Origin of the sequence: Paenibacillus sp. NPDC056722 (assembly GCF_042790635.1) — a bacterium.
Taxonomy (GTDB): domain Bacteria; phylum Bacillota; class Bacilli; order Paenibacillales; family Paenibacillaceae; genus Paenibacillus_AQ; species Paenibacillus_AQ agri.
Genome location: NZ_JBHTYV010000007.1, coordinates 57,672 through 283,936 on the forward strand (window position 1 = coordinate 57,672; position 226,265 = coordinate 283,936).

Here is a 226,265-nt window from a genome sequence, read left to right on the forward strand (position 1 = left end):
CGGCTGCCGAAGTGTCTCCTTCCACTGGAACGGCATACCAAGTGCTGTTCTTATGGATAGAAATGACACCCGGGATTTTAGCCAGATCAGGGATTTCATTCGCAGGAATTGTGACTTCAAAACCGTTCAGTACCGTGTTGTACTTGTAATTGACTTCAAGGTCTAGTCCAGCATTAGCAGCTTTCTTCAAAACGTCGGTTTGCTGGCTGTTTACAGCAGCTTCGGTGGCTGTGGAGGCTAGTGAGGAGATGCCTTGCTTCGCTGCGTATTTGCCGACGGCTGCCGGCTGTCCGCTTAGTTGGACGATAACGCGAATGTCATCTGTGGATTTTGTATTGATCTGAGGCGAGATAAATGTTTTCTGAGAACTCTGAACCAATGTCAGTGCGCTTTGGCCAATTTTAGGCTGCACTGCTCCTGCTGCGGAAACCCCTCCGGGAACCGTGCTGATCGTTACTCCCGCGGCAAGTGCCAGCAGTGATAGTTTACGAGATAATTTGCCCCAATCCAAAAAAATCCCCTCCGTCATATAATCTTTTCGAAATCAAACTTTTTCCGTCTTCTCGGCGAAATCGCGGCAGAACTCTCCTTTCCTATGAATTCAAAAATTAATTCCACCCAAGCTAGTAGGAAAAATGTTAAGAAGATTTTACCACTGGTAAAATGTAAAATCTATATGAAAATAAAAAATATTTTAGTAGATTTTCAACCCTTATATTGGAATATTAAGATTATGATGGGCAAAAATCGTTCGAAAAGGCTCTGTAAAAGGGATTTTTGTTAACAAATGGTGTTATGTTAATACATACTCTTCTAATAGGGAATAAGGTTCACATCTCCGACAAATGACCTAATTTTTAGTAAAAAATAAGCTTTTAAAACACGTCATTAGACATAAAGTCAGTCGTCAAGCAACACGATTGTTACTAACTGTAAATCGGAAATAGGGATAATTTCGTAGATATAAAGAAACGGTAATATGGATGATGTTAAGAACGATGGAGGACGTTAATAACGGAGGAATGGACGGCCATCACGGTTCGCTAACCTGTTAGGATAAGAAATGGAAGAGCCTCCGAATCCCTATGAAAAGGGGTTCGGAGGCTTTTTTAGAAGATGTAATGCGGGGTGGGCATTACTTGGAAAGAAGATTAAACAGTACCTGTGCTACTTCTGCTCTAGTAGATACGCTGGCAGGGTTGAGCTTGCCATTGTTTCCTGCAATAACTCCAGAGGCAGTAAGAGCCTGCAGGGCTTCTTTAGCGTAGTCTGCGATTTGGCCAGCGTCGCTGTAGCTGGACAGAGCAGGGCCATTCTTAGAAGCTGGAAGCTCTCCCAAGACGTCCAGAGAACGGTACAGTAGCGTGAATAACTCCTGACGTGTGATTTTGCTGTCAGGCTTGAATTGATTCTCGCCAACACCGGTGGTAATCCCCAGGCGTTTAGCAGCAGCCAGATAGCCGGTGTAATACGTGTTCCCGGCGTCAGCAAAATTATCGGTAGCATTCTCGTCGGCATCAATGCCATAGGCCTTCAGCAGCAGAACAGTGAACTGTCCGCGGGTAACCGAGGCGTTAGGGCTGTAGTGGCTGTCGTCTGTTCCGGACGTGATGCTCCGGGCAGCCAGGAAGCTAACGGCATCGTTGTACCATGCATTTGCTGCAACATCGGCAAATTCGACTTTGTTATAAGCAACGATGTATTGGGAGAAGTGGGTAGTGACAAAATCCACTGTTCCCGCAGCGTATTTGCCGCGTACATTGTCGAGACTTCCCGATTCATTAATATGGTAGATGATGATAGAATTCGGCTCTTCGCCAGCTTGTAGCTTGTAAGGAACGCTGATCTGCGCTTTGCCTCCGCCGAAGCTAGAAACAGTAAGGTCTCCTGCTTTGACAGTCAGATCGTAGACAGGTCTATCACCAAGGACCTCTTTACCTTCGTCGGTGAGTGAAACCTTGGCGATCCGAATATGGATATCACCCTCATCTTTAGCTCCGCTAATATTAGCGATTGCTTTGGCATCCAAGGTGATCGTTCCTACGTTGGCATAGTTGATTTTAACCTGAGCTTTTGTGCCAGAAGCAACTGCATTGAATGCGCTTCTTGGAATGGTTAGCTCAGCGGTTTGAGTTTTGGCAGTAGTCTCAACCTTGATTTCCAGCAGTGCTGATTTTCCGTCGGCTTCTGCTTTTTTAGCACTCTCTACAAGCTCCGTTACATCAGCTGCTGTGATGGAAGCTGTGGTAACACCTGTAGATTCATCGGTAGTAGCAACCGCTGTTTTAGAAGCGATGATTGTATTTCCTTGCGCACTAGTAACTGGTGCCGCGCTGGCAGTCGGTGCAGGGCTGCTAACCGGAGTCGGTGCAGGTGAGTTGCCGCCAGTTGATGGACCGGGATCTCCGCCGCCAGTAGGTGCTTTGTACTCAGGTACGACTACATCAGTTACAGGGCTTTCTTTGTAGCCTTCTTTGGCAGCATATCGCACGTTATAAGTACCAGGCACAAGTCCTGTAATTTCGACATCTGTGGCGTATACATAATTGGTAACAGTGGACAGTTTATATTCCAGTGCTGGCGTTGTGCCGGTGATACGTCCGTCATTATTGGCAGATGAAGTAGGGGTGATACCGGTGAGACCGGTTGGCGCTGCTTGCTCTGCGGTATAGGCTGGCACGATTACATCGGCTGCTCTGCCCGCTTTGAAGCCTTCCTTGGCTGCGAATCTGACGTTATAAGTACCCGGTACAAGCCCTGTAATTTCAATATCTGTAGCATAGACATAATCGGTAACCCCCGCCAGTTTGTATTCCAGTGCAGGTGTAGTGCCGGTGATACGCCCGTCATTATTGGCAGGTGTAGTAGGAGCAATACCTACCAGTCCGGTTGGTGCGGCCTGTTCGCCGTACGCAGGGACCTCAACGCGGGTTACAGGGCTGGCGCTGTAGCCTTCCTTGGCGGCATAGCGAACATCGTAGAAGCCAGGCACAAGTCCTGTGATGGCTTCGCCGGTCACTGGAATGTAATCAGCGGCAGCGGCTGGTTTGTATTCCAGGGCTGCATTGGTTCCTGTAATCTGCCCATCATCGTTGGCAGCCGTTGTAGGAGCTACGCCGGTCAGTCCAGTCGGTGCTGCTTGTTGGTGTGTAAAGACCGGAACCACAATTTCGATGGCTTGACCCGGTTTATACGGGATTGCAGGTGCTCCTGCCGGAACGGTAGGGCCTTGATAACCCGGTTTCGCGGCATATCTTACCTGATAGGTGCCAGGTGTTAGTCCGGTAATGGCTTCGCCGGATACCGGTTTGTATTCAGCCTCATCGGCACGTTTGTACTCCAGCGATTTGTTCAGAACGCCAGTAATCTGTCCGTCGTTCGCAGTAGCCGAAGTTGGCGCTACGGCTGTCAGTTCAGTCGGGATAGCTTCCAGTCTGGAGAAAAGCTTATCGAGCGCGTTCAGGTAGAAATTGTATCTTGCACCGTTAGCATAACCATTGCTGACATAGTCGGGCTGGATATTTGTCCAGGAGTACATCAATTCGATGTGTCCCAGAATAGGTGCTGGTTGCCCACTGTCATCCTTATTGGTTTTGTTATAGGTGAAGAGATACGGAACTTGTAGACGATCTCCGAAAATTCGCGTATTGTTTTGATCCACATAACTGATAGTGGTAGGTTTTTCTGCTGTGTTGTTCTGTGTCTTGATATTGGTCAAATATTCTTTTACGAGGTCCACATACAACTTGGCATACGGGTGGTCGGTGGTCCGGACCTGCAGCTCATCGTTGGTGTGCGGATTTCCATCCTTAACGGAATTGCCGCTATTGTTGTTCGGCAGACCTACCGTCACGCCGGAATCGAGCTTCGTATCCCACAGATATATTTTATTGATGTTGTTCTTCTTGGCCTGTTCGTTAATGTATTTGATGACCGCCTGGGTGTTAGGGCACCAGGAACCCCCGAACAGGATGGCATAGTTGCCGTCGCTGGACAAGATTTCTTTTAACTGATGATAGGTAACATGTTCATAAACGAGATCGCCGTCAGCCGAGGTGAAGATCGTGGGCTTGCCCGGGTTCTCTCCTTCATAGTTCTTGTTAAATGCAGCTTTGATATACTCCGATTCATTGATCGTGTCGTATTTCACGGCTTTGGAGAATACGGATCGAACCTGATCCTTATAGGCATCGACCTTGGTTTGATCAATTATTCCGTTTGTCTGGAACTCTGACCAGGATTTGCTGTCTTTAAGGTAAGAGACAATGGGAGCACTGTTGCCTTGGGGATCCTTGTTGTCCTTGTTGTAAACTAACAGGAACGGAGCTTCAATTTTGTTAGCTGAGACCGTGCTGCCGTCTTTGGCAGTGTAGCTCACATTGTGCGCTGGATCGTTCTTATCGTAAATATCCAGGTTCGTCAGGTACTTGTTAACCAGGTCTACGTATTTATACGCGAACTTGTTATTGGTATCTGCAATTTGCAGCGTATCGCCATCCAGCTTGGTATCAAAATTATAAATGGTAGAAATGCCGTAATCCTTGGCAACTTCATTGATAAAGCCGATATCCGCTTGTGTGTTCTCATCCCATGCACCGCCTACCAGAACGGCATAAGTGCCTTGGCTTTCAAACAGATGAACGATGTCCTCGTAAGTTGCTGTTTTATAGACATGGTTCGGGTCATTTAATTTCGGATACACCTTGCTGAAATAATCAAAGTTAGATAGAGGAGTGGCTGCAGAAACGGCTGTTTCAGCAGCCGCTGCCCGGCCTGCCTGAAGAGGCAGGACAAGCAGGGAGGCTGCCAGCAGCAGACTCACGATTTTTTTTGGCTTGAACTTGATACTCATTGATTTTGCACCTCGATTTCTGTCGTTTTCTGAAAATATAGTTGGCTGGGTCTTAGCTCAGCGGCAATGATGCACGAAATCAAGGGCATACTTCTTCGTCAGATGACGAAGCAGGTGCTGGTGCTGGATCAGAGGCAGGTGCCGGAGCCGGAGCCGGAGCTTGCACACTCTCCGTTGGGGCAGATGGGCTTGATTTGGAGTGAACGGGTTCCGCAGCAGGTGCAGCGGTAGCCTTGGCTTTCACCACTTCGGTGGTTGAGAAGGTGATTTTCTTGGCTGGAGCAGTTGTAGGCTCTGGTGCAGCAGTGGCTTTAGCTTCGGCAGCTGGAGCTTGTGCCGGTGCTGCCGTCGGGTGGGCGGCTTTCACTGCTGGCGCAGGGGTAGCTGCCGGTGTAGTCTTGGAAACCACAGGCGCTGCTGCGGCTGCAGGTGCAGTGGTTGCTTGCGGCTGTGCCGGTGTCGTTTGTGCGGCCGGTGCAGCAGTGGCTTGTGCCGGCGCAGCTACTTTGGTAGCGGCGGTAGTCACGGTTGCAGCTTCTGCAGCTGGTGCAGAAGCAGTCTTCACCTGTGCGGCTTCGGCTTGCGCAGGTACTTCTGTTGCTTGCGGCTGCTGAGCAGTAGTCACAGCGGCGGCTTGATCGGCAGGCGCTGCAGTGGCCTCAGCCTGCACGGTTTCTGCAGCTGGCGCAGGAGTCGCTTCCGGCTGAACGGTCTCGGCTACAGTTTGCACAGCTGTCTGTGTGCCTGCCGCGGAGGCGGTGTCAGTAGTACTAGCGGCAGCGGTATTGTTCTGTGCCGGCGCAGCCTCCGGTGTTTTCTGATTGGCCGATACGGCGGCATAAGTCAAAGCGGAGAAGACTACAGCAGCAGTAACGATCGAAATAGTGAGCTTTTTCATAAGAGTAATCATCCTTTTCTTTGCGCCCTGGACCAGGCAGACAAGGCGGCTAAGCCTGTCGCCTTCGGGCTTATTTGTAGTGCGTTTTGCGTATACAGTCTGGGCTTTACAACATGTCCTGCGTGTTACGTGAATATTCATTTCTGCAAGCTTGGTTCCAGCGGAAACAACAAAGAGACTCAGGCAGGTGGTGCAATGACATCACCCGCTGAATCTCTGGCTGTCCAGTAGACTCAGTCCTCCGCTAGTTATGTATGCTCATGCTGGATTGCTCGGCTGAAGTCTTCATCCCTCCCTTTTGCGCCAATAAAAAAGCCAGAGACTCAAGAGAACGCAAACCTAGCGCTCTAACTCGAATCTCTGGCTGTCCAGTTGATTCTATCCCTTTGGTGATCCAGCAAATGATGCATGCATCGTGTGATGTTTTTAATATTATTCAATGGCGAAAGTAGTTGTCAATCAATATTTATTTTTCATACCGAAATTATCGGAATTAAATGAAATTAACATATAATTACATTGACATTCATAGGTTTTGTATATAAATTATTTATCATTATTCATATCAAATAAGTGGGGTATTGGGAGGGTTTTAGAAAGAATGAAGAATATAGACAATAATCTACTCTCGGCGATTCAAACAAACTGGTACGGATTTGTAGTTTCCATCGTTGTCTTCGGAATTTTATTTCTGTTGGCACGCAAGCGTGTAGGGTTTGGTACCCGAGTCATTATCGGTTTGTTAATCGGACTTGTAGTTGGGATTGTTTTTCAAAAGCTGGAATTTGAGACCAAGGCCATCAGCACCTTTGGCAGCATTTATGTTAGTTTGATCCGCATGCTCGTTATTCCCCTGGTATTCGTTCTCGTATTGAACAGCATCGCGTCTCTTACCAATCTGGAGTATCTGCGTAAAGTTGGTATCAAGACCTTTGCCTGGTTCCTGGGAACAACGGGAATCGCTTCTATTATAGGGCTGACAGTAGCCCTGCTCTTCAATCCCGGTCAAGGGATCCAGCAGGAGGTGCCGGCAGACTTCACTGCCCGTGAGATTCCGACCTTCTCGCAGGTCATTCTCGACCTCGTACCTTCTAACCCAGTTAATGAAGCGGCGACGGGTAAAGTGGTTCCGCTGCTTATCTTCGCAGTCTTCCTGGCGGTGGCAATTATCAAGATTGGCTCTAAAAAGCCAGAGGCAGTAAAGCCTGTACGTGATCTGATCGAATCTCTGACCTTGATTCTGCACCAAGTCGTCAAATTCATTATTCGCTTAACGCCATATGGTGTGTTCGCACTCATTGCTGCGATTACGGCGCGTTACGGATGGGAGACCTTGCAGGAGCTTGGAAGTGTTATTATTACCTCCTATGTAGCCATGATCATCCATTTTGTGCTAATCTTCGGTGGCCTGGTATTCTTCGTAGCCAAGGTCAATCCGATTAAGTTCTTCCGCAAAATCTATCCGACCATCGCTGTAGCATTCACCACGCGCAGCAGCTATGCTACACTTCCAGTCAATCTGGAAGTCATCACTAAGAGATTGCATGTCTCGCCGCGTATTGCCAGCTTTATCGCTCCGCTTGGCGCATCTGTGAACTTCAACGCCTGCGGCGGCATTTGGCCGGCAATTGTAGCGGTGTTCACTGCTCAAGTATTTGGTATCAATTTAACCGTAACAGACTACATCGTTCTCGTACTTGTTAGTATTATTTCTTCTATTGGTGTAGCTGGAGTTCCAGGTCCGGCGGTAATCTCTACTACAGTTGTATTAACTGCGCTAGGCTTGCCGCTTGAAGGTATCGCTATCGTGGCTGGTGTAGAAGCTCTCATCGATATGGGACGTACTGCCGTGAATGCGACAGGAACTACTGTTACAGCTCTGCTGGTTGCTAATTCGGAAGGTGAATTTGACCGTGAAGCCTTCAATTCGGATAACGAAGACGATGAGATCGCACTTGGTACCGCATAATTTAACCTAATATTAAAAATAACACTACAACCCTCCAGTTCCTGCACATGTGCAGCGGTACTGGAGGGTTGTTTTGCACATCCACAGGAGTTGCAACGTACAATAACCCATATTAAGAGAATAAAGATTCATGGGAGGTACGGCAGTGATTACGTTCTTGAATGGCGACATCAACGGAATTAACATGTCAGGCTTGACCGGGGTAGAGCGGGAGATTGTAGCGGAGAAACAGAGGAGCCCGGAGAACTATGTGTATGAAAGTCCGGCGGCGCTGGAATTCGAGCTGAATACAAGAAAGCACATAGTGAATGCGGCAAGGGCACTGGATGCCAGCGGAGCAGAATTTGCCTCTTTTGAGACTACCCGGGGTAATCCGAATTATTGGACCCGGACCAGCAAAGGGGGGCTACAGCTGAGAAGCGGGGTTCAGCCATCCGATGGGATCAACGACATTTTTCGTAACGGTTATCTTTATGCATTTGAATGCGCCACGGCAACAGTAGTGGTTTTATACAAGGGTGTGTTGGATACGCTGGGCCCCGCTGTATTCAACTCCTATTTCAATGATCTGCTACTGTATGACTGGCATTATGATAGCGATCTGCAGCTTACTACTATTAATAACAATCTGGAAGCCTATCCTGGCGATGTGCAGTATTTCAAGAATCCCGACCATGATCCGAACAAACCCGAATGGCAGGGTGAGAATGTTATCGTCCTGGGGAATGGGGAATATTTTGGTCACGGCATCGGTATAAGCTCCGGGGCGGGCATCATTGCTGCGCTGAACGAGGAGAGAGTACCGGGAAGCACAACGTCTGCATATCTCTTGGATGAGACATTTCATCCTGATTTTGAGTATTTGCGGAAATTATCGGAGGGACGAAGCCGCTCGTCTTCCGTAGTCAGAGCTTCAGACCTGGCGGTCATCGCCAGAATTGGGGGGCATCATTATATTTATACGTATAAAAAAGCAGAACTTCCGACTACATCGATATAATATTGATGATTTCTGAACTTTTATTAGGCTTACAAAGCATCAAAAAACCGGCGCTACACTACGTCATGGACGCGTGCAGGCCGGTATATATCTGCCTTTTAGAAGTTCTCAGAAAGACAAGCAGTCCCCCGCCTCAATCCTGTGCAGAAGTCGGGGCTTTCTTGTCTTTCTGATCCTTTAAAGCTCGATGAAGTCGTTCCGGTACTTCTCGAAGTCTGCTATTCTGCACTCCAGCGTCATCCGGGTGCCATTTTCCTCATAGCTGACCGATTGGACATGAGCGTTCTCGTTGAAGTAAGAGACCAGACGTCCCTGATCAAAGGGCACGAGGATCTCGCATTGCATGTAGTCATTAAACACATGATCGCGAATCAACTGTGTTAGTTCAGGAATGCCCTTATTTTGCTTCACGGACAAGTAGAGGTTATCCCCTTCAACATGCGGATAGGACAGGTCTGTCAAATCCGCTTTATTGTAGGCGTAGAGGACAGGAATCCCGTCTGCGCCGAGCGCTTTTAAAGTCTCCTCCGTCACTGACATATGTTGCTTGTGCTGTGAATCGGCAATATCAACGACATGGATTAGCAGATCCGCTTCGGTCACTTCTTCAAGCGTGGAGCGGAAGGCTTTGACCAGATGGTGCGGCAGCTGGCTCACGAATCCTACCGTATCCGTCAAGAGAAAGGTTTTATGATCCGGTAAATCGATGCTGCGTACCGATGTCTCCAGGGTGGCGAACAACATATCCTTCGCGAATACCTGTTTGTTGGAACCCGGATGGTAAGTCTCAACCATAGCGTTCATCAAGCTGGATTTGCCGGTGTTGGTGTATCCAACGAGACAGACCACAGGCACTTCATTCTTATGACGTTGCTTGCGTTGAATTTGGCGCCGCGACACTTGCTGGGTTAGCTCAGTCTGGAGAGCAGAGATGCGCTCTTCAATTCTCCGGCGGTCAAGTTCAAGCTTTGTCTCCCCGGTACCTTTGTTCTTCATGCCAGCACCACCGCCCTGACGTCCCAATGATTCACGCAGGCCTGACAGTCGGGGGAGCATATATTGCAGCTGGGCGACTTCCACCTGGAGCTGGGCCTCCTTGGTCTTGGCTCGTTCAGCGAAGATATTGAGGATCAGAATCGTCCGGTCAATAACTTGCCGATCCAGTGTAGATTCCAGGTTGCGGATTTGGGAAGGGGATAGTTCGTCGTTGAAAATAACAAGTTCCGTACCTGCTGCTTCCATTAAAGCTTTCAATTCTTCAATTTTACCAGTCCCAAGATAATGGGAAGGGTTGATTCGGCTGGTCTTCTGGCTCAGTTCCCCGATAACCTCGATATTGCATGCAGCCGCCAGATTGCGCAGTTCTTCCATAGAATAGGCGAAGTTATGGTCCTGTTGCAGCTGGACCCCAACAATGATCGCTGTTTGTTGAGTAGGTTCCATCATATATAATCATCCTCCGTTATTTAGCCAAAGTTAACATCCAACTTTAGCGAAAATGAAAAATAAAAAAGCACAGGCTATCTGCCTGTGCTTACAGTATCTGTAGAGGACTTCAGAACAAGGATGCGAGGGAAGACGTACTTCCGCTGCGAGACCTGGTCTTCCATAGGATGCAGGACACAAATAACCTTCACATGAGAAAAGATGAAGATGTATGACATCTCCCCCTGCGATAACAGGCTACGCTTGTGTTCATGGGTTTCTATGGAGGTTTCTAAAGGAGGAATGCTGAAGAGCATGATGCTTCTTCGGGCAGTCCATGATTGTGGGTTACCTTTAAAAATGGCAGACCTATCCTGAGTCCTCTGCACATGGGCAGAGCTTGAGCGCTATTCAATTAGCCGCGCAACGTACGAACTCGGATAAAGTCTATCACACGTAACCCTCCGTTCAATAAAAGTTAAGTCGATTCTAACACATACACTAATTTATGGCAAACCGGAGGAGCGTCGGGTTCACTTCAAAGCTCTGTTAATCGAAGTCAGCCCCAATCGCCTGTTACGCACAAGAATATAAGAACTCTCAGCGATTATGGGTAGGCTCACCACTTTACGCCATCCATTCTCTACGTAAGGTGAACAGATCCTTGAGTGCATCTGTAGACAGCTCAGTAATCCAGCCTTCCGAGCTGGAAATCACGTTGTCGCTAAGCTGTTGCTTACTCTCCAGCATCTCATCAATACGCTCTTCAAGCGTGCCAAGCGAGATAAATTTATGGACCTGAACATCCCGGGTCTGGCCCATCCGGTAGGCCCGGTCGGTTGCCTGATTCTCGACGGCGGGATTCCACCAGCGGTCGAAGTGGAACACATGGTTGGCCGCGGTCAAGTTCAGGCCGACTCCACCGGCTTTCAGGGAGAGGATGAAGACATTTGGCTGATCGGACGATGCTTCAGCCGAATCTGTTCGCGCGGGAGCCTGGAAGCGATCGATCATCCGATCCCGTGCAGTTTTGGAGGTGCTGCCATTCAGATATAGCACCGGCTCTCCGAGCTCCTGCTGGAGCACGGCCTGCAGCATTTGGCCCATGCCGACATACTGTGTGAAGATGAGGCAGCGTTCATCCTCCTCGCGCAACTCACGGACCATGGCCATCAAGCGCTCCAGTTTGGCTGAACGCCCGATCAGGGCCGGGGTGTTCAGCGGTGCCATCGCTCCTGAATCGGGGTCCATCTCCTGCAAGGCTTCCTTAGATAGCAGTGCTGGATGGTCACATAGCTGCTTGAGCCGGGTAAGCGCCGAGAGAATAGCGCCTTTGCGCTCGATGCCTTCGAGCTTCTGCACACGTTCCAGCAGTTCATTGACGGTCTGGTCATATAGCGCAGCCTGCTCTGCTGTCAGGTGAATATAGGTCTTCATCTCGTTCTTGTCCGGCAGATCCAGCTGGATTGCCGGATCTTTCTTCTTGCGCCGCAGCATGAACGGTTTAACGAGTCGTTGCAGCTCATTTGTACGGCGCTCATCGTGCTCCTTCTCGATGGCATTGCTGAACCGGTCCTGGAACGACTTGGAGCTGCCGAGGTAACCGGGCGTGATAAAGTCGTAGATTGACCACAGCTCAGAGAGGCGGTTCTCGATCGGCGTGCCTGTTAGAGCAATCCGGTGCAGCGCCGGGAAGCTGCGAACGGCGACAGACTGCTTCGTCTGCGCGTTCTTGATGTTCTGCGCTTCATCCAGGCAGATGCACCCCCAGGTGAATTGTTTCAGCAGTTCCTGATCCAGCGAAGCGGTAGCATAAGACGTCAGTACCACATCAGCCTGCGAAGCGGCTCCGTAGAAGTAGCCAGCCTCCAGACGTTTGCTGCCATAATGCAGCATAACGTTCAGAGACGGGGCGAAGCGGGCCAGTTCCTTCTGCCAGTTGCCGAGTACCGAGGTCGGGCAGATGATGAGCGATGGCCAATCCTCAGGGGCCGCGTGGGGATCCCGTTTGGCTGCCGCATCCGGTTTGGGGGCGGCGGCATAGTTATCCTTAAGGTGGAGCAGATAGGTGATCAGCTGCACCGTTTTGCCCAGGCCCATGTCGTCGGCCAGGCAGGCGCCCAGCCCGAAGCGACGCAGGAAAGCCAGCCAGGCGAAGCCGTCGTGCTGGTAGCTGCGAAGCTCGGCCTTAAGGCCGGCCGGCACCTCGGGCTTCGGCCACTGGGCCTGTTGTCCGAGCTGGCCGATGAGGCCGAGCAAGTGTCCGTTCAGCTCCACCTCCAGGCGGAGCCGTGTGGCCTCCTCCTGAAGCTGCTCTTCGGCGGCTTCAGCGTTCTCGGCTTCATCGCCTGTACCCAGGAGATGAAGCTGTAGAACATCCTGGAAGGACAAGCCCTGCGACTTGTCCATGCCAGCCATGGCCCGCTGAATCTGGGCCAGGAGGGCAGGGTCGAGCGGAATCCACTGGCCGCGGAAGCGGACCAGACGCTCGCCCCGGGCGACCAGCTCGGCGAACTCGGTCTCCGAGAGGTCCGCATCGCCGATGGAGATTCGCCAATCGAAATCGATTAGCGAATCCAGACCGAACAGCGACTGGCCGCTGCGCTCGCCTTCGCCAGAGCTGACCTTGGCGCGCAGGCGCGGCTTCTTCCGGCTGGCGGTTTCCCACCACGCCGGGAGCAGCACTTGCCAGCCCGCTTCCAGCAGACGGCGGCTGTCCGCCGTCAGGAAGCGCCAGGCCAGCTCATTGCTGAGCGGCGCGCCTAGCATGTCGGCGCCGCTTAAGAGCTGCTCGCCTGGCAGGCTGGCGAGCAGCCGGGCGGACCAGCCTGCGGCGCGTTCGGTGACATGGGGCGTCCACGCCGCAGGCCACTTCCCGGCGGCTTCGCCTTCGCCGCTCAGCTGTATCGGCACCAGCACGGACTCGTCATACTTGTCCTGCAGCACAAGCTTCAGCACCCAGTGTGGCTCATCGCCTTCCGGCTCCAGCAATTGCAGTGCCGGGCGGAACGGGGCGGTGTCGGCCTTCCAGCCGATGGAGATCAGCCAAGCGGCTTCATCCATACCTGCCGTGCCCGTGCCGCTTCTATCGAACAGCAGCGGGTATTCGCTGCGCAAATCGCCAGCGGTGGCTTCGGTTCCGTAATATTGCTGGGACACCGCTGCCGAGAACGCTGCACGGAGTCCTTCCGTGAAATCGGAGCTCTCAGTGAGCATCTGCTGTAGAGTAGATGACTCGTTCCGGTCTGTGGCGGCCCGCTTCAGCGCGGCATCATCCCAGGTCCATTGCAGCCGCCCTTCCCGATAGGCGGCCAGACGTGGAATATATTTTTTCCCCTTCAGGCAGTCCGTCAGCAGGGGGGCTAATACATTAAGACGGGCAGCACCGCCTTCCCAGTTCCAATGCACATGGCTCAGAAGCTTGGGATCGGAGAAGAACGGGATGACCTGCTCTGCAGGCAGAACCACCACTTGAACGTCTTCCACCTGCCGCACCGCCAGTTCTGTACCATAGAAAGAAGCTTCGTGCCAGGCGAACAATCGCTGTTTGAGGGTCAATCCAGGAACATAATCATCCCGTTCGTTGAGCCCGAATAATAAAGCATCGCCGTACTCGCTCAAGGCGAGCTTCACGGTGATCGTATTCAAATGCATATTGATGCTCATGTAATCAGTTTTCCTTTCCGAAGCTCTTCCTGCAAGGCGCGCAGTCTGCTATTGCGAACGGAGAACGAATGGATATACAGTTCCCAGCGCTCCTCCTGCTTCATTTTCTTGTATAGCTTGGATAGCCGCTTCAATAACTTAACCGCTGCTTTATAGCTTTGCCTGTTCTTGTCCAGCACGAATCGTTCTACAGCCTGATGGTAGAAGGGGAGCAGCGTTTCCGGTGCGTGCTTCTCCAGCGGCTGAAGGTCCCGGACACGGAAGTCGGCAGGTTCTTTGCCGTTCGCGAGTTGGTAGTCCATCCAGACTTGCCATTTCTCATGGATGAGCAGCTTTTCGCCATAGATTTCACCTGCCAAAGGCAGCATTTCGCTCAGAGTACTCCACATCAATGGCTCACTTTCTGGGCGCTGGGCCACGACCGCATCCCAGTAGCTCGAATAATCCTTCAGATTTCCGTAGATTCGGCTACCGAGCAGCGGGCCAGTCTGGACGAGCCAGTTCACCAGCCGGTCCCAATCCCCGGCGCTGTATAAGGGTTCAAGGAAGCCGAGCAGGTCTTCCGGCTGCAGAGCGGGGGTGTCCGCAGCGGTGCGAAGATGTGCCCAGGCCGGGGGATCGTCCCCGAGGTAGAAATACATTCGGCTCTGGGCTAGCAGCCAGGCATGCCGCGAGAGTGAAGTCCCAAGCTCTGTCTCCGCTGTACGTAGCTGATCAAGCTCTTCTTCGTATAGCTTGTTGTCACTGAGGTTGGGTTCGAGCCAATGTTCCCAGTACAGCTCATAAGCTATGCGGAAATAAGGCTGCTCACGGGAACGGGCGCGTGGCTCAGATAGCATTTGTAGCCGTAGATAGTCCAAAATTTCCATCGCCCGAGGCCATTGCTGCGATTCTACCCTCAGCGGAAGGGCGCTAGTCAGGAGCTGCCCGATAGAATCTTGCAGCTCTGTGACAGTCATATGGGCGAAATAGCCCATGGAGGAAACGAACGTAGTCTGCGCCGGACCCTGGGGTTTAGTTATCGTTTCTAGCACAAAGAGGTGGGCATGGAGTAGGAACAGTTTCTCTGTAGCCGGTGACATCGACGGTTTATATTTCAGGATGGCCGCGAGGGCTTTCTCGGCATAACCCGGCGTCCGGCTCGTGTGAGCCAGCGGCGCGGTGCAGCTTACACAGAACTCACGCCACTCCGCAACCCCGGCTTCCGGTATACGGCTTGCCTGTTGTTGAAGCAGATCCTGTCGCGCCAGCATTGAAGCCGCCCCAGGGGGAAGCTTGGGACTGGCTGGACGCTGCAGAGAAGCGGCAGCCTTAGCGTTCGCTAGTGTCTGCAAGGAGCGCTTCTGCATGTCTGCATAATGCATCAGCACGGCGGCCATATGCTTGCAAGGTCCTTTGACAGGACATTCGCAGCGGCTATTTCCGAGATTGTCTAGATCGATAACCACGGAGTAATCATCGTTACCCTCAACGAGGGTAATGATTTTACGCGCATCGGTCACTGCAAACGGCCGGACACGCTTTTGCTTATAATATTGAAATCCACGTTTGAGCGTCAGATCATCGAAAAGATACGCCACATCCTGAATGAGCTTGTCCCACAGTTCATCATCCATGGCATCTATAGTAGATTGCATCGCTTTATTCTCCCGTTAATATATAGTTGCTATTATCTCCTTCTATTATATCATTTATTATCTGTCGTTCTCTTCATCGGCTACGGCAGCTTGGAAGGGCAATTCATAAGCCGAAAGCCTGCTATTAATAAGCGACAAAAAGAAGCAACTCAGATGTCCGAGTTGCTTCTTTTTATTCGATCATTAAGGTGCTTTGATATAGGTGCCTTGTTCGTAATCATCGGCGTCTTTCCAATTCACGCGCAGGGACTTCGTAGTATAGAGCTCTGCACTGTCGGCTACCTCGAAATGCAGATGCGCTTCACTCGAATTACCCGAGTTGCCGCATTTGCCAAGCGCATCTCCGGCTTTCACCTGATCGCCGACTTTGACGCTGACCGAGCCCTTTTGCAGATGGGCATAATAGCTGAACTCTCCATTGCCGTGATCGATAATCACATGGTTTCCGGCAATCTCCTTCGTGTTCTCCGTTCCGACAGGGCTGTTGTCATGGATGTTATTGACTACTTTCACTACCTTGCCTGCTGCGGCAGCGAAGATAGGTTTACCAAAAGCGTAGTAGCTTTCATTTTTGGCGGGATCACCTTTGTAACTGAATCCATTGTTAACGACGATCAGGTCATACGCATATCGCTGTTGTACAGCACCATAGTGGTAGTTGATCAGCTCATTGGGTCCTCCCCAGAAGACAAACCAATTCCCTTTAAAGGGAAGCTGAAAGGTCGTCTGCGTACGCTTTGCATCGGTCTCAGGATACAATTTCAAAGTATCAAAGATAAGGAACGCGATCTGATTTTTACTGTTAAACATGACCTGAATCGTTTTTTCACCTTTAGGGTCCGTCCAGGCATAATAGTTGGTATTGTTCAAGGCTACGTGACTTTTCAATTTATAGGAAGTGACGTTACTGTGGTATAGGCGAGCCGCTTGCTTGAAGTCTTGAAGCGGGAACGCCTTTTTGAATTCGGCTATTGTTTGTCCATAAATCACTTCATATTTTTGTTGCTGTAACAGCTGCAGTAGTTGATCAGGTTTGAAGGAAGAACCTAGGGGCTGCGATTTCGAATTGACTGCCGCTACCTTCGTGACAGAACTCAAGGGTGCTGCGACAGGCTTAAGCGGATCAGCCGAAGCTGAGACGGCTAAGGAACCTACACTTAATGAGCCAACAAGACTTAACAGCACCAGGCTTTTTTTGCTAATAAAATCATTCATCGGTTTATCTCCTTTATCGTTGGTTTCATAGCTGAGTCTATCCGATGAGTGTTAACACGTGGGTAACTGAATCTTATCATTGTATTAATCCCGGAGGTCTAAATTAAGGTGCTGTTAAGACTAGCTCGCAACCCTTTTATCTAATTGAAAAAGGAAGGCTTGAAGTGTTTCTATGACTGTCGTTTGGTGAAAATTTGAAAGGTTACGCCGAACTTATCCTTAACCATCCCGTAAGCCGGACTGAAATAGGCCGCTTCCAACGGCAGAACAACCTGACCCCCTTGTTGCAAGAGCTGATAGAATTGCTTGGCCTGATTGCTGTCATCCGTGGTGAGACAGATCGTCAAGATGTTGCCCTGTTGGAGTGCTAACCCCGGAATGGAGTCGGCTACAAATATCTGTGTATCGCCAATCTTCAGAATGGCGTGCGCAACGAGTGCCGTGTCCTCTGCCTTCAGCGGAGAATCGGGGTTCTGTGGGCCTTCACCAAAGGTTTGTTTGAAAAGCAGCTCGGCACCTAAAGCTTGTTCATAGAATTGGATGGCTTCCTTAGCCTGACCGTCAAGCATAATGTAGGGAATTAATTGAAAAGACATTCTTATACATCTCCTTAGGTTGAATTATGGTGTGGCGTTCTTGTTCTTGCTCTGGTTGTAATCTTATTGTAAAGTCTAATAGTGACAACTCTTGTCACTAATAAAAAATAATGGAGTCTGCCATATGCCAAAATCAAAACGGCTGCTGGAGCTGATGATGACCGTCAACCGGAAACGGAGATTTACCGTCAAGGAACTGGCCGAGGAATTCCAAGTCTCTACAAGGACTATCCTGAGGGATCTGCAGGAGCTTAGCGAGCTAGGTGTTCCTCTGTATTCAGAAGTGGGTCCGCACGGTGGTTATCAAGTGTTAAAAGAAAGCATTCTGCCGCCCATTGCCTTTACGGAGGAGGAAGCGGTTGCACTGTTTTTTGCCAGCCATGCCCTGCGTCATTATACCTCTCTACCCTTTAAGGAAGAATCTGCGGCGGCGCTTCAGAAGTTCTACCATTACATGTCCAGTGAAGTTCGAGATCGTATTGATCAGGTGAAGAATCGCTTCGATCTTGTGATCCCTGTACGGCAAACAGAGTCCCCTTATCTATCGATATTGTTGGAGGGGGCGATCAGGCAACGGGTGATGACTGTTGAATATGAGGCAAAGGGAGAACGTTCGCAGCGGCAGATTCAGCCCATTGGAGTCTATGCCCAAAATGGCTTGTGGTACTGTCCAGCTTATTGTTTTCTCCGTGAGGGCATTAGGGTCTTCCGCTGCGATAGGATGTATTCCGTTGATTTCGATACATCAGGTCTTACGCCGATGGATTTGCGGGAAGTTCATTTGGGCAATCGGAAGGAAGTATTGCACAAGGAGACGGAGACGATATCCCTGCTTGTTGAACTGGGCAGGGCAGGGGTTCAGAGATGTGAAGCGGAATTATGGCTGGTCTCCAAGCTGCATATCCGTGACGATGGCACCGGGTGGCTGGAAGGAGAGGTTCCGAAGCATGACCTTGCTTTCCTGGCCGACTTTATGATCAGCCTGGGTCATGAGGCAACTGTGCAACAACCGGCAGAATTGGTGAACCAGATGGTGACCAAGCTCTCGCGGATAATGTCCAAATACGAATAGGAACGATGAACCCAGGATGTACCGGTGCGCTGGATATAAGCCGGTAGGTGCTATCCGCCTTTCCATTCTGTAAGGCATCGTACCTGTGTTGCGAGAAATCCCTTTCAGGGACAGGGACAAGGGCAGTGGCAGTAGCAGTAGCAGTAGCAGTAGCAGTAGCAGTAGCAGGGGCATAATGAGCAGCAGCCCGTTCCACTTTTTGTGGAGCGGGCTGCTTTATTTGGCTTTGGAGTGGGAAGAATGACGCTATTCCAGATTCAGTGCCGGATTCAGCGTAATTTCAAAGGCACGGCCCCAGATGAAGTCCGGGTTCTCGTATGGGAGTATCGCGCAGGCATATTCAGCATAAGTCCAGTCAGAGCCGCAGATCTGGAGAATCGCTGAGTTGCCGGCTTGAAACGCTGCTTTACCGGCAAGTGTGGCGGTATGGATCTGCATCTGCTCCCGCAGGACAGTCTGCATATGAGTATAATCGGCAGGTGAATTGAACAGCAGCATATTCTGATCGGCAAGTGTTGAAGTATTAGTGTACAAGGAATGATCTCTGGAATAGGTTCGAATCTGGACAATGGCGAGTGTTTTATAGTAGTAGTCTTTCAAAAAGCGTTTGAACAGTAATGATCCATGAGCGTTCATAGCCGCCTTAAGGGCGGTTTCATTCGTCTCTGTCAACAAGTAGGCGTACCGTGCTTGCCCCATACCAAGTGCGAGCCCCATTTTGTTACCGGCAGTATTCCAGGCACAGTATCCCAGAAGACGGCCCGTGTGTTCGCTACCCAGCAGGGCCTCTGTGACTGCAGGATTCCCTTTGCCCAAGTCGACGAAATCAATGACGATGGTCGGAATACACTCGTTGCTGTTGGTAGTAATTCTATTCAGAGCTGCGGGTAATTGATCTGCAGCAGTAATTGCTACGATCTCCACTGCAGGGTGGTCCGATACCATGCGGCCGCCGATGATATCCACATGCCGCTCTAAATTTTGATGCACATCCATATATTCATAGGCGCTAGTAATGGTGGAGCCGTGGGGGCCAAAATAGTGTACAGCATAACCAGGTTTTACCCCGCTGCGATATAGTTGGTTCGCCATACGAGCCACCAGCGCTTGCCCCAATCCATCCGCATCTGGAAGAATGATGGCTCGATCCGGATTCTGTCCATTACTTCCACCCCCCAGCCAAGCTTGAATGCGTCCTTCCACGTACTTGATCTCATTGATCTGCACACCTTGGGTGTTGGCGTCGTCCACACCAATCGCAAGGAAATCGATAAAGCCTTCTTTCACCAGGGACTCTAGGATATAACGGTTGGATTTGAATTTGTGCTGGCGAGTGTTATAGTACTGCTCTTTATCAAAATGAATGGTATCTCCATAGGAGGAATCAGGAGACAGGTTATACCCCTCCAAAATATCATCAAATGCGGTAAAGGTTCTTCTTGGTTGCAGCATGAGCCCACGCGATTCATTATAGGCGTCCAAAGTAAGCCCCTCAGTAAACACGGTTGTCGCCAGCCGCATAATCGTATCTAGAACAAACACTGGTTTGTCCGGGTAATCTTGCTTAACGAGACGGATAACATCCAGCAAATCTGTTGTTGTCGCATCATAGTCCGGGTAAGCCCCGCCACCATTTGTACGAAGTCTTCTGCTGCCGATCAGGCCCCCGTAGGCCAGCATATCACTCGAAATAATAAAGCCGTCCACTGAAGCGGCATGGTTCAGAATGAAATTGCGGATATTCGCCGGATGGCCATAGGTTGGCGAGGAGGTACTGTCCAGCGTGGTGCCGGAGGAAGTTTTCTCGGAATCCGGGCGGTTCCTGATATCATCAAGTTTCGGTGTAATAATCTGGATGCCGGCAGATCTTCCTTGGACAATGACATCATCCAGGTTCACCGGGCGATCATCGAGCGGTACATACAGCACTTTTTTCATCATATTAGCTCCCTTTGGTTGGATAGGCTGTCATAGCCTTCACTTATATAGGTGATCTCGTGTAGAGAATAACAACCGGAAATCTATTTTTGCGGAAAAGCACTTAGCCAGCGCCATTTGAAATAGAGAATTGATAGCTCATTTCACAATCCAGTTAAATAATGGTACTATAAACAAGAACAATTGTTCCTATTTTGGTTGTAGGAAGTTCTCTTGAATTTCCCTACTATAGACAACACTAGAGAGGAGAGTCTTAATTGTGGACAAGCAGACATCGGTCTATGAGCGCTGTAAAAGCGAGATCTATCGCATTGGATGGAGAGTGCAGTATCGGGCCAGAAAAATCAGGAGCCGGGAATGCTCCTTCTATGACAATCCCCTTCACGGTGCCGGCTTTGCCGTTTCTTCTGAAGAGAAGGTGTGGGTCCGGCAGCTTGTCGACACATTGCCTCCGCAGGGAAAAGTCATTATAGATAAACTTTACTTTCAGGATTTGACGGAAGCCGAGGTTGCCCGGCAGCTGAATATCAGTCAACAGGGGGTGAATAAATGGAAACGAAAGATGATCCGGGAATTATCCCGGACCGTGAAATCCTAGAATTGCTGCGTGCTGCCAAGCAAGGAGACACCGAGGCCATGCTGCAGCTTATAGATTTATATGAAGAGGATATTCTGCGAATCAGCAAATTCATTCATTTGCCGGAGGAGGATGCGGTGTCTGCGATTATTCTGGAATTTTTGGAGTTTATTCAGGGGGAGACTGAGGCCTTCGACGGGCGATCTTGAGCATGCTGGATCCTGAATACCGTGAAAGATATGTAGGTTAAGGCTAGCAACAGGGGCAAAGTCATACGAAAAGGCCAACCGAAATCGGCTGGCCTTTGTTTTTGCAATGAGTCTGGACTCGCCGTAACCATCATCCGAAGTGAGCTTCCCCGCTCACTCCACCCAAGGTACCAGATGAGGCTGCTCGTCAAGGATGGAGATGTACTGTTCTTTCCACCCATATTGACCTTCGGGGTCAAGGTGCATATATCTTGCGAATTTCTCCAGACGAAACTCCAGTCTAGACCATCCCAGATGCTTGATACGTAGAAGGCTTAATTGATGGGGCACTTCGAACACGTTCTCCGGTAAACGTCCACAGTGCTGCGGTGAATTTTTCCAAGTATAGTTCAAGTCCTTGTTGTAGCGGAGCAGGAATGGCCTGAAGCTGTAGTGGGAACTCCAATACTGGTCATCCCTGTAGTGATTCTCATCCCAGAAATCATAGAGCCGGAAGCAGAGCAGATCAGACTTTGTCTGCCGCAGCAACTCGTCGACCTGTTGGGCGAATCTGTTCTCGAACAGTTCATCTGCATCGAGGGTGAGAATCCATTCCGGCTCGGTTTGGACCACTTCCTGCCATAACTGTGTGCGCAGTTCATATTCATTGCTGAATCTGGACTCGGTGTTGCGTATAAGGGTGACAGGAAGGCCTGCCAGCACCTCCAGACAGATATCTGCCGTATCATCTGTGCTGCCATCATCGATAATTACGGCTTCATCAATATATTTGCGGTGTTCTTCCAGTACCTGTCGCAGAAAGCGGTTGGCCTCATTTTTGACGATCATAGCCAAGGTCAGCTTGGGGCGCTTTTCGGAGGCTGGAATAGCTGATTCTTTCTCAAGAAGCTGATCTTCTTCCGGCGGGGTTGATTCTAACGATCCTACGGGATTATCCGGGCTTGCGGAGCTTTCCGATCCTACGGAGTCTTCAGGCTGATTGGAGTCCTCCTGTGAAGGCGGGGACACCGGTTCGCTACCCGGCGGTATGCCTGCCTCACCCGAGGTACGCTGTACAAATTCATCAACTTTACTGAGATCACTATCCCTGTAGAGATGCAGCGCAGGATAGTGAGTGTCAACGAACAGAGGAATACCAAGTGCTGCGGCGCGAATGCAGAAGTGACGGTCTTCTCCCCAGAAGGAGATATTTTTGACAGGATTATAGCTAACGCCTCTCACGATGGCTGCTTTACTGATGAGTGTACAGGCTCCGAGACCACCGACTTCATAAATTCCGGGAACCTGCATTCTGTTGATGAACTCGTGGAACCTGCTGCGGGTATCCTCAGCGGATAGCTTCTCACCTGGTAGTTGATCCCACTGATTGTATTCATCGTGCATCCAGACCTGGGGCTGGAACATCGTGTCCGGCTGCCACTGCGTCCAGAAGACCTCAGAAATAATATCTTTCTCCGTGCTGATGAGATGACTCAGCGTATCAGGATGGAGGATTAGATCGGAATCCAGCAAGAATAAATAATCATATTCGAGGGTCTGGGCCCGCTGGATCATAAGGTTCTTGAAGGTAGCCACCTTCCAGACCAGGTTAGTGCTCCAGAAATGGGTGGTATCGTTCCGGATATAAGTATCGTTGTAGCCCGAGGGTTGAATCAGAACATTGCCCGTATTTGCTTCGGTACTTGCTTTGAACGCTTTAAGTAATTCGGAAGACTGCCCATCCTGATTGTCGTCGATAAAAAAGAAATCAAGTTGAATTCCCTCCAACTTCAAGCGGCCCAGTGACTCCAGAAAATGCTGCAACACAGTCGCCTTCTGATGAATAGGGCTGCCAAGCAGCACGCGGATCGGTTGGTCACTCATACGTCACCCCCCTGGTTGGTGTCTGACTCCGCTTGTGTCTGCGGATTAAGGACAGCCTCCAGATAAGCCTTGTTTAACAGTATACGTTCGTCACTCGGACGGTAGGTCCGGGCCGCCTCGTTATGGGCGTAAGCCATCTGATGCTGGCCGATTCTGTCATAGCAGACGCAGAGCTGAAGGTGGGGTAGCCAGGTAGAGCAGGCCAGGTTGCGCAGTCCCCATTGATCGCCGGAAGGCTGGTCGGCTACAGCTGCCTTATACCAGAAGATGGCCGCATTGATATTATTTTTATTGAGAAAATGGTATCCGATCCGGCAGCAAAATTCCGCGCGTGGCTGATCATACCGGAAGGACAGAAGGGCGGCTTCCAGCGCCCGGTCCTCATCCTTCAGCCCGTGGTAGCAATCCGCCAACTTGCCGCAGGCAGCGATGTTGTCCTCAATCCAGCCCAGCCCGGTCCCGAGGAACTCCCCATAGAAGCGGATGGCCCGCTCATACTGGCTGTGATCCAGCAGCTCGTTGGCGAAGTAATATAAGTCCCGAGGTGAGAATTGCTCTCCACCAGCCAGACGTTCTTCATAGATATTCAGGTTACGGTCGCTGTCATGATGGATGCTGCTGTGGGTAACGGCGATATCACTGTTGATGATGTTCCCGCTAACCTCCAGATATTCATGGACGGCTCCGATCCAGCGGAAGCCATTGCTTCTCTTGACCAGCCGGTTGCGGCGTAGACTGGACACCACATTCCCTTCTTCATCAAAGGCCAGGTGATAATTCATGGTAACAGAGTCGACCGCCGGGTCCAGCGTGTCCTTGAGGGCGCGCAGGCGCTCACGATCCACATCCTTGAAGACATCATCTGCATCCAGCCAAAGGATATATTCCTTCGTCGCTTGTGAGAAGGCGTGATTACGGGCAGCGGCGAAATCATAAATCCATTCAAAATCAAACACCTGATCACTATACTTGCGGATGATCTCTTTTGTAGCGTCTGTCGATCCTGTATCGACAATAATAATCTCATCGACCAAATCGGCCACGGAGCTCAGGCAGCGGTCCAAGGTATCCTCTTCATTTTTTACGATCATGCACAGGCTTATTGTGATCATAAGGTCCTCCCGTTCTCAAAATACATTTGTGCGTTTGGTTTAATATATTTAGAAAACGTGAATGGTGACCCTTATATTTTCAGAGGTTGTCTTTTTTTTCGGTTAAAACCTTAATAATGGAGCAAAATAGGGTTGTAGTGTTGTCGACATGTTTTAAAATTGATGCAAATGCTGTACAATAACTTCAGTGCATCATTACAAAAGGTAAGGATGATACACTTAGTCACTGATTTCCTTTTTGTTGCATTTATGTGAAATTACATCCATTGTAATCCCTAGTATTCCGATATATAATTAAAAAAACATCTTGGGATTCAATAGAGAGATATGGGGGAAAGAAACATGCGTAAACGACTAACTGGTTTTATCGGCGTGATATTATTGACACTCCTGGTGAGTGCTTGCTCCGGCGGAAATAACGCAGCACCTGCTGCAAGTAATGCACCTGCAGAATCGCAGCAACCTGCTGACAATGGCACACCAAAAGACGGCGGTAATCTAATCATTGGAGTAGCTGCCGATCCGGTCATCCTGAACCCGAACTATGCGGGCGACCGTGTCAGCCTGACCATCGACCAAGCGCTGTATGCACCATTGTTCCAAGTGAATAACGGAAAGAAAACTTTTTATCTGGCAGACAGCCTGACAGCATCTGCAGATAACCTTACTTATACATTGAAGCTGAAGAGTGGACTGACTTGGCATGACGGCGAGAAGCTTACAGCTGACGATGTTGTGTTCACCATCAACAGCATTTTGGACGAGAAGCAGAACAGCCTCTTGAGATCCAACCTGATCATCGGTGACAAGCCGATCCAAGCTGTTAAGGTGGACGATCTGACTGTGGAGTTCAAGCTTCCGCAAGTCGCACCTGCTTTTGAAGCGACACTGGTACAGATTTCCCCGATTCCAAAGCATATCTTTGAGAATGAGGCAGACATCGAGAAGAGCCCTAAAAATGCCGCTCCAGTCGGCTCTGGCCCGTTCAAATTCAAAGAATACAAAACTGGTGAATACCTGACTTTGGAACGCTTCGATAATTACTTCGGCGGCAAGCCGCATCTGGATTCCGTGACTTACCGGATTGCTAAAGACACTAACAGCGCAAACCTTGCACTGCAAAACGGCGAGATTAACGTGAAGTATCTGGATCCGCAAGACGTAGCTACATTCCAAGCGACGAATAACTTTGAAATTCTACCTTACAGCGAAGGACGTTTGGCATACCTGCTGTTCAACGCTAACAGTGACAGAGGTGCTCTTGCTAAGAAAGAAGTGCGTGAAGCTCTATCCCTGGCGCTGAGCCGCGATGAATTGATCCAAACAGCTTATACATCCGGTGATTATGCTGAACCGGCAAAATCATTCGTAACACCTGATGGTTTGTTCTTTACCAATGACGTAACTTCGTATGATAATGACGCGGCTAAAGCCAAGGAACTGTTGGACAAAGCTGGTGTCAGCAACCTGAAATTGAGATTTATCACAACGAGCGGCAATAAGGTACAAGAGGCAGTTTCCTTGTATGTTCAACAAAAGCTGAAAGCGATCGGTGTAGATGTGGAATTGCAAAGCGTTGATGCTTCCGCATACTCCAAACGTTTCACGGATAAGGACGCTAAAGACTTTGAACTTGCTCTGGCTGGATATATCATGGGTTATGACCCGGATGCATACCGTATTCTGTACAGCTCTACCGGGAATTCCAATTACTCGCACTATAACAATCCGGAAGTAGACAAATTGTTTGATGCAGGTGCTAGTGAAGCAGACACTGCTAAGCGCGGAGAAATTTACAAAAAAGCACAGGAGATCGTAGCTGAAGATGCACCGATCTACCCTATTGCGTATACCAAGACCATCGTAGCTGTCTCTAAGCAATATGGTGGCATTGAAGAAGCAGTATTGAAGCCTGTCGTTATTTTTGAAGATTTGTCCAAAATCTACCTTAAATAAGAACGGGAAAAAATAAGCTGGTTAATCCAGCTTATTTTTTTGCCGATATGAGCTGGGAGAGTATACGAATGAGACAACTCATCGTCCGTAGATTGCTGCAAACCGTACCGCTGCTGTTCTTCGTATCAGTGGTATGCTTTTTCATGATCAAACTGGCGCCGGGCGATCCGGTGCTTTCCTTCGTAACCCCGAATATGCATGCCGAAGATATCGAGCGTGTCCGGCATAATTTGGGACTGGACAAGCCGGCCTACATCCAATATTTCATCTGGCTTAAAGAATTGCTTCAAGGTAATTTCGGTTATTCACTGATCAATCACCAGCCGGTGCTGGACCAAATTTTGGAGCGCCTGCCGGCTACCGCCGGTTTGATGGGTAGCGCCATTGCTCTAGCTGTGCTACTCGCGATTCCGCTTGGCCTTCTGGCCGGAGCGAACCGCAACCGCTGGGTGGATAAGCTGATTAACTTTATTTCGTATATCGGTATTTCCGTGCCCCTCTTCTGGTTGGCTATTCTAATGATTTATTTATTCGCGATCAAGCTTCATTGGCTTCCTAGTATGGGAATGCGTACTATTGGCGTGGAGTCGGCGGCAGATATCTTTAAGCATGGAATTCTGCCTTGTACGGTGCTGGCTTTTGGATTCCTGACCAGTTACGTTCGGTATATTCGCTCCAGCACAATTGGTCAGCTAAAAGAAGAGTACGTGCAGATTCAATATGCTTTTGGAGCTTCGAAGACTACAGTGCTGTTTCGCCATGTAATGAAGCATGTGCTGCTGCCGGTAATTACGCTGCTCGGGATGTCCATGGGTGATCTTGTAGCCGGAGCGATTGTTACGGAGACGGTATTCTCTTGGCCCGGCATTGGCTCTTTGGGCATGACTGCGGTTAGGGGTATGGATTACCCTGTTATTATGGGTATCACTTTATTTTCTTCTTTGATGCTGATTATAGGCAATCTGGCGGCGGATATCCTGTACAGCTTCGTGGATCCGCGAATTAAACTAACGAGGTGACCTCATGAATCGCAGTAAATGGAAAAATGTCGGAAGTGAGCTGCTGGGAAATGGTATGGGTGTCGCTGCCCTTATCCTTCTGTTGCTGTTCACGCTTGCCTCGGTCTTCGCGTTCTTATCCGGCCATGATCCGAATGCACTGAATGTAATGGCACGTTTGACTCCACCCGGAGCAGAGCATTGGTTCGGAACCGATGATTTCGGACGGGATTATTTCGCCAGAGCACTGTACGGAGGCCGGGTATCCTTGTTAGTCGGCTTTACTGCCATGATTATTGCGACTGGTATTGGCGTAACAGTAGGTGTGATCAGCGGCTACTTCGGCGGCTGGCTGGACAACCTTCTGATGCGTATGCTGGATGTAATATTGTCGATACCTACGTTTCTGATCCTGCTGCTGCTCAGCGTATTTTTGAAGCCGAGCGTCGGCAATATTATTGTCATTATAGCTTTGCTGATGTGGATGCACATCGCCCGGGTCATCCGGGCGGAGACGATGACTCTGAAGGAGCGGGAATTTGTACTATACGCCAAGGCCTCGGGTCAAAGTGCGTTCGGCATCATCCTGAAGCATATTATGCCGGGCTTGATCCCGGTCATCATTGTAGGGGCTACGAATAACATCGCTTCGGCGATTATGATGGAGTCTTCCCTGAGCTTTTTGGGCTTTGGGGTACAACCTCCGAATGCAACATGGGGCAGCATGCTGAACAATGCGCAGGGTTATATCGCTCAGGCGCCATATTTGGCGGTGTTCCCGGGCTTACTGATCCTTTTGACTGTACTGAGCTTTAATATATTGGGCGATATTCTGCGGGTTGGCTTTGAACCGAAGCTAATCAAGAGATAGGAGTGTGGAGACATCATGACGGAACGTCTACTGTCTGTTGAGGATTTGAAGGTTTCGTTCTCCACGCGGGATGGAGAGAATCAAGCCGTGCGCGGTGTTAGCTTCCATATCGATGCCGGGGAGACCGTGGGTATTGTCGGTGAGTCCGGCAGTGGTAAGAGCGTGACAGCCAAGGCGATCATGTCTTTGATCACACCACCCGGCAAAATCACCTCGGGAAATGTTAACTTCCGCGGTGAGAACCTCCTGAACCTGTCGGAGAAGCAGTGGAGAAAACTGCGCGGTAACCAGATCGCGATGGTCTTTCAGGACCCGATGACCTCGCTGAATCCGGTCAAAAAGATTGGTCAGCAATTAACAGAAGTGATCCGCAGACACCGCGGATTAAATAAAGAAGCAGCGCTGACGGAAGCGGCTAATATGCTGCGTCAGGTTGGGATTAGCCAACCCGAGCAGCGCTTGCAGCAATATCCGCATGAATTCAGCGGCGGAATGCGGCAGCGGGTGATGATCGCCATGGCGCTTTCCTGCCAGCCGGAGCTTTTGATTGCGGATGAGCCGACAACAGCGCTGGATGCGACCATCCAGGCGCAGATTCTAGACCTATTTAAGGAACTGAAGGGTAATTCACATACTGCAGTCGCGCTAATTACCCATGATTTGGGCGTAGTGGCCCAAGTCTGTACCCGGGTCATTGTCATGTATGGTGGATTGATCATGGAAGAGGGAACGGTAGAGGATATCTTTTACCGTCCGCAGCATCCTTACACCAAGGGCTTGCTGCGCTCTATTCCGAAGAATGGGGGCAAGTCGAAAGAACGCCTGGTGCCGATCGAAGGCTCACCGCCGGATCTGCTGGATCCCCCGCCTGGTTGCCCATTCATGGACCGTTGCCCGCATGCGTTTGCCCGCTGTGCGGAGCGGCCTCCGGTATTCGAACTGTCGGCGGGACATCGCTCGATGTGTTGGCTGGCTGATGGTGAGGTATCTGTAGGTGTGGAAGGAGGGACGTTCGCTTGAGTGAGAGCAAAATATTAGTCGACGTGAAGAATCTCAAGAAGCATTTCTCCAAAGGCAAAGACATCTGGGGACGTGATACGGATGTGCTGAAGGCGGTGGACGGTGTTAGCTTCCAGATTCGCAAGGGTGAGACCTTTGGTCTTGTCGGCGAATCGGGGAGCGGAAAGTCGACAGTAGGGCGCTGTCTGCTTCGTCTGTATGATTATACGGATGGAGAAGTATCTTTCGATGGGCAGCAAATCGGCGGATTGGGCGAGAAAAAGCTGAAGCCGTTTCGCAGACGTATTCAGTCGATTTTCCAAGACCCGTATTCTTCGCTGAATCCCGGTCTGAATGTGCTGGAGCTGATCAGCGAGCCGATGAAGATCCACGGTACCCACCAGGGCGAAGATCGCAAGGAAATCATTGCGGCCCTGCTGGAAAAAGTGGGACTTAAGCGAGAGCATCTGTACCGCTTCCCGCATGAGTTCAGCGGTGGGCAGCGCCAGCGGATCTCCATTGCCAGAGCCCTGTCAGTGAGACCGGAATTTGTCGTCTGTGACGAGCCCATCTCTGCGCTGGACGTTTCGGTTCAAGCCCAGGTCGTGAACATGCTGGAGGATTTGCAGGCTGAGTTCGGACTGACGTATCTCTTCATCGCGCATGATCTGTCAATGGTGCGGCACATCTCCGATCGCATCGGAGTAATGTATGCTGGCCGTTTGGTTGAGGTTGCCGAAAGTGATGAATTGTACGAGAACCCACAGCATCCTTACACACAAGCGTTGTTGTCTTCCATCCTGGAGCCGGATCCGAAGAAGGCCGGTCAACGCCTGAGCCAGAACGGTTATACAGCAAAGCGTGGTGGCGAGGGGAATTCCGAGCTTCGCGAAGTAAGCCCTGGCCACTTCGTTGCTGATTTCTAAACCATCTTATCGAAAATGGGAGGAATAAGAGATGTCGGAGAATTTGAACAGAGTGAAGCTGTCCCAGTGGGATGCCTTAATCCTGGAATCGTTGCGTACCTTAGGCTGGTCTGATGACGAGCTGCTACGCAGAGTAGCCTCAGGTGAGCTGCCTGTAGACGAAAGCGAGTTCCATTTTGATTATAAGCAGCTTACGGCGTTGCAGGCTGAGCAGCCTGAACTATTCGAGCGGGCGGTACGGGAAGGCTATCAAATCAAATACAATACCATTCGCGGTGTTCGCAGCTGGATTTTCGTTGCCTTGGGCAAAGAGCCTGTGCTGGAACTTGAGCCGGGTAAGGAAGCTGTAGAGGTATCGTTGACGGCAGCCGAGAAGGCGCGGCTGGAAGGGGTACTATCCTTCGGCTGGGAGATTCATGAAGGAACCGGAGCCTCGGATGAGGAGACTTCGAGCTACCGGATTGAGCCTGTACAGCGTTAAGATATAGCTAAAAGCTAGCGCTTGAGCTAGGATTAGCGAAAAAGACTTCAAAAAAACGATTGCTCTGCAAGGCTTTACAGCCTGCATGCAATCGTTTTTTTGTATGATCATATTTAAAATTAAATAGGCAGTAGAGTGCTACATCTTTACCACAGGAAAGGCTACCTCGTACTGTGCAGCGGGAATCCAGGTTCCGGTCTTGAAGTCGCGGCCTCGCACCAGCACCTTGTCGCTGTAGATTTCCACATAGAAGCCTTGGCTTCCATCCTTGTGCTCATCCTCGTTCGTCCATAGATAGGCAGTTGATGCGGCATTGAACATCGTTGCAGTCTCCCCGCGGCCTGGATACATCGTATTGTCGACTTCCATTTCCCAATGGGTGTGCCCTGTGAACAACAAGGTCTGCGGATGCTTGGAAAGAATGGCCCGCAATTCCTGGTCCTGAGTCACGCCGTACCATTCCTGGGATTCCAACGAGCCGGCTACAGTATCCTTGAGCGGCTGGTGGAGGAACAGGAAAACAGGCTTGTCCGGTGAAGCTTCCTCACCGAGTTTCAGATCCAGCCATTGAAGCTGCTCCTTGGAAAGGTCGCAGAAGAGCGGTAGATTCTCTTCCGTGCCGATAAAGATAAAGTGGTAGCCGTCTATCCAGTGATCATGATAGGGGCCGGGCATTCCTGTCCGGGAGGCATACAGCGCAAGGCGTGAATGCCAGTCACCCAGGCCAACGTCATGGTTGCCGAGGGTGAAGCGGACAGTCGGCAGTCCTGTTTGGTGTAAGCTCAAGATACGGCGTACTTCCTCATACTCTTCGGGGAATCCGTGGTCCGTGACATCCCCAATGTGCATGATGCCGCTGCTTCCTTCAGCGTGGCTGGCGATATCGCGCAAAGCCAGTCCGAAGTTAAGATTATACTCGTGATTAGGATCGACAGTGACGTGTGTATCTGTAATGATCTGAAAGCTGGCAAGAGGTTTTGCCACTTCTGCAGAATTCATGTTCATATGGAACAGGCACCTCCTGGAATAATATGAAGGGGACGCGGAAGCACTTAGTGGCTTTTATCGCTAAGATTGAGTCCGACAATCCCCACAACGATGACGGCAATCCAGAGCAGGGAGGACATGGGCATCCGTTCTTTGAATAAGAAGATGCCTGCTACGGAGATCAGTATGATTCCGGCTCCCGACCATATGGCGTATGCCATGCCTACCTTAATAGAGGTAAGGGCATAATTAAGCGATGTGAAGCTTATCGCGTAGAACAGAAACATGAGCACAGAGGGCCATAAGCGGGAGAACCCTTGAGAGGCTTTCATCGAAATGGTGCCAGATAGCTCGAAGACAATGGCCATGCCCAGGAAGATCCAGGCCCATGCTCCTTCCGGCTTCATTTCCCTGGTCTCCCGACGCTTAGATCTTCGTAAGTACGTACGATGACATCGGCATCAGACAACAGATTGCTTACCTCATCATCCGAAGCTGAACCTGGGAGTCCGATAGCCAGGGCGGCACCTGCCGCCTTGGCCATTCTCATATCGCCGTTCGTATCTCCGATCACCACTACCCCGGAAGGGTCAATCCCAAGTCTGCTACAGGCCAGCTGAACCATATCCGGAAATGGCTTCCCGCGCTCTACCTGATCAGTTCCGATCACCTCAGAGAAGTAATCTCGGATGCCGAGCCAGCGCAGATGCTTCTCTGCCGCATCGGTTTCATCGGCGGTGACCACCGCCATAGGCACACCATGGCTCCGGGCCTCCTCCAGGAAGCGTGTCAGCCCCGGCAGGGGGACGACTGGCCGCATCTCGTCCATCATGGCGTCCGCTTCCTTCCGGCACAGATCAACGATCTCCATCGTCTCTGCCCAGGATAGACCTTGCAGGTAGCCCTGCCAGGCGAGAATGGCGTAGAGATCAGCCATCGTACCCATGGCGAGCGGGCCGTTGCGGTCATAATCCGTGATGTTCCCGCCCTCGTTGTGCACGGTACCGAATAGGGATGGGATAGTCTCCGGCTGGAGCGTGAGCTGGCGGCTGTTTAGATGTGCGCCGAAACGCTCCAGCAGGCACTTGGCCCAGACTCCCCAGAGGGATACGAATTCCAGCAGGGTCCCGTCCTTATCGAACAGGATAGCAGATACAGCTTGACGCCCTTGCGGAGTAATAAGATCAGACATTGCGATTAGCCACCTTTATTTCAATTTATCCAAAGCCGCTTGTGCGGTTTTCTTCGCTTCTTGAAGTGCCTGTGCTGCAGGAATGTTCTGAATTTCTACCTTGTCAGCTGCAATCTTCAGTGCATCAGTGATTTTGCCGCCAGTTGGGTCCTGGAATGGTGCAGAACCATGTGCTGCTTGCATGAGCGGAATCTTGATTTGTGGATTGCTCTCGCTGAACTTCACGAATTCCGGATCTTGCAGTGCGGATTGACGAACAGAGATGTATCCAGTCTGGATCGACCAGAACGCTGTATTCTCGGAATTAGTGAAGTAGGCCAGCCATTTCATAGCTGCTTGCTTTTGATCGTCGCTAGCTTTGGAAGGAATACCAGCCATCAGTGCTTGAGCGACAGGCTTGCCTTCGCCGACACCGGCCCAACCTGGTTGTTCCATAGCAGCTACGACACCAAAGTCCAGATCGCCTTGGTCACCGCTGGAACCGGTGTAGCCTGCAGCTTGACCCTTCATAACATCGTCAATTGTTTTGTACCAGTACTCCCAGCCTTGACCGCCGGAGTGAATGCGCATGATTTTATCTTCATGAATCCATTTGCGGAACAAATCCCATGTCTGTACCCATTCCGGAGAATCGATCGTTACAGTTTTTCCGTCTGCACTAAGGACACTTCCGCCCTTGCTCAGCACAGCATCATACATATTCTCATAACCCCACATTGGCTCCCAGCCGTAGAAGGAAGTTTTGCCGCCGTCTTTAACAGACATTTTCTCAGCTGCTGCCGCGAGATCTTCCCACGTCTTCAGTTTATCGGCTTCGATTCCGTTCTTCTCAAAAGCATCCTTGCGATAGTACATCACTTGTGTAGTTCCGTACATTGGCAGGAAGAACTGCTTGCCGTCCACTTGTCCCTGAGTCAGGAAAGTCTGTACAAAATCCTCTTTGTTGAAGTCCGGCAGTTGCGCGATCAGATCGTCCATTGGAGCGAAGTAACCTTTACGCGCCCAGTCTACATTAGAAGACAGTACAGCAGCAGGTACTTGTCCAGTTGCAATAGCGGCCTGGAGCTTCTGTTCGGTCTCTGTATAGTCGCTCTGTACAATTCCTTTGACGATAACGTCCTTCTGTGAGGCGTTGAATTTCTGAATCAGCTTGTCCATGTTCTCGCCCAGCTTACCGCCGAGTCCGTACCAGAATTCAATGGTTACTGGAGCACTAGGTGCGGAAGAAGCCGGAGCGGTCGTCTCAGCAGCAGCATTCGTTTTGCCAGCGGTGTTTGTAGTGTTCGCAGTGTTTCCGCCACAGGCGGTGAGCAGGGTGAAGCTGGCAACCAGGGATACTGCGGATACTTTTTTCAAAACGTTCATCATCATTCTCCTTCAAATTAAGTATTATGGTGATAAGAATATTAACCTTTGCTGGACCCGGCGGTCATGTTGACGCTGGACATAATTGTTTTTTGCGCCACCAGGAAGACAAGCAGCAATGGAGCGATTGTAAAGGCGCTAGCAGCCATGATCAGCGGCCATTTTAATCCGTATGCACCTCCTTCAACGAAGAAGCTACGAAGTCCGGCAGATACCAACTGGAGGTTAGGGTCTTTGGTGATCAGCGTCGGCCAGAAATAGTTGTTGTATTGATCAATGAACGTGATGAGGGCCAGCACCGCAAAGGAAGAGCGGGCAACGGGAACGAGAATGGTCCAGAGAATCCGCATATGCGAGGCACCATCCACTTCACCGGCCTCCACCAGTTCATGGGGAACTTGCAAGAATGCTTGTCTAATCAGGAAAATCGAGAACACGCTGACACAGTTGGACAGAATCAGCCCGGCATAGGAATTGAGCAGACCAAGCTGGGACAGGACCAGATAGCTTGGAAGATACACGGCTGTGGCCGGAACCATGTAACCGAAAAGGATGATTCCGGAGAACAATCCTTTGAGCCGGAATTTCATATGGGTGAGCGCATAGGCCATCATGCCGGAATTGAACATTTGGATCAGAACGATGGAAGTAGCAACGATAATACTGTTACCCATATACCGGGAGAACGGTGCTGCATGCCAGGCCTCTGCAAAGTTGCCCCATAACGGTGTTTGTGGCCATAGCGTTGGCGGGGATTGCCAGATCTCATCATTGGTTTTGAGCGCATTTGTAATCATCCAGTAGAATGGAAAAGCCATGATTAAAGCAAGTGCAGCGAAGAACAAATGGCGTGACAGCTTGCCTATGTGCGAAAGAATACTCATAAAGCCCTCCTAGATGGCTAGTTTCATTATTAGTAGTGAGTGTTTCGGCTGCTGAAGATAACGGACAGCAGGGATAGCAGCATACATATGAAAACAAGTGTCATGGCTATAGAGGAGGCTTCCCCGATCTGGAACGATTCGAAAGCAGATTGGTAATACATGTATAGTAGGGTACGCGTGGAACCAGACGGTCCACCTTGAGTCAGTACGTTAATCTGGTCGTAAGCCTGTAGCGCCTGAATAAGTTGAACAATAAACAGGAACAGGGTAGTCGGCGAGATCAGCGGGAGCGTAATGCGGATGAACTTATGGACAGGTCTTGCTCCGTCCAGATCAGCTGCCTCCATAAGATCGGTAGGCACATTGCGCAAGGCTACCAGATAAAAGATCATCGCCCAACCGACAGATTTCCAGATGGTGACAAGCATTACGCCGACGAGAGCCCAGGTTGGATCTTGTAGCCAGCCAAGCTTTTCGAATCCCAGAAAGCTCAGGACCGTATTGGCGAGGCCGATCTCCGGCTCGTAGATCCACGACCAAACGATGGATACGGCTACCGTTGGAGTCACCCAAGGCGAGAACAACAGAACCTGATAAATTGCGGAGCCTTTCAGCTTCTTGTTCATTAGAAGGGCCAATCCAAGGCCGATCGCGATGACCGGAAGCACCGTGCCTGCACAGAACAGCACGGTGACCCGTAGTGCCTGGTAAAAAGCAGGGTTGCTCAGCAGGCTGATGTAGTTGTCGAGCCCGACAAAGGTTTTCTCCGGACTCATGAAGTCCCACTCGGTAAAGCTTAGATACAAGACGTACAGCAGCGGTGCAAGCCAGAACACGGTGAACGGAATCATGGCTGGCAGTGTGAATAGCACTGGCTTTAAGCCGCCGATAAACTTCGATCGAATCATTGTGTATATACCCCATTCCATCTTTTCAATTTCACTGTATAATTTGGAGTAAAGCTTCTCTGTTCAAAAAAAATTGTACACTCAATATCTGCAGGTGTGGTAAAGACGGCGTAAAACGGAAGCTAGATTTATGTAAAATTCTTAAAAAACGCGATAAAAGTTTCAGTTTTGTGTAATGTAGAGGATAGATTCCACAGGAAGTGAAGGTGTGCATGATGAAGCGAGAAGGAATTGGAGAGTTAGATTTGGAGCTGACGCCGCGGGTGCAATTGCAGCGCAGAATGATCGATGCTATCGCGCAGACGATGGATTTATACGGAGCCAATTATTCATTCGGGCAGTTGTACGGGATCATGTTCTTTGAAGATCGACCGATGACGCTTGAAGAAATGAAGCATATGATGAGCATGAGCAAGAGTAATATGAGCTATGGGGTTCGTTCCCTAATTTCTTCGGGCATGGTTACGAAGCTGGAGGAGAAACAGGAGCGCAAAGATTTGTATATGGCGGAGACGGATTTCTTCCGGGCATTCAGAAGTTTCTTCACAATGAAGCTGCAGCGGGAGATTGATGTAATGAATGAAGCGCTGGAGCATGTGTTGCCAGGTCTTCAGGAACTATTGGAGTCAGGAGAGCTATGTGAGGACGAGCGGGAGCGCTGCTTGATGGACTACGCCAAGATACAGCATGCGGTGGAATTTTATCAATCGTTGCAACAATTTGTGGACGAATTGCGTGTAGGGGATATTTTACCATATAAAGGGGGAGCCTAGACGGATAGCAGGACAAATTGGTAGGTACGGATGCCTAAATTCTGCAATATCTCTTGTTTTTTTCTAAAAAAGCACAAAAATCGCGAAAATACGACCGATTCGGAGCCCGTTATTTGCTATAATTGTTTTCATTAATGTAGACTATAATAAGGTGCCAATTGCAAGCGAATGGAGAGGAAGCATGGAAGTGTTCAAGCGTTTTTTTGAAAATTTAACTGTTCGGCGTTTCGGAATATTATTTCTGATCTGCCTGCTGTTGTTCAGTATCAGAGATATGCTCAATCTGGTGCTGCTGACCTTTCTGATTGCTTATGTCATGAACAGCTTTCAGGTGATGCTAACCAAACGGCTTGACAAATATGTCCGGATCAACAGCAAGGTTATTATTGTTTTTCTGTACCTGGCTTTGATTGCTACGATTGTTTTCGCACTCGTCAATTACCTTCCGAAAGTATTTGTCCAGATCAAGCAATTAACGTATTTTCTAACCAACCTTACGCCTGAAGATATTCCCCAGAATGACATCACCCAGCATATATTTAGAACCTTGAAGGATTTGAACTATCAGTCCTACATGACTCAAGGGATCGAGTATGTTTTGAGAATCAGTAATTGGGGTACGACCTTTGTGTTATCCACGATCCTAAGCTTTGTGTTCATCCTGGAGAAGAACCGAATTGTGGCCTTCACATCCAGACTGAGCACTAGTAAGATCAGCTGGTTCTACAAGGAACTGGAGTACTTTGGTCAAAAATTCATCTCTTCTTTCGGCAAAGTCATCGAAGCGCAGCTTCTGATCGCGATGTTCAATACCGTGTTTACGGTGATCGGGCTGTGGATTCTGGGCTTTCCGTATCTGTTCGCGCTTTCTATTATGATTTTCCTGCTTAGTTTGATCCCAGTCGTAGGTTTTGTAATCTCGTTGATCCCGCTATGTATCATTGGTTACAACATCGGCGGCCTCATGATGACGATCTATGTACTAGCTATGATTGCTATACTGCATTTTATAGAGGGATATTTCCTCAATCCGAAGCTGATGTCTTCCAAAATGAATCTGCCTATGTTCTACACCTTTGTCGTTCTGCTCTTCTCGGAACATTATTTAGGGATATGGGGTCTGATTCTCGGTATTCCGATCTTCGTCTTCTTCCTTGATATTCTGGAGATTGAACGGGAGAATGAGAAGAAGGGATAACTTCTATTCATATACACACAAGAAAGCCCGGCCAAATGGCCGGGCTTTTAGTTTCTGCTAGCGATATCAGAATGTCCACTTCCTATGTAATCCTGTTAACCGAATGAAGTGAGGACACTTTGCTCAACAATTTCTTTGATTTCTGCCTTGTGCGCAGCGTATTGCTCAGCCGTAATGCTTCCGCTGTGTAGGCGCTCATCCAACTGCTGTGTAAGCTGTGTCAGTTGCAGCTCAATCACATCCGCAATATCTCCGCCCTGATCAGCGGCAATGTCATGCAGCGACTTCCCGTCATACAACGATTCATATAGCTCCTCATTGGATGATTGGTTGAGTGCTTCCAGCAGGTCATCCTTATCCGCAACGCCAGTGGCAGTCCACTTCGCTACCGGACTTGCGCTTGTGATGGAGCTACCCCAGGCGGTGCCTCCGAAGGACATGGCTACTACCATCGTTCCGACAATCATCACTCGCTTTATGTTCATAGTTAGAAATCCTCTTTTCGTGTTTTTTGGTGCTTAATATATACGTACGGTTATGGGTGTGAGAGTTCAGTCTTCTGTTTGACCTAATGTTATTGTAAACAGCGAACCTGAGATAAACCTTAATTGTTCTTTAAGATAATCTAAAGATTGCTTTTGGTTATAGTACTTAGCATTTAATCAAGCTTAGGCGCGACACGGTGACCACTGGCCTGTTCATAGGCATAGGCCAACCCCAGCAGCACCGGCTCGCTGAAGGCGGTCCCTACAAAAGTAATCCCTTGATGTCCTTTGGTAGTGTATCCTCCCGGTGCTATAACCCCTGTTGCGGCAAATCCTCCAGGAACAGTGATGGACGGATAACCTGCCCTAGCGGCAATATCAGCGCCTCCTTCGTCGTCCAGAAACAGGAGGGCATCTAACTGATGGCTTTGCAGCGCATGGTCAATCCCCTGTTCCCGAGACATGAGAAGGTCCTTTCTTCTGCCTTCCAGATAGACCTCCTCGGTCAGTGTGCCGCTGGTTTCCTCGGACCAAATTAAGGTATCCTGGCCATATTTCAACGCGGCTTCGCCGTACTGTTCATTATAGGCAATAACCTCTGAAAGAGAGTGAACGGGCACGTCATCTGGCAGTTTTCCAAGATAACTGTTGAGTGCGGCCTTAAATTCATAGCGCATCACATTTCCATCCCACTCCATATCTTCGCAGGGGAGATGTACAGGGTCTATAATCACTGCCCCCTGTGCCTTAAGCTGAGAGATGGCTTCTTCAATAATTGCCAGTCTGGCCTCGTCCAGATCCTGATAATAGAATCGCGGAATCCCTATTCGCGCCTGCTTCAAGGCCTCTCGATTCAGATAGGGCCGGTAATCCTGCGGCTTGCCCTCTACGGTGAGTGCACCAAGCAGAATCGCTGTATCTGTTACAGTTCGAGTCATCGGACCAGCGCAGTCTTGGCTATAAGTGATCGGTATAATGCCGGATGAAGGAATTAAGCCCGCCGTGGGCTTCAGACCGACAAGACAGTTGCGGCCTGCCGGACCGATGATGGAGCCTGAGGTCTCTGTCCCGATAGCCGCAGCACTGAGATTGGCCGCAACAGCCGCTGCGGAACCGGAGCTGGAGCCACCAATGAACAGCTCGCCCGGACCATAGGGGTTTAGGACAAGGCCCCCTCGTGCGCTATATCCTGCCCACATCGTTGGCGACATGAAATTGGCCCATTCGGTCATATTCGTTTTACCCAGAAGAACTGCTCCTGCCGCACGAAGCCGGGCAGCCACGTAGGAATCCTCAGGGGCGATGGATTCGGCCAACGCCAACGAGCCTGCACTGGTATGCATGTCATCACGGGTGTCAATATTATCTTTTAACAGCACTGGAATCCCGTGAAGTGGCCCACGGGGGCCTTTGTCTTTTCGCTCGTGATCCAGATTTCTTGCAATATCTACAGCCTGGGGATTGATCTCCAATACAGAACGGAGCACAGGATCATACTTACGGATGCGCTCCAGATAGATGTTAACCAGATCCTCTGAGGTCACTCTCCCTGCGGCCATTTCCGTCTGCATGCCTGTAATATCTGCTTCGATAATCCATTCCTCAAGATGGTTATCCATAGCGCTTGACCTCTCTTCAGTTCAATGATGTCTTAAGGTAGAACATTTCCCTACAGCGTAGCAAAGTTCCTTTGGCAAGAGAGAGGGGGACTTTGGTTATATTTATTTTTTATAGAACAAAATAGCGCCATTTCAGCGCCATCTTGTTCCAGTCTATTAGGAGCGGATTTTTCTAAATCGGAAAATCACCGCCGCCGGCAGCTCATACCAATCAAACTGGCGTTTCGCGGATTCATCCGGTTCGAAGCTAGGTTCTTCTAGTCCATCCAGCACAAAACCAGACTGCATGAACGTATGGATGTAATAGGACAGCGGTCTATGAAAAATGAGATGGGCCACAGGCTGGCCCTTGATGCCAATGGAGTACATCGGCTCTGGAGTCAGGTAGCTGCTGACCTGCACGCTGTTGCGGTGTATGATCTCCCCGTTACGGTCCTCAGTCTCATGGACTTTTCGGGTGCCGGGAGCTTGGAAACACGGATGCGGAATCGAAAAGACGACAACACCATTGTCTTTCAGTATCTTTCCCAGTGCTTGTACCAGAGGCACAATGTCGGCAATATCCATCAGCGCCATATTTGCGACAGCAGCATCATATTGAGCGGTGCCTAGTGTCAGTAAGGAGTCGTAGTCCGTGGCGTCGATCACCCGGTAATCAATATTTAGTGCTGCCTGTCCGGTTCGTGAGATAGCCCGCTGTACCATGTTGGGACTGTAGTCAAAAGCAGTCACAACAGCGCCAAGCTCAGTCAGCCTTCTGGAGAAATTCCCGTTACCGCAAGCGATATCCAGCAAGGCTTGACCGGCTTGGACATTTAACAGCTCCTCGGTCTTGGGCCGGATAATTTCCCGGTGGAACTGGTTGCTGAGGTCGCCCATATAGCTGTCCCAGAACTCCGCATTTTCCTCCCATTTGGACCGGGATTCTTCCGTCAACTCTTTCCATTGGTTCATGTGAAGCCCTCCTTTAATAAGTTATCTGACTGACCGAGGGAAGTCTTAATTCTTATAAGTATTATATCTATTAAATTGGCTGATGTTTCATTATGGTATGAACCGGGTCAGAGGGTATACTGAATAAATGATAAACTTAAATTTTGTTGAAAAGGTGAACACCTATGAATAAAAAAGTGCTGGTCGTCGATGACGAACCAGGCATCGTGAGCGCCATTGCTTATGCACTGCGCCGTGAGGGCTATGAAGTAGATACAGCCGGGGATGGTGAAGAGGCACTTGGCAAGGTGAGTACCTTTCAGCCGGATGCTCTGGTACTGGATGTGATGATGCCGCGAATGAGCGGATATGATGTGTGCCGGAAGCTGGAGAACCGGAGCGACATTGGAATTATACTGCTAACTGTCAAAAATGATATTGTCGATAAAATCATCGGCCTGGAGCTTGGCGCAGACGATTATATGACCAAGCCGTTCGAGATTCGCGAGCTGCTGGCTCGTGTGAAGGCGCTGCTGCGCAGACTGGACAAGAAGGGCGTAGACACGAAGACAGAACTGATTCAATATGGCACGTTGAAGGTGCAGCCGGATCACCGGAGTGTGCAGATCGCCGGAGAACAACTGGACCTGACGCCTAAAGAGTTCGACCTTCTGTTATTGCTGTTGTCCCATCCGCAGCGGGTCTACATGAGGGAAGAGCTGCTGGAACAGGTGTGGGAGATGGACTATGCGGGCGGCACGCGCACGGTGGATATTCACATCCAGCGTTTGCGCAAGAAGCTGGGCGAGCCCTATCAGAATATTCTGCAAACTGTATATGGAGTAGGGTATAAAGCGGTCCCTGCAGGAGATTACTCATGAAGATCAGCATCAAGCTGAAGTTCAGCTTCTTTCTTGCACTGCTGCTGATTCTGGCCATCGGAGTGCTGAGTTTTTTTGTTCTACGTGGAGTGGATAACAACCAGCAGGCTCAGGTGGAGAGCTATTTGGCGCAACATGTTAAAACCGTCAATCTGCGGGTGAAGCAGACGTATTATACGGGGACGGGCGACCGCCCGGAGCCGCAGGCTTTCCTTCGACTGCGGGGAAGGGGAATGGCGGCTGAACTGGCCGGGTTCACTGGCATGGAAGTTACATTGTATGACGAAGAGGGAGTATTGGTAGGCTCCTCTGCACAGAGCAACCCAACGCCCGTAAAGCCGGATGTCAGTACCGCCCTGTCCTATGCGCTGGAGAATAAAATCGCCTACCAAAATGCAGGTGATACCCTGCTCTACCTGGCCCCGCTGCAAGGTCCGGAGGGGCAGATGGGAGTGGTGCAGCTCCGGTATTCGCTGAAGAGCAACAACGATTTTCAGCATACTCTCCAGAACCTGTTCCTGACTACAGGCGGAATCGTGCTCTTGCTGAGCTTTTTGCTGGGATATCTGTATTTCAATACCGCAGCTGCCGCTATTGGCCGGTTGAAGCAGGCTGCAGAGAAGATTCGCCGCGCCGAGTATATCGCTGAACCTCCGCTGCGCCGGAAGGATGAGCTGGGAGAACTGGCGCAGGGCATCTTTTACATGAGTCAGGAGATTGAAACGAGTATTGCAGCGAAGGATGAGGAGCAACGCAAGCTCCAACTGGCCGTCGAGAAACTTCAGGCACTGGAGCAGCAGCAAAAACAGTACATCGGAAACATCAGTCATGAATTCAAGACCCCACTGACCTCGATCAAGGCCTATGTGGATCTGCTTAATATGTATGACGATGATCCCCGGCTCCTGGCTGATGCCAAGCAGAATATCGCCAAGGAAACCCAGCGGCTCTATGAGATGGTGGAGAAGGTGCTGCAATTGACCGCCCTGGAGAAATATGATTTTGAATCCCAAAGTGAGCTGCTGGAGGTCGCGGCAGAGCTCAGGGAAATTTGCAGCCGGATGAATGGCAAGGCGGAGCGATTTGGCCTCACCATCAGCCTGGATGTACACCCTGCCCATGTCTGGATGGACCGCGAAAGCTTTATGCATATTTTTATCAACCTGCTCGACAATGCGATCAAATACAATGTTCCCGGAGGAAACATTCACATCTTCTGTGAGCAGCAGGAGGGCCGGGTGCGCATGATAGTCCGTGACACGGGGATCGGTATTCCTGCGGAAGCTAGGGGGAAGATTTTTGAACCGTTCTACACGGTCAATCGTGACCGGTCCAGGCAGTCGGGAGGCACAGGGCTTGGCCTGTCGCTGGTGCAAAATTTGGTGGAGAAGCACCACGGTACAATTGAACTTCTGGATACAGAAGGGCCGGGCTCTGTGTTCGTCCTGTCTTTCCCCGCGGTATCGTGAAACTCTGACGGGATCAAATTTACACTATGGAAACATTCTGCAATGGTTTGGAAATATGGCTCTAGTATGCTGAGAGCAACAATGTTCTAGGAGGATTCGTGTATGGAAGACCAGAAAGGCGGTAATACAGGCAAGACGAAGGCCGCACGCCGCTTGGTGAGAGCGGGAAGTCTTCTGCTAGGGTGCGCTTTTCTTCTAGCTATGACCGCTTGCGGTGCGTCGGGAACGGAAGCCCGGCACGTTGTGGAGAAGTCAGGGCAAAAAGTCACGGTAATGGACAATACGACAGATTCCGTGTATACGAAGCTCAAACTTGATAGCATCGATAAGTTCGAAGGCATCCGTGGTATGGATTGGTTAGGCGAGAATGAACTTGCTGTCGACAAGGAAAATCGAAAGCTGACTCCTGAAATGATTGAAGGTCAGGAACGTTATCCCCATAACCTCTATATCCGTAATCTGGCAAGCGGCCAGGATCAGCCCCTCAAGGAGGGGAAAGAAAGTCTTGGCAATGCGATAGTGTCTCCGGATAACAAGTATATTTTTTACAAAGAAGTCTATGAAGCTACCGGCATTGGCTACTTGATGAATCTGGGGACCCGTGAGACGGTTCAACTGGGCAAGGATGAATTCATGGCGAGCGAAGGGGAGTGGGCGGACAGCGGACATGTGATTTACCCGGACATGAAAGGCGATATTATCAAAGCCGATGTGCAGGGCAAGAGCGAGGTCGTGCTGGAGACGGGCGCGGGTATTATCCACAATGTAGTGCAGTCCGGCAGTATCATCTATTACGTTGCCCATGAAGATAGCCAATTGTTCGCCTATGACACAGAGACCAAGAAATCTAAGATGATCAAAAAGAATGTAATGTGGGTTATCCCTTCCCCTGACGGCTCCCGGTTAGCTATTGTAAAGCGGGAGGGCCCCGGGGAGATGAAGCTTGTTCTCTGCGACCCTGCAGGTAATGAGCAGTCTGTGATCGATAGCGGGACGCAGATTTTTGGTACCAATTGGTCACCGGACGGCAGTAAGCTGGCCTACAATGTCAGTTCTGATAACGGCAATGTAAACCGTTTGTTCATCACCGAGGTGGAGACTGGGGAGCAAACCCCTATTTCCGACGAAATGCAGGCTTCTGACAAGCTTCGTTGGAGCCCCTCCGGGAAGAAGTTACTGATTTCAACGTCTGTGTTAAAGGACAATAAATATCAGTTTGTCACATACGTAATTACGCTGTCTTGAGATTATAAGTGTTATGTAATTGCGTGTTTAAGTCATATTCATCCGTGAAAATACTTAAATACATCATTTTATACAGGCGAGGACACCCATAGGGTGTCTTTTTTAATACATGAAATTGGAAATTTACGTCTCTCTTTTACAATCGACCCCATTATCCTTAATCTCCGGCAAATAATCGGCTCCTATACTGCAAGTGGGTGAAGAACTGCTTGGTCCTTAGAGAAGAGCCCACAAATAGGAAATGGGAGTGAAGGGGAAATCATGACAATCCGATTCAGAAAACAATGGTTCATCGGTCTTACGCTGTCCTTGCTCGTCCTGTTGCTTGCTGCTTGTGGAAATTCGGACAACAAGGCGAATGCGCCGGAAGGTAATGCCGCTGCACCAGAGCTCAGCTTGAGCGACATTGAGAGCAAAGCCAAAGAAGAAGGCAGTGTAATGAGTGTCGGCATGCCTGATTCATGGGCCAACTGGAAAGACACCTGGGCAGATATGAACAGCGTATATGGATTGAAGCATGAAGATACAGATATGTCGAGCGCGGAGGAAATCGCCAAGTTCGAAGCAGAAAAAGACAAACCAACAGCAGATATCGGCGATGTCGGTATCGCATTTGGACCTGTTGCGGTAGCGAAGGGCGTAACACAGCCGTACAAAACAGCGTATTGGGATGAAATTCCTGATTGGGCAAAAGACAAAGACGGTAACTGGGTCGTTGGCTACCAAGGCAGTATTTCGTTCCTGACGAACACCAAACTTGTACCGAACCCGCCGAAGAGCTGGGAAGATCTCAAGAACGGCAATTATAAAATCATTGTTGGCGATGTGACCAAAGCCGCGCAAGCGCAAATGGCAGTACTTGCTGCAGCGATCGCTTTTGGTGGGGACGAGTCGAACATTGAGCCAGGGATTGCATTCTTCGAAGATCTGGCTAAGAAAGGCCGTCTCTCGAATGCAGAAGCTTCTGTTGCTAATATCGAAAAGGGTGAAGTTGAAGTAACCCTGCTGTGGGATTTCAACGCTCTTAATTACAGAGATCAAATCAACAAAGATGGCTTTGACGTTGCCATTCCGAAGGAAGGCAGTGTAGTCAGCGGTTATGCAACGATCATCAACAAATGGGCTCCGCATCCGAATGCAGCCAAGCTGACACGGGAGTACATCCTGAGTGATAAAGGCCAGATCAATTTGGCTAATGGTTACGCTCGTCCGATCCGTGATAGTGTCAAATTGCCGGATGAAGCAGCAGCGAAGCTGCTGCCGAAGGAAGAGTACGCGAACGTTAAACCGGTAGGCGACTACAAGGTATGGGAAGAAACAGCCAAGAGCATTCCGCAACTATGGCAAGAACGCGTTCTTGTGCATTTGAACTAACCGATCCCGGGAACACGGGAGCAATACTTTAATCAGAGGGCGTCTTCGTCATGTATCATGCCGGAGCGCCCGCTTTTTTGAATGGGGCAGAGAGGTGGCTTGTAAAGAATGAAACAGAACAGACGCGGCGGTGTCATTCTGGCGTTGATTCCATTCGTATTGATGGTGCTGGCGTTCCAGCTAGTGCCTGTATTGTCCATGGTGAGCAACAGTTTCCATAGCGGAGACGGGAAGGGCATTACCTTTGGCAATTATGTGCATGCGCTGCAAAGTGCCTATTATATGCAGGCGATCAAGAACAGTCTGTTCATTTCCATCGCCTCCAGTGTGGCTGGAATCATCATCGGACTGGTATGCGCTTATTGCATCACCCGCTTTACGCCAGCCGTACGTGACCGGGTGCTGATGGTCTCGAATATGACCTCTAACTTTGCCGGCGTACCGCTGGCTTTTGCGTATATCATCTTGCTGGGCAACAACGGAATATTCACCCTGCTGTTTAAGGATTGGGGCTGGGACGTATTCGCCGGATTCAATCTGTACAGCTGGACCGGCCTGGCGCTGGTTTATGTCTATTTCCAGGTGCCTCTCTCTTTGCTGCTGCTATATCCGTCTTTTTACGGGATCCGGGAGCAATGGAGAGAAGCGGCGGCGCTGCTCGGTGCAGGACGCTGGCAGTTCTGGAAAACTATCGGTCTGCCGATGCTGGCTCCGGCGATTTTTGGCACGATGGGTATTCTCTTTGCTAATGCCATGGGTGCGTATGCGACGGCTTATGCGCTGGTCGGCGGTAATTATAATCTGCTTGCCGTGCGCATTGGCTCTCTGGTCGCAGGGAATGTGGTTACCCAACCGGAGATGGGCAGTACGCTGGCTGTCCTGCTGGCACTGACTACGTTACTGGCAGTTTATCTCAACCATGTAATGGTCCGGCGGGCCGGACGTTTCGTGGCGCGAGCTGCGGATAAGCCTCAGCCTAAGGCCAGTGCTATACGACGCTTTAGGCCAAGGGCAAGGGAGGAGATGGGACAATGAGTACTCGCAAAGCGGGGCTTGCCCCCCGTGTACTGATCTTGCTCCTGATGGTGTATCTGCTCGTGCCGCTACTGGCTACGGGATTGTATGCTTTTGCGCAGGATTGGCAGAATAGCTTGCTGCCTCGTGCATGGACCTTCGACTGGTTTATACAGATGTTTCAGGACCTGCGCTTCATGGAGGCGCTTTGGACTTCGTTGTATCTGTGCCTTATAAGTGTAGTGGTCAGTCTGGTAGTTATGCTGCCGGCTGTGTTCGTGATCACGATGTATTTTCCGCGCTGGGAGAGCTTGATGAAGGGGATTGTCGTTCTACCGTATGCAGTCCCTGGTGTTGTAGCGGCGGTGGGTCTCATTCGTACTTATTCTTCTGGTCCGCTTAATATCGCAGGTACTTCTTACCTGCTGGTCGGCGCTTATTTTGTAGTTATTCTTCCTTACATGTATCAGGGCATCCGCAACAGTCTGCTGACCGTCTCCGCTGCTGAACTGCTGCAGGCCGCTGAGCTGCTCGGTGCCCGTCGCCGCCAGGCTTTTATGAATGTGATTCTCCCTAATATCTGGCCGGGTGTAATGGTCTCTGCCTTACTGTCCTTCTCTGTGCTGTTCGGTGAGTTTGTACTGACGAATATGCTGGTTGGCGGACACATCCAGACGATTCAGATTTACTTGTATAAACGGGTTGGCGAGAGCGGGCATTTGGCCAGTGCGATTGCGATTTCATACTTTGTGTTTATTTTGGTGCTATCCATGGTGCTAATGAAGCTGGGTAAAAAGATGGGAGGCGTTCGCGGATGAATGATTATTTGAAGCTGCAAGGTGTGCGCAAATTATTCGGGGACGCCTGTGTCCTGGACAATGTGGATCTGGAAATCAAGGAAGGGGAGCTTGTGACCTTGCTTGGACCTTCCGGCTGCGGAAAAAGCACCCTGCTGCGCTGCATTGCCGGCCTGACGGAGCTGGATGGCGGCAGCATTATGCTGGCGCAAAAGGATGTTACCCGGCAGCCGCCCCGTAACCGGGAGGTGGGCATGGTGTTCCAGTCGTATGCGTTATTTCCCAACCTGACCGTGGGCCAGAATGTTGAGTATGGGATGAAAATGCGCGGGATGTCCAAGGCGGCCCAGCGCAGTCGCAGCGAAGAGCTGCTGGCTCTGGTTGACCTTGAAGAGAAGCGGGACGTATATCCGCAGTCGTTGTCCGGCGGACAGCAGCAACGGATCGCGCTGGCCCGTTCGCTGGCTGTGCAGCCCAAGGTGCTGCTTCTGGACGAACCGCTCAGTGCGCTGGATGCCAAGATCCGCAAAAATCTACGGACCGAAATCCGCGAGATCCAGAAGCGTCTTGGGATGACGACCTTGTTCGTCACGCATGACCAGGAAGAGGCGCTGATTGTCTCTGACCGGGTGTGCGTCATGAAGGGCGGACGGATTATTCAGGATGATTCACCTGAAGGGTTATACACGGCGCCGCGCACCGAGTTTGTGGCGCGGTTCATGGGCAGCTACAACGTGTTCACTAGGCCGGAGGCGCTGAAACTATTTGGCCGGGTAGACAGCTTGGCGGACAGCTTCGCCCTACGCCCTGAAGCGATTACGCTGCTTAAGGCTGGGGAGGCCGGTTCAGCTGAAGGAGATGGCCGGATCCTGCTGGACGCCAGCATTCATTCGATATCAATGCTGGGAAATATCATCCGCTGCACAGCCGAATGCTCCGGCATTCACCTGACAGTAGATGTGCTGAACGACGGAAGCTGGCTGCGGTTGCGGGAGCATGATCAGGTTACACTGGTGCTGGACCCGGCACAGCTTAGACATTTGGAGCGGGAAGGCGCTTAGAATCACCCATTCTCTGATTCATGAAGGGCGGGACAAAAATGAGTGAGATCACTAACAAGCTTATTGTGGTTGTATTGGATGGACTTCGGTATGATGCGGCTCGCAAGTATTTGGGTTACATGGAGCATCTGGTGGAGCAGGGAGTCATGTCTTGCTACCGGGTACAGTCGGAATTGCCCAGCTTGTCGCGGCCGCTCTACGAGGTACTGCTTACCGGCACACCAGTGGTCAGAAATGGCATCACGGCCAACCATATCAACAGACTCAGCAAGGAGCAGAGTGTCTTCCATTTGGCGGTGGCTGCGAACCTTCGTACAGCCGCAGCCGCCTATCACTGGGTCAGTGAGCTGTACAGCTCATCCCCGTTCAACCCGATTACCGATCGCCATCAGCACAATGTGCTGCGTCCGATCCAGCATGGCAGCTTCTACTTTGAGGACCAATATCCCGACAGCCATGTGTTTGCAGATGCCGAATACTTGCGCGGGGCATTCGATCCCCATTTTCTCTACGTTCACTCCATGAACATTGACGATGCGGGCCACCGCTATGGAGGGGAGAGCAAAGAATACGAATTAGCTGTGCGCCAAGCCGACGGTTTGCTGGCTACGATACTGCCCATCTGGATGAAAGAGGGCTACAAAATCCTGGTCACTGCCGACCACGGCATGAACGCGAATGGCTTTCATGGCGGCGTCTCGCCTGCAGAGCGGCATGTCCCCCTGTATACTTTTGGCGAAACCGTACTGTCCCCGGAAAAAGAGGTTCAAGCGCTGCCCCAGCTTCGCCTTGCGCCCTTAATGTGCCACTGCCTGGGCCTTATGCCTGCGGCTGCTATGAGCACTGAGGGTCTGCCGCCGATGGTTCCGGCTGCGGTAAGTCGTGAGGCGGAAGAGGTAGTGTGAGGGTGAGCGCTGGTGGTGAGCGGTGCGTTAGGGGCCAGGGGCTAGGAGAAGGACCTGTGAGAGTGTAGAGAGGTTCGGAGGCTAGGAAGAGAGAAAGGTTACGCTGGATGAGGACTCTCTTTCCGTTAAAGCGAGCGTTCCCGGTAGCCTGAAATGGATTAGCACCGCCCGAACTTTTAGCACATTGTAACGTGAGCTACTCTATCCCCCAGCTTCGGACCTCTTTGTCCGAGCTGGGGGGCTTTGTGTGTTATAATGAATGTCGCATAGAATAGTGGAGTATGAGTATGAGTATGAGTATGAGTATGAGTATGAGTATGAGTATGAGTATGGATTAAGGAAGGAGATACAACTGTGGAAGTAACTGCTCAGGATGTCGCTGAGTGGATGGTTAAGGAGATCCGTTTCACCGGTACCCTTTATCAGACGGCGGCAATTGAATACGTGAAGACGAATTTTGGCGAAGAATTTGTATTTGTGAATGAGAACGGCAATGCTTCGCTGTCCAAAGAAGTGAAAAAAGCCTTCCGCAAGCTCCACGGCGGCAGAATTGCCTGGGACCGCGACGGATTCCTGTGGGCCTGGACCTAAAAAAACGACCGGTGAGGGTCGTTTTTTTAGGTCCAGGAGATCTAGGCGGATGGGTCAGGGAGTATAGCAGATTTGGATGGATAGTTAGCATACAAGGTAGTGAGGTAGCGTCGGAATTTTAGACGATTCACCGGAATTCCTGCTACCGCCGGAAGGTTAGAAGATTAGCAGGAATTTCTCCTGTTAATCTTGACTTGAATCAGCAACACAATGTATTAACAGGATATACTCCTGTTAAATTGTGATTGTAACCTCAATTTAGCCTTATTCCGAAGAATTAGCTGGAGTTTTTCCAGTTAATTCTGTTCTATTGAAGAAAATCGACGAACTAACGGGAGTTTTTCCTGTTGACGCTGGTTACTGCTCTTGGGTGCATATAACAAGTAGCAGCTATGCAATAGGATGAGACAAACCACAGAGTTCTAGTTACTCCGCGACAGGCTGATCCCAGCTACACAATATAAGTTACTCCGCAACGGGCTGATCCCGCCCACACAATATAAGTTACTCCGCGCCAGGCTGATTCCAGCTACACAATATAAGTTGCTCCACGACAGGCTGATCCCAGCCACACAATATAAGTTACTCCGCGCCAGGCTGATCCCAGCCACACAATGTAAGTTACTCCGCGACAGTATGAGCCCAACCACACAAACCTAGTTACTCTGCGACAGGATGAGTTCAACTGCACGATACTAGCTACTCCGTAACAGACTGAACTTAACCATCCAATGCTAGCCATTCCGCATCAGATCGAGCCCAACTCATAAAAAACCTCTCCGTTGTTCCGAGCTCAAGTTCGACTAGCCAACTACGTTGTATCAAACTTATTGTAGCCTCCCCCCGCTGAAACGCGTTAGGGCTATTCTTCTCTTTTACACTCTCTCAAGCTCACTTAAAGTCATTGCTGCCCGGCTAAAATATGTGTCCCTCTATACCGGGACAACCCGGGTGCTCTTCTCCATCGGTGAGCTACATAGCGGGCAGGGCTTGGAGGCCAGATGGTCCTCGGCCCCGCCTGCCTTCATACGCGTCCAGCCGGGGCAGGACGCGCCGGTGCAGTTCCACACCGGCACGGTGTGGGTCCGGCCGGTGGTAGCTCTGGCGGCCGGCAGCGCCTTGGCTGTGACGACGGCGGCGCTGCGGTGCCCGGAGCCCGGCCGCGTGGACCCGGGGGCTGCGGCTGTGGCAGCCGCCGAGCGAAAAGCGGACAGCATGAAGCGTGAGACGTCCGCTTTTTTGCCTCTGTGCCGGGCCGGGGAGCTGATGAACAGCTCCTCCCGAGCCCTTGTTACGGCGACGTAAGCTAGTCGCCGCTCTTCCTCAAGCGCCGCTAGCGCCAGCCCGGCGGCAGCGGCGCTACTGCTCCCGGCCACGGATTTGCGATCCTTGAGCCGGTCAGCCTCCAGTGCCGAGCTGTGCGGCAGGATGCCTTCGGAGGCTCCGATCAGGAATACGACCGGGAACTCCAGCCCTTTGGACTTGTGAATTGTCATCAGCGCAATCCGGTCGCCTTGTTCCTTGAGTCCGGATTGGCGGCTGTGTTCGTTCCGTTCGGTCACGTTGTCTATGAAATCAATGAATGTCTGGATGCTGTCAAACCGCTCTGCCGAGGCTTCCAGTTCATCCAGCATTTCTTTTAGCGTCTCCCGGTGCAGGGTAGCTTGGTGCCGTTCATTGGCTTCGATGAAATAATCATAGAATTGCTTGCGGATCTGGCGGATCGCCAGTACCGGAATCTGCTCCCGCAGCCCGCGAATCAGATCGAGCCGCTCCCGCAGCTTGACGGCCTTGAAATCCTCCATCCCTGGCAGGGACAGCAGATGGATCAGCGGGCCTTGCTTCGGCTGTATGGCCTCCATGCGGCGGATGTGGTCCATCCCTTTTTCCCGATTCATGTACAGGGTGGGGAGAATGTTCTCAATAGCAGCAAAATTACGCCGGTTCAGCGACAGCCGCAAATGGTCGACCACCGGCGAGATGAGCCAATGCTCATAGAGCAACTGGCCTTCGCCGTAATCGATATACGGGATGTCGCGGAGCAGCAATAGTTCCAGTAAAGCCCGGTTGCTGCTGGAAGCCCGGTAGAGCATGGCAAAATCACGGTACTCCCGCCTTCCGGCTGCTACCTCGCTGACGATGAAGTCCACCATCTGCTCCGCTTCCTCATCCGCTGTTTGCGGACGAAGATACCGCGGCTGACTGCCAGTGCCTCTGGCGGCTTGCAGGGTCTTGGAACGCCGCCGCTGGTTATGGCGAATAATCCCGTTGCCAAGTCCGACGATAGCCGGGCCGGAGCGGTAGTTGATATCCAGCGTAATGACCTTGGCACCAGGATACAACTTCTCGAATTCCAGAATGAACTCGCTGCGGGCACCGTTAAAAGAGTAGATCGTCTGGTCATCGTCCCCGACCACCATCAGGTTGTTCCGGGGCTGTGCAATCATTTTAACCAATTCGTATTGCAGAGCGTTGGTATCCTGGAACTCGTCCACCATCACATAATGAAACCGCTCCTGGAGATCACTCAGCAGGCGAGGACGCTCCTTCAGCATCTGATAGGCGATCAGCAATACATCGTCGAAATCGATTTTGAAATGAGCAGTCTTCCATTGCTCGTAGAGGCGGAGGACAGCCTTCATCTCTTGCTCGGCGATGGTGGACTCCGGCAGATCTTCCACGGTGCCCATGTTCATTTTGCAGGTGGAAAGCACGGTTAACAGTGTTTCTGGCGGATAAGCATCCTTGGGTAGTCCGAACTCGCGCATGATTTGTTTCAGCAGAATATGCTGACGGCGTGTTTCGCTAAAAATCTCCTGTTGCAGTCCCTGTCTGCGCAGGAAATACAGGAAGAACGAGTGGAAGGTCCGGGCTTGGAGCCGCGACACGTCACTTTCATTCACACCCGGCAGCAGGGCGATCCGCTCACGCATTTCTGCCGCCGCTTTATTGGAAAAGGTCAGTAGCAGCAACTGGCTTGCGGCAACACCACGTACAGACAGCAGATAACCGGTTCTGGCGATCAACACCGAGGTTTTGCCGGAACCAGCTCCGGCCAGGGTCAACAGCGGTCCGAGATGATGCCGGACGGCCGCGATCTGCGGCTTATTTAGGTGAATGCCACCCTGTTCCAGTCTGCGAAAATAACCTGCGTCTGATTCGCCGGATTGGACCAGCTCCTTGCTGGTCATCGCAGAGGCCACAGCCGCCTGCGGAATTCGTTCCCCGGAAGCGCCTAAGGGGATATTATGAAATAAGAGCTTGTTCAATGAATTCACCTTCGTACTATATCTAAATACTGTTATTAACTGAAAGTCCCTTTATGATAGGAAATCATTTGATGATAACCCTACATCGAATGCGATTAAAAGGGCGAATATTGCAAATGTTGTAAAATTAATGTTATTATATCCAATATAATACAAAAATAAGGGGGTGATTGTAATAACGAACCTTGTAAAGTTAAGGGAAATAAGATTGCTGCAAGAGATATGTTGCGAGGCACTCGCATACAAGAGAAAGGAAGAAACAATCTTTAAAACATTAACAAGAATTCATTATACCATCTTTGAAGGAGAGGCACAGGAAATTGAATCTGTTGCTTCTGCTGTGGAACAATTCATATTGGCTCTGGACATTATTGATGATATCCAAGATAACGATAATGAAGATGCGCCTTGGAGTAGAATAGATTCATCCCAGTCGCTTAATGTTGCTTTGTGGTTTCTTTCAGTATCTATGCAGGAAATATTAAGAACAGGGCTACCTAATGTTAGTACAGCGATGAGCCATCTATATGGCAATTTCATTACCTCTATAGAGGGGCAGGATCTTGATCTAAATAACAGTTATGATACTGAAGAAGAATATTTAGAGATGTGCAAAAAAAAGTCAGGGGCACTTGTAGTTATGTGCTGTCTAATGGGTACTGCATTGGCCACGAATGAATACCATGAAATTGTTGAGGAATATTCTTCTTACGTCGGTATTGCTGCTCAAATATCTAATGATATAAACGATTTAATTCATTTCGATAAAAAAAGCGATTTGAGGTTAAAGAAGAAGACATTACCGATTCTTTTTTTGCTGCAACAAAATGATGAAAAGAGTGAGCTTCTCAGAAAGTATTTTGCTAATCAAGTGGATTATACCGAACTAATTAAGTGTAAAGAGGAAGTCTCTCAAATATTAATAGATTCCGGAGCTTTGGTGTACGCCAATGCTGTGAAGGAAATGTATAAGGAAAAAGCGCGTACGGTTATGAAATCGCTTCCTATCCATGAGGATAAGGTTAATTGGTTAACACAATCAATTCTTGAAAATTTATGAGAATGGAGAGTTGAATATGTCTGAAATGGTAAGCTATTTGAAGTGCAATCCAGAAGTTATTGAGCTGGTTAGGAAAGGGGATGCTTCATTAATTGGTGTTTCCAGGGAACAAGAAAGCGCGATCATTAGTTCCTTTTCCAAAGAGTACACGAGCTCATATTTTTGGATGTAAGTTAAAGTGGGCAGTATGAAAAGTTATAGGATTTCTTTGATAGTCAGCATGGTCAGTATTTTTTTTGTCTCGGGTTATCTTATACATATTATGTTGAGCTATCCTTTGATTGGAATTCATGCGAGGAATCTTAATAACGGTTTATTTGTGGTTACGGAAGTATATCCTTCAGGTTGGGCAAGTACTAAGCCTATAGATATTGGAGATAAGCTATACCTGCCCAATTTAGAAAAGGAACATACTCAAGGTGTTCGTAAAATCGAAAAATTAAAATCGCTTACTATTATCAAGGGAAATGAGAAAGTTGTATTCGACATTAATCATCAAGATGTAACTGCAAAGTATTTATTCAATTTGTTCTTTCCTGTTATTTTTTTTGTTACTAATGCGGTTTTATCTCTTTACATGTTACTGAGGTCAAAGAAGAGAACAAGATTCCCGACTCTTTTTTTTATGATAATTAGTCTAAGTTATTTGAGTGCAGGGGTCTCGGCGCGAGACATCTTTATCGGAACAATAATTACCAGTACCTCATTGCTTCTATGTCCAGTGATGCTACTTCATTATTTAGACGCAGCTAAACTAAATGCCAGTGATAAAGTTTTCAATCGGTCAACAATTCCTATAATGTATCTACTGGTATTTATTTTATCCATAGTTACGAATGTCATATATGTTGTAAACCGAGCTAAAATTTATTATCTGGTTGGGTTTGTGCTGCTGACGCTGATTGCAATAAGTATTATTATTTTCAACCTGAAATCTTTAAGGCCTAAACTTAGGGAGGCCAAATATAAAACCATCTTATACGCAACGGTCCCCTCTTTTTTACCTTTTTTACTACTGTATGTCCTTCCTGAGATCTTGTTCAGAGAGGCTATTATACCTGCTGAATATACTGCTGTTTGTCTGTTTTTTATACCGTATACGATAGTTTATTTGCATCTAAATGATCAGGTCGTTGATTATGGATTCAAATTAAAGCGTATATTTTTTTATTTCCTAATTTCGGTTTTTCCTTCATTGGGTATTTTGACCATGATTCATTTTTGTGTTACGGATGATTTTACATTTATTCAACAATTGCGAATTTTTATTATCTGTTCTTTTCTAACCGTAGTCTTCTTAAGCTTCAAAAGAGAATATGATTGCAAAGTGGAAAACAGGATTTTTAGCAAAAAAATGAGATTTCAAGAGAGTCTATTGAATTATTCTGAATTGGGAAGAAAGAGTAACAATAAAGAAGAACTAATAAGCTTACTAATAAGAGAAGTTCAATCGGTACTTTCTATTGATTATGTTAGACAAATTAGTTATTGTCGAAGAAATCAGGAGTTTTTATCTGCAGATTTTGAACTTAGTAGTGAAATTAATAATCTGAAAGTCGCTACCGACATGAATCAACTCCAAATTGGGCACATTATTAAAGGTTTGAGAGGGTACTTTCTTGTAATCAATAAGAGTACACATATGTATAAGTATCTTTATATCGAGCAGAAGAAAGGTAAACCTAGTTTAGATAATGATGATAAAACGTGGCTTAAAACAATTGCGTTATATACTAATATTCTGCTCCAATGTTTCATGTATATGCAAGATATACTTGCTGAGATTAGTAGTGATTGGTCTGGGAGTAATACCTCTTTCATGAGTTTCAAGGTACTGACTTCAATATCGGAGGAAGAGCGGAAGCGGCTTTCCATAGACATTCATGATTCTATTCTTCAGGAATTGATCTTTATGTACAGAGAGCTTGAACCCTTGGTAGCAAATGATCAGAATCTTGATTTTCTCAATCATAGGCTGCTAGAAGCTATCCGTTATACGAGAGAGGTATGTTATGATCTAAGGCCACCATTCCTAACGGAGATGGGAATAGTTGAATCCATAGCTGCCCTAATAGAACGATATCAAGGGAACCAAGGGCTTTTAATTGATTTTATTCATTGTGTTGAAAATAATGAACTAATAAATCAAGAGGTTACACTGAATATCTATAGGGTGATTCAGGAACTTCTGAATAATGCAGTCAAGCATTCTCAAGCAGATTGTATAATTATATCGTTGTTACTTAAATGTGACCAATTGATTCTTCTATACGAAGACGATGGTGTCGGTGTTGATTTGAGCTCAAATATTGATAAAAAAAAGCACTTAGGTATCACAGGAATAAAGGAAAGAGTAAGGAGCATTGGTGGGGAAATAATAATTTCTTCCTCTAAAAATGAGGGTTTATTGGCTAGGGTTGTCATTGAAATTGGGCAGAGCTATTAAAGACAGGGGGCTGGCATGGTAAATGTATTATTAGTAGAAGACCATATAGCTGTAGCGCAAGGGACAAAAGGATTATTGGAGAATACGGGGGAATTTAGAGTTACCAATCTTTACTGTAGTACTGAAGTTATGAATCATGTGCAAATCAATAGTTATGATATTATTCTGTTAGATCTATATATGCCTGATGTAAATGGTCTGGAGCTTTCAAAACAAATATTAGAACTTTATCCTGATAAAAAAATTTTAATTTATACTGGGTTTGACATTTCTTCTCATTTTAATTTACTTGTTGAGACAGGGGTTTGTGGTTTTATTAGTAAAGCCTCTACTTCGGAACAAATATTATCTTCTATACAATGTGTTCTTCGTGGAGAAACAGTTATCCCTACTAGTCTTTTTAGACGATTGCGACGACTAGAAACTAAATCAAGCATGAGTGCTGGTCTGGAGCCTACAGATGTTACTTTAAATGAGAGAGAACAGGCTATACTTGCTGCAGTTGCAGAAGGAATGACCAATAGAGAAATTGCCGAGAAATTCTTATACAGCCAAAGATCGATAGAATATATTTTGACTGGCATTTTTAATAAATTAAAAGTCCGCTCAAGGGCTGAGGCTATTATGAAAGCTAATAAATATTCATTAATAACGTTGAAATTTATGTGAAGATATAATAACTCCCAAAACCCATGCTGTATTCTAGCATGGGTTTTTTTTCGTTACAAAGTAACTATAACTGCTGCAGGATCACGCAAAAATGTTTGCGGTATTACGAACCCACCTTTTCGATTACAAATATATCCATATGCAGTACCCTTATTATTAAGGGAGGTGATATTAAATGGAAGAAAGATTGTATTCATTAGCTGGTGACCTGTCAGAAGAGATGGAAGAGATCTCTATGAAGGCAGTTCGTGGTGGTGCTGAACAAAGAGGCATATCTAAAGGTAATGATGGTAAATACTGTACTTTGACTTGGGAGTGTAGTATTTGTCCTACGCTTACATGCTGGTGCTAATTAAGCGCTGGCATAGTTGATAATTACTTATTTATCCGTTGTAAATAGGGCTTTCGGGAGAGAGGGGATATGGGTCCTCTCTTTCCGTCATAAGGAGTGACAAACTAATGGGTAATAATACAAATATTTTGCTAAGCAGAGAAAAAAAGGCGAGCGGTCTTTGGGAGCAGGAATTATTCTTGGACAGAAATATTGAGATGGTATACAAGGGTGATTCTCAATTAGCAGAAGAGAGTATTAATCACATCTTAGGCTTCAACTCAGTCCAAGAGGTTCGAAATTTATATGAAACTAAAGAATATAAATCTTACATGACTTTAAAGGTATTTGAGGATATTAGAGACCGTATTGCTAACCAGGAGATTGACTATTCAAAACGAAATGGAAATGTTATGTTTCATACTTTTGCTCTAAAGGCTGCTGGATATTTTATTAATACTCTAATCGAAGCCAAATTATACCGTTTGGCAAAGAAAAGCATACATGACGAGCAAGCATTTCTAACCGATATTTCCATTCAGTTTCAGCAGCAAATTTTAAAATTGTCATATAGAACCTTGGTGTTAGACATTAATGTGAATCGAGAAAATAATGCACTGCTGGGAGAAACAAAAGAAGAAAAATATGATTATTATAACCGTGTTTTGCTGGATGATAATGATTATATTATTAATTTCTTTAATGTTTACCCAGGTTTGCTTAGAAATATTGCAAATGAAATTAGAAAGACTAAAAAAACACTTATCGAACTCTTAAGTAGATTCGTTAAAGATAAATCAGAGATTGAGAAATTTCTTAATAAGGAAAGCAAACAAACATTGATTACTCTGATTGGGCTTGGATTAGGAGATTCCCATTCGGATGGACGGAAGGTCGCAAAGGTCTTATTAGGAGAAGATATTCTAATCTACAAGCCACGAAGTTTAAATATTGATCTTTTATATCAAGGTATCGTTGAATATTTAAATCAACATATTGATGAAGAAAAATATAATATTATTTCACCTAATGTTATAAGCAGAAAGAATTACGGGTGGGCGCAATATATCAAATATGAAGAATGCCTCTGTGAGGAAGATATTACACAATTTTATACCCGTATGGGCAGTCAGATAGCCCTATTACATGTTCTGAACGCAGTGGATTTTCATTCCGAAAATATTATTGCAAACGGAAGTAATCCTGTACTTATCGATTTGGAATCTTTATTTCATATCCCATACGAAAATATGAAAAATCATAAAAATGAGGATGCATTTAACAAAGCAGAGCAACAGCTTTTTTTATCCGTACGATCAATAGGATTACTCCCGTTCTTCTTCGGGGACAGTCAAGTTGATGTAAGCGGAATTGGGCGTAAAGGAAAGGTCCAATCATTTATAAAAGTTCCTCAAATTAAGAACTTGAACACCGATGGAATGAAGATTGAAAGAGAGTATTTAACTACGGACGATACATCGAACCATCCCAAACTAGATGGGAATTATGTCTATGCTCAAGACTATATACAACAAATAAAGGATGGTTTTGCTACAACATATCAAGTTATAAAGGAAAAGGCTAATGAAATTCTAGGAATAATTCATAAGTTTGATGATGAAATCTATGTCAGATTTATTCCAAAACCAACGGCTAAATATTCTTCGTTGCTTGAACTTAGCTTTCATCCAAGGTTTCAGCATAACGCTATAGATAGAGAAGTATTCATTGCAAAGATATGGGAAGAAGCCAAGTATGACGAAAGCTATCTCCATATAGCTAAGCATGAATTTAGAGATTTAATTAATAATGATATTCCATATTTCAAAATGAACATTTATTCAAATAATTTACTTACTTCTCGTAACAGGGTAATTGAGGGTTATTTTAATCGGACTCCGTTTGAAACTGTAAGGCAAAAGATAACATCGATGAGCCAGGAAGACCTTGAATTCCAATTGAAGGTAATCGAACTATCAATGCTTGCGACACAGGATGAGAGACAAGAGGTATTGAAACAATTTATTCCTAAGAAATCAGAGGACTATGCTTCTGCTTTCCAATCCCAACTATTCTTAATCAGCAAAGCGGAGGAGTTAGCAGATTATATCTATGCTCAAGCCTATGAAGGAACGAAAGATGGAAGAACTAATTACTGCTGGTTGAACTCGACCCCACTTGGGGTTGAAGAAATCCAATGGAACATAGCTGCTATGGGAGATACGCTATATGATGGTCTTTCTGGTATGGCTATGACTTATCTAGCTCTTTGGATCGCAACAGGAAAAAATAAATATTTAAATATTGGCGAGACGCTACTTCATGATATTGTTCCAAGATTCTTAAATGTTGCTATAGATGAAGGGGCTGAGAGTTACATTTCAGTCGGTGCATTCACAGGTGTATCTTCTGTTGTCTACACTCTCATGAATTATTATCAATTTACAAATAAAGATGTTTATAAAGAGCAGGCTCTAACGGTTGCTACTCTCATTCCAAAGCTCCTAAGACACGATAAGGAATTCGATATCATAGGTGGAGCTGCCGGAGCTATAGCTGTGCTGGTGAGGTCTTTTGAATTGGTTAAGGATGATTTGTTTTTGAAGATTGCTATGGAGTGCAGAGAGCATATTACCAACAATGTGTTCTTGGTTAAACCTGACGAGATCTCGTGGATCGGAATTGCTCAAAAGCCGTTGACTGGATTTTCACATGGTAATGCAGGAATTATATTCGCACTGTCACTACTCAATCAGTATGAGGAGAGCTCGGAAGTGACAGAGATCATTCGAAAAGGAATGAAGTTTGAAAATCAAAGCATGGTCGAACAAAACTGGATAGATTTCCGAAAGCCGATCAAAGAAGCTTCTTCATCTGCTTGGTGTCATGGAGCTCCAGGAATTGTAATTAGCAGACTTATTTTAACTAAATCTACTGATTTCGGAATATCGACTCAGGCACAAACTGATTTAGACCAAGCTATCCATAACTTATTTTATGATGGGTTTGGTCGAGAGCATAGCCTTTGTCATGGTGACATTGGGAATGCGATGATTTTAATCGAGTATGGTAGAGAAACCAATCAAGCCAATTATGTTCAAATTGGTCAGAATTTGCTTTTAGAAAGTATTAGGAATGCCGAGACAGAAGGTTATAAGTGTGGTGTAGGTAAGAATATTGAAACACCTAACCTAATGGTGGGACTTGCTGGTGTAGTGTACGGTATTTTATTTGCCTGTGATAAGCGTATACCGAACATTTTGAGTTTGACACTTGGGGAAAAAAATTAAGAAGGTGTGAGGGATGCGTACAAGCAGAAAAAAAGTTCCAGTCATACTTCAGAAAAGCAAATATGACTGTGGCATTGTCTGTATTGCTATGATCATCAGCTATGAAGAGGGAATAAGAGTAAACATAAAAAAGTTGAAGTCTGAAAGAAGTCTGATAGGCCGTGATGGAACTGATCTGATGTTTCTTAAAGAAATCTCTCGTAAATATGGCTATGACTTAAAGGGCTATAAAGTGGGTAATCTTGAGGAACAAACGGAGCTGTCCTACCCTCTTATGATTCATTGGAACAAAAATCATTTTGTAATTCTTGAGCAAATGAAAAATGGACTAGCTACAATAATTGATCCAGCCTTAGGAAGAATTGCTTTGGATATGAAGACATTCAATGATTCTTACAGCGGTGTGGTTGTGGATCTTAAGAAAAGCGAGAATTATTTTGCCGAGAAAGATAATCGTAATGACATTGCAGATAAAAAAATGATCTCTAAGATTGGAAAGTACCTGTTTCAAGAAAAGAAAATGCTTGGTGCTATCGTTCTTTTGTCTTTTATATTCCAGGGTATAAATTTAGTTACACCTTTTATGACTCAGTACGTAATCGATTCCTTTATGAATAATAGTTCAGAACAAATTCCGATACGCTTTATATCGTTGATGGTCCTACTTTCAATTTTTCTTGTTTTCTTTCTCTCTTTAGTCAGAATGAGCATGATCATTAAACTTCAAGTGCAGCTAAATAAGAGCCTTACGGATCAGTTCGTAAAGAAAATGTTTTCAGTTCCAATGAAATTTTTTGAGGTCAATTCGTCAGGTGACATTTCTACACGAATTAATAATATCGCTGTTATTCGCGAGATTGTGTCCAGGCTTGCATCGACACTTGTACTGGATGTCAGTTTGTTGCTTGTATTTTGCTTCGTTATGATCTACTACTCTCCTGTATTGGCGGGGATTGTATTCATAGGAGCATTTATACAAATTGTGGCAACTAAATGGCTTCTTCCCAAAATTGAGGTCTATACGAAGCAGGAAGTGAATAGCCAAACCCTCTTTCAAAGTCAGTTGCTTGAAATTCTTAGATCAATGACTTTTATCAAAACTATAGGAGACACAGGATCTATTGAGAAGCAGTTGAACGATTTGTTCTATAAACAAATTGAACAGTTCTCCAAAAGAATGAAAGTTTCATCTGTGCTTGGGGGCGTCTCCAATTCAGTAAATCTATCTCTTCCGCTGTTGATTTTAGTTATAGGAGTAGGGTTAGGATCCAAATTGGGGCTTTCGGTAGGTTCAATTGTAGCATTCTCAACTATTGCAGGGCGATTTATGGCACCACTTGGCTCAATAATCGGGAGCTTGGAATCTGTGAAATTTGTAGAGGAAATTGTAGATCGAGTGGAAACGGTACTGGAGGAGGAGGATGAGGAATTAAACATTGAAAGTAAGTGCGAGTTTGATCCAAAGGTAGACTCCATTAGGCTTGAGAATGTCAGTTATAGTTACGAATTGAACTCGAATGTGCTGACAAATCTCAGCTTAACAATTCATCCTAATGAAAAGATATCTTTGATCGGTAAGACCGGAAGCGGGAAGTCTACTTTGTTCAAAATAATCTCTGGGTTGTATAAGCCTACAAGTGGCGACATTTATTACGGTGACTACGAGCTTAGTCAAATGAATCTTAATAAATTGCGTGAGAAAGTTGGTTTTATTGTACAGGATGTGAGTTTATTCAATGATACTGTACTAAATAATATTAAATATTTTAATGAAAACATTTCACGGGAAAAGGCTGTTCAAGCGGCCAAGGATGCTTGTGTACACGAAGATATTATGAAGCTTCCCATGGGATATGACACTTTCATAGGAGAGAATGGGATCAGTTTATCAGGCGGGCAACGTCAACGGGTTGCCATTGCTCGTGTACTAGCCAAAGATCCGCAAATATTGCTGATCGATGAAGGAACAAGCAATCTTGATAAACAAACCGAACATGCCATTTTAGATAGGCTTCACTCAATGGAAATTACTCTTATCTCTATTACTCATCGAACAGAACAAATCAGTGAATATGAATCTATATATGAGTTGAAAGATGGAGAAATAACGCCATTAAAAGTAAAAAAATCAGCCTCTCTTGCTAAAGCTGTCACTGGATAGATGTGTAAGTGATCATGAAAGGAGGTGAGAATCATGAAAAAGAATTTTGCGGCATTAGAAGAAGTGTCGGAGCAGGAGCTGAAGGATCTTGCAGGTGGCGCTGAAGCAAATTGGATTACAATCACAATTCCAATCTCTGCTGCGGTGTGTCCTACAACGAAGTGTGCATCTATTGTAAGTCCTTGCAATGGTTAATACAACTCAAATTATTAATATTAAATAAGGAGGAATTATTTATGAAAAAGAATTTTGTAGCTTTAGAAGAAGTGTCAGAGCAAGAGTTGAAAGATCTAGCAGGTGGCGCTGAGGCCAATTGGATTACAATCACAATTCCAATCTCTGCTGCGTTGTGCCCTACAACGAAGTGTGCATCTATTGTAAGTCCTTGTAATGGGTAAACTGAAATATACTTATAAGTCAAACGGGTGCAATCATGCACCCGTTTGCTTTACACTGGGGTGTGAAATTTATGGGAAACAATAAAGAGTACTTTAATGAAAATGATTATTTTGTACCTTTTTTTGAATACTTTTTAACGGTCTTTGGGGATAGGCTTAAAAAAGAATTGGAAGCCATCGATGCTTTACATATTGATAAGATAAGCTTGTTTCATTCTTTGATGATGAATTATAAAAAAAACATGTATACTTTGGCAACGAAAACAATGATTTATGAGTTCCATCAAAATTTTGATGAGTTTATCGAAAACAATGACTCTTATTATTACAATAAATACAATGATCGGTTAAAGGATGCTTCCTTTATACACAATATTATGAATAAATATCCGGTTCTTCAAGAACTAATGCAGTCCATGTCCAATAACTTCTTGCAGTATTCCATAAGCGTTGTCAATCATTACGAAGCTGATTACGAACATATAATAGATGCTTTCAATAGAAACTTAGGTTCACTTAAGTCCATAAATATTGATATTGGGGATGCACACTGTCAAGGTAAGAGTGTTGCGCATATTACCTGCGATTTTGGTGCAATCATTTATAAGCCTAGATCTTTAAAATCAGATGTATTTTATGAAGAAATAATTCAATATTTCAATAATAGCTATAAGACGACTTTAAAGGTAGCCCAATCACTTAACAGAGACCATTATGGATGGCAGGAATTTATTGAGGAGATGCCATGTCTAAATATAGATGAAATTAGTTCTTATTATTATGAATTGGGGATGCATCTTGGTTTCATTTATATATTTGGTGGCTCAGATTTTCATTATGAAAACATTATAGCTCATGGAGCTAAACCGGTTTTGATTGATTTAGAGACCTTGTTTCAAGGAACATTTGATTTTACAGGGAGCGAAGAAAAAAGTGTTGAAGTCGAAGTATCTGATTTTATAAGACAAACAATTTATAAATCTACTTTTTTTGCTAATACAACTTCTTCTGAGGAACAAAGTAGCCTTTTAATCGGAGGAACTGCCAATATTGAAAATCAAGAGATCGAGACTGAAGCAGTGGAGAACATTGGTACTGACAAGATATCTGTGAAGAAGTCAATCGTAAAAATGGGCAGAGCCAAGAATCTCCCTTTTCTTAGTGAAGCTGAAGGTATTCTTGAAATATTCGCTTATGAGAGGGAATTTATCGAAGGATTTAAGGAAGTTTATACAGCGGTCCAAGCAAATTCTAATTTTTGGCTTGACTTAATTAATGATTACCCTAGCTTCCCCATTCGAATGATTGTAAGGCCTACTTATGTCTATGCACAATTTTTGAAATCACTTCTCAATCCTTTATATCTGGCTGAGGGCACCGAAAGATCACGAATACTATCCTTTTTTAGGGATTCATATGCTGCGTTCGAAAATTTCAGGGAAGTTACTTCTTATGAAATTGAGGACCTACTTTATGGAGATGTCCCTTACTTTTATACCTTTTATGATTCTTGTTCAATCTACAGCAGCACAGGTCAAAAAGTTGGCAATAATCTATTGATATGCAGTCCCAAGAGAGAAGCTATAAATAGAATCAAGAACTTATCTGAGGAAGATATGCATTACCAAGAAGGCTTGATCAATATGTCTTTGAGCGCAACTTTAGCAAACCTTGATATTGAAATTCTAAATGATGAAAGAGAAAATGGAATTTCGCTAGAGGTGGCGAATCACTGGGTTGAGAAAGAAACAAGGAAGCTAGTCAATGAATGTATTCCTTTAAATAATCATGCTCAGTGGTTATCCTTATCATTAAGCCTTGACGGAAAAATGGTATCAGGACCTGTTAGTTTTGGTTTATATGATGGACTAAGTGGAATAGGTATATATCTTGCGGCTTATCACAAACAATTTAGGCATCCCTCTGTAAAAAGTCTTATTGATAAGGTGACCTCAACTGTAGAGTATATCCTTGAGAAAAGTATGTATAAAAATGATTTGTCTGCTTATTATGGGGTAAGCTCTTATATTTATTATGTGGAACAGTTGAGAACTAAACAATTAATAGACGAGGATAGGGCAGCCTCCCGATATCGTACTTTTTCTCAGAAGATAATAAATGAAGCGGATACTTGCAGCAAACTTGATTTTATTGGTGGACTTTCTGGAACATTAAAACTCTTGACGAATATTTATAGGGCTACAGGTATGAAAGAAGTTGAGGAAGCTGCACACATTGTGTATGCAGTTATTTGTGAGAATATCCAAAAGGATACATTAGGCTATTATTGGTCCTCGGATATTGTGGATAATCGTATTCTATCTGGATTCTCTCATGGAATTACAGGTATTTGTTATGCGTTATCTGAATTCAATACTATTTGTGAGGATAAATACGAACTACCTGGATTGATAGAGAGTGCACTTCGATATGAGGACACTTTATTCGATAATGTTATGAAGAGCTGGAGAGATAACCGTACTGATGGAAAGCAGTTCTCCTCTCCTCTTTGGTGTCATGGCTCTGCAGGGATTTTATTGGGGCGGGCTAAAATAAATCAGAACATGGGCAACCGAATTCAGGTTGATTATCTAGAAGAAGCACTGGATGAGACATTGAAGAATGGAGATTATCATAATCAAGGGAATTCTTTATGCCATGGAACAATGGGGAATCTGGACATTTTATTAGAGGTTCTCAAGACTCCTTTTGGTCAGGCACATGATGATTTAATCAGTAAGGCAATTAATCGCTGGTCTATTAACTTCAAAACAGAAATATCGAGAGAAGAATGGCATAACGGCGTGGCTCATGATAGATCAAGTATCGGTTTAATGTTGGGGAAGACAGGACAACTGTATACCATGCTCCGTCTTCAAGATGGTGAATTGCCATCTTTATTACTTTTAGACTGATGCTGTTTACAAAAGTAAAGCCTCCAAGCCGCTTCGTTGCCTGGAGGTTTTACTTTTGGCAAGATGTTTAAGTATTAAAAATACAATTTAATATTCATTAAGCAAAGATACCTTTAAAGCAAACATTTCCAATTATGCAACTGTGATGTAAAATATATGAAAAGAAAGCCGGGGTTATATTAAATCTAATAAGAGGGGCGAAAATGTGAAGAATCGCATTTTATATATTGAAGACGATATTGAAGTAGGGGATCTTGTTGCACGCGATCTACAGAATAGAGGATATACTCTGACATGGTTGACTTGCCCAGATAAGTACCTTGATTATATCAAAACTACAGATATTGTTATTTTAGATATTATGATGCCGGGCCTGGATGGATTTACGATTGGGCAACGGATTAAACTATCAAATCCAGATCTTCCAATTGTATTCCTCTCAGCCAGAACAGCAATTGAGGATAAACTTAAAGGGCTTGAATATGCGGAGGATTTTATAACCAAGCCTTTTCATCCGGATGAACTTGCTGCGAGAATTGAGATCCTACTTAGAAGATTTGACAAAATTAAAAAGGAGATCATTCAATTAAAGCATCTTGAGATTGATTTGAAAGTCAATCGTATCCTCAATACGGAAACAAATGAAGAAATTATTTTGACAGAAAAGCAGCATAAAATATTTCATCATTTTCTCAAACATCCTAATCAAATTTTAACGAAAGAACAAATATATGAATACATCTGGAATCAAGAGTACTTTGAAGGTGATAAGACGTTAATGGTACATATTCGCTATTTAAGGCAGAGAATCGAAAAGGACCCTCAGAACCCAGAAATCATAGAGACTATTCGTGGAATCGGTTACAGGGTGAAGCAGTGAAACTGTCGACCAAATATTTAATTATCATTGTCATGTCAATGTTTATTCTTCCAGTATCTTTTATAGGAGTTAATTTTCTTTATTATTTCACATTAACTAAGATAATAGTTCATCCTCAGCAGACCTACTATGACCCTAAAGAACTAAAAAGCGAGTGGATAAACGTAGTAGATAGGCTTCAGGGGCTTCCTGAAGCTGAAATTATCTCTGGATTAAGATTGGCGATGCAGTATAAAGATTCCCAAGTAAGCTGGTTAGGGGAGAATGGCCAGGTATTCATGTCAGAGCCTGATCCTAGATGGAAACAGACCTCATGGAGCATTTTCGATGCATTTGAACTTGTCGATCAAGAGAAAGAGAATGAGCTGTTCACTATTGTTAGATTTCTAAAAGGGCAGCAGGCGGAGGGATACGTACTATTAGAGGTACCCAAGCATCTTATTGGTTCGCAATGGGAGAGTGTGCGGGATAAGTATTACTATTTATGGTTTGGGGCAATGGGAATCATTTGGATGTTTTTTGTGTTTGTGTCATGGTTTTTTTTCAATCAGCTCCGTAAGCGTCTTGTAGTTATGCAAAAGAACATGGAAACGGAGTGGGAGAGTGGAATTCCTGAGACTGTGGTCGTGGAAAAAGAAGATGAGATAGGCCAACTGGAACATTCGTTTAATCGAATGGTGGAGCAGTTAAACATAAGTAGGGACAAGGAGCAGCATGAGATGGAGCTGCGCAAAAATCTAGTGGCTAACTTATCCCACGATTTAAGAACACCCTTAACAATCATCCAGGGTCATGCATTTAGAATCGATCGGACAAGACTGTCAGAGGAGGACGCGAAATCACTTGAAATCATCTATGATAAAGTTGATTTTTTGAGCGATCTCATTGACAATCTTTCGTCGCTAACTTTACTTAATGCAGGGAAATTACCGGTAAATATACAATCTACTGATGTGCGTAGAATTATCAGGACTTCAATGTCAGCATGGTATCCAATTTTTGAACAAAAGGGATTTATAGTTGAAGTTGAATTAATGCATTCCATAGTATGGGATGTGGACGAGGTATGGTTAAAAAGGATACTGGATAATCTTTTTCAAAATATTATACGTCATGCTGCATCCGGCAAATATGTCTATGTGCAGTGCTCCAAAACTGTTGAATCCGAAGTCCTTATCATAAGAGACAAAGGGCCAGGCCTTCAAGCAGTTTCACAGTACAAAGGAATTGGTATTGGACTTTCCATTGTGAATATAATGCTTCAGCAGTTAAATCTTGACTATAAATGGGATACAAGTGATAAAGGAACAAGTATCACCATTTTCAAGAAAAGTTCCACCTAATCATAAATTTTTAAACTATTTTTAAACCAATATGTACTCTGGTTTTAAATTAACTTCCCTATACTAAAACCTAAGTAAGTAATTAGGAACAAGGGAGGGAACTATTGTGGCGGAACTACCAGCAGATTTATTGCAGATAAGAGATCTAAATGTGAATATTAAAAAAAACAATATCTTGAATAATGTTAATTTAACTTTCAAAAGAGGAAAGATTTATGGTTTGCTTGGACCCAATGGTGCGGGTAAAACAACCTTATTAAAGGTGCTACTGGGTATATTTCATCCGTCGTCAGGATACGTCCTTCTAAATAATCATGATTTGTATCAAAATGCTAGTAAAGAGGCTATTCGAAACATAGGAGGCATTATTGAATATCCAGGTTTTTATGAGAATTTGACTTTGTATGAGAATTTGAATTTACATTTGCGTTATATGGGCCAGGATACTTTATGCTATGACGTTGATGAGTTGTTGAAGCTTGTGGGGCTGCATGAACATAGAAATAAACTTTTTACACAAACCTCATTGGGGATGAAGCAGCGTTTAGGCATTGCAAGATCGATGGCACATAAGCCCCAGTTGCTTCTTCTTGATGAGCCTACAAACGGTTTGGATCCGTTAGGCATTAAACATGTGAGGGAGATGTTGATTGGCGAGGTGCTTAGAAATGGAACTACGGTAATTATATCGAGTCATATTCTTAGTGAAATTAACCTTATGGCAGATGAATTAATAATAATGAATCACGGTGAAATTATATTTGAAACAAAAAATATGAAGAGCAATCAGCCAATTCATCTATATAAAATACTGACATCACATACCTTGAATCAACACATTCTCCAAATGATATCTGAGCAGGTTATTTATCAAGATCAGGGGTATGCTGAGATTACATCAACGCTTCCCAGGAATGAGTTCATGCAACTTATAGAAGAGAATGACATAGAGATTACTTCAATTGAAGTAAACGAACTGTCCCTGGAAGATCTTTATTTTAGACTCATATCAGGAGGGCAGGCCTCATGAGTATGCTAGTTAAGAATGAATTATTGAAGCTTAAACGCTTAAAGTCAGTTTATATAATCTTTATTCTGAGCTTTCTTCCCTATGCGATTAATACCATAGGTCTTTTAACTACTAACAAAGATATACCAGATGATAGGTATTACTTTTTTGTATTCAATCAATATGCAATTTTGTTTCCGACAATAATTTTTATTTTTACTGGTTTTTTATTTTATACGGAATTCAAAAACAAGACCATGTTGAATTGGGTCTCGTATCCTTTCCACACCTTTAAACTCATCCTATCCAAAATGATCTCCACATTTATTCTACTTTTCTTATTATCTTTGCTGAACCATCTGGTGTTGCTGGGTACCCAATGGATAGTTTTTGGGGAGGGCGTGAGCTTGTATCAATCAGGTTCATATTTGTTAGCTTCCTCGATGTTTTCAACATTGAGTTTACTAATTATTCCAGTAGCTGCTTTATTAGCGATTACGTCAAAAAGCATAATTGGTGTAATGATTGCTGGGTTGGTTTCCATATTTTTAACAACAATGCTGCTCGGAGCTGATATCTCTATCTACTTCCCGTTCTCGTATATCTATCGATTAAGTATTCGGTTCTATGATTCAACGTTCGTCTACTCCTCTGAGAAACTACAGTTATGGGGAGCGGTGATACTAGCAGCTTATGTAGCAATCTCTACACAAGGTTTGTATTTATACTCAAGAAAATCTCGCATTTACTAAGGGGGATTTAATATGGAACAAATAGTGTTTATCATTTCAATTCTTTCATTGGCGACAGCTTTATGTTTGTTCATAGGTCGGGTTTTGACAAGTGGTTTAGGCAAAGCGTTTGAGATGAAAAGCAAATCGACGAAGTATATGTTATCGAGTTTTGTTCTGTACATCGTCAGCTTCGCATTATATTTTTTTATAAGTAATTCCTGAAAGGGAAATCACCCGCTCTATCCGGAGCGGGTGATTTTCCCCAGAATCTCGTTCACATGCCGCTCGAATAACTTGGGGCGGTCTTCTTTGATTTCCTCCAGCAAAAAAGACAGCACCGTTTTGACCTGTGGGGACATCCTTGCGGCAATATCGGCGTATTCGCTACGGCAGAAGTCGTCCTTTAAGATTCTTTTATTCAGCACAATCGCCCAATCCCGGGCCGGTTCCAGCATGGCAGGCAGCGACTCCAGCAGCTGGGTTAAATACATCTCCGTCTGGTAGCTCTCCACAAAATGAACAAGGCTGAACATGACTTCCTCTTGCTCTGTTTCATCATCAAACACTTTGAAAATTTCATGTATGATTCTATCCTCTGTATCCCCTGCAAGGCCCTCCAGCGCACGGTCAAACCGCTCGCATTCCAGCTCCGTGCGAAGCAGCCGATTCTCGTAAAGCGTGGCAATGCCGGGGTGTAAGTTATCTTTCAAGGGTATGACTCTCCTTCTCTTTACATTCGAATAAATCCACAATTACATATCTTTTATTTTAGAAGCCACAGAAGAAAATTTCTACCTTATTCAGTAGTGCTGGGATACAATATTATAAGATTAGTCGATAGTTTATTTTACTGTGCGGGAGCTTGCTACATGGATAAAGGCATAGTCTATAAAGTTGCATTGTTGCTGCTGGGTATAAGTTTGTTAGGATATTTTCTGGTTCAATTCTCGTTGGCCGGGGCCGGTACCAAGCTCAATGCGAAGGCAGGATATCTGGATTTAAGAGACTGGGATTTTAAAAAAAACGGTAACGTAGAATTGACGGGCGAGTGGTCATTCTTTTGGAATGAGCTGCTGACGCCTGATGAACTCCGTACCGCTGCTTCAGATGAAGACATCATCGAGGTTCCGGGAAGTTGGAATCGTCATCTTGAGGAGCAGGGAGTTATGCAGTCTACCGGGTATGCCACTTATCGTCTGAGACTGCAATTAGATGATCATCAGGAGGGGATGTACGGCATCCGAACCTCCAATATCCGAATGGCGAACCGCATTTTTGTTAACGGAGTAGAGATTGGGGCTAGCGGAGCTCCGGCTTCGGAGGAAAGCGAGGACCGGCAAGGCAACGTTCCTTATGCAAGCTTTTTCACGTTATCAGGGGGCACGTCCGAAATTGTTGTCCAGGTATCTAATGCGCTGTACGCTTCAGGGGGAATGATCTATCCGCTGCTGTTCGGAGAGCAGAACGATGTCTTAGGTGTAAGAGAGCGCAGCGTCTTTAAGGATGGCGTACTGATCGCTGGTTTTTTTGTACCCGCTGCCTATTTTCTGATTATATACCGGTTACGAAAACAAGAGCGCTCTACGCTATATCTGGGGCTATTTTGCCTCTCCGTGATTCTCTATATGATGACACACGGGGAGAAGTTATTGGAGATGCTTATTCCGTCATTACCTTACACGGTTTTGATGAAAATACAGCCCATCTGCTCCACACTCGGCTACTATTTTCTGCTGCTATCTGCGTTTGAGCTAAATCCCCAGGCGATTCATAAAAGAATTGTGCAGGGTGCGCACTGGCTTATGGCGGTCGTGGTATTTTCAGCGCTGGTGCTGCCCATGAAGACGTTTTTCAAATGGGATATTCAGATGATCGGGCTCGGCTTTTCGATGCTGCTGTTTGTGATGTACATTATGGCCAATTCGATTCGGACGCACAAAGCGGATGCTTTCTATATGATCATGAGTATGCAAAGTATTTTTGCGATTGTTGCGATCAGCACGATGCAAGTTCTGGGGATGTATGACGATCAAGTCCTCATTCCTTTTGAAATGCTGATCTTCGTTGCTGCACAGGCACTGATGTTTGCCAGAAGATTTGCGGAATCGGTCCGGGAAGTCGAGGCGCTGTCAAGCAAGCTGCTCACGCTGGATGGGCTCAAAGACGAATTTATGGCCAATACGTCCCATGAGCTGCGTACACCACTGCATGGCATGATCAACATCGCGGAGTCTATGCTGGAGAGTGCTGCCGGGAATGCTGACAGCGAGAAACAGGCCGAGAACCTGGCAATGATTGTGGCGACGGGCAAGCAGCTTTCCTCGCTGATTAATGATATTTTGGATTTTTCCAAGTTAAAGAACGGAGAGATCACGCTGCACAGGCGGTCTGTAGACCTGCCCTCTGTGGCCCAATCCGTAGTGGAAGTGATTCCTTATCTGCTCAAAAGAAAACCGGTGAAACTCGTACAGCAGTGGCCAGATCAGCTGCCTTTGCTGGATACCGATGAGGATCGGCTGAGACAGATCCTGTACAATCTGCTAGGCAATGCTGCGAAGTTTACGAGCAAAGGGCAAATTACGCTTTCGTCACATGCTGAAGGAGACAATGTCGTAATAATAATAGAGGATACCGGCATAGGGATTGAAGCGGAGCGGCTGGAGACGATCTTTGATGCATTTGATCAGGGTGGAGATGCGGTTCATCGCGATTATGCGGGGACGGGGCTTGGACTCTCCATTACCAAAAAGCTAGTCGAACTGAGCGATGGGCGAATCAGGGTGGAATCTGTGCCGGGCCAAGGCTCACGATTCATTGTGTACCTGCCTTCCGCGAAGACAGTTTCGCTGCCAGTGCCAGTCGTTTCGGACAAGCCAACGAAGCTTGTTGAATCGATGGAATCCGCTGGTGTATCCATTCGGTCCGTAGAAGCGCAGGAACGGCGGGCAAGCCGGGAGAGGGAGACTAAGGACGCTGAATACCGGGTAATGGTTGTCGACGATGACCCCGTCAATTTGCAGGTGCTGATTAACTTGCTGGAGGTTGAACATTATGAGGTAGCCGCGTTTAGCGGGGGGGAGGAAGCGCTGGCAGCCTTGAGCGGCGCGCAGTCTTTTGATCTCGTCATCACAGACTGGATGATGCCGGGCATGTCAGGGCTGGAGCTTAGCCGTTCCATTCGTGAACGGTTCATGTTGTCAGAGCTGCCGGTGCTTCTGTTAACGGCCCGAAGCCGGCCGGAGGATATCCGGATTGGGTTTGAGGCGGGAATTAATGATTATTTGAGCAAGCCGGTGGACGCCGGAGAGCTAAAAGCGAGAGTGCGCACACTCCTAGAGCTGCGTCAATCGGTGCGAACGGCGATTCAATCTGAGTTGGCTTTCCTTCAGGCCCAGATTAAGCCGCATTTTCTATATAATGCTTTGAATACTATTATCGCCTTCTGCCCAACTGAGCCGTATCAGGCAATGGATTTACTCATTGAGCTTAGTCAGTATTTGCGCAGCAGTTTTGATTTCCGCAATCGTGACCGATTGATCTTGCTGGACAAGGAGTTGGAGCTGGTTCAATCTTACCTGGCACTGGAGAAGGCAAGATTCAACGAGCGTCTGCAGGTCGAGTTGAATCTTGAGGGAGACCTGAAGCCGATGATTCCGCCGCTTAGTATACAGCCTTTGGTAGAGAATGCGATTAACCATGGCATTATGAAAAAAGAAACTGGCGGAGTGGTTAAGGTTTCTGTAAGCCAGAGCGACGACCACATACGTATTGAAGTGACGGATAATGGCGTCGGTGTGACCAAGGAACGGTTGTCGCTTGCATTATCGGATAGTGAGGGCGGTAGAGTAGGTATGAAAAATATCAATCGCCGGCTGTTGATGCTATACGGTGAAGGTCTGCAAGTAGAAAGTGTGCCGATGCAGGGAACAACGGTTAGCTTCCGCATTCCGGTGAAGCGAAGACAATAGGACTTGAGTGTAGTGGATTCAATGGTTTGATTCAATACAGGCAATCGGCTGCCTGGAAAATATCAAAATGCAAAAAACACGCTACCTTCTCGAAAAGAGATAGGTAGCGTGTTTTTCAATTTGTATCCGGAGAACAGCAAATTGATCGCTCTCCGGACTTTTTTAGGGACTATTGTTGCTTAAGGGATTGGTAAAGCGCAGTTGTCTCCGGATCGGGCTCGATACCAAGCTCCTTGTTCAGCATCTCTGCGAATGAATGATAGTGGGTTTGCAGCAGTTCGTAATCTCTCAGACTGGCACAAGCCTGCAGGATTTGCCGGCAAATCTCCTCAGAGTAGGGGTCCTTATCCCGGGCGGACACCAGCCTCTTGATCGCTTGCGTCTCATGGCCTGCTGCCGTTTCTTCCCTGGCGATGGCGAGTACTAATTCAATGTATTGCTGCCTCAGCTGCTCCTGTCGTGGCTTGGCCCACCAATAGTCGTGCTCCTCCAGGTAGTGCCCTGAGTAGAGGCGAAGCGCACTGTCGTAACGTTGTGATGAAGTATTAAGAGAAGGCGCCGGATCCTTCAGAATTCTCTCCAGCTCCTGCACGAACAGTTCGACATCGGTAGCCGTTCCTTCCAGTGTTAGCCGATAACAGTCCTGCGCAAATTCGATCCCGGCGCCCTCGTCCCATTCCCGCAGCAGCTTGCGAATCTGATAGATGGAGGTATGCAAATGGGTCAATCCTTTGTCAGGAGCATAGTCTGGCCATAAGCTGTCCAGCAACAGGTTTTTGCTGACCCATTGTCCTTTGCTATGGAGTAAAAACGCGAAGAGCTCTTGCGCCTTGGAGGTTCTCCATTTCAGTTTAACACCAGGCGTCCTACCACCCCGAAGCTCCAGACGGTGAAAGCATAGGATGGACGGCTCGTAATCCGTCTGCGTAGCAAGAGACAGAGCGTCGCTCTTACGGTGATAAATATCTAACATGCGTGTAACAGTTTTGGCAAAGCGGCCAGTGCTGACAGGTTTGAGCAAATAATCAAGGGCATTTAACTCGAAGGCTTCGACGGCATACTCCGAGTATGCAGTGACGTAGACGATACGAATGTCCGGATCAAGCTGCAAAATATATTCGGCGGCCGCGAGGCCGCTCATCTCAGGCATGCCGATGTCCAGAAAGACAAAATCAACTTTGCAAGTAGAGAGATACTCCAGGCTTTCTCGTACGGTCGTAAAGGCACCGATAACTTCGATCCGTCCGTCTGCCTTGATCAGTCTCTCCATTTGGATTAGCGCAGCCTTCTCATCATCAATCAATAGGGCTTTCATCTCGGTTGAAAAGAGGCTCCTTTCACAGTATCTTCATGAATGAAATTTGATGTTATCGTGAAGCCGGATTTGAGATATTGTTCATAGACAATCGCCAGTGGCTAGAATTATACGATAATTCGCCCGTACTTGATATGGGGTTTAATGGAAAAAAGAGAACTTTTCTCTTGTATCTATATAGGGAGAACAGCCATCTTTTTGTCGAGCCCATTCATTCCTTAACTGGCGTTCATATCCTAAAAGCAAAATGATAAATCTGGAGATGAACATATGTCACTGCCAAGTAAAGCAGGGATCTCACAAGCGGCCAAGATTGATGTGCTGATTCCAGCAATCGAAAAGGATTTGGCGACCTTACCCCATGTGGTGAAAGCTGTTAGAACCCATGTTAAGCATCCCATTGGGCGAATTCTCATAGTTGCCCCGCGAAAGGAGCGCTTGCTCCATTTTTGCCGGGAGCACGGCTGTACCTTTGTGGATGAGAATACAGTGCTTCCTCTTACGAAAAAAGACATTCATTACCGCTCACGTACCTGGGAGCGTTCCGGCTGGCTGTTTCAGCAGCTGCTGAAGCTGAACGGCGACAAACTCTGCAAGGCCGATTACTTTCTTGTTATCGATGCAGATACGGTGCTGATTACTCCGCACCGGTTTCGTCAGAACGGCCGCACCGTATTTTTCAGCCGAAGCTGGAGCCAACCGGAGTATTTTGTCACGTACAAAAAGCTCATGGGCCGCAAGGCCAGCGCACCGTCTTCGCTCGTTACTCATTATATGCTATTTGAGCGGAGCAAGCTCTCCCGGATGAAGAAAGAGATCGAAGCCCGGCACGGCGTGCCCTGGTACTCCGCCATCCTCCGCAGTATGAACCGGAGTAAGCAATTTGCCTTCTCAGAATTCGAGACCTACGGCAATTACGTGTACCAGAGTGACCCCGGCGGAATGCTGATTCGTAAGGCGCGCAACAAGGGTTTGCACCAGAACGCTGGTGGGGTCTCCCAGGCGGAGAAGACAAAGCTGGCCAAAAGCTACAGATCCTTGTCCTTTCATAAACGCAAAGGATATTCCCGATCATCGCAGGCCAGCCGCCACTGAATGAAAGTGACGGCTGCCTGACATCAGAGATAAGGAGGCGTCAATGTGCGGATCGTTCTCCTGTCCGGAGGCTCGGGCAAGCGGCTCTGGCCGCTCTCCAATGAGATCAGGTCAAAGGTATTTCTGAAACTGCTGCGTTCTGAAACGGGCGTCATGGAATCCATGCTCCAGCGGATGTGCAGAGAGCTGGACCGGGCCGGGCTGCTGTCCTCCAGCTGTATCGTAACGCACGAGTCCCAGGTCGATATTACCGTTAGTCATGTCGGCGAGGGAATTCCCGTGCTTGGCGAGCCGCAGAAGCGGGGTACCTTTACAGCCGTAGCTCTGGCAGCCAGCTACTTCTATTCCGTACTCGGCGTTGAGCCACAGGAAACGGTGGTAGTTCTGCCGGCTGATGCTTATGCTGCGCCGTCTTTTTTTCAGCTCCTGCGGCGCTTTCCGGATGTGCTTAGAGAGGGGGCGGCAGAGATTGCGCTGATCGGTAGCGTACCTAGGTTTCCCTCCGGGGAGTTTGGATATATAGTTCCGCAGGCGGGAAGCCCGGGCGGGAGCTATTATCATGTAGATCGCTTTGTCGAAAAGCCTGATCCGGACACAGCGCAAAAACTGATTGTGCAGCAAGCCCTGTGGAATTGTGGTGTCTTTGCCTGTTCGTTGTCTTTTCTCCTGAACAGTCTATCCGAACGGGGGATCGAACTAGTATATGACAGGCTGCTGGAGAGCTACGACAACCTCCCTCGGGAGAGCTTTGACCGTGAGGTGCTGGAGCATTCGCGCCATACGGTAGTAATCCCGTACAGCGGCAGCTGGAGTGATCTGGGGAGCTGGGACAGCTTATCAGCCCATCTGGAGCAACAGGTTACTGGCAAAGGCAGCGTCTCTCCCGATGCGCACCAGACGTATCTGGTGAATGAGCTATCCCTGCCAGTACATGTTATTGGCCTGAATGGTGCCATTGTGGCGGCTGGCCCGGACGGCATTCTCGTTGCGGACAAGAACCGGGCCAATGAAATCAAGACAGCACTTGGGAATAGTTATTCCGTGCCCAGGTACGAAGAGACCCGCTGGGGGACCTCTGTTATTTTGGACGAAGACCCCAGTAAAGATGGACCTGTGACCGTAACCCGAAAGCTGCAGATCTATCCCGGCAAGCATACCGAGTATCATTTCCATCACAGGATCTCCGAAGTATGGACAGTAGCAGAGGGCACCGGGAAATATATATTGGATGGGAATGAGTACGCTTTATCCACTGGTGACATTGTGCAGGTTCCTGCAGGGGTGGGACACGCGATCCAGGCGATGACCTCGCTCACACTGATTCAGATTGAGACGGGTGGACAGCCGGGAGAAGTGGATTGTGTAAGATTGTCTCACGGATGGAGCATCATAGAGGATTAGCAACAGGCGGCCCGGTGGAAGGCTATGGAGTAATGAAGGTGCGGGTGTGAAAAGAGGACCGGGCATGAATGCCCGGTCCTGTCATGTAGAAGAGATTCTGTAACGAGTGCTGGTGCTGCTCCGTTATTTTTTATTTAAAACATGCTGAATTCCTGCCGCTACCCCATCTTCATGGTTGGTCAATGTGATGTGATCACAGTTCTTCTTAAGAATCGGTGCGGCATTTGCCATGGCAATACGGTAGCCGGCAGCCTCGAACATCGGCAGATCGTTATAGCTGTCGCCCATAACAACGGTTTGCTCCATGGGAATACCGTAATGAGCGGCCAAAATGGCCAGGCCTGAGCCCTTGTTGGCCTCTTCATGGTTGATTTCAATATTATTGACATGGGAAGAAGTGATAATCAAGCCAGGAATGGAAGCAAATTTCGTAGAAGCTTCCTTCAGCAGCTCAGGTTTGAGCGAGAAGGCCAGTGCTTTATATATGACACTCTCTTCCTTGCTCCAGACTTCCTCCATGCTCTCCACATAGGTTACGGCTGCCTGCCGGAACTGCTGATCGATAACGCCCTTCAGCAGCAAGCGCAGTTCTTCAGGCAGATCGTCGCCGCCTTGTGCTGACAGCTTCTCCAAGTGTACGCGCTTGTTCAGCTCCACGTAGACGTTGTCTTCCGTATAAATCTCGTAATATAAGTCAGGGATCTCGTTCATCCAGCGCAGCGCCGGGATAACATCTTCCTTATGCAGCGGCTTGCTGGCAGCAAGCGTCTGGTCCTGCAGTGTGACTACAGCGCCGTTTAGACTTACCACCGGTAATTCCAGCTCGGCCAGCCGAAGCTGCTTTTCTGCATCCATATACGAACGTCCTGTAGCAATGATAACAATATGGCCAAGATTTTGAGCCTGTACAATAGCATCGCGGTTTCCTGGACTGATATTGCCGTTGTCGTTCAACAGGGTGCCGTCCATATCCAAAGCAATCAGCATATTCTGGCTCTCCTTTAACGTTAGTAGTCCCTGTTAAGGGCGATAAAAGTATTAATGATAGTTTATCACTAATTTCCTGAAAACTAAAAATCCATTTTCATCAAGAGGAAGGGGGTTGACCGCCTGATCTGCTCAGGGGGCACTGACAGGTACAGAAAGGGGAGCAATCGTGGTACAATGATGGATAAAGCACTGATAGGCCGGAAAAGGTCGCCAGTCCCTTGCCTTTTTTCGGCTTGAACCGGCGGCCTTTAGCCTGCAAAGGAAACCGGCAGGTTGTCTATGCTGTACCCAAGGAGGACCTCTATGAGATCTAGACATTTAGCTACAATATCACTCGCCGTTATGGCGATCGGCTTTCTGGCTACGCTGTTTCTACCGGAGAACCTGGCTGTTATCCTGCTGAGAGGCGGCTTTGAAGCCGGACTGGTAGGGGGGATTGCGGACTGGTTCGCAGTGACAGCGTTGTTCCGTCATCCCATGGGGCTGAAGATTCCCCATACCTCCCTGCTGCTTAAGAACCGGGATAAAATCATCCAGTCTCTGATCCACGCGATGGAGAACGAACTGCTTAATAAGAAGAGTATCGAGGACAAGCTGCGGAAGTTCGGCTTTATCACTCTCGCCTCTCGCTTGTTGACTAGAGTGTTCAGCCGGAAGAAGGCCCGGCAGGAAATGCTGGAGCAATTGAAGAGTATCGTGCTGAAGGTACCTGCCGAGAAGGCCGTTCCTTATCTGCAAAAGGCGGTCGCCAGCTACCTCAGTCAGGCTGATCTTGGCACCGCAGCTGATGTGGTCTTGAGTAAGCTGATGAAGGACGGCAAGGATGTGGCCGCACTCGACTTTGCGCTGCAGGGCGTGTCCTCGTGGACCGCACGCCCGGAGACCAAAGCGATGCTGGGCAAGCTTGCCAGCCAGAAGCTGTCTGAAGTCAAGCTGGGCGGCTTCAAGGGCATGGCTTTCCAAGCCTTTGTGGGATTTGTCGATGAAGAGATGCTCGGCGATATGCTACAGGGCATGCTGATCTCCGGGATACGAGATTTTCAGGAAGAGGACAGCCCTTACCGCGAAGATGTCATCCGTGAGATCCGCACGGCACTGTTCCAGCTTATCGGTGACGAGGAGCGTCTGACATCCTTGAAGGCGTGGGCGGTTGAACAGGTAGAAGGTGCATCGGCCAATGGCTTCATGGTGGCCCAACTGGAGCTGCTGCGCAGCAAGGCTGTGGCGCTGCTAGAGGAAGAACAGGCGACAGGTGGACGCAAGCTGTTCGCACTGTATGCGATGCTCACCCGTCGTATCCGGGACGAGCAGCAATGGATTCAAGGTTGGGAAACGCGTGTACGTGATTCTCTGATTGCCTTTGTAGAAGCCAATCATTACCGGATTGGCCTGCTGGTGAAGGAGAATCTGGACAGCATGGACGATGCTAGTCTGGTGAATATGCTCGAAGAGAAGGTAGGTAAGGATTTGCAGTGGATTCGGGTTAACGGGGCATTATGCGGCTTTGTTGTAGGGCTGGTTCTTACCATAATCCAGTTGTTCTGACCCTAGTCTTTAATAAAGGAAATTAGTTGAGCAGTGAATGCAATCCGGGAGTAGCTTAAATGAGCGCCCGGAGAGCTTCGCTGCTTTTTTTGCTATATCCGGACAAGTGAATCTCATTCGCCAGCAGCTGAAGTGGTTTACCGGCGCAAGCAAGGTAAGCCGGTTTGGGACTGCGTCAGCCGTATGCGGCTAACCTGAAGTCACCCTAACCGGCATTATTCTATATGCTGCTTATCCTCGCTGCAAAAGCCGTGATACAGCACCTCTAACCGGTCTGCGGTGTGCTGCCACTCAAAGGTCTGCAGCGCGTCGCTGCGTCCCTGTGCCCCGATCCGGGCGGCTAATACGGGATCGCGCGCCAGCCGCAGCAAATACCTGGCGAAGGGCAGCGCCTGCGTATAGCGCTTCACAAGATAACCATTATGTCCGGGAACAATGATCTCCCGGATGCCGCCATTGCTGGAGGCGACGACTGGCAGTCCGGAGGCCATGGCCTCGACGTTCACCAGGCCGAAGGATTCATGCCGCTGGGAAGGGCAGACGAAGACATCCGCGGCTTGGTATAAGCTGTGGATGTCTTCGTGAGGGACGCTGCCAGGAAAAGTGACCGGCACGCCCAATCGGCGGGCGAGCTGTCGCAGCCGCCGGATGTACGCCGGCTTGCCTCTGCCGGCGACGATCAGATGAGCGCGGGTGTGCCGGTTCAGGAGGGCGACCGCCCGGATCAGCACCGGCACACCCTTGCGCGGAATGATCCGGCCGACGAACAATACGGTGAAGGCCGGAGGGAATCTATGGAGCCCCCACAGCCTCAGCCGCTCCGGCTGTGATACGGGGGCGAACCGGGACAAGTCCGCGCCTAGCGGGACGACGTCAATGCTGCGCTTTATGCGCGGGAACCGCCGGGCCAGCCGCTGCTGCAGAGAGGCGCTGTTGGCCACAATGAGATCGGCCCGCGCTAACCGGGCGGCCGTCTTGTCCGAGGCCGGCACAAAGGTCAGAGAATGGAGGAAGAGCACAGCAGGCGTCAGGGGTTGCTTTTGCTTCACTGCAGCTAGCAGATACGGGCGATTATCCACCTGAAATATATCGAAGTCTTTGCCTTCGATATATTTCAGAACCGAGCTGCGATATCTGGCCGGGCTCCCCGCTGGCAATCGCACGATTTCGACACGGGCCAGTTTTTCGGTATCTGGCAGATTCGGCATGCTCCGGCTGACAATGGTCACCTTGTGCTTCTCTGCCAGTCTCTCGGCAATGGCCCAGATGCAGATTTCTACCGAACTGTCCCCAGGCACCGGAAACTGTTCCGGTGCGATGATACAAATATGCATGTTCCCATCCCTCCTGTCCTCTGCTCCCTCTCGCTCTTTTACCATATGCAGTCTGTTGGGCTGAAGATACAGATTAGGCGCGGAGAGGGCGATCATCCCATGCGAAGCGTACAGTGCCCGAATACAATGCAAGGGCGATCATGTTTGAGCGAATGATTCTGACTTAGAACAGGGGAGAGGGCTGACTTGGGAACGAAGCATAGAACAGGATTGATGAGCAAGTGGATCAAGACCAAGGTGTTGCTGCAAAGTCCGGAGATTTCGCCGCTGATTCCGGATACCCAAAGATTCACCAAAGCAAGCCTGCGGAGTATGCTGCATAAGTATGGCATGGTCTATGTGAAACCGATCAACGGCACTTATGGTAAGGGTGTCATGAGGGTGGAAGTGAAACGGGGCTCGACTGGATCAACCTATCAGTACCAGAGCGGAACGACCATTCGTACCTTCGGAGCCTTCGATGCCTTCCACCTTTCGCTCAAGAAAGCAACCGGCGGACGGGGCTATTTGATTCAGAAAGGGATCGAGCTGCTGAAGCATAAGGGTCTGCGCTTTGATCTGCGGGTCATGGTCCAGCTCAGTCCGAAGGGGAAATGGGAGACAACAGGACTGATTGGCAGGGTAGCTCAGAAAGGCAAGATTGTTACGAACTATCACAGTGGTGGCAAGCCAACAGCGATTGAGACACTGCTGGCCCCGCATCTAGACAAGGCTCAGCAGGGAGCAGTCATAAAAAAGCTGGAGAAGTTAGGGCAGGATACCGGACGCTTCTATCATAAGAAATATCCCGGATTTAAGCAGGTTGGCGTGGATGTTGGCCTTGACCGGAATATGAAACCATGGATTATTGAGGTGAATACTAATCCCGACCCCTATATTTTCAACCAGCTTAAGGATAAAAGGATGTACCGTAAGGTGATGTCGTATCGCCGTGCTCATGATAAAGCAAAGACATCTAAGAAATAAGCCGCGCTTTCCTATGCTGCCGGTTTAGGATGCCAGCTGGGTTTTGGCAGTAGCGATGACGGCAGCCACTTTCTGTTCCGACTCGATGATTTTTTGCTTGGCATCCGCAAGCTGACGATACTGGGAGGCCATGGAGGACAGGGACTGTGAAGTCAGGCTGGCGTTCTGCTTGCGGATAGCGGCCTTGAAATCACTCCAGTCGGCGGTTAGCCGCTTGTTCAACGCGGAAACGACACTTTTCTGTGCCTTAATCGTCGATTGAGGGTTATCGATCCCGCTTAGGGTCTTGCGGACCGCCGCAGTCTTCTTGGTACGGGCGTCCTTGGCGGCACGTAGTTGTGTTTCTTTGGTGCGGATGTCCTGACGTGCGATCTGGACTGCAATCTTCATAACGTCCGCCTGGGTCTTCAGCACGGCATTAAGATCCTTGTCCTTCAGCTTCTTCGCAAGAGCTATCCTGTTGTTAAGTGCACTGTATTGGTCGAACAAAGGTTGATAACGTTGCTTCAGCTTAGCGGCCTCTCCCTCCAATCGGCTCACTGTTGTGAGGTCAATCTCCTTGATTTGCTGACGTATCGCTGCCAGGGACTGCTCGTTATTGTAATGCAGGGACCGGATATTGCTCTCACGATTGTCATCTTGCAGCTTTAGAACAGATAGCTCGCTGTATAAGCTGTTCATCTTGGTTCTGGCTGATCCTTCTGCTTTGGCCGTTGTCAGATCAAAGGCGGTCTTCACCGAAGGGGTAAATTCAATAGCGGGAGCCCCGAAGGCGGCGGCAGGAAGCAGCGGCAGCAGCAAGAGTGAAACGACCAGCGTGATAATAGCTTTGAGGTTCATTAGGTGTGTCCTCCTTTATAGTTCCCCATTGGACGCAAAAAGCACCCGCAGCAAAGGCACTAAGCCTTTGTTACGGGTGCTTCCGTCGTAACAGGTCACGAATAATATGTTGCTCTCATTGTAGTTTTCGAAGCCCATAAAAGTCAATGATTTCAATTGAAATTATTCTCTCTTTTTCTTGTTTAAGGTGATGGTACCAGATTTCTTTCCCTGTCTCTATTGACGTATACTGGGGTTAATAGAGAAAGAGAGAGTCCGCTGAAACAGGCTCATGATGAAGGAGGCCCATTGATGGATTACTTCTTGGCAGAAGACCCCAATATACTGAATCAGGCGTTCATGAAGTCCCCTGTAGGAATGGCTATCCTTGCACCTGGAGGAAGCGGCTGGCTGAAGGCCAACCCGGCTTTGTGCAGGCTGCTGGGTTATCATGAGACCGAGCTCCACACCTTGGATTTTTTTAAAGGGAATAAGAAGAATGGAGACAGGACCCTTTTGTCCTTTCAGGAGATTATAGACGGTCTTGAGGCGTCTGCTGACTGTGTGTTGGAGAGAGAGCTGCGTTTTCTTACCGGTAAAGGAAGGTATATTTGGCTCTCTCTGACGTTCGCTCGCATAGAGAATGGACAAGCATCTTCAAGTCTGATTCTCTATGTCCAGGATATCACGGACCGCAAAATCGCCGATCAACTGACCGTGGATAGCAGTGATTTGTACAATTTGTTTATTAAAGATGAGCAGAATCTTATCTCGCTGACTCTACCTGACGGAACGCTATCCTTCGTGTCCCCTTCCAGCTATTCGCTCCTCGGTTACCGTCCGGAAGAGATGATTGGTACGAACCGGCTGGATTATTACCATCCCGATGATGCCGAAGAGATTAGACGGTACGGCAAATTTCTGGAGAGCGATGCAGTTGCCCGCCGTGTGCGCCACAAGGATGGTCATTATGAGTGGATTGAGACAGCCTTTAAGGTGAGACGGGACGAGAATAACGAGAGTACTTATATTCTGGGTATCGGGCGCAACGTGACTAAGCGCAAGCAGAATGATGAAGCGCTGGTGACAGCTCAAAGAGTGGCCCGGATCGGTTCCTGGATTTGGGAGCTGTCCAGCGATCGGTTGAATTTATCGGATGAATTGCTGCGAATGCTGTTATACCCACTGGATAAGGAAAACATGTATTATGATGACTTCAGACAATTTGTGCATCCAGAGGACAGGGCTTATGTGAATGAGACCGCTCAGAGAGCCATAGCACAGGGGGGATCAGGAGAAGCTTCTTATCGCTTATTACTGCCGGATCACCGTGTTGTTGGCGTGCATGTCCAGTGGGATGTCATCATGGGACCAGGCGGAAAGCCGGTTCAATTAATAGGAATGATGCAGGATATCAGCGACCGGCTGAAGATAGAAGAACAGCTGCGGCAGAGTGAATACCATTTTCGGCTGTTGTCCGAAAGTTCCCTGGATTTAATCTCAAGGCATGCAGTCAAGGATGTCACCTACCTGTACTGCTCTCCGGCCAGCCGCACATTGCTGGGGTATGAGCCGGAAGAACTGACTGGCACGAGTGCCTACGATTATGTTCACCCCGATGAGCTGGTCATGATAAAAGGGTACATGGAGAAAGGCCTGAGTACTGGCGTTCTTCCGGTAATCACCTGCCGTTTCCGCCGCAAGAACGGGAGCTACGTCTGGGTGGAGTCGAACAGCCGGTTCATCTATGACAACACCGGGAATATCGTGGAAATCATCTCGGTGGGACGCGACATTACGGAACGCATACACCATACTGAGCAGATTGAGAAGCTGAGCAATGAACATACGTTGATCCTAAATGCGGTTTCTGAGGGTATTCTCCGTCTTGATCCGGAAGGAAGGGTCACGTTCATCAACCCTGCAGGAGCGGCTATGCTGGATTTCCAGCAGGATGAGATCATTGGCCGTGCTTACCTGAAGCATATCCAGCAGAGTGCGTATGACGGAGTTAACTTTGGTCCGCAGGAGTCACCGTTAATGCAGGCGATTCGGTCTGGTATATCCCATGACAGCAAGGATGCGGTCTTATGGCGCAGAGATGGCTCCAGCTTTTTGGCTGAATATCAGGTGACACCGTTGTTCAACCAGGGAGAATGTGTTGGATCCGTGTTGGTGTTCCAGGACATTACAGACGAGAAGGAGATTATCCGGGCCAAGGAATCTGCAGAAAAGGCCGATCAGGCTAAATCGGAGTTTCTGGCCATCATTAGCCATGAGCTGCGTACCCCGATGAACGGCATTATGGGTATGACCGATTTGTTGTCGGAGACCGAGCTTAGTGAGGAACAGCGTGGATATACCGACATCATCAGCCAGAGCAGCGATTCCCTGCTGTCTATTCTTAATGAGATCCTTGATTTTAGCAAAATCGAGGCGGGCAAGATGACCCTTGTTGATGAGCCGGTATACCTTCATGCCGTTATGGACAGTGTAACGGAACTGTTCACACCCAAGGCGCTGGAGAAAAACATCGTCCTGTCCTGTCATATCGACGGCGACGTTCCGGCAGTAATTCATGGCGACGCAGCCCGGCTGCGGCAAGTACTGGTCAATCTGGTCAGCAATGCGGTTAAATTCACCGAAGTGGGCCAGGTTGTCATGCATGTGGAAAGAGAAGCGTGTTCCAGCAGCCACAAGCTGCTTCTGAAGTTTAATGTCAGAGATACGGGAATTGGTATTCCCGCATTCAAACAGCATCAATTGTTTCAATCCTTCTCTCAGCTCCATCCGTCGATTAATCGCAAGTATGGGGGAACTGGACTTGGACTGGCGATCTGCAAGAAGCTGGTGGAACTGATGGGCGGAGCGATCGGGGTGGAGAGCAGTGAAGGGACAGGGTCAAATTTCTATTTTACCCTGCCACTCGATACCGTTGGCGATGGCACTCACAGTCATGACAACGGAATAATCTTACCGGATACACAGCACTGGGTTGGATCTTCCGCGGAAGAACTGGCTACGAATATAGCATCAGAAGAAAATGTCGGACTGTCGGAGGAATCTGAGGAGATTGGATGGCTGCCGGGAAGTTTAATGCTAACCGGACCCCAGTATGGGCCGTTGTCTATTCTAGTTGTCGAGGATCATCCGGTGAATCAAAAACTGCTCCTGACGATGCTTGAAAAAAGAGGATACAGTGCTGATCTCGCTGAGAATGGGGAACAGGCGGTGGCAGCAGTCATGCAGCAGTCGTATGACCTTGTCTTTATGGATGTGCAGATGCCGGTTATGAGCGGTTTTACGGCAGCAGCCCTCATTGCGGACAGAGTTCCGGCAGAGCGCCGTCCTTACATCGTGGCCGTGACCGCTTTTGCAGGACCAGAAGACCGCGAGCGTTGCAAGGCAGTGGGGATGCACGATTTTATCAGCAAACCGTTCGTTTCTTCTGAGGTAGAGCGGATATTGCGGGAGCACAGGGAAAAGATATCCTTATGAAGCATGAAGTTACTTCACGCAGGTTGAATATAGAGCCTTATTCGCAGTGGGAGCAAGGCGTGTCCTCGCCGGGCTCTGCCTGCGGTCCGGCGACAATGGCTGCCATACTAGAATATTGGAGCCGGCATATGGACTTGACAGGTGTTCCGGTGCTGGGTAAGCAGCATTTTGGCTCCAAAGCGGCACAGATTAACCACTTGTACAGAGGCTATGGCGGCAGGCCTTGGGGGATGAGCGTTCGGGGGTTTGTAAAGGGCATTCGGGCTTTTCTGCGCGCAGAGGCGGGGGATAACGGTCAGGGCAAGCTGACTGCGCAATCTTATGTATTCAGGGATTGGGAAAGCTATAAGGCCGAGATTAATGCTGGGCGGCCAGTAGCGATCAAATTCGACAAATGGACAAGTCTGCGCTGGAGGGGACAATATCTGTATGATTATCACTGGGTGGTCGGCATCGGATATGAAGAACCTTATGGCAGCAACACCCCCTCTCTAATTGTTCATGATAATGGCAGTCGGTACAAGGATGGCGCTACTACACCTGGCGGAGAATGCCGGGTGGATTATCAGGCCAACCGTGACATTATCACGATGGTGGGTCTGAACCTTACCTTTTTCCAAGATAAAGAAAATTAATTCAATTCAAACGTTTGCACTACGCTCGTAATCAGATTATAATATCCAGTTATTACAGGGTAAAGGGGAGCGTTGCTTTGGCGGTACAAAGAGAAGGGAAAGAGCCTATTCATTATGGTGACCCGGTAGAGACTGGCGGGGTTTCTGTCTTTGAGCAAGGATTTGATGAGTTGTTCAGTTATGACGGAGATGATTTAGGATTGACTTATGCACAGGATCGCTCGGTGTTTCGGCTATGGGCTCCAACCTCGCAGGAGACGGAGCTCGTCCTTTACGAATCATGGGAAGACGAGACTTCAGGTAGTCGCCTGCCCATGACCCTTGATAGTAGGGGAACCTGGACAATTGCGGTTGAAGATGACCTCGCAGGCAAATTCTATACCTACCGCGTACGCATCGGCGGACAGTGGAATGAGGCGGTTGATCCTTATGCCCGAGTTGTGGGCGTGAACGGCGACAAAGGCGTCATTTTGGATCTAAGGGAGACCGATCCGGAGCGGTGGACGGAGGATAAACCACCGCTAAGCCATCATATTGACGCGGTCATTTATGAACTGCACCTGCGGGATTTGTCCATTCATCCGGCCAGCGGCATTGCTCATAAGGGGCAGTATCTGGGTCTTGCCGAAGCAGGCACACGCGGTCCAAAAGGGATTCTTACAGGGCTGGATCATATAGCTGATCTCGGTGTGACTCATGTTCAGTTGCTGCCTTTTTATGATTTTGCCACCGAAAGTGTAGACGAGACCAAGTCGGATCAGGCCCATTATAACTGGGGATATGACCCTAAGAATTATAATGCTCCTGAAGGCTCTTATGCTACAGACCCCTATGTCCCAGGTGTCCGGATTACCGAGCTGAAACAGATGATTCAGGCCCTGCATGATCGTGGCTTACGTGTCATCATGGATGTCGTCTACAACCATGTTTATGATGGTTATCGCGTGAATTTCACGAAGCTGGTTCCGGGATACTATCTGCGCTACAAGCCGGATGGCAGTCTGTCCAACGGCAGCGGATGCGGCAACGATACGGCGACCGAGCGGGCGATGATGTCCCGTTTTATCGTCAATTCTGTTCTCTACTGGGCCAAGGAGTACCATATTGACGGCTTCCGGTTCGATTTGATGGGTCTGATAGATGTGGGCACGATGGCGGAGATTCGCCGTCGCCTGGATGAACTCGACCCGTCGATCCTAACCATTGGCGAGGGCTGGGTCATGGATACAGAACTGCCTATGGAACAGTTGGCCAACCAGAACAATGCCGATTTGCTGCCGGGTATCGGGCACTTTAACGATGGTTACCGGGATGCGGTCAAAGGAAATATCTTTCTGTACGATCAGCCGGGGTTTATTAGCGGGAAGTCCGGACTGGAACAGGCGGTGAAGACGGGCATTACCGGAGGGATTGTCTACAGCCAGGATATTGGACAATTTGCTGACGAGCCACTGCAGTGTGTGAACTTTGTGGAGTGTCATGACAATCATACCCTGTGGGATAAAATCGTACTGTCCACAGAGGATGTCAGTGACGAACAGCGGCGGGCCATGCACAGGCTGGCTTCAGCTATGGTGCTTACCAGCCAAGGGATCGCCTTCATCCATGCGGGGCAGGAATTTATGCGCACCAAGGACGGTATTGAGAACAGCTACAAATCCCCGGTGGAGATTAACTGGCTGGACTGGGAACGCTGTGCAGCTTATCAGGAAGATGTTGCTTATATGAAGCAGCTCATTTCTCTACGCAGATCTCATCCGGCCTTTCGGCTACGGAACGCGGAAGATATCCGCAGTCATCTTGTGTTTGAGAAAACCCCCGCCGGGGCAGTGGCTTACACCCTGCGAGATCACGCGGGAGGGGAAGCTGCAGAGCACTTATACGTCATTTATAACAGCCTCCCTGAAGGAGTCTCCTGCAACTTGCCTGGCTTGGGTAAGTGGGAAGTGCTGTTTGGCGGCGATCTTGTAAGCAAGCTTGCGGGCGACCGGCTGGTTACTCGTGGTACCGGAATGGTTGTACTTGCGGTACAACAGGCTTGAGGCAAAAAAACAAACAGAGAACAGATAGATTTGCAAAAAGTTGATTGTTACGCCTAAAAGGGGTGTTCTGCAAGGCCGGATGGCCAGTGGAGCGCTCTTTTCTTATTTCGGGCGCAAATTTGAATAAAAATACTTCACCTGTCGTAGTAATTATGCTACAATTCAATTACTACGACAGGTGAAGTACGACAGATGCAGTAAAGGAGGCAGACTATTGATCAGTAGTGACGTGATCCGGGGATACAACGATACCCTCATCCTCTATATGCTAATGGACGGCGAATCTTATGGTTACGAGATATCCAAGAAGATCAGGACGCTATCGGAGGAGAAATACATTATGAAAGAGACCACGCTGTATTCTGCCTTCACCCGGCTGGAGAAGAACGGATATATCGTTTCCTTTTACAAGGAAGAGACGTTCGGCAAGCGGCGCACCTACTACCGCATTACCCCGGCCGGCCTGGCCTATTACCGCGAAAAATGCGAAGAATGGCAAGTTACACAAGAGGTCGTTAATAAATTTATTAAGGAGCTGTGAGGTTCATGGATACGATCATCAGCTATTTGAACAATATGTTCGCTACCCTGCCCAAAAGTGATCAAATGCTGAAGCTGAAGCAGGATCTGCTGGCCAGCATGGAAGAAAAGTACTACGAGTTGAAGATGGACGGGAAATCGGAGAATGAAGCCGTAGGGATCGTGATCTCGGAGTTTGGCAATATTGATGAATTGACCAGTGAACTAGGCATTATGCCCGAGGTGGAGGAAGAATGGTCCCCTATGCTTGCGGACGATGAAGTTGAAGGCTTCATGGCCGCCAAAAGAAAATCGGGTCTATGGATCGGCATCGGTGTAGCCCTGGTCCTGACCGGCGTGGCACTGTTGATTTTTATTACCACTTCCTTTGAGATAGGGATGCTGGGAGGAAGTTTTTCAGAAGATGCAGCCAATATGTTTGGTCTGATCGCCATGCTCCTGTTCATCGTTCCAGCTATTGCTATGTTCATTTATAGCGGCATGAAGCTGGAGAAATACAAATATTTGAAATCTGAGTTCACCCTGCCCTACCACCTGAAGGCCTATGTTCAGCAAAAACAGGAAGCCTTTGCTTCTACCTACACTCTGTCCCTGATCATGGGCGTATGTCTATGTGTGATATCGCCGGCTGCGATATTTGTGGGCTCCGCATTCAGTGAAGCAGCGGCATCCTTAGGTGTTGTCGTGTTGCTGGAGATCGTTGCTGTAGCCGTGTTCCTCTTCGTTTATTATGGGAATATCAAGGATAGCTTCAGCTTCCTGCTGCAAACAGGTGACTACTCGAAGGCAAAGAAAGAAGAGGACCGGGTTATTGGAGGTGTGGCTGCGATTATTTGGCCGCTTGCTACCTGTATTTTTCTGATCAGTGGTCTGGTTTTCCAGCAATGGCATATCAATTGGATCGTGTTCCCGATCACCGCCATTTTATTCGGCATGTTCAGTGGGGCTTATAATATCTTCAAGAGTAAAGGGCGTTCCTAATCCAGCCTACGGTTTGTAAATGCATTCTTTTGACAAAAACAGGCAGTGTCCAGTTGTGGGCACTGCCTGTTCTGTATGTGTCCCTGACCCCCATGCTCCTGCAATGTGAATGGATTATTCAGGGTTACGATAACGTTAATTTGATTATGTCGTTTTGCGTAAAAGGTGATATTGCTCATTTTCGGCAAGGCAGCGCAGTGTTAATATGGTCTCACTTATTCCCCTGTTTTACTTTGCAGGCAGTGGCAGCAGGGATTTGAAGCCTCTAGGCCACTTCTTACTTTGCTGCTTCACAGTGGTATATTTCTAGTCGGCTGCAGCATGTGATCTCTTATAGAAGCCGAATCAGCACAAGGGACACCGCCAATTCACTTCACGGCGGTCATTTAAGAAGACTCGGAGGATGACTGTTATGGGCAAAGCAACCGGATTTATGGAGTATGCGCGGCAGACGCCGGCAGAATGTGTGCCGCTGGAACGGATCAAGAACTGGAACGAATTTGCTATCAAAATGGATGAGGAAAAACTGCGGGAGCAGGGAGCTCGATGCATGGATTGCGGTACACCCTTCTGCCATGTGGGCCGCCTGCTGTCCGGTATGGCTTCCGGCTGCCCGCTGCATAATCTGATTCCGGAGTGGAATGATCTTGTCTATCGTGGGAACTGGGAGATCGCGCTGAAGCGGCTGCACAAAACCAATAACTTTCCTGAGTTCACAGGCCGGGTCTGTCCATCCCCATGCGAAGGCTCTTGTACCGTCGGTATGAACGGCAAGCCGGTAACGATTAAGTCCATTGAGAAGGCGATTGTAGACAGGGGCTTTGCCGAGGGTTGGATTGTGCCGGAGCCGCCACTGGTGCGGACAGGTAAGAAAGTGGCTGTGGTTGGCTCGGGACCTGCGGGTCTGGCCTGTGCAGCCCAGCTTAATAAGGCTGGACACACAGTGACAGTATACGAGCGGGCTGACCGCATTGGCGGATTGCTGACCTATGGCATCCCCAACATGAAGCTGGATAAAGGGACGGTACAGCGGCGCGTGGATCTGCTGACAGCGGAAGGTGTTAACTTCGTGACCGGAACGGAGATCGGCAAGGACATCCCTGCGGAACAGGTCCGGGGGGAACATGACGCTGTTGTTCTCTGTGGCGGTTCCACGGTGGCCCGCGATCTGCCGGTGGAAGGGCGCGGGCTGTCCGGTATCCATCAGGCGATGGAATTCCTGACTCTGAATACAAAGAGCCTGCTGGATTCCGGGCTTGCAGACGGAGAGTATCTATCCGCAGCAGACAAGGATGTCGTCGTCATTGGAGGCGGTGATACCGGTACCGACTGCGTTGCCACATCCATTCGGCACGGCTGCCGCAGCGTGGTCCAGTTGGAGATTATGCCGCAGGCACCGCTGTCGCGGCAGCCTGGTAACCCTTGGCCGGAATGGCCGAAGGTGCTCAAAGTCGATTATGGCCAGGAAGAAGCCGCTGCCCTGTACAGTGAAGATCCGCGCCGCTATCTCGTATCGACAAAGCGATTTGTGGGGGATGACGGCGGACAGGTGCAGGAGCTGCACACCGTTCGCATTGAATGGGCCCGAGATGAGCAGGGACGGATGGTACCCGTGGAAGTACCAGGCAGCGAGGAAGTGCTGAAGGCACAGCTGGTGCTGCTGGCTTTGGGCTTCACCGGACCGGAGAGCACGGTGCTGGATCAGCTTGGGATAGCGCGCGACGAGCGCTCTAATGCCGCAGCGGAGTTCGGTGCTCAAGCAACGAATGTGGAAGGCGTGTTCACCGCTGGCGATATGCGCCGCGGGCAAAGTCTGGTCGTGTGGGCCATTCAGGAAGGGCGGCAGGCTGCGCGTGAAGTGGACCGCTTTTTAATGGGAGCCTCCAATTTGCCCTAAGCTATGACAGGTTATGTGTATAGAAAGAGCAGGGCGCCTTCATAGGCGTCCGCTTTGTGTTGTTGCTTCACATTACTGTCTTATGTGATGTACTTAGCGGACATTTGTATGAATGAAATTTGAACCAAAGCAAGGACTGTCCTACAATGGAAGCATCTGAAATTAGGGTAGACGAAAGGGTGGTTGACGATGAAGTTAATGTTTATTTCCGATATTCACGGGTCTTTGTTCTGGCTGGAACAGACTTTGGAAAAAGTAGCCGTGGAACAGCCGGATCAGCTTATTTTCCTGGGCGATTTTATGTATCACGGGCCGCGGAATCCGCTGCCGGAGGGCTATAACCCGCAGGGCGTCGCTGACAAGCTGAATGCATACAAGAGCCAAATCGTGGCGGTACGCGGCAATTGTGACGCTGAGGTGGATCAGATGCTGCTGGAATTTCCGATGATGGGCGATTATGCCCTGATTCTGCATGAAGGCCGACGGATCTATGCGACACACGGGCACGGCTTCAGCATGGACAATCTTCCGCCTCTATCTCCGGGCGATATTTTTATCCAAGGACATACCCATGTTCCTGTAGCCGATGTGAAGGAAGGCATTTATGTACTAAATCCGGGCTCGATTTCTCTTCCCAAGGAGAATTATCCAAACTCATACGGTATTCTTCAAAACGGCGAGTTCAGGGTGAAGGATTTCGATGGGGATACGATTAAGGGGATTAAGCTGTAGGGCAGTGTCGATCATGCCATTGATTGAGGAATAGCTGGGCTTTGGGATGAAAAAAGGACATGCAAGGAGGTCACTGTGAAAATACCTCCAAGCATGTCCTCTATAAAATACCCATGTTCCGATAGAGTAGGTAAGGCAGGGTATTTATGTGCTGAATCTGGAATGTTTTTGGCAGTGGGTAGGCACCATTGGAATCGAACGGACCGAATGGCTGAGACTTAAGTTTATTTTGTTACGGTTAGAGCTTGCACGACATCGTCGATTTTCATGCTGTCAGCAATCGGGCCATTGAGCATCCAGTGCCTTGCCGATACTTTATACGTATGATTTTGCTTCACAGCAGGGATCGCTTTCCACACTTGCAATGACTCTACTCCCTTCACGGTCTCTAATGTTTTTTGAAACTCCTCTTCAGAAGAAGCAGAATACCCTGCCGTGACAAACAAATAATCAGCTTTCAGTTCTGGCAGCTTCTCCAATGACAAAGTAGCTCCCCAGTCTTCTTCCGCTGTTTTTTGAAATTCCATAAGAGTTACATCAGGTTTTAGACCCAAATCGTTATAGAGTACTCCCCCATAAGGGAACTTTGGGAAAAACACGTCAGCTTCTTTGTCCGTAAGCCGCACTAAGGTAACGGTTTTATTCGTTCCAACCGATTGAGCAATCGTCTGACGTGCCTTACTCAATTTATCGTCATAGGCTTTAATGATCTCATTTGCTTGTTCTTCGCGATTAATCGCTTTGCCGATCTGTACGATTGAAGTTTTCCAGTCACCTCGATCATAGACAAGAGTTGGCGCAATTTGTGAAAGTTTCTCAAAGCCTGCTTGATCAACATACCCATCAATTATAATAATCAAATCTGGGTTCGCGGCCAGTATAGCTTCATAGTTAGGTGTAGATGAAAAATTTAGAGTCGGAACCTTCTTATCCTGAAGTCTGTCGTACAGATAATCCCCTCTCGTTCCACTGGCTTGAACTAACGGTGCATCCAATGATAGTAGCATATCCTCAAGCCCGACACTGACAATACGCTTAGGTTCCATAGGCACATCAACATTACCGAAGACCGTACTCATTGTTTTGGTGTTTGCTTGTGTTGATGAATTTTCATTAGCGTTTGGTTTACCGTTGGAGCATGCCCCCAGCAATAAAGTGAAAAGTAAAAGGGTAGCAAACAGTAACTTATTTGTATTTCTTTGCATGAATGAAGTTCCTCTCCTCTTGAACCTGAATTTTCCCGGTGAAATACTATGTCTTATTCAAACGAAAGCCCCTTCCACCATGAAACATATGGAATCCTTCGGAGTGACCCTTAATACCATCCAGCAGGAGAACCATCAGTTTATGTATAACACTATAATTGATAATGATTATCATCGTCAATAATAACTCTATACTGTCTTTTAGATAATATTTGAATGCACAGGTTGTGTTGGCTACTTGATATTGATATTGATAACCTTGCGGATGTTTATGTCTGGAGATATGAAGAAGGGATTTGTTATGAAAAAATAGAGGAGCTAAGAGGGTTCAAGTGGGGGTAAATCCGAATGCTCTGAAACGATCTATTTTGAAGCTGTATATGTAGTATGTGTATCAATTATTATCATTGTGTTCCTGTCTACCTTTGCATTCAGGATATTGATTTTGCTGGTGTAGACAGGAATTTAGCGGGTCTTTTTTGCTTGCTTTTGTAGTACCCAAAATACAGCGCCCAGGTTCATGCCTAATAACAGAATGACTTCTAGCACTTGCTCCATGGTCATAGCTTCAAGTATAGGAATAAACATACTCCCCCCTAAATAAGGTGTTTATTTATATTGAAAATCATTGCAATAACTAGTTTACAAGCCGTTTGCGTTGATATTGATTTAATAGCTCGTCCAGAATCATCGACTGTTCGATGACCTTGGGATGTGTAAAGAAACCGTATCTCTTCTGTGTTTGATGAAGTTCTTCCCGGGCTCTCTCGACTTGAATTAAGATGGCTGGCTGGCTCGACTGCATAATACATCCCTCCTATATGTAGTATTATAGAATCGTCTGTCAAAAAATAGGAGATTGGGGGAACGACGAGGTTTAAAACAAAAAAGAGTCATTCCTGATACCTCCAGGACGACTCTTTTGTTTTTTGTCTAAATGTGTAGACGTTAAAAGCTTCTCGTTAGCCGCCAGAGCCGTGTGTCATGAGTTGCAGTGCGGACTGAATTGACTCGGAACCACTACTTGGTATATTTACTGAAATAATTACGATTAATAAGAAACTAAACGATACTGCCCACAAAACCATCTTTCTCATGTTTCGTTACACCTCCCCAATTGTGTAGTGTGTTCAGGCTACTTTAAAAATTGTTGAGGGAATCTTGAAAGTGATTCTATTAATAGTTTATAGGATGATGCCAAACTTTGCTCAAAAAATAGTTAGTATTAATAATACTTTTATTCCAAATAGTGGGTAGTTGTTTGAGTGAGGTGTAGTTTAATTTAGTGTCTATAAAGTCTTAATGATATAAGAGGCTCTCTCTTCATTAATTCGGTGCATTTCCCCGATTAAGCCTGCGTATGCTTCCTGTTGCTCTACTGAAGCTGCCGCGCGGTACTTTTCAAATAATCCCACACACCGCACAATGCTATCATTGCTTCTCGTTCTTACCGAAGATTCCAGACTCCCCATTAAGTACTCAAAGCCAGCCTCTAGATTATTTTTTCTGAGATAGTATATGGCCAGTTCGGTAAGAAACCGTGTGTATTTATCTCCGGTTAACTGCTGAGTGTACTTCCCCAGTCGGCTGTGTTGCTCTTTATACGACAGGTTATCTGTGAATTGCAACAAGATCGCATCAACATCAAATAGAAAGCGGTTGGCGGCCTGCATGATTTTAAAAAGAGCCTGGAATATTTCGTTCTCCCGAACTTCGACATATTTGATGTAGTCGGGTAAGACGTCTACTTGTCCAGCCATAAGGCGGTACAAGTAGCTATTCGCTGTAGCCCACTCTTTGAATTGTTTAATTACCCGCGACTCCTCTTCGTTAACAGGTGACTTTGCCCAGCTTACGTCCGAATATAGAAATGCATACTGCAAGGCTTGTTCGTAATCTCCACGCTCATCACAGACCAAGGAGCCCAGCAAATTGGCATAAAGGATGTAATAGATGATAGGGCGAGTCGGTATCTTGGTCTCAGAATCTTTGCGAAAGGAATGATATAGAATATCTGCTTTATGGCCCATAAGCTCTGCGAGTTCCATTACCTTGTCCCAGCGATGCAGGGAGGCGTAGATATCCGCTAAATGCTTCAGCGCATCCAGTTGATCGGCTTCCTCCAGTCGCTCTATATAGGGTTCGAATTGATTGGCGGCACGCAGGTTCTCATCCTGATTATCCCCTAAACGAATGGCAAACAGTCTGTACTGGCACAGAGCCAAGCGTTCGGAGTGCTGGAGCTTTTCACCTGCTGCCACATTCTCGTACAGAAGTGCAGCTGCTACAAGATAACCTTGAGCGAATAGCGCTTCCGCTGCCTCAAACAGCAAGGGAGAGTACATCAGATTGTCCATAATATGCTGTACAATATTCTTAATCGCGCCTAGCTTGTCCAGTTCAGCACATCTCTGCAACAAAGGGCCAATTCGCCGCCAATCTGCTGACCCTTCAATAATGTAATCATGAATATACATTTCATAGAAAAAACCATCCGGCTTCCCCATTGCTGAAGTGATCCGGTCAAGCTGCTGCATGGCAATCGGTCGGCGGGCGTTGATGATATTGCTTAGGGTTCCGGAATGAAGGCCGGTACGTTCTGCAAATTGAGCCAGCGTCAAGGCTTCTCTTCTCAGGTAATGCTCCAGTTCAGTCAAAATGGTTGCTGCAGCTTCCAAGGTACGACCACCTTTCGCGCCAAAATCCATAAAATGGATAAATATTTCTTCAATTATCGCGCTGAATAGAACAGTGGTCAATACGGTAGATGAGTCTATAATATGATTTTTTTTACTATTATTATAAAAATAACCTTTCTCGCAATTATACTTCGGTAATTGAGCTAGGGGGCATATTATTGTATGATATGTAAGGAACTTTGGGGCAATCCTGGTTCTAAATTTAACTGTAGAGGTAGCTAACGAAATGTATCCTAAAGAACTGAACTATACGATGCCGCCGGAGTGGAGCCAGCATGAGCGCACCTTTATCTCCTGGCCTGTGCAGGCATCCATGTGTTTTCCCGATAATCATGAGTCTGTGTGCCAAGGGTATGCAGAAATTATAAAAGCAATGGCAGAGTTCGAGCCGGTGACGGTGATCGTGAACCCTGATGAACTGAAGACGGTGGAAGCTTTGGTCGGCGGACCGCGAGTTTCCCTGCTGCCGATTGCACATAATGATGCGTGGCTGCGTGACAATGGTCCTACATTCGTAGTGAATGAAGAAGGTGCACTCGCAGGTGTGAACTGGAAGTTCAATGCCTGGGGCGGCAAATATTCTCCTTGGGATCTCGACGATAATGTCGCTCCGCAGATTCTGGAGCATCTGAAGGTCACCCGTTATGATGCACCGCTCGTAATGGAGGGAGGCTCCATTCATATCGATGGAGAAGGAACGATCCTGACCACGGAAGAGTGCCTGCTGAATACGAACCGGAACCCGGATCTGGGACGACAAGAGATTGAAGAACAGTTGTGTAATTATATCGGAGCAGAGTCCGTGATCTGGCTGAAGCGCGGTTTGAGCGGCGATGAGACCGACGGCCATGTCGATAACATTGCTTGCTTCGCGGCACCGGGCAAGGTTATTATTCAGGTCTGCGATGATCCGCAGGATGAGAACTATGAGATTACGCAAGAGAATCTGCGGATTCTGGAGAATGCTACTGACGCTAAGGGACGGAAGCTGGAGATCATCAAGATTCAGCAGCCGCCACGCGTAGATGGGGAAGATGGTCGTCTGACCCTGAGCTACCTGAATTTCTATTTTGTGAACGGGGGCATTGTTCTGCCAGTATTCGGTGGAACTGCTACGGAGACAGACAAGCTGGCTGCCGAGACGTTGGCGGGGCTGTTCCCGGACCGCCGTATACGTACGGTGAACGGCATGGCTGTGATCGGCGAAGGCGGCAATGTTCACTGTACTACACAGCAGATGCCTGCGGTGAAGTAAGCCTATTTTACCGATGAACCTATAAGACTGGTTTTATATACAAGGAGGACCGATACGTGAGAAATGTAAAAGTAGCTGCAACGCAGATGAGCTGTTCCGGCAACATTGACGAGAATATTAGCAAAGCCGAGACGTTGGTGAGAGAAGCTGCCGCACAGGGCGCGCAAATTATTTTGCTGCAGGAACTGTTTGAGACCCCGTATTTCTGCCAGAAAGAGAAATCGGATTATTATGCATACGCAACTGAGCTCGAGCAGAATAAGGCCGTTAATCATTTCAAAAAAGTAGCAAAAGAGCTGCAGGTCGTGCTGCCTATCAGCTTCTATGAGAAGAAAAACTATGCCCGCTACAACTCGCTGGCTGTGATTGATGCCGACGGTACAGTGCTTGGCAAATACCGCAAGAGCCACATCCCGGACGGACCTGGCTATGAAGAGAAGTTCTATTTCAACCCGGGTGATACCGGCTTCAAGGTCTGGAATACCCGTTATGCCAAAATCGGCGTCGGTATTTGCTGGGACCAATGGTACCCGGAAGCTGCCCGCGTGATGAGTCTGATGGGGGCGGAGATTCTCTTCTATCCGACGGCTATTGGTTCGGAACCTCAGGATGGAAGCATTGATTCCAAAGATCACTGGCAGATGTGTATGCGGGGCCATGCCGCGTCTAATCTGATTCCTGTCGTAGCTTCCAACCGGATTGGCGAAGAGATCGACGAGGATTCCAGCATTAACTTCTATGGTTCTTCTTTCATTGCCGGACCGCAAGGCAACAAAATTGTTGAGGCTGGACGTGACGAGCAGACCGTCTTGGTTAGCGAATTTGATTTGGATGCCCTGGAAGTTCAGCGGATTGAGTGGGGCATTTTCCGTGACCGCCGTCCAGAGCTGTACAGATTGATTGCTTCGTATGACGGAGATTTGACATTCTAATACTAGTTTGAAGAGTACCGCCGGAGATGAATAATGCTCATGGCGGTCTTTTTTGTAGCTAAGGTGCGCTGCAGGACTGTGGTTGAAATGATCCTCCGGCAAGCCATACCTCTGCTAGCTGGAACTACCGTTGAGGTTATGCGTAAATAATATTTACAAGATAGCTGGGAGCTAATAATGAATTTACCGGAGGCGCAAATGTGGCATGAACGGGTTGAGTGATTTTTTTAGAAATATTAGTGAGAACTATGGACATTTCTTCTCTTGGGGCGATATTGTAGGGGCGTTTTCCGATCCTGTGAACTGGGGGATTATCGGTAGCTTGATTCTTCTGGAGGGCCTGCTCTCAGCGGATAACGCGCTGGTACTGGCCGTGATGGTTCGGCATTTACCCAAGGAACAGCAGAAGAAAGCCCTGTTCTATGGGATTGTGGGGGCATATCTGTTCAGGTTTCTGGCAATCGGGCTGGGCACTGTCCTTATCAAGTTTACGCTGGTCAAGGTTTTGGGTGCGCTCTATCTCTTCTATATTGCGTATAAGGGCCTGTTCAAGGTCGGTAAAGAGAAAGAGATGCAGAATAAAGGAACTTCCTTCTGGAGGACTGTGCTATTAGTAGAGTTGATGGATATCGCCTTCAGTATTGACAGCGTGATTGCCGCATTTGGTCTTAGTGATCAAGTATGGGTGTTGTTCCTCGGGGGGATACTCGGCGTGCTGATGATGCGTGGGGTGGCGCAGGTATTCTTGAGGTTGATTGAGAAAATTCCGGAACTGGAGCAGGCGGCCTTCCTGCTGATTGCTATAATTGCCGGCAGAATGCTGATTGCTGTATTTGGATATGAAATGCCTTATGCAGTTTTCTTCGCCATTCTGATCATTGTCTTCGTTGGAACCATCCTGTACAGCTCGAGACGCAAGAAGAAAAAAGCTAATGAGAAAAATTAACCCTGCTATGCGTTCGTTTTAAGAAAATGTTTCAAATTTATTGGGTATCTTAACCAAGATGTTGTATAATCAGTCCAATATCCGCTGCAAAATTATACCCAAACGGAGGACATATGGAGAACGAAGCGCTGCTGCAGGTTGAACGGCTAGCTCTCAAGAAGCAAAAGATTTTTCGGCAAAGCGTACTGCGTTATATTGCCAGGGCCATGCTGGCCAGTATGTTTATCGGATTCGGTGTCATCGTAGCTTTTAAGACGGGCAACTTTTTCTACATGGAGCATTCACCGATGACGTACCCGATGGCCGCTGTTACATTCGGGGCCGCGATCATTTTGATCTCCTACGGAGGCGGCGATCTGTTCACGGGAGATACCTTCTATTACTCTTACACCGCGTTGCGCCGGAAAATGCGCTGGCTGGACGTCATCCGGATGTGGGTCGTCACCTATATTGGCAACATTCTGGGGGCTGCGGCCTTTGCACTGCTGATTTATTTGACGGGTCTGTTCTATGATTCCAACGTCAACGGATTTCTGCTGAATGTGGTGTCCCACAAGATGGAGGCTCCGGCGTTGCAGCTGTTTTTCCGGGCAATTCTGTGTAACTGGCTGGTCTGTCTGGCGTTCTTTGTACCCATGTCTATGAAGAGCGATGGTGCCAAAATGTTCGCCATGATGCTGTTCGTCTTCTGCTTCTTCATCTCCGGCTATGAGCATAGCATTGCCAATATGTGTACCTTTGCGATAGCGCTGGTGCTGGACCACCCTGGAACGATCTCGTGGGGCGGTGTATTGCATAACCTGGTTCCGGTAACGCTTGGAAACTTAATTGGTGGCGGTGTACTGATGGCCTATATGTATTATTACGTGAACAAACCGTTTCTCGAGGAAGAGCAGCATTAAGACAAAATGTCAGGCTCCGCCCCTATCGGGCGGAGTTTTTTTTGTTATAAAACAAGGGGATCACAGGTCAGCTTTGTTCGCAATAAGAAACTATCTGAATTTTTAATAATGGAAGGATTAAGGTATATAAAGTAGAATAAATTATTAGTGTTAAAAAATTGAAGCTTATTTATAAATCGAGGGATATGTTCTTGGAAAGAGCGGTGGTAGCCATGAAAACAATGACGGACAACCAAATTATTCAGGATTCTAAACAACAGTGCAAGCTTAGAGGCATAGACCCTGAACAGCCGCCCGTTTTTGCGAATCGTTTGTCTGCCGAGCAATTGAAGAAGCAATTGAGTAAGTATCGCGAAGTCATCGAGGTTATCGATTTCTTTGTTCATAAATTCCTGTCCTCCATTACTGGAACCCCCATTCTTGTCGCTATTTCCGACGATAAAGGATATCTGCTGGCTTTTCAAGGCGACCCCTCTATTATCGACACTATTCGACAGATCGGCCTAGGTGAGGGTGCATTAATGAATGAGGATGTGGGCACCAATTCAATAGACCTGTGTCTACGTCACAAGAGACCGTTCCAATTGGTCGGACAAGATCATTATCAGCAGATCCTCCACCGTCTGGCCTGTTGCACCGCTCCTATTCTTAAAGAGGATAACCAGATTCTGGGGACGATTTCGTTCATGGCGGATATGGATGTAACTCACCCGCATCTGCTGCCACTGCTGTGTACGATGGCCGATTCCATTGAACGGGAGCTGTTGCTCCGCCAGAGCAATGCCCAGCTGGAATTGTTGAATCAAATGCTGCTGGAGACGAATTATCTGGGCGTCATTATTACGGATGAACACGGCAAGATCGCTGATATAAATGAGAATGGTATGAATATGTTGGAGATCGAGCAAACCCGGTATTATGACATCATAGGCTCCAGCGTATTTGAGCTGACTGAAATCGGGCATTATTTTGAACGCACGCTTATGCTAAATGATCAATGTACTGGGTTGGAGCTGACGCTGGAGCGGCACGGGTCGATTCAGCACTTTATGATGGATGTCGTGCCAGCCTTTGATAGCGGTGGGAAGCTGTCCCGGGTGATTGGAAGTCTGCGCAACATTACTGAGATGAAACGGACCGAAGAGGTGCTGCGCAATACGGAAAAGCTGGTATTCGCAGGTCAGCTTGCGATGAGCATCGCCCACGAGATTCGTAATCCGCTTACTACGGTCAAAGGAATGCTTCAATTGTCCAACAAGGATGGCAAGCTTCCGCATTATGATCTGATTATGTCTGAGGTGGAGCGCATGAATCTGATCGTTAGCGAATTCCTGATCCTGGGTAAACCGCAGGCGGTGCATTTCAAGAATGAACGATGTAGCGCTATTCTACAGGAAATGCTGGGGATTTTTGCAATCCAGGTCCGTATGAACAATATTACCGTCACTAGGGACTTTCAAGAGGATCTTGAGATTAAATGCGACCGCAACCAAATTAAGCAAGTCTTCCTGAATATTCTGAAAAATGCGATGGAGGCCCTGCCGTTCGGCGGTGATATTATGATCACACTGGCGGTGGAGGACGGCTTCCAAACCATCACCATCGCGGATAACGGTGAAGGAATGAGCGAGGAGGTGCTGCTGAAGATCGGCGAACCTTTCCATACGACCCGTTTCAACGGCAACGGACTTGGCATGATGATTGTGAAAAAAATTGTATCGGCGCATAAAGGTCATATCACGATCAAGAGTGAGATTGGACAAGGCACTGCGGTGAAGATTTTCCTCCCGGCATAATAAAAAAGCGAATGCCGCCCCGGACTTACGTCTCTCGGGGCGGCATTGTTTACATTGGCGGTATGGAGTAGTACAGCGGCGCCTTCTCCTTAAGTGTACCTTCCAGAGTACCGCCTTCTTGGTGCCAGTATTCAATACCGCCAAGCATTTCCTTTACCTGATAGCCCATTGCTGCCAGTCTGGCAGCAGCCTTGGTCGCCCCGTTGCAGGCCGGACCCCAGCAGTACACTACCAATACATTATCCGTTGGGAACGATGGGGTAGAGCTGTCGATACGGCCGGAGGGTATAGAGAGTGCCCCGGGGAGATGGGCCTCCTCGTAGGATTGGGTGTCACGGACATCCACAATCGTGAATCCGCCTAATCCCTTCCGTATATCGTAAGCCACATCAGCTACATCGGTTTCATATATCCCTTTGGCGTTGAAATATAGCACGGCTTCTTCAGGTGTGGCGGCAGGTGTCCCCAGAACCTGGGATATGGGTGTAATCTTCATGGTCGTGTCGTTCCTCCTTGAACATGTCTTAGAGTTATTGTATAACGTATTTATAATTGAAATTATCTATAGTTTTGGATATATAATATCGAAATAAATGATAGTTGATTGATTTGAGGGAAAGAAGGTCACAGCTATGGAATTGACATACTTGCGCACCTTCTGTGAAGTCGCCGCCTGCGGCAGCTACACTAAAGCTGCCGAAAGACTGGGTTATGCGCAGTCCAGTGTAACATCACAGATCGCCAAGCTGGAGGAAATGTATGGTGCGGTCCTGCTGGAGAGAGCAGGACGGGGTATGACGCCCACGTTTGCCGGCAAAGGACTGCTGCCCTATGCCCGGCAAATGTTAGCACTTAGCGAGGAGGCCAAGGGTGTAGTGTCCGGCGGGTATAAGGGTCAACTCGTCATTGGGGCCATTGAGACGCTGGCCGCTTATTATTTGCCTCATCGCCTGCATCTTTATCGTAGCGCTTATCCGGATATTCGGCTGCGGGTGCAGCCTGGATCGGAGACGGAGATCATTGCTGCTGTCAGGGACAAAACGGCTGACTTTGGACTGATCTTTGATGAACCCTTTGCCTCAGAGGATCTGGTATCCCTGCCGCTGCGTGAGGAGTCGTTGTTCGTGGTCATGCATCCCGGGCATGCCTTTGCGTTGCAGTCTGAAATAAATCCGGAGCAGTTGGCGGAGGAACCGCTGGTACTTACTGAGGATACTTGCACCTACCGGAATCTTCTGCTGCATACGCTGAGGCAGTGTGGTGTAACACCGGGAATAGATATGGAATTCGGCAATCTGGAAGGGATCAAGCAGGCTGTCAAGCACCGCTGGGGGACGGCATTTCTGCCGGGCTATGCTATCGAGGAAGAGCGTCAGGCAGGCTCTCTGGCAGCAGTCCCTCTAGCGGGGGGACACAAGTCGTTCAGCATCCAGCTTATTTATCCGAAAGAACGCTGGTTGTCTCCTGCTTTTCGCGATTTTATCAAGGGGTTACAGGAGTAGTAACCATACGGCCTAAAGAACTGAGACCAGCAGTAAAAAAAACCTTCAGAGCTGCAATAACTGCAAGCTCTGAAGGGGTTTTGTGTTCAATCCAATAGGGTCTCTGGCTCCATGTGATCTACCATTTGGAACCGCCGGAGGATCTGTCGTTACCTCCGCCGTCCCAAGAGGAGCCACCAGAGGATCTGTTGCTGTCTCCGCCTCCCCATGAGGAGCCGCCAGAGGAGTGGTTGCCGCCGCCGAACGAATTACTGTTGTGTTGGGCCTGTTGCTGTCGCTGTTGTTGCCGCTGCTGCTCAAGCAATAATGCCATTGCAGCCTGGCGTTCCTGTTCTTGCTTCTGGCGGACGAGACGGTTCGCCTCTTCTACAAAGGTGCTGATTGCCGCCTCATAAGAACGGGCTAGCGTCTCGAGCTCATCCATGTGGAATGGCGGTGAGACCAGCCGCAGTGTAAGCTTCTCATAATCAGCGAGCAGCGGATTATGGGAACGCGCCCGGCGGGCCAGACCGTTCCGCTGCAGCAAGCTCTGCGCGGCATCGATCCGGGCGGGCCCTTCCGCGAGCAGCCGGTTGATTTTGTCTAATCGGCTGTTCAGGGCATCCAGCCCCTCAGAGATATCGCTGAACCGCGCGGAGGCTTCGTCCTGAAGCGACAGGAGCCGGTCAAGACCGCTGCGCGCTTGATCGAATTCCCCGCGTTCATCGCTGGTCCAAGTCTCGATCTGCGGTACTTCGCCTGCACCTTCCCGCAGGCGTGTACCCCATTCCTCTAGCGCCTCTCGGAAGCTCGCTAGATGCTGCTCCGCGAACCGGCCTCCGGCATCACGGATCCGGCTTTGCAGTTCATCCCGCCGCTGCTTCAGGGTGGTCCAGTTCGTGCGAACCGTCTCGAGATCCCGCCGGTTCTGCCCCCGGATCTGTCCCTGCCGCTCTGTCATTGCCACAGCCTCTGACAGAAGCAGGTCCATCCGGGCGGCGATGCTGCGCACCTCATCCATGTCCCCGCTTTGGAGCGGGGTCTTGATCGCTTCTGCTTGTGCTTGGGCCTGCTCCAGGTGGTCATAGGGTCTGACCTTCATATTTTGCAGGGAATGCTGCGCGATCAGTGCAGAAATCGTTGTCCGGGTGTCTGACAACACCCCGGAAAATGCTTTTAGCTTATCGTTATATACGCTCACATCTTGCAGGTCTTTCCCAATCTTCGTCTGTCTCTTCTGAGCATCCTCCGTAAATTCTTGGGCGGCAATAGGGTCGAATAGCTCCAGCTGATCGGCTTTGGCTGCTTTCTCGGCTAAGGTCTGAAGATCCTGGACCATTGCCTGTAGATTGTAGCCGGTCTCTCTGATCAGGGCTTGCAGAGCTTCGTCCAGTTCAGGGATTTCCTTCTTGAGAGCAGTGATACGTTGCTTCACATGACGGTCGGCCTCGTTGATGACCTCAATTTGCTTCTCATCCTCTTCGAGTGCAGCGCGGAAGGCACCATTGTCTTGACGCAGCTTCTCCAAGGTTCTCTTCAGCTCGCCCAAGCGGTACAGAGCGGGCTTGGTATCCTGGCCTGAGCGTGCGGAGATGTCTACAAGGCGGGTAGACAGGCGCGCAGAGATTGCTTCGACCAGCGCGCCTGTCTTGCCTTGGACGATCCCCTGGAATGGCTTCAGGGATTCCAACGCCTGATTGGTCCGTACCAGCAGGCCGGAGAGCTGTTCGTTCTGCTCGCCCAATTGTTTGCTACGGCGTAGTCCTGTCAGCAGGACGAACAAGGCGCCCAGCAGTAGGGCTGCCCCTACAAAGACTGTGGCCCGGGCCGCAGTCGATGATCCGGAGCCGCTGTCCTGCAGCGCGGCTGATCCTGTCCCTGCCGAACTGGAGCCGTGTGAGCCAGCCCCCGAGCTAGAGCCCTGCGACCCGGAGGCAGCTCCGCTCCCGGACTGCGTCGTGCCGCTTTTACTTCCCGCACGGCCAATCTCTTGCACAGCATTCAAGAGCGAGGTGATGCCTTCGGCAAAGTCTCCATGTTTGGCGGAGGGAATGAAATACGTATCCAGCAGCTTGACAAGGGCCGCGCTTCCGCTAGATGCGCCTTGATCTTTTGCCCACGTATTAATGGCGGCTTGCAGTGGCGGATTCTCGAAGACTAGCTGAACATCATGATTTTGAACAGCAATGAGTAATAGCACATCCCTGGCGGCGAGCCCCCAGGAATCAAAGACATCATTGGCGTAATCTTCAGCGGACCTTCCTTCCGTGGAGTCCACAGTTAGAACATGAAAGGTAAAGGCTTCGCCTGCGGTTACTTTGGAAATGGCCGTTATATCACGGCTATCCAACAACCCAGCTTCATCCTGAACCAGACTCGCTCCCTGTGCGGGTATGTCTGCGGCAAAAACGCCTGGTACCCATATAAGACTGATCATCAAGAACAATAGTATACATTTCTTCAAGATGGCACACTCCGATCTCTAGGGACAATGACACACCCTATATTATGTTGAATATTATACTATATAATGAACCCTCTGTTGTTCCTCAGCGGCGGCCTACATATCTTTAACACTACGTGTTCTAACCGCTATTGGTTCCCGGTGTCGCGCACAAAAAAAGCCGCATCCCCGGAAAGGGAATGCGGCTGTCAGGTCTTTATTTGGATTGCAGACAGAGGATGTATTGCAGTCTGGATTTGATTTCCTTCTGCCATTTCAGATCGCCGACTTTTACGGCAAGATTGAGCAGATCCAGGTAATCGTCAACCTGAAGTGTCGTCCGGGAAGTGGCTGCGCTCATCGGTGTTCAGTCTCCTTTGTACTCAATTATAGTGAGGTTGAATAATCTGTTTTCTTCAATAATGATAATCATTATCAACTATATTTGTTATTATCCACATTTTAGCGTTAAAAATCAATACAAAATTGAAGAACTTCTCTTTTCGATGCACATTTTCTGTTCACCCCAGAGGGAACTGGCAGGAACCTTACCATTTTTTGTCGAATAAAGCTGGAGATAGGGCTGTTATTTGATTTTGGAAAAAGGAGAACTTGCGATGAAGCGATGTGCGTTTCTGCTTCTACTTAGTATTCTGCTTATCTTCACGTTTCCTGCAGCCGCTGCTCATGGTCAGCGACAGGAGATTAAATACCAGGCCGAACTGAACTATCCCCCCTACAAATACATACAGAACGGCTATCTGACCGGCTTTGATGTTGATCTTATCAGCATGATTTTTGACAAGCAGGGGTATCTCGTTCATTACAGCACCGGCGATTGGGGAGATGTGTATGAACGGCTGATCGATGGTGAGATTGATACCGCCGGGCTGATGGTCGTTACCGATGAGCGAAAGCAGAAGGCTCTGTTCTCGGTGCCTGTATTCAAAAGTAAAATCTCCGTCTACGCCCGCCAGTCCTTCAAGGAAGAAGTCACTCTGAACACATTAGGCCGCTACAAAATCGCTGTAGGAAAGAACCAATATACAGAGGCTATGCTGCGCGATAAAGCAAACATTAAACAATACATAACATATCCTACGATACCAGCTGCATTGGATGCGCTAAAAAAAGGTGAAGTGGACCTGCTATTCGAGAACCAGGGGGTTGTCGATTACCTGATTGTCGACCAGGGTCTGACCGGTACCATTGTCCATAAGCTCAGCGATCTTTATCCGGTAAATGTAGCTATCGGGGTAAGCAAGTCCAAGCCTGATCTCGTTCCTTATTTGAACAGCCGCCTGGAACGGCTTCAGGAATCCGGGGCATTCGAGGAGCTTTACCAGCAATACTTTTTCTCGCATTCCGATAGCTACAGAAATAAGATATTCACTCAGGTGGTTGCTGGCGTGATCATTGCGCTTTGCCTGCTGGTGTTCGGTGCTTTTCTGCTGAAGATGTATATTAATCGTCTGCGCAGGGTGATCCATGCAGAGCAGCAATTTTTCGAGGATGTCATCGAGAATACCGGCATGATGATTTGGGCTGTTCATAGCGACAAAAAAATTGTGCGATTCAACTATTATGCCGAGAGGCTGACCGGACTTTGCGAGCGGGAGATGCTCGGTGTAAGCATCGAGGATTTGGGTGGACTTGAGGGCAGTGTGGCAACCCTTAGAGATTTGCTGCTGCGAGCAGTGAAGCTGGAATACGTCAGCGATGTCGAGCTGAAGCTTCCCGAGGGTGATCCGGAAGGCAGATATTTTACGATCCGTACCACACTGATCAAAGGTTTGGATCGTCAGGCAGAGGATATCTTCGTGCTCGTAGGGCTGGATATCGATATCCGCAAGCAAAATGAGCTCAAACTCCAGCTCAGTTATGAAGAACTGGAATCTACATACGAAGAACTTGCGGCAACCGAAGAGGAACTGCAGGATCAGTTCGACAAATTAAGGATCAGTGAGCGCCGGTTCCGGTTGGCTTCCGAAGGCTCTGGAGCCTACATGTGGGAGCTGGACTGGGAGAGTGGTTACTACAGACTTTCGGATCGCTGGTTTGAGGTGATGGGTTACACCGAGGAAGAGATTAATTCCTATGAAGGCGGTGTGCTCAGCATCATTCATCCCGATGAGCAGGCGTCGTCGAATAAAGCCCGGCAGGAGCATTTGGCCGGATTAACTCCGATCTATGAGACCGAATATCGCATGCGGACTAAGGCAGGAAACTATATTTGGTTTGAGGTCAGGGGTAAAGCGATCGTTGATCCGCGGGACAAAATCCTGCTGTTCCTCGGCTCACTGATTGACATTAGCAATCGTAAACAGGTGGAGCTCAAGCTGAATAATAGCTATCAGGAGCTTGAGGCGACCTATGAACAGCTCACAGCGACCCAGCAAGAGCTTATGGGCCAATACGAGCTGTTGCTGGAAAATCAGAAGAATATGCACCGTCTGGCTTATATCGACTCCCTTAGTGATCTGCCTAACCGTGCCAGTCTGCTGGAGGCGATGGAGAAATATTTCCGGAAGCCGGGTGGATCGGCGGCGCTGCTGTTTGTTGATACCGACAATTTCAAATACATTAACGATACACTCGGTCACAAGTTTGGGGATGTGCTTATTCGCAAGGCCAGTGAGCGGCTGCAATCGCTGGTGGGTGAAGGGGGAATGCTCTCCCGGTTGGGGGGAGACGAGTTTGTGATTTTCCTCAAGGATATTCTGGATAAGGATGCTATTTTTGAACTTGCCGAACAGATCATGCAGGCTTTCAAAAGATCCTTCCTGATCGGAGAGAGCAAACTGTACGTTACGGTCAGCATCGGAATTTCTTTTTACCCCGAGGACGGGGGGACAACAGAGGAAATGCTGAAGAATGCTGATGTAGCCATGTACCGCGCCAAGGAAGAGGGCAAAGGCAGATATGCTGTATACGATAAGTCGATGCATAAGGCTTTTAATGAACGGATGAACATCGAGAAACACCTGCGAAGTGCCATGAAAAATAATGAGTTTGAGCTGCACTATCAGCCGCAGGTAGATATTCGAACGGGTCTGATTTCCGGTTTTGAAGCCTTGATCCGCTGGAACAGTCCGGTGCTGGGCTTCGTTTCTCCGCTTGATTTTATCAAGGTTGCAGAGGATTCCAGACTGATTATCTATATTGGGGAATGGGTGCTGCGTGAAGCCTGCCGTTTCACGAAGGATGTGCATGATCGGGTAGGCATTCCCTACAAGATATCAGTGAATATCTCTGTGATTCAAATGCTGCAAGATGATTTCATTGATGTGGTGCTGAATACACTACAGGAGACCGGATTACAGCCGGAATGTCTGGAGCTGGAGATTACCGAGTCTATCTTTATGGAATCCTTCGAGAGTATGGTCACCAAGCTGGAGTATTTGAAATCATGCGGGATTCTCATTGCGCTCGATGACTTCGGTACAGGTTATTCCTCGCTGAGCTATTTGCAGCAGTTGCCGATATCGACACTCAAAATCGACAAGGCTTTTATAGATTCTCTGTCCGATAGTACCTACAGTCAGTCCTTTGTACAAATTATCGTTCAGTTGGGACATAAGATGGGTCTGGAAGTGGTTGCAGAGGGCATAGAGGAGGAAGCCCAGCTGGCATTCCTTAAGGATTCTGGTTGCGACAAGGTTCAGGGCTATCTCATCAGCCGCCCGGTTCCCGGACGTGGTGTAGGTAAGCTGCTCGAGGTCGAGCGCTACTTCTGAGAAATAGACGATGTCTCTTGATAAAACATGTACACAGTATACAATCAAAAAGAACGAGCTGCTCCTGAATGGAGGGCTCGTTCTTTTGTGTTGGGTTCAGAGAGCTACGATTCGATTTTTCCCCGATTTCTTCGCTTCGTATAAGGCATCATCGGCTTTCTGGAACACATAGCTCTTGGAGTCAGCACCTGCAAAATCATGCATGCCTATGCTCACGGTGATAACCTGCCCCCCCATCACCTCAATGGGGTGAGCGGCAATTTCCGCGCGGATCTTTTCCATAATTTCGCGTGAGCTTTCGAAAGGCTTAGCATTCAAGATCACAACAAATTCCTCTCCACCGTAACGTGCGGCAAAATCATCGGTACAGATGTGCTTGAGGACAACGGCTGCCACATGCTTCAGTACGATATCCCCGACCCAATGCCCGAACCTGTCATTGACCTGCTTGAAGTTGTCGATATCCAGAACCGCCAGTTGCATCGGGAACGGGTTGCTCTGCTGATGCTCAATCAGCCAGCCCAGATATTCGTGAAAGGTCTTATGATTGTACAAATCTGTCAAAGGATCAATCTTGGACAAGCGGTCCATGATGATATTCTGTATTCGCAGATCCTGCTCTGACTTCTCTGAATTCTCCAGGGATTGAATCAAGTCCCGCCCGCGTCCGATGATTGCGAACCCGGCCAGTGAGGTGCCTGCAAATATGGTAACGATGATAATATTCTCGGTGTACTCTATGTAGTTATAATCTCCACCCGATCCGAACAATATGGCTAAATAGATCAGGCAGATCGCGGAAGATCCGATCAGATAGCAACTCTTCAGATAGATCATGGATACAAGCAGTGGTATTAGCAGAATGAACGGCTCCACAGCTACATCCGATGAGATGTGCAGAATAATTATCATCGCGTACACATGGCTGGCCGCAATTATCGAGATCTCCGAGAGGGTGGGTTTCCAGCGATATATTCCTTCAAGCAGCAGAAGCAGCACCAGGATCATGGAATCAGGAAGAACCATACGGATATGAATATATTCCTTCTCCGAAATCAGCAGCCTGCCGTTGCCCATGACTATCAAAACGAGCAACTGACTGGCGAAATAGACCAGGAGAATAACCCAGAAAGCGTTCAGCAGCATGCGATTCCAATATTTTTCGCGAGGATTGTGTAGTAGGCACTGCATAAGATGTTCCTCTTTTCAAGTGGCAATATACTTATATATTCGACAAGATCCTATTGTTTCCTTCTGTAAGCTGCCTTGGAGATAATGTTCGGATTTTAATATAAATAATAAACCTGAAATAGGATTAAATTGACGTTAAGTTAACAATAAACGAACTATAAGTGACATTATGACTTGACACATTCGTATGTTTTCTATAAAATTTGTATAAGATGTTCGTATATCCCCGAAGATAGGGTTTGGGGGTCTCTACAGGGAACCGTAAATTCCTGGCTACGGATAGGGTGCTTTGGCATACCTTGAAATAGGCGGGATTTTTGTTGTTGCTGATCGTTCCGGCAAGCAAAGGTTGGACTGTACAGACGCCCGGTTCCCGCTGTAGTGTCGCCAACAAAGCACACAAAGTGATCATGTTATGAGAACGCGTACCGTCCGCAGTAAGGGCGGAGAAGCCTTATCTTCTTGGGAGGAACAAATGAGTAAATATGATGTAATTGTCGTTGGTGCCGGTCCGGCCGGAATATTCGCTTGCTATGAGCTGACACGGAAGGCCCCGCATTGGAAAGTGCTGCTGGTGGATAAAGGCCATGATATTTATCGCCGCAGTTGTCCGATTCTCGAGGAGAAAATTAAGCTCTGTCCGCCAGCCTCCGGTCGCAAGGAGTTTGCGGGCTGTCTGCCAGCTTGCTCCATTACGGCTGGTTTTGGGGGCGCGGGCGCTTATAGTGACGGCAAGTTTAATATCACAACGGAGTTCGGCGGGTGGATGACAGATTATCTGGCCCCTTCCAAGGTGCTCGAGCTAATCAACTATGTGGACGGGATCAACCTGGAGCATGGCGCCACCGATCTAATTACCGATCCTACAACGGACAGTATCCGGGATATCGAGCAGCGTGGCTATGCGGCTGGTTTGAAGCTGTTGCGGGCTCAGGTGCGTCACTTAGGAACAGAACAAAACCTCGAAATTCTAAAATCTATATATGAATATTTGAAAACACGTGTCGATATGGTGTTTAAAGCAGAAGTACAGGATCTGATTACGGTCAAAGAGGATGGAACCCACCGGGTGACCGGTATTTCCATGAAGAACGGCGAGAGCTACGAGGCCAATCTGGTCATGATTGCACCGGGCCGTGACGGCTCGGCCTGGTTGACTGAAGTACTGAAGAAGCGCCGTCTGAAGATGTACAACAACCAGGTAGACGTCGGCGTCCGGGTAGAGACCTCGGATGTCGTGATGCAGGAGATTAACGAGCATCTCTATGAAGGGAAGTTCATTTTCAATACTTCTGTGGGTACACGTGCCCGTACCTTCTGCAGTAACCCTTCCGGCCATGTGGTGGTGGAGAATCACAGCGGGGTAATGGCTGCGAATGGACACTCCTATAAAGATCCGGCACTTGGCTCCAAGAATACGAATTTTGCCCTGCTGGTCTCGCATAAGTTCACAGACCCGTTCGATAAACCGAACGAATATGCCCGCGAAATCTGCAAAAGAGCCAATGACCTGTCCAGCGGTGGCGTCATCGTCCAGAAGTATGGTGACATCCTGCGCGGACGGCGCTCTACAGAGACACGGATAAGCGAAGGGTTCCTGGAACCGACGCTGAAGGAAGCGGTACCGGGTGATTTGGGACTGGTGCTGCCGTACAACACCATGAAGAGCTTAATCGAGATGGTAGAGGCGCTGGAGAAGGTCACGCCGGGAATTGCTTCCGAGCATACACTCTTCTACGGCGTGGAGGCGAAGTTCTACTCCGCACGTCCGAAGCTTACCGAAGCGATGGAGACAGAGATATCTGGCCTCTACTGCGGCGGAGACGGCGCGGGCATTACCCGCGGTCTTGCGCAGGCTGGAGCAGCAGGCGTATGGATTGCTCGCGGAATGGTTGAGCGCGCGGGGGTATAAAGTTAAGGGACCGGCTTATGAGTGATATTCTGCTCATAGCCGGTCCCTTTTTGAATATCGTTATTGATGAGTATCTTGCTCTCGCGTGGTGTGATAGTGGTGGTGGTGATGATGGTGGTGATGGTGGTGATGGATGTGATGAATACCCTGGGGGGAACCATAGATGTGAAAATAGGGATGGGGATGTTGTGTATGTTCATGGCCGTAATGTTGTGGCTGGGGATCTCTTTGCTGAAATCCTTGAACTCCATTGTTTTCTTGTCGCATGGATGTACTCCTTTCGTTTTCTTAATACTGCATAATATGCCTATGCATAAGTAGTGACACCTGACCTAAGTGAATTGGGCTACCTACTCTAGGGTAGGGAAATCACCAACAGCACTTGCAGTGTGTAACCGGAGCTGGCCCCAGGTCTGCTGCCAGTTTTTACGCGCGATCCGCTCTACAAAGATGGGGTGACGTTCCTTGTCTGCTGCAAAATGTGGCGTCGGCCGTAACACCATATTCACCGCATCCTCGATCCCGTGTGGAGCGGTCAGGATGACTTGCCCCGCTTCGTTCAGGCTAAGCCCAAGCGCAGTTGCGGTCTCTGTAAAGTTCGAGATCGCATCTGTAGAAGATAAGAACGGTGACATGTTATTAATTAGATGCATTCGCGCTTCATTTTTAACCGACCAAGGGATGGTGGGATCTATGCTTCTTAGCTGCTCCTCCAATCGTTTTTCCTCAGCTTCATCAAGGTTAGAAGGGTCAAAATAGACAACATCAACATCTGGTAAAGGCGTTCTTTCCGCAAAGCCATGGAGCGTGTCCCAGATTTTAGAGCGCACAAACCCTGCACAGACCCACCAATCCGGCAAATGGAGTAGACTGGCTGTTTCCAGCACACCCATCATCCACGGGTCGCTTTGGACAAGTCGCAAAATATCTTCCACATTGTTTATTTTCATAGCTATTGCCTCCGTTGTTATAAGCTTTCAGCAAATATCCTCCAGTGAACTGCTCCGATGGCCCGCTAGCGTGGCCGTTAATACCGCGCAATATGAACTACGTTCGTCTGCAGCAGGCCACTGTGAACCAGTAGTATAAGTCTCTTACGGACCCAGGAGACGTTATTGCTCCTACATCAGCTTTTTTTTGTGTCTTACGGACTCAGAAGCCGCTATCTACACAGAATCTAACAAAAGAAAGACTAAAGTGTGTGAATAACGCCTCTGGAGTCCGCTAACTCCCTATAAAGTTCTCTTTGGATGGAATAAGGTCACTGAGGTCCGTTGGTGGTACCACCAATTACTCATTATAAATATGAATGGGGAAGTTGCCAGTAGCAAAGAGGGGGAGTCCTGAGTTTAATTATTTTACTGATGATAGTCAGTCTAACTTTATAGAGAACCGAAGGATGTACAGATCCGGGCTGCAATTGGACAGCGGCGGGAACTATAACTATAATGACCGATATATTGTTCTTGGAGGCCGTGACTATGCAACACACGTTTACTATTCTGATGCAATTATTCGAAAGAGCCGCGCTTCTGCTGATGTGTCTGTTCGTACTGACCCGTCTGCCGCGGTTTAAAGAGATTTTTCAAAAAGGTGCTTACGCCCCTCAGGAACTGGCGATTGTAACGGTGGTATTCAGTCTGTTCGCTATCTTCGGTACGTACAGCGGCATTAACGTGGAAGGCTCGCTTGTAAATGTACGGATCATTGCCATCATGGCCGGAGGGATACTGTTTGGCCCCTGGGTGGGTCTGATCACCGGAGTGATCTCAGGCGTGCACCGTTTCCTGATCGATATCGGCGGGGTAACCTCGGTTCCTTGTCTCATCACAAGCGTGATCGCGGGGGTAGTGTCCGGTATTATTTATCGTCGCAGCTCTGTTGAACGGCGCTGGATCGCTGGCATTCTCGCCGGGATGGCCTGTGAGGCGCTGACAATGGTACTTATTCTAGTGATGGCGCAGCCAACCTCGCTTGGGCTGGACATCGTGTCCAAGATCGCTTTTCCGATGATTGTTGGCCAAGTCAGTGTGGGTCTGATTGTCATGCTGATCCAGAGTGTGGAAGGGGAAAAGGAGCGGATAGCCGCCAAGCAATCCAAGCTCGCACTCGATATCGCCAATAAGACGCTGCCGTATTTTCGCAACATCAATCATGAATCCCTCCATACCATCTGCCAAATCATTAAAGAGGATATCGGAGCGGACGCTGTAGCCATTACAGATACCAGATTGATCCGCGCATACGTTGGTATAGGGGAAGAGTATTATGCCGAGACCAGCGAAATTATTAGCGACGAGACCAAGCAGACGCTGTCCAGCGGGGAAATTACGATCCGAAACAATGATACTGACCATACGAACCCGCTGATCAAATCGCTGATTATTATCCCGCTTAAGGAGAAGGGTGAGGTGACGGGGGCGCTCAAAATCTACTACACCAAAGCCCATAAGATTACGTATTCCCTTCAGGCTATGGCCGTGGGACTGTCGCAGATGATTTCTACACTTATGGAAGTATCGCGTGTGGAAGGCATCAAGGAGATGGCGAACAAAGCGGAGCTGAAAGCATTACAGACGAGTATCAACCCCCATTTTCTATTCAATGCGCTGAATGCGATCATCTCCTCGATTCGGATCAACCCGGATAAAGCGCGGGAGCTGATCGTGAATCTGTCCGGGTATATGCGGTATAATCTGGAGCTGAGTGATGAATTTATTGATATTAACAAGGAGCTCCAGCAGGTTCAGCAATATGTAGAGATTGAAAAAGCGCGCTTCGGCAGCCGCCTAACGGTGCTCTATGATATCGACGATGAGGTGGAGGTGCGCATTCCTAGTCTCATTATTCAGCCGCTCGTGGAGAATGCCATTGTACACGGGATTTTGAAGGAAAAAGGGAAAGGTACTGTCACCATTTCGGTAAAAGACCAGGGCGATACGGTGCGGGTTGGGATCCGCGACACCGGGGTCGGCATTTCTGAAGAGACGATCGCGAGAGTCTACAGCGGCGATATGCCGGAGAACAAGATCGGACTTTATAATGTGCATCAGCGGGTGAAACTGATCTATGGGAACGGACTGACGATCCACCGATTGGACAAAGGAACGGATATCTATTTTGATGTTAAAAAGGAGAACCGATGAGAGCGATAATTGTAGAGGATGAGGAACTGGCAAGACAAGAGCTGGCCTTCTTGATTGAGGCACATAGTGGAATCGAAATTGTCGCTCAGTTTGAGGACGGGCTGGATGCATTAAAATACTTACAGAGCCAGGAGGCGGATGTGCTTTTTCTGGATATCAACATTCCTTCCATCGACGGGGTATTGCTCGCCCAGAATATCAGCAAGTTCTCGGTGAAGCCCTATATTGTGTTCATCACTGCATACAAAGAGCATGCTGCCGAGGCCTTCGAAATAGAGGCGTTCGATTATATTCTGAAGCCGTACAGCGAGGTGCGGATCAAAGCGATGCTGCATAAACTCGAGACGGCCCATGCCGCTCGTGGTCGGCAGGAGGAAGAAAGTGAACGTAATCCGCTCAGTGATAAGGTAAACCTATGGAAAAACGAGAAGATCATCGTGGTGGATGCGGATGACATCTATTACGCCTCGGCGCAGGAGAAGACCACCAGTGTGATGACCAAAAGCGAAGAGTACAGTATGGCGCTCAGCATCAGCGATTTTCATGCCCGGCTGCCGCAGGACCGATTTTTCCGTTGCCACCGTTCCTACCTAGTCAACCTGTCGAAGATCAAGGAGATCATCCCTTGGTTCAACAATACGTATCTGCTGCGCCTGCGTGATTTGGATTTTGAAGTGCCGGTTAGTCGCAGCAGGGTCAAGGAATTCAGGCAGATTATGCGATTGTAAGCGCATTTCATTCCTCATTTCAGTCATCTCATTCCGTATTTCTCTCAAGCGGTGTTGCTTTCGCTACAATGAAGAGGCAATAGAGGCTCTTGCAGCGATCAACGAGAGAAAGAAGGAAACGGCCATGACTACAACTACGGATAGTAAAAGCGCCAAACGATGGCTTATTGTACTAGGTACCGTCATTATGCAAATGGGTCTGGGTACGATTTATACATGGAGCTTGTTCAATGCACAACTGGTATCCAAATTCGGATGGGAGCTCAGCTCCGTCGCAATAACATTTTCCATTACCAGCTTCGCGCTGGCTTTCGCAACACTGTTCGCGGGCAAGCTGCAGGACCGGTTCGGCCTCCGCAGACTGACTGGAACCGCAGGGATCGTGCTAGGACTGGGGCTAATGCTCAGTTCACAGGCAAGTTCACTCCCGATGTTCTATCTGCTGGCAGGATTGATCGTCGGCTATGCGGACGGAACGGCTTATATCACTTCGTTATCTAACCTGATCAAATGGTTTCCAAAGAATAAAGGCTTAATCTCCGGCGTATCTGTTGGTGCTTACGGGACAGGAAGTCTGGTTTTCAAATATATAAATGGCAGTCTGATCGACTCGGTCGGTGTATCTAACACATTCCTTTACTGGGGAATGATTGTGATGGCTATGGTTGTTATTGGCTCGCTGCTGATCAGAGAAGCTGCCGCGCCAGCCTCTGTACCGGCTGTTGTGCAGTCTTCGGCGGGTGTAGTCCCAGCAGGAACGCGGTCTAGCCTGTCGGCATCTCCTGCAACCGCCTCCAGTGTTCCGGCTGGTGCCAAGGACTATACCGTTAAGGAAATGCTTCGCACCAAAGAAGCGTATCTGCTGTTCATTATCTTCTTCACCGCTTGTATGAGCGGCCTCTACCTGATAGGCATCGTTAAGGATATCGGCGTGAAGCTGGCTGGACTTGATGTGCAGACAGCAGCGAATGCGGTGGCAATGATCGCGATTTTCAATACAAGCGGACGCCTGATTCTTGGGGCATTGTCTGATAAAATGAGCCGCTTGAAGCTGGTTGGCGCATCACTCGTAGTAACCGCTGCGGCGATGCTGACGCTTAGTTTCGCCCACCTGAGCTTTGGCCTGTTCTTCGCCTGTGTGGCGGCAATTGCCTTCTGCTTCGGCGGAAACATTACGGTATTCCCGGCTATTGTCAGTGACTTCTTCGGTCTGAAGAATCACAGCAAGAACTACGGCATCGTGTATCAAGGCTTTGGAATCGGAGCTTTATCCGGATCATTTATGGCTGCTTTGCTTGGCGGGTTCAAACCCACCTTTATCGTGATTGGTCTCTTGTGTCTGCTGGCTTCAATCATTGCGATTTCCCTGAAGCCGCCAGTGCAGAAAGAAAAGACAGAGAAGGGATTGAGTCTGAAACCTTACGGGGGGACAGCTTAACCATATACAGATTGTGATGTTGGCCTAATTACAGAGACAGAGCAACAAAAGGTAACACCTAAATAGAGGATGGTTAGTTCATTATGTGGGCTAATCTCCTCTATTTTTGCTTTAAAGAAATTTTAACTATGGCTTTAAAGCTTACTGGACAGTCAAAAGTTTACCGAAAAATCGCAACCTATTTTGTGTTTAAACCAGTAACTAAATTTGTGATTATGTAAAGTGAGCTTAAGAATAGCACCTTGCTGATTGATGATATCCTTATTTTTATAGGAATTCTCCAGTCAGCTTGCCTAATTCTTAAATTTAGCTTATATAGACCAGTAACTAAATTTAGGGCTTATCGAGAGCTCATTGAGTATTTATCGAGGGCTTAACTGGAACAGAAGTGACGCGCACAATTTGGGGCTGGCACACAGGTTCAGTGAATCAGAAGATCCAATCTTTCGTTTAATCGCCCTTTCACTTGATCGCCTATGCTGCTACAGTTACCTTGCCGCCGTTTTCCCTCGGATAACGTTTCTTTTTCCAAAGTCGACTCAGTGTTTAAATAACGGCATTTTTGTACCTTATATTTAATGTTTTAGCGTGAAAAAGGGAATTAAGAGCATTTTTGTACCTTATTTTCTTACATATCCCTAAAAAGGTGATATACCCGAAGAATTAACATACAAAAATGCCCTTAATGAATCTTTCCACTTCGTTGCCGCCGAATTAAGGTACAAAAATGCTCTTATTTATGTATTCGCGAGGTTGGTTCTGCTGACGATAGACAAGCTGTTAAACAAGCTGTTAAACAAGTTGTTAAACATGCTGTTACACAAGCTTGGGGGAAAGCGCGGTCAGGTAGTGGGTTTAGCCCCCATCGATCTTCTCATACCCCCGATGGTTATGGAACCGCGCAGGTTTCCCTTCACTAAAGCTAAGCGGAAGGTTAGTTGAATAAATAACTATATAAAGCGAACTTAAGAATAACACCTTACTGATTGATGATATCCGTATATTCACAGGGCATTCTCCAAGCAGCTTATCTCTAACACTATGTTTGGAAATTTGCTTTTCCCTCCAAGACGGCATGCAAAAATTTCTTCGATTTTTTCAATCGCTTCTGGACATCTTCAATTTCTTTGATTTTTTGTTCAACAACTTGTTTCTTTAGCTCGTATGATAAATTAAGTTCTTGACTGACTAGCACACTTAATTCCTCTATAGAAAAACCTACGGATAAAAGTGCCTTCACATCTTCCAGAAATTCAACAATCTCCTCCGAATAAATACGATAATTATTAGCATCTCTTTGCAGAAATATGTCCGGAATTAGGTTTTTACGTTCATAAAATCTCAATGTTGATATGGGCAGATCTGTTAATTTTGAAACATCATTTATTTTCATAATAGGACCTCTTTTTAATTGTTGCTATAAACCTAGGTTTATAGTTCATAATACGAATATGATAACGAACGACATACAAATTGTCAAAAAAACTAACGTTATCAAGAGGAGAGAGTTTATGTTTAATAATACTCTAAATAATGATTTTGCCAGTATAGTCAAGGAAAGACGTTCTGTTCGTAATTATGACGAGAACTTTAAAATATCAAAAGAAGAGCTCAGTGAAATGATTGCGGAGGCCAGCTTGGCACCGTCCTCTGCAAATATGCAGCCTTGGCGTGTAGTGGTGGTGGATACTCCGGAAGGAAAAGAAAAACTAAGACCTCTTGTGCGCTTCAATACGTTACAAAACGATACTTCATCAGCCATGTTATTAATTTTTGGTGATACTGATAGCTATTTAAATGTCGAAGAAATTTACAATACAGCTGTGGAAGAAGGGAAGATGCCAGTAGAAGTACGAGATAGTCAGGTCAACACCATCCTGTCAATGTATCCAACGTTACCAAAAGAAGTGAAAATTGAAGTAGCAAAAATCGATAGCAGCCTTTTCGCCATGCAGTTAATGTTGGTAGCTCGTGCGCATGGGTATGATACGAATCCAATGGCAGGCTTTGAAGTGGATCAAGTAGCCAAAGCATTTGATTTAGATGAAGAACGTTATGCTCCAGTAATGATTATCTCCATTGGAAAAGCCAAAGAAGCAGGATATGAAACCGTGCGGTTAAGTTCTGACAAGATCACATTTTGGAGATAAACACTTGTATTAATGAGAGGCGATAGTTCAATAAAAAATAGCGGTAGTCCAGGACTTTATTTTCTCGTCCATGACTGCTGCATTTACTTTCATTGGGAAGGTGAAGGTACAGAAGCCAAGCAGGAACGATAAATATCGCGGCAAAAAAAGGAGGTCCCTTGGAGCCAGGCTCTGGGGATCTCCTTTTTGATTGATAGGTTAACGGCACATTGTAAAGTTGGATGAGGGCACTTAGCCTTCTAACAACAGCGCTTCCGGATCTTCCAGCAGTTCCTTGACTTTAACCAGGAAGCTTACGGCTTCGGAGCCGTCGACGATCCGGTGGTCATAGGACAGTGCAATATACATCATTGGCCGATTGACGGTAGTCTCTTCGTCCAGTGCGATCGGGCGCAGCTGGATCTTGTGCATACCCAGGATACCTACCTGTGGGGTGTTAAGAATCGGCGTAGATAGCAGTGAGCCGAACACTCCGCCGTTAGTAATCGTGAATGTGCCGCCTTGCAGCTCAGCTAGGCTCAGCGTGTTGGCCCGCGCTTTAGCGGCCAGTGCACCAATTTCCCGCTCGATCTGCGGGAAGCTCAACCGGTCTGCATCGCGGACGACCGGTACGACCAGGCCTTCCTTGGCAGCGACGGCAATGCCGATGTCATAGTATTTCTTCAGCAACAGATCCTCGCCGTCGATCTCGGCGTTGAGCATCGGATAGGCTTTTAAGGCGCCGATCACGGCCTTGGTGAAGAAGGACATGAAGCCTAGTCCAACATCATGCTTCTCTTTGAAGTTATCCTTGCGGCGCTTGCGGATATCCAGAATCGCCGTCATGTCCACCTCGTTGAAGGTGGTCAGCATCGCCGCCGTCTGCTGCGCTTCCACCAGACGGCTGGCAATCGTCAGCCGTCTGCGCGACATGCGCTTGCGCTCCGTCGCTTTGCCGTCCTCCGGGTGCGGCGCTTTGCCCAGCGCCGCAAGCGGCTTCGCCGCCTCCGGCTTGCCTTGCGGCGCCGGAGCGGCTGGCGCAGCAGCACCCGCTGCGCCGTGGTCCTTCACATCGGCCTGGCCAATCCGGCCGATCGGGTCACGGGCGCTAACATCGCCGAGGGCGATGCCGCGCTCCCGTGCCAGCTTGCGCGCGCCCGGCGTAGCCAGGGCCGCGGAGCTGTCGCCCGCGCCCGTAGCTGCGGGCACGGCACTTGCAGCGGGCGCGGAAGCTTCCGCTGCTGCTTGAGGCGCGGCGGCGTTGCTGCCGCCTGCCGCTTCCGGTGCGGCCGCGGGCTTGCTGCCCTCGGCCGCTTTCGGCGTGCCGGCTGCTGCCGCGCCGATGATGCCGATGGCTTCGCCAACGGCTACGTTCTCGCCGGCTTGCCGCAGGATGGAGGAGATGACACCGTCCTCCTCCGCACTAATCTCAAGATTGACTTTGTCTGTCTCCAGCTCTGCCAGCACATCCCCCTGGCCGACAGTATCGCCCTCTTTAACCAGCCATTTGTAGATCGTTCCTTCAGAAATGGATTCGCCAAGATCGGGTACTTTAATTTCAGACACAGGCCGCTACCTCCCCAAACTTTATAGTTTACGCTATAGTGACACCGTCCTCTTAGGAGGACGGTACAGCCGTTTGTACTTGCGAATTCAATTTCAGGGCTTCCGTAACAATTCTACGTTGCTCGTAGGTGTGAACATCTGCATAGCCGCTTGCCGGGCTGGAACGCTCCGGACGGCCGATATATTTGACCTTGGTATTCTCGGGAGCGATGGCCCGCAGACGCGGCTCAGTGAAGCTCCAGGAGCCCATGTTCTTCGGTTCTTCCTGTACCCAGACGATTTCTTCCAGGGAGCGGAAGGTGCTCAGGTAAGCGGCCAGTTCCTGCTCTGGGAACGGGTAGAGCTGCTCCAGCCGCAGGATGTGCAGCCAGGACCATTCCTTGCCCTTCGCAGTCGCAGCTTCCAGCTCGGCTTGCAGGTCAATGGCGACCTTGCCGCTGCAAACCACGAGACGTTTCACTTCAGCCGGGTTCTGGCCAAGCAGCGGCTCAGGCAGCACGGCCTGGAACTGTCCTGAGGCCAGTTCGGTTCCCGCAGAAGTGCTGCGCGGGTTGCGGATCAGGCTCTTCGGCGCCATGATAACGAGCGGCCGGGCTTCTGACTTGCCGCACAGAGAAGCTTGGCGGCGCAGCAGGTGGAAATACTGGGATGCTGAAGTCAGATTCGCCACGGTCCAATTCTCTTCCGCAGACAGCTGCAGGTAGCGTTCCAGCCTGCCGCTGGAATGCTCCGGTCCCTGGCCTTCGTAGCCGTGCGGCAGTAGCATAACAAGATTGCTGCGCTGCGTCCATTTCGCCCGTCCAGCCGAGATGAACTGGTCAATGATGACCTGACCGGCATTGGCGAAGTCACCGTATTGGGCTTCCCAGATTACAAAAGTCTCAGGCGCAAATACGTTGTACCCGTACTCGAAGCCAAGCACCGAAGCTTCCGACAACGGACTGTTGTACACACCGAAGGAAGCTTTAGCATCGCTTATTTGATGCAGCGGAGAGAACAATTCTCCGGTCTCGCTGTCATGCAGGACGAGGTGGCGGTGCGCGAAGGTACCGCGCTGTGCATCCTGGCCGCTCAAGCGGATCGGAGTTCCGTCTCTGATTATGGAAGCGAAGGCCAGGCTTTCTGCCAGTGCCCAGTCTACCTTCTCACCGTCGTTCAGTGCGTCTTTGCGGCGCTGCAGAATGCGCTGCAGCTTCGGATAGACGGTGAAGCCGTCAGGGACGCTAAGTAGCTCACGGTTGATTTGTTGGAGCGCACCCAGAGAGACAGCAGTCGATTTGCTAGGGCTGTCCTCCGTCTTCACGGGTACGGAAGTCTTGCTGTCCGCGCTCTTATGTTTGCCTTCTTTCATATTATCATAAGCCTGCTGCAAAATGCTCTCTGCATCAGCGTTCATTTGCTTCACATCTTCATCTGTAACGACCTTCTCCTGACGGAGGCGTTCGGCATAGATTCTGTGAACCGTCGGGTGATTGCGGACCTTGCCGTAGACGATTGGCTGGGTTGTTTCCGGATCATCCATCTCATTGTGACCGTGGCGGCGGTAGCCGATCAGATCAATGACAAAATCCTTCTTGTACTTATTGCGGTAGGCGCTGGCCAAACGAACAGCCGCTACACAGGCTTCCGGATCATCAGCATTGACATGGACGATAGGGATTTCATAGCCTTTGGCCAAGTCACTGGCATAATGCGTCGACCGGGAGTCCTCGCTTTCGGTGGTGAAGCCGATGCGGTTGTTGACGATAATATGAATCGTACCGCCATTCGTATACCCGTCCAGCTTGCCGATGTTCAGTGTCTCAGCCACGATACCTTCACCTGGGAAGGCCGCATCTCCGTGCATCAGCACAGCTATCGCCTTGTTCGTGTCGAGCTTCGGCAGGCCTGTTGTGCCCCGCTCCTCCTGAGCTGCACGAGCGAATCCTTCAACGACAGGATTAACAAACTCCAGGTGGCTCGGATTGTTCGCCAGTGTCAGCCTAGTGCGGACGGTTTCGCCCTCACGTACAGCGCGGTCAGCACCCAAGTGATACTTCACGTCCCCGGTCCAGCCGTAGTTAATGCCCATGGATCCTTCCGAAGGGAATAGCTCCTTGTTCGGTGAATGATGGAACTCAGAGAAAATGATGTCGTAAGGTTTGCCAAGGATATGAGCCAGTACATTAAGACGTCCACGGTGGGCCATGCCCATCAGGATATGCTCAGCACCTTCATGTGCGGCTGCGCGTACGATTTCGTCCAGCATTGGCACCAGGGCATCGTTGCCCTCGAGGCTGAAACGCTTTTGGCCTACGAAAGTCTTGTGCAGGAACGTCTCAAACTGCTCCACTTGAATCAACCGACTCAGCAATTCCTTGCGTTCAGCGGTATTCAGTGGCGCAGGTGAGTTAACGGATTCTGCCTGGCTGTTCAACCAGCGAAGTTCCTGTTCATCATGCACATGACCAAATTCGTAGGCGATAGTTTGTGTATAGGCTTGGCGCATCCGGTGAACGGCGTCCCAAGCGGTTTGAATATTATCCGGGACATTCTCCCAAATCAGCGAAGCAGGGAGGGCCATGAGATCCTCACGCGTCAGTTCATATGTTTCGTGATTCAGCCATTTTATCATAGGGTTGTGATCCCGCTCCAGCGGGTCAATATTGGCGGCCAAATGGCCATATATACGAATGTTAGCGATCAGCTTGGAGGCTTTGACAGCCTTACGAAGCCAAACGGCATCTCCCGAAACGATCGGCTGCGGAGCTGGTTCGGCATCCGGCGCCAGGGGAGGCGGGCCATAAACAGTAAAGAGTTCACGGTAATTATTTTCAACTGAGGAGGGGTCTTTCACAAACTGCTCATACTTCTCTTGAATGTAGCCCAGATTGGGACCGTAATATTTGCTCCAAACAGATTCATTGTAGGGCTCTTTGGCTGCCATGAATACATCCTCCTAACGGATGAACTCCAAACGCAGGGCGCTGGTATGGGCCTTGTTCGGAGCTGTGATGGTTGCGTTTTCATTTCCTTTCTATTGTGCTACTTTCGGTGATCTTAATCAATTCATACTTTCGTCCAATCCAATCGCAAAACGGTATGGTTCACCCTGGTTATTGATGCCATAGCGCCATAAGTAGATTACCCCAAGAGGACGGAACTATTAAAATGATTCAATAGACCCTGATTTGACAGGAAAAGCTGTTTAGAGGATTTGAAGTTTGGTTAATAACTTTATATAGTTCGTTTGAATTAGTAGAATTATTCATAAATTAAAAATTTTACATCTCATACAGATGGTTTCAAGTTGGACAGGTATTAGTCAAAAAGAGCTAAACTTTTTACATTTGTCTCCTTAGAAGTTTCCAGAAAACGACACACTTTTCCGATTATTTCTTGTATAATGTTATTGCAGCAAGGTTTTTAATAATAATTTCTAGCCAGATCCTTTCATGTGAAGGATCCAGTAAAGGGTAAACCTGTTGAAAGACAGGGGCACAAAGTCTCGGGTCTAAGGTAGAAATACTAAGACGGCCGGACTGCCTGGGGACGCGAAATCTTAGGAGGAGATTTTTTGGATAAGTCCAACCAGGGGAACAACGGAGAACTGCAGACAGTCGATCTGGATTTAGAATGGGTATATTTGCTGCTGAGTGCCAAGAAGGCGGGCATCAAGGCGGAGGAGATTCGCCGTTTCTTTAATGAGAAGGCGTTGAAGGCTATTTAGCAGCTTGAATCATAACAGGATACATATAGAGAAGGGCACAGCATATGCTGTGCCCTTCTCTATATGATGGGGTGCCCGAGGTGTTGAAGCGCTCAGGGCTGAAATTATTAATCCTTTTGTTCAAGACGCCATTTTTGATAATCCAGAAATTCCTTGAACTCCCGCTTGCTGATGCCGGAGCTCATTGCCTCTTGCACGAGCCGGAACCATTCCGAATCCAGCGGCGTCTCTTCAGTGTCGGAGAGATCTCCATATAGCAACACGTGAATAGATACTTGGAGCGCATCGGCAATTTTTTCAATGAATTGGATAGAGGGGTTGGATTGGATATTTCTCTCAACATTACTCAGGTACGACTTGGCTACATCCGCCTTGTCCGCAAGCTCGGATAAGGATAAGCCCTTCTCTACCCGGAGTTCATGGATGCGCCCTCCCATATTATCAGGCACGATGACAACGCCCCTCCGTACTTTTTGTATAAGTATAACAAATTTCCTGGAAACGGACAAAGATACATTGCTGTTCAGAGGAGAAAGAGGGAGGGGACTGGTGCAAAAAACCGGCATGTCCCAGCCCGGTTAAAGGTCTAAGAGATGCCGGTAGTTTTTAGAAGAACAGGCTTATTTAAATTCGCCAGCGCCTTGCTTAGCATTGAAGGTCAAGGTTACGGCTACGCTGTCTCCTTGGAAGATGTTTTGATCCTGGCCGTTTTCAACGAACTCAAAGGCTAGCTTGAGCGTCTTAGATTGGGCAGCGGAGATGCCTCCTGGGAAGGCGTTAGCTACCAGATCATAGCCTGGATTGTTCTGCAAATCTTTGAGTGTTGCTTCGCCAACGACATGGCCAGTAATCGGGCCGCTAGTATAGCTGCTATCAAGCAGTTTTACTTTAAAGTGTGCGCCCAGATCCTCTGAGCCATTATTAGTGTTAGCATCCGTAACATTATACGTTGTAGCCAGCTTCAATTCCTTAATGTCGAGCGTGCCGTTGTTCTGTAGAGTGAAGCTGCGGACAGCGATGTCGCCTGGCTTCAGATTGCTCAGGTTTACGTTTTGCTCAGGATTAGTATTCAGGTCCAGCGTGCCAGCGGCGAAAGTTGCTGTGCTTTCTGCTGTATCGCTGAAGTAAGCGAAGGTACCTCCCCCGATTAAAGACAATCCCAAAGCCGCTGATGCCACACCAAGACCCAATGTTTTTTTGATACCCATGATTAAATTCCTCCTCTTATATGGTTAATAAAATGGTAGAAGAAATAATGGTAGAAGAAATAGCTGCTGAATTTAGACCGGACGGCTTACTTATATTCGCCAGCACCTTGTTTAGCTTCGAAGGTCCAATTCAATTTCAGGCTGTCGCCCTGGTAGTAGTTCTGCGGCTGGAAGTTGTCGACAAAGGCAAACTGAACGGACAGCTTATCTAGAGTTCCTGCTTTGATCCCTGATTTTTCGCCGAACACTGAACCAAGAATGCCTGCTTTTACAAGGTCTGGTGACAGACTTTCCAGTTCAGACAATTTTTTAACCAGGACCGGAGAAGATATCTTGTCTTTATTAACTAGGAAGGTAACTACAATGTCATCTTTCAAGTTATGAGTTCCATTGTCATTGTTCACGTCTATAACCTGAGCTGCCGTCTTCAGCAGTACTTGGGAAATATCAAGTGAGCCGCTATTCTTCAGCTGGAAATCTCTGGTGATAATATCACCTGGTTTGAGATTGTTGAGATCCACGATCACAGAGGGATCAGAATCCAAGCTCAATGTTCCGTTGTTAAAAGAAGCTGTACTCTGCGCGGTATCGCTGAAATATGCGAAGGTACCTCCGCCGACCAAAGTCAATCCAAGCGCTGCTGAGACAACGCCCAGCCCCAGTGTTTTTTTAATATTCATTGATTCATCCCTCTCTCAATCTTTTTTTTGTTTCTGACTTTACGTCATGTATATTGTTGCTCCACGTTTCGTAAACGGGAGATTACAATCCTATTAATGTAAGGTATCTGGCAGCGGCTCAGCAGCGGCAGATGAATTATTCTTCTTCTCCAGAGCGCTGATGGCTTTCCAGGTACTGTACAGCGCGTACATCAGGAGCAGAATTCCTGGCACGATCATTAGCAGCACGCTGCCCGCCTTAGAAACTGCGAAGTTCATGGCATAACCAACATAAGGAACGGTAAAGCCGGTATACTCTCCGATCACATTGGTCGAGCTGACCGGGGACATGTCAGCGGCGTTATTGTTGTCGCCTTTGGTTGTATAGCTGGCCTCGCCGATGGCACTGTTCATGCTGACATCCACGATACGGTGGGTGATCAGAATGTTTTCTGGATTCATGAAGGTGATGACATCGCCTTTCTGGAAGCGGGTCATGTCACCACCGGGTTTGAGCGCAATGATGGAGCCAGTATGGATCCCGGGTTCCATGGAACCCGATAGAACCGTCTTGATTTGGTAACCGAAGAAGGCAGGCTCGCCGCCGGAGGCTTTGGAGACTACAACTGCTACGACTACCACCAGGAACACGATAAGCATCAGGGTGGTTATCGTGTTGCCAATGATTTTTTTGATAAGCATTTCTTAATCGCCGCCTTTAATGGAATCTGGTTCTGGAGAAGCAGAGGGTGCTGGAGTTGCCGCAGGGGTCGGGCTCGTTACAGGCAGAGTTGTTGCCGAAGGTGACGGCTCTGCAGACGGCTGTGCGCTTGGCGTTTCCCCCGGTGTGGTGACAGGGGCTGGCTCTCCGTCCAGAGAATCTACAGGCTTGGCGGGCTCAGCAGTGACAGTTGGCACTGGAGAGGCCGATGCCACTGGTTCGTCTGTCCCGTTGTTCGTGCCATCAGGATCGGGGGCCCCGGCCGGAGGCGTTTCCGGCTTAGGTGCATCCTTATCCGGCTTGCCTGCTTTTTCCTTGGCTTTCTCGGCAGCTTCTTCCTGCTGCTTCTTCTCCTGTGCTTGGCGTTCTTCTTCCTCCTTGCGGGCCTGCTCCAGCAGTTTGGCTTTTGCCTCGGTGATCTGGTTCTGCTGACCCTTCAGGTTGTCAATCTCACTGGCAAGAGAACGCTTAGCCTCGTTCATCTCTGTATTCATCTGTTCATAGGCAGACCGTAATTCCGTTGAGACTTCCGCTTGGGGAACATAGGCTCTGGCCATGAACGTCAGGATGGGCTCTTGTGTCAGGAAAGCTGGAAGGCTTGGTTCCAGCAGGGCTGAAACAGGACTTTCCGGAGGAAGTGAACCACCGATCTCATGAATCGAGACGAGATAATTCAGAATTCCGTTCAAGGTAGTCACAAGAGATTCGGACAGCACGCTGCTTTGACTAAGGCTATTTTGGAACTCCTCGAAGAATTGGGCATCGCGGATTTCCAGACAGTTGGGTTCGAAGTTGACCATATACCCTCCGATCTGGGACAGAATTCGGGCTGTGCTTGCAACCTCCTGCATAATCTCCAGCCAGACCCCTGCATTGAAGCTAAGCTGACCCTCCAGTGCACCGATCTCACCGGAAGCCGAAGCAATCTGCTGTGAAGTCTCCTGCGCGGCATGGTCCAGCTCTTCCAGCGACAAGCCTTCGACCGCCGCCGATCCTCCCAAAGCTAGTGTGACGGAGTGGGTGCTAAGCGAAGCGGTGAGCTCGTTAATCCGTTTAATGTGACCGCCTAGTTCCTGCAGTAGTTTCTCAATCTGGCCGGGGAATACTTTGCACAGCTCTATTGTGGTATTCTGCTGCTTCGAAGTGTTGAAATCACCATAAGTGCTGCCGATCTGATTGGACGTATAGAGGAAAAGAACCGATATGGCCATGCCGGATTGCAGCATTCGCAGACCGATACGCTTACTTTTTCTTTTTCGTTGGCGAGCTGATCTAGGATACAGAGGAATACCTCCTCTCATGTCTTACCGGGATACCGGTTCGCTATATTTGTTCTTTATTGAGAACAATGTGATAACCAAATCATACACGGGCACTAGGAAAAAGAAAACCGTTAATTTCTTTGATTTGTGCTTTATAAAGAACCGAAAGTGCTTATTATCTCATTTATCCTCTATATATCGCTTGTTCTCTAATTAAATTCGTAATAAAGAACGATATGACATGCCTAATTACGCAAAAAAATAACCGGCCACATTAAATGTGTGCCGGTTCTCTAATTGGGTCAAAAACCTGTGTGGTATTTCTCCTCACTGGAAGAGCGGTGCTTGGTGTTGTCCTTGTCTTCTTTCTCTTCGTGCCTCTCCAGATTCAGGTCTTCCATCGGAATAGCGTCAACGGTTGCTTCGCTTTCGAACATTTCGAACAGGCTTTCCTGATCTGTAGGGTACTGTTCGGGATTATCAAGGCTGGTGCCTCTGAACGCTTTCTTGGGATTGCTCATAACGATTCCCTCCCTCTCCTGATAATGATGAAGCTGGTTACATCTTCGGGGTTATGACGACAGTGTGCCCGTGATCTTACTGATCCATAACCATTTTGAGTGGGGATGAACAGTGACATATCAGTATTATCTGATTAGATAAGGTATCATTTAATCCTGCGGAATTGATTAAGCAAACAAAAAAACAGAGGCCCTCAGGCCTCTGTATCCAGTGGTGTTCCGGTATCGCTTAGTTTGTTGGCCAGCACATCCGCATAAAGACGCTTAAGCCACTTAAGTTCGGTTAGACAATGCTCGTACCTGCCATACATTACATGGAGCACAGAACGGGGCACGAGGGGGATATGCTCTTCATAGATCTGGTAGGCCAGATTGACATCATGTTCTGCCTTCAGGACACGTTCGTTCAGCAGTTCTGCCAGCTTTCCCTGATCTACATAGCGGGAGAGAGCGAGTGGAATGTATAGCGGATGGAAGACGGGTTCATTCTTCTTGATCTGCTGCAGGATGAGCTGCTCGAATATATTCTTGCCCTTGTCAGTGATGCTGTAGATCGTCTTGTCTGGTCTGTCCTTACTGCTGATCACTTCCACCGCTTCAATCAGGCCATCTTGCGACATCTTGTCCACAGCATAATAGAGCGATCCCATCTGCAGCTTCATAATCTGGTCCATTCGGCGATCCTTCATCACTAGCGTGATCTCATACGGGTGCATATTTCGTTCCAGGAGCAAGCCGAGAACTGCAAGTTTAATGGACATGGCTTACCTCTTGGAGGGGGCCGTCTGTGCCGATTTACCTGGAATCAGCAAGCGGTCACCTGGCATCAGCAGCACGAAGACTAAAGCGAGTACAGCAGGCACCAAGGCCCACAGGAAGGTATCCGCAATAGAAGTGGACAACGCAGCTGATATTTTCTCCAGAACCGGCGCTGGAATCTTGGCTCTGGCTTCCGGAGTCAAAGCAGCACGCGGATCACCGAATGCCGCTGTTTGGCCGCCAGCGCCAAAGGCTTCAGTTAAGCTATTCGTAAAGCTGTTGCGCTGAATAATCCCGAAGATTGTAATCCCGAGCGTCATCCCCAGAGAACGCATAAATGTGTTGGTGGAAGTAGCTGAACCGCGTTCGCGCATCCCGAAGTTATGGATGGAAGCCATGCTCAGGACGGAGAAGGAGAAGCCGACGCCGAAGCCAGTCAAGGCCATGAATACATTGAGCAGCAGGCGAGAAGTATCCGGGGACAAAGTAGTCAGTGTGAACACCCCGGCTACGAAGCAGATCGCTGACAATATCATGATGTTACGGAAGCTGGTCTTGGCCGCGAGCATACCACCAGTTTGGCTGCCGAGAACGGAGCCAATCATCATCGGCATCAGAATCAGCCCGGAATTGGTAGCCGAACCGCCAAATACGCCCTGAACGAAGATCGGGATATAGATAGTGGCCACAATAAAGGCCGAACCGTAGAAAAAGGCGGTAATGCTGCTTGTTGCGAACAGTCGTCTACCAAACATGGCGAACGAGATGACCGGCTCTGCCGCTACACGTTCGATGAAAATGAAGGATATCAGGAGAACAGCGAAGCCTGCGAACAATCCCAGGATCACAGGGGAGTCCCATGCATATTGATTGCCGCCAAGTTCCAGGGCGAACATGAGGCAAATGATGGCTGACACCAGTGTGAAAGCTCCGCCCCAGTCGATACGCTGCTTGGAGTGGGTAATAGACTCTTTGTAAGACGTAGCAATCAGGAAAATGGCGACAACACCGATCGGAAGGTTGATGTAGAATACCCACTGCCAGCCTACATAATCAGTGATATATGCACCAAGCAACGGGCCCAGTACGCTGGAAATGCCGAATACAGCCCCGAACAGGCCGGTGAGCTTGCCTCTTTTCTCTGGAGGGAAGATGTCAAAAACAATGGTAAAGGCGATTGGCATCAGTGCCCCGCCACCGATTCCCTGAATCGCGCGGTAAATACTAAGCTGGGTAATCGTGGTCGCCGTTCCGCACAGCGCCGAGCCTATTAGGAAGACAATGAGTCCGAACATGAAAAACCTCTTGCGGCCATACATATCGGAGAGCTTGCCGAAGATCGGGGTGCCGGCCATGACCATGACCATGTAAGCAGAGGTGACCCATACGATTTTATCCAGCCCGCCCAAGTCGGCAACGATGGTGCCCATCGCTGAAGCTACTATGGTATTGTCCATTGCGGACATCAATATACCGAGCAGCAGGCCAACAACTACCAGTTTAAGATTACTTTCTTTGGAATGCATGCGTACAGGCTCCTTTTTTTAATAAGATTATAGGCATCAGAATACAGGAAACATGGATATTATATTCAAATTTGAATAGGGTGGCAATAAGTAAATTTCTTTTACAATTATTCTGGGCATCGCGTGGGGAATGTAATCAAAGAAAAAAGCACCGGAAGCGGTGCTTTCTATAGATACTGCTATCTGGTTACAGACTTAGTGGGTTAAGGGGGTGTCTTGCAGTGACCTCTGCGTAGTAATGTCTTCTGATGGAAACGCTCTGGATTCGATATAGTCGATGAAGAACTCTGTTAACTGCGGATCGAATTGGCTTCCTGCGCAGGCTCGTAGCTCCACGATGGCCTCGGCTATAGATCTTGTAGGCTGGTAAGCCCGTTCGGTAGTCATAGCGTCAAAAGAGTCGATGATGGTCAGCATCCGGCACAGGCGCGGAATTTCTTCACCCTTGAAACCATAAGGATATCCTTGTCCATCGTATCGTTCATGATGCAACTCGATGTAGGGCGCCAGATCCTTGAACTTTTCGTTGGTCATCGCCATTTTCTTGCCCCAGGTGACATGCCATTTCACCATCTCCCATTCTTCGGGCGCGAGCTTATCCTTCTTGTTAAGGATGCCCCAGGGAATTTCTAGTTTCCCGATATCATGAATCAGCGCACCTAGCGTGAACTGGCGTTTGGTGAGGTTGTCCAGATTGAGCAGCCTGCTGATATCCAGGGCATATTGAAACACTCGCTTGGAATGCTTGAAGGTCTCCAAATCCTTGTACATGAACAGGTTAAGCTGCTGCTCAATATCCCGCACATCTTGGCTAAAATCAATCTCGCGTTCCAAAGGCGACTGGTTGCCGTAAACATGGACCAGATTCTTTCCCTGCTTCTTGGCATAATACAATGCCTGATCGGCGTGTTCGACAAGCTCCGACTTCTCGTGCACATCAGGCTTGTAACCAGCGATGCCTGCAGAGAAGGAGAGGCAACCTTGCGGGAAGATTTCGACACCTTCGAAAGGGGATCGGTTAAGCGTCCTGCGCAGCCGTTCGATGAACTGCTTGGCCTGTACTGTATCATGCGCGGGCAGGAGCAGTGTGAATTCCTCGCCGCCATAGCGGGAAACGATAATCTCTGTTCCCTTGGACTCTTTTTTCAACAGTTCTGCGAGGAAGACGATCAGCCCATCTCCCTTCAAATGACCGAAATGATCATTGTATTTCTTGAAGTCGTCAATGTCGATCATAGCCAGGGAAAGTGCGGAGCCATCAGCCTTAGACTTGCGCATAGCCTCTTCCAGTGCCGTCTCGAAATAGCTGTGGTTGAATAGTCCTGTACGCTGATCCCGGTTGGCGCGTTCCTCAATGCTGCGGTACATCGCGAACAATTGCTTGAATGAATAAGAGAGCAGCACGCTTAGACATAGAAATAGTGCCAGCCCAACAAATTCGTTATGGGACACCAGAATAGTCAACACAAGTGAAAGTACCAGTGTACTAAGATAGGCCAGGAGGGTATCCCTCAGCATTCCTTTGAGCGTTTCGTAGAGATTTTCGTGGAAGACCACGTAATAATAAAGTCCAATCAAGAGCGTGTTTAGGATAAAATATACAGCCATGCTCCCGGCATAGGCGTACAGGTGATGGCTCAGCAGAGGGCCTTCCTCTCCGCCGAACGCCGCAAAGATTAGTGCAGAGGTACAGATCATAATGGAATAGACGGCAAAATTATTGAGCTGCTTCCACCAAACCTTATTCCGCTCCAGGAAAAAAGAAATCAGGGAAGAGAGCAGCAGTACCGTCAATGAGAATGAAGGGCCAAAAAGGAAGATACAGGCCAGGTAAACTGAAGAATCAAGGGACAAACCATTTCCCTGTGGAGGAAGCTGAAAGGTGAACACAGTCAGGATAACCGCGGCTGCCGACATGGCGAAAATCCAGACCCAGCCTGAAGCAGCATAGTGCAGGAAGGCACCCTGATTATAGACGGCAAAGAGGCCAAAACCGGCCATGCATATGATCAGTGCATACAACTGGCCTATATTTCGCCTGAAAAAAATTAATGTGCGGTTGGGCAAGGTAGACCCTCTCCTCTCGAGCAATGTCATGATGTTCCATTAGTGTAAGGGAAATTCCCCGAATTTTCTAGGTACGAGGATGTAAAGGATAGTGCTGGAAAAACAAGGGTATAATTCTAATTGAATTCGCTTCCATGATCTGAATTCCTGCTATTTTATAACAAAAAACAATTAATTTTACTCATTTTCAACATCGTTAAATCTGCAAGATGGGGTGGATTAATTTCTTTAGTTGATCTTGACATACCCATGGGGGGTATATTATAGTGAGTTCAAGGAGGTTGATGCATGTGTCTGTTAATGACCAAGAACGGGCGGGGCATTCCTGCGATGATGAATGCGGGACCTCCGATTCCGGTGTGCGTAAAAGTCATCACTCTGCGGATTTCAAGAACGTACTGACCACTCGACTCAACCGGATTGAAGGCCAGGTTCGCGGAATTAAAGGAATGATTGACCGTGATACCTATTGTGATGATGTACTTAATCAACTGGCCGCAGTTCAATCGGCACTCAACAGTGTGGGACGGTTGCTGCTGGAAGGCCATATGAAGAGCTGCATTATCGAACGGATCGAAGCCGGTGAGCATGAGGTCATCGATGAACTGTTGGTGACTGTGAATAAATTAATGAAATAATTAAGGAGGAATTATCATGTCAAATGCTGTACTTAATGTTGAAGGAATGTCTTGCGGTCACTGTGTGAATTCTGTAGAGAAGGCTGTATCGAGTCTTGGTGCCTCTGCGAAAGTAGATTTGCCGGCAAAGACAGTAGCCGTTGAATTTGATGAGAACAAGGTAAGCCTCAGCGCGATCAAGGAAGCTATCGAAGATCAAGGGTATGATGTAGTTTAACTTGAAGCACAGTAATAAGGCTTGGAGCGGTGCGGACCTTCTTTGGTTCCCGAGGCGCCAACGCCTTTTCTTTTAAGGATAATTATACCCCCTTGGGGTATGAAGAGGGGTGGATAAGATGGGGAATACCGCAGCGGCACAGGAAGAGAAGCAGACGACTCTGCAAATTACAGGGATGACCTGTTCGGCTTGCGCAACCCGGATTGAGAAAGGGTTGTCCAAGATGGAGGGAGTCTCCCGGGCGAATGTTAATCTAGCGCTGGAGCAAGCTACAGTGGGCTTCGATCCGAAGGTGGCCGGGCTGCCGGAGATCGAAGAGAAGATACGTGCATTAGGCTATGATACTGTTAAAGAATCCGCTGATTTTGATATCTCGGGGATGACCTGTGCAGCCTGTTCTGCACGTATAGAGAAGGTGCTCGGGAAAATGCCGGGGATTGCTTCGGTAAATGTGAATCTGGCGCTTGAAACCGCACATGTTGAATACATTCCGGGCGATATTGGGACCCGTGAGATTATGGAGAAGGTCAGCGGCATTGGATATAAGGCTACGCTCAAGCAGGATCGCAAAGAGAATGTTGACCGGCGGGGAGCGGAGATTAAGCATAAGCGGAACAAGTGGATCATCTCTGCTATTCTGTCCCTGCCGCTCTTATGGGCTATGGCTGGACATTTTTCCTTCACCACATGGATTCCTACCCCGGATCTGTTCATGAATCCGTGGTTCCAACTGATTCTGGCTACTCCGGTACAATTCATTATCGGCTGGCAGTTCTACGTCGGCGCTTATAAGGCGCTGCGCAATGGCAGTGCCAATATGGACGTGCTAGTGGCACTTGGAACCTCGGCCGCTTATTTCTACAGCTTGTACCTGACGATTGATTCGCTTAACATGTCGGGCATGGATCATACGGTGGAAATGTACTATGAGACGAGTGCGGTTCTAATCACGTTGATTCTGGTCGGGAAGTGGTTCGAGGCGCTTGCCAAGGGCCGCTCTTCGGATGCTATCAAGAGCCTTATGGGCTTGCAGGCGAAGACAGCGCTCGTCATTCGGAACGGGGCTGAGATCAGCATCCCTGTGGAAGAGGTAGTTCCTGGTGATATCGTATTGGTCAAACCGGGCACGAAAGTACCAGTGGATGGCGAGGTTGTGGAGGGGCTGTCATCTGTCGATGAATCCATGTTGACAGGTGAGAGCATCCCGGTGGAAAAGAAACCTGGGGATACTGTAATTGGCGCAACGATTAACAAGAACGGAATGCTGCGGGTGAAAGCAAGCCGGGTAGGCCGGGACACTGCGCTTGCACAGATTATCAGGGTCGTGGAAGAAGCACAAGGCTCCAAGGCACCCATCCAGCGGATCGCTGATGTCATTTCCGGTATCTTCGTACCGATTGTGGTCGGGATTGCCGTCTTAACCTTCCTGATTTGGTATTTCGGGGTTGCCCCTGGTCAGTTTGCGGAAGCGCTGGAGAAAGCGATCGCCGTTCTGGTGATTGCCTGTCCGTGTGCATTAGGACTGGCAACGCCAACCTCAATCATGGCGGGCTCGGGCCGTGCAGCGGAACTGGGTATTCTGTTCAAGGGCGGCGAGCATTTGGAAGGTGCACAAGCTATTCAAGTCGTTGTTTTGGATAAGACAGGGACTGTAACCAACGGCAAACCTGTGCTGACAGATGTTATCGTTACCGCAGGTGTTGCGGGGAATGACAACGCAGCAGCCGAGAATGAGCTGTTGGCGTTGACCGCGGCTGCGGAAAAGCTGTCGGAGCATCCGCTTGCGGAGGCGATTGTCGCCGGAGCCGTAGACAGAGGGCTGACCTTGCCGGAAGCGGGACAATTCAATAATATACCGGGCCGGGGTATATCGGCTGTGGTGAATACAAAAGCGGTGAAGGTTGGTACTCGCCGGATGATGGAAGAGGAAGGTCTGGATATTGAGCCCTGGACGGCAATTATGACAGGGCTGGAGCAGGAAGGGAAGACAGCGATGCTGGTCGCTGTCGAGAAGGCTGTAGTCGGGGTCGTCGCTGTGGCCGACACGATTAAGGAGACTTCGCGGGCAGCCGTAGCCGCGCTGCACAAGATGGGTATCCAAGTTGTCATGATTACAGGTGACAACAAGATCACTGCCGAGGCCATTGCGCAGCAGGCAGGGATCACTAAGGTGTTGGCTGAGGTCTTGCCTGAAGGCAAGGCCGAGGAGGTTCGCAAGCTGCAAGCGGGCGGAACCAAGGTGGCCATGGTCGGCGACGGCATCAACGATGCGCCGGCGCTGGCGACTGCCGACACGGGCATGGCGGTCGGCACCGGGACGGACGTGGCGATGGAAGCCGCGGACATCACGCTGATGCGCGGCGATCTGAAGAGCATCCCGGATGCGATTGAGATGAGCCGTAAGACGATGCGGAACATCAAGCAGAATCTGTTTTGGGCGCTGGCCTACAATACAATCGGAATTCCGATTGCGGCTCTAGGCTTCCTGGCCCCATGGCTGGCGGGAGCGGCGATGGCATTCAGCTCTGTATCCGTTGTGCTGAACGCACTGCGGCTGCAGCGGGTGAAGCTGTAAAGCAATATAGTTTTGATTTCTGTTGATAGGAGAAACCTTTACATCCATAGACAGCATTAATAAAAAGTCGCAGGTGCCTTTGGCATCTGCGACTTTTTTAATATATATAGAACAGTACCTTACTGATTCGTAAGTTCAGCTTATATGGCAGGATCGAAGTGACGATTATACGCCACGATGGTATGGATCATAATTTCGCTGATTTAGACAATGGTACATTGACGGGAATAGCGACAGCTTTTTTCCGACCGAGACGGTTCGTACCAATAACGCCTGCGATGATCAGAGCCGATCCGATCCAGTGGTACACCGTGATTTCTTCGCCCAGAAAGATTGCCCCGGCTGCAAGCGATACAATGGTGGAGAGATTGGCGAACACGCTCATGAGAGAAGCTTCGATTTTGGACAAGATATAGTTAGAGGCCAATGTAGTGACAAGTGATGCGATAACACCTAAATAGAGCGCCGATAAGACAAACGTGCCGCTGCTCAGTGGCTTGAAGAACTCGCCCATCGTTCCGTTGCTGACATGCCCGGTTACCGAAATAATCAGGAAGGTGGCGAAGCCAATTCCCATCATCAAGTAGCTGATTTCAGCAGGGCTGAAGTGCTTCGTGAGTGAACGGGCCAAAACGCTGTACCCAGCAAAAGCGATACAAGTCAGGAATAGCAGCACAATTCCGGTCATATTGGCCAGATTAATACTGCTTCCTTTCATCACAAAGATGAACACCACGCCGAACACGGACAGGAAAATACATAGCTTCTGCAAGAGTGTCGTCGTTTCTTTCAAGAAGATCGAAGCGATAATCATCGTCACTACCGGTGTAAAAGCGTAGAGAATCCCTCCCTCGGCCGAGGTGGCGTGCTGGAGTCCGAACACTTGAAGCGTGAAGAACCCGAGCGGGTACATGGATGCCAGTAGTAGCGCTTTAAAAATGGGTTTGCCGCGATAGGAGATTTTGACCCAGCCGAAGGCGACCGGGATCGACATCACCAGGAAGGAAGCAGCGAAGCGGAAGGTCAGGGTATCGAGCGGTCCGGCGTGGCCGAGCGCTACTTTGGTGAACAAGAATGAGAATCCGATAATAGCCGCATTGAGTACGGCGAGAATATATGCCAATTTAAGACCTTTTTGCTGCATGGTTGCATCTCCCTTTCTATAACAAGGCGGGATCGTGTATCCGCCTCTGTTTGTTAGTTTAAAATTAAAAGAATTTACGCGGGGCTACAATGCCAGTTTTTCATGACTGTACCGATACAGTTGCTGGATTTGTTTATAATGAATGGAGAAGAATGGTGTTAACATGTACTTATAAGATCTCGGATTTCACTTTTTGAGTGTGACGAAGGCTGTACAGGGGGGCAATATGAAAAAGTATCATTCCGTTTTAGCTGATATGGAATACCAAATCCGGGAGGGCAAATACAGCCCAGGGCAGAAGCTGCCCTCCGTGCGAAGTGCCGCAACATTCTACAACTGCAGTGTCAGCACTGTTCTGAGGGCATACGGTGAGCTCGAAAGAAAACACACGGTATATTCCATTCCGCAGAGCGGATATTACATGGTGGAGAAACCTGAAGACCTGGAGCCTTCCACTGGCCATGAGACTCTGGATTTTGCTTCTGCTTCGCCCGACCTGAACGTGTTTCCGTATTTGGATTTTCAGCATTGTCTCAACAAAGCGATTGATATCTACAAGTATCACCTGTTCACCTACAGTGATGTTTTGGGATGGGGGACGCTGCGTCATACTTTGGTATCTCATTTGGCTGAATATCAGGTGTTTGCCAAAGCGGAGCGGATCATCATCACCTCTGGCATCCAGCAGGCGCTCGAAATTCTGGCCAAGATGCCATTTCCAGGCGGAGGGACACAAATTCTCGTCGAACAGCCCGGCTATGACATCTATCTGCGTTATTTGGAGGGTGAGGGCCTGCCAGTCAGCGGAATCGCTCGTTCGGCGGCGGGAATGAATCTGCAGGAGCTGGAGGAGCGGTTCAGGAGCGGGGATGTGAAATTTTTCTATACTATGCCCAGGTATCAAAATCCACTCGGAACCTCCTATAGCGCAGAGGAACGGAGAACCATCGCCGGATTGGCTGCCAAATACGATGTTTATATCGTTGAGGATGATTATATGGCTGATCTGGGTGCAGAGCGGCGTTTTGATCCCATCTATGCGTATGATCAGACTTCACACGTCATTTATTTAAAAAGCTTCTCGAAGATCATCTTCCCTGGACTCAGACTGGGTGCAGTGGTATTACCAGAAGTCTTGCTGGAGGCCTTCCGCGCACATAAAGGATATACGGACACTTCCCTTTTGTCTCAGGCGGCACTTGAGATCTACATCAAGAATGGGATGTATGAGCACCACAAGCACAAAATAAAAGACCTGTATGCGGAGAGAATGCATGCTCTGTATGCGGCCCTTGAACGACATAATACAGAAGGTTTGATTGAGGTGTCTCCCGGTAGTTCCGGTGTCTACGTGCAGTTGAAGCTGCCGGGAACGATGAACCTGGATCGTCTGCTTAAACGTCTGAAAGAGAGAAAGATTAGCGTTGTGTCCGGCAGGGGGTTCTATTTATCCGATTATCAGGAGCGAGAGAAATTTATACGGATTAGCATTTCACGTGCCCGGCTCGATCAGATTGACGAAGGCATTAAGGTGATTATCGAGGAGGTTAAGCGCACGGGTAGGTGGTAGATTGCCTGCTCTATATATTTTTATTTGTGTGGGAATGTATGCTAATAATATAGAGGCAGGCTTGCATGAGAAGCCAATTTCGGAAAAAGAGAGGCGAATAAGTTATGAAACCAAATAATGAAACCCTGGAGCTGTTGAACCGACATGGATCGGTCCGTCAGTATAAGGATACACCTGTTAGCGAAGAGCAGCTTGCGGCTATCATCGGTGCAGCCCAGATGGCCTCCACCTCCAGCAATGTTCAGGCGTACAGCGTCATCTCAGTGACCGATCCTGGATTGAGAAGCCAGCTAGCCGCATTAGCCGGAAATCAAGCCTATATCGAGCAGGCTCCTGTCTTTTTGGTCTGGTGTGCGGATCTGTATCGTCTGCGGGAAGCATCCACGCCGCATCTGGTGGCAGACAGTCCCACATATGAGGACACCACGGAGAATCTGATCGTTGCTACCGTTGATGTGGCCCTCGCCGCGCAAAATGCAGCTGTAGCGGCAGAGTCGCTGGGGCTAGGCATCGTCTATATCGGGGGTATCCGCAGTAAGATTGCCGAGGTGTCGGAGTTGCTGGGTCTTCCAGATTTGGTCTACCCTGTATTCGGGATGTGCGTCGGTTATCCGGCAGCAAGGGCAGGGCTGCGTCCGCGCTTGCCGCTTCAGGCTGTGTTGCATCGCAACGGCTATGATGCAGCGACAACTCTGGAGCAGGCCAAAGCTTACGATGAAGAGAGTCGGGTATACATGCGTGAACGGACCGGCGGCGCGAATGACACACCTTGGTCTGCAATGATGGCAAAACGAATCTCAGAGCCCGCTCGTATGCAAATGAAAGATTTTTTACAGGCGAAAGGCTTCCTACGTAGATAATTCGGGTTCATATAGAAATAAGCTATAGGGAAATTATTACGAATCTATAACGAACCAATAGATAGTTCTTGTAGAAGTGATTAATGTGGCAATTAGCGAGCAATCAGAAATCCAGAGAACATCCCCCGGGAGCGTAGGCTTCAATCGGGGGATTTTTTAATGGGAAATTTTGTACATCTATAATAAAAGGAAAGTGGTATTATCCAAATAAATGAAATTGTGGAAGTTGATCTCGACATACGGGTGACAATTGTCAACTTAAAGCAGTGACACTCCATACTAATGTCATCTTCTTTTTGACATTAATATTAGATACATGGAGCAGAACGCAACGGATTACGGGAGGGAGCAGGACATGGAGACAGTGATTGCAATGAACGGCGTCAGCAAAGTATTCAAGGGGAAAAAGGCGGTAGACAACATTAGCTTTAAAATATACAAAGGTTCGATTACCGCCATTCTGGGGCCAAATGGAGCAGGCAAGACCACAGCCATTCTGATGATGCTGGGTCTGCTGGAGCCGACTGAAGGATCCGTAACCATCTTTGGGCAGCATCCCAAAGACAAGTCAGTGCGCGAGAAGACGGGTTCCATGCTGCAAGAGGTTAGTGTCATGGACCGCCTGAAGGTAAAGGAGATCATTAGTCTGATCTCAAGCTACTATCAGTACCCCATGGAGCAGAAGTTACTGGTAGAGGCAACAGGTCTTGACCCGGCAGATCTAAACCGATACGCCGAGAAGCTGTCGGACGGCCAGAAGCGTAGTCTCGGCTTCGCGCTTGCACTTGCTGGAGATCCGGAGCTGCTGTTCTTCGATGAGCCGACGGTCGGGCTGGATATTACCGCCCGGCGGCGGTTCTGGGAGAAGGTGCGTGGGTTGGCAGAACAGGGGAAGACGATCCTGTTCACCACTCATTATCTGCCGGAAGCGGAGGATATCGCTGACCGGATTCTGCTCTTCAATCGGGGAAGCCTGGCGGCAGACGGCAGTCCGGATGAGATCAAGGCGAGAATCGTGAAGCGTTCGCTGTCCTTTTTAGAGCCGGCTGATGGACTGGATCTTCAGCAGCAGTTGCTGGCTCTGCCTTCCATAGACGGCTGTTACTATAAGGACGGACGAATTTTCGTGACTACAGAAGACACGGATGAGGCTTTGCGGGATATTTTTACGGCGGGTCTGCCGGTGAAGGATGTACGTATTGATCAGGGACGGCTGGATGAAGCCTTTGAACAGCTTACAATGAACCAAGAGGGGGCAGTTTAACGATGAGAAGCCTAACGATGCAGTGCAAAGCAGAAATGCTGCGGATTGTGCGCAACCCCTACTATGTATTCTGGTCGCTGCTCATGCCGATCATGTTCTATTTTATTTTCACTAGAGTCGTGAACACGGGCGATAGCGATCCAACCTGGGCAGCACATTATCTCATGTCGATGGCGGCCTTTAGTGTGATGGGATCAGCGATCATGACGCTGGGGATTCGTCTCGTGCAGGAGCGTTCACAGGGCTGGACGACCTTTATCCGCATTACTCCGCTGCCAGGATATGTGTACTTTTTGGGCAAAATGTTCGGTCAAACGATGATGCACCTCTTCTCGATCATCTGCATTTTTGCAGCAGGCTATCTCATTAACGGGGTCTCGCTGTCTGCCGCTCAGTGGTTGCTCAGCGGAGTGTGGTTACTGGTAGGCTCCCTGCCGTTCCTCGCGATGGGAACGCTGGTGGGTTCGATGAAACGGGTCGATACCGCAAGTGGTGTCAGTAACGCGGTCTATATGGCCCTTGCTATAACTGGTGGCATGTGGATGCCGCTGGAAATCTTGCCGCGTCTGATGCAGAAGATTGGAGTCTGGTTACCTTCCTACAACTATGGAAACGGCGCCTGGCAGATTGTGCAGGGCTCGCATCCGGAGTGGAGCAATATCGTGATTCTGCTCGGTTATCTCGCCGTATTTATGTTACTATCGGTGTATATTCGCAAAAAACAGGAAGCGGTGTAAAGGGCGATGAGGCAGTGGCAGTTCCGGTTATTTCCTAAAAAGTTAGGCATCTTCCCATTCATTTGGGTGGTTTATATGATCTTGCCGATTTTGAACATGCAAGCTTATACCGGAATCAAGCTGGCGGTGGGCTATGCCATGATGGGCTTGTTCGCTGTAACTTATCGCCAGCTGTATTGGGCCAACGGCCGGGCATTTACTTTGTGGCTGGCCTTGCAAATGCTGCTGATTTTACTGCTTTGTCTATTTTACAGTCCCCAAAACGTGTATCTAGGTTTCTTCACAGCCAATTTTGTCAGCTGGTATAGTGATAATCGGAAATTCAATATCATCTATTCCATCTTCGTAGTGCAGGAGTTATTCCTTGTGGGTTGGGGACTTAAGACGATAGAAGGTACGGAGTTATTGTTTCTACTTCCATTCATTATAATCATGCTGATTTCGCCTTTTGGGATACGTTCTATGTTCCGCCGCCGACATCTGGAGCGGGAACTGGACGAGGCCAACGAGGTCATTAAAGAACTGGTTAAACGTGAAGAACGCATGCGTATCGCCCGAGACTTGCATGATACGCTGGGTCATACGCTCTCACTGATTACCCTGAAGAGCCAGTTAGTTGAAAAACTCGTGTCCAAGGATACGGACCGCGCAGAGGCTGAAGCGCGGGAGATCCAGCGCACTTCCCGTGCCGCGCTGCGGCAGGTGCGTGAACTGGTCTCCGAGATGCGGGCGATCACAGTGGCCGAGGAGTTAACTGAGGCCGGGGAGATGCTGCGGACGGCGGAGATTGCCCTGGAGATTGAGGGGGATATTTCCCTTGGGGAAGTATCCGATCTCAATCAGAATATACTCAGCCTCTGTATCAAGGAGGCTGTCACCAACATTGTGCGGCACAGCGGGGCCAATAAATGTGTTATCAGTATTGTGAAGAGTGAGGGACAAGTGAGAATCATGATCCGGGACAACGGGCACGGATTGCACGGTCAGGGTGTCGCAGATGCTGGATTCAGAGAGGGCAATGGCCTAAAGGGAATGAATGAACGCCTGTCCCTAATTGATGGCTCGTTGACCATTAATGCCGACGGAAGCAAGGGTACGGTGCTGACTGTAATGATTCCCTTGGTGGTCAAAGAACGAAAGGACGGGGAGACTGCATGATAAGAATCATAATCGCTGAGGACCAACGCCTGCTGCGCGGCGCGATGGCTTCCCTGCTGGACCTGGAGGACGATATCGAGGTGGTCGGAGAGGCGGGGGACGGCGCGGAGGCGCTGGCCCAGATCGAGAAGCTTCAGCCGGATGTCTGTCTGATGGATATTGAAATGCCACGAATGAGCGGGTTGGAAGTTGCCGAATTATTGAAGAAGAAGGGCTCCCGAACCCGAGTAATAATCCTGACAACCTTTGCCCGGCCGGGTTATTTCGAACGGGGGGTAAAGGCGGATATACAAGGCTACCTGCTCAAGGACGAGCCTGTTGAGAAGATCGCGGGTGCCATCCGTCAAGTCATGCTGGGGCATAAGGAAGTGTCTCCGGAGTTGGTCTTCGGAAGCTTGCGGGAGGAGAATCCGCTGACCTCCAGAGAGCGTGAGATTCTGAAGCTGGCCGGGGGAGGTCAGACGGCAGGCGAGATCGCGGCTACATTGCATCTTTCTTATGGCACAGTCCGCAATTATATTTCCGAGATTCTGAACAAGCTTGAAGTGAAGAGTCGGATTGAAGCGGTAAGAATTGCTGAGGAGAAGGGCTGGATTTAGTGTTGGGATTATTCCTATTTAAAATAAGTCACTTCTAATAAATAAAGTTTTCATCTTTGATTCCAGTGTGAGTCAACAAATTTCTTAGCCAATAAATCTGTTTGATATCATTCTTCAAATGATCTTCAAAGTTTTGGATTTGTGCAGAGATGTTAGATGTAATGTGTTGTGTTCTGATTATTAGTAAATCAGGAGCTATATAAGAAGGATCGCAGTGTAATTAGCGGCATTTTCGTATCTTAAATCCTCTGCAGCTAGGGGTTAGTGGAGATTAAGTGCAATATTGCACCTTAAATATTCCAGAATAGACCATATAGTATGCTTTTTGGAAAAATAAGATACAATAATGCTTTTATCTCCCTCATTTGTCTTTATTAAAGGAAAATAAGGTACAAAAATGCTGTTAATTGGGGGGAGATCCCTCTTTTTGACTGTTAAGAGGACTGGCGAAGGGGGCTACACCGCTTCTAGTGGTTGAAATCTGTCGAGAGACAGTCTATGATCCAGTGCTAGCTGTCCTATGGAAAGAGAACTTTGCGGGAGCGTGCAACGAACTGGTTCAGGTACAATAAATGGGTAATTAACAAATCTTCTGGTCTCTCTATCCTAAAATAAACCCAGTTTCGCCTTTGTGTGCGGAACTGGGTTTATTTTATACTCGACTCTTGGCCTGCTCCTCGCGCATCCACTGCGAGAGCTGACGCTTCAGCGCGAGGAATTCTGGCGTATCCGCAATCTCCTCGCGGCGCGGGCGTGGGAACGGCACATCTACCGTGTGCAGAACCTGGCCAGGACGACCGGAGAAAACGTAGATACGATTCGAGAGGAGCAGCGCCTCTTCAATGTTGTGGGTGATGAACAGCACGGAGCGGCGGTTCTCCTCCCATAGCTCCAGCAGCCAGCGCTGCATTTCACTGCGGGTCAGGGCATCCAGCGCACTGAATGGCTCATCCAGGAGCATCAGCTCCTGCGGCGCCAGCAGCGCCCGGAGGAATGCCGCGCGCTGCTGCATCCCGCCCGATAGCATATGCGGGTATGCCCGCTCGAAGCCGGCGAGGCCGACCTTGGCCAGCCACTGACGTGCTTCTTCGCGACTGCCATCCCGGGTAGCGCCTTTGATCTCTTTGGACAGGAGAACATTATCCTCGATGGTCCGCCAGGGGAAGAGCGCAGGCTGCTGCGGCATATAGCTGATTTCTCCGCGCTGGCCGGTAACGATTTTCCCATTCATGCTGACTGTTCCACTGTCCGGCTGCTCCAGGCCGCCGATGATATGGAACAGCGTGCTTTTGCCGCAGCCGGAAGGGCCGAGAATGGTCACGAATTCTTGTTGCTCCACCTTTAGTGAGACATTGTTTAATACAGGAGTAGAGTTACGGCGCTGGGTGAAGGTCTTGGACACGGCGCTGACTTCCAGCGCAGGCGGCAATCCGTGCAGTCCGGCAGCGCTAGTTCTAATCTCGCTTTTCACCGGCTCATGCGGTGGTGTATGTGTGAGTTGAGACATTTCGGGAATCCCTCCTTTCTACGGGTTGCGGCGCGGCTTCCAGCGCACCAGCCATTTTTCCAGTAAGGCGATAATAGCGAAGAGCACCAGACTCAGCAAGACAACAATGACGATGGCAACGAACATCCGGTCGGTACGGTAGGCTGATTTTTGCAATTGCATATAATACCCGATCCCCTTGTCGGCGCCGATCCATTCGGCAACCACGGCCCCCATGACAGCATAGGTGGCGGAGATTTTAACCCCGGAGAAGATCGCGGGCAGAGAATGAGGCAACTCCAGCTTGGTGAAAATCTGCCACTTGCTCGCCCCCGCCATTTTCATATAATTCAGCATCACCCGGTCGCTCTGTGCCAGCCCGCCCATGGCGGCCACGGCGACAGGGAAGAAGCAGACCAGCGTAATCAGCACCATCTTGGGCAGCAGTCCGAAGCCAAACCAGATGACAAGCAAGGGACCTAGGGCGATGGAAGGCACGTTCTGGCTCAGAATCAGCAGCGGGTAAAAAGCACGCTTCGCCCAAGGCATCAGGTGCAGCAGCAGCGCCACCACAAGCCCTACACCGGTGCCGATAGGAAAGCCGATCAGCGTCAGCTTCAGCGTAGCCAGCGTATGCTCCCAGATGCCGGCTGGATTACCTGCAAATTCATGACCGATATCTCGGGGACTGGGCAGAATCCATTTTTCAATATCAAAAAAGGATACCGCTAGCTGCCATACCGCTAAAAAGAAGACGACCGCCACAATGGGCGGCCATATCTGCTTCCAGGACGATCTCACGGGCGATATTTCTCCGTCAGTTTGTCCATGCTGATTCCGTTCGGATTGTGGGCGATTTTGATCTGGGAGATCACGCTCGGGCTGCCGGCTTGGACCAGTGCTTCATGCATCTCGCGCACGACTTCTAGCAGGTCGTTCAGTTCGCCTTCCATTGTCGTTTCGAGCGGATTCACCTGATGCTTCACACCCGACTTCTGAATGACCTCGATCGCTTTATCGACATAAGGGATGGAATCCTCATTGTTAGGGGTTTTAGGGATAACTTGAATGCTTAGCAGTGTGTTCGCCATGGTTGATTCATCCTTTCGATTATCAGTAATGTTTGAATTATTGTGCGGGCAGGAAATCATTCGTAAACGCCTTGGTGGTATCTACTGGTTTCTCAAGCAGCTTAAGGCCATACATCCAGTCGGCATAGTTCTTCCAGACCTCAGCCTTTTGTTCGCCCCAGCGCGGCGCATCATCCTGATATTTTGGACTGAGCCATTTCTGACTGGCCATCACAAGCTTCGGATCGAGATCAGGGACGGCTTTGATCAGAATGTTCGCGGCATCCTCTGGATGCTCGATGGCGTATTTATAGCCTTTAGAGGTCGCTTTAACGAAGGCTTTGACGATCTCGGGATGCTCGGTGATCTCTTTCTCGCTGGTGGTCAGCACAGGTGTATAATAATCGAGCTGTGGAGCGTAGTCCTTTACATAGAGCATGTCGATGGGTTCCCCGCGCAGTTCAGCTTCAATACCGGTCCAGGCATAGAAAATCCAGGCGAAATCAATATCCCGCTTCACAGCTGTAAAAAAGTCGGCTTCGCCCATATTGATGATCTTTACCTTTTTGACATCGGCACCTTCCGGGTCCATGATAGCTTTGAGTGCTGCTTCTTCCACCGGGGAACCCCAACCTCCATATGTTTTTCCTTCAAAATCCTTCGGAGAGGTAATCCCCTTGCTCTTCGGGGCCGCAAAACCAGACGTATTATGCTGTATGATGGCAGCAAGCGAGACCAGCGGTACGCCTTGCAGACGGGCCAAAGTCAGGCCTTCCTGATATCCGATACCAAAAGCGGCTTCACCAGAAGTAACCATCGTGTCCGCACCAGCTGCTCCGGGCTGCACAATCTCAACATCCAGTCCCTCTTCTTTGTAATACCCAAGATCTCTTGCAACATACACCCCCGTGTGGTTCGTGTTCGGTGTCCAGTCGAGCGCGATCTTGACTTTGGTCAGTTCTTGCGGCGTGCCTGACTCCCCGGCAGAGGCTCCGGTGTTTGTCTTGCCCGCTTCCTTGTTGCCTTCGGCAGAGTTGCTGTTATTGCTGCCGCATCCGGCAATGGCGATAACGAGCAGACAGGTCAGGCCCAGTATAAGCAGTTTCTTGACTCCCATTTTCTTCTCTCTCTCCTTTTGGTACCGTTTCTCTGCAGTGACTGCGTCAAATCCGGCGAATTCCCCGTCTTCACACCGTCACCCGCCACCTAAAATACAGGCAGCGCGATTCAATTCCTCATGAATTGTGTTAATCGGAAATATACCATAAAAAAAAAAGCGTCCCGAAGATGAACGGGACGCGGCTTTGCGCAAGGATGGCATTGGCTCTAAAGCAGCCATGCTCAATTATGGTTCCTACGCTGGCATTATCCAGATCAGGTATAAGGGTCAGTATCTTGAGGGATACACTCTCAGCCGGCCAATTCCAGCCCCCCTGGTGCTATGAAGTTAACGGGTGATGCTTCTTGCTTACGGTGTAATTATAGACTCCCGTCTTTTCGTTGTCCAGCAGCTTTGTTGTTCATTTTGAAGTTGGAGGCAGGAAAGAGGGTTATCATAAACTATTTAAGGGGTGGGATTATCATGAAAAATAACCAACATTTAATTGACGAAGAGACGGTAGCTAGCATCAAGGCACTGGATGAAGATGGCGAAGGATTGTTCGCCGGACTGATTGGGATGTTCAAGACCGATACGCCGCCGAGATTGGAGGCGCTTCGGCTAGCCTTGGACAGTAGCGATTCCGCGAGCATCGCCGGAATTGCCCATAGCCTGAAGTCAGGCAGCCTCAGTATTGGCGCGGGGTACTTTGCTTCTCTGTGTGCAAGTATTGAGCAACAGGCCCGGCGGGGGGATCTAACCTCCTCACGGTCGCTAGATTCCCTGCTGGTCTCTGTTTTTACTGATACATGTCGTGCGTTGGAGCAGCAAATGGAGTAGTAACGAAGGCTAATTCTGATATTTGAATTTTTTCCGGCGGCGGCTCCGGATGCTGTTCCAAATCTCCCGCACAGTCAGGATAATGCTGATGACAATGCCACTGAAGGTCAGCATTAACGCGAAATACTGGAATAAGGAATATTGCAGCATTTTGCCCCATTGAATACTTCCTTCCAGGTCGTCGATCACTTGATTCATTCCGTATATACCGCTTACCACAGTGAAGACGGTCAGAATCATCAGCAGCATATCCCGTCGTTTCGACTGGAACTTCACTTGGTACTGAAACAGATCATTTAGTGTCTGCTTCACCTCGTCGAATAGCGCATCATTGCCATAAACTTTGCGGAGCTGGAAGAAAATCTCCCGGCCCTGCGACTGTGAGATCAGCTCCAGAAAATAAAATTTGGCCGAGAATTTATTGATGTAAAAGATCAGATCCTCAATAGCGTCATCATCCCGATTGATGCGGAGCCGGGAGTGCATATTCGCGAGCTTCAGGAGGACAATCTTGTGAAACATGCTAAGTAGCAGGCCATAATAGTATTCGCCATACATTTGATTGGCAAGCTTTACGGCGAGTGGGCGTTCCGCCCGGCTGATGCAGCAGAAGGTCTGTTCATTGGTCATATAATACGTCTGGGGGCCCCAGCGTTTATAGGTATGCTCCTCGCAATATTGTTCAATGTAACCAGGATCGCTCGCGCTGATGTAGGGCCGACCCGCGGCATCCAGTCCATCCAGCTGGGAGGCACGGTAGCGCATGCTCAAGGGGATTTCGTCGGCATCTCCTTCCGGTTCCAGACCATAAAAGGCTTGCACCAGCATACGTTCATCCACAAAAAAAGGCAGCGTTTCGAAATAAGCCCCGTTCAGCTCGGACTGGTCCAAAAACGGCTTCAGCCCTTCCGCCAGATAATTAAAGATAAAATCCTCGACCTGACTAAAGGTTCGTTCTCCGCTATGGATAACCGTCTGTTCGTCCTGCACACTGACATTCTCAAGGGTACGGAAGCGATCAGCAAATTCCAGAGCGATGCTGAAGGGGATCTGTTCTTCCTCAATCTGCACCCGCAGGGTAACAAATCCGGTCTGAAACGGGCAAATGAACAGGTCTGTGGAGAGTACTCGGAAGGCTACATTCGCTTGTGACATTTCCATCCGGCAGGACAGACCATTCACACGCGAGAAGCGGCGGAAGGAATCCTCGTCATCCTCCTGAGGGAACAATAGGTGGGCAGCGAAAGGCAGATAGGTGCGTTCCATTTTTTCATGGGATACACAGTATTCATTGCCATAATAAGCGCCTTCCAGTTCTTTTTTATCGAGGGAAAAAGAAGTGTATCCGCTCTTTCGTAGCTCAGAGATCAGTCGTGCAGACGCTCCCTGCTTGATGGAGAAGGGAAAAATAAACTGGAGCAGCGCGGTATGAAGTAGGGGTTCGGTAGATAGCATATCCATCATGAGTTCCACCTTATGTGCAGGATATCAATACAATCTACATTACCCCAAAAAGCGAATTGTGATTACCCGGCCTCAATGGCCGGGTGTTGTGTGTCCGGAATCCCGTCCGGGACGTATTCTCCATGCAGCAATGCTGAGCAAGAAGAGGACAGTAGCAAATGCCGCAAGTAGTCCGGCCGTTTGTGCCGCTTGTAGGTGATCCATTGACCAGCCGGTAAGCAGCGGCAGGATTGCTCCGCCAATGCCGCCGGAGGCAATCATGATGCTTGGCGTGGATTCCTCGGTGCCCGGCATTAATTTGCTGGAGAAGACCAGTGCGATGGAGAAGAGGCCGGACATGAACAATCCCAGTAGAATGATAATGATAAAGGCCACAAGACGGTGTTCAGTGAATGGAAACAGAGCCAGTAACACCACAGTCAGCAGGCAGCTGCCCAGAACATAGACGCGGTAAGAAATTTTCTCGGCGAGCACCCCGGCGAACAGCCGTCCTATCGACATAGCCAGCCAGAAGCAGGTAACGGTCAGGGCTGCCCCTGATTCCGACATGCCCAGCTTGGCAATGAAGATGGCGGGCATGAAATTCACCAGGCTCATTTCCGTGCCTACATAGATAAAGAAGAAGACAATGAAGATCCCGAGTATGAACCACTGTTTGCCCTTGTAAGGAAAGCGCGGCGTGTGACTGTCTGAAGTCTCGTTCGTCACTGGGCGGCGTGGACCGCGGTCATCCAGCAAGGACTGTAGCTTGCCGAACCGGCCCTTGCTCCAGAAGATCAGGGCAACTAAGGAGAAGGCAGCTACAATCAGGAAGCTCAGCTTCCACCAGCCGAAGGCGATCAGGCCGCTGGAGATTAAAGGCATAAGCAATGCACCGACGCCGAATAGAACTTCAAGCCTACTCATGGCAACAGCGGTGCCTTCTGTGACTGCGGCAATAATGACCGTGCCGATGACGGCTTCGACCATACCAAAGCCAAAGCCTGCGGCAACAGCGATAACATACATCCAGCCCCACGGTGGTAAGAAGGTGTAAGCAACCTCGGCAACAAGCAACAATGCAGTGGCAATGAGAATACCGCCGCGCTTACCGAAGCGGCGATTCAGAAAGGGAGAAATCAATACACCGGCCAGGAAGCCGGCAAATTGGGTGAAGATCAGCTGCCCGCCAGCGCTGTAGCTCTGGTCATAATGCTCCAAGAGCACGGGGAGAATAGAACCCAGTACTACATGAGCCAAGCCGATCACAAAGTAGGAGAGACAGCCAAGCCAGATCAATTTTTTCACGTTGGAATACTCCTTAACAAGTTAAGTTTATGGAACCGCACCCGGATTCAATATGCCCAGAGCGGGTACACTATCTTAAGCACAATCATTATCATAAGTCTAATTGGCAGATGTGGATATATAAACTTATATTTACACTCGCCAGGAAGGAGATGTCTTGAATAATGAATCCAAAGGATCTGGAACAGAGCATCATCAAAGCACTGGATGACAACAAGTTCGGCTCTTTCGGAACCGTTGAAGCGGGGAACAAACCGAAGGTGCGTTACATGGCGGTCTTTCATGATGGACTTAAAATTTATTTGGCAACAGACCGCAAAACCCATAAGGTAGAGGAACTGAAGGAGAACCGTAACGCTTTTCTGCTGCTTGGCTATGAAGCCGGCGGGGGGAAGGATATACTGGAGATTGAAGCGACCGTAGACATTACAAAGGACGAGAGCCTTCGTTCCAAGGTCTGGAATAAGGATCTGGAGCCATGGTTCAAGGGACCGGAAGATCCCGATTATGTCATTCTGGAGCTTACCCCGTCACGTATCGAATATATGGGCAAAACACAGGAACATGGTGTCTGGGAGAGACAACCAGCAGGCAGTGTAAAGTAATCCTATATTAAACGAGCAAACAGCAAGCTTCCTATAACGGGGCTTGCTGTTTGTCATTCTCGGCTTAGGGTGAATAAAAATTGCGATATAGCCTCGCTGGCAATGCCGCCCTACATTAGGACGTCTGAGAGACCCTCAACCTTCCGCTGGAGCAGTTAATGTTCGTTGTCTGCGGCGTTAGCGCTTCCATGGACAGCAGATCATCTTTTTCTTATAATAGATGAAAGTGATCGGGTGATCCGGTGAATCGACAGAACTGTGGAGGAGGGCGAAGTCATGGAGCCAGCAGCAATTGAAGAGTGCGACAACACATGCCACGGTTCAGAGTTGGAACCGGAAGACGTGTCCTTAATTCTGCCTGACCGGGAGACAACAGACAAGATGGCCGAGATGTTCAAGGCACTAGGCGATCCGACGAGAGTGCGTCTCATCTATGCTCTGTCACAGCGGGAGCTGTGTGTGCATGACCTGTCCGATATTCTGGATATGGGCCAGTCTGCCGTATCCCATCAGCTGCGGTACTTGCGGAACTTGCGGATTGTGAAGCGTCGCAAGGAAGGTAAGACGGTGTATTATTCGTTGAACGATGCGCATGTGGAGCAGATCTTCATGCAGACGCATGAGCATATCAGACATGAATAACTATTGATGCATACAGCAATAGACCGCCTATGGCGGTCTATTTTAGTGTATGGCTATTTAACCGGCTCGGTCTATTCCCGAAGGCACCGGTGTTCTTTTTAAAGATAAAGCAATCCATATCGCATAGGCAGCAAGCACCACCACGATAAGGAGATCATAGCCGATAAAGCCTTCGGGACTATCATTGCCCACGAATCGAATCAGGTTATGTAAAAAGTGGAACAGAATCAGTGGAATGATATTATTATTCTTCACCATCAGCAGAGCCAACACTATTCCTATAAGAAGAGCGTATACGATCTGAAGCAGGGTCTCAGTGAGATTTTGTCCGGAAAGAGCATTCAGAATGTGGGTGACTGCAAACAGGATACTGGACGTCGCTACGGCGACCTTCACGCTCTTGGTCAGCAGCGTCTTCAGGATTAGTCCCCGGTAGAGGCCCTCCTCCACGAATCCCACCAGCAGGGTGAAGAAGAGATAGTATAATGCATCGGAAAGTTCGATTTTTCGAAATCCATTTAACGTAGTAATAATAAGGATTAGCAGCAGCGGAGTATAATAAATCCAGTTCGCTGCAGGAATGCTACCTAGCGGGCGAAAGCCCATATAGCTCCACTTGTGCCTGATTGTAAAATAGGCAATTAAGACAAGCGCGATAGGGACAAACGCAATAAGCACAGGTGCAGTGTAGCTGAGCTGTTTGATGGTAGCGTAGGCTCCGGCGGCTATCATGGCGACCAGTAGCAGCCCTTCAATAATAACAACGGCCCATACCGGGTGTCTCTGTGAAAATGAAGAATTAACCTTCAGGTTTGTCATTGCAGAGCCTCTTCCTCTCCATAATTTCTTTTAACCACTGCTTCTCCACCATCCCCTTATCGGTCAGTCGTTTGAGTACAGGGTAGAGACTGCCAAAATTGGCCGTGTGAAAAATCTCTACGGAGCTATCAAAGGTTTTTTCAAACCAGAGCTGCTCCCGACCCCTTCCATTAACATCCATTTGACGCAATTCATAATTACATTTATTTGTAATAATGTCAAACGTTTATTTCAGTATGTAAAAAAGCTGCCCTGGCCATAATCAGGATGGCGGGGCAGCGCTAAAACTTTACACCTTTAACTCTCCGTGCTGGAATGGGGAGGTCTCGATCTGGATGGTAGTATGATTGATATTATATTTATCCTCGATTAGAGTAACTGCTTGCTGCAATATTTCCTGAGCTCTTCTGTCATCTTCAATCCGCAGGTGGCAGCTTAACGAATTGAGTCCTGAGGTAATGGTCCAGATATGCAGGTCATGAACGTCGGCAACACCGCTAATTTGTAGCAGAGTTTGTCTGACCTGATCACTGTTAACTGCAGGCGGTGTCCCTTCCATAAGGATGTGGAACGAATGTCTGAGCACGCCCCAGGCACTTTTGAGTATCAGAAGAGCCACCAGCACACTGATAATTGGGTCAGCTGCATACCAAGAGAACAATTGCATGATCACACCAGCAACAATGGCCCCGACTGAACCAAGAGCATCACCAATAATGTGGAGATAGGCACTGCGCACATTGAGGTTATCTTTCACATCACCTTTGCGTATCAAGACCCAGGCGCTCACCAGGTTGGCAAACAAACCAATGGTAGCGATGATTATCATAGAGCCGCTGGCGACAACGGGTGGTTCGAGCAGGCGCTGCCAGGCTTCCCGGATAACAAGTCCGGCAATCACGAACAGCATCACGCCGTTGAATAGTGCGGCCATGACCTCAAAGCGGTAGAAGCCGTAGGTATTTTTGGAGGAAGCCGGTTTAGCGGCAAATATCATTGCTACAAGGCTCAAAGCCAGCGAGGCAATATCGCTGAGCATATGACCTGCGTCGGAGAGTAGGGCAAGACTATGAGTGAAGAGTCCGCCGAAGAACTCCACGAACATGATCCCCGAGGTAATGATGAGGGCAATCAAGAGCCCTTTTTTATTATTAGGTGCGTGCGAATGTCCATGATGATCATGCGTATGATCGTGATGGGAATGCCCGTGTTCTTCATGAGAATGTCTGCCGGATTGTGGATGATGGTTCATAGAAAGACCTCTTTTCAAATAACATATGAATAACTGATCATATATTAATAATAAATGCCTGAACCAGGGATTTCAAGATGTTTTGAATAAAGTGGAGACATTTCATTATTCTCAGATAGGAGGAGGGAAATTATGCATATGCACATTGACACTCCAAGATTGGAAGGCATATAATGTGGTTAAGTTAACATATGAACAAATACTCATATATGATTATTTAAGGGAGATGAGTAGTTTGAATACGATTCAGGGAACGGTAAAACGCCAGTGGGAGCTGGAAGGGCTGCACTGTGCAAACTGTGCAATGAAAATTGAAAATAAAGTGGGCAAGATCGAGGGGGTGTCCTCCTGCTCCGTGAATTTCGTGACCAAGACGCTAACTATGGTTACCGATGAGAACCATGCGGAAGCGGCCGGGGTGGAAGCGGCGCGGACCGTCACGGCGCTGGAGCCCCATGTGAAGCTAAAGGAGAAGCTGGCTGGAGGCAGAGCGATCCCGCAGGCTAAATCCGGTCATGAGCATGGGCCTTCACATGAAGAAAAGGGACATACACATGATCATGGACATGGGCACGCCCATGGCGATGAGGATGGTCACGGGCATACGCATTCCCATGGGGAAGGCGACACGCGCCGAATCTTGACCCGCCTGGCAGGCGGAGGGATTCTTGCAGCGGCAGGCATGCTGCTGCCGGTCAACGGAGCTGTCGAACTGCTGATCTTTCTCGCCGCTTACTTTATTGTCGGTGGCGAGGTGGTGCTGCAGGCAATCAAGAATATCGTCAGAGGTCAGGTGTTTGACGAGAACTTCCTGATGGCGCTGGCAACGATCGGCGCATTTGCGATTGGGGAGTACCCGGAAGGGGTCGCTGTAATGCTCTTCTATCAGGTCGGGGAGCTGTTCCAGGGCCTGGCGGTGAATCGTTCGCGCAGATCGATTACGGCGCTGATGGATATTCGCCCCGAGTTCGCCGAGCTTAAAGTCGACGGCGGTACAAGACGTGTCTCGCCAGAGGAAGTGGCGATTGGTGACATTATTCTCGTCAAGCCCGGTGAGAAGGTTCCGTTGGACGGAACTATCCTTGAAGGTAGTGCGATGATGGATACCTCAGCGCTGACAGGTGAATCGGTACCACGCTCTGCGGGTCCGGGCAGCAAGGTCTTGAGCGGGTTCATTAACCGCAACGGGGTAATTACCGTGGAAGTTACGCAGACATTTGGAGAGTCGGCAGTCTCCAAGATTCTGGAGCTGGTGCAGAATGCGTCCTCCAATAAAGCTAAGACAGAGAACTTTATTACCAAATTCGCTCGTGGCTATACGCCTGTAGTAGTGATCACAGCGCTGCTGCTGGCTGTTGTTCCACCGCTTCTGATCAGTGGAGCAACCTTCTCTGACTGGATTTACCGGGCACTGGTCTTTCTCGTGATCTCTTGCCCTTGTGCGCTGGTCGTGTCGATCCCACTTGGCTTCTTCGGCGGTATCGGGGCCGCTTCCCGAAGCGGTATTCTCGTGAAGGGCAGCAATTACCTGGAGGCGCTCAATGATGTTAAGGTCGTTGTTTTCGATAAGACGGGTACCCTGACCAAGGGGCAGTTCAAGGTCACTGGCATATATCCGGCGGCAGGCAGAAGTAAAGAAGAGCTGCTTCGCACGGCCGCCTATGCGGAGAGTCATTCGAACCATCCGATTGCGGAATCTATTCGGGCCGCTTACGCTGAGGAAATCGCTAAGGATGCCATCACGGATTATAACGAAATTTCCGGTCACGGCATCTCCGTGAATGTGGACGGCAAGGCCGTTCTGGCCGGGAATGCCCGACTGATGGAACGGGAGGGCATTGCTTATCAGGTGCCGGAGCAGAGTGGCACATTCGTGCATATCGCGACCGGCAAGCAGTATGACGGATACCTCGTCATTGCTGACGAGGTGAAGGAGGATTCAGCGCGGGCCATCTCGGCGCTGAAGGGACTTGGCATCCGCAAGACGGTCATGCTGACCGGCGATGCTGCTTCTGTGGCGGAGGCTGTAGGCCGCGAACTCGGCGTAGACGAGATTCACGCCGAGCTGCTGCCGCAGCATAAGGTTGAGGCTATTGAGCGGCTGGAGCGCGAGAAGAGCGGGCGGGAAAAGATTATTTTTGTCGGGGATGGAATCAACGACACTCCAGTATTGGCGAGAGCAGATGTTGGCATCGCGATGGGCGGACTAGGCTCGGATGCGGCAATTGAAGCTGCGGATATCGTCATCATGACCGATGAGCCTTCGAAGATTGCCACCGCCATCGGCGTGGCTAAGCGCACACGGAGAATCGTCTGGCAGAACATTGGGTTCGCACTTGGTGTTAAGGCGATCTTCCTTCTGCTCGGCGCATTCGGGATCGCGACGATGTGGGAAGCGGTCTTCTCGGATGTTGGTGTCACTGTACTGGCTGTACTAAACAGTGTTCGCGCACTAAAAGTTGAACAACAAGGTTAAATCCATTATAAAACCTCCAGTGTCTGCACATTTATGAGTGCTTACGGACTGGAGGTTTTTTGGTTTGTTCTTATTCAGGCTGAGAGAGACTGAGGCTGCTAATTCCTGAACGCACGATTTCACAAGAAGCGCCGAATTTAACGGACTCCTCATCATTCAGGTTCAGCTCCAGCAATTCATGGATGCCGCTGCGCCCAATAATGGCAGGCACACCTGCACATACATCCTCCTGCCCGTATTCTCCTTCCAGAATTGCCGAGACAGCAATAATCTTGTTCTCATCGTTCAGGATAGCCCGGGTAATGTAGGCCAGGGCACTGCCGATTCCAAAATGTGTTGAGCCCTTGCGGGTAAAGATCTCCCAACCGGCATCCTTTGTCTTACGGGCGATGTCGTCCAGATCCAGGTGACTGAATCGTTCGCGATGCTGCTCCATAATGTGGAGTATAGGTTTGCCGCCAATGGTCACATGTGACCACGCAACGAACTGGGACTCCCCATGCTCGCCTAGCGCGTATCCGTTCACGCTGCGAGGGTCGATGGAGAAAACATCGGATAGCAGCGTCTTGAGCCGGGAAGAGTCAATGGAGGTGCCTGTGCCGATCACCCGGTGCCGGGGGAGTCCGGACATTTTCCAAACCATATAAGTGACGATATCGACCGGATTCGCCGCAATGACGAAGATGCCGTCGAAGCCGCCAGCCATAATTCCGGCCACAATTTCTTTTGTTATTACAGCTGCAGCGTCAAGTACATCCAGTCTGGTCTGACCAGGCTGCGGGTTAGCACCCGCCGTGAGAATAACAACATCCATTCCAGCACAGTCACTGTAGGTTCCGGCGTATACCTTAGTTCGGGTACCTGTGAAATCCATGCAATGGGAGAGATCCAGCGCCTGAGCCATGGCCCGGTCGTAGGTCCGGTCGATCATCATGATCTCATCGCAGATCGACTGATTAACCATGGAGTAGGCACAACTGGAGCCCACCATTCCGGAGCCGACAATCGCTACTTTTCTTGTTTTACTCTTCAATTTGTAAATCCCCGCTCTCTCAAAAAAGTCTGCGATTTGCTGCTTAAAGTTTTCTTGCGCATATCTTTATTCTAGCCGATCATCCAGAAAGTTACCTGACATACAGTGAAAAAAGCGGAGGGAGCGTGTCCCTGTTCATCTCAGGTTGTACATTAAATCAGCGGGCTTTCGTGAGGATAGATACATTGCTACATGCCGTTGTTCGCAAATGTATTGTCTGCATTAAAAAGAGCATTCATCAAACCGTTAGGCTTGTTGAATGCTCTGTCGTGAGATAGTGCTACCGTCCTCGGACTAAGATTAAGATTGTGGAATCCGTGTTTCTGGCGGCACGATCACATTGTAGCGTTTATACATGAACAGTCTCCAGTGGACAATCATGCCAAAGGCCAGGATGAAGAACAGCCCCCCGGATTGCGGTACCGAGACATAGCGGTTAATGAACTCATGCAGCAGTGTGCGGACCAGTAGCAAGCCGAGTAGAATAAACGCGAAGCTCTTGGAGCGCTGGGCAAATACCTGTCCGTCCCGTTGCTCGAAGCTTGTTGTACGGATAAGCGGGTAAGCAAAGATGAACCAGCCGACCAAAAAGGCAATAGCTGCCCACCATAGCGGAAACCTCACCTCCGGGACGACGAACATGGCAAAGCCAGTTGACATGCCGAGGGGGGGAATCCATATTTTGCGAATGGTAACCGGGCGGGCGCTGGCCTTCAGCCGAATAAAGATCACCATCAATGCCATGATAACGGCCCCCACGGTGGAACCGATATGCAGTAGCGAGGGGTTGATGCTGCCCATAATTCACGACCTCTCTGTGATTTGAGTCACTTGTGCCTTCATTATAACAGAAAAATGATGGCAAAACATTGAAGCCTCCGTGAGGCTCCTCGCAATATGTGGCCATTGGCATGGGGGAGCTGCAAGCTCAAAAAAACCTGCCGGGCTCAGGCTCCGGCAGGTTTTCCATCAATCAATATCTATGGGTATCAGTTATATGTTCCAAGATATACAGTTTATGAGCGGCTACGGCCTCCGGTCGAGCGCAGGATCAGACTTACAATGAAGATCAGCACGATGGCACCAATCAGGGACGGGAAAACATAGAAATCACTGACCTTGGGTCCCCAGCTTCCCAGCAGCATGCCACCCAGCCATGAGCCGAGAATCCCGGCAATAATGTTGCCGATTACGCCTCCCGGAATATCTCTACCCATAATCAGACCTGCGAGCCATCCGATAATTCCGCCAACAATCAACATCCATAGAAAACTCATTAGGCTTCAGCTCCTTTGTGATGTACTGTTCGATGATAACTATTAACCTGTTGCCGATTGTTTTAACCAGATGTGAAAAATTGGTACATGCTTTCGCTTTTCGCAGAATTCCGAAGTTTTAGTCTGATGTATTGCCCCAGTAAACATGCTATAGTGAAAAAAATGATAATCGATAAGGAGTCGCTGCCATGGAACGCTCTGATGAAGTATTATTTTATGTGGGTACGTACAGTCCTGAGGGTGAACAGGGTATTCGTCTCTGCACCTTGAACCGCAGCACCGGGGACATGAGAGTTCTGGAGGGAACGAGCGGTATCGAAAACCCTTCTTATTTGGCAGTGAATCGCGCCGGGAGTGTCTTGTATGCGGTCAGTGAGAAGGATGAGGGAGAGGTTCAGGCATTCGCTATTGATCCTGGATCGAAGGTATTGTCACCGCTGGGAAGCATCCGCAAAACGGAAGGTGGCGCGCCGTGTTATGTCTCCATCAGTCCGGAGGAAGACAGGATCTTCGTATCCAACTACTCGGGGGGAAATGTTAATGTGTTTCCTTTAAGTGCAGACGGCTCGATTCTGGAAATGTCGGCTCAGATCCGGCATACCGGCTCTGGGTTACGTCAGGATCGGCAAGAAGCGCCGCATCCGCACTCGGTCATTCCAGGCAGCACGGGGGAGCGTCTTTTTGTCTGTGACCTTGGTCTAGATCAGGTTATTATCTATCGTCAGGAGGAGGACGCGCTGGTCAAGCAAGCTACAGTAGATCTGCCGCCGGGCTCCGGGCCACGCCATCTGACACTCCACCCCTCTGGAAAATGGGCTTACCTGATCAATGAGCTGAACAATACGGTCACAGTATTCGCAAAAGATAAACAGCATGATGAGCTCACTGTCTTGCAGCATGTTAGTACGCTGCCTGAATCCTATATTGCCGGCAGCGACGATTCAGGGGCTGACATTCACATCGCGCCGTGTGGTCGTTATCTGTATGCTTCCAACCGGGGACATGACAGCATTGCGTTGTTCCTTATTGATGGTGTTACAGGTCTTCTGGAGCCTGCCGACTGGCAGAGCACCGGTGGACGGACTCCACGAAATTTCGCTATTCTTGGCGGAAAGCTGCTGGCAGCCAATCAGAACAGCGGTACGATTGTTTCGTTCCACATCGACGGGGACAGCGGCCGGTTGATTCCGACAGGCAATGAGCTGGAAATTCCAACCCCGGTCTGTATTAAGGCACTTAATTAACATAGAACATATTAGCAAAGTGTAATTAACGACATTTTTGTACCCTAAATCTTCTGGGGGTAAGAGTTTGTAGGAATTAAATGCAATTTTGTACCTTAAATCCTTCCATAATACCCCTGTTAGCGTATTTTTTTCTAAATAAGATACAATAATGCTCTTATTTCCCTTTTCCACCTCAATTTAATAAAAATAAGGTACAAAAATGCTGTTAGTTGGGGTGGCCCCCCGTTCCACTTTAAGAAGACGGGTATATTAAGAAGAATGGTACAGGGGATTGGAGATTGGAGATTGGTGATTGGTGATTGGCGATCCCAAGCTTCACCAGGATAACGCCTACTCTTCCGTTTGAATCTTCACTTAAATAGAGTACTATCTAATTAAATACAGGCCATTCCAAGTCCATCCGGGTTACCGGAGGGGAGGAATGGCCTGTTCGATGATATGGGGTAGTTTACTTTCCATGATGATATGAGAGCAGTTTACTGTTCGTGAGGATATAAGGGCAGTTTACTTAACGTACATTTTCGGTACTTCCGCCATAAAATCCGATGTCGTCGAGCATGATTTTGTCGCCTTTTTCTTCGAGATAGAACGTAATCTCGGTCAGGTTCTCCGGCTCCAGAGCGGGCTCTACTTCCTGGAATCGCTCAAAGGGCAGTTCGTAGGTCTGGAATACGGCCTCCGTAGGATCTCCGTATTTGCCGTCGCTAACGCGTTCCTCCAGCCAAGGAAGCAACGTGAACTGAGTGTGCGGCAGCGGTAGCACGTCCATAATTTCAGACAATGGCAGGCGCGCCGAGGTGTCATTGCTATCCGTCAACTCTACCTCCACCTCAGGAGCTAACGAACTTTCCTCGTTCTCCTCTTCATCGTCGTCAGCATTGCGGTTGGCGAGGGAGAAGGACAGACCTTCCGCTTCCGACAAATCAAGGGGAGCAGCGTCTTCCTCCTTCCATTTGACCCGGTAGTAGGCTTCTTCCCCCTTTTCTGCTGTACGTTTCAAAACAACGCCATAGGTGGTTTTGCTCTTGTCTTCCCGATCCTTGGCCAGCTCCTCGGTCCAGGTCATGCCTTGGGCAGAGGCGGTACCGATACCTGCGGTATACTTGTTGCGGTCCTCGTCAAAATTGACAAGGGTACGATAGTCTCCGCCTTGGAAGCGGCTATAATACGCGGTGTCCGGCAGCCACTGCAGTCCGCTCCGGTAATCGCGGAACATCCCCCGGTATTCATCCTTGCCAAGCAATGTCGTCTCCAGAAAAGCCGACACGTACACCTTGGTAATCTGCCGCTGTTCGGCGCCATCCATGATTAGGCTGCGGTCCAGGAACAGCCCGGTGGGCAACGACTGATCGCGCAGTCCCCAGTCGCTGTTGAACTGGCTGTGATTGGCATCGGCAATGTAGAGAGAGCTCTTGAAGGCGGCTGAGCCTTCGGAGTAGGAGGAGCGGATATATTGCCGATCCCCGTAAAAGTCATGCACATCGCCATCGCGTGCGCCCTGCAGTGTCAGATAGCTAATATCCTTCAGCTTGGCTTGTTGTCCGTCAATAGCTTTATCGGTAGGTGCAAGGGCAACAACCGAAGAGATCTGGAAGCGGTCGGTTACTGTTTTCCATACAGGATCATCCTTGAACCAGCGGCCAGAATCGGCGGCCATAGCTACGGCTTGTCCGCCCCGGCTATGGCCCATTAGAGCCGTCTTGCTGAAATCAATTTTTCCATAGAACGGATTGCCGGGCTGATCCGAGAATGCCGCTAGCTGTTCCATATGCTTAAGGATTAGCCAGGCGCGTACCGTAAAGTCATTGTCGGGAATGCCCGTCCAGGCCGAATAATTAAGGAAGTTCTCGTCCAGTGAGACGGCGATAAATCCCCGGCTGGCCAGCAGTTCCCCAAGATAGGCGTAGCCTCCATCAGAATAATCCTCCATCATATGGTTGCCGTGAACGATTAGCACCAGCGGGTGCGAACCTTCCCCCTCTGGCATCCAGACCCGTCCGTTAAGGGGCAGCGCACGATAGTCAAACCCCCAGAACAGGCTGCGTAGCTTCGGCCAGCCCTTCTGGATATACGCAGAAGCATCGACCGGGGAAGAGAGGAGTGCTGCATCGCTTCTGTATTCCTTACGGTGCAGATCATTACCGCTGGCATACGTGAAGGAGTCATAGGCGTAGGGGCCGGGCTCCGCAGGATTGGAGGCAGCCAGTGGCTTTACAATGCTGTCGCTAATGGCATCTGCCCCGGGGTCGCCCGGCTTATTCTGTCCACCACCAGCCAAAGCCAGCTGTGATAACATAAGTGCCGACGTCAGCAGCAATCCAGCAGCGACTCGCTTGTTCCGCAGCAGCCCTAGAGCGATGCCGCTGAGGGCGCCAAGAGCGGTGCACAGCACGGCTATGACCGTAGAGGCGACCCAGTCCATGTTGGCGCCGTATAGGACAAGCCATACAATAAACAAATCTGAGAGCAGACAGCCTGCGAATAATCGCGGGATGCGCAGGCCTGTCAATGCAATTAGTAAGGCGATCAGATGGCCTGCGGCTGCTAGTATTATTGTTCCCACCACAGCGGCAAGGGCGATGTCGGCCGGGATGCCGAGACCAGTTGGCATCCCCAGAATGGTTGCGCTGAAAGTCAAAAAGCTGAGCGTCCACAGACCAGCCAATGCGGTTCTCCATAGAGTTGTATCATAACGATAGGTTTCCCTGATTCTTTGTTCAATTACAGCTGAAATTCGCTTGTGCAGCCGCGGCTTTTGCGGCACCGGCACAAGTTCTAAATCCATTCCCATGACAGTGTCCTCCGAAAATTGCAGTGAGATCCTGTTGCTCCCTCATTTTATCTTATATATTGCAGTAATGACATTACTTTAAAGAAAAAAAGGTTTGACAGGCTAGAGGGGTTTAAGTATTATATCAATAATACCCTACTAATTAGGTAGGAATAATGAATAAAGTTCTTACCGTACAGACGGAGGAACGCCTATTGTAGCTCGCAGACACGTGTCTTGGGACCGGTTTGACCTGCCATCTTAGGCTTTCCTCCGTTATTTTTCATGCCAAAAATCTACCATGTAAGTCAGAGGGGTCATCGGGAAAGAGAAACATGAACTCATCACAACAATATGGGGGGATGGTTAGAATGAAAAAGAGGATCAAGAAGGGACTTTTAACGGGCTTTACGCTGTTGTTGACGGTGGGCCTTACGGCTTGCGGAAATAGTACAAATTCGGCGGGTAATCCACCGGCCGAGGCTACCAATTCAGGGAGTACCACCGCAGCGACGACTGAACCGACTAAAGCTCCATCCAAAGATCCGGTAGAACTGCTCAATGTTTCCTATGATCCAACACGCGAACTTTATGAGAATTATAATAAGGCTTTCTCAGCCTATTGGGAAAAAGAACACGGTCAGAAAGTAACGATCAAGCAGTCCCATGGCGGCTCCGGCAAGCAAAGCCGTGCGGTGCTGGATGGGCTGGAAGCAGATGTGGTCACTCTTGCACTGGGCTATGATATTGATGCTCTGCAGGAGACAGGTCTGATTCATGAGGGCTGGCAGAGCAAATTTGATCATAACAGTTCTCCGTACACCTCAACGATTGTGTTCCTGGTACGCAAGGGTAATCCGAAAGGCATCAAGGATTGGCCGGATCTTTTGAAAGAAGGGGTAGAGGTCATTACGCCGAACCCGAAGACTTCAGGCGGTGCGCGCTGGAACTATCTGGCGGCTTGGGGATATGCGCTGGATCACAATAATAACGATGAAGCCAAGGCTGAGGAGTTTGTAAAAGAGCTGTTTAAGCATGTGCCTGTGCTCGATACCGGTGCGCGCGGAGCAACCACAACGTTCGTTGAGCGTGGGATCGGTGATGTGCTGCTGGCCTGGGAGAATGAAGCCTATCTTTCTGTGAAGGAGCTCGGTCCCGATAAGTTCGACATCATCAATCCGTCCGAGAGCATTCTGGCAGAGCCGCCGGTGGCTATCGTAGATAAAGTGGTCGACAAGAGAGGTACCCGTGAGGTGGCTGAGGCCTACCTGAAATATCTTTACACTGAAGAAGGGCAGAAGATCGCTGCGGAGAACTACTACCGTCCAACGCTGGAAAGTGTGAAGGAAGAGTATAAGGATAAATTCCCAGAGATCAAGCTGTTCACATTGGCAGATAAATTCGGAACGTGGAAGGAAACACAGGAGAAGCATTTCAATGACGGCGGGGTCTTCGACAAGATCTATGTACCTGGTAAATAATATCCTCTTAGTTTCGGCAGAAAGTTAGCAACAAGTATGCTGTAAGTAGGCTTGAGCTGATCGGTTAAAAGGACCGAAGGCGAGAAAGGATGAACAGGGAATGAGTGTCACCGCAACCACCACTGCTGTCGCATCAACCGCACGGCGGAAGGTTCTGCCCGGCTTCGGGCTGACTATGGGCTACACGGTGCTGTATCTGAGTCTTGTTGTGCTGTTGCCGCTGTCGGCGTTGCTCTTTAATTCGACAGGCTTGAGCTGGGCTAAATTCTGGGATGTAGCTACAGATGCACGGGTGCTGGCATCCTATCGTGTCAGTCTGTCAACGGCCGCTGCGGCGGCCTTGGCTGATGCATTCCTGGGTCTGCTGCTGGCCTGGGTCCTGGTGCGGTATGAGTTTCCGGGTAAAAGGTTGTTCGACGCTCTGATCGATCTGCCGTTCGCGTTGCCAACAGCGGTAGCGGGAGTCTCGCTTACCGCTCTGTATGCAAACAAAGGCTGGATCGGCTCCTGGCTGGAGCCGCTGGGGCTGAAGGTGGCCTTCACCCCGATCGGCATTACATTGGCGCTAATGTTCATCGGCATTCCGTTCGTCGTCCGCACTGTTCAGCCTGTACTTGAGGAACTGGATCGGGACATGGAGGAAGCGTCCGCGACATTAGGCGCCGGACGCTGGCGCACCTTCCGCAAGATCGTGCTGCCAGAGCTGTTCCCGCCGCTTTTGACCGGCTTCTCGCTGGCCTTTGCCAGAGGTATTGGCGAGTTCGGATCGGTCGTCTTCATCTCCGGTAATATGCCGATGAGAACGGAGATTGCGCCGCTGCTCATCATGTCCAAGCTGGAACAGTTTGACTACGCCGGAGCCACCGCCGTGGCGCTGCTCCTGCTGTTGATCTCTTTCCTGATGCTGCTGGTCATCAATACCTTGCAGCGCTGGGTCCGCAAAACGTCCCGGTAACAGGTGATCCGCCGGGAATTCACAAGGCTTGCTTCGTAAAATCGTTGTAAGGAGGAATACCTATGGCGGGCACCGTTCCACTGTATGCTCCCCAATCGCGAAAAAGCGTCTCTTCGCCGGCTACACAGGAATCTGCGGTCGTAAAGTGGCTTCTGATTGCCGCAGCCGGACTGGTGCTATTCTGGCTGATTGTACTGCCGCTGATTGTTGTGCTGACTGAATCACTGAAAAAAGGGGTGGATGTCTATCTGGCCGCCTTGACCGATCCGGATGCTCGTTCCGCTCTGCGACTGACCCTACTGGTTGCGTTGATTACAGTTCCGCTGAATACTATATTCGGTATAGCGGCAGCCTGGGCGATCACTAAATTCAGGTTCCGTGGCAAGGATTTCCTTATCACCCTGATTGACCTGCCGTTTGCTGTTTCTCCAGTCATTGGCGGGCTCATCTTCATTCTGGTATTCGGGGCTCATGGCTGGTTTGGGCCATGGCTGAGCGCACATGATATCAAGATTGTTTTTGCAATACCAGGCATTATTCTGGCTACATTGTTTGTGACTTTTCCATTTGTGGCCCGGGAACTGATTCCCTTAATGGAGGATCAGGGGACGCAGGAAGAGGAGGCGGCAATTACTTTGGGCGCCAAGGGCTGGCAGATCTTCCTCCGGGTCACGCTACCCAATATTAAGTGGGGCCTGCTGTACGGTATTATTCTCTGTAATGCGCGGGCTATGGGAGAGTTCGGGGCAGTGTCTGTCGTGTCCGGACACATTCGCGGAGAGACGAATACGCTGCCGCTTCATGTCGAGATTTTGTATAACGAATATCAGTTTTCGGCATCGTTTGCGGTCGCCTCGCTGCTCTTGTTATTAGCTTTAGTGACAATGATTCTGAAGAGTTGGCTGTCGCGTAAAAATGCTCATTGACGCGCTAATATATCCGTGATAAGTTAATTCGTAGTATACAAATTGGTAATAACGGATTTCGATTAAACATCTCCCCGGATCTGGGGGAAGGGAGGCTGGGGAATGGCTAAACCGCTGAAGGTGGATGAGGTGTGGCTAGAACGTATAGCTGGGCTTTTGGATGACATGGAATTTGGTTCGTTGCAAATCGTCGTACATGAAGGGCAGATTGTGCAAATGGAACGTACGGAGCGCAAGCGTTTTGAGAATGGTAATGCACGCTATAGTGGCGAGACCGGAAGCCGGCGTACCGATACCCGTCCAGCGAGACGAGGATAGGTCATTCGCCGTCGCTGTCGAATCATGACCGTCCTTTTGGCATCCATTATAATCGGAGAATATGAAATGGCCCGTTTCCCTGGCAAAGGGAGCGGGCCATTTCTGCGGTCATTGATATGACTTCATTATTTAGTAGCGGCGTGTTCTTTGTGACACCATAACGCTTTCTACGAACAAACAGATGGCCGTAAGACCGTGCATGATCCAGCCGACTACAGGAATCAGGGCTACGACTGAGGTAATAACGCCAAGAGCGTTGCCGACAAAGGGTCCCCGTTCTTTCATCATCACGATAATTGTAATTGCATGCAGCAGAAAAGCGATGCCCAGCGGAGTCCAGCCGTTCGCTACAACGAATATGCCACCCACAAAGGGGATCGCGAGAAAGGCTTCATAGAGAAAGGTTACCCATTTCAAAAGTTTTGCCAGGGAAGACATTAGACTTCACCAACCTTTTTATAAAAGTAGTGTTTAAAATAGACCCTTTGAATAGGTTACGCAGCAAGCGCCAGATTGTTTCAAGTGATGGATAGTGTACTCTTGTTGTGGACAGCTTAGTCGTATATAGTGGGTAACAGAAATGCTGTGCAAGAAACATGTGTTTTTATTCGGAAACTAGAAGGGGGAGAAAGATATGGAGATCCAGGGGAAGCTGGTTATCCGCCATGCGCCACCTTCGGTTCAGCAGTATTTGGCGCTACGGGTTCAAGCAGGGCTTAGTCCAATGAGTGAGGAAGGGGCAGCCATCGGGTTGCCGCGTTCCATCTTTGCAGTTACGCTATTTGAGGACGATGTCTTGATTGGTATGGGACGCGTCATCGGAGACGGAGGGTGCTTCTTCCAGGTAACCGATATCGCCGTGCAGCCTTCTCACCAAGGACGGGGTCTGGGGAAAATCATTATGCGCGAGATCAGGGAGTTTCTGGATACGCTGCCTGACAAAGCTTATACCAGCCTTATTGCTGACGGAGAAGCATCGCGGCTGTACGCCCAGTTCGGGTTTGCACCCGTCGCTCCCAAATCACAGGGGATGGCTTTTAAGCGTTGAACTGCGCGGTATCGAAGTAACCCTATTAGCGGATCATTGAACAGGCCGCGGTATAGTGGATTGGTCAGAGCCTGGTGCGCGTCTAAGTAATTCTATTAGCGAATCATTGAACAGGCCCCCTTATTCCAGGGGGTTTTCGTATGCCTGCTGCTACCCGCAGGGAATCCGGAATTTTTATATACGTGTAGTTATGGCATCATTCAATCAGAGAGAGCGAGGAATAAAAGAATGGATATAGTGGTACTTGCAGCATCAGGAACGATTGGAAAGGCAATTGTAGAGGAAGCTTTGAAAAGAAAACATCAGGTGACGGCGGCGATGCGTCATCCGGAGAACTTCCCTTTTGAACATGAGCGTCTGAAACTTGTGGCTGTAGATTTACTGGACCCAGCCTCAGTAACGTCTGCTGTTCGCGGACATGAAGCTGCCGTTAGCGCCTATGGGCCAAAGGCTGGCGAGGAGAACGAACTGCTCGCGGCCGCTGCTTCACTGGTAGAAGGCTTGCAGGCGGCAGATATGGATCGACTGCTGATTGTAGGCGGTGCAGGGAGCCTGAAGACAGAGTCCGGTGAGTGGCTGATGGATACGCCAGATTTCCCGGAACATGTACGGCCGCTGGCTGCTGCGCATGCGGATGCCTATGAGATTTATAGAGGCTCAGATCTGGACTACACCTATGTCAGTCCTGCGGCTTCCATTCAACCAGGGCGCCGTACAGGGATGTTCCGCATCGGTCTTGACCGGCTGGTTGTTGATGAGAACGGGCAAAGTGCCATCAGCGTGGAGGATTTTGCTGTGGCCATTATAGATGAGGTAGAGGAAGGGAACTTCAGCCGTGAAAGATTCACGGTGGCTTACTAAAAACCGGCTTCTATAGGGATGCTGAGGGAATTCCGTAAGGCTAAAAGCGGCGGTGGCTGGCACCAGGGATAGGAGAGAGGAGCGGAGCGATGTATCTTGTAACTGCAGAGCAAATGAGAGAGTTGGACCGTATCACCATTGACCGGCTGGGTATCCCGGCGGTTGCACTGATGGAGAATGCAGGACGCGCTATTGCCGAGGAGATTATTGAGTTATGCCGCAAGCGGAACGGCGGCGTTGCTGGCGGGGGAATTGGGCGTACCGTTGACAACGGGACTGGTCAAGACCTGACGGGTTTTGATGTCAGCGGAGACCGTGCGCTGACCTTGGATACTGCCGCTGCCGAGCACTGGTTCATCCTTGTCGGCAAAGGCAACAACGGCGGCGACGGATTGGTCGCCGCCAGGTATCTCCGCGAGGCGGGCATTGCCGTCACGCTGGTGTATGCCGTGCCGCCGGAATCGCTGACCGGCGAGGCCGCCCTGCAGCGCGATGCCGCTGCAGCCCTGGGCTTGTCCGCGGCCGTCTACGGCCAGGACGCCCTGGACTTTGCCGCATGCAGCGGCATCTTGGATGCGCTGCTCGGCACTGGCGCCGCTGGCGCGCCCCGCGGCGCCTACGCGGAGCTGATTGCCGCCGCCAATGCCAGCGGCAAACCGATTGTGTCCGCGGACATCCCGAGCGGGCTGAACGCGGACACGGGGGAAATGCATGCGCCTTGCGTGCATGCATCGGTGACGGTCTGCCTCGCGTTTCTCAAGCGAGGCCTGTTGCAGTACCCCGGCGCCGGGGCTGCGGGGACTGTGGTGGTGCGCGCCATCGGCATCCCCGTGTCTCTGGCGCGTGAAGTTGGCCTGCAGAGCTATTGGCTGACGCCGGAGGTGCTGCAGGCCGGTCTGGGCGTGGATGTGTCACGCCATCGTTCGCCCGAAGGGCACAAGGGCACTTACGGCCATGTACTGGTGGCCGGTGGCACGCTGCGCATGAGCGGCGCAGGTCTGCTGGCGGCCCGGGCTGCGCTGCGGGCGGGCAGTGGTCTGGCGACCTGGGCGCTGCCACAGAAGCTGCTGCCTGCGGTTATTGGCGCTGCTCCGGAGCTGATGCTGGCTGACGTCGGCGGAGATGAGCAGGGCAACTGGAACGCTGGTACGGCTGCGGAATTGCTCCGATTGAGTGCAGAACGGGCTGTAACAGCCGTTGGGCCAGGTCTTGGGCGCTTCCAAGGAGATACCGACTGGCTCCGTACCTTATGGGAAGGAACGGAAGGGCCGCTGGTCATTGACGCAGATGCGCTGAACATCCTGGCGGAGACGGATTACAGTCATTGGGCCAGCCGCCGGGGATCGGTCGTTCTGACTCCCCATCCCGGGGAGATGGCCCGGCTGGCCGGTATCTCTACCGCTGAAGTACAGCGTGACCGGATTGGCCTCGCGGAAAGCTACGCCCGGGAGCATGGTTTGATCCTCGTGCTCAAAGGAGCACATACTGTCATTGCCGCTCCGGACGGGGTAAGCTATGTCAACACTACGGGACACCCCGGCATGGGAACCGGGGGTGCGGGTGATGTGCTGACCGGTATCATCGCCGGCTTACTGGCGCAAGGGCTGAATGCATTGCAGGCTGCGACGTTTGGCGTTTATCTGCACGGCCTGGCGGGAGAACGCGCAGCAAGTCTGCGGAATCATCCGGCGTCATTGATCGCCGGAGATATAATTGAGTCACTATGAAAAAGGCCGGTTAGTGTGAGTCCTACGAGTGCTGGCTACAGGACGACGGAGCGTTGTCGCGTTGTCACGCTAAGAAGCCTAAACACAGAGTAACCGGAAGTTATAACTTACTGAGCTAACTATATAAGACCAACTTAAGATTCGAACTTAAATTTCAAACATAAGATTGAAACTCAAGATTCGAACTTAAGGTTCGAACTCAATATCCAACTTAAGGTTTGAACTCAATATTCAAACTTAAGGTTCGAACTCAAAATCCAACTTAAGGTTTGAACTCAAAATCCAAACTTAAGGTTCGAACTCAATATTCAAACTTAAGGTTCGAACTCAAAATCCAACTTAAGGTTTGAACTCAACATCCAAACTTAAAGCTCGAACTGCAATTAGAATAAATAGTGGACACTCGTTAACGGACAGACCGATAATGACAGTAGTGGAGGTGTGTTCACTTGGGAGAACAAAGACAACGATATAACGAAGAATTTAAAAAGCAAACCGTAAAGTTCATTCAAGAACAGACGAAGAGCCTAGGCGACTTAGCAGAAGAGCTTAACATTCCAAAAAGTACGCTGCATCAGTGGATGAGTCAATATCGAGAGCTGAAAAATGAACCGGCAGCGAGTGTGGATCGAGTACGAGAACTCGAAGCAGAGTTGAAAGAGATGCGTCGTCAACTTCAGGAGAAAGATCATCAACTCACCGACGCTCAAGAAGAACTGGCGATCGTAAAAAAAGCGGTGCACATCTTCAGCAAACCAAGGAACTAAGATTCCAGTTCATGGAGAATCATCGCTCCGAGTTTCGCTTGGAGAAGATGTGCGACACCTTATGCGTGTCAAGGAGCGGCTACTACAAGTGGCGGACGGGAGAAATCAGCGCACAAAAACGCCGCAAAGCCGCGGTCATGGAGCGAATCCAGTATCATTTTACCGATCATAAGATGCGATATGGAAGTCCGAAAATCACCCGTCTGCTGCATCAAGAGGGCTACACCTTGACTGAACGCACCGTGAGTGTGTACATGCGGCAAATGGAGCTCCGTTCCGTCGTGTCTAAACCTTACCGCGTACAGACGACGGACTCTAAACATAATAACCCTATCGCCCCCAACACGCTGAATCAAGCATTTAAAGTGCTCAAACCCAATACCGTATGGGTCACGGACATCACATACATCCCTTGCCGGGGAGGCCGGTTGTACCTGGCCAGCGTCATGGATTTATGTACGCGTGAAATCGTAGGCTGGCGTTTGTACGACCACATGGAGACCAGTCTGGTTCTGGACGCCTTGCAGGCTGCTTACGCAGCCAAGCGACCTGGCAAGGAACTTCTGCACCACTCCGACCGAGGATCTCAATATACATCTAAGGATTATGTTGAACAATTGAAGAGCTATGAGATGGAATCTAGTATGAGTCGCAAAGGAAACTGTTACGATAACGCCTGCATCGAGTCTTGGCACAGTAGAAAGAACTCATTTACTGTAACCCCCGTTTCAAAAACAGGGAAGAGGCTTACAACGCCATTTATCAGTACATTGAATTTTACTACAACCGCAAACGAATGCACGGTGCACTGGGATATCTTTCTCCCGCTCGCTTTGCACAGCAATTTACTAAAAAATCCGTTGCGTGACTGTCCACTTTCTTGACAGAGGTCCAAACGTCACTACGGTGAGTCATTGCTTTATATAAAACGCACTCCTGAAGTACAATTAACGGCATTTTTGTACCATAAATACTCTGCAGCTAAGGGTTTGAGGAAATTAAAGGCAAAATTGTACCTTAAATCTTGCACAACAGCCCTTTTAGAGAGAATTTATTGAAAATAAGGTACAAAAATGCTCTTATTTACTTTATTCGCTCATATTCGAGAAAAATAGGGTACGAAAATGCTGTTAATTAGGTCGAACAAAAGAAAGTTAGGTAGCAAAGAAGAAGAACGAATGGGGAAGTTTGGAACTGTAAGGGAGAAGCGATCGACTGAAAGCTTTCCATGGGAAAGCTCGCACTCGTAAGCCTAAGCTGTCGTCAGATTTGAACCACTTGAAACGGCTAAAAAGAGGAAGTCTGAGGACAATCGCTACCGGAATTCCAAACATCCCACCTCAGTGACGACGGACTATGCGTTCGTTTCTTAAGTTCACCTTTATAGCTGAACGATAGGCCGCGAAGCCATACCCAACGAAGCCAAACCTAACGAAGCCAAACCTAACGAAGCCAAACCTAACGAAGCCAAACCTAACGAAGCCAAACCTAACGAAGCCAAACCTAACGAAGCCATACCTAACGAAGCTCTACCTAACGAAGTCATACCTACGAAGCAACCTAACGAAGTCATCATACCTAACGAAGCCAAACCTAGCGAAGCCAAACCTAACGAAGCCATACCTAACAAAGCCATCACTAACAAAACCATAACTACGAAGCTCTGACTAACAAAACTCATTACAACACCAGGAACATTAGCTGATAGTGTCGATCCCTACCTAATCCGTTAGGACAGCACTAAGCACAGGAGCGGAACGAACAGAGCGAACACTGGCAGCAACAACGGGAGCCGTTCCACGGCGATCTGTGCCGTGCGGAACAAGAGCAGGACGATGATGCCAGCGACTGCACAGAGCAAGGGAGTGCCGCCTTGCTCCGCAGCCAGCCAAAGGCCTGCGCCTAAGCCTGCTACGGCGTAGACGACGAAGGCCAGGGCCAGCAGGCGGATGCGCAGGAGGCGCAGCAGTCCGTCTGCTACCAGCGCCGCAGGCAGACCATAGGCATAGATGGCATAGGCAGCAGAGACAGGCCATTCTTCGCCCGCTGATCCATTGCTTGTGGGGTAGGCTAGGATCACCAAGGATAAGAGCAAGAATGACAGACCTGCACAGGCTAATTTGCTCAAGGCATACATTCCGGCAGTTAATCTGACGGAAGTGATTTCAGAAGGATGGGTTCTTTGCATCGTTTTGGTTCCTTTCGGTAAAATTCTCAGCTGGTGATCATGTCTCCACCGTTGACATGAATGCACGCGCCGGTTACGAAGGAGGACTCCGGTCCCGCCAGATACAGGTATGCTCCAGCCAGCTCATACGGCTGTGCTGCCCGCTTGAGCGGAGTCCCCGTGCCGAATATGCTGACCTCTTCGGCTGAGAAGCTGGATGGAATCAGCGGTGTCCATGTCGGTCCGGGGGATACGCTGTTAACGCGGATTCCGCTATCTGCGAGCGAAAGGGCTAGCGCTCGGGTAAAGGAGACCACGGCTCCCTTGGTGGAGGAGTAATCAATAAGCTCTACATTCCCCCGATAAGCGGTAATGGAGGCCGTGTTGATAATGGAAGCCCCTCTTTTCATATGAGGCAGTGCGGCTTGGGTCAGGAAGAAGTAAGAGAGGATATTCGTCTGGAAACTCAGATACAGCTGTTCTTCCGAGATGTCGAGGATGCTCTTCTGTGGAAAATGAATACCATGGTTGTTCACAAGAATATCCAGCTTACCGAAAGTGGCGACGGTATGCTCTACAGCCGCGGTACAGTTCTGTTTGAAGCGCAGGTCGCCTTCAATGCGCAGACAGCGCTGGCCCAACTCTTCAATGCGCCGCTGGGTGACCTCGGCGTCGGAAACTTCATTCAAATAGGCGATGGCTACATCTGCGCCCTCTTTAGCAAAAGCAATGGCTGCGGCTTTGCCGATGCCGCTGTCGCCCCCGGTGATAAGGGCAACCTGGCCCTTCAGCTTGCCGCTGCCGCGCAGCTCCGGGTTCTCGCTAATCGGACGAGGATTCATCAGGCTTTCAAGTCCAGGCTTTCGGTCCTGATGCTGGGGCGGGAAGGCAATCGGCTGATCCTTGCAGACTGTTTTCTGTCCGTAATAGGGATATACCAGGGGTTGCTTCATGGGACGAACTCCTCCTCGGACTTCTCTGTGTTCTTATATTTCTATGCGTTCGCCCAGGGAATCGTGCACCGCCTTGCGCACGGGTGCAAGGATTCATTAAAAAGAAAAAACGTTGGCCAGACTTTCGAGATCGAACAGAGCCATAGTTTGCAAGGGGGATTAGATGGTGAAAGAAGAGCGTTGGCTGGATATCTCCTATTTGCAGCAGGGCACAGCACTTCAAAAGGAGGTGCATGCCCTGTTGGCGAGACTTAATGTGATGAACCTTTTGAACAATTACCACCCTGTACTTGTAGGGACAATTCCGCTTGGCATTCAGGTGGAGGGCAGCGATCTGGATATCATCTGCGAGGTGCATGATCTGGAAGCTTTTGCTGCGCAGGTCGGTCTACATTTTGGTGAGATGGATAAGTTTAGTTGTGAATCGCGTATCGTGGCTGGAATTCCTCGTATTAAGATCAACTTTACTGTGGAAGGTTGGCTGGTGGAACTGTTCGGACAGCCGCGCTCGAGCAGGGAGCAGAACGGGTACATCCATATGGTCGTCGAAGCCCGGGTGCTGAATATATTGGGCGCCTCTTTTAGAAGGCAGGTTATAGAGCTGAAGCGTCAAGAGGTGAAGACGGAACCGGCCTTTGCCCGGCTTTTGCAACTGGAGGGTGATCCCTACCAGGCTATGCTTGAACTTTATAAGCTTCCTGAGATGGAATTGGAGGCTTTGTGCAGGGAGAGGTTTATAAATCATTCTCGAAAAATCGTAGAGGAGTCGTTGCCGAATGAATCTGGTGATCCGAAAAGCGCACAAAAGCGATGCGCCGGAACTGCACCGGCTAATGGTACAGTTGATCAGCAAGCCTTTGCAGCTGGAGGAAGTGGAGAAGAGACTTGATTTTATAGCTACCAGTCCTATCGAAGAATTGTATGTCTGTACAGGAGAGAAGAGCGAGGATCTAGCTGAGGGACATGAGCGTCTTCTGGGAGCTTTAGGTTTTCGTGTGCGGGAAAATATCGAGGATTACACCCGCTATGGGGAAATTTCCGTGCTGGTGACAGATAAGGAAAGCCGGAGACTCGGTGTGGGGCGGCAGCTAGTAGAGTATGCGGAGGAGCTGGCTGCAGCGCGCGACTGTATCGGAACCTGGCTGGTAAGCGGCATTGAACGCGAGGAAGCACATACTTTTTACAAGAAATTGGGATATGAAATTACGGGTTACCGTTTTGTAAAGGCAGGAGGGAAATCATGATCTACAGAGCTATGACAGCTGACGACTATGATGCTGCTTATGAATTATGGGTGAATACTGAGGGGATGGGACTTAACGAGGCGGATTCACGGGAAGGAATCTTGCGTTTTCTGGAGCGCAATCCGGGGTTAAGCCAGGTTTGTGTACACGAGGACGGTTCTCTGGCCGGTACGGCACTCTGTGGGCATGATGGACGCCGGGGATTTCTGTATCATGTTGCCGTTAGCCAAGCATCCCGCGGCAAGGGCGCAGGGCGTGAATTGGTAGCACGTTGCCTGGACAAGCTGCGAGAGAACGGCATTGGTAAATGCCATCTCATGGTGTTCAAAGAGAACCAGAAGGGCCGGCAGTTCTGGGAAGAGCTCGGCTGGCAATACCGTGACGATATCGCGCTGTACTCTCGGGATACATAAGCTAGGATCTCAGTAGGGAGCTATGGCTTGCCGTTTGCAAAAATAATCGCTGGCTACACCGTGTAGGTTTGGAACCTGTGCAGTATAATAAGGATATGCAAGCGTAGAATATTTGCTTAGCTGTATAAACGGAGGCTTTATCATCATGCGTTTTAAAGATGTATTCTCAATTATTGGTCCGGCGATGGTCGGGCCTTCCAGTTCGCATACAGCGGGAGCGGCCCGGATTGGCCGGGCGGCCCGCCAGGTGTTGGGCGAAATGCCGCGTGAAGCCGAAGTTACTTTCTTCGGCTCTTTTGCTGCGACTTATGAAGGTCACGGTACGGATCGGGCAATTATCGGCGGTCTGTTGGACTTTGCCACCGACGACCCAAGGCTACCGGATTCCATAACGCTTGCCACAGAGGCAGGTATGGATATTTCCTTCCGCCAGGGAACGGGTTTGTTCCCTCATCCCAATACGGTAAGGTTACGTCTCATTGGTCAGGACAGTGGGCAGGAGCTCACATTGACCGGGACTTCTATCGGGGGAGGCAACATCGAGATTGTTGATATTGACGGCTTCGGAGTCAAGCTGACAGGGATGTATCCTACGGTTCTTATTCAACATATGGATTACTTGGGCGTACTTGCGAGTGTCACGGATGTTATGCGCAGCGGGCAGTTCAATATCGGGCATATGTCTCTTGACCGTAAGAACCGCAGTGGCGCTGCGCTGACCGTGCTTGAGCTGGATGAATCGGCGACACCGGAACTGCTTCAGGCACTGGGGGACCTCCCGGCAGTAAAGTCAGTGAAGCTGGTAGATTTGAATGAAGCTGGGCAAGAGGAGAAAGGGAAGGAAAGTACATCATGAATTTTCGAACATTAAGTGAATTGGCTGTATTATGCGAAGAACGGGGCCTTGGAATCGGCGCCCTGATGCTGGAAGAACAAAGCGCGGAATCGGGTCGCTCCAAGGAGCAGGAATTCGCCACGATGAGTCAGTATTACGGGGTCATGAAAGAGGCTGTACATCGTGGGATGCATGAGGATACAACCTCCCGTAGCGGACTTACCGGGCTGGATGCCCAGAGGGTAGGCGCTTATAATACGGCAGCGGAGCCCCTCCTTGGCGGCCCAGCGGGTCAGGCTATGGCTTATGCGCTGGCGGTGTCCGAGGTGAATGCTTCAATGGGGCGTATTATTGCAACGCCTACAGCAGGCTCCTGCGGCATCATTCCAGGGGTGTTCCTCAGCTGCCAGGAGCGTTTTGGCTGGAGTGATGATGTCATGGTCTCCGGCTTGTTTGCCGCCGGAGCGATTGGCTATGTCATCGCCAACAATTCCTTCGTTTCTGGCGCCGAGGGCGGTTGCCAGGCCGAGGTAGGCTCAGCCATCGGTATGGCAGCCGGCGCACTGACCGAACTGCGCGGGGGAACCCCGGCACAGGCTGTGCATGCCGTTGGCCTGGCGCTTAAGAACACGCTGGGTCTCATCTGCGACCCTGTCGGCGGGCTCGTAGAGATCCCTTGCATCGTTAGAAATGGTTTCGGTGCAGTGACCGCACTGGCCGCCGCAGATATGGCGCTGGCGGGGGTGCGCAGCGTGATCCCTTCCGATGAAGTGATCAAGGTAATGCTGGAGGTTGGCTCAGCGATGCCGGAGATTCACCGCGAGACCGCTGGCGGAGGATTGGCTCAGACGCCTACCGGGCGTAAGATCATGGAGGACCTGCGGCGCAAGAAATAGCGCAACAGGGCAATGTCTTCCTGGATCAGAGCAGCTTAAACCGTTCCAACTGATCGAGCTGCCCTTCGCTGCGGAGAATTTCCTTCTGGCGTTGGCCCATGAGATCGAAATGGGGGAACGGTGAGCGGTTATGAATATATTTGGCGGGCAGGCCATGCTGCTTGCACCAGCGGGTCAGCCGATCCAGGTCGCTGCAGCCAACCTTGGTTACGGTGGTCATGCCGGGAAATCGGGGATCAATCCAATAGTGTGTCAGAAACGCAATCTCTCCTGCAGAGACAGCCTTCTTCCATGCCTGTAACTCTTCTCTGTTGATTCCGAAGGCCATAACTGTTCACATCCTTAATTTATTTAAATATATAGATTCAGCTGTAATTGGTTATTAACAATAATACTAAGTATGAAAGGGGGATGTCATCATGAATGGACAAAACAGGGCGGATATCCGGCCCGGGCTTGAGGTGGACATTGTACTGAAGCAGGATCAGGCTACAGGCAAGCTGACCCATGGTCAGGTTAAGGATATCCTGACTAATTCCCCGCGGCATCCGCATGGTATTAAGGTCAGGTTGACCAGCGGCCAAGTCGGGCGGGTCAAGAATATCACGGGCTAAATGCTCATCCATCCCGTTGCTTCAAGATGGAACCGGGCTGTATTCAGCTCTATGTTAACAATCTCTAAAAACGCTCCAATGCCTTGGCTTATGCTGCCTATTAGACAGCAGTTTGCCGGGGAATTGGAGCGTTTATTTGTTAAGGGCAGGTGACTACCTTGTTCTGCGCATAAATTCCTCAACGTCCTTATCTGCCTTGGTCTGGTTGCACAGGTTGCAGGCGCATACACAATTGTCCGGTGTCGTATGTCCGCCCTTGGCACGCGGGAGCAAGTGGTCGATAGTGTCCCCGTAGAGTCCGCAGAAATAGCAGGTGTAGCGGTCCCTGTTCAGAATCAGGGAGCGAAAAGCCTTGTTGCTGTAAAGGCGGCGGATGGTACGCCGGTTGACGACTACTGCAGCATGCTCCTTAACCAGTGTAACTGCCAGCTCCAAGTCAATCTCCTGATGCCAGCGTCTCCCCTTGTCACTGTGGCCACGCATCAGGATCATCCCCTGCGACGAGGGCACCAGAGCCGTGGTATCCGTGGGCTCTGGCTTGGGCCCCCGGTGATGCAGCGGTGCTCGCCGCGGCTCGGCCCCGCGCGGCCGCCCTTTGGCGGCAGGCTTCGCTGCCGGGAGCGAAGCGGCGGATTTTCGCTCCTTCGCTCGTTCCGCCCGAGAGCGGGCCAGCGGGCTAGCTCCCGCTTTCTTAGGAACACCCTGCGTGACTTCCGGCAGGGATGGGGTGGCTACGGCCGCCGTACTAGGCTCCGGCTGTCGAGGCAGGGCCGGCCTCGGCGGCTGTAAGGACAGCTGCGTGGCACCAGATTCAGCGGCGCGCTGCTTGCGGCAATCCCGACACGCGCCTCGCCGGGCGTGGGCCTTGGAACGTTTACCGGTCCGCCTGCGGAAATCGGCGAGCGGCTTAAGCTGCTCACAATATGCACATTGTTTGGATGAAGGCAGAATGGTATCGGTCATCGGTATGTTTTGGACGAAGAACCTTACAGCCCTGTCCTGTCCCCTCGTAGTATAGATAGCAGTTTCAGTATAACGCAAAGTGCAGACGTTTACACCGCAGACAATAAATGTCGCCAAAAGCCTCTCAGTTGTGATTTCTGTCTCGGTACATCTAAGGATAACACTGTAAAATGATAGCAAGGTAACGGATCTCATGAAGCAATTAGGATATGGCATAAGCACAACTATTCATGGAAAAGAGGGATAGGGATGCAGTCCGGATTAGAGGTTTTGCACCGCCAGCCAAGTGGAGGCGAGAGACCGCCTTCGGTAGTAATGCTGTATATTCTTCAGGTTTTTTTGGGAGTTGGAGCAGTTGCAGGCGGAGGCGCACTGGTGGCCGATCCTGGAGGTGGCTTGCTGGGAATGCCGCTAACCTTGCTGGAAAGATCGCCTTTTTCTGATTTTCTGGTGCCGGGATTGTTGCTGTTTACGGTATTTGGTCTGTTCCCTTTGCTGGTATTGTACAGCATGATTAGAAGACCGCAATGGAGATGGGCCAAGGTACTGAATCCGTTTAGAACACTTCATAGCTCGTGGGCATTTTCACTCTATGTCGGCTTTGGATTGATTATCTGGATCATGGTGCAGACCTATATACTGAATGCGGTGCACTGGATTCATATTTTGTATATGAGCCTGGGACTTCTGATTCAGGTGGTTACCCTCTGGCCTCCTGTACAGAGATATTTTATGCTGGACTACCGTACGGAAAGACGTTAGAATGTCAGTGAACGGAGAGCGTTCTCATGATGAGAGGCGGGAGTGAACCGGATTGACGACCATTTATGATATTGCCAAAAGAACCGGTTACTCTCCGACGACCGTGTCCAAGGTGTTCAATAATTATTCCGATGTGCGCGAGAAGACGCGCCAGGATATCCTCCGTACAGCACGGGAGATGGGATATGTTCCTAACGCCCATGCCCGTACGCTGACCACGAAGAAATCGTGGACCATCGGCGTGTTGTTCGTGGAGAGCACCGGAGCAGGTATCCGCCATCCCTTTTTCAGCGCGGTGATCGAAAGCTTCAAGCAGGTGGCCGTAGCCAAAGGGTATGCGCTGATGTTCATATCGAAGGATGTGGGCGGCAAGCAGAGCGGATATCTGGAGAACTGCCGGATTCGCGGGGTGGACGGGGTTGTGGTCTTCCTGTCGGATTATGAAGACCCTTATTTTCAGGAGCTGCTGGACAGTGATATTCCTACAGTGGTTCTGGACTATGAGACGCCGGAATCCCATACCGTATGCTCGGATAACTGGAGCGGCGCAGTGCAGGCAGTGGAGTACCTCGCCGGCTTGGGCCACCGCAGAATTGCCCATATTTCCGGCGGTGTGAATACTACTCCAGGAATTCGCCGGCAGCAGGGGTATGAAGCCGCGATGCTGGAACAGAAGCTGGACCTGCGGGATTCCTATATCGTCACAGGTGCCTATTATTCTATGGAGAGCGGTTACAATGCCATGCTGGAATTGCTGCGACTGCCGGAGCCGCCAACGGCCGTGTTTGCTTCGGGTGACTTGTTGGCCTTTGGGGCCGTCAAGGCAGCACAAGACTCTGGTCTGGCTGTACCAGGAGATATCTCGGTCATGGGATATGACGATATCGAACTGGCTCGCTATGTCACCCCGGCCCTGACAACGGTAAGGCAGGACACGGAGCTATTGGGAAGCCGGGCAGCGGAAATCCTGCTCGCTGCGATCGACAAGATCCCGGACGGCAAGGAAGCTCTAGCGTTGCCAGTGGAGGTTATTGTAAGGGATTCCTGCGCATCCCCGGCGAACGAGGAGTAACTATAATCGGGGCCCATCCGCTCTTAGGCAATAAGCACGGATGGCGCTTCAGTTGGCTCTCTGCGATGATTTTTGCGTCAAAGAACAGACATCATTTTTTTTCGAAACAATCGAAACCGGTTTCGATTGTTTCGAAGGCAATTATTCCAACTAATAAGGAGATATGACAATGACAACAGTTCAAACCGTAGTAACCGCCAAAGACACAGGAGAACGCCTCAGCAAGGTAGACGGAATTGAGTTTAAGTCTAGAGAGGGCAGCGTTGCAGCCCAAGTGGAGCTGAAGCCTGAAGAGTCTTACCAGAAGATGATCGGCTTCGGTGGAGCATTCACTGAAGCGGCTGCGTATACATTGTCCCGGCTTAGCCCTGAGAAGCGGGCCGAGGTGATTCACCGTTATTTTCACCCTGAAGAAGGACTTAACTACTCCATGGGCCGCGTACATATCCATAGCTGTGATTTTGCACTGGGTAACTACACGTACGTGGAGGATAACGATACAGAGCTTGCCACTTTCGATATTTCCCATGACCATCAATGGGTACTGCCGCTGATCAAGGACGCTATGGCTGTTAAGGGCGGCGAGTTCACCATGCTTGCTTCCCCATGGAGTCCTCCAGCATGGATGAAGACGAATGGAGAAATGAATAACGGCGGACAACTGAAGCCGGAATATGCCGATGTATGGGCGCGTTACTACACGAAGTTCATTGAAGCTTACGGCAAGGAAGGCGTGCCGATCTGGGCGGTTTCCGTACAGAATGAGCCGGCTGCTGTTCAGACATGGGATTCTTGTGTGTACAGTGCGGAAGAAGAACGCGACTTCGTGAAGAATCACCTGGGACCTGTGATGCACAAAGAGGGCTACGGCGACGTGAACATTGTAATCTGGGATCATAACCGGGACATTATGGTTGAACGTGCGTCAGCAGTTCTATCTGATCCTGAAGCTGCAAAGTATGTATGGGGTACAGGTATCCACTGGTACGGCGGCGAGGAGTTCGAGAAAGTGGGCCAGGTACATGATCTGTTCCCTGACAAGCACCTGCTGTTCACAGAGGGCTGCCAGGAAGGTGGCGTGAGACTGGGAGAGTGGTTCACCGGCGAACGCTACGGACGGAATATGATCGGTGACCTCAATCATTGGACCGAAGGTTATCTGGACTGGAACCTGGTGCTGGATGAGACTGGAGGCCCGAACCATGTTAACAACTTGTGCGATGCTCCGGTGATTGCGGACACGACTACGAACGAAATTCATTATAACAGCTCGTATTACTATATCGGGCATTTCAGTAAATATATCGCTCCAGGTGCAGTGAGAATTGGCTTGCAAAATTCCGCTGAAGGCGTCCTGTCCACAGCTTTCCGCAATCCGGATGGCAGCCTTGCCGTCGTGCTGATGAACGAAGGAGAAGACTCCCGCGAGGTTACTTTGGGACTGGGTGATGAGGTTGCCCGCTTCGAGCTTCCGGCACATTCCATTATCACGCATCTCATTACACAATAGTTCATTCAGAGAGGAGTAACAGCATGAGCCATTATTATTTTGATTCCGGCAAATTTGTAATAGAGCAGTTCCATGAAGGCAAGCCATTCGCCAGTTTCCTGCCTGGCCTTGCCGGCCTGAAAGGAATTCCGATGTGGTCCTTCTATGTGAACCGGGGCCAAGGGGTGTGCAGCTTCGGGATTCGCGACAAGAACTCTCCGATCATGGAGTTCTCTCCTGCGAACATCTCCTACAAAAATGTGGCTAACTCCGGCTTCCGGACCTTTATCAAGATTAAGGGCGAGCGAGAAATTTATGAACCGTTCCAGTCGGCACGTCCTGATACCGATGCCAAGCGGGTTATGACTATTCTTCCGAACGGCCTGACCATTGAAGAAAGTCATGCCGGGCATGGACTGAAGACGACAGTTCACTACTTTAATCTTCCGAATGAAGACTACGCTGCACTTGTACGGCGGGTGACGATTGAGAATATCGGAGAACAGGAGATCGACTTTGAACTGCTGGACGGTCTTCCGGAAATTCTGCCGTTCGGTGTGGAGAACAGTGGCTACAAAGACATCGGCAACCTTCTACGGAGCTGGATGGATGTCTACAACTTGGAGAATGGTATCCCGTTCTATAAGCTGCGTTCCAGCACCAATGACGATGCAGAGGTCAGTGAGATTACGAAGGGTCATTTCTATCTGTCCTTTACCGGGGAGGGAGAGAAGATTTCTCCGTTCGTGGATTTTGAGGTTGTATTTGGCGGCAATACTTCACTGTCTTATCCCGACCGGTTCGCGGAGCTATCGTTGTCTGGTCTTGCAGAACTGCCGCAATATCCGGTCAATAAAGTTCCTTGCGGTTTCAGTGGCGTAGCGCGGACTCTGGCTCCAGGATCCAGCCTGACGGTGAACACCCTGATCGGCCATGTCAACGACATTGATAAAATCAATCATAAAGCCACGGACATTAGCCGTGATGCCTATATTACCGACAAAGCTGAGGAAGCGGCCAGACTGACTGAGGATTTGACGGAAGATATTGCAACTAAGACCTCTTCCCCGATCTTTGATGCGTACTGCCGCCAGTCCTATCTCGACAACTTCCTGCGTGGAGGCTACCCGTTTATCTTCGACAACGGTGGAGACGGCTTCGTAGTGCATTTATATTCCCGTAAGCATGGCGACATGGAGCGGGACTACAACTTCTTCTCGCTAGCGCCAGAATACTATTCGCAGGGCAACGGGAACTTCCGGGATATGAACCAGAACCGGCGTAATGATGTGTTCTTCAATCCGAAAGTAGGCAGCTTCAATATCAAAATGTTCTACAGCCTGATGCAGGCTGACGGGTACAATCCACTGAGTGTTCAGGGGACAACCTTTGAAATTCTGCCGGAGAACCGCTCTGCGCTTGAAGCCTGGATTGAGAAGGGCGCAGCAAATCAGCACGAAGGACTTCGCAAGCTGCTCAGCGGCGTTTTCACGGCAGGCGGTCTGATCAATTTCATCGCCGATCATCATGTCGAGCTGCAAGTAGAGGAGCAGGAATTCCTGTCTGGTGTGCTATCCTTGTCCAAACAGAACATTGAGGCTTCCTTCGGAGAAGGCTTCTGGTCTGATCACTGGACGTATAACCTTGATCTGGTCGAAGGCTACCTGGATATTTTCCCTGACCGGAGACAAGAGCTGCTCTTCGGGGACGCTACCTATGCATTCTATGACAGTCCGGCCTACGTTCTCCCGCGCAGCGAGAAATACGTTATTAGCGACGGGAAAGTACGTCAGTACGGCGCGCTACTTGAGGATGAGGAGAAGCTGCACAAGCTGAAGCGTAAAGCCGGAAGCACGGAGTGGCTGCGTACGGAACGCGGACGTGGAGCGGTGTATAATACGAACCTATTTGTAAAAATCGTGTCGCTGGCCCTGAACAAATTCGCTACCCTTGACCCTTACGGGATGGGCGTGGAGATGGAAGGAAACAAGCCGGGCTGGAATGATGCGATGAACGGCTTGCCGGGATTGTTCGGCTCCGGAATGAGTGAGACCTTTGAACTTAAGCGGACTGTATCCTTCCTGCTGGATGTACTGGACAGCCCTGAAAATGCGGAAGGTACAGCACGCCTGCCGGAAGAAATAGCGTATCTGCTGGAGCAGGTGAACACTGCTGTGACTTCTGTGTTGGAGGGAGAGCTGACCCAGTTTGCTTACTGGGATGCGGTAGCTTCGGCCCGCGAGGCTTATCGCGAGAGTATCCGGTTCGGCATTACAGGAAGCGAGTCTGATGTTGCCCTTACTTATATCCGCGGCGCTTTCTCACGGTTCCTGCGCAAGCTTGACGAGGGGATTGAGCGAGCGGTGAAGCTGGGGAACGGACTGACACCGACCTATTTCCGCTTCGAGGCTACCCGGTTTGAGCCTGTGGTGGATGCAGAAGGTGGACCGGTGCTTAGTGGCTATGGTCTGCAAAAAGCAGTAGTGCAGGAGTTTGAGGCCAAGCCGTTGCCTTATTTCCTGGAAGGTCCAACCCGCTGGCTGAAGACCCTGAAGAATCCGGCCAAGGCCAAAGAAATCTATACCTTGATTAAGAGTACTGGACTATATGATCCCCAGACTTCGATGTACCAAACGTCTGTAAGTCTAGAAGAGGAATCTCATGAAATCGGGCGGATGCGCGCCTTCACTCCAGGTTGGCTGGAGCGGGAGTCCAACTTCCTGCATATGTCTTACAAATACTTACTCGAGCTGCTGAAGGCAGGACTATACGAGGAATTCTATTCGGAATTGAAAACCTCGCTCGTTCCGTTCCTTGATCCGGCTGTGTATGGTCGGAGTACGCTGGAGAACTCGTCGTTCATTGCTACAGGAGGCAATCCGGACCCCGGCACGCATGGCCGTGGCTTCGTAGCCCGGTTAAGCGGATCGACGGCTGAATTCCTCAGCATGTGGCGCAAAATGATGGCTGGCAGCAAGGCCTTCTCCGTCGTGGATGGAGAGCTGGCGCTATCCCTCAGCCCTGTGCTTCCGGGCTGGCTGTTTGACGAACAGGGAGAACTGTCTTTCACCTTCCTGGGTCAAACCAAGGTGACATATTATAACCACCGTAAGGTTGATACTTTTGGAGAGGGCGGAGCAACCATCCGCAGTATGACCCTTCAGCATACGGATGGCACGGTTAGCAGAATTAACGGCGCCTTGTTACGTGGAGCAACGGCGGAAGCGCTTCGGCGCGGTGAAATCAGCCTGATCAAGGCTGAATTGGAATAGAAGCACGAGAATAACGTCAAGCGAGCAGTCAACTCGCTTGCCAATGGAATTCAGGCAGCAGACCCCCGGGTTATCCGGAGGTCTGCTGCTTTTTTGTGCTGCGGTGCTATTCTTGATTAACAGCTGGGGGATCAGACCCGAAAAATGGAGCCCCTGACATGAAAAATGAAACCTTACGTAGTGAGCAGGGGAGCGCATACAATGATAGAGAGTTAATTGAAAGCGCTTTTACAAACGAGATAGATAGAGCATGGAGGTCCGTAAGATGGAGAACAAACGAAGCGCCGAACCTGCCGGGGGCATGACACCGCTCATCCCTGCAAATCACAAAACCGGTACCGGCACCGGTAACCGCCCCTCTCTCTGGAGGCGGATGATCGCTCAGAAACACTTGCAGACGATGGCGCTGCTGGGCGTTATTTGGATGATTATTTTCAACTACATCCCGATGTACGGCATCATTATTGCATTCAAGGACTATAACATTGTCAAATCCATTGCTGAGGCTCCGTGGGTGGGGCTGACCCATTTTCGGGAGTTTATGGAGGATGAGAACCTGGTCAATGTCATCAAGAATACACTAGGCATTAGTTTGTTCAAACTGGTCATCGGTTTTCCGCTTCCCATTATATTCGCTTTATTCCTGAACGAGATCCGTTCGGTCCGTTTCAAAAAGAGCATTCAGACGATCTCCTACCTGCCGCACTTTCTCTCTTGGGTTGTGCTGGGCGGAATTTTAGCTACATGGCTTTCAGACGTAGGGATTATAAATAACATTTTGCTGGCGCTAGGTCTAATCGACCAGCCTATCTCTTATCTGGCTGAGCCCAACTACTTCTGGGGAATCGTGATCACGTCTGATATCTGGAAAGAGCTTGGCTGGTCTGCCATCATCTATCTCGCAGCCATCTCCGGGGTCTCTCCTGAAATGTACGAGGCAGCTACGATTGATGGGGCGGGACGTTTTCAGAAAATGTGGTATGTCACCTTACCGGCTATCAAGGCCACGATCAGTATTCTGTTCATTCTGGCGGTCAGCGGTGTACTCAACTCTAATTTTGACCAGATCCTGGTCCTGCGCAACGCCCTCAATGACAGTGCCAGCAACGTGATTGACTACTATGTGTATTACACGGGTATTCTGTCCGGGCGCTTCTCCTATTCGACTGCAGTAGGCCTGCTGAAATCGGTCATTGCGCTAATCTTACTGCTGATTGCCAACAGCGTATCCAAAAAAATCAACGACACGTCGCTGTTCTAGGACAAGGGGGAACTACACATGTGGTCATTAAAGCGTAAAACAACAGGCGAGGCGCTGTTCGATTTGGCCAATAACATCATTATGTTAAGTCTTTGCTTTGTCACGTTGTATCCGATCTGGTATGTAATTGTGAATGCGTTCAATAATGGTTCAGATGCGATGCAGGGCGGAATTTACTGGTGGCCGCGAATGTTCAGCCTGGAGAATTTCAAAGCTGTCTTCGCCAGTCCAGGCATTATGCTCGCTATGTGGATTACCGTCGCCAAAACTTTGGTGGGTACGGTCGCACACGTTTTTTTCACGGCGATGGTGGCTTATGCGTTCTCCCGCAGGAACCTGATAGGCGGCAAAATCTATATCCTGATGGGAACGGTGACCCTCTTCTTCGGCGGTGGACTGATTCCGACCTTTCTGCTGATCAAGGACCTTCACCTGCTTGATAATTTCCTGGTCTATATTATTCCGGTGTTGTTTAGTTTCTTCGATCTTATTATCTTCATGACGTTCTTCCGTGATATTCCTGAGGGGCTTGAAGAAGCGGCGCGTATGGATGGTGCCAATGACTGGTCGATCTTCCTGCGGGTAGTGATTCCGGTATCCATGCCCGTGATCGCGACGATCGCGCTTTTCCATGGCGTGTACCAATGGAATGATTATTTTGCCGGGATCATCTATGTCAATAATCCGGATCTGCAGCCGGTGCAGACGTTCTTGTATCGTGTTGTAGCACAGTCCAGTTCGAATCAGATGATCACGGCCGTACAGGGCAGCAATCTGGTGAAAAGTGTCACCTCACAGTCCATCAAGCTGGCGACGATGATTGTGACCACACTGCCGATTGTCTTTGTCTATCCGTTCCTGCAGCGGTATTTCGTTAAGGGCATGATGCTAGGTTCCATCAAGGGATAGCACACTTCTCCTGGTAACTCCTCCGGCTGCTTGTACTTAGAGCCTGGGTTGCATTTATATTGAATACATTCATAGAAGAGGGGTAAACACACATGGCGATAAAGCGTAAGCCGATGAAAATGGTGACCTTGCTATTGGCAATGATTATGACATTATCTGCAGCAGGCTGTTCCAGCGGCGGTAACAACGGCAGTAATAACGGCGGCAATGCCGAAGGAAGCAAGAGTACAAATGCTCCGGTCCAGACAGAGGCGGCCACAGAGACGAAGCTGTCTGAAGATGAACCGGGCTGGAAGGCCGACACCTCCCCGATCACGTTTGACTGGTACCTGAACTTCTCCTGGTTCCCGAACAAGTGGGGCGTAGATGCTACTTCGAAATATATCACGAAAAAGACGGGTGTCGACATTAACTTCATCGTCCCCGCCGGTAATGAGAATGAGAAGCTCAATACGCTGGTCGCTTCCGGCAAGCTTCCCGATTTCATCACCATTGACTTTGCGAATGATAATGTGAAGAAGATGATTGAAGGAGAGTTGGTGCTTCCGCTGAACAAGCTGGCCGAGGAATACGATCCTTATTTCTTCAAGGCTTCTGACCCGGCGAAGCTGAACTGGTATACCCAAGAGGATGGCAACGTCTACGGGTATCCGAACGCTTCATCGTCCCCGGCTGATTATGAGAAATATGGCGATACCTATGTTGCCAATCAGGTCTTCGTAGTCCGCAAAGATATGTACGAAGCCATCGGCAAGCCGGATATGAGTACACCGGAAGGCTTCTTGAAAGCCTTGCAGCTGGCGAAGGAGAAATACCCGCAAGTGAATGGTCAGCCGCTTATCCCGCTCGGTCTGCATGAATTCGGGGATACCGGAAACTACTCGCTGGAAGCCTATCTTCAGAACTTCCTGGCCATTCCAAGGGAGAAGGACGGCAAGCTCTACAACCGCGAGACAGATCCCGAGTATGTTACCTGGCTGAAGACACTGCGTCAAGCCAACCAGGATGGGCTGTTAGCTAAGGACATCTTTATTGACAAACGTGTTCAAATGGAAGAAAAGATCGCACAAGGCAGATATTTCGCCATGCTATATCAGCGGACGGATTTTGCTAACCAGGAAGGAACGCTCTACCAGAAGAATCCTGAGCAGATTTATATAGCTATCGATGGACCGGCTAACAGCAAACATGATGCTCCGACTTTGGATGGCCCGGGGATCTCTGGCTGGACCATTACTCTCATTTCCAAGAATGTTAAGGACAAAGCACGGGCGATCCGTTTCCTGAGCTATTTGAACAGCGAGGAAGGCAACAAGGATCTTTTCCTTGGTGAAAAAGGGGTCAGCTATGATACGATTGATGGGAAAGATCAATTCAAGCCGGAGGTTCTGGAATTGCTTAATAAGGACCGCTCGTCCTTCGACAAGCAGTATGGTTCTTCCTTTACTTTCTGGATGCTGATGAATACGAATATTACCCAGCAATGGACCAACCCTACGGTTGAGCCGTTCAAACAGTTGGAGGATTGGACCCGGGGCAAGACGAAGAGTGCCTCCGCCTTTGAGGGCATTGACCCGACAGGCAATTCACCGGAAGGAATTATCGGCTCCAAGATTAAATCGCTGCGGGCTAAAACGCTGCCGAAGCTGCTAATGGCGCCATCTGATGCAGAGTTCGATAAGATCTGGAACGATTATCTGGAGAAGCAACAGAAGGAAGGTCTGGAAAAGTTCCAGGCATATCAGCAGAAGAAATACGAGGAGAACAAACAAAAACTGTCGCAATAACACTCAAGCATAACTCATGGCCCGCTGCAGGCGGGCTTTTGAGTTATGTTAATGTCTTTTAAAGGCCTTACCCGTGAGGAGCTAAGCGAGGCAGGGGGGATCAGGTGAGATTGGGCAAGCGTACAGCAATTACATGGCATTCATTTTCTTACTGGTGGGGGCGCAGATCTCTACAGAGCCGCTTGATTGGCGCCTATGTATTTATTATCCTGGGACCGTGTCTGATGGTATCCTATTATTCTTACCGCGCTATCAATAACACGTATGTCCGGGATGCGGTGGAGAAGAACAGCTACTTACTGGAAATGGAGAAGCTGCACATCCTCAACCAGATTGAAGCGATGGAGCGTGCAGCTCAAATGGCTTTTGAAGATAGAGATGTTAAAAGCTATCTGGCCAATGAGCGTGAACCTGATGTCGGAGAGCTTGTCGATTTTAATACAAACGCTTACATTAATTTGATGCGCATTCAGTTTAACAATCCTAACATCGAGCATTTACGCCTCTACTCACAGAGTCCAAGTGTGCATGAAATTTGGCCGATGATCTACCGGGAAGAGCGTGTGATCTCTGAACCTTGGTTCCAGAAGGGCATGCGAGGCAAAGGGCAAGAGGTATGGGCATTTCAAAACACGGATTCAGAGCCAATGCAGAGCTATATCGGGCTGACGCCAAAGAATACACCGAAGATTTCCCTGCTGCGGGAAATGAGCATTCCGGCGGGCCATCATATCGGGATGGTTCAGGTGGATATGCTGCTGGAGCGATTCACACCCAAGACGTACACCAAAGTGCAGGACAGTCAATCCCAGATGTTCCTTGTCGATGATGAAATGCAGTTATTTACACGAACAGACCATTCCTTTTTGCCGGGCAATCCCAATATGACTAAAGCTATTGCAGACCGTACCCGGAAGTACCAGGAGACGGGGGAATGGGATATTCACTATGAAGAGAACGGTAAAAACTATCTGCTGATTAACACCCCGCTGGATCTCATTCATGCTTCATTGGTGAATGTCGTGTCCATGGAGGGCGTCATGAGCGATATTTCCCATACACGTAATCTGATTATCGGTGCCAATATAGGCTTCATCGTCCTGGTCACTGTGATTGCCAATGTGCTGAATGCTTTTATATTGAAGAATCTGCGGCGGCTGACGGAAGCGATGAAGAAAGTGCGCAGAGGCGAAGCTTATAGCGGAATTACCATCCGTGGCGGCGGAGAAGTGGGCGAACTCGCGCACCATTTCTCGAAGTTGATGAATACCATCAACACGCTGGTAGCTCAGGCGGTGCAGAAGCAGGCGCTGTCTAAGGAAGCTGAACTTCGCACACTGCATAACCAGATCGACGCTCATTTTCTTTACAATACACTGGAGAATATTAAAATGCTCGCCGAAATCGAGAATCAGCGGACGATCTCTGACGCGTTGACCTCGCTCGGGGGCATGATGCGCTATAACTTTAAATGGTGCGGTGAGTATGTGAAGCTGCGCGATGAAATCCGCCATATTGAAAATTACATTGATGTTATGAATATCCGTTTTGAACACCCCATTGAGTTAGTCCTGAATATTGCGCCCGCCTATCTGGAGCTAGAGGTGCTGAAAATGTCGCTGCAGCCTATCGTGGAGAACAGTGTCAAGCATGCCTGGCCCGGAGGAGATACGGAAACCGCCTCCCGAAAGATTCACATTGAGGTAGAGGAAGCGGATAGCGATATCTTCATTTCGATCCGTGACAATGGTATCGGGCTTACTCCAGAGAGGCTGGCCTCGTTAAATGATGCGATTTTTAATACCAAGGAGCCGGATATTGAGCTGGCCGGACCGGGAAAAGGCAGCCATCAGGCCGGCGGGATCGGTCTGCGTAATGTCTACCAACGCCTGCAGCTGTTCTATGGTGAATCGTATGGACTTGAAGTACAGAGCAAGACAGGGGAGTGGACAATGGTATCCATGTGTCTGCCGAAAGTACTATTAACGGGGGAAAACAACTATGATGAAGCTTCTAATCGTGGATGACGAGAAGAATATAAGATTTGGGCTGAAAATCATGATTGAACGGGAATATCCGTCCATGTATACGATAACGATGGCTGGAAACGGCGAAGAGGCGCTCGCGTATTACGAGGCTGAGGGGGCCGACATCGTAATTACTGATATCCGCATGCCCGTCATGGACGGTATTGCCCTGCTGGAGCAGCTGTCCGCACAGAACCGGGTGGGGGAAGGTCCCGCACTGGTTATCCTTAGCGGTTATGATGATTTTGAATATGCTAAAAGTGCCATACGTTATCGGGTGAAGGACTATCTGCTTAAGCCGATTCGCCGTGATGAGCTGTTCGGTATTCTGGAGCGTATCCAGAAGGAACGTGACGAGCGGGAGAACAATGTCCGTCTGCAAGAAGAGAAAGCAGCCTGTCTTCGCCAAGAGCTACGCGCAAGTAGGCTACGTGGATTGCTAATTCATGAGGAAGTACAGCCTAATAGGGAGCAGGCGGAGGAGCTGGTCAGCCTGTCCCTGCCTTTTACCGTTGGGGTTCTGAGTTATTATTACAATGACGGTACACGGATGAAGCCCGCTGAGATTCAGGGACTAACGGAGCGCCTGTCTGGACCGCTGGAGAAGAAGTATCCGGAAATATTAACAGACTGGGAAGGTAAACTGGTGCTGATCGGTAGGAGCAAGAAGGATTTCATGGAGTTGTCGCGGCAGGCCGAAGCCAGAGAACTGAAGGGACTGCTGATTGGTGTGAGTAGCCTGGGGCGAGAGGGGATGGACATCCGCCGCTGCTATCAAGAAGCTTGCCGGGCGCTACAGTACACCTTCCTGTATCCCCAAGTGAACTTGATTGATTATGAGAATATCAAAAAAGAGCGCTTGAGCTTCCCCAAACCGGATCAGGAGCTTCACAAGCTGCTTAACATGCTCGGCACAGACCGTGAGAAGGAGCTGAAGACTCTTCTGGCTGCTATTTTTCAAGTAGAACAGATCAAACAGCTCGATCTGGCGTATCTGGAAATGGTGGGGCGTAGGATCAACGAACGCGTGTTAGACGAAGTCTTTCGGGTGCATGGCGAGGCCTCGATGGAGGTGCTAAAACTGTACCGGTCTGTAGGGAGTATGTACAATTTCCGGCATTTTCACGACTATTATCGAACGCTAGAACATTTGCTCCTCTGCGTGAACGATTATATTATTGGAGTAAGGACCGCCCACACCGAGCATAAGGATATGAAGGAGGCGCTGGCCTATATTGAAGCTAATTACAGCCGTCCGCTGAATATGGCTATGGTCAGTAATCACGTTTCTCTGAATTATTCCTATTTCAGCGAAGCTTTCAAGGCATACACCGGTGAGAACTTTATTATATATCTGAAAAAAGTACGCATTCGTCACGCCAAAATACTGCTGTCCGAGGATTCTGGCAGGCTGGCCTACATCGGGGAGGCTGTCGGTTTCGAGAATAGTAAGCAGTTCGCGCGGGTCTTCAAGGAACTTGAAGGCATCTCTCCCGGTGAATACAGAAGCAAAGCTCTACAGGAAATGTATTACGCTCAGGAGGAACGGGAGTCCTAGTCTGCTGATGCCGCTCGGCGGCTCTCTTTGCCAGGGGCGTGGCGGGTTTAGTCGCATAGATGTGGAGGGATTTGAGGGTGGAAATGATTCAGGGCGATCTAATTACAGTAGATACATTGGCGGAGGACTTCCGCCGCCTGGGGGTGCATGAAGGAATGACGCTGGTTATGCACTCTTCGTTTAAATCGCTTGGAGAGTGGGTAGCAGGTGGGCCTGTTGCTGTTATTTTGGCGCTTGAAGAGGTATTGGGGGAAGAGGGTACGTTAGTTATGCCTACGCATTCGAGTGATTTATCCGATCCTTCCGGATGGTCACGGCCCCCGGTTCCTGAGGCCTGGTGGGCTTCAATCCGGGAAAAGATGCCTGCGTATGATCCGGATATGACTCTGCTAAGTGGGATGGGGATCATACCGGATACCTTCCGTAAGCAAAAGGGTGTCAAGCGCAGTGGTCACCCCATTCATTCGTTCGCAGCATGGGGTAAACATAGGGATCAGATCATAGATGGGCATGAGCTGGACTTCGGGTTGGGAGAACATTCTCCTCTGGCCCGCATTTATGATCTGAACGGAAGCGTTCTGTTGTTAGGGGTGGAGAACCTCAACAACACCTCACTGCATCTGGCGGAATGCCGGGCGTCTTTTCCAGGCAAACAGGAAATCGTCAGTGGAGCGCCAATGATGGTAGACGGGAATAGGCAGTGGGTGGAGTTCAAGGAGCTAGACTGGGAATCTGAGGATTTCACGACCCTGGGTGAGCAATTCCAGCAGGATACAGGCCGAATTGCTTTAGGCCAGGTTGCAGCGGCTCCGGCTAAGCTGATCCCTCAGCGGGAGATCGTAGATTATGCGGTAAGCTGGATGGAGCGGAACCGTACATAAGGAGGAACGGCAATGGGTACAACAACAATTTATTTGACCCGGCACGGGCAGACAGAGTGGAATGTGCAGCACCGCATGCAAGGTCATAAAGATTCGGCGCTGACACCGCTCGGTGTCCAGCAGGCAGAGTGGTTGCAACGGGGTCTGGCCACCGAACGAATAGATGCTGTCTACGCAAGCCCGAGCCCGAGGGCTTGGCGGACGGCAGAGATCATTATCGGGGAGCGGAATATTCCGCTTCAGTCTGCCGAAGAATTCCTGGAGATCGGGATGGGGATTTGGGAGGGCTGTGACTCCACAGAGCTTGAGGTCATCCATCCGGATCAGTACGAATATTTCTGGAAGGACCCTGCCAAATTCAAGGTGAAGGGCAGCGAGACCTTTGCAGAAGTACAGGAACGGGCACTGGACAGGCTTGCCGCGATCGTAGATGCCCATAAGGGTGAAGCTGTACTGATCGTCACCCATACGGTGGTGATCAAACTGTTAATGGCATACTTCGAGGGCAGACCCCTTCCTAAGCTGTGGGATCTCCCGTATATCCATCCTACCTGCCTAAGCCGGATTGATTTTACAGGGGACATTCCGGAAATCGTGCTGCATGGAGATATCAGCCATTACGAATCTAATGCTGACGAAGTAAAATCCTGACAGATTACTTTATACCATATCATTGAACTATTACTTATAGAGTTGTTGATCAAAAGGAGATGCTCCGTTATGCCGGAACATCTCCTTTATTCGTTGTTAGATGTTGTTTTTGCCTCTGTTTCGCCTCCAGATCTGACAGATCTCCGTTAATTCCTTTTAGAACAGGTAGTAGCATTGCTACTCCTGAACACAGGATAGGAATCAGACCAGCGGCCAGGAAAAGAATAGGCAGACCGTAAGCATGTGCTATTGCTGCTCCGCCCATAGCACCGACTGGTTGCAGGCTGCCGCCAATCAAAAAGCGGATCGAGTTGACCCGCCCCTGCAAATGGGACGGAACCAGGCGCCCATGTAAGGAAGAACTTAGCGAACCGAAGAAGGGGGCTGCCACTCCGGTGATGAACTGAGCCGCCAGCACCAAGGGATAACTCGAAGCAAATCCTATTAATGTCGTAGAGAGGCCGATAACCATGAGGCTTGATAGCATGACCGTCTGCCTTTGTTTGATTTCTCCAAGGAATGAAATCATGGTTAGCCCGACTAAGGTACCCAGTGCAAAAACTGTAGTCAGAGCACCTATAGCGACGGCATCCCTATTCAGCACATCTCTTACAAAGGGAATGATCATCGTCCAGACAGCAATATTGCACATATTACTGATTGCCACCATGCACATGATCGTCAGCATGGCTGGAAAGTTCTTATAGAAAGAGAAGCCTTCTGTAATCTCCCGGATGTAGCGGGCCAAGGATAAATTGCTCCCGTTCTTTGCAGGTGTCTGCATCTTGGGCAGCCATAGTAAAGTAACGATGGCCCCTGTGTAGCAGACGGCGTAAACACCCATGGCCGGCAGCGCTCCGGCGGCGGCTGTCAGAGCGCCGGCCATGGCAGGACCCAGCAAGGCAGCTGCGTTCTTGAAGCCGTCGATTACGGCAAACGCGCGCACTAGCTTGCGAGTGTCCGCCACGTCGGGCACGACAGCCATCGCTGTTGGCATAAAGAGGGCGGCACATGCACCGCTGAGTCCGGCTGCAAGAAACAGATGCCACAGCTGAAGCTGTCCGGCCAGACCCATCGTCAGCGGCACCAGTATGGCCAGCAGACGCACTGCTGCCAGGCCGGCCATAAATCGGCTGCGGTGCAGCCGATCAGACAACGGTGAACCGATGAGCCGGAGGATGAACTCAGGAATGCTGGAGCTGAGCGCTAAGGCACCCATGGCCAGCTTGGAGCCGGTCAAATCATAGACCAGCCACTCCATCGCCAGCAGCCCGAAGGTATCGCCCAGGGAACTGAGCGATATTGTGGCCAGCAAACCGTAGTAACCGCGTTTTAACATGTGATTCCTCCCTAAAGCTTGGGTTCTCCCTAATGTGCCTTTCCCATCAGCTCTTCATGTAATCGCCGATTTGCCGGGGCAGATCGTCCAGTGCCTCCAGGCGCAGGCTATAGTCTGTAGTCTTATTGTTATAGTGCACGATAACAAGTCCTGCCGCTCGAAGGGTGATGAGATGGTAGTGGATCGTGCTTTTGGATAAGCCGACCTCCCGAACGATCTCGGTGAACGTAAGCTGCTTCCCTGTCAGCAAGCGAAGGATGCAGAGTCTTGTTTCATCCGACAGCGCATGTGTTAGCCGCAGCAGTTCTGCGGGCGGCCGGCCTTCTCCGGGCGGAAGAACATCGCAGGAATAGCTGGTGAAAATAACCTCATCATAAATAGCACTGGTCACGAGTGGACGTGTATGATACTGGGGAATGATCACAACTTGCTTCAGAAGATCCGTAGGATACAGCCGCATGCCTTGTGTAGCCTGCTCATAGACCTCCATACTGTTATCTTTGTTCAACATTTCGCGCCTGTACTCGGCTTGGCGCTCAAGGCCCTCAATGATAGCCTGGTTGATGCCGCTGAAGTAATGGGTGTTCCAAACCCGTAAAGCCTCAGAGGCTAGGTCGCGTAGTTCTGGAAGATTAGGAGGAACGCTGAGGTTATACCGGGCAGCGATCTCATAGAGCTCCCCCGAGGAGAGGGCGTCCAGCCAATCCAGGAAGCTGGTAACAGAACGATCACCTGGACAGTTCCAGATATAAGGATAGAGATTGGACTCATCCGTTGCATCCATGGCTTCTCGCATCTTTTGTAGCTGCGCAGGTGATAAGTGCTGCTGAACTTCCCGAACCCAGAGCTTTCCTGAATCCATGACCGCATGACTCTGCTTGCGGAGAAACGCGTTAAAGCTATTTACACATTCATAAATGGGTGCAAAATCTACCTCCACAGTGTAGTTGATAGGGGGCATAGGTTCACTTGTCCTCTCAGAGTTAATTGATATTGATTAGTTAGGTTAAATGCGATCATTGAATAGGTTCTATAAATGTAGAACCTAATATAGGTTTCATTATAATGGAATAATTTTGAAAATTCAATCCCCGTTTTACCATGGAAATAGCGGTTGTGTTGCAGGCCTGACCTGATGCAGGCTCCGTTCTATGCAAAATAATAAGAGGGACCCGGACGAAAATTTCGCCCAGGTCCCTCTTTATTGATGCTTTACGATCTGTGGTTTAATGATGGATCGACTTGAAGTCTAGTTGATGAAGTGAAGTGACTTCAGAGTCTTCTCCAGCATAGTTACGGCTTCCGCACGGGTTGCCGCTTTTTGTGGAGCGAAAGCTCCGTCAGGTGTTCCCTGGATGATGCCAGCGGCCGCAATTTCTGCTACGGCTTCGCGGGACCAGGCCGGAATACCGGCTGCATCGCTGAACTTAGCCAGTACAGCAGGGTCCGCATTCAGAGTAGCGCCTGTATACTTGATGGCTTTAGCCAATACAGTTGCCATTTCCTGACGGGAAATCTGACTGTCCGGACGGAAAGTACCATCTGTATAACCAGAGATCAGGCCAGCTGCAGAAGCTGTCTGGATAGCGCCCGCATACCACTTGGACGAGCTGACATCGCTGAACGTTGTTCCGCCGCTAACAGTTTCCAGGCCCAGTGCCCGTGTGATCAATGCTGCGAATTCAGCACGGCTGACCGATTGTGAAGGGGAGAAGGTAGTGTTGCTTGTTCCGCTCACAATCTGTTTGGAAGCCAGCAGATCAATAGATGACTTCGCCCAGTGTCCGGCAGTATCTCCGAACGACTTGCTGGATTGGATCACAGTATAAATGCTGTTGCTGTTGCGTGTAATGGTTACTTCTGTTGTTCCGTCTGCTTTGGCTGTAAAGACGGATGGCACGAAGATCAACTGTCCGCTAGCTTGGTCGAAGACCACTGCTGTAGCGTTCTGTGCATTCAAAGCGCCTGGAACTGTGATTGTCCGCTTAACGTAGGTGCTGCCAAAGCTGTTTACTGGAACATTCTTCGTTCCTGCTTGGGCTGTGACGCTGAATTCAATCACAGGTCCGGCAAGGGTAATGGAGCCTTGTTGTGCCGCAGCACTGTTAACACTGCTCAGCGTAACAGAGTCAGCTGGTGTCATAGAGACAGTAACTGTAAAGTCACTTGTACCCAATTGATTAGCAAGTGCAGCTCCTTTGATGATGCTTACAGGCATGGAATAGGAAGTGCTGCCTGCAGTAAAGGTCAGAATAGTATTCGGTTGAGCAGCTGCCTGAGCAACAATAACGCTGCCTGGAAGCACGATTTGTGCGCCACCTGCAGAAGCAGTGACCGGGATGACCAGTTCATTGCTGCCAGCTGGCAATTTAGCCAATTGTGCAGTCAGCTCAGATGGTGTAATGGTCGTCACCTGTTGCGTTGCCGCTGGAGATGGCGCTGCTGTAGGTGAAGTTGTTGCACTTGGTGTTGCTGTTGGTGCTGGAGTGGATCCCGATCCTCCAGATGGACTCGTTGGCACCGGCGTTGGTGACGGTGTTGGTGAAGTCTCAGGTGTAGGTACAGCACCTTTCAGGTCTTTAATCCGTCCCTCAAGAGCGATGTTCACATCACCAATTTGTTTCAGATAATCTGTGAATACTTCATAGTCTGGCAGATATAGCTCATAATAGCGTCCGTCTGCCTTAGCTTTCGCCAGGGAGCGATAGAAGTCACCGCCGCCTGCCATGAAGGAATTCGTGGACAGGATATAGTAACCTTTTGGATCAATAGCAACGTAGCTTCCATCTGCTTGTTTGATCTCTACAGATACCATCCGTTCCCCTTTTTGCTCCAGAACATTGGTGGTTGGGTTAATGATTTCCGGTTTCTTGGATGAATCATAGGTGTACTTCATACCGGATACTTGTGCAAAACGTCCTTGGTCACTTTCCAGTCCGCTCACACCGTTTTCCAGGGATTCAATAATTTCTTGTCCCGTTACTTTCAGGGCTACCAGACTGTTGGAGAATGGCATTACTGTCAGTACATCGCCGAGAGAAATATTACCTTTGTTGATACCAGCGCGGATACCGCCGCCATTTTGAATTGAGACAAAACCTTTGATAGTAGCCAGATCATCAGAAGACAACAGCTTGGTAACCAATTCCTTGGACTTGCTGTTCACGCCGTCTGCGATCAGATTCCCGATAGCTGTCTCTTCCTTACGTACGACACGAGTCGATTTGCCATCGATTTCGCGGTTCACACTCAGCTCTACATTCGTTTTGCCCACCTGGGTGCCACGAATTTCTGTCAGCTCTTTATCATATTTCTCAAGCATAGACTTAGCTGTCGCATCGTCAGCAAATTTGTTGACATCCAGCAGCTTGCCTTTGTAGGAAGTGATAACACCCTTGTCGTTGAAATTAACATCCAACTCACCAAGGTTTTGTCCATACTCGCCGGTTTGAAGAATCAGGGTCGGTTCGCCATCCTTGTTCTTGATGACAGGTGCATCCAGCTTCGTATGCGAGTGGCCGCCGACGATTACGTCGATGCCTGGTACTTGTACAGCCAGTTGCTCATCCACAGTGTAGCCCAGGTGGGAGAGAGCAATGATTTTGTTAATGCCTTGATCTTGCAGCATCTTCACAGTGTTAGCTGCGCTGGTTTTGTAGTCCAGGAAGGCGATGTTGTCACCTGGCGAAGCCAGTCCAACGGTGTCTTCAGTAGTAAGACCAAAGATTCCGACTTTCTGTCCGTTAACTTCTTTAATAATGGCAGGGTAGATGTGGCCATTTTGAACGGAAGTGTTCAGTCCGCCGATCTCATTCTTGAAGTTGCCCTTCAGCTCATTGTCTTTAGTTGTAAAGTCAATGTTGGAGCTGACAATTGGGAAGTTCGCCTTATCTACAAAGGTCTTCAGTGTTGGTAAGCCTTTGTCGAACTCGTGGTTCCCGAAGGTCATGGCATCGTAACCGATGTAGTTCATGAACTCCAGGTCAGCAAGCCCTTCGAACTTCGTAAAGTACAAAGTACCGGAGAATACATCACCTGCATCTAGCAGGATAGAGTTGTCGGTACGTTCTTGCTTGATCGCGGTCATCCGTTTCACAACAGTCTCAAGGTGACTGTGGGTGTCGTTCGTGTGCAGGATGCGCAGCGGGAATTCTTTGCCTGGTGCTTGTGAGCCTTTCAGATCGGTAATCCGGCCCTCAAGCTCCATATTCACCTCGCCAATCTTTCCTAAATATTCCGTGAATACTTCAAAGTCTGGCAGATAGAGTTCATAGTAACGTCCATCGGCCTTAGCTTTCGCCAGGGAGCGATAGAAGTCACCGCCGCCCGCCATGAAGGAGTTCGTGGACAGGATATAGTAGCCTTTAGGATCAATAGCAACGTAGCTTCCGTCTGCTTGCTTGATCTCTACGGATACCATCCGTTCCCCTTTTTGCTCCAGGACGTTGGTGGTTGGGTTGATGATCTCCGGTTTCTTCTTGGAGTCATAGGTATATTTCATACCAGATACTTGTGCAAAACGTCCTTGGTCACTTTCCAGTCCGCTTACACCGTTCTCCAAGGATTCAATAATCTCTTGACCTGTTACTTTAAGCGCTACGAGACTGTTGGAGAATGGCATTACGGAAAGTACATCCCCAAGGAAGATGTCGCCTTTCTTAATCGGTACGCGAATGCCGCCACCGTTTTGAATCGAGACGAAACCTTTGATCGTGGCTTGCTCTTCTGGAGATAATAGCTTGGAGACCAATTCCTTGGACTTGCTATTCACACCATCTGCGATCAGGTTTCCGATTACTGTTTCTTCTTGGCGTACAACACGTACGGATTTACCATCGATGATGCGGTTGGTGTCCAGTTCCACGTTCGTTTTACCAACCTTGGTTTTGCGTACTTCTTCTAATTTGGCGTCGTAATCCTTAAGCATTTCCTTGGCTTTCGCATCATCAGCAAATTTGCTAACATCCAGCAGCTTGCCTTTGTAGGAAGTAATAACACCCTTGTCGTTGAAATTAACATCCAACTCACCAAGGTTTTGACCATACTCTCCGGTCTGTACGATCAGTGTTGGCTCGCTATCCTTGTTCGTGATGACAGGTGCATCCAGCTTCGTATGCGAGTGACCGCCGACGATTACGTCGATGCCTGGTACTTGTACAGCCAGTTGCTCATCCACAGTGTAGCCCAGGTGGGAGAGAGCGATGATTTTGTTAATACCTTGATCTTGCAGCATTTTTACAGTATTAGCTGCGCTGGTTTTGTAGTCCAGGAAGGCGATGTTGTCGCCTGGCGAAGCCAGTCCGACGGTGTCTTCAGTAGTGAGACCGAAAATACCGACTTTCTGTCCGTTAACTTCTTTAATAATAGCAGGGTAGATGTGGCCATTTTGAACGGAAGCGTTCAATCCGCCGATCTCATTCTTAAAGTTGCCCTTTAGTTCATTGTTCTTCGTTGTAAAGTCGATGTTGGAGCTGACAAATGGGAATTTCGCTTCATCGATGAAATTCTTCAGTGTCGGCAAGCCTTTGTCGAACTCGTGGTTTCCGAAGGTCATGGCGTCGTAACCGATGTAGTTCATGAACTCCAGATCGGCAAGTCCTTCGAACTTCGTAAAGTACAAAGTACCGGAGAATACATCACCTGCATCCAGCAAGATAGAGTTGTCGGTACGTTCTTGCTTGATCGCTGTCATCCGCTTCACCACTGTCTCAAGGTGACTGTGCGTATCGTTCGTGTGCAGGATGCGCAGCGGGAAATCTTTCTCTGGTGCCGGTGTAGGTGTTGGTGCTGGTGTTTCTGTTGGTATTTCTGTTGGCTTAGGTGATGGCACAGCACCTTTTTGATCCGTAATGCGTCCTTCCAGACCCATGTTCACATCACCATGTTGTTTCAGGTAATCTGTGAACACTTCATAGTCCGGCAGATACAGCTCATAGTAACGTCCGTCTGCCTTGGCTTTCGCCAGGGAGCGATAGAAGTCACCGCCGCCCGCCATGAAGGAGTTCGTGGACAGGATATAGTAGCCTTTAGGGTCAATAGCAGCGTAGCTTCCGTCTGCTTGCTTGATCTCTACGGATACCATCCGCTCCCCTTTTTGCTCCAGGACATTGGTGGTTGGGTTGATGATCTCCGGTTTCTTCTTGGAGTCATAGGTATACTTCATGCCGGATACTTGTGCGAAACGTCCTTGGTCACTCTCCAGTCCGCTTACACCGTTCTCCAGCGATTCAATAATTTCTTGTCCTGTTACTTTCAGGGCTACCAGACTGTTGGAGAATGGCATTACTGTCAGCACATCTCCTAGAGTGATGGTGCCTTTGTTGATTCCTGCGCGGATACCGCCGCCGTTTTGGATCGAGACGAAACCTTTGATAGTGCTCAGTTCAGTAGGAGAGAGCAGCTTGGAGACCAATTCCTTGGATTTGCTGTTCACGCCGTCTGCAATCAGGTTACCAATAGCCGTTTCTTCCTGGCGTACAACACGTACGGATTTACCGTCGATAACGCGATTGACGCTCAGTTCCACATTGGTATTGCCGACCTTGGTGTTACGGATCTCTGTCAGTTCAGCGTCGTACTTGGCAAGCATAGTCTTAGCTGTTGCATCATCAGCAAATTTGCTAACATCCAGCAGCTTGCCTTGGTATGAAGTGATAACACCCTTGTCGTTGAATTTAACATCCAATTCGCCAAGGTTTTGTCCATACTCGCCGGTTTGCAGAATCAGGGTTGGCTCGGTGTCCTTGTTCTTGATGACAGGTGCATCCAGCTTCGTATGCGAGTGGCCGCCGACGATTACGTCGATGCCTGGTACTTGTACAGCCAGTTTCTCATCCACAGTGTAGCCCAGGTGGGAGAGAGCAATGATTTTGTTAATGCCTTGATCTTGCAGCATCTTCACAGTGTTAGCTGCGCTGGTCTTGTAGTCCAGGAAGGCGATGTTGTCGCCTGGCGAAGCCAGTCCAACGGTGTCTTCAGTAGTGAGACCGAAGATGCCGACTTTCTGTCCGTTAACTTCTTTAATGATGGCAGGATAGATGTGACTATTTTCAATAGAAGAGTTCAGTCCGCCAATTTCATTCTTGAAATTGCCCTTCAGTTCATTGTCTTTGGTTGTAAAGTCAATGTTGGAGCTGACAAATGGGAAGTTCGCCTTATCTATGAATTTCTTCAGTGTAGGCAAGCCATTGTCGAATTCATGATTACCGAAGGTCATGGCATCGTAACCGATGTAGTTCATGAACTCCAGATCGGCAAGTCCTTCGAACTTCGTATAGTACAGGGTACCGGAGAATACATCACCAGCATCAAGCAAGAGGGTGTTTGGAGTCCGTTCTTGTTTGATGGCAGTCATGCGTTTCACAACTGTCTCAAGGTGACTGTGCGTATCGTTGGTGTGCAGGATGCGCAGCGGGAAATCTCCTGTAGCTTTTACATCAATCTGAGCCATTACAGCATCATGATCGGATACACGTCCTCTGGAGGATGGGAAATCAGCGTTCAGGTGAATAACATCCACATCAGCAGAAGCCGTCAGTTTTTTGCTGACCAGAATATGGTCAAGGACTTGAGAGTTACCGTCATAAGTATACGTATACTGCTCATTCAAAGGCAGTTTGTCGATCAGATTATCCAGTTCGTCGCCTTTCAGAATCGCCGCAGTCGGCGTGAATTGGAAATCGTTTAGGTCGCCAAGTGCTACGATGTTGGCATCAGGATTGGCTGTCAGTACTTGCTTGACGAAGCCATTCACAACAGCCGCGATCTTGTGGCGTTGAGTTTCACTGGACAATACCGGAGGTTGAGTGCTGCCGAAAGGAGCAGTGTCTCCACCTTTGGAGTTGAAGTGGTTGGCAATAACAATGACTTTCTCACCGCGGAAGATAAATTGTGCTGCGAGCGGTTTACGCGAGCTTGTAAATGCTTCGTTGGTTGGATCGATCCGGCCAGGGTTGTAGGTCAGCTTATCGGCTGCTTTATCGTAACCTACCGATTGTGTAGAGGTACCCTTTTGACCATTAACACTGTCTGCCAGCTCTACGCGTTCCGGGTTGTACAAGAAGCCTACGCGGATGTTACCGCCTGGAGCTCCTCCGTCTTTCTTATCCTGTGGAGCAATATCAATGTACTTGTATACTGGACCGCCTGCAGCCTGAATGGCTTGAATAAGCGGAGTGGCGTTGGCTTCAACCGTTCCATTGTCGGTTTCGCCATTGCTGTCTTGCATTTCAACAACGCCGATAATATCCGGCTTTTTCATGTTGGCTGTGATGGATTCAGCGAGCTTTTTGGTCTTGGCTTCGCCTACACCCGGGTAATAGTTCTCGATATTGTAGGATGCGATCAAGAGCTTGTCCGTATTAACCTCAATCGTCGACGTCTCTTGCTTGAACGGGCTTGTGGTGATGGAAGGCAGCATGCCATACTCCGGAATCACTTTAAAGTTGCCGTTGTTGTAGCCGATTACGCCGGTAATGTCACCGTTGAAAGTGTCTCCAGTACCGACTTCTTGACCGGGATTACCATAAGCGATCAGGAGGCGCTGCGGGTTGTAATTCTTGTATTCTTTCAGCGCAAGGCCGCCTGCTGGCGTAATAGCATCTTCAGTTCCGTTATCAATTCTTGTTGCGATGTTGTACACCTGGGAAGTGCCGTTACCACTTGTCCAATAAGGACTGAGGATGGTTGGTGAAGGAAGCTTCACCAGCATGCCTTCCAGGGATTCATAAAAATCGATGGCATCCTTATCGGATTGGAACTCAGTTCTGTTGTCGAGCACGGATGTAGGAATGACACGTCCACCCTTGCCGAGCACGACTGGTTCAGGGAAAGATACACCTGTTTTAGGCAGTTGTTTGAAGTCTGTCAGAGTAATTTGTGTAGAAGTCAGGTTTGTGCTGCTTCCTTCATTATATTCGGATACTACACCTGTTACGGCTACAAAGTCTCCAACAGCAGGCTTCTTGCTTGCGTTTGTGCTATAAACAAAAATCCCTTCGGAAGTATTCGGATTGTTGTCTGGCTTCGGATCTTGGATAAAGAATCCTTTGTATGAGCCGTTCGCAAAAGTATATCCATATTGGGTAACAATACCTTCTATATCCGTGACGGTCTGTCCGTCAAATTCGGACTTGTGGGTCTCGCCCTGAATATCATGGATACGCGGAGCTTCAGAAGGTGTGTAAGCAAAAGTGTAAACCTTGCTTGTCTGACCTCCAGCCACGGCAATGGCTTTAATAGTAACGTTTTGGTTGACCACAATCGGGGCTGTATACTTGGTACTTGCCGCTGTTGGGTCTGTTCCGTTGGTTGTGTAGAAAATCTCTGCGCCAGCCGCTGGACTGGAGAGAGTTACCTTACTGCCAGTAATGATGCGGCCTGCGCCTGGGCTGGCCATAACGGAAAGAGTTTCTTCAACCAGTGCGTTCTCATTCAGCGGAATGAACTGGTAGGTCGTATTAAATTGCTTAATTACACCTGTAATGCGTTCAAAAGTTTTCCCGCTAGTTCCAGGATCAAGCTTGGACAACGGAGAATAAATTGTGAATTCTTGATCGCCTTGTTTTGCGGTTACTGTGCTTCCGGCTTTTTTAACGATAGTGACATTTTCCATCGTTACAAGTTGAGCTTCAAGTTTCTCGCCGTTAGCTGTGCTCAAATCAGCTGCAGTTATCAATTTTGGAGCAGGTACGCCTACATTTGGCGTAATGACTTTCTGAGACAAGCCAGCTTGCGGCTTGATTTCTTGCAGACCGTTATAAATTTCCATCACACCGGAGGCTTCAACTTCATCTCCAATGTTAGCAAATGCCGGGAAACCATAGAGAACGATCCCTGCATCTCCATCCTGTATGTACATTTCAGCGCCGTCGATATGCGTCACGATGCCTTTTGTCCACACATTTTGCCCTTTTTCCATAACTCTTGTAGCAGGAATGGTACTTTGGTAGAGCACCGAGTAAACAAAATTAGCGACAGGACTGTCAGCCAAACCAGGGGCCGAAGCAAAAGCGTTAATTCCTGTATCAGCAATTAATTGAATCGGCTGATCGAAGAGCTGATAGTCTCTTGTACCGCCATTGCCATACACGGCAGCATAGACAGACGCTCCTACAGTAGGAGAGCTAAGGGAGATTGAAGTCCCTACAGGCCATGCATTCGGAGCCGGTGAGGCCACGACAGGAGCTGCCGCAGTTGGCGCTTCCGGCGCTTGTCCGTAGCTGCTGTTGCGCGGGCTTGGTGACTCCACTGTGAAGTCGTTGAGGTTATTGTCAGTATCCAGTCCGCGGTTATCAACAGGGCCTAAGGTATGCGCCTTGCGGATCGCGGATGTGGAATTGGTTAGAGCTGGGGCAGGTTTGCCCTCGAAATCACTGGCTGTTGGGCCATAACTTATCAGGTCCAGTCTTTCGCCGGAGCCGTTAACGAGGTCAACTTTTCCGCCTGTTCCACTCATTGCTATTTCGCCAATGATATCTGGTATAGGTAGACTTGCAGCGTTGTTGGTGCCTGCAGCTTCCTGAATAAGATAATATCCGTTCGCAGGAATGGTTCCTTTTAACTCAGTAGTATTTGAAAAAGCACCCGTTAGGCTGGCATAGCGAACTTTCCAACCACTCAAATCTACTGAGGAATTCGTAGGATTGTATAATTCAATGAAGTCATTTTTATACGGTGCTCCACCGTTTCCTCCGCCGCCATAAACCTGCGATATGACCACCGCATTATTATCCGGCGCTGCTTGGGCGGTATGGACAGCAGGGAATACATTGCCGACCGTAATCAGCATCGCTAGCCCTGCTGCGAGCCATTTCCTTACCCTTTTAGAGATAACCATTTGTTTAAATCTACCCCTCTCAAGAACTAAATTTGACAACCTATACAATCCTACCATTTGATTGTTAAATGAAAGGTTGCCTCACATCAATATATATTAATTTAATGTTAATTTGAACGGATTTATAATAAATTTATAGTTAATAAACTTAAAATAAAGAGAAAGTACCATGAAAATTATAATACATTGGTTAATTATATGTATTATGCACTATTGATTTCATCTTTTTCTTGATTTGTGTAAAATGCATGTTAAATATACTTGTATCTTCATGTTAGATATATCTTTAGGACTAGATGTTCCTATTAATATGCCCACAGGTAAGCAGACAGCACTAAAAGGCAGCGGGAATCCGCTGCCTTTAGGAGTGACTCTATCTATTTTTTTCAAAAGGTGACTCTTCGAAATTACTAGCCTTCTTTGGCGTTAGAGATTGAGTTTGGTTTGCCCATCCATATATTTGCGCAAGGCCTGGGGAATATAGATGCTGCCATCCTCTTGTTGATGGTTCTCCAGGAGTGGAATCAGAATCCGCGGCGTAGCCACGGCAGTGTTGTTCAAAGTATGGCAATACTGTAGTCGTCCATCGTAATCCCGATAGCGAATGCCCGACCGCCGAGCCTGGAAATCCAGCAGATTGGAGGCCGAATGGGTCTCTCCGTATGCGCCTCTGCTAGGCATCCAGGTCTCGATATCGTACTGCTTATGCGTCTTTAGGGCCATATCCCCAGTACAGACGGCAACTACTCTGTAAGGCAGTTCCAGCAGCTCAAGAATATATTCGGCATTGGCCGTAATTTCCTGAAGAAGGCTCTCCGATACGCCCTCATCTTTCCGGCAAAGAATAACCTGCTCAATCTTCGAGAACTGATGCACCCGGTACAGTCCGCGTACATCCCGTCCCGCTGAGCCGACCTCGCGCCGGAAGCAGGCCGACATGCCGGCTAGGCGAAGGGGGTTATCCAATTCTACAATCTCGTCGCTGTATAGCGAGACGAGCGAGACCTCCGAGGTTCCGGCGAGCCAGCGATTTTCCCCGTTCAGCTCATAGGTCTGGTCCATACCGCCAGGGAAAAAGCCGGTGCGCTGTAGTGTCTCCGGACGAACTATCACTGGCACATCCATAACGGTGAAGCCGCGCTCGGTCAATACATCCAGCGCGAGCCGCTGTACTGCAAGGTGCAGGTAGAGTCCGGCTCCCTTAAGCACATAGCTGCGCGGTCCACCGGCCTTGACACCTCGCGGGATATCCAGAATATCATGCATTTCACCGAGTTCTACATGATCACGCGGCGTGAAATCGAATTCCGGCGGTGTCCCGACTCGGCGCAGCTCGACATTATCGCTATCATCACGTCCTACGGGCGTATCCAGCGATACAGGGTTCGGGGCGAGCAGCATCAGCTCGCTACAGCGCTGCTCAGCTTCGGCCAGACTGGCCTCCAGCCCCGTTAGCGCGCTATTGATCTCGCGCACACGTTCCTTAGCGGCCTCTCCGGCAGGGCGGTCGCCCTCTCGTAGCCGTTGCTCCACCTCTTTGGTCAGCACATTGCGCTTCGCCCGCAGCTGTTCCGTCTCCTGAAGCAGGCTGCGCCGCTTATCCTCCCATTCCAGCAATTCATCCAGTGGAAATACCACATTCTTCTGCGTTGCCGTGTTTCTGAGAGTCTCCGTGTTGTCCTTGATCCAATTCATATCCAGCATACCGTTTCGCTCCTTTTGTCTTATAAAAACACAAAAAACGCCCTCATCCATGGGACGAGGAGCGTCAGCTCGCGGTGCCACCCAGGTTGACCGAATCACCCTATAGCATGATGAATTCGATCCTCTTTGGTCTTCGCGGTAACGGGCGAAACCCGGTAAACTTAGGGAACACATAGAATTGCTCCGGTCGCAGACGCCTCACGGTTGGATGCCGGTCATTGGCCTGATCTCAATTTAATATTGTTGCTTAGTATAACGTAAGAAAGAAATCAACGCAAGGGGGAGCGACTTCACGTTTATGTTTGACAAAAATCCGCTCCCTTTGTTACGATTAGATTTAATTTAAAGTATTTTAGTCGGAATAAACAGCGCAAGCTGATAAACAGAACAGAAGAGGTGGAGAAGTTGGCTAAAATTGTTGTCATTAACGGAACGCCATCCCTGGTATCACGCATCAATGCAGTCATCGAATATGCTGAGGCGGATCTGGTCCGTCGCGGTTTTGAGGTTGACCGTATTAATGTAGCGGAGCTGCCAGCGGAGGATTTGATTCATACCAAGTTTGAGAGCGAAGCCATCGTTAAAGCGAATGGCCTGGTCGCGGAAGCGGATGCCGTAATCGTAGTCAGCCCGGTATACAAAGCCTCTTACACAGGCGTGCTGAAGACTTTCCTGGATCTGGTTCCACAAAAAGGGCTAGCCGGCAAAGTCGTGCTTCCGCTCTTTATGGGCGGCAGTCTGGCGCATTTATTGTCTATTGACTACGCGCTGAAGCCTGTGCTATCCGTACTGGGTGCACGTTACATCCTGGGCGGCGTATACGCTGTGGACTCCCAGGTCGTTCGTAACGATCAGGGCCAAGTGAACGTCGCCGAGGAATTGCAGCTGCGTCTGAATGCTGCTCTGGAAGAGCTTGCTGAGGAAACCGAGCATCGTGTTGCCCGGGGAGTTAAAGCCTAAGAGGGTAGCAATTATTCCGCTATCATAATATGAATGAAAGAAGCGTCTCTTCCGCACCGTTAGGGTGGGAGAGACGCTTTTTATGTAATGGCATCAGAAATAATCAATATAATGCAGCCCATTTGTGATTAAAGGGTATTACCTCAACCGTTCTCATCGTCAACCTCCTTGATACACTCATTTATTCCTAAATAAACAAGCACAAGAGCGGCTTCATTTTAACAGATCTATAAAAGAAAAAGCAGAACCGCACTAGACGGTCTGCTTATTTTTATCTTACAAATCATCAAATCCGTTATCGTCGCCTACCTTGCCGTAGTTGCGGGACTTGGCTTCGAAGAAGTCGGTTTTGGTCGCGTTCAGTGCGTCATCAGAGAAAGGCTTGATCCAAGGCATGCAGTTCACATCTACACCTTCATAAGCTTTTTCCATACCCATCAGGGTTAGGCGCTTGTTCGCAATGTACTTGATGTAGTCGCCGAGTTCGTTCAGGTCAATGCCTTCTACATTCGAGAGGGTGTAATGAGCCCAGTTGGTCTCCAGTTCCACCGCACGGTCAAAAGTACGATAAACATAATCCATATTTTCCTTGGTGTTCAGCTCCGGGAAATCGGCCAGCAACTGCTTGAATACTTCAGCGAAGAAGTAGCAGTGCTGATTCTCGTCACGTTGGATATAAGAGATCATCTGGCTGGTCGCCATCATCTTCTGGTCACGGGCCAGATTATAGAAGAAGGCAAAGGTGCTGTAGAAGAAGACCCCTTCGAGAATGAGATCGGCTACGAGCGCACGGAAGAAAGTGTCCTTGGACGGCTCATCGCGGAATGCTTGATAGATTTCGGAGATGAACTGATTGCGTTCCAATAGCACAGGATCTTTTTTCCAATATTCGAAAATTTCCTTCTGCTCGCCCTCCGACACGATGGAAGAAAGGACGTAGGAATAGGACTGGTTGTGTACAACCTCCTGCTGTCCAATAATGGCGGAGATTGCCTCCAGCGAGGAATCGGTTAAATACCGCTTCACATCACCTACATACATCGTTTGCATGGAATCCAGCACGGCCAGCAGGGCGATGTTGATTTTGAATACACGCTGCTCCTCAGGGTCCAGGTTCGGGAATTGTTGAGCATCCTTGGACATTGGAATTTCATCGGCGATCCAGTGGTTCAGCAGCAGCACCTTGTACAGTTTGTACATGTGGGGCATGCGGATATCGTTCCAGTTCAGAATCCCGGAGCATTCACCTTCGATGATGCGTGTGGATTGGTTGGGTGCTTCGGTGTTGAATATTTTTTGCAATTGCATTTATTTTTCCCTCCATTTTTTGCGCGTTTAAACTAAGCAGATCGTTTTAAAATCCGAAGCCTTAAAAGTCACTTCGAGCAATGTTTGAATTTCCAGTCACTGTAGACAGCCTACGTTGCGAGCTTTCCTACGGAAAGCTTTCAGGCGAACGCTATGCTCCTACAGTTCCAAACGTTCCTCTCCGTGACTACGGCTGTGTAATTAACGGCATTTTTGTACCTTAAAATCACTGTACTAACGGGGTTAGTGGTAGTTAAGGGCAATTTTGTACCTTAAATCTGCTATAAGACCTCTTTTTAGAGCATTTTTTCTAAAATAAGGTACAATAATGCGCTTATTTCCCTTATTCACCTTCATTTAATAAATATAAGGTACAAAAATGCTCTTAGTTGGGGAGGTACCCCCTTCACTTCTTCCCGCCCTTTATTAGCTCGCGCAAGATTCGCACTCTTCAATCGTTAATGCACGGCTGCGCACATAATAAGTGGATTTCAGGCCGCCCTTCCAGGCGTTCAGGTGCAGTTCCAGGAACTCTGTTGCTTTGATGTCAGGGCGCACATACAGGTTGAAGCTTTGCGCTTGATCGACATGGCGCTGACGGGCCGAAGCCATGCGGATCGACCAGTTTTGGTCAATCATGAAAGCTGTTTTATAGTACCAGATTGTCTTCTCGGACAGATCTGGGGCAGGGTTAGCAATCTTGTATGTTGTTTTCTCCTCGTAGGAGAGCAGTTCGTACAATGGGTCAATACTGGCTGTAGAGCCGGCGATGATCGAAGTGGAGCCGTTCGGCGCAATCGCGAACATCCAGGCGTTACGAACGCCATCCTTGGCAACTTCTTCTTGCAGTTCACGCCATTGCTCAGTGGTCACATACTTGCCTTCTTGCTCGCCGCTGGTGTAGCCGCGTGAAGTAAAGTATGCGCCAGATTCCCAATCGGAACCTGCGAATTTCGGATAACGTCCTTTTTCGCGGGCAAGCTCCATGCTGGAACGTACCAGTAGATAGTTAATATGCTCGTACAGATGGTTGTTGTATTCTACGGCCTCTTCGGATTCCCAACGGATGCCTTTCAGGGCCAGCAAGTGATGCAGACCGAAAGTTCCGAGGCCGACGGCACGGTATTGGCTGTTTGTATATTGAGCTTGCAATACTTCAATGTTGTTGATGTCGATAACGTTATCCAGCATACGAACCTGGATCGGTACCAGACGCTCCAGCACACCTGCAGGAACTGCACGGGCCAAGTGGATGGAGTTCAGGTTGCAGACTACGAAATCGCCAGGGATTTTGGAAATAACAATTCGAGTCTGGCCGTCTTTGGTCACCAGTTCTTCCTGTTCAATAACCGTAGCGGATTGGTTCTGCATGATCTCGGTGCACAGGTTGGAGGAGAAGACCATACCTGCATGTCTGTTCGGGTTAGCACGGTTAACGGTGTCACGGTAGAACATGTATGGTGTGCCTGTCTCAAGCTGAGACTTCATAATCCGTTTCATAATGTCGATGGCAGGAACTGTGATCCGGGACAACTCCAGGTTGGCCGTAGCTTCTGCATATTTCTCACGGAAGGTGCCTTGTCCAAGCTCTTCGTCGTAGAAATCTTCAAGACCGAGCGGGCGGCCATTCTCGTCCTTCCAGCCCATCACTTTTTTGATTTCATGCGGACAGAACAGGTTCCAGTGGCTGCGTGCTTCTACAGCTTCCATGAACAAGTCTGGCAGGCAGACACCGTGGAAAACGTCATGCGCGCGCATCCGCTCGTCGCCGTTGTTCAGCTTAAGATCCAGGAAGGCCAGAATGTCCTTGTGGAAGACGTCAAGATATACAGCCACGGCGCCTTTGCGCGTACCAAGCTGGTCTACGCTGACAGCGGTATTGTTCAGCTGGCGAATCCACGGGATAACGCCGGAGCTGGTGTTCTTGTGACCACGGATATCGGAACCGCGGGCCCGGACTTTACCAAGGTAGACACCGATACCGCCGCCCATTTTACTGAGTCTGGCCACGTCTGTATTGGAATCGAAGATCCCTTCGAGAGAGTCGTCTACAGTGTCGATGAAGCAGCTGGAGAGCTGACCGGCTACTTTTTTACCTGCATTGGACATAGTTGGAGTAGCAGCAGTCATATAGATGTTGCTCATCGCCCAGTAGGCTTCTTTTACAAGCTCCATACGTTTCTCTTCCGGCTCGGTGTGCATCAGGTACATCGCAATGATCATGTAACGCTCTTGCGGCAATTCCATGACACGGCCGTCAAAATCATGCGCCAAATAGCGGTCAGACAGGGTCAGTAGGCCAATATAGTCAAACAGCAGATCGCGGGTATAGTCAATTGTAGCGCCAAGCTCGTTAATTTGTGCCTTCGTATAGTGGGAGAGCAGTTCTTCGCGGTAGATCCCTTTTTTCACCAGATCAGCAATCAGGGGATATAGCTCACCGTAGGGCTCTTCCGGATAGGCTTTATAACGGCGGTTTACAGCAGCTTTCTTATATAATGAAGTTAAAAGCGAACGTGCAGCAGCAAATTTCCATTCCGGCTCTTCTTTGCTTACCAGTTCCAGGGCGCTCATCGTGAATGCGCTGCTGATTTCTTCTCCGCTCACTTCGTCACGGCGTAGCTTAGATTGTACTCCACGCAGGAGGGACTCCTTGCTAAGTTGTTCAAGTCCGTTCAGAATGCGGTCAGCGTATACGGAAAGGCGGATTTCATCAAAAGCCAATTGGCGATTATCGGGTTTTACTACGAGTTGCGGCATAATTGTACATCCCTTCATATTTTGAATTTAATTATGATTATTAAAAATTGATCTATTAGACCGTAAAAGGCGCCAAAAACGGCTAAAGCGTCGTTGGCTGCCAAAGTACGATGTCAGGGCCGGCAAGGCTGGCCTCAATATCAATAATGCGTTGATTGGAGCTCCCGCGGTAGGGGAGAGTGGTATCCTTTAATGCTTCTTCAAAACGTCCGTCAATCAGCACCTGACACTGGCTGAGCAGACGCCATTCCGGCGAACCGGAGACCACTGTAATCTCTTCGTACGTGTACCCGCTGTAAATCCAGACGGGGAAGTCTGGGAGCGTGGCACGAAGTTCCTCAATGAACTCTACTACTTCTTCTGCAGAAAAGAAAGGGTCACCGCCTGCCAATGTTAGTCCGTCCAGTAGGGGGTTGGCCGCAATCTCCGCGATTAGCTCGCGTCTGCGCTCCGGGGTAAAGGCTTCCCCGTAATTAAAATTCCACGTCTTCGGATTGAAGCAGCCCGGGCAGCGGTGGCGGCACCCGCTAATGAAGAGGACGGCCCGCAGGCCCTCACCTTCATTGATTGACTCGGGGTAGTAGCCGCAAATATTCATAGATGCTTAACCCGGTCCCTTACTTCCGCCTGCTTGGCCGCATTGAAGCGGGTCTGATAATCTCCGGTCAAATATCCCGTTACCCGGCGTAAACGCCGGATATGAACTTCATTCTCATGGGCGCCGCAGGAAGGGCAGTTCGTGCCGATAACCCCTTCATAGCCGCAGCCCTGGCAGCGGTCTATAGGGTGGTTGATGCTAAAGTAGCTAATCTCCTGCTGGAGAGCGTATCGGATAATTTTTACAAAAGCGGCCGGGTTGCTGCGTGCGTTGCCATCTAATTCGACATACGAGATCGCACCGGCATTGCAGTACTCATGGAAAGGAGCTTCCAGACTGATCTTCTGGGCAGCGCCCAGAGTGTAGTATACAGGAATGTGAAACGAGTTGGTATAATATTCGCGGTCGGTGACACCGGGAATGGATCCCAATACTTTATGATCAACCTTCGTGAACTTGCCGGATAACCCTTCGGCAGGCGTAGCGAATAGGGTGATATTGAGATTATATTCCTCGCTCTTCCGATCGCAATATTCCCGCATGTGGCGGACGATAGCCAGCGCTTTGGCGTGAACCGCCATGTCTTCACCGTGGTGCTTGCCGTACATAGCCTTCATGCATTCGGCAATCCCGATGAAGCCAAGCGACAGGCTGCCATGCTTCAACAGCTCGCCAACGCTATCCTCTGGCGCCAAATGTTCGCCGCCTTCCCAGACCCCTTCACGCATCATGAAATCGGATGCTTTGGCCTTCTGGGAGGCTTGAATGCGGAAGCGGTGAAGCAGACCGTCCAGCGCAACGTCCAGATAATGATCCAGGTCTCTATAGAAACCTTCTTCATCAGCCACCATCCGGCGGCCTGTGACGATGCCATGTGCCAAACCGAGTCGCACCAGATTCAGCGTATTAAAGGAAAGGTTACCTTTACCAGAGCAATGATTGCGGCCAAAACGGTCGCTAAGCACGCGGGTGCGGCAGCCCATGGTGGCGAACTCGGTATCGGGATTAGAAGAATCATAATACTGCATATTGAGCGGTGCGTCCAGGTTGGCGAAGTTCGGATATAGTCTGCGTGCAGAGCACTCAGCCGCCTTGATGAACAGTTCGTAGTTCGGATCACCTGGTTGCTGGTTAACACCTTGCTTACACTTGAAGATTTGAATCGGGAACACTGGCGTCTCGCCACTGCCGAGTCCGTGCATCGTTGCCGTCAGCAAGGAACTGATCACAAGTTGGCCTTCCGGCGAGGTGCAAGTTCCGTAGTTGATGCTGGTGAACGGAATTTGTCCGCCGGACCGGCTCGACATGGTGTTCAGGTTATGTATCATACTCTCGGCGGCCTGGAGTGTTTCACTTTCGGTTTCTTTTATCGCAAAACGGAACGCCTTAGGATACTGCTCTGCCAGATCCGTACGGCTCATATGAATCTCGCCAAGGTCTAGCGGTTCTGTGGTTTGGATCTCTTCAAAATAATCCAGGCCCTTGCGGAACAGCTTGGCAAAGGACTTGGTGACATAAGGAGCCAGATCGTAGTCCAGCTTATTGGCGGATACGCCGCCGTATTGGGCATTTTGCTGGGATTGGAAAATTATCGCTACCAGCGCCATTGCCGTCATAATCGAGTTCGGGGGGCGTACACTGCCATTCCCCGTGTTGAAGCCTTCACGCAGAAGCTTCTCGAACGGGATAAAAATACAATTGGTCGTTCCGATCGCATATTGGTCCAGATCATGCACATAGACGACGTTGTCCTTGATGGCTTGTACCAACTGCGGCGGCATCGTGAAGTTACGGGCATACCATTTGGAATATTCACTGCCGAACTTGCTCATTTTACCGGAGAAACTCTCCCCGTTCAAATTTGCGTTCTCCCTGAGCAAGTCCAAGTCCCGGCTGTCAATAATATCGCGCCCCAAATGAATAACTTCTTCCAATAAAGCCTCCTGTGCCTGTTGACCACTGTTGTACGGCTTCTCCAGCAACGTCATGTACTGATCTCCTCTCCATATAAAAAGACATCATAAAAAGACATCATCTGCTGTGACGGATGCAGAAAATGTCCGTGTGCTTGTCGTAACTATCCTAAACAGGATAATCACCTGATCTTGTGATGTAGGCTTGCATGCGGACACTGTTTCTGCTTCCTGCACACCTCTATTAATCTCCCAATATACGGGAGGGTGAAAACACCGTTTACCACTATATTTTGTCGATAGAGATTACGATACATCAATATATTGTGTTTGTAAAGATTTTTCAGCAAACCCGCGCGGGGGCTGGGATCACCCGTTTTTCTCCACAGATAGTCCACAGACCATCCACAGGTAATCCACAAATCATCCACAAAAAACCCTGAAATGATTCATAATTTATCCGAAAATATGCCACAAACCGTCCATAAATGAGATATGGGTTTTTACTAGATTTTGTGCTACGAGAGCTAGAGTTCTCTAAGGGCAGGAAACAATTATACATCCGGTTTGTAGGAGAGACGGAGAGTGGGTACAATAAGGGAAAGGAGTTTTTTTTCAAAAATGAAAAGACAAGGGAGGGATTTAGCATGCCGATAGCTGAAGTTACGGTCATTCCGATTGGCACGGGCAGTACCAGTCTCAGCGCTTATGTTGCGGATATGCAGCGTGTGCTGGAGACGGTGGAGGGAGTGACGTATGAGCTTACGTCCATGGGCACCATTATTGAAGGCCCGCTACAGCGGATTCTCGCCGCCGTGGAAGCCCTGCATGAGTCTCCTTTTACTAACGGAGCCCAGCGTGTTTCCACTGCCGTCAAGATCGATGACCGCCGCGACAAGCCCTCTAGCAGTAGAAGTAAGCTTGAGTCCGTAGAGCGTAAGCTCCATGCCGATCCGGCGGAATAGGCGCCTTGCAGACTGCTTTAAATGAGGTTGCATTTTCCATGATACGGAGTATAATATTTTTTGTTTGACGAAGGTAAAGCTTCAAGCTGGTGTAGCTCAGGGGTAGAGCAACGCACTCGTAATGCGTAGGCCGGGGGTTCAATTCCCTTCACCAGCATCCTCAATAAGACGATAATGGCGCGGATTCCGAATTTTTTGGAACTGCGCCTTTTCTGTTCTTCTACCAATTTCCTAAACTAATTTAATTAATTCTCTTTAGTTCTTCATCAATAAAGTTTTGTGTAGCTCTTTCTTTAGAAAATTTATCGTTATTATATTCTTTAGATCCATGCTTTGGAACAGATAAACTTTCCCAACTACTCTTCTTTAGAACTTTTGCAGCGTAAATGATTTGCCCAACGTGATATGGGTAATGTGCCAATTGTCTATTGATTGCTTCAATAACGGTGTGCCCTTCGTTCCGTATATAAATAATTTGTGATAATTGATCGGCATGAATTGATTCAATTGCATTGAATAAACATGTCCAGCCTTCGTTCCATTTTATTAAAAGATTCTCTTTAGTCTTAATGTCATTCTCAAACTCCGAATCTCTATCTCTCCATGATTTTTCTCCGTCAGTGCTTAAAAAATCTGTCCATCTTGAAAGCATATTTCCCCATAAGTGTTTTACTATAGTTGCAATGCTATTGGAATCGTCATTAAAAGTTACAAATAATTGTTCGGGATCTACTTGATTAATGGCTGCTTCCCCAAGGGTTTTGTAATAAAGAAATTGTTTTTTGATACTTTCCAAATAGATTTGCTCATTATCCATTTCAAACACCTTGCTTTCGTATATTATTTTTAATGATCTTATTCTATCAGAAGTCCATTATTTCTGTTCGGACACAGGGGCTAATAGAACTCAATAACACATAAATGTGTTGCATTCGTATTGCGTAGGCCGGGAGTTCAATTCCCTTCACCAGCGTCCTCAAAAAGACAACAAAAGCGCGGATTCCGTGGGTTCGGAGCCGCGCCTTTTTTTAATTAAAGGACTCGTTAAATTATTTATTTCTTTGCCAAAGTGACGGCTGCTTCTTCTGCTTCTTTAAATGCTTTCTTTAATATCTCGTCCTTGTCCAGTAGAGCAGTCCCTTGTACTCTAAGGGTTTGGAAGTTCTCGATACCAAAGAAATTAAACATCGACTTCAAATATTTATGTGAGTATTCAACTTCAGTATACCAGTCATCATTGGTATAGATTGAACCACTTGCCTGAATGACTACCGTGCTTCTCCCATCCTTTAAAAGTCCCACTGATCCTGTATCGGTATACTTAAATGTCTCCCTTGCAATCATAATGTTATCGACATAATCCTTAAGCTTTGATGGAACGTTGAAGTTATGCAGCGGGTGAACAATAAGATATTTATTAGCACTTTTGAATTGTTGCAATACTTCATTCATTCGTCCGGTTACTTCTTTTTCTTGACTTGTTAGAGTTTCACCCTTTGCAGACTTGTCCCAAGCACCTAGGACAGTCTTATCAATTAAAGGAACCTCATCTTCATATAGGTTAATTTGTTCGATGATTTCATTATTAGGTTTATGCTCTTCATAAGTCTCCATGAAGTGTTTGAATACATTAAGACTGAATGAAGTAGTTGAATCAACTAAAGGGTGTGCGTTAATGATAAGTAGCTTGCTCATTGGATAGTGCCTCCATAATAGTTTTTTTGTTGTACATTTATGTAGACAAATGAGCAGGGCTATCTGTGACACTAAATCACAAAAAAAGAACTTTTGCTGCATGGTTGTCTTGGTTAATTTTGTCCGGATTTTTCATGGTATATGCAAGTGCGTTCTCGAAGGAGCACGAATCCCAGACACTCGCATTTAGAGTCCAATGGTTATCCTCTTCTTTTACAGACACATCAAAAAGGGATTTTCTATGTGAAATGCAAAAAAAACGCACTCCGATTCTCAGGAGTACGGTTCATATACCATATACGCTGACTTTGCTCGTATGACAAAGTTTCATGCTACTGCTCAGCGTCCCTTTTTAAATACCCTCAATAAAAATAAGACAAGAAAAACAAAAATGAAGACAATACATAGAGCGGTTAAAAGCATAGCTATTCCTATCCAAAAACCATTTTCAAAAATGCGCACAACATGTTTAGGGGAGGTAATGAGATTAATTAACGTTGAAACGATGACGATAATTACTGAGTATAAAAATGATTTTTTTAACATAGTTATGATGCCTTTCAATTTAAGTATAATTTTATTATATTGGAGTTTCTTAAAAAGCGAAATTTTTATTAAAGCCATATGACGTTCATTGTAATCACCCAAAAAGCTATTGTCACAGCCCTTTATTCCAGAATTATTCAGGTATAATCCGGTCGATCTCATGAATTCGGACAAATATTAAATGAGAAATGGAGGAGTACAAGATGGAGAACGGATATTTTGTGGGCTGGGGTACGCTTGCTTTAATTAATGCCGGACTGGCACAGGGCAAAAACAGAAGTGGACTGAATTGGTTCCTAATCTCATTATTGTGTGGACCGCTTGCGACTTTGTTTATTGTGGTGTTGGATAAGAAGTTCGATATCTAGATAAAAGAGCTATAGTAGGGATATACACCTGATAGCTCAGCGAAATAAAGAAGGAGATAACACAACATGCGTTGCTTAACAATACGGCAGCCCTGGGCTACATTGGTCGCGCTTGGTGAGAAAAACTACGAAACCCGTTCATGGCGAACGGCATATCGGGGAGAACTGGCAATCCATGCCGGTCTTAAAATAGACAAGGCAGCATGTAGACGAGAGCCGTTCCAATCAATACTCGCAAAGCACGGCTATAAAGAAGAGAATTTACCCACGGGTGTTATTATTGCTACAGGTAAACTGAAGGAGTGCCATGAAATTACCGGATTGAATAGTGTGGCGAAGTGGATAGGCGAGAACGAACGGGCTTTTGGCGACTATACAGAAGGACGCTTCGCTTGGGAGCTAGAGAATGTTCGTCCGCTGGTTCATCACGTTCCGGCCAAAGGTCGGCTAGGATTCTGGGAGTATCCCCTTTCTGAAGAGGAGGAGCACTTCTGATCCTTGTTTAACAAAAATCGTGATATTTTTTAAGCTAATTTTTATCTTAAGATCAGCTTATTTTCAGGTTCGGGGGTTATTATTGGACTTACCAAACGCCCCCCAGTGTTTAGTGGTATAGATTTGGGTCCTGCCAACTCCCATGGCAGGGCCTATTTTTTTAACCGATCCTTGGCATAGGGTGGATTTAGAGTTGAGGGGCAGGCTTGATTCCATATTGCTCCTGCTCATTTCGGAAAGCTGAAATATCCAGTCCTAGGTATCTGCGCATATGGATTCCTGCTTGGGCGGCAATGAGTTCATTCAGCAGCAGCATCCGTTCGTGATATCCCCGGCAGATGAATTTGGCTTCAAGGCCATGCGGGAGCTTATGTTGTTCATATACTTTGATGCCGCGCATTCTCATCTCCGTGCGGATATCCCTGAGATCTGCAGTAGCTGCACTGGCTGCCGTATCCAGAACTTCAAGATAAGGTGAAGGTGTTCGAAGCTGTGCGGAAATGATGCTGGCATCGCGTTCAAAAGCGGATAGGATCAGCGGGAGAAGCAAATACGATTTTACCAGATGATTGTCTATACTCTCGGCTTTGTGCATGCATATCACCACCTAAAATGAGAACGTATATTCCTATTCTACTCCGGATTTCAAAAAATATTCAATGGTATTTATAAACAAACACACATATGTGATTTAATTCACAATTTATTTGGAGGAATGATATTATATTTAATTTGAAATACTAAAAAGAAGACTAACTAATGTAATATTGAAGGAGAAGTGGGCCATGGAGCATGAAGGGAATATTTGTCGGGGGATGCTGTTCGGACTGTTCCTGAGTATTCCGTTATGGATATCAATTATCGGCTGGATACAGCTGTTCTAAAAAGAGGATAAAATGACGATTTGAAGCGCCTTTTGGCGCTTTTTTTATTTAAAGATTGTACAAAAAGGAATTCGTTGACAATGTGATAACGCCAAGCTAAACTATTGGTAAATTCATAATAAAACCCATTACATGGGCCTATCGTATGCTGTTTTGCGGGTATTTCTAGCAATTTATTATCGTCATGTATAATAGCAAACCGTCTGAAAAGGCGGGACGCAAAGTCCAGGAGTCTAAAGTGCTAATCAGTGCCATGACCGTCCGACTGCCATGAAGAGAGCTTCTCTACTTCTTGGTGGTCTTTTTTTGTTGTCATCGTAGCTGCTACGAGATCATATAGAATTTAATAGGAGGTGTAAGCATTGAGGAAAAAAATGAAGTCGGCAGTGAAATTGTTCCTGGCAGGGCTGCTGACTGTGGGAAGCACGTTTTCCCTGGGCGTCCCTGTGAACGCAACATCGGGCTTGCCGTATACCCCGACGCCAGTCTTGGGGGTTGCCGGGAATTTTAATGCTTTTGTGTTTGGAGATTTCACGCAGTCGAGCGACCAGATTCACGGGCGACTTGCCGCCGCAGGGAATATCAGCCTGAAAAGTTATGGTGTGTCTAAGGATGCTCCGGGCGGCGATGTTCTAATTGCGGGAGGAAACATTAATCTGACTGATGGAACTGTGTATGGCACAGCCGTTTACGGGGGGGCTTTGACCAAGGAAAGGGCTGATATCAAAGAAGGCGAGAGAAAGGCTACTCCAATTGATTTTGATAGAGAAAAGCAATTTCTGATTAATAAATCGGCTGAGCTGGCGTCTCTCCCTGAAGCAGGATCGTTCACTAAAGAGTACGGGAAAATAACGATTAACGCCCCGGGAGCTTTTAATGTAGTGAATTTATCTGCCTCCGATTTGAAGGATGCCAATGGTCTTCAGTTCAACATTTCAAACAATGGCACTGTTATAGTCAATGTTAGCGGAGGCGCAGTCAGCATTCCGAGTTTTCAAATCTGGGGAGGAAGCCCCCGGAAGGTATTATTTAATTTTTATCAAGCAGGCTCAATCAGTATAGCTAATACAACCATAGAAGGTACAATTCTGGCGCCGAAAGCAAGTGTGTTCTACAATTACGCGGAATTGCATGGTACGTTGATAGCCACTTCATTCAACGGTTTTGTGCAAATGCACCATTATCCGTTTGAAGGAACCACCCCGTCAACAACGCCTACGCCTACGCCAAGCCCAAGCCCAAGCCCAAGTCCGACACCAACCGTGACACCAACACCGTCACCAAGTGCAACGCCGAAGCCGACAGCAACACCGACAGCAACGGCCACACCAAGTGCGACGCCAACAGCTACACCGACAGCGACGGTAACACCAAGTGCGACGCCAACGCCAACACCGACGGCAACGCCAAGTGCGACGCCAACCGCTACACCAAGTGCGACGCCAACGGCTACACCGACAGCGACAACTAAACCAAGTCCAACGCCAAAACCAACGTCCACACCAAAGCCAACACCAACACCAACACCGTGCCCAACACCAGCACCAACGCCAACACCGACACCGTGCCCAACGCCAACACCAACACCAAAGCCGACAAAAACACCCAAGCCAACGGTAACGCCGAAGCCGACAGCAACGCCGAAGCCAACGGCTACGCCGACAGCGACGCCGAAGCCGACACCAACACCAACGGCTACGCCGACAGCGACGCCGAAGCCGACACCAACACCAACGGCTACGCCGACAGCGACGCCGAAGCCGACACCAACACCAACGGCTACGC

General features: G+C 49.0%; 184 protein-coding genes, 1 tRNA gene and 4 riboswitches (1 of these 189 only partly in view). Of the genes, 108 read left to right on the forward strand and 77 right to left on the reverse strand.

Features of this window, described 5'->3' with window-relative positions; translation table 11 throughout:
- The 3 genes from ACFRAM_RS17980 to ACFRAM_RS17990 form a co-directional block, all read right to left on the reverse strand.
- Positions 1-511: the beginning of a S8 family serine peptidase gene (locus tag ACFRAM_RS17980; RefSeq protein WP_379467030.1), read on the reverse strand. It extends 3,647 nt beyond the left edge of the window; only the first 511 of its 4,158 coding nucleotides appear in the window; its start codon is at positions 509-511; its stop codon lies off the left edge, out of view.
- Between the two features lie 624 nt (positions 512-1,135).
- Complete coding sequence (locus ACFRAM_RS17985; protein ID WP_379467031.1) at positions 1,136-4,852, reverse strand: S-layer homology domain-containing protein; 3,717 nt, start codon at positions 4,850-4,852, stop codon at positions 1,136-1,138.
- 79 nt (positions 4,853-4,931) lie between these two features.
- Positions 4,932-5,750, reverse strand: coding sequence for a hypothetical protein (locus ACFRAM_RS17990; RefSeq protein ID WP_379467032.1), 819 nt, complete (start codon positions 5,748-5,750; stop codon positions 4,932-4,934).
- 601 nt (positions 5,751-6,351) lie between these two features.
- Between ACFRAM_RS17990 and ACFRAM_RS17995 the strand changes: the two genes are divergently transcribed.
- Both ACFRAM_RS17995 and ACFRAM_RS18000 read left to right on the forward strand, forming a co-directional pair.
- Complete coding sequence (locus tag ACFRAM_RS17995; RefSeq protein WP_379467033.1) at positions 6,352-7,719, forward strand: dicarboxylate/amino acid:cation symporter; 1,368 nt, start codon at positions 6,352-6,354, stop codon at positions 7,717-7,719.
- Positions 7,720-7,864: 145 nt separating this feature from the next.
- Entirely contained in the window at positions 7,865-8,719 is an 855-nt protein-coding gene (locus ACFRAM_RS18000) for a protein-glutamine gamma-glutamyltransferase (protein ID WP_379467034.1), read from the forward strand.
- A 177-nt stretch (positions 8,720-8,896) separates the two neighbouring features.
- Here ACFRAM_RS18000 and hflX read toward each other — a convergent pair whose 3' ends face one another.
- The 5 genes from hflX to ACFRAM_RS18025 all read right to left on the reverse strand — a co-directional run bounded on the left by hflX (position 8,897) and on the right by ACFRAM_RS18025 (position 17,258).
- Positions 8,897-10,162 (reverse strand): GTPase HflX, encoded by a 1,266-nt coding sequence (gene hflX / locus ACFRAM_RS18005; protein ID WP_379467178.1) that lies wholly within the window; start codon positions 10,160-10,162, stop codon positions 8,897-8,899.
- Between the two features lie 609 nt (positions 10,163-10,771).
- Complete coding sequence (locus ACFRAM_RS18010; RefSeq protein ID WP_379467179.1) at positions 10,772-13,804, reverse strand: DEAD/DEAH box helicase; 3,033 nt, start codon at positions 13,802-13,804, stop codon at positions 10,772-10,774.
- Between the two features lie 2 nt (positions 13,805-13,806).
- The gene (locus ACFRAM_RS18015) at positions 13,807-15,447 is read right to left on the reverse strand and encodes an SWIM zinc finger family protein (protein WP_379467035.1); all 1,641 of its coding nucleotides are present in this window, start codon (positions 15,445-15,447) and stop codon (positions 13,807-13,809) included.
- A 183-nt stretch (positions 15,448-15,630) separates the two neighbouring features.
- Positions 15,631-16,662, reverse strand: a complete 1,032-nt coding sequence (locus ACFRAM_RS18020) for a peptidoglycan DD-metalloendopeptidase family protein (RefSeq protein WP_379467036.1) — start codon at positions 16,660-16,662, stop codon at positions 15,631-15,633.
- A 170-nt stretch (positions 16,663-16,832) separates the two neighbouring features.
- Positions 16,833-17,258, reverse strand: a complete 426-nt coding sequence (locus tag ACFRAM_RS18025; RefSeq protein WP_379467037.1) for a VOC family protein — start codon at positions 17,256-17,258, stop codon at positions 16,833-16,835.
- Between the two features lie 124 nt (positions 17,259-17,382).
- On the opposite strand from ACFRAM_RS18025, the gene ACFRAM_RS18030 reads away from it, so the two are divergent.
- The gene (locus ACFRAM_RS18030) at positions 17,383-18,330 is read left to right on the forward strand and encodes a helix-turn-helix transcriptional regulator (RefSeq protein ID WP_379467038.1); all 948 of its coding nucleotides are present in this window, start codon (positions 17,383-17,385) and stop codon (positions 18,328-18,330) included.
- Positions 18,331-18,576: 246 nt separating this feature from the next.
- Here ACFRAM_RS18030 and ACFRAM_RS18035 read toward each other — a convergent pair whose 3' ends face one another.
- Positions 18,577-20,271 carry a DUF4127 family protein gene (locus ACFRAM_RS18035; protein WP_379467039.1) on the reverse strand — a complete coding sequence of 565 codons (1,695 nt, stop codon included), beginning with the start codon at positions 20,269-20,271 and terminating at the stop codon, positions 18,577-18,579.
- Positions 20,272-20,527: 256 nt separating this feature from the next.
- On the opposite strand from ACFRAM_RS18035, the gene ACFRAM_RS18040 reads away from it, so the two are divergent.
- Complete coding sequence (locus ACFRAM_RS18040) at positions 20,528-20,866, forward strand: sigma factor-like helix-turn-helix DNA-binding protein (protein WP_175372049.1); 339 nt, start codon at positions 20,528-20,530, stop codon at positions 20,864-20,866.
- Entirely contained in the window at positions 20,818-21,054 is a 237-nt protein-coding gene (locus tag ACFRAM_RS18045) for a helix-turn-helix domain-containing protein (protein WP_379467040.1), read from the forward strand. Before ACFRAM_RS18040 ends, ACFRAM_RS18045 begins: the two co-directional genes overlap by 49 nt.
- A gap of 153 nt (positions 21,055-21,207) precedes the next feature.
- On the opposite strand, the gene ACFRAM_RS18050 is transcribed toward ACFRAM_RS18045, so the two are convergent.
- Together ACFRAM_RS18050 and ACFRAM_RS18055 are read right to left on the reverse strand one after the other, a co-directional pair.
- Positions 21,208-22,917, reverse strand: a complete 1,710-nt coding sequence (locus tag ACFRAM_RS18050; RefSeq protein ID WP_379467041.1) for a glycosyltransferase family 2 protein — start codon at positions 22,915-22,917, stop codon at positions 21,208-21,210.
- On the reverse strand, positions 22,914-24,029 hold the full coding sequence (locus tag ACFRAM_RS18055) for a tetratricopeptide repeat-containing glycosyltransferase family 2 protein (protein ID WP_379467042.1): 1,116 nt from the start codon (positions 24,027-24,029) through the stop codon (positions 22,914-22,916). The genes ACFRAM_RS18050 and ACFRAM_RS18055 overlap by 4 nt, the downstream gene beginning before the upstream one ends.
- Positions 24,030-24,371: 342 nt before the next feature.
- On the opposite strand from ACFRAM_RS18055, the gene ACFRAM_RS18060 reads away from it, so the two are divergent.
- From ACFRAM_RS18060 to ACFRAM_RS18085, 6 genes are all read left to right on the forward strand, one after another.
- A complete protein-coding gene (locus tag ACFRAM_RS18060; RefSeq protein WP_379467043.1) occupies positions 24,372-25,985 on the forward strand; it encodes an ABC transporter substrate-binding protein in 1,614 nt (537 codons plus the stop codon).
- A 68-nt stretch (positions 25,986-26,053) separates the two neighbouring features.
- Entirely contained in the window at positions 26,054-27,004 is a 951-nt protein-coding gene (locus ACFRAM_RS18065) for an ABC transporter permease (protein ID WP_066375232.1), read from the forward strand.
- Between the two features lie 4 nt (positions 27,005-27,008).
- On the forward strand, positions 27,009-27,854 hold the full coding sequence (locus ACFRAM_RS18070) for an ABC transporter permease (RefSeq protein WP_379467044.1): 846 nt from the start codon (positions 27,009-27,011) through the stop codon (positions 27,852-27,854).
- 15 nt (positions 27,855-27,869) lie between these two features.
- Positions 27,870-28,874: an ABC transporter ATP-binding protein gene (locus ACFRAM_RS18075; RefSeq protein WP_379467045.1), complete on the forward strand. Its 1,005-nt coding sequence runs from the start codon at positions 27,870-27,872 to the stop codon at positions 28,872-28,874.
- A complete protein-coding gene (locus ACFRAM_RS18080) occupies positions 28,871-29,779 on the forward strand; it encodes an ABC transporter ATP-binding protein (protein WP_175372041.1) in 909 nt (302 codons plus the stop codon). Before ACFRAM_RS18075 ends, ACFRAM_RS18080 begins: the two co-directional genes overlap by 4 nt.
- 31 nt (positions 29,780-29,810) lie before the next feature.
- Entirely contained in the window at positions 29,811-30,260 is a 450-nt protein-coding gene (locus ACFRAM_RS18085; protein ID WP_379467046.1) for a hypothetical protein, read from the forward strand.
- A 138-nt stretch (positions 30,261-30,398) separates the two neighbouring features.
- On the opposite strand, the gene ACFRAM_RS18090 is transcribed toward ACFRAM_RS18085, so the two are convergent.
- The 6 genes from ACFRAM_RS18090 to ACFRAM_RS18115 are packed head-to-tail and all read right to left on the reverse strand — an operon-like array spanning position 30,399 to position 35,596.
- Positions 30,399-31,265 (reverse strand): metallophosphoesterase family protein, encoded by an 867-nt coding sequence (locus ACFRAM_RS18090; RefSeq protein WP_379467047.1) that lies wholly within the window; start codon positions 31,263-31,265, stop codon positions 30,399-30,401.
- Positions 31,266-31,312: 47 nt separating this feature from the next.
- The gene (locus ACFRAM_RS18095; RefSeq protein WP_379467048.1) at positions 31,313-31,654 is read right to left on the reverse strand and encodes a DMT family transporter; all 342 of its coding nucleotides are present in this window, start codon (positions 31,652-31,654) and stop codon (positions 31,313-31,315) included.
- Positions 31,651-32,439, reverse strand: a complete 789-nt coding sequence (locus ACFRAM_RS18100; RefSeq protein ID WP_175372037.1) for an HAD family hydrolase — start codon at positions 32,437-32,439, stop codon at positions 31,651-31,653. The genes ACFRAM_RS18095 and ACFRAM_RS18100 overlap by 4 nt, the downstream gene beginning before the upstream one ends.
- 15 nt (positions 32,440-32,454) lie before the next feature.
- Positions 32,455-33,804 (reverse strand): ABC transporter substrate-binding protein, encoded by a 1,350-nt coding sequence (locus ACFRAM_RS18105; protein WP_379467180.1) that lies wholly within the window; start codon positions 33,802-33,804, stop codon positions 32,455-32,457.
- A gap of 41 nt (positions 33,805-33,845) precedes the next feature.
- On the reverse strand, positions 33,846-34,688 hold the full coding sequence (locus ACFRAM_RS18110; protein WP_066375200.1) for a carbohydrate ABC transporter permease: 843 nt from the start codon (positions 34,686-34,688) through the stop codon (positions 33,846-33,848).
- A 29-nt stretch (positions 34,689-34,717) separates the two neighbouring features.
- Complete coding sequence (locus ACFRAM_RS18115; RefSeq protein ID WP_379467049.1) at positions 34,718-35,596, reverse strand: carbohydrate ABC transporter permease; 879 nt, start codon at positions 35,594-35,596, stop codon at positions 34,718-34,720.
- A 215-nt stretch (positions 35,597-35,811) separates the two neighbouring features.
- On the opposite strand from ACFRAM_RS18115, the gene ACFRAM_RS18120 reads away from it, so the two are divergent.
- Both ACFRAM_RS18120 and ACFRAM_RS18125 read left to right on the forward strand, forming a co-directional pair.
- Positions 35,812-36,369, forward strand: coding sequence for a GbsR/MarR family transcriptional regulator (locus ACFRAM_RS18120; protein WP_379467181.1), 558 nt, complete (start codon positions 35,812-35,814; stop codon positions 36,367-36,369).
- A gap of 181 nt (positions 36,370-36,550) precedes the next feature.
- Positions 36,551-37,567, forward strand: coding sequence for an AI-2E family transporter (locus tag ACFRAM_RS18125; protein WP_379467050.1), 1,017 nt, complete (start codon positions 36,551-36,553; stop codon positions 37,565-37,567).
- 95 nt (positions 37,568-37,662) lie between these two features.
- Here the strand turns inward: ACFRAM_RS18125 and ACFRAM_RS18130 are convergent, their stop codons facing one another.
- From ACFRAM_RS18130 to ACFRAM_RS18140, 3 genes are all read right to left on the reverse strand, one after another.
- Positions 37,663-38,052, reverse strand: a complete 390-nt coding sequence (locus tag ACFRAM_RS18130; RefSeq protein WP_379467051.1) for a hypothetical protein — start codon at positions 38,050-38,052, stop codon at positions 37,663-37,665.
- Positions 38,053-38,225: 173 nt separating this feature from the next.
- Positions 38,226-39,671, reverse strand: coding sequence for an amidase family protein (locus ACFRAM_RS18135; protein WP_379467052.1), 1,446 nt, complete (start codon positions 39,669-39,671; stop codon positions 38,226-38,228).
- Positions 39,672-39,827: 156 nt separating this feature from the next.
- On the reverse strand, positions 39,828-40,625 hold the full coding sequence (locus ACFRAM_RS18140; protein ID WP_379467053.1) for a class I SAM-dependent methyltransferase: 798 nt from the start codon (positions 40,623-40,625) through the stop codon (positions 39,828-39,830).
- A 164-nt stretch (positions 40,626-40,789) separates the two neighbouring features.
- On the opposite strand from ACFRAM_RS18140, the gene ACFRAM_RS18145 reads away from it, so the two are divergent.
- The 9 genes from ACFRAM_RS18145 (at position 40,790) to ACFRAM_RS18185 (ending at position 49,941) form a co-directional block, all read left to right on the forward strand.
- Positions 40,790-41,485, forward strand: a complete 696-nt coding sequence (locus ACFRAM_RS18145) for a response regulator transcription factor (RefSeq protein ID WP_379467054.1) — start codon at positions 40,790-40,792, stop codon at positions 41,483-41,485.
- Complete coding sequence (locus ACFRAM_RS18150) at positions 41,482-42,954, forward strand: sensor histidine kinase (RefSeq protein ID WP_379467055.1); 1,473 nt, start codon at positions 41,482-41,484, stop codon at positions 42,952-42,954. Before ACFRAM_RS18145 ends, ACFRAM_RS18150 begins: the two co-directional genes overlap by 4 nt.
- Before the next feature lie 102 nt (positions 42,955-43,056).
- The gene (locus ACFRAM_RS18155) at positions 43,057-44,199 is read left to right on the forward strand and encodes a TolB family protein (RefSeq protein WP_379467056.1); all 1,143 of its coding nucleotides are present in this window, start codon (positions 43,057-43,059) and stop codon (positions 44,197-44,199) included.
- 261 nt (positions 44,200-44,460) lie between these two features.
- Positions 44,461-45,573 (forward strand): ABC transporter substrate-binding protein, encoded by a 1,113-nt coding sequence (locus tag ACFRAM_RS18160; protein ID WP_379467057.1) that lies wholly within the window; start codon positions 44,461-44,463, stop codon positions 45,571-45,573.
- Between the two features lie 108 nt (positions 45,574-45,681).
- On the forward strand, positions 45,682-46,608 hold the full coding sequence (locus ACFRAM_RS18165) for an ABC transporter permease (RefSeq protein WP_379467058.1): 927 nt from the start codon (positions 45,682-45,684) through the stop codon (positions 46,606-46,608).
- Positions 46,605-47,405 (forward strand): ABC transporter permease, encoded by an 801-nt coding sequence (locus ACFRAM_RS18170; RefSeq protein ID WP_379467059.1) that lies wholly within the window; start codon positions 46,605-46,607, stop codon positions 47,403-47,405. Before ACFRAM_RS18165 ends, ACFRAM_RS18170 begins: the two co-directional genes overlap by 4 nt.
- Positions 47,402-48,445: an ABC transporter ATP-binding protein gene (locus ACFRAM_RS18175; RefSeq protein ID WP_379467060.1), complete on the forward strand. Its 1,044-nt coding sequence runs from the start codon at positions 47,402-47,404 to the stop codon at positions 48,443-48,445. The genes ACFRAM_RS18170 and ACFRAM_RS18175 overlap by 4 nt, the downstream gene beginning before the upstream one ends.
- Before the next feature lie 38 nt (positions 48,446-48,483).
- Positions 48,484-49,350, forward strand: a complete 867-nt coding sequence (locus ACFRAM_RS18180) for an alkaline phosphatase family protein (protein WP_379467061.1) — start codon at positions 48,484-48,486, stop codon at positions 49,348-49,350.
- A 354-nt stretch (positions 49,351-49,704) separates the two neighbouring features.
- On the forward strand, positions 49,705-49,941 hold the full coding sequence (locus ACFRAM_RS18185) for a DUF6953 family protein (protein WP_066375148.1): 237 nt from the start codon (positions 49,705-49,707) through the stop codon (positions 49,939-49,941).
- 932 nt (positions 49,942-50,873) lie between these two features.
- Here the strand turns inward: ACFRAM_RS18185 and ACFRAM_RS18190 are convergent.
- The gene (locus ACFRAM_RS18190; RefSeq protein ID WP_379467062.1) at positions 50,874-53,210 is read right to left on the reverse strand and encodes a UvrD-helicase domain-containing protein; all 2,337 of its coding nucleotides are present in this window, start codon (positions 53,208-53,210) and stop codon (positions 50,874-50,876) included.
- Positions 53,211-53,418: 208 nt separating this feature from the next.
- Here ACFRAM_RS18190 and ACFRAM_RS18195 point away from each other — a divergent pair, with 208 nt between their 5' ends.
- The 14 genes from ACFRAM_RS18195 to ACFRAM_RS18260 all read left to right on the forward strand — a co-directional run bounded on the left by ACFRAM_RS18195 (position 53,419) and on the right by ACFRAM_RS18260 (position 70,464).
- Positions 53,419-54,270 carry a polyprenyl synthetase family protein gene (locus tag ACFRAM_RS18195; RefSeq protein WP_379467063.1) on the forward strand — a complete coding sequence of 284 codons (852 nt, stop codon included), beginning with the start codon at positions 53,419-53,421 and terminating at the stop codon, positions 54,268-54,270.
- Positions 54,271-54,295: 25 nt separating this feature from the next.
- Positions 54,296-54,442 carry a competence pheromone ComX gene (gene comX, locus ACFRAM_RS18200; RefSeq protein WP_379467182.1) on the forward strand — a complete coding sequence of 49 codons (147 nt, stop codon included), beginning with the start codon at positions 54,296-54,298 and terminating at the stop codon, positions 54,440-54,442.
- A gap of 15 nt (positions 54,443-54,457) precedes the next feature.
- A complete protein-coding gene (locus tag ACFRAM_RS18205; protein ID WP_379467183.1) occupies positions 54,458-56,716 on the forward strand; it encodes a sensor histidine kinase in 2,259 nt (752 codons plus the stop codon).
- Positions 56,717-56,731: 15 nt separating this feature from the next.
- Positions 56,732-57,385, forward strand: a complete 654-nt coding sequence (locus ACFRAM_RS18210) for a response regulator (RefSeq protein ID WP_379467064.1) — start codon at positions 56,732-56,734, stop codon at positions 57,383-57,385.
- Positions 57,386-57,560: 175 nt separating this feature from the next.
- The gene (locus ACFRAM_RS18215; protein WP_379467065.1) at positions 57,561-57,737 is read left to right on the forward strand and encodes a plantaricin C family lantibiotic; all 177 of its coding nucleotides are present in this window, start codon (positions 57,561-57,563) and stop codon (positions 57,735-57,737) included.
- Positions 57,738-57,844: 107 nt separating this feature from the next.
- Positions 57,845-61,006: a type 2 lanthipeptide synthetase LanM family protein gene (locus ACFRAM_RS18220; protein WP_379467066.1), complete on the forward strand. Its 3,162-nt coding sequence runs from the start codon at positions 57,845-57,847 to the stop codon at positions 61,004-61,006.
- Between the two features lie 13 nt (positions 61,007-61,019).
- Positions 61,020-63,167: a peptidase domain-containing ABC transporter gene (locus ACFRAM_RS18225; RefSeq protein WP_379467067.1), complete on the forward strand. Its 2,148-nt coding sequence runs from the start codon at positions 61,020-61,022 to the stop codon at positions 63,165-63,167.
- 33 nt (positions 63,168-63,200) lie between these two features.
- Positions 63,201-63,362 carry a class II lanthipeptide, LchA2/BrtA2 family gene (locus ACFRAM_RS18230; protein WP_379467068.1) on the forward strand — a complete coding sequence of 54 codons (162 nt, stop codon included), beginning with the start codon at positions 63,201-63,203 and terminating at the stop codon, positions 63,360-63,362.
- A gap of 41 nt (positions 63,363-63,403) precedes the next feature.
- Complete coding sequence (locus ACFRAM_RS18235; RefSeq protein ID WP_379467069.1) at positions 63,404-63,565, forward strand: class II lanthipeptide, LchA2/BrtA2 family; 162 nt, start codon at positions 63,404-63,406, stop codon at positions 63,563-63,565.
- A gap of 71 nt (positions 63,566-63,636) precedes the next feature.
- The gene (locus ACFRAM_RS18240) at positions 63,637-66,480 is read left to right on the forward strand and encodes a type 2 lanthipeptide synthetase LanM family protein (RefSeq protein WP_379467070.1); all 2,844 of its coding nucleotides are present in this window, start codon (positions 63,637-63,639) and stop codon (positions 66,478-66,480) included.
- Between the two features lie 205 nt (positions 66,481-66,685).
- Complete coding sequence (locus ACFRAM_RS18245; RefSeq protein WP_379467071.1) at positions 66,686-67,360, forward strand: response regulator transcription factor; 675 nt, start codon at positions 66,686-66,688, stop codon at positions 67,358-67,360.
- Positions 67,357-68,703 carry a HAMP domain-containing sensor histidine kinase gene (locus tag ACFRAM_RS18250; RefSeq protein ID WP_379467072.1) on the forward strand — a complete coding sequence of 449 codons (1,347 nt, stop codon included), beginning with the start codon at positions 67,357-67,359 and terminating at the stop codon, positions 68,701-68,703. The genes ACFRAM_RS18245 and ACFRAM_RS18250 overlap by 4 nt, the downstream gene beginning before the upstream one ends.
- 106 nt (positions 68,704-68,809) lie before the next feature.
- Positions 68,810-69,733, forward strand: a complete 924-nt coding sequence (locus ACFRAM_RS18255) for an ABC transporter ATP-binding protein (protein WP_379467073.1) — start codon at positions 68,810-68,812, stop codon at positions 69,731-69,733.
- Positions 69,730-70,464 carry an ABC transporter permease gene (locus ACFRAM_RS18260; RefSeq protein WP_379467074.1) on the forward strand — a complete coding sequence of 245 codons (735 nt, stop codon included), beginning with the start codon at positions 69,730-69,732 and terminating at the stop codon, positions 70,462-70,464. Before ACFRAM_RS18255 ends, ACFRAM_RS18260 begins: the two co-directional genes overlap by 4 nt.
- 221 nt (positions 70,465-70,685) lie before the next feature.
- Here the strand turns inward: ACFRAM_RS18260 and ACFRAM_RS18265 are convergent, their stop codons facing one another.
- A complete protein-coding gene (locus tag ACFRAM_RS18265) occupies positions 70,686-71,156 on the reverse strand; it encodes an Imm30 family immunity protein (RefSeq protein WP_379467075.1) in 471 nt (156 codons plus the stop codon).
- A 159-nt stretch (positions 71,157-71,315) separates the two neighbouring features.
- Between ACFRAM_RS18265 and ACFRAM_RS18270 the strand changes: the two genes are divergently transcribed.
- Complete coding sequence (locus ACFRAM_RS18270; RefSeq protein WP_379467076.1) at positions 71,316-74,414, forward strand: hybrid sensor histidine kinase/response regulator; 3,099 nt, start codon at positions 71,316-71,318, stop codon at positions 74,412-74,414.
- 169 nt (positions 74,415-74,583) lie between these two features.
- On the opposite strand, the gene ACFRAM_RS18275 is transcribed toward ACFRAM_RS18270, so the two are convergent.
- Positions 74,584-75,717, reverse strand: a complete 1,134-nt coding sequence (locus ACFRAM_RS18275) for a response regulator (RefSeq protein ID WP_379467077.1) — start codon at positions 75,715-75,717, stop codon at positions 74,584-74,586.
- 282 nt (positions 75,718-75,999) lie between these two features.
- Between ACFRAM_RS18275 and ACFRAM_RS18280 the strand changes: the two genes are divergently transcribed.
- Together ACFRAM_RS18280 and ACFRAM_RS18285 are read left to right on the forward strand one after the other, a co-directional pair.
- The gene (locus ACFRAM_RS18280; protein WP_379467078.1) at positions 76,000-76,824 is read left to right on the forward strand and encodes a DUF6492 family protein; all 825 of its coding nucleotides are present in this window, start codon (positions 76,000-76,002) and stop codon (positions 76,822-76,824) included.
- A gap of 45 nt (positions 76,825-76,869) precedes the next feature.
- Entirely contained in the window at positions 76,870-78,225 is a 1,356-nt protein-coding gene (locus ACFRAM_RS18285) for a sugar phosphate nucleotidyltransferase (RefSeq protein ID WP_379467079.1), read from the forward strand.
- A 123-nt stretch (positions 78,226-78,348) separates the two neighbouring features.
- Here ACFRAM_RS18285 and ACFRAM_RS18290 read toward each other — a convergent pair whose 3' ends face one another.
- On the reverse strand, positions 78,349-79,212 hold the full coding sequence (locus ACFRAM_RS18290; protein WP_379467080.1) for a Cof-type HAD-IIB family hydrolase: 864 nt from the start codon (positions 79,210-79,212) through the stop codon (positions 78,349-78,351).
- Positions 79,213-79,518: 306 nt separating this feature from the next.
- Here ACFRAM_RS18290 and ACFRAM_RS18295 point away from each other — a divergent pair, with 306 nt between their 5' ends.
- Positions 79,519-80,760 (forward strand): DUF445 domain-containing protein, encoded by a 1,242-nt coding sequence (locus ACFRAM_RS18295; RefSeq protein ID WP_379467081.1) that lies wholly within the window; start codon positions 79,519-79,521, stop codon positions 80,758-80,760.
- 215 nt (positions 80,761-80,975) lie between these two features.
- Here ACFRAM_RS18295 and ACFRAM_RS18300 read toward each other — a convergent pair whose 3' ends face one another.
- Positions 80,976-82,094, reverse strand: coding sequence for a glycosyltransferase family 4 protein (locus tag ACFRAM_RS18300; RefSeq protein ID WP_379467082.1), 1,119 nt, complete (start codon positions 82,092-82,094; stop codon positions 80,976-80,978).
- 186 nt (positions 82,095-82,280) lie between these two features.
- Between ACFRAM_RS18300 and ACFRAM_RS18305 the strand changes: the two genes are divergently transcribed.
- Positions 82,281-83,060: a YheC/YheD family protein gene (locus ACFRAM_RS18305; protein WP_379467083.1), complete on the forward strand. Its 780-nt coding sequence runs from the start codon at positions 82,281-82,283 to the stop codon at positions 83,058-83,060.
- A gap of 24 nt (positions 83,061-83,084) precedes the next feature.
- Here the strand turns inward: ACFRAM_RS18305 and ACFRAM_RS18310 are convergent, their stop codons facing one another.
- Positions 83,085-83,900, reverse strand: a complete 816-nt coding sequence (locus ACFRAM_RS18310; RefSeq protein ID WP_379467084.1) for a hypothetical protein — start codon at positions 83,898-83,900, stop codon at positions 83,085-83,087.
- Between the two features lie 291 nt (positions 83,901-84,191).
- Here ACFRAM_RS18310 and ACFRAM_RS18315 point away from each other — a divergent pair, with 291 nt between their 5' ends.
- The 7 genes from ACFRAM_RS18315 to yfcE all read left to right on the forward strand — a co-directional run bounded on the left by ACFRAM_RS18315 (position 84,192) and on the right by yfcE (position 94,204).
- Entirely contained in the window at positions 84,192-87,377 is a 3,186-nt protein-coding gene (locus ACFRAM_RS18315) for a PAS domain S-box protein (RefSeq protein WP_379467085.1), read from the forward strand.
- Positions 87,374-88,012: a C39 family peptidase gene (locus ACFRAM_RS18320; protein ID WP_379467086.1), complete on the forward strand. Its 639-nt coding sequence runs from the start codon at positions 87,374-87,376 to the stop codon at positions 88,010-88,012. Before ACFRAM_RS18315 ends, ACFRAM_RS18320 begins: the two co-directional genes overlap by 4 nt.
- A gap of 77 nt (positions 88,013-88,089) precedes the next feature.
- Positions 88,090-90,054 carry a type I pullulanase gene (gene pulA / locus ACFRAM_RS18325; RefSeq protein ID WP_379467087.1) on the forward strand — a complete coding sequence of 655 codons (1,965 nt, stop codon included), beginning with the start codon at positions 88,090-88,092 and terminating at the stop codon, positions 90,052-90,054.
- 214 nt (positions 90,055-90,268) lie between these two features.
- Positions 90,269-90,595, forward strand: coding sequence for a PadR family transcriptional regulator (locus ACFRAM_RS18330; RefSeq protein WP_175372009.1), 327 nt, complete (start codon positions 90,269-90,271; stop codon positions 90,593-90,595).
- Between the two features lie 5 nt (positions 90,596-90,600).
- A complete protein-coding gene (locus tag ACFRAM_RS18335) occupies positions 90,601-91,575 on the forward strand; it encodes a permease prefix domain 1-containing protein (RefSeq protein ID WP_379467088.1) in 975 nt (324 codons plus the stop codon).
- A 412-nt stretch (positions 91,576-91,987) separates the two neighbouring features.
- On the forward strand, positions 91,988-93,472 hold the full coding sequence (locus tag ACFRAM_RS18340; protein ID WP_379467089.1) for a glutamate synthase subunit beta: 1,485 nt from the start codon (positions 91,988-91,990) through the stop codon (positions 93,470-93,472).
- Between the two features lie 189 nt (positions 93,473-93,661).
- Positions 93,662-94,204 carry a phosphodiesterase gene (gene yfcE / locus ACFRAM_RS18345; protein WP_175372006.1) on the forward strand — a complete coding sequence of 181 codons (543 nt, stop codon included), beginning with the start codon at positions 93,662-93,664 and terminating at the stop codon, positions 94,202-94,204.
- Between the two features lie 224 nt (positions 94,205-94,428).
- Here the strand turns inward: yfcE and ACFRAM_RS18350 are convergent, their stop codons facing one another.
- From ACFRAM_RS18350 to ACFRAM_RS18365, 4 genes are all read right to left on the reverse strand, one after another.
- A complete protein-coding gene (locus ACFRAM_RS18350) occupies positions 94,429-95,409 on the reverse strand; it encodes an iron-siderophore ABC transporter substrate-binding protein (protein WP_379467090.1) in 981 nt (326 codons plus the stop codon).
- A 465-nt stretch (positions 95,410-95,874) separates the two neighbouring features.
- Complete coding sequence (locus ACFRAM_RS18355; protein WP_281364496.1) at positions 95,875-95,997, reverse strand: hypothetical protein; 123 nt, start codon at positions 95,995-95,997, stop codon at positions 95,875-95,877.
- A gap of 49 nt (positions 95,998-96,046) precedes the next feature.
- Positions 96,047-96,214 carry an aspartyl-phosphate phosphatase Spo0E family protein gene (locus tag ACFRAM_RS18360; RefSeq protein ID WP_175372004.1) on the reverse strand — a complete coding sequence of 56 codons (168 nt, stop codon included), beginning with the start codon at positions 96,212-96,214 and terminating at the stop codon, positions 96,047-96,049.
- A 484-nt stretch (positions 96,215-96,698) separates the two neighbouring features.
- Positions 96,699-98,087 (reverse strand): helix-turn-helix domain-containing protein, encoded by a 1,389-nt coding sequence (locus ACFRAM_RS18365; protein ID WP_379467091.1) that lies wholly within the window; start codon positions 98,085-98,087, stop codon positions 96,699-96,701.
- A 247-nt stretch (positions 98,088-98,334) separates the two neighbouring features.
- Here ACFRAM_RS18365 and ACFRAM_RS18370 point away from each other — a divergent pair, with 247 nt between their 5' ends.
- The 5 genes from ACFRAM_RS18370 to ACFRAM_RS18390 all read left to right on the forward strand — a co-directional run bounded on the left by ACFRAM_RS18370 (position 98,335) and on the right by ACFRAM_RS18390 (position 103,939).
- On the forward strand, positions 98,335-99,363 hold the full coding sequence (locus ACFRAM_RS18370; RefSeq protein WP_379467092.1) for an agmatine deiminase family protein: 1,029 nt from the start codon (positions 98,335-98,337) through the stop codon (positions 99,361-99,363).
- 56 nt (positions 99,364-99,419) lie between these two features.
- A complete protein-coding gene (gene aguB / locus ACFRAM_RS18375; RefSeq protein ID WP_066375030.1) occupies positions 99,420-100,295 on the forward strand; it encodes an N-carbamoylputrescine amidase in 876 nt (291 codons plus the stop codon).
- 205 nt (positions 100,296-100,500) lie between these two features.
- On the forward strand, positions 100,501-101,241 hold the full coding sequence (locus tag ACFRAM_RS18380) for a TerC family protein (RefSeq protein WP_175372000.1): 741 nt from the start codon (positions 100,501-100,503) through the stop codon (positions 101,239-101,241).
- A gap of 113 nt (positions 101,242-101,354) precedes the next feature.
- Positions 101,355-102,143, forward strand: coding sequence for a formate/nitrite transporter family protein (locus ACFRAM_RS18385; RefSeq protein WP_066375029.1), 789 nt, complete (start codon positions 101,355-101,357; stop codon positions 102,141-102,143).
- Between the two features lie 212 nt (positions 102,144-102,355).
- On the forward strand, positions 102,356-103,939 hold the full coding sequence (locus tag ACFRAM_RS18390; protein WP_379467093.1) for an ATP-binding protein: 1,584 nt from the start codon (positions 102,356-102,358) through the stop codon (positions 103,937-103,939).
- A gap of 49 nt (positions 103,940-103,988) precedes the next feature.
- On the opposite strand, the gene ACFRAM_RS18395 is transcribed toward ACFRAM_RS18390, so the two are convergent.
- Entirely contained in the window at positions 103,989-104,435 is a 447-nt protein-coding gene (locus tag ACFRAM_RS18395) for a rhodanese-like domain-containing protein (protein ID WP_379467094.1), read from the reverse strand.
- Positions 104,436-104,571: 136 nt separating this feature from the next.
- On the opposite strand from ACFRAM_RS18395, the gene ACFRAM_RS18400 reads away from it, so the two are divergent.
- Positions 104,572-105,441: a LysR family transcriptional regulator gene (locus ACFRAM_RS18400; protein WP_379467095.1), complete on the forward strand. Its 870-nt coding sequence runs from the start codon at positions 104,572-104,574 to the stop codon at positions 105,439-105,441.
- Positions 105,442-105,559: 118 nt separating this feature from the next.
- On the opposite strand, the gene ACFRAM_RS18405 is transcribed toward ACFRAM_RS18400, so the two are convergent.
- Both ACFRAM_RS18405 and ACFRAM_RS18410 read right to left on the reverse strand, forming a co-directional pair.
- Positions 105,560-107,884 (reverse strand): TPM domain-containing protein, encoded by a 2,325-nt coding sequence (locus tag ACFRAM_RS18405; protein WP_379467096.1) that lies wholly within the window; start codon positions 107,882-107,884, stop codon positions 105,560-105,562.
- Positions 107,885-108,080: 196 nt separating this feature from the next.
- Positions 108,081-108,224, reverse strand: a complete 144-nt coding sequence (locus tag ACFRAM_RS18410; RefSeq protein WP_175371995.1) for a hypothetical protein — start codon at positions 108,222-108,224, stop codon at positions 108,081-108,083.
- 256 nt (positions 108,225-108,480) lie between these two features.
- On the opposite strand from ACFRAM_RS18410, the gene ACFRAM_RS18415 reads away from it, so the two are divergent.
- Positions 108,481-111,600 (forward strand): EAL domain-containing protein, encoded by a 3,120-nt coding sequence (locus tag ACFRAM_RS18415; protein ID WP_379467097.1) that lies wholly within the window; start codon positions 108,481-108,483, stop codon positions 111,598-111,600.
- 96 nt (positions 111,601-111,696) lie between these two features.
- On the opposite strand, the gene ACFRAM_RS18420 is transcribed toward ACFRAM_RS18415, so the two are convergent.
- On the reverse strand, positions 111,697-112,791 hold the full coding sequence (locus ACFRAM_RS18420; protein WP_379467098.1) for a GGDEF domain-containing protein: 1,095 nt from the start codon (positions 112,789-112,791) through the stop codon (positions 111,697-111,699).
- Positions 112,792-112,987: 196 nt separating this feature from the next.
- A riboswitch (purine riboswitch) is annotated at positions 112,988-113,087 on the forward strand.
- Between the two features lie 179 nt (positions 113,088-113,266).
- Here ACFRAM_RS18420 and ACFRAM_RS18425 point away from each other — a divergent pair.
- Together ACFRAM_RS18425 and ACFRAM_RS18430 are read left to right on the forward strand one after the other, a co-directional pair.
- Positions 113,267-114,703, forward strand: coding sequence for an NAD(P)/FAD-dependent oxidoreductase (locus ACFRAM_RS18425; protein WP_379467099.1), 1,437 nt, complete (start codon positions 113,267-113,269; stop codon positions 114,701-114,703).
- A gap of 17 nt (positions 114,704-114,720) precedes the next feature.
- Positions 114,721-115,005 carry a hypothetical protein gene (locus ACFRAM_RS18430; protein ID WP_379467100.1) on the forward strand — a complete coding sequence of 95 codons (285 nt, stop codon included), beginning with the start codon at positions 114,721-114,723 and terminating at the stop codon, positions 115,003-115,005.
- A 48-nt stretch (positions 115,006-115,053) separates the two neighbouring features.
- Here ACFRAM_RS18430 and ACFRAM_RS18435 read toward each other — a convergent pair whose 3' ends face one another.
- Entirely contained in the window at positions 115,054-115,653 is a 600-nt protein-coding gene (locus ACFRAM_RS18435; protein ID WP_379467101.1) for a nucleotidyltransferase family protein, read from the reverse strand.
- Between the two features lie 531 nt (positions 115,654-116,184).
- Between ACFRAM_RS18435 and ACFRAM_RS18440 the strand changes: the two genes are divergently transcribed.
- From ACFRAM_RS18440 to ACFRAM_RS18450, 3 genes are all read left to right on the forward strand, one after another.
- A complete protein-coding gene (locus tag ACFRAM_RS18440; RefSeq protein ID WP_175370895.1) occupies positions 116,185-117,849 on the forward strand; it encodes a sensor histidine kinase in 1,665 nt (554 codons plus the stop codon).
- A complete protein-coding gene (locus ACFRAM_RS18445; RefSeq protein ID WP_175370894.1) occupies positions 117,846-118,577 on the forward strand; it encodes a LytR/AlgR family response regulator transcription factor in 732 nt (243 codons plus the stop codon). The genes ACFRAM_RS18440 and ACFRAM_RS18445 overlap by 4 nt, the downstream gene beginning before the upstream one ends.
- Positions 118,578-118,701: 124 nt before the next feature.
- Entirely contained in the window at positions 118,702-120,015 is a 1,314-nt protein-coding gene (locus tag ACFRAM_RS18450; RefSeq protein ID WP_379467102.1) for an L-lactate MFS transporter, read from the forward strand.
- Positions 120,016-121,054: 1,039 nt separating this feature from the next.
- Here the strand turns inward: ACFRAM_RS18450 and ACFRAM_RS18455 are convergent.
- A complete protein-coding gene (locus tag ACFRAM_RS18455; RefSeq protein WP_379467103.1) occupies positions 121,055-121,408 on the reverse strand; it encodes a MerR family transcriptional regulator in 354 nt (117 codons plus the stop codon).
- A gap of 118 nt (positions 121,409-121,526) precedes the next feature.
- Here ACFRAM_RS18455 and ACFRAM_RS18460 point away from each other — a divergent pair, with 118 nt between their 5' ends.
- A complete protein-coding gene (locus tag ACFRAM_RS18460; RefSeq protein ID WP_379467104.1) occupies positions 121,527-122,165 on the forward strand; it encodes a nitroreductase family protein in 639 nt (212 codons plus the stop codon).
- 231 nt (positions 122,166-122,396) lie between these two features.
- Here ACFRAM_RS18460 and odhB read toward each other — a convergent pair whose 3' ends face one another.
- Entirely contained in the window at positions 122,397-123,710 is a 1,314-nt protein-coding gene (odhB, locus tag ACFRAM_RS18465; protein ID WP_379467105.1) for a 2-oxoglutarate dehydrogenase complex dihydrolipoyllysine-residue succinyltransferase, read from the reverse strand.
- A 52-nt stretch (positions 123,711-123,762) separates the two neighbouring features.
- Positions 123,763-126,636 (reverse strand): 2-oxoglutarate dehydrogenase E1 component, encoded by a 2,874-nt coding sequence (locus ACFRAM_RS18470; RefSeq protein WP_379467106.1) that lies wholly within the window; start codon positions 126,634-126,636, stop codon positions 123,763-123,765.
- 518 nt (positions 126,637-127,154) lie between these two features.
- Positions 127,155-127,239, forward strand: a riboswitch (cyclic di-GMP riboswitch).
- A gap of 27 nt (positions 127,240-127,266) precedes the next feature.
- Here ACFRAM_RS18470 and ACFRAM_RS18475 point away from each other — a divergent pair.
- Positions 127,267-127,419, forward strand: a complete 153-nt coding sequence (locus ACFRAM_RS18475; protein ID WP_246316984.1) for an anti-repressor SinI family protein — start codon at positions 127,267-127,269, stop codon at positions 127,417-127,419.
- A gap of 107 nt (positions 127,420-127,526) precedes the next feature.
- Here ACFRAM_RS18475 and ACFRAM_RS18480 read toward each other — a convergent pair whose 3' ends face one another.
- The 9 genes from ACFRAM_RS18480 to ACFRAM_RS18520 all read right to left on the reverse strand — a co-directional run bounded on the left by ACFRAM_RS18480 (position 127,527) and on the right by ACFRAM_RS18520 (position 136,076).
- Positions 127,527-127,856, reverse strand: coding sequence for a helix-turn-helix domain-containing protein (locus ACFRAM_RS18480; protein ID WP_217622300.1), 330 nt, complete (start codon positions 127,854-127,856; stop codon positions 127,527-127,529).
- Positions 127,857-128,039: 183 nt separating this feature from the next.
- Entirely contained in the window at positions 128,040-128,627 is a 588-nt protein-coding gene (locus ACFRAM_RS18485; protein WP_175370887.1) for a TasA family protein, read from the reverse strand.
- 86 nt (positions 128,628-128,713) lie between these two features.
- Entirely contained in the window at positions 128,714-129,307 is a 594-nt protein-coding gene (locus tag ACFRAM_RS18490; protein WP_066374966.1) for a TasA family protein, read from the reverse strand.
- Positions 129,308-129,400: 93 nt separating this feature from the next.
- Positions 129,401-129,988 (reverse strand): signal peptidase I SipW, encoded by a 588-nt coding sequence (gene sipW, locus ACFRAM_RS18495; RefSeq protein ID WP_379467107.1) that lies wholly within the window; start codon positions 129,986-129,988, stop codon positions 129,401-129,403.
- Positions 129,989-129,991: 3 nt separating this feature from the next.
- On the reverse strand, positions 129,992-131,233 hold the full coding sequence (locus ACFRAM_RS18500; protein ID WP_379467108.1) for a hypothetical protein: 1,242 nt from the start codon (positions 131,231-131,233) through the stop codon (positions 129,992-129,994).
- 338 nt (positions 131,234-131,571) lie between these two features.
- Positions 131,572-131,790 (reverse strand): hypothetical protein, encoded by a 219-nt coding sequence (locus tag ACFRAM_RS18505; protein ID WP_379467109.1) that lies wholly within the window; start codon positions 131,788-131,790, stop codon positions 131,572-131,574.
- Positions 131,791-131,984: 194 nt separating this feature from the next.
- A complete protein-coding gene (locus ACFRAM_RS18510; RefSeq protein WP_379467110.1) occupies positions 131,985-132,551 on the reverse strand; it encodes a PadR family transcriptional regulator in 567 nt (188 codons plus the stop codon).
- Between the two features lie 3 nt (positions 132,552-132,554).
- Positions 132,555-134,075 carry an MDR family MFS transporter gene (locus ACFRAM_RS18515; protein WP_379467111.1) on the reverse strand — a complete coding sequence of 507 codons (1,521 nt, stop codon included), beginning with the start codon at positions 134,073-134,075 and terminating at the stop codon, positions 132,555-132,557.
- Positions 134,076-134,270: 195 nt separating this feature from the next.
- On the reverse strand, positions 134,271-136,076 hold the full coding sequence (locus ACFRAM_RS18520) for a bifunctional diguanylate cyclase/phosphohydrolase (protein WP_379467184.1): 1,806 nt from the start codon (positions 136,074-136,076) through the stop codon (positions 134,271-134,273).
- 350 nt (positions 136,077-136,426) lie between these two features.
- Here ACFRAM_RS18520 and ACFRAM_RS18525 point away from each other — a divergent pair, with 350 nt between their 5' ends.
- From ACFRAM_RS18525 to ACFRAM_RS18535, 3 genes are all read left to right on the forward strand, one after another.
- Positions 136,427-136,780: a metal-sensitive transcriptional regulator gene (locus ACFRAM_RS18525; protein ID WP_379467185.1), complete on the forward strand. Its 354-nt coding sequence runs from the start codon at positions 136,427-136,429 to the stop codon at positions 136,778-136,780.
- A 16-nt stretch (positions 136,781-136,796) separates the two neighbouring features.
- Entirely contained in the window at positions 136,797-136,997 is a 201-nt protein-coding gene (gene copZ / locus ACFRAM_RS18530) for a copper chaperone CopZ (RefSeq protein ID WP_379467112.1), read from the forward strand.
- 118 nt (positions 136,998-137,115) lie between these two features.
- The gene (locus tag ACFRAM_RS18535; RefSeq protein ID WP_379467113.1) at positions 137,116-139,572 is read left to right on the forward strand and encodes a heavy metal translocating P-type ATPase; all 2,457 of its coding nucleotides are present in this window, start codon (positions 137,116-137,118) and stop codon (positions 139,570-139,572) included.
- A 187-nt stretch (positions 139,573-139,759) separates the two neighbouring features.
- Here ACFRAM_RS18535 and ACFRAM_RS18540 read toward each other — a convergent pair whose 3' ends face one another.
- Positions 139,760-140,716 carry a DMT family transporter gene (locus ACFRAM_RS18540; RefSeq protein WP_379467114.1) on the reverse strand — a complete coding sequence of 319 codons (957 nt, stop codon included), beginning with the start codon at positions 140,714-140,716 and terminating at the stop codon, positions 139,760-139,762.
- A 226-nt stretch (positions 140,717-140,942) separates the two neighbouring features.
- Here ACFRAM_RS18540 and ACFRAM_RS18545 point away from each other — a divergent pair, with 226 nt between their 5' ends.
- The 6 genes from ACFRAM_RS18545 (at position 140,943) to ACFRAM_RS18570 (ending at position 146,904) form a co-directional block, all read left to right on the forward strand.
- On the forward strand, positions 140,943-142,286 hold the full coding sequence (locus tag ACFRAM_RS18545) for an aminotransferase-like domain-containing protein (RefSeq protein ID WP_379467115.1): 1,344 nt from the start codon (positions 140,943-140,945) through the stop codon (positions 142,284-142,286).
- A 104-nt stretch (positions 142,287-142,390) separates the two neighbouring features.
- The gene (gene nfsA / locus ACFRAM_RS18550; protein WP_379467116.1) at positions 142,391-143,146 is read left to right on the forward strand and encodes an oxygen-insensitive NADPH nitroreductase; all 756 of its coding nucleotides are present in this window, start codon (positions 142,391-142,393) and stop codon (positions 143,144-143,146) included.
- Positions 143,147-143,501: 355 nt separating this feature from the next.
- Positions 143,502-144,410, forward strand: a complete 909-nt coding sequence (locus ACFRAM_RS18555) for an ABC transporter ATP-binding protein (protein ID WP_379467117.1) — start codon at positions 143,502-143,504, stop codon at positions 144,408-144,410.
- Between the two features lie 2 nt (positions 144,411-144,412).
- Complete coding sequence (locus ACFRAM_RS18560) at positions 144,413-145,147, forward strand: ABC transporter permease (RefSeq protein ID WP_379467118.1); 735 nt, start codon at positions 144,413-144,415, stop codon at positions 145,145-145,147.
- Between the two features lie 6 nt (positions 145,148-145,153).
- Positions 145,154-146,305, forward strand: a complete 1,152-nt coding sequence (locus ACFRAM_RS18565; protein WP_483875011.1) for a sensor histidine kinase — start codon at positions 145,154-145,156, stop codon at positions 146,303-146,305.
- On the forward strand, positions 146,302-146,904 hold the full coding sequence (locus tag ACFRAM_RS18570; RefSeq protein ID WP_379467120.1) for a response regulator transcription factor: 603 nt from the start codon (positions 146,302-146,304) through the stop codon (positions 146,902-146,904). The genes ACFRAM_RS18565 and ACFRAM_RS18570 overlap by 4 nt, the downstream gene beginning before the upstream one ends.
- A 652-nt stretch (positions 146,905-147,556) precedes the next feature.
- Here ACFRAM_RS18570 and ACFRAM_RS18575 read toward each other — a convergent pair.
- From ACFRAM_RS18575 to ACFRAM_RS18590, 4 genes are read right to left on the reverse strand one after another with little or no spacing between them, the layout of a single operon-like run.
- The gene (locus tag ACFRAM_RS18575; RefSeq protein WP_379467121.1) at positions 147,557-148,411 is read right to left on the reverse strand and encodes an ABC transporter ATP-binding protein; all 855 of its coding nucleotides are present in this window, start codon (positions 148,409-148,411) and stop codon (positions 147,557-147,559) included.
- An 18-nt stretch (positions 148,412-148,429) separates the two neighbouring features.
- The gene (locus tag ACFRAM_RS18580; RefSeq protein WP_379467122.1) at positions 148,430-149,191 is read right to left on the reverse strand and encodes an ABC transporter permease; all 762 of its coding nucleotides are present in this window, start codon (positions 149,189-149,191) and stop codon (positions 148,430-148,432) included.
- Entirely contained in the window at positions 149,188-149,481 is a 294-nt protein-coding gene (locus ACFRAM_RS18585; RefSeq protein WP_066374901.1) for an MTH1187 family thiamine-binding protein, read from the reverse strand. The genes ACFRAM_RS18580 and ACFRAM_RS18585 overlap by 4 nt, the downstream gene beginning before the upstream one ends.
- Before the next feature lie 37 nt (positions 149,482-149,518).
- A complete protein-coding gene (locus ACFRAM_RS18590; RefSeq protein WP_379467123.1) occupies positions 149,519-150,577 on the reverse strand; it encodes an ABC transporter substrate-binding protein in 1,059 nt (352 codons plus the stop codon).
- A gap of 216 nt (positions 150,578-150,793) precedes the next feature.
- Positions 150,794-150,905, reverse strand: a riboswitch (TPP riboswitch).
- 137 nt (positions 150,906-151,042) lie between these two features.
- On the opposite strand from ACFRAM_RS18590, the gene ACFRAM_RS18595 reads away from it, so the two are divergent.
- Positions 151,043-151,399, forward strand: a complete 357-nt coding sequence (locus ACFRAM_RS18595) for an Hpt domain-containing protein (protein WP_379467124.1) — start codon at positions 151,043-151,045, stop codon at positions 151,397-151,399.
- 9 nt (positions 151,400-151,408) lie between these two features.
- Here ACFRAM_RS18595 and ACFRAM_RS18600 read toward each other — a convergent pair whose 3' ends face one another.
- Both ACFRAM_RS18600 and ACFRAM_RS18605 read right to left on the reverse strand, forming a co-directional pair.
- Positions 151,409-152,863: a hypothetical protein gene (locus ACFRAM_RS18600; RefSeq protein ID WP_379467125.1), complete on the reverse strand. Its 1,455-nt coding sequence runs from the start codon at positions 152,861-152,863 to the stop codon at positions 151,409-151,411.
- A gap of 72 nt (positions 152,864-152,935) precedes the next feature.
- Positions 152,936-154,150, reverse strand: a complete 1,215-nt coding sequence (locus ACFRAM_RS18605) for an MFS transporter (protein ID WP_379467126.1) — start codon at positions 154,148-154,150, stop codon at positions 152,936-152,938.
- A 164-nt stretch (positions 154,151-154,314) separates the two neighbouring features.
- On the opposite strand from ACFRAM_RS18605, the gene ACFRAM_RS18610 reads away from it, so the two are divergent.
- Positions 154,315-154,755, forward strand: coding sequence for a pyridoxamine 5'-phosphate oxidase family protein (locus tag ACFRAM_RS18610; protein WP_379467127.1), 441 nt, complete (start codon positions 154,315-154,317; stop codon positions 154,753-154,755).
- A 276-nt stretch (positions 154,756-155,031) separates the two neighbouring features.
- A complete protein-coding gene (locus ACFRAM_RS18615) occupies positions 155,032-155,397 on the forward strand; it encodes an ArsR/SmtB family transcription factor (protein ID WP_066374889.1) in 366 nt (121 codons plus the stop codon).
- Positions 155,398-155,454: 57 nt separating this feature from the next.
- Here the strand turns inward: ACFRAM_RS18615 and ACFRAM_RS18620 are convergent, their stop codons facing one another.
- The 3 genes from ACFRAM_RS18620 to ACFRAM_RS18630 form a co-directional block, all read right to left on the reverse strand.
- Entirely contained in the window at positions 155,455-156,216 is a 762-nt protein-coding gene (locus ACFRAM_RS18620; RefSeq protein ID WP_379467128.1) for a CPBP family intramembrane glutamic endopeptidase, read from the reverse strand.
- A complete protein-coding gene (locus ACFRAM_RS18625) occupies positions 156,197-156,397 on the reverse strand; it encodes a helix-turn-helix transcriptional regulator (RefSeq protein WP_379467129.1) in 201 nt (66 codons plus the stop codon). The genes ACFRAM_RS18620 and ACFRAM_RS18625 overlap by 20 nt, the downstream gene beginning before the upstream one ends.
- A gap of 108 nt (positions 156,398-156,505) precedes the next feature.
- Positions 156,506-157,468 carry a cation diffusion facilitator family transporter gene (locus ACFRAM_RS18630; protein WP_379467130.1) on the reverse strand — a complete coding sequence of 321 codons (963 nt, stop codon included), beginning with the start codon at positions 157,466-157,468 and terminating at the stop codon, positions 156,506-156,508.
- 226 nt (positions 157,469-157,694) lie between these two features.
- Here ACFRAM_RS18630 and ACFRAM_RS18635 point away from each other — a divergent pair, with 226 nt between their 5' ends.
- Positions 157,695-159,944 carry a heavy metal translocating P-type ATPase gene (locus tag ACFRAM_RS18635; RefSeq protein WP_379467131.1) on the forward strand — a complete coding sequence of 750 codons (2,250 nt, stop codon included), beginning with the start codon at positions 157,695-157,697 and terminating at the stop codon, positions 159,942-159,944.
- 70 nt (positions 159,945-160,014) lie between these two features.
- On the opposite strand, the gene ACFRAM_RS18640 is transcribed toward ACFRAM_RS18635, so the two are convergent.
- From ACFRAM_RS18640 to ACFRAM_RS18650, 3 genes are all read right to left on the reverse strand, one after another.
- Positions 160,015-160,977, reverse strand: coding sequence for an L-lactate dehydrogenase (locus ACFRAM_RS18640; protein ID WP_175370861.1), 963 nt, complete (start codon positions 160,975-160,977; stop codon positions 160,015-160,017).
- Between the two features lie 300 nt (positions 160,978-161,277).
- A complete protein-coding gene (locus ACFRAM_RS18645; protein ID WP_066374857.1) occupies positions 161,278-161,778 on the reverse strand; it encodes a CcdC family protein in 501 nt (166 codons plus the stop codon).
- A 215-nt stretch (positions 161,779-161,993) separates the two neighbouring features.
- Positions 161,994-162,254, reverse strand: a complete 261-nt coding sequence (locus tag ACFRAM_RS18650) for a GlsB/YeaQ/YmgE family stress response membrane protein (RefSeq protein WP_066374856.1) — start codon at positions 162,252-162,254, stop codon at positions 161,994-161,996.
- A gap of 188 nt (positions 162,255-162,442) precedes the next feature.
- Between ACFRAM_RS18650 and ACFRAM_RS18655 the strand changes: the two genes are divergently transcribed.
- Positions 162,443-163,498 carry a lactonase family protein gene (locus ACFRAM_RS18655; protein ID WP_379467132.1) on the forward strand — a complete coding sequence of 352 codons (1,056 nt, stop codon included), beginning with the start codon at positions 162,443-162,445 and terminating at the stop codon, positions 163,496-163,498.
- Positions 163,499-164,009: 511 nt separating this feature from the next.
- On the opposite strand, the gene ACFRAM_RS18660 is transcribed toward ACFRAM_RS18655, so the two are convergent.
- Positions 164,010-166,292 carry a poly(ethylene terephthalate) hydrolase family protein gene (locus ACFRAM_RS18660; protein ID WP_379467133.1) on the reverse strand — a complete coding sequence of 761 codons (2,283 nt, stop codon included), beginning with the start codon at positions 166,290-166,292 and terminating at the stop codon, positions 164,010-164,012.
- A 350-nt stretch (positions 166,293-166,642) separates the two neighbouring features.
- On the opposite strand from ACFRAM_RS18660, the gene ACFRAM_RS18665 reads away from it, so the two are divergent.
- The 4 genes from ACFRAM_RS18665 (at position 166,643) to ACFRAM_RS18680 (ending at position 169,951) form a co-directional block, all read left to right on the forward strand.
- Positions 166,643-167,752, forward strand: a complete 1,110-nt coding sequence (locus tag ACFRAM_RS18665) for a sulfate ABC transporter substrate-binding protein (protein WP_175370857.1) — start codon at positions 166,643-166,645, stop codon at positions 167,750-167,752.
- 100 nt (positions 167,753-167,852) lie between these two features.
- A complete protein-coding gene (gene cysT / locus ACFRAM_RS18670; protein WP_175370856.1) occupies positions 167,853-168,707 on the forward strand; it encodes a sulfate ABC transporter permease subunit CysT in 855 nt (284 codons plus the stop codon).
- A 62-nt stretch (positions 168,708-168,769) separates the two neighbouring features.
- Positions 168,770-169,633: a sulfate ABC transporter permease subunit CysW gene (gene cysW / locus ACFRAM_RS18675; protein WP_379467134.1), complete on the forward strand. Its 864-nt coding sequence runs from the start codon at positions 168,770-168,772 to the stop codon at positions 169,631-169,633.
- Positions 169,634-169,735: 102 nt separating this feature from the next.
- Positions 169,736-169,951 carry a YezD family protein gene (locus ACFRAM_RS18680; RefSeq protein WP_066374835.1) on the forward strand — a complete coding sequence of 72 codons (216 nt, stop codon included), beginning with the start codon at positions 169,736-169,738 and terminating at the stop codon, positions 169,949-169,951.
- Between the two features lie 129 nt (positions 169,952-170,080).
- On the opposite strand, the gene ACFRAM_RS18685 is transcribed toward ACFRAM_RS18680, so the two are convergent.
- Entirely contained in the window at positions 170,081-170,389 is a 309-nt protein-coding gene (locus tag ACFRAM_RS18685) for a hypothetical protein (RefSeq protein WP_066374829.1), read from the reverse strand.
- A 196-nt stretch (positions 170,390-170,585) separates the two neighbouring features.
- Between ACFRAM_RS18685 and ACFRAM_RS18690 the strand changes: the two genes are divergently transcribed.
- From ACFRAM_RS18690 to ACFRAM_RS18710, 5 genes are all read left to right on the forward strand, one after another.
- On the forward strand, positions 170,586-170,999 hold the full coding sequence (locus ACFRAM_RS18690) for a GNAT family N-acetyltransferase (protein ID WP_379467135.1): 414 nt from the start codon (positions 170,586-170,588) through the stop codon (positions 170,997-170,999).
- Positions 171,000-171,227: 228 nt separating this feature from the next.
- Positions 171,228-171,860, forward strand: a complete 633-nt coding sequence (locus ACFRAM_RS18695) for an NAD(P)-dependent oxidoreductase (protein ID WP_379467136.1) — start codon at positions 171,228-171,230, stop codon at positions 171,858-171,860.
- An 89-nt stretch (positions 171,861-171,949) separates the two neighbouring features.
- Complete coding sequence (locus ACFRAM_RS18700; RefSeq protein ID WP_379467137.1) at positions 171,950-173,587, forward strand: NAD(P)H-hydrate dehydratase; 1,638 nt, start codon at positions 171,950-171,952, stop codon at positions 173,585-173,587.
- Positions 173,588-174,036: 449 nt separating this feature from the next.
- Positions 174,037-174,354: a transposase gene (locus ACFRAM_RS18705; protein WP_379467138.1), complete on the forward strand. Its 318-nt coding sequence runs from the start codon at positions 174,037-174,039 to the stop codon at positions 174,352-174,354.
- Positions 174,355-174,365: 11 nt separating this feature from the next.
- Complete coding sequence (locus tag ACFRAM_RS18710; RefSeq protein WP_483875012.1) at positions 174,366-175,238, forward strand: IS3 family transposase; 873 nt, start codon at positions 174,366-174,368, stop codon at positions 175,236-175,238.
- An 845-nt stretch (positions 175,239-176,083) separates the two neighbouring features.
- Here ACFRAM_RS18710 and ACFRAM_RS18720 read toward each other — a convergent pair.
- Both ACFRAM_RS18720 and ACFRAM_RS18725 read right to left on the reverse strand, forming a co-directional pair.
- Positions 176,084-176,542, reverse strand: a complete 459-nt coding sequence (locus ACFRAM_RS18720; protein ID WP_379467139.1) for a hypothetical protein — start codon at positions 176,540-176,542, stop codon at positions 176,084-176,086.
- A 26-nt stretch (positions 176,543-176,568) separates the two neighbouring features.
- Positions 176,569-177,474 carry an SDR family oxidoreductase gene (locus ACFRAM_RS18725; RefSeq protein ID WP_379467140.1) on the reverse strand — a complete coding sequence of 302 codons (906 nt, stop codon included), beginning with the start codon at positions 177,472-177,474 and terminating at the stop codon, positions 176,569-176,571.
- A gap of 163 nt (positions 177,475-177,637) precedes the next feature.
- Between ACFRAM_RS18725 and ACFRAM_RS18730 the strand changes: the two genes are divergently transcribed.
- The 5 genes from ACFRAM_RS18730 (at position 177,638) to sdaAA (ending at position 180,862) form a co-directional block, all read left to right on the forward strand.
- Positions 177,638-178,363 carry a DUF4269 domain-containing protein gene (locus ACFRAM_RS18730; protein WP_379467141.1) on the forward strand — a complete coding sequence of 242 codons (726 nt, stop codon included), beginning with the start codon at positions 177,638-177,640 and terminating at the stop codon, positions 178,361-178,363.
- A complete protein-coding gene (locus ACFRAM_RS18735) occupies positions 178,251-178,718 on the forward strand; it encodes a GNAT family N-acetyltransferase (protein ID WP_379467142.1) in 468 nt (155 codons plus the stop codon). Before ACFRAM_RS18730 ends, ACFRAM_RS18735 begins: the two co-directional genes overlap by 113 nt.
- On the forward strand, positions 178,715-179,131 hold the full coding sequence (locus tag ACFRAM_RS18740) for a GNAT family N-acetyltransferase (protein WP_379467143.1): 417 nt from the start codon (positions 178,715-178,717) through the stop codon (positions 179,129-179,131). Before ACFRAM_RS18735 ends, ACFRAM_RS18740 begins: the two co-directional genes overlap by 4 nt.
- Before the next feature lie 145 nt (positions 179,132-179,276).
- Entirely contained in the window at positions 179,277-179,987 is a 711-nt protein-coding gene (gene sdaAB, locus ACFRAM_RS18745; protein WP_379467144.1) for an L-serine ammonia-lyase, iron-sulfur-dependent subunit beta, read from the forward strand.
- Positions 179,984-180,862 (forward strand): L-serine ammonia-lyase, iron-sulfur-dependent, subunit alpha, encoded by an 879-nt coding sequence (gene sdaAA / locus ACFRAM_RS18750; RefSeq protein ID WP_175370844.1) that lies wholly within the window; start codon positions 179,984-179,986, stop codon positions 180,860-180,862. The genes sdaAB and sdaAA overlap by 4 nt, the downstream gene beginning before the upstream one ends.
- Positions 180,863-180,887: 25 nt before the next feature.
- On the opposite strand, the gene ACFRAM_RS18755 is transcribed toward sdaAA, so the two are convergent.
- Positions 180,888-181,190: a hypothetical protein gene (locus tag ACFRAM_RS18755; protein ID WP_379467145.1), complete on the reverse strand. Its 303-nt coding sequence runs from the start codon at positions 181,188-181,190 to the stop codon at positions 180,888-180,890.
- Positions 181,191-181,281: 91 nt separating this feature from the next.
- Between ACFRAM_RS18755 and ACFRAM_RS18760 the strand changes: the two genes are divergently transcribed.
- Positions 181,282-181,476, forward strand: coding sequence for a YwbE family protein (locus ACFRAM_RS18760; protein ID WP_175370842.1), 195 nt, complete (start codon positions 181,282-181,284; stop codon positions 181,474-181,476).
- A 153-nt stretch (positions 181,477-181,629) separates the two neighbouring features.
- Here the strand turns inward: ACFRAM_RS18760 and ACFRAM_RS18765 are convergent, their stop codons facing one another.
- Positions 181,630-182,556: an HNH endonuclease gene (locus ACFRAM_RS18765; RefSeq protein ID WP_379467146.1), complete on the reverse strand. Its 927-nt coding sequence runs from the start codon at positions 182,554-182,556 to the stop codon at positions 181,630-181,632.
- 132 nt (positions 182,557-182,688) lie between these two features.
- Here ACFRAM_RS18765 and ACFRAM_RS18770 point away from each other — a divergent pair, with 132 nt between their 5' ends.
- From ACFRAM_RS18770 to ACFRAM_RS18820, 11 genes are all read left to right on the forward strand, one after another.
- Positions 182,689-183,201, forward strand: a complete 513-nt coding sequence (locus ACFRAM_RS18770; protein WP_379467147.1) for a hypothetical protein — start codon at positions 182,689-182,691, stop codon at positions 183,199-183,201.
- A gap of 52 nt (positions 183,202-183,253) precedes the next feature.
- The gene (locus ACFRAM_RS18775) at positions 183,254-184,273 is read left to right on the forward strand and encodes a LacI family DNA-binding transcriptional regulator (protein WP_379467148.1); all 1,020 of its coding nucleotides are present in this window, start codon (positions 183,254-183,256) and stop codon (positions 184,271-184,273) included.
- A 169-nt stretch (positions 184,274-184,442) separates the two neighbouring features.
- Entirely contained in the window at positions 184,443-185,783 is a 1,341-nt protein-coding gene (locus tag ACFRAM_RS18780) for a glycoside hydrolase family 30 protein (protein WP_175370839.1), read from the forward strand.
- A gap of 23 nt (positions 185,784-185,806) precedes the next feature.
- A complete protein-coding gene (locus ACFRAM_RS18785; protein WP_379467149.1) occupies positions 185,807-189,034 on the forward strand; it encodes a cellobiose phosphorylase in 3,228 nt (1,075 codons plus the stop codon).
- A 301-nt stretch (positions 189,035-189,335) separates the two neighbouring features.
- Positions 189,336-190,295, forward strand: coding sequence for an ABC transporter permease (locus tag ACFRAM_RS18790; RefSeq protein ID WP_379467187.1), 960 nt, complete (start codon positions 189,336-189,338; stop codon positions 190,293-190,295).
- Positions 190,296-190,313: 18 nt separating this feature from the next.
- Positions 190,314-191,204, forward strand: coding sequence for a carbohydrate ABC transporter permease (locus ACFRAM_RS18795; RefSeq protein WP_379467150.1), 891 nt, complete (start codon positions 190,314-190,316; stop codon positions 191,202-191,204).
- A gap of 92 nt (positions 191,205-191,296) precedes the next feature.
- Positions 191,297-192,991 (forward strand): extracellular solute-binding protein, encoded by a 1,695-nt coding sequence (locus tag ACFRAM_RS18800; RefSeq protein WP_175370835.1) that lies wholly within the window; start codon positions 191,297-191,299, stop codon positions 192,989-192,991.
- Positions 192,992-193,095: 104 nt separating this feature from the next.
- Positions 193,096-195,018: a sensor histidine kinase gene (locus ACFRAM_RS18805; RefSeq protein WP_379467151.1), complete on the forward strand. Its 1,923-nt coding sequence runs from the start codon at positions 193,096-193,098 to the stop codon at positions 195,016-195,018.
- Positions 194,993-196,576: a response regulator gene (locus tag ACFRAM_RS18810; protein WP_379467152.1), complete on the forward strand. Its 1,584-nt coding sequence runs from the start codon at positions 194,993-194,995 to the stop codon at positions 196,574-196,576. The genes ACFRAM_RS18805 and ACFRAM_RS18810 overlap by 26 nt, the downstream gene beginning before the upstream one ends.
- A 77-nt stretch (positions 196,577-196,653) precedes the next feature.
- A complete protein-coding gene (locus ACFRAM_RS18815) occupies positions 196,654-197,457 on the forward strand; it encodes an AAC(3) family N-acetyltransferase (RefSeq protein ID WP_379467153.1) in 804 nt (267 codons plus the stop codon).
- Between the two features lie 12 nt (positions 197,458-197,469).
- Positions 197,470-198,108, forward strand: coding sequence for a histidine phosphatase family protein (locus ACFRAM_RS18820; protein WP_379467154.1), 639 nt, complete (start codon positions 197,470-197,472; stop codon positions 198,106-198,108).
- Between the two features lie 67 nt (positions 198,109-198,175).
- Here the strand turns inward: ACFRAM_RS18820 and ACFRAM_RS18825 are convergent, their stop codons facing one another.
- The 4 genes from ACFRAM_RS18825 to serS all read right to left on the reverse strand — a co-directional run bounded on the left by ACFRAM_RS18825 (position 198,176) and on the right by serS (position 211,988).
- Entirely contained in the window at positions 198,176-199,447 is a 1,272-nt protein-coding gene (locus ACFRAM_RS18825) for an MFS transporter (protein WP_379467155.1), read from the reverse strand.
- A 46-nt stretch (positions 199,448-199,493) separates the two neighbouring features.
- Positions 199,494-200,408 (reverse strand): ArsR/SmtB family transcription factor, encoded by a 915-nt coding sequence (locus ACFRAM_RS18830; RefSeq protein ID WP_379467156.1) that lies wholly within the window; start codon positions 200,406-200,408, stop codon positions 199,494-199,496.
- A gap of 288 nt (positions 200,409-200,696) precedes the next feature.
- Positions 200,697-210,284, reverse strand: a complete 9,588-nt coding sequence (locus ACFRAM_RS18835; RefSeq protein ID WP_379467157.1) for a 5'-nucleotidase C-terminal domain-containing protein — start codon at positions 210,282-210,284, stop codon at positions 200,697-200,699.
- Positions 210,285-210,710: 426 nt separating this feature from the next.
- Entirely contained in the window at positions 210,711-211,988 is a 1,278-nt protein-coding gene (serS, locus tag ACFRAM_RS18840) for a serine--tRNA ligase (RefSeq protein WP_379467158.1), read from the reverse strand.
- A gap of 405 nt (positions 211,989-212,393) precedes the next feature.
- Here serS and ssuE point away from each other — a divergent pair, with 405 nt between their 5' ends.
- Positions 212,394-212,948 carry an NADPH-dependent FMN reductase gene (gene ssuE / locus ACFRAM_RS18845; RefSeq protein ID WP_066374736.1) on the forward strand — a complete coding sequence of 185 codons (555 nt, stop codon included), beginning with the start codon at positions 212,394-212,396 and terminating at the stop codon, positions 212,946-212,948.
- Between the two features lie 276 nt (positions 212,949-213,224).
- Here the strand turns inward: ssuE and ACFRAM_RS18850 are convergent, their stop codons facing one another.
- The 4 genes from ACFRAM_RS18850 to ACFRAM_RS18865 all read right to left on the reverse strand — a co-directional run bounded on the left by ACFRAM_RS18850 (position 213,225) and on the right by ACFRAM_RS18865 (position 219,602).
- The gene (locus ACFRAM_RS18850) at positions 213,225-214,256 is read right to left on the reverse strand and encodes a ribonucleotide-diphosphate reductase subunit beta (protein ID WP_175370827.1); all 1,032 of its coding nucleotides are present in this window, start codon (positions 214,254-214,256) and stop codon (positions 213,225-213,227) included.
- A 426-nt stretch (positions 214,257-214,682) separates the two neighbouring features.
- Complete coding sequence (locus tag ACFRAM_RS18855) at positions 214,683-217,016, reverse strand: ribonucleoside-diphosphate reductase subunit alpha (protein ID WP_066374731.1); 2,334 nt, start codon at positions 217,014-217,016, stop codon at positions 214,683-214,685.
- Between the two features lie 82 nt (positions 217,017-217,098).
- Positions 217,099-217,614, reverse strand: a complete 516-nt coding sequence (gene nrdG / locus ACFRAM_RS18860; protein ID WP_379467159.1) for an anaerobic ribonucleoside-triphosphate reductase activating protein — start codon at positions 217,612-217,614, stop codon at positions 217,099-217,101.
- Entirely contained in the window at positions 217,611-219,602 is a 1,992-nt protein-coding gene (locus tag ACFRAM_RS18865; RefSeq protein WP_379467160.1) for an anaerobic ribonucleoside triphosphate reductase, read from the reverse strand. The genes nrdG and ACFRAM_RS18865 overlap by 4 nt, the downstream gene beginning before the upstream one ends.
- A gap of 572 nt (positions 219,603-220,174) precedes the next feature.
- Here ACFRAM_RS18865 and ACFRAM_RS18870 point away from each other — a divergent pair.
- Complete coding sequence (locus tag ACFRAM_RS18870; RefSeq protein ID WP_379467161.1) at positions 220,175-220,492, forward strand: MTH1187 family thiamine-binding protein; 318 nt, start codon at positions 220,175-220,177, stop codon at positions 220,490-220,492.
- An 85-nt stretch (positions 220,493-220,577) separates the two neighbouring features.
- Positions 220,578-220,649 (forward strand) — tRNA-Thr (locus ACFRAM_RS18875).
- 84 nt (positions 220,650-220,733) lie between these two features.
- Here ACFRAM_RS18875 and ACFRAM_RS18880 read toward each other — a convergent pair.
- The gene (locus ACFRAM_RS18880; RefSeq protein WP_379467162.1) at positions 220,734-221,309 is read right to left on the reverse strand and encodes a DUF1572 family protein; all 576 of its coding nucleotides are present in this window, start codon (positions 221,307-221,309) and stop codon (positions 220,734-220,736) included.
- A gap of 236 nt (positions 221,310-221,545) precedes the next feature.
- Positions 221,546-222,187, reverse strand: coding sequence for an FMN-dependent NADH-azoreductase (locus ACFRAM_RS18885; RefSeq protein WP_379467163.1), 642 nt, complete (start codon positions 222,185-222,187; stop codon positions 221,546-221,548).
- A 749-nt stretch (positions 222,188-222,936) separates the two neighbouring features.
- Between ACFRAM_RS18885 and ACFRAM_RS18890 the strand changes: the two genes are divergently transcribed.
- Both ACFRAM_RS18890 and ACFRAM_RS18895 read left to right on the forward strand, forming a co-directional pair.
- On the forward strand, positions 222,937-223,101 hold the full coding sequence (locus ACFRAM_RS18890) for a hypothetical protein (protein WP_175370822.1): 165 nt from the start codon (positions 222,937-222,939) through the stop codon (positions 223,099-223,101).
- A gap of 66 nt (positions 223,102-223,167) precedes the next feature.
- Entirely contained in the window at positions 223,168-223,596 is a 429-nt protein-coding gene (locus ACFRAM_RS18895; RefSeq protein ID WP_379467164.1) for an ASCH domain-containing protein, read from the forward strand.
- Positions 223,597-223,783: 187 nt separating this feature from the next.
- Here ACFRAM_RS18895 and ACFRAM_RS18900 read toward each other — a convergent pair whose 3' ends face one another.
- A complete protein-coding gene (locus tag ACFRAM_RS18900; protein WP_175370820.1) occupies positions 223,784-224,191 on the reverse strand; it encodes a YhjD family protein in 408 nt (135 codons plus the stop codon).
- Positions 224,192-224,663: 472 nt separating this feature from the next.
- Positions 224,664-224,753, forward strand: a riboswitch (cyclic di-GMP riboswitch).
- Between the two features lie 89 nt (positions 224,754-224,842).
- Between ACFRAM_RS18900 and ACFRAM_RS18905 the strand changes: the two genes are divergently transcribed.
- On the forward strand, positions 224,843-226,265 hold a 1,423-nt coding region (locus tag ACFRAM_RS18905; protein ID WP_379467165.1), incomplete at its 3' end, for a choice-of-anchor A family protein.

What these genes read in the sequence shown, in the direction of transcription:
- ACFRAM_RS18645 (WP_066374857.1), bottom strand. Translation starts at nt 161,778, where the DNA reads ATGGGCAGCATCAACCCCTCGCTACTGCATATCGGTTCCACCGTGGGG.
- ACFRAM_RS18320 (WP_379467086.1), top strand. Translation starts at nt 87,374, where the DNA reads ATGAAGCATGAAGTTACTTCACGCAGGTTGAATATAGAGCCTTATTCG.
- ACFRAM_RS18760 (WP_175370842.1), top strand. Translation starts at nt 181,282, where the DNA reads ATGAATGGACAAAACAGGGCGGATATCCGGCCCGGGCTTGAGGTGGAC.
- ACFRAM_RS18545 (WP_379467115.1), top strand. Translation starts at nt 140,943, where the DNA reads ATGAAAAAGTATCATTCCGTTTTAGCTGATATGGAATACCAAATCCGG.
- ACFRAM_RS18380 (WP_175372000.1), top strand. Translation starts at nt 100,501, where the DNA reads ATGAACGGGTTGAGTGATTTTTTTAGAAATATTAGTGAGAACTATGGA.
- ACFRAM_RS18730 (WP_379467141.1), top strand. Translation starts at nt 177,638, where the DNA reads ATGGTGAAAGAAGAGCGTTGGCTGGATATCTCCTATTTGCAGCAGGGC.
- ACFRAM_RS18470 (WP_379467106.1), bottom strand. Translation starts at nt 126,636, where the DNA reads ATGGCAGCCAAAGAGCCCTACAATGAATCTGTTTGGAGCAAATATTAC.
- ACFRAM_RS18800 (WP_175370835.1), top strand. Translation starts at nt 191,297, where the DNA reads ATGGCGATAAAGCGTAAGCCGATGAAAATGGTGACCTTGCTATTGGCA.
- hflX (WP_379467178.1), bottom strand. Translation starts at nt 10,162, where the DNA reads ATGGAACCTACTCAACAAACAGCGATCATTGTTGGGGTCCAGCTGCAA.
- ACFRAM_RS18370 (WP_379467092.1), top strand. Translation starts at nt 98,335, where the DNA reads ATGTATCCTAAAGAACTGAACTATACGATGCCGCCGGAGTGGAGCCAG.
- ACFRAM_RS18570 (WP_379467120.1), top strand. Translation starts at nt 146,302, where the DNA reads ATGATAAGAATCATAATCGCTGAGGACCAACGCCTGCTGCGCGGCGCG.
- ACFRAM_RS18230 (WP_379467068.1), top strand. Translation starts at nt 63,201, where the DNA reads ATGAAAAAGAATTTTGCGGCATTAGAAGAAGTGTCGGAGCAGGAGCTG.
- ACFRAM_RS18430 (WP_379467100.1), top strand. Translation starts at nt 114,721, where the DNA reads ATGAGTGATATTCTGCTCATAGCCGGTCCCTTTTTGAATATCGTTATT.
- ACFRAM_RS18215 (WP_379467065.1), top strand. Translation starts at nt 57,561, where the DNA reads ATGGAAGAAAGATTGTATTCATTAGCTGGTGACCTGTCAGAAGAGATG.
- ACFRAM_RS18770 (WP_379467147.1), top strand. Translation starts at nt 182,689, where the DNA reads ATGCAGTCCGGATTAGAGGTTTTGCACCGCCAGCCAAGTGGAGGCGAG.
- ACFRAM_RS18785 (WP_379467149.1), top strand. Translation starts at nt 185,807, where the DNA reads ATGAGCCATTATTATTTTGATTCCGGCAAATTTGTAATAGAGCAGTTC.
- ACFRAM_RS18440 (WP_175370895.1), top strand. Translation starts at nt 116,185, where the DNA reads ATGCAACACACGTTTACTATTCTGATGCAATTATTCGAAAGAGCCGCG.
- ACFRAM_RS18795 (WP_379467150.1), top strand. Translation starts at nt 190,314, where the DNA reads ATGTGGTCATTAAAGCGTAAAACAACAGGCGAGGCGCTGTTCGATTTG.
- ACFRAM_RS18035 (WP_379467039.1), bottom strand. Translation starts at nt 20,271, where the DNA reads ATGATGAAAAAAGTGCTGTATGTACCGCTCGATGATCGCCCGGTGAAC.
- ACFRAM_RS18900 (WP_175370820.1), bottom strand. Translation starts at nt 224,191, where the DNA reads ATGCACAAAGCCGAGAGTATAGACAATCATCTGGTAAAATCGTATTTG.
- ACFRAM_RS18755 (WP_379467145.1), bottom strand. Translation starts at nt 181,190, where the DNA reads ATGGCCTTCGGAATCAACAGAGAAGAGTTACAGGCATGGAAGAAGGCT.
- ACFRAM_RS18600 (WP_379467125.1), bottom strand. Translation starts at nt 152,863, where the DNA reads ATGATGGATATGCTATCTACCGAACCCCTACTTCATACCGCGCTGCTC.
- ACFRAM_RS18630 (WP_379467130.1), bottom strand. Translation starts at nt 157,468, where the DNA reads ATGAACCATCATCCACAATCCGGCAGACATTCTCATGAAGAACACGGG.
- cysT (WP_175370856.1), top strand. Translation starts at nt 167,853, where the DNA reads ATGAGTGTCACCGCAACCACCACTGCTGTCGCATCAACCGCACGGCGG.
- ACFRAM_RS18780 (WP_175370839.1), top strand. Translation starts at nt 184,443, where the DNA reads ATGACAACAGTTCAAACCGTAGTAACCGCCAAAGACACAGGAGAACGC.
- ACFRAM_RS18710 (WP_483875012.1), top strand. Translation starts at nt 174,366, where the DNA reads ATGGAGAATCATCGCTCCGAGTTTCGCTTGGAGAAGATGTGCGACACC.
- serS (WP_379467158.1), bottom strand. Translation starts at nt 211,988, where the DNA reads ATGCTGGATATGAATTGGATCAAGGACAACACGGAGACTCTCAGAAAC.
- ACFRAM_RS18155 (WP_379467056.1), top strand. Translation starts at nt 43,057, where the DNA reads ATGGAAGACCAGAAAGGCGGTAATACAGGCAAGACGAAGGCCGCACGC.
- ACFRAM_RS18295 (WP_379467081.1), top strand. Translation starts at nt 79,519, where the DNA reads ATGAGATCTAGACATTTAGCTACAATATCACTCGCCGTTATGGCGATC.
- ACFRAM_RS18065 (WP_066375232.1), top strand. Translation starts at nt 26,054, where the DNA reads ATGAGACAACTCATCGTCCGTAGATTGCTGCAAACCGTACCGCTGCTG.
- ACFRAM_RS18290 (WP_379467080.1), bottom strand. Translation starts at nt 79,212, where the DNA reads ATGCTGATTGCTTTGGATATGGACGGCACCCTGTTGAACGACAACGGC.
- copZ (WP_379467112.1), top strand. Translation starts at nt 136,797, where the DNA reads ATGTCAAATGCTGTACTTAATGTTGAAGGAATGTCTTGCGGTCACTGT.
- cysW (WP_379467134.1), top strand. Translation starts at nt 168,770, where the DNA reads ATGGCGGGCACCGTTCCACTGTATGCTCCCCAATCGCGAAAAAGCGTC.
- ACFRAM_RS18205 (WP_379467183.1), top strand. Translation starts at nt 54,458, where the DNA reads ATGAAAAGTTATAGGATTTCTTTGATAGTCAGCATGGTCAGTATTTTT.
- ACFRAM_RS18655 (WP_379467132.1), top strand. Translation starts at nt 162,443, where the DNA reads ATGGAACGCTCTGATGAAGTATTATTTTATGTGGGTACGTACAGTCCT.
- sdaAA (WP_175370844.1), top strand. Translation starts at nt 179,984, where the DNA reads ATGAATTTTCGAACATTAAGTGAATTGGCTGTATTATGCGAAGAACGG.
- comX (WP_379467182.1), top strand. Translation starts at nt 54,296, where the DNA reads ATGGTAAGCTATTTGAAGTGCAATCCAGAAGTTATTGAGCTGGTTAGG.
- ACFRAM_RS17995 (WP_379467033.1), top strand. Translation starts at nt 6,352, where the DNA reads ATGAAGAATATAGACAATAATCTACTCTCGGCGATTCAAACAAACTGG.
- ACFRAM_RS18810 (WP_379467152.1), top strand. Translation starts at nt 194,993, where the DNA reads ATGATGAAGCTTCTAATCGTGGATGACGAGAAGAATATAAGATTTGGG.
- ACFRAM_RS18725 (WP_379467140.1), bottom strand. Translation starts at nt 177,474, where the DNA reads ATGAAGCAACCCCTGGTATATCCCTATTACGGACAGAAAACAGTCTGC.
- ACFRAM_RS18125 (WP_379467050.1), top strand. Translation starts at nt 36,551, where the DNA reads ATGGAAGTGTTCAAGCGTTTTTTTGAAAATTTAACTGTTCGGCGTTTC.
- ACFRAM_RS18500 (WP_379467108.1), bottom strand. Translation starts at nt 131,233, where the DNA reads ATGCTGCAATCCGGCATGGCCATATCGGTTCTTTTCCTCTATACGTCC.
- ACFRAM_RS18105 (WP_379467180.1), bottom strand. Translation starts at nt 33,804, where the DNA reads ATGAACGTTTTGAAAAAAGTATCCGCAGTATCCCTGGTTGCCAGCTTC.
- nrdG (WP_379467159.1), bottom strand. Translation starts at nt 217,614, where the DNA reads ATGAATATTTGCGGCTACTACCCCGAGTCAATCAATGAAGGTGAGGGC.
- ACFRAM_RS18070 (WP_379467044.1), top strand. Translation starts at nt 27,009, where the DNA reads ATGAATCGCAGTAAATGGAAAAATGTCGGAAGTGAGCTGCTGGGAAAT.
- ACFRAM_RS18595 (WP_379467124.1), top strand. Translation starts at nt 151,043, where the DNA reads ATGAAAAATAACCAACATTTAATTGACGAAGAGACGGTAGCTAGCATC.
- ACFRAM_RS18590 (WP_379467123.1), bottom strand. Translation starts at nt 150,577, where the DNA reads ATGGGAGTCAAGAAACTGCTTATACTGGGCCTGACCTGTCTGCTCGTT.
- ACFRAM_RS18170 (WP_379467059.1), top strand. Translation starts at nt 46,605, where the DNA reads ATGAGTACTCGCAAAGCGGGGCTTGCCCCCCGTGTACTGATCTTGCTC.
- ACFRAM_RS18315 (WP_379467085.1), top strand. Translation starts at nt 84,192, where the DNA reads ATGGATTACTTCTTGGCAGAAGACCCCAATATACTGAATCAGGCGTTC.
- ACFRAM_RS18165 (WP_379467058.1), top strand. Translation starts at nt 45,682, where the DNA reads ATGAAACAGAACAGACGCGGCGGTGTCATTCTGGCGTTGATTCCATTC.
- ACFRAM_RS17985 (WP_379467031.1), bottom strand. Translation starts at nt 4,852, where the DNA reads ATGAGTATCAAGTTCAAGCCAAAAAAAATCGTGAGTCTGCTGCTGGCA.
- ACFRAM_RS18830 (WP_379467156.1), bottom strand. Translation starts at nt 200,408, where the DNA reads ATGCCCCCTATCAACTACACTGTGGAGGTAGATTTTGCACCCATTTAT.
- ACFRAM_RS18735 (WP_379467142.1), top strand. Translation starts at nt 178,251, where the DNA reads ATGAATCTGGTGATCCGAAAAGCGCACAAAAGCGATGCGCCGGAACTG.
- yfcE (WP_175372006.1), top strand. Translation starts at nt 93,662, where the DNA reads ATGAAGTTAATGTTTATTTCCGATATTCACGGGTCTTTGTTCTGGCTG.
- sdaAB (WP_379467144.1), top strand. Translation starts at nt 179,277, where the DNA reads ATGCGTTTTAAAGATGTATTCTCAATTATTGGTCCGGCGATGGTCGGG.
- ACFRAM_RS18085 (WP_379467046.1), top strand. Translation starts at nt 29,811, where the DNA reads ATGTCGGAGAATTTGAACAGAGTGAAGCTGTCCCAGTGGGATGCCTTA.
- ACFRAM_RS18620 (WP_379467128.1), bottom strand. Translation starts at nt 156,216, where the DNA reads ATGACAAACCTGAAGGTTAATTCTTCATTTTCACAGAGACACCCGGTA.
- ACFRAM_RS18175 (WP_379467060.1), top strand. Translation starts at nt 47,402, where the DNA reads ATGAATGATTATTTGAAGCTGCAAGGTGTGCGCAAATTATTCGGGGAC.
- ACFRAM_RS18355 (WP_281364496.1), bottom strand. Translation starts at nt 95,997, where the DNA reads ATGTTTATTCCTATACTTGAAGCTATGACCATGGAGCAAGTGCTAGAA.
- ACFRAM_RS18240 (WP_379467070.1), top strand. Translation starts at nt 63,637, where the DNA reads ATGGGAAACAATAAAGAGTACTTTAATGAAAATGATTATTTTGTACCT.
- sipW (WP_379467107.1), bottom strand. Translation starts at nt 129,988, where the DNA reads ATGCTTATCAAAAAAATCATTGGCAACACGATAACCACCCTGATGCTT.
- ACFRAM_RS18340 (WP_379467089.1), top strand. Translation starts at nt 91,988, where the DNA reads ATGGGCAAAGCAACCGGATTTATGGAGTATGCGCGGCAGACGCCGGCA.
- ACFRAM_RS18460 (WP_379467104.1), top strand. Translation starts at nt 121,527, where the DNA reads ATGTTTAATAATACTCTAAATAATGATTTTGCCAGTATAGTCAAGGAA.
- ACFRAM_RS18720 (WP_379467139.1), bottom strand. Translation starts at nt 176,542, where the DNA reads ATGCAAAGAACCCATCCTTCTGAAATCACTTCCGTCAGATTAACTGCC.
- ACFRAM_RS18300 (WP_379467082.1), bottom strand. Translation starts at nt 82,094, where the DNA reads ATGCATATTTGTATCATCGCACCGGAACAGTTTCCGGTGCCTGGGGAC.
- ACFRAM_RS18145 (WP_379467054.1), top strand. Translation starts at nt 40,790, where the DNA reads ATGAATAAAAAAGTGCTGGTCGTCGATGACGAACCAGGCATCGTGAGC.
- ACFRAM_RS18575 (WP_379467121.1), bottom strand. Translation starts at nt 148,411, where the DNA reads ATGTCTCAACTCACACATACACCACCGCATGAGCCGGTGAAAAGCGAG.
- ACFRAM_RS18360 (WP_175372004.1), bottom strand. Translation starts at nt 96,214, where the DNA reads ATGCAGTCGAGCCAGCCAGCCATCTTAATTCAAGTCGAGAGAGCCCGG.
- ACFRAM_RS18095 (WP_379467048.1), bottom strand. Translation starts at nt 31,654, where the DNA reads ATGAAGCCGGAAGGAGCATGGGCCTGGATCTTCCTGGGCATGGCCATT.
- ACFRAM_RS18890 (WP_175370822.1), top strand. Translation starts at nt 222,937, where the DNA reads ATGGAGAACGGATATTTTGTGGGCTGGGGTACGCTTGCTTTAATTAAT.
- ACFRAM_RS18180 (WP_379467061.1), top strand. Translation starts at nt 48,484, where the DNA reads ATGAGTGAGATCACTAACAAGCTTATTGTGGTTGTATTGGATGGACTT.
- ACFRAM_RS18535 (WP_379467113.1), top strand. Translation starts at nt 137,116, where the DNA reads ATGGGGAATACCGCAGCGGCACAGGAAGAGAAGCAGACGACTCTGCAA.
- ACFRAM_RS18515 (WP_379467111.1), bottom strand. Translation starts at nt 134,075, where the DNA reads ATGCATTCCAAAGAAAGTAATCTTAAACTGGTAGTTGTTGGCCTGCTG.
- ACFRAM_RS18225 (WP_379467067.1), top strand. Translation starts at nt 61,020, where the DNA reads ATGCGTACAAGCAGAAAAAAAGTTCCAGTCATACTTCAGAAAAGCAAA.
- ACFRAM_RS18585 (WP_066374901.1), bottom strand. Translation starts at nt 149,481, where the DNA reads ATGGCGAACACACTGCTAAGCATTCAAGTTATCCCTAAAACCCCTAAC.
- ACFRAM_RS18450 (WP_379467102.1), top strand. Translation starts at nt 118,702, where the DNA reads ATGACTACAACTACGGATAGTAAAAGCGCCAAACGATGGCTTATTGTA.
- ACFRAM_RS18385 (WP_066375029.1), top strand. Translation starts at nt 101,355, where the DNA reads ATGGAGAACGAAGCGCTGCTGCAGGTTGAACGGCTAGCTCTCAAGAAG.
- ACFRAM_RS18445 (WP_175370894.1), top strand. Translation starts at nt 117,846, where the DNA reads ATGAGAGCGATAATTGTAGAGGATGAGGAACTGGCAAGACAAGAGCTG.
- ACFRAM_RS18335 (WP_379467088.1), top strand. Translation starts at nt 90,601, where the DNA reads ATGGATACGATCATCAGCTATTTGAACAATATGTTCGCTACCCTGCCC.
- ACFRAM_RS18220 (WP_379467066.1), top strand. Translation starts at nt 57,845, where the DNA reads ATGGGTAATAATACAAATATTTTGCTAAGCAGAGAAAAAAAGGCGAGC.
- ACFRAM_RS17990 (WP_379467032.1), bottom strand. Translation starts at nt 5,750, where the DNA reads ATGAAAAAGCTCACTATTTCGATCGTTACTGCTGCTGTAGTCTTCTCC.
- ACFRAM_RS18050 (WP_379467041.1), bottom strand. Translation starts at nt 22,917, where the DNA reads ATGAGTGACCAACCGATCCGCGTGCTGCTTGGCAGCCCTATTCATCAG.
- ACFRAM_RS18310 (WP_379467084.1), bottom strand. Translation starts at nt 83,900, where the DNA reads ATGAACCTCAAAGCTATTATCACGCTGGTCGTTTCACTCTTGCTGCTG.
- ACFRAM_RS18260 (WP_379467074.1), top strand. Translation starts at nt 69,730, where the DNA reads ATGAGTATGCTAGTTAAGAATGAATTATTGAAGCTTAAACGCTTAAAG.
- ACFRAM_RS18700 (WP_379467137.1), top strand. Translation starts at nt 171,950, where the DNA reads ATGTATCTTGTAACTGCAGAGCAAATGAGAGAGTTGGACCGTATCACC.
- ACFRAM_RS18635 (WP_379467131.1), top strand. Translation starts at nt 157,695, where the DNA reads ATGAGTAGTTTGAATACGATTCAGGGAACGGTAAAACGCCAGTGGGAG.
- ACFRAM_RS18110 (WP_066375200.1), bottom strand. Translation starts at nt 34,688, where the DNA reads ATGAGTATTCTTTCGCACATAGGCAAGCTGTCACGCCATTTGTTCTTC.
- ACFRAM_RS18280 (WP_379467078.1), top strand. Translation starts at nt 76,000, where the DNA reads ATGTCACTGCCAAGTAAAGCAGGGATCTCACAAGCGGCCAAGATTGAT.
- ACFRAM_RS18610 (WP_379467127.1), top strand. Translation starts at nt 154,315, where the DNA reads ATGAATCCAAAGGATCTGGAACAGAGCATCATCAAAGCACTGGATGAC.
- ACFRAM_RS18150 (WP_379467055.1), top strand. Translation starts at nt 41,482, where the DNA reads ATGAAGATCAGCATCAAGCTGAAGTTCAGCTTCTTTCTTGCACTGCTG.
- ACFRAM_RS18100 (WP_175372037.1), bottom strand. Translation starts at nt 32,439, where the DNA reads ATGTCTGATCTTATTACTCCGCAAGGGCGTCAAGCTGTATCTGCTATC.
- ACFRAM_RS18850 (WP_175370827.1), bottom strand. Translation starts at nt 214,256, where the DNA reads ATGCAATTGCAAAAAATATTCAACACCGAAGCACCCAACCAATCCACA.
- ACFRAM_RS18520 (WP_379467184.1), bottom strand. Translation starts at nt 136,076, where the DNA reads ATGGCCGGTTTTGGCCTCTTTGCCGTCTATAATCAGGGTGCCTTCCTG.
- ACFRAM_RS18270 (WP_379467076.1), top strand. Translation starts at nt 71,316, where the DNA reads ATGGATAAAGGCATAGTCTATAAAGTTGCATTGTTGCTGCTGGGTATA.
- ACFRAM_RS18865 (WP_379467160.1), bottom strand. Translation starts at nt 219,602, where the DNA reads ATGACGTTGCTGGAGAAGCCGTACAACAGTGGTCAACAGGCACAGGAG.
- ACFRAM_RS18680 (WP_066374835.1), top strand. Translation starts at nt 169,736, where the DNA reads ATGGCTAAACCGCTGAAGGTGGATGAGGTGTGGCTAGAACGTATAGCT.
- ACFRAM_RS18690 (WP_379467135.1), top strand. Translation starts at nt 170,586, where the DNA reads ATGGAGATCCAGGGGAAGCTGGTTATCCGCCATGCGCCACCTTCGGTT.
- ACFRAM_RS18880 (WP_379467162.1), bottom strand. Translation starts at nt 221,309, where the DNA reads ATGGATAATGAGCAAATCTATTTGGAAAGTATCAAAAAACAATTTCTT.
- ACFRAM_RS18160 (WP_379467057.1), top strand. Translation starts at nt 44,461, where the DNA reads ATGACAATCCGATTCAGAAAACAATGGTTCATCGGTCTTACGCTGTCC.
- ACFRAM_RS18505 (WP_379467109.1), bottom strand. Translation starts at nt 131,790, where the DNA reads ATGAGCAATCCCAAGAAAGCGTTCAGAGGCACCAGCCTTGATAATCCC.
- ACFRAM_RS18560 (WP_379467118.1), top strand. Translation starts at nt 144,413, where the DNA reads ATGAGAAGCCTAACGATGCAGTGCAAAGCAGAAATGCTGCGGATTGTG.
- ACFRAM_RS18135 (WP_379467052.1), bottom strand. Translation starts at nt 39,671, where the DNA reads ATGGATAACCATCTTGAGGAATGGATTATCGAAGCAGATATTACAGGC.
- ACFRAM_RS18395 (WP_379467094.1), bottom strand. Translation starts at nt 104,435, where the DNA reads ATGAAGATTACACCCATATCCCAGGTTCTGGGGACACCTGCCGCCACA.
- ACFRAM_RS18885 (WP_379467163.1), bottom strand. Translation starts at nt 222,187, where the DNA reads ATGAGCAAGCTACTTATCATTAACGCACACCCTTTAGTTGATTCAACT.
- ACFRAM_RS18685 (WP_066374829.1), bottom strand. Translation starts at nt 170,389, where the DNA reads ATGTCTTCCCTGGCAAAACTTTTGAAATGGGTAACCTTTCTCTATGAA.
- ACFRAM_RS18490 (WP_066374966.1), bottom strand. Translation starts at nt 129,307, where the DNA reads ATGAATATTAAAAAAACACTGGGGCTGGGCGTTGTCTCAGCAGCGCTT.
- ACFRAM_RS18615 (WP_066374889.1), top strand. Translation starts at nt 155,032, where the DNA reads ATGGAGCCAGCAGCAATTGAAGAGTGCGACAACACATGCCACGGTTCA.
- ACFRAM_RS18415 (WP_379467097.1), top strand. Translation starts at nt 108,481, where the DNA reads ATGAAGCGATGTGCGTTTCTGCTTCTACTTAGTATTCTGCTTATCTTC.
- ACFRAM_RS18435 (WP_379467101.1), bottom strand. Translation starts at nt 115,653, where the DNA reads ATGAAAATAAACAATGTGGAAGATATTTTGCGACTTGTCCAAAGCGAC.
- ACFRAM_RS18650 (WP_066374856.1), bottom strand. Translation starts at nt 162,254, where the DNA reads ATGAGTTTTCTATGGATGTTGATTGTTGGCGGAATTATCGGATGGCTC.
- ACFRAM_RS18480 (WP_217622300.1), bottom strand. Translation starts at nt 127,856, where the DNA reads ATGGGAGGGCGCATCCATGAACTCCGGGTAGAGAAGGGCTTATCCTTA.
- ACFRAM_RS18895 (WP_379467164.1), top strand. Translation starts at nt 223,168, where the DNA reads ATGCGTTGCTTAACAATACGGCAGCCCTGGGCTACATTGGTCGCGCTT.
- ACFRAM_RS18120 (WP_379467181.1), top strand. Translation starts at nt 35,812, where the DNA reads ATGAAGCGAGAAGGAATTGGAGAGTTAGATTTGGAGCTGACGCCGCGG.
- ACFRAM_RS18555 (WP_379467117.1), top strand. Translation starts at nt 143,502, where the DNA reads ATGGAGACAGTGATTGCAATGAACGGCGTCAGCAAAGTATTCAAGGGG.
- ACFRAM_RS18625 (WP_379467129.1), bottom strand. Translation starts at nt 156,397, where the DNA reads ATGGATGTTAATGGAAGGGGTCGGGAGCAGCTCTGGTTTGAAAAAACC.
- ACFRAM_RS18025 (WP_379467037.1), bottom strand. Translation starts at nt 17,258, where the DNA reads ATGTCTTTTCAATTAATTCCCTACATTATGCTTGACGGTCAGGCTAAG.
- ACFRAM_RS18485 (WP_175370887.1), bottom strand. Translation starts at nt 128,627, where the DNA reads ATGGGTATCAAAAAAACATTGGGTCTTGGTGTGGCATCAGCGGCTTTG.
- ACFRAM_RS18410 (WP_175371995.1), bottom strand. Translation starts at nt 108,224, where the DNA reads ATGAGCGCAGCCACTTCCCGGACGACACTTCAGGTTGACGATTACCTG.
- ACFRAM_RS18015 (WP_379467035.1), bottom strand. Translation starts at nt 15,447, where the DNA reads ATGCAATCTACTATAGATGCCATGGATGATGAACTGTGGGACAAGCTC.
- ACFRAM_RS18870 (WP_379467161.1), top strand. Translation starts at nt 220,175, where the DNA reads ATGCCGATAGCTGAAGTTACGGTCATTCCGATTGGCACGGGCAGTACC.
- ACFRAM_RS18540 (WP_379467114.1), bottom strand. Translation starts at nt 140,716, where the DNA reads ATGCAGCAAAAAGGTCTTAAATTGGCATATATTCTCGCCGTACTCAAT.
- ACFRAM_RS18130 (WP_379467051.1), bottom strand. Translation starts at nt 38,052, where the DNA reads ATGAACATAAAGCGAGTGATGATTGTCGGAACGATGGTAGTAGCCATG.
- ACFRAM_RS18565 (WP_483875011.1), top strand. Translation starts at nt 145,154, where the DNA reads ATGAGGCAGTGGCAGTTCCGGTTATTTCCTAAAAAGTTAGGCATCTTC.
- ACFRAM_RS18350 (WP_379467090.1), bottom strand. Translation starts at nt 95,409, where the DNA reads ATGCAAAGAAATACAAATAAGTTACTGTTTGCTACCCTTTTACTTTTC.
- ACFRAM_RS18420 (WP_379467098.1), bottom strand. Translation starts at nt 112,791, where the DNA reads ATGCAGTGCCTACTACACAATCCTCGCGAAAAATATTGGAATCGCATG.
- ACFRAM_RS18235 (WP_379467069.1), top strand. Translation starts at nt 63,404, where the DNA reads ATGAAAAAGAATTTTGTAGCTTTAGAAGAAGTGTCAGAGCAAGAGTTG.
- ACFRAM_RS18695 (WP_379467136.1), top strand. Translation starts at nt 171,228, where the DNA reads ATGGATATAGTGGTACTTGCAGCATCAGGAACGATTGGAAAGGCAATT.
- ACFRAM_RS18060 (WP_379467043.1), top strand. Translation starts at nt 24,372, where the DNA reads ATGCGTAAACGACTAACTGGTTTTATCGGCGTGATATTATTGACACTC.
- ACFRAM_RS18455 (WP_379467103.1), bottom strand. Translation starts at nt 121,408, where the DNA reads ATGAAAATAAATGATGTTTCAAAATTAACAGATCTGCCCATATCAACA.
- ACFRAM_RS18660 (WP_379467133.1), bottom strand. Translation starts at nt 166,292, where the DNA reads ATGGGAATGGATTTAGAACTTGTGCCGGTGCCGCAAAAGCCGCGGCTG.
- ACFRAM_RS18790 (WP_379467187.1), top strand. Translation starts at nt 189,336, where the DNA reads ATGACACCGCTCATCCCTGCAAATCACAAAACCGGTACCGGCACCGGT.
- ACFRAM_RS18020 (WP_379467036.1), bottom strand. Translation starts at nt 16,662, where the DNA reads ATGAATGATTTTATTAGCAAAAAAAGCCTGGTGCTGTTAAGTCTTGTT.
- ACFRAM_RS18525 (WP_379467185.1), top strand. Translation starts at nt 136,427, where the DNA reads ATGCATGTGTCTGTTAATGACCAAGAACGGGCGGGGCATTCCTGCGAT.
- ACFRAM_RS18855 (WP_066374731.1), bottom strand. Translation starts at nt 217,016, where the DNA reads ATGCCGCAACTCGTAGTAAAACCCGATAATCGCCAATTGGCTTTTGAT.
- ACFRAM_RS18140 (WP_379467053.1), bottom strand. Translation starts at nt 40,625, where the DNA reads ATGAACCAATGGAAAGAGTTGACGGAAGAATCCCGGTCCAAATGGGAG.
- nfsA (WP_379467116.1), top strand. Translation starts at nt 142,391, where the DNA reads ATGAAACCAAATAATGAAACCCTGGAGCTGTTGAACCGACATGGATCG.
- ACFRAM_RS18510 (WP_379467110.1), bottom strand. Translation starts at nt 132,551, where the DNA reads ATGTCCATTAAACTTGCAGTTCTCGGCTTGCTCCTGGAACGAAATATG.
- ACFRAM_RS18075 (WP_379467045.1), top strand. Translation starts at nt 27,870, where the DNA reads ATGACGGAACGTCTACTGTCTGTTGAGGATTTGAAGGTTTCGTTCTCC.
- ACFRAM_RS18835 (WP_379467157.1), bottom strand. Translation starts at nt 210,284, where the DNA reads ATGGTTATCTCTAAAAGGGTAAGGAAATGGCTCGCAGCAGGGCTAGCG.
- ACFRAM_RS18740 (WP_379467143.1), top strand. Translation starts at nt 178,715, where the DNA reads ATGATCTACAGAGCTATGACAGCTGACGACTATGATGCTGCTTATGAA.
- ACFRAM_RS18055 (WP_379467042.1), bottom strand. Translation starts at nt 24,029, where the DNA reads ATGATCACAATAAGCCTGTGCATGATCGTAAAAAATGAAGAGGATACC.
- ACFRAM_RS18390 (WP_379467093.1), top strand. Translation starts at nt 102,356, where the DNA reads ATGAAAACAATGACGGACAACCAAATTATTCAGGATTCTAAACAACAG.
- ACFRAM_RS18825 (WP_379467155.1), bottom strand. Translation starts at nt 199,447, where the DNA reads ATGTTAAAACGCGGTTACTACGGTTTGCTGGCCACAATATCGCTCAGT.
- ACFRAM_RS18115 (WP_379467049.1), bottom strand. Translation starts at nt 35,596, where the DNA reads ATGATTCGATCGAAGTTTATCGGCGGCTTAAAGCCAGTGCTATTCACA.
- ACFRAM_RS18820 (WP_379467154.1), top strand. Translation starts at nt 197,470, where the DNA reads ATGGGTACAACAACAATTTATTTGACCCGGCACGGGCAGACAGAGTGG.
- ACFRAM_RS18090 (WP_379467047.1), bottom strand. Translation starts at nt 31,265, where the DNA reads ATGAACATGAATTCTGCAGAAGTGGCAAAACCTCTTGCCAGCTTTCAG.
- ACFRAM_RS18400 (WP_379467095.1), top strand. Translation starts at nt 104,572, where the DNA reads ATGGAATTGACATACTTGCGCACCTTCTGTGAAGTCGCCGCCTGCGGC.
- ACFRAM_RS18030 (WP_379467038.1), top strand. Translation starts at nt 17,383, where the DNA reads ATGCCAAAATCAAAACGGCTGCTGGAGCTGATGATGACCGTCAACCGG.
- ACFRAM_RS18045 (WP_379467040.1), top strand. Translation starts at nt 20,818, where the DNA reads ATGGAAACGAAAGATGATCCGGGAATTATCCCGGACCGTGAAATCCTA.
- ACFRAM_RS18665 (WP_175370857.1), top strand. Translation starts at nt 166,643, where the DNA reads ATGAAAAAGAGGATCAAGAAGGGACTTTTAACGGGCTTTACGCTGTTG.
- ACFRAM_RS18425 (WP_379467099.1), top strand. Translation starts at nt 113,267, where the DNA reads ATGAGTAAATATGATGTAATTGTCGTTGGTGCCGGTCCGGCCGGAATA.
- ACFRAM_RS18210 (WP_379467064.1), top strand. Translation starts at nt 56,732, where the DNA reads ATGGTAAATGTATTATTAGTAGAAGACCATATAGCTGTAGCGCAAGGG.